195 protein-coding genes, 1 tRNA gene, 8 pseudogenes and 1 riboswitch (2 of these 205 cut by a window edge) are annotated in these 230,686 nt (G+C 72.4%); of the genes and pseudogenes, 88 read left to right on the top strand and 116 right to left on the bottom strand.

Annotated features, from left to right (window positions below; genetic code table 11):
* Positions 1–74, top strand: partial view of an Ig-like domain-containing protein gene (locus C6376_RS12660; RefSeq protein ID WP_107448933.1) — the end only. 1,156 nt of this gene lie to the left of the window's left edge; 74 of the gene's 1,230 nt are visible here — the last part of the coding sequence; the start codon falls outside the window, past its left edge; its stop codon occupies positions 72–74.
* A 166-nt stretch (positions 75–240) separates the two neighbouring features.
* On the top strand, positions 241–987 hold the full coding sequence (locus C6376_RS12655) for a DUF6227 family protein (protein ID WP_107443506.1): 747 nt from the start codon (positions 241–243) through the stop codon (positions 985–987).
* A 30-nt stretch (positions 988–1,017) separates the two neighbouring features.
* Here the strand turns inward: C6376_RS12655 and C6376_RS12650 are convergent, their stop codons facing one another.
* The 5 genes from C6376_RS12650 to C6376_RS12630 form a co-directional block, all read right to left on the bottom strand.
* Positions 1,018–1,299 (bottom strand): hypothetical protein, encoded by a 282-nt coding sequence (locus tag C6376_RS12650; protein WP_107443505.1) that lies wholly within the window; start codon positions 1,297–1,299, stop codon positions 1,018–1,020.
* 169 nt (positions 1,300–1,468) lie between these two features.
* Complete coding sequence (locus tag C6376_RS12645) at positions 1,469–3,652, bottom strand: fructose-specific PTS transporter subunit EIIC (protein WP_107443504.1); 2,184 nt, start codon at positions 3,650–3,652, stop codon at positions 1,469–1,471.
* A gap of 292 nt (positions 3,653–3,944) precedes the next feature.
* Positions 3,945–4,892, bottom strand: a complete 948-nt coding sequence (gene pfkB / locus C6376_RS12640) for a 1-phosphofructokinase (RefSeq protein WP_107448932.1) — start codon at positions 4,890–4,892, stop codon at positions 3,945–3,947.
* 89 nt (positions 4,893–4,981) lie between these two features.
* Positions 4,982–5,743 (bottom strand): DeoR/GlpR family DNA-binding transcription regulator, encoded by a 762-nt coding sequence (locus C6376_RS12635; RefSeq protein ID WP_107443503.1) that lies wholly within the window; start codon positions 5,741–5,743, stop codon positions 4,982–4,984.
* Positions 5,744–6,056: 313 nt separating this feature from the next.
* Positions 6,057–7,649, bottom strand: a complete 1,593-nt coding sequence (locus C6376_RS12630) for an MFS transporter (RefSeq protein WP_254075924.1) — start codon at positions 7,647–7,649, stop codon at positions 6,057–6,059.
* A gap of 61 nt (positions 7,650–7,710) precedes the next feature.
* Between C6376_RS12630 and C6376_RS12625 the strand changes: the two genes are divergently transcribed.
* On the top strand, positions 7,711–8,793 hold the full coding sequence (locus tag C6376_RS12625; protein WP_107443501.1) for a YafY family protein: 1,083 nt from the start codon (positions 7,711–7,713) through the stop codon (positions 8,791–8,793).
* Between the two features lie 581 nt (positions 8,794–9,374).
* Here the strand turns inward: C6376_RS12625 and C6376_RS46385 are convergent.
* A pseudogene (locus C6376_RS46385) lies at positions 9,375–9,767 on the bottom strand (TetR family transcriptional regulator); the annotation flags it as partial.
* A gap of 772 nt (positions 9,768–10,539) precedes the next feature.
* A complete protein-coding gene (locus tag C6376_RS12610) occupies positions 10,540–11,538 on the bottom strand; it encodes an RNA polymerase sigma factor RpoD/SigA (protein ID WP_107443500.1) in 999 nt (332 codons plus the stop codon).
* 188 nt (positions 11,539–11,726) lie between these two features.
* Here C6376_RS12610 and C6376_RS12605 point away from each other — a divergent pair, with 188 nt between their 5' ends.
* The gene (locus tag C6376_RS12605; protein ID WP_107443499.1) at positions 11,727–12,266 is read left to right on the top strand and encodes a GNAT family N-acetyltransferase; all 540 of its coding nucleotides are present in this window, start codon (positions 11,727–11,729) and stop codon (positions 12,264–12,266) included.
* A 100-nt stretch (positions 12,267–12,366) separates the two neighbouring features.
* Here the strand turns inward: C6376_RS12605 and C6376_RS12600 are convergent, their stop codons facing one another.
* Positions 12,367–13,176: a dioxygenase gene (locus C6376_RS12600; protein ID WP_107443498.1), complete on the bottom strand. Its 810-nt coding sequence runs from the start codon at positions 13,174–13,176 to the stop codon at positions 12,367–12,369.
* A 149-nt stretch (positions 13,177–13,325) separates the two neighbouring features.
* On the opposite strand from C6376_RS12600, the gene C6376_RS12595 reads away from it, so the two are divergent.
* A complete protein-coding gene (locus C6376_RS12595) occupies positions 13,326–13,841 on the top strand; it encodes a MarR family winged helix-turn-helix transcriptional regulator (protein WP_107448931.1) in 516 nt (171 codons plus the stop codon).
* Between the two features lie 98 nt (positions 13,842–13,939).
* Here C6376_RS12595 and C6376_RS12590 read toward each other — a convergent pair whose 3' ends face one another.
* Entirely contained in the window at positions 13,940–15,487 is a 1,548-nt protein-coding gene (locus C6376_RS12590; RefSeq protein WP_107443497.1) for an MFS transporter, read from the bottom strand.
* Positions 15,488–15,739: 252 nt separating this feature from the next.
* Positions 15,740–16,390, bottom strand: a complete 651-nt coding sequence (locus tag C6376_RS12585) for a TetR/AcrR family transcriptional regulator (RefSeq protein WP_107443496.1) — start codon at positions 16,388–16,390, stop codon at positions 15,740–15,742.
* A 506-nt stretch (positions 16,391–16,896) separates the two neighbouring features.
* Here C6376_RS12585 and C6376_RS12580 point away from each other — a divergent pair.
* The 9 genes from C6376_RS12580 (at position 16,897) to C6376_RS12540 (ending at position 31,028) form a co-directional block, all read left to right on the top strand.
* Positions 16,897–18,210, top strand: coding sequence for a M6 family metalloprotease domain-containing protein (locus tag C6376_RS12580; RefSeq protein WP_107443495.1), 1,314 nt, complete (start codon positions 16,897–16,899; stop codon positions 18,208–18,210).
* 289 nt (positions 18,211–18,499) lie between these two features.
* Positions 18,500–20,128: a helix-turn-helix domain-containing protein gene (locus C6376_RS12575; protein ID WP_107443494.1), complete on the top strand. Its 1,629-nt coding sequence runs from the start codon at positions 18,500–18,502 to the stop codon at positions 20,126–20,128.
* 705 nt (positions 20,129–20,833) lie between these two features.
* The gene (locus C6376_RS12570; protein ID WP_107443493.1) at positions 20,834–21,907 is read left to right on the top strand and encodes a LacI family DNA-binding transcriptional regulator; all 1,074 of its coding nucleotides are present in this window, start codon (positions 20,834–20,836) and stop codon (positions 21,905–21,907) included.
* A gap of 296 nt (positions 21,908–22,203) precedes the next feature.
* Positions 22,204–23,448, top strand: coding sequence for an extracellular solute-binding protein (locus tag C6376_RS12565; RefSeq protein ID WP_107443492.1), 1,245 nt, complete (start codon positions 22,204–22,206; stop codon positions 23,446–23,448).
* Between the two features lie 19 nt (positions 23,449–23,467).
* Entirely contained in the window at positions 23,468–24,463 is a 996-nt protein-coding gene (locus tag C6376_RS12560; RefSeq protein ID WP_107443491.1) for a carbohydrate ABC transporter permease, read from the top strand.
* Positions 24,460–25,302 (top strand): carbohydrate ABC transporter permease, encoded by an 843-nt coding sequence (locus C6376_RS12555; RefSeq protein ID WP_107443490.1) that lies wholly within the window; start codon positions 24,460–24,462, stop codon positions 25,300–25,302. The genes C6376_RS12560 and C6376_RS12555 overlap by 4 nt, the downstream gene beginning before the upstream one ends.
* A gap of 215 nt (positions 25,303–25,517) precedes the next feature.
* A complete protein-coding gene (locus C6376_RS12550; RefSeq protein WP_107443489.1) occupies positions 25,518–27,287 on the top strand; it encodes an amylo-alpha-1,6-glucosidase in 1,770 nt (589 codons plus the stop codon).
* 84 nt (positions 27,288–27,371) lie between these two features.
* Positions 27,372–30,566 carry an RICIN domain-containing protein gene (locus C6376_RS12545; protein ID WP_107443488.1) on the top strand — a complete coding sequence of 1,065 codons (3,195 nt, stop codon included), beginning with the start codon at positions 27,372–27,374 and terminating at the stop codon, positions 30,564–30,566.
* 389 nt (positions 30,567–30,955) lie between these two features.
* Positions 30,956–31,028: transfer RNA gene (locus tag C6376_RS12540), tRNA-Arg, on the top strand.
* A gap of 217 nt (positions 31,029–31,245) precedes the next feature.
* On the opposite strand, the gene C6376_RS12530 is transcribed toward C6376_RS12540, so the two are convergent.
* The gene (locus C6376_RS12530; RefSeq protein WP_107443486.1) at positions 31,246–31,569 is read right to left on the bottom strand and encodes a helix-turn-helix domain-containing protein; all 324 of its coding nucleotides are present in this window, start codon (positions 31,567–31,569) and stop codon (positions 31,246–31,248) included.
* The gene (locus C6376_RS12525) at positions 31,569–31,937 is read right to left on the bottom strand and encodes a type II toxin-antitoxin system RelE/ParE family toxin (protein WP_107443485.1); all 369 of its coding nucleotides are present in this window, start codon (positions 31,935–31,937) and stop codon (positions 31,569–31,571) included. The genes C6376_RS12530 and C6376_RS12525 overlap by 1 nt, the downstream gene beginning before the upstream one ends.
* A gap of 509 nt (positions 31,938–32,446) precedes the next feature.
* Here C6376_RS12525 and C6376_RS12520 point away from each other — a divergent pair.
* The 3 genes and pseudogenes from C6376_RS12520 to C6376_RS12510 all read left to right on the top strand — a co-directional run bounded on the left by C6376_RS12520 (position 32,447) and on the right by C6376_RS12510 (position 34,098).
* Positions 32,447–32,713, top strand: coding sequence for a hypothetical protein (locus tag C6376_RS12520; protein ID WP_107443484.1), 267 nt, complete (start codon positions 32,447–32,449; stop codon positions 32,711–32,713).
* Positions 32,710–33,157: pseudogene (locus C6376_RS12515) on the top strand (hypothetical protein). Before C6376_RS12520 ends, C6376_RS12515 begins: the two are co-directional and overlap by 4 nt.
* Positions 33,158–33,531: 374 nt before the next feature.
* Positions 33,532–34,098 (top strand): Uma2 family endonuclease, encoded by a 567-nt coding sequence (locus C6376_RS12510; RefSeq protein ID WP_107443483.1) that lies wholly within the window; start codon positions 33,532–33,534, stop codon positions 34,096–34,098.
* Positions 34,099–34,381: 283 nt separating this feature from the next.
* Here the strand turns inward: C6376_RS12510 and C6376_RS12505 are convergent.
* A pseudogene (locus C6376_RS12505) lies at positions 34,382–34,480 on the bottom strand (oxidoreductase); the annotation flags it as partial.
* A 553-nt stretch (positions 34,481–35,033) separates the two neighbouring features.
* Here C6376_RS12505 and C6376_RS45160 point away from each other — a divergent pair.
* The 3 genes and pseudogenes from C6376_RS45160 to C6376_RS43795 all read left to right on the top strand — a co-directional run bounded on the left by C6376_RS45160 (position 35,034) and on the right by C6376_RS43795 (position 35,826).
* On the top strand, positions 35,034–35,270 hold the full coding sequence (locus tag C6376_RS45160; protein WP_107443482.1) for a hypothetical protein: 237 nt from the start codon (positions 35,034–35,036) through the stop codon (positions 35,268–35,270).
* 112 nt (positions 35,271–35,382) lie between these two features.
* Positions 35,383–35,636, top strand: a pseudogene (locus tag C6376_RS45155) (peptidoglycan-binding protein); the annotation flags it as partial.
* Between the two features lie 28 nt (positions 35,637–35,664).
* On the top strand, positions 35,665–35,826 hold the full coding sequence (locus C6376_RS43795; protein WP_159083198.1) for a hypothetical protein: 162 nt from the start codon (positions 35,665–35,667) through the stop codon (positions 35,824–35,826).
* 258 nt (positions 35,827–36,084) lie between these two features.
* Here C6376_RS43795 and C6376_RS46380 read toward each other — a convergent pair whose 3' ends face one another.
* Positions 36,085–36,186, bottom strand: a complete 102-nt coding sequence (locus C6376_RS46380; RefSeq protein ID WP_367881043.1) for a type II toxin-antitoxin system RelE/ParE family toxin — start codon at positions 36,184–36,186, stop codon at positions 36,085–36,087.
* A 56-nt stretch (positions 36,187–36,242) separates the two neighbouring features.
* On the opposite strand from C6376_RS46380, the gene C6376_RS12490 reads away from it, so the two are divergent.
* A complete protein-coding gene (locus tag C6376_RS12490; protein ID WP_254075921.1) occupies positions 36,243–36,737 on the top strand; it encodes a pentapeptide repeat-containing protein in 495 nt (164 codons plus the stop codon).
* 183 nt (positions 36,738–36,920) lie between these two features.
* On the opposite strand, the gene C6376_RS12485 is transcribed toward C6376_RS12490, so the two are convergent.
* Positions 36,921–37,229 carry a hypothetical protein gene (locus C6376_RS12485; RefSeq protein ID WP_107443481.1) on the bottom strand — a complete coding sequence of 103 codons (309 nt, stop codon included), beginning with the start codon at positions 37,227–37,229 and terminating at the stop codon, positions 36,921–36,923.
* A 399-nt stretch (positions 37,230–37,628) separates the two neighbouring features.
* Between C6376_RS12485 and C6376_RS12480 the strand changes: the two genes are divergently transcribed.
* On the top strand, positions 37,629–38,897 hold the full coding sequence (locus tag C6376_RS12480; RefSeq protein ID WP_107443480.1) for a M23 family metallopeptidase: 1,269 nt from the start codon (positions 37,629–37,631) through the stop codon (positions 38,895–38,897).
* A 427-nt stretch (positions 38,898–39,324) separates the two neighbouring features.
* Here C6376_RS12480 and C6376_RS12475 read toward each other — a convergent pair.
* Positions 39,325–39,621 (bottom strand): annotated as a pseudogene (locus tag C6376_RS12475) (HAD family hydrolase); the annotation flags it as partial.
* A 43-nt stretch (positions 39,622–39,664) separates the two neighbouring features.
* Between C6376_RS12475 and C6376_RS12470 the strand changes: the two are divergent.
* Positions 39,665–40,786 carry an IS630 family transposase gene (locus C6376_RS12470; RefSeq protein ID WP_107441906.1) on the top strand — a complete coding sequence of 374 codons (1,122 nt, stop codon included), beginning with the start codon at positions 39,665–39,667 and terminating at the stop codon, positions 40,784–40,786.
* A 340-nt stretch (positions 40,787–41,126) separates the two neighbouring features.
* The gene (locus C6376_RS12465) at positions 41,127–43,082 is read left to right on the top strand and encodes an APC family permease (protein ID WP_107443479.1); all 1,956 of its coding nucleotides are present in this window, start codon (positions 41,127–41,129) and stop codon (positions 43,080–43,082) included.
* Between the two features lie 93 nt (positions 43,083–43,175).
* Here the strand turns inward: C6376_RS12465 and C6376_RS43790 are convergent.
* The 3 genes and pseudogenes from C6376_RS43790 to C6376_RS12455 all read right to left on the bottom strand — a co-directional run bounded on the left by C6376_RS43790 (position 43,176) and on the right by C6376_RS12455 (position 44,846).
* A pseudogene (locus C6376_RS43790) lies at positions 43,176–43,260 on the bottom strand.
* 180 nt (positions 43,261–43,440) lie between these two features.
* Positions 43,441–43,977, bottom strand: a complete 537-nt coding sequence (locus tag C6376_RS12460) for a hypothetical protein (protein WP_107443478.1) — start codon at positions 43,975–43,977, stop codon at positions 43,441–43,443.
* A gap of 146 nt (positions 43,978–44,123) precedes the next feature.
* A complete protein-coding gene (locus C6376_RS12455; RefSeq protein WP_107443477.1) occupies positions 44,124–44,846 on the bottom strand; it encodes a hypothetical protein in 723 nt (240 codons plus the stop codon).
* Between the two features lie 1,057 nt (positions 44,847–45,903).
* On the opposite strand from C6376_RS12455, the gene C6376_RS12450 reads away from it, so the two are divergent.
* Positions 45,904–46,389: an SHOCT domain-containing protein gene (locus C6376_RS12450; RefSeq protein WP_107443476.1), complete on the top strand. Its 486-nt coding sequence runs from the start codon at positions 45,904–45,906 to the stop codon at positions 46,387–46,389.
* 96 nt (positions 46,390–46,485) lie between these two features.
* Here the strand turns inward: C6376_RS12450 and C6376_RS12445 are convergent, their stop codons facing one another.
* Both C6376_RS12445 and chvE read right to left on the bottom strand, forming a co-directional pair.
* On the bottom strand, positions 46,486–46,674 hold the full coding sequence (locus C6376_RS12445; protein ID WP_107443475.1) for a hypothetical protein: 189 nt from the start codon (positions 46,672–46,674) through the stop codon (positions 46,486–46,488).
* Positions 46,675–46,800: 126 nt separating this feature from the next.
* Entirely contained in the window at positions 46,801–47,892 is a 1,092-nt protein-coding gene (gene chvE, locus C6376_RS12440; RefSeq protein ID WP_107443474.1) for a multiple monosaccharide ABC transporter substrate-binding protein, read from the bottom strand.
* 1,342 nt (positions 47,893–49,234) lie between these two features.
* On the opposite strand from chvE, the gene C6376_RS12435 reads away from it, so the two are divergent.
* Complete coding sequence (locus tag C6376_RS12435) at positions 49,235–49,801, top strand: DUF4396 domain-containing protein (RefSeq protein WP_107443473.1); 567 nt, start codon at positions 49,235–49,237, stop codon at positions 49,799–49,801.
* Positions 49,802–49,808: 7 nt separating this feature from the next.
* Here the strand turns inward: C6376_RS12435 and C6376_RS12430 are convergent, their stop codons facing one another.
* A complete protein-coding gene (locus C6376_RS12430; RefSeq protein WP_107443472.1) occupies positions 49,809–50,999 on the bottom strand; it encodes an MFS transporter in 1,191 nt (396 codons plus the stop codon).
* Positions 51,000–51,136: 137 nt separating this feature from the next.
* Here C6376_RS12430 and C6376_RS12425 point away from each other — a divergent pair, with 137 nt between their 5' ends.
* Positions 51,137–52,120, top strand: coding sequence for a helix-turn-helix transcriptional regulator (locus tag C6376_RS12425; RefSeq protein ID WP_107443471.1), 984 nt, complete (start codon positions 51,137–51,139; stop codon positions 52,118–52,120).
* A 27-nt stretch (positions 52,121–52,147) separates the two neighbouring features.
* Positions 52,148–52,651 carry a glutathione peroxidase gene (locus tag C6376_RS12420; protein WP_107443470.1) on the top strand — a complete coding sequence of 168 codons (504 nt, stop codon included), beginning with the start codon at positions 52,148–52,150 and terminating at the stop codon, positions 52,649–52,651.
* A 135-nt stretch (positions 52,652–52,786) separates the two neighbouring features.
* On the opposite strand, the gene C6376_RS12415 is transcribed toward C6376_RS12420, so the two are convergent.
* The 3 genes from C6376_RS12415 to C6376_RS12405 all read right to left on the bottom strand — a co-directional run bounded on the left by C6376_RS12415 (position 52,787) and on the right by C6376_RS12405 (position 55,018).
* Entirely contained in the window at positions 52,787–52,978 is a 192-nt protein-coding gene (locus C6376_RS12415) for a DUF397 domain-containing protein (RefSeq protein ID WP_107443469.1), read from the bottom strand.
* Between the two features lie 187 nt (positions 52,979–53,165).
* A complete protein-coding gene (locus tag C6376_RS12410; protein ID WP_107443468.1) occupies positions 53,166–54,023 on the bottom strand; it encodes a helix-turn-helix transcriptional regulator in 858 nt (285 codons plus the stop codon).
* 239 nt (positions 54,024–54,262) lie between these two features.
* The gene (locus C6376_RS12405; protein WP_057578912.1) at positions 54,263–55,018 is read right to left on the bottom strand and encodes a GPP34 family phosphoprotein; all 756 of its coding nucleotides are present in this window, start codon (positions 55,016–55,018) and stop codon (positions 54,263–54,265) included.
* Positions 55,019–55,256: 238 nt separating this feature from the next.
* On the opposite strand from C6376_RS12405, the gene C6376_RS12400 reads away from it, so the two are divergent.
* The gene (locus C6376_RS12400; RefSeq protein WP_254075920.1) at positions 55,257–57,950 is read left to right on the top strand and encodes a D-alanyl-D-alanine carboxypeptidase; all 2,694 of its coding nucleotides are present in this window, start codon (positions 55,257–55,259) and stop codon (positions 57,948–57,950) included.
* Positions 57,951–58,121: 171 nt separating this feature from the next.
* Positions 58,122–60,068 (top strand): MFS transporter, encoded by a 1,947-nt coding sequence (locus C6376_RS12395; RefSeq protein WP_107443466.1) that lies wholly within the window; start codon positions 58,122–58,124, stop codon positions 60,066–60,068.
* Here C6376_RS12395 and C6376_RS12390 read toward each other — a convergent pair whose 3' ends face one another.
* Positions 60,069–60,920 carry a hypothetical protein gene (locus C6376_RS12390; RefSeq protein WP_107443465.1) on the bottom strand — a complete coding sequence of 284 codons (852 nt, stop codon included), beginning with the start codon at positions 60,918–60,920 and terminating at the stop codon, positions 60,069–60,071.
* A gap of 75 nt (positions 60,921–60,995) precedes the next feature.
* Between C6376_RS12390 and C6376_RS12385 the strand changes: the two genes are divergently transcribed.
* Both C6376_RS12385 and C6376_RS12380 read left to right on the top strand, forming a co-directional pair.
* Complete coding sequence (locus C6376_RS12385; RefSeq protein ID WP_107443464.1) at positions 60,996–61,781, top strand: SDR family oxidoreductase; 786 nt, start codon at positions 60,996–60,998, stop codon at positions 61,779–61,781.
* 126 nt (positions 61,782–61,907) lie between these two features.
* Positions 61,908–63,506, top strand: a complete 1,599-nt coding sequence (locus C6376_RS12380) for a sodium:solute symporter family protein (RefSeq protein WP_107443463.1) — start codon at positions 61,908–61,910, stop codon at positions 63,504–63,506.
* A 46-nt stretch (positions 63,507–63,552) separates the two neighbouring features.
* Here C6376_RS12380 and C6376_RS12375 read toward each other — a convergent pair whose 3' ends face one another.
* The 11 genes from C6376_RS12375 to C6376_RS12325 all read right to left on the bottom strand — a co-directional run bounded on the left by C6376_RS12375 (position 63,553) and on the right by C6376_RS12325 (position 77,829).
* The gene (locus tag C6376_RS12375; RefSeq protein ID WP_107443462.1) at positions 63,553–64,677 is read right to left on the bottom strand and encodes an ADP-ribosylglycohydrolase family protein; all 1,125 of its coding nucleotides are present in this window, start codon (positions 64,675–64,677) and stop codon (positions 63,553–63,555) included.
* A gap of 200 nt (positions 64,678–64,877) precedes the next feature.
* On the bottom strand, positions 64,878–65,465 hold the full coding sequence (locus C6376_RS12370; protein ID WP_107443461.1) for a hypothetical protein: 588 nt from the start codon (positions 65,463–65,465) through the stop codon (positions 64,878–64,880).
* Between the two features lie 78 nt (positions 65,466–65,543).
* Complete coding sequence (locus tag C6376_RS12365) at positions 65,544–68,159, bottom strand: bifunctional FO biosynthesis protein CofGH (RefSeq protein WP_107443460.1); 2,616 nt, start codon at positions 68,157–68,159, stop codon at positions 65,544–65,546.
* A gap of 64 nt (positions 68,160–68,223) precedes the next feature.
* Positions 68,224–69,093 (bottom strand): LLM class F420-dependent oxidoreductase, encoded by an 870-nt coding sequence (locus tag C6376_RS12360; RefSeq protein ID WP_107443459.1) that lies wholly within the window; start codon positions 69,091–69,093, stop codon positions 68,224–68,226.
* 196 nt (positions 69,094–69,289) lie between these two features.
* Positions 69,290–70,072 carry an ALF repeat-containing protein gene (locus tag C6376_RS12355; protein ID WP_107443458.1) on the bottom strand — a complete coding sequence of 261 codons (783 nt, stop codon included), beginning with the start codon at positions 70,070–70,072 and terminating at the stop codon, positions 69,290–69,292.
* A 186-nt stretch (positions 70,073–70,258) separates the two neighbouring features.
* Positions 70,259–71,734 (bottom strand): aldehyde dehydrogenase family protein, encoded by a 1,476-nt coding sequence (locus C6376_RS12350; protein ID WP_254075919.1) that lies wholly within the window; start codon positions 71,732–71,734, stop codon positions 70,259–70,261.
* Positions 71,731–73,461: an amidohydrolase family protein gene (locus tag C6376_RS12345; RefSeq protein ID WP_107443457.1), complete on the bottom strand. Its 1,731-nt coding sequence runs from the start codon at positions 73,459–73,461 to the stop codon at positions 71,731–71,733. The genes C6376_RS12350 and C6376_RS12345 overlap by 4 nt, the downstream gene beginning before the upstream one ends.
* Before the next feature lie 141 nt (positions 73,462–73,602).
* Positions 73,603–74,721 (bottom strand): LLM class flavin-dependent oxidoreductase, encoded by a 1,119-nt coding sequence (locus C6376_RS12340; RefSeq protein WP_107443456.1) that lies wholly within the window; start codon positions 74,719–74,721, stop codon positions 73,603–73,605.
* 113 nt (positions 74,722–74,834) lie between these two features.
* Positions 74,835–75,611 (bottom strand): SDR family NAD(P)-dependent oxidoreductase, encoded by a 777-nt coding sequence (locus tag C6376_RS12335; RefSeq protein WP_107443455.1) that lies wholly within the window; start codon positions 75,609–75,611, stop codon positions 74,835–74,837.
* A 23-nt stretch (positions 75,612–75,634) separates the two neighbouring features.
* On the bottom strand, positions 75,635–76,555 hold the full coding sequence (locus tag C6376_RS12330) for an LLM class F420-dependent oxidoreductase (protein WP_367881042.1): 921 nt from the start codon (positions 76,553–76,555) through the stop codon (positions 75,635–75,637).
* The gene (locus C6376_RS12325) at positions 76,552–77,829 is read right to left on the bottom strand and encodes an amidohydrolase family protein (RefSeq protein WP_254075918.1); all 1,278 of its coding nucleotides are present in this window, start codon (positions 77,827–77,829) and stop codon (positions 76,552–76,554) included. Before C6376_RS12325 ends, C6376_RS12330 begins: the two co-directional genes overlap by 4 nt.
* A gap of 212 nt (positions 77,830–78,041) precedes the next feature.
* Here C6376_RS12325 and C6376_RS12320 point away from each other — a divergent pair, with 212 nt between their 5' ends.
* Complete coding sequence (locus C6376_RS12320; protein ID WP_107443454.1) at positions 78,042–81,059, top strand: BTAD domain-containing putative transcriptional regulator; 3,018 nt, start codon at positions 78,042–78,044, stop codon at positions 81,057–81,059.
* Positions 81,060–81,483: 424 nt separating this feature from the next.
* Positions 81,484–81,678 carry a hypothetical protein gene (locus C6376_RS12315; RefSeq protein WP_107443453.1) on the top strand — a complete coding sequence of 65 codons (195 nt, stop codon included), beginning with the start codon at positions 81,484–81,486 and terminating at the stop codon, positions 81,676–81,678.
* Between the two features lie 94 nt (positions 81,679–81,772).
* Here C6376_RS12315 and C6376_RS12310 read toward each other — a convergent pair whose 3' ends face one another.
* Both C6376_RS12310 and C6376_RS12305 read right to left on the bottom strand, forming a co-directional pair.
* The gene (locus C6376_RS12310; protein ID WP_107443452.1) at positions 81,773–81,985 is read right to left on the bottom strand and encodes an XRE family transcriptional regulator; all 213 of its coding nucleotides are present in this window, start codon (positions 81,983–81,985) and stop codon (positions 81,773–81,775) included.
* Between the two features lie 37 nt (positions 81,986–82,022).
* Positions 82,023–83,630: a FadD3 family acyl-CoA ligase gene (locus tag C6376_RS12305; protein ID WP_107448926.1), complete on the bottom strand. Its 1,608-nt coding sequence runs from the start codon at positions 83,628–83,630 to the stop codon at positions 82,023–82,025.
* 115 nt (positions 83,631–83,745) lie between these two features.
* Here C6376_RS12305 and C6376_RS12300 point away from each other — a divergent pair, with 115 nt between their 5' ends.
* The 3 genes from C6376_RS12300 to C6376_RS12290 are packed head-to-tail and all read left to right on the top strand — an operon-like array spanning position 83,746 to position 86,101.
* The gene (locus C6376_RS12300) at positions 83,746–84,891 is read left to right on the top strand and encodes a lipid-transfer protein (protein ID WP_107443451.1); all 1,146 of its coding nucleotides are present in this window, start codon (positions 83,746–83,748) and stop codon (positions 84,889–84,891) included.
* Positions 84,892–84,914: 23 nt separating this feature from the next.
* On the top strand, positions 84,915–85,331 hold the full coding sequence (locus C6376_RS12295; RefSeq protein WP_107443450.1) for a Zn-ribbon domain-containing OB-fold protein: 417 nt from the start codon (positions 84,915–84,917) through the stop codon (positions 85,329–85,331).
* Positions 85,328–86,101, top strand: coding sequence for an enoyl-CoA hydratase/isomerase family protein (locus C6376_RS12290; RefSeq protein WP_107443449.1), 774 nt, complete (start codon positions 85,328–85,330; stop codon positions 86,099–86,101). Before C6376_RS12295 ends, C6376_RS12290 begins: the two co-directional genes overlap by 4 nt.
* 409 nt (positions 86,102–86,510) lie before the next feature.
* Here C6376_RS12290 and C6376_RS12280 read toward each other — a convergent pair whose 3' ends face one another.
* The 3 genes from C6376_RS12280 to C6376_RS12265 all read right to left on the bottom strand — a co-directional run bounded on the left by C6376_RS12280 (position 86,511) and on the right by C6376_RS12265 (position 90,612).
* Entirely contained in the window at positions 86,511–87,053 is a 543-nt protein-coding gene (locus C6376_RS12280) for a hypothetical protein (protein ID WP_107443448.1), read from the bottom strand.
* A gap of 289 nt (positions 87,054–87,342) precedes the next feature.
* A complete protein-coding gene (locus C6376_RS12275; RefSeq protein ID WP_107443447.1) occupies positions 87,343–89,712 on the bottom strand; it encodes a PQQ-binding-like beta-propeller repeat protein in 2,370 nt (789 codons plus the stop codon).
* 177 nt (positions 89,713–89,889) lie between these two features.
* Positions 89,890–90,612, bottom strand: a complete 723-nt coding sequence (locus tag C6376_RS12265) for a VOC family protein (protein WP_107443446.1) — start codon at positions 90,610–90,612, stop codon at positions 89,890–89,892.
* A gap of 134 nt (positions 90,613–90,746) precedes the next feature.
* Between C6376_RS12265 and C6376_RS12260 the strand changes: the two genes are divergently transcribed.
* Positions 90,747–91,382: a TetR family transcriptional regulator gene (locus C6376_RS12260; protein ID WP_107443445.1), complete on the top strand. Its 636-nt coding sequence runs from the start codon at positions 90,747–90,749 to the stop codon at positions 91,380–91,382.
* 231 nt (positions 91,383–91,613) lie between these two features.
* On the opposite strand, the gene C6376_RS12255 is transcribed toward C6376_RS12260, so the two are convergent.
* A complete protein-coding gene (locus C6376_RS12255; protein ID WP_057578957.1) occupies positions 91,614–92,066 on the bottom strand; it encodes an Lrp/AsnC family transcriptional regulator in 453 nt (150 codons plus the stop codon).
* Between the two features lie 82 nt (positions 92,067–92,148).
* On the opposite strand from C6376_RS12255, the gene C6376_RS12250 reads away from it, so the two are divergent.
* Positions 92,149–92,769 (top strand): LysE family translocator, encoded by a 621-nt coding sequence (locus C6376_RS12250; protein ID WP_107443444.1) that lies wholly within the window; start codon positions 92,149–92,151, stop codon positions 92,767–92,769.
* Between the two features lie 119 nt (positions 92,770–92,888).
* Here the strand turns inward: C6376_RS12250 and C6376_RS12245 are convergent, their stop codons facing one another.
* Together C6376_RS12245 and C6376_RS12240 are read right to left on the bottom strand one after the other, a co-directional pair.
* Positions 92,889–93,368, bottom strand: a complete 480-nt coding sequence (locus C6376_RS12245) for a nitroreductase/quinone reductase family protein (RefSeq protein WP_107443443.1) — start codon at positions 93,366–93,368, stop codon at positions 92,889–92,891.
* Positions 93,365–94,582 carry an acyl-CoA dehydrogenase family protein gene (locus C6376_RS12240; protein ID WP_107443442.1) on the bottom strand — a complete coding sequence of 406 codons (1,218 nt, stop codon included), beginning with the start codon at positions 94,580–94,582 and terminating at the stop codon, positions 93,365–93,367. The genes C6376_RS12245 and C6376_RS12240 overlap by 4 nt, the downstream gene beginning before the upstream one ends.
* A gap of 79 nt (positions 94,583–94,661) precedes the next feature.
* Here C6376_RS12240 and C6376_RS12235 point away from each other — a divergent pair, with 79 nt between their 5' ends.
* The 3 genes from C6376_RS12235 (at position 94,662) to C6376_RS12225 (ending at position 97,704) form a co-directional block, all read left to right on the top strand.
* On the top strand, positions 94,662–95,834 hold the full coding sequence (locus tag C6376_RS12235; protein ID WP_107443441.1) for an acetyl-CoA acetyltransferase: 1,173 nt from the start codon (positions 94,662–94,664) through the stop codon (positions 95,832–95,834).
* A 193-nt stretch (positions 95,835–96,027) separates the two neighbouring features.
* Positions 96,028–97,023, top strand: a complete 996-nt coding sequence (locus C6376_RS12230; protein WP_107443440.1) for an expansin EXLX1 family cellulose-binding protein — start codon at positions 96,028–96,030, stop codon at positions 97,021–97,023.
* 15 nt (positions 97,024–97,038) lie between these two features.
* The gene (locus C6376_RS12225; RefSeq protein ID WP_107443439.1) at positions 97,039–97,704 is read left to right on the top strand and encodes a pyridoxal 5'-phosphate synthase; all 666 of its coding nucleotides are present in this window, start codon (positions 97,039–97,041) and stop codon (positions 97,702–97,704) included.
* Between the two features lie 9 nt (positions 97,705–97,713).
* Here the strand turns inward: C6376_RS12225 and C6376_RS12220 are convergent, their stop codons facing one another.
* The 6 genes from C6376_RS12220 to C6376_RS12195 form a co-directional block, all read right to left on the bottom strand.
* On the bottom strand, positions 97,714–98,073 hold the full coding sequence (locus C6376_RS12220; protein ID WP_107443438.1) for a hypothetical protein: 360 nt from the start codon (positions 98,071–98,073) through the stop codon (positions 97,714–97,716).
* The gene (locus C6376_RS12215; RefSeq protein WP_107443437.1) at positions 98,070–98,549 is read right to left on the bottom strand and encodes a hypothetical protein; all 480 of its coding nucleotides are present in this window, start codon (positions 98,547–98,549) and stop codon (positions 98,070–98,072) included. Before C6376_RS12215 ends, C6376_RS12220 begins: the two co-directional genes overlap by 4 nt.
* 137 nt (positions 98,550–98,686) lie before the next feature.
* Positions 98,687–99,544, bottom strand: coding sequence for a GNAT family N-acetyltransferase (locus C6376_RS12210; protein ID WP_107443436.1), 858 nt, complete (start codon positions 99,542–99,544; stop codon positions 98,687–98,689).
* Between the two features lie 51 nt (positions 99,545–99,595).
* Entirely contained in the window at positions 99,596–100,255 is a 660-nt protein-coding gene (locus tag C6376_RS12205) for a GNAT family N-acetyltransferase (protein WP_107443435.1), read from the bottom strand.
* A 4-nt stretch (positions 100,256–100,259) separates the two neighbouring features.
* Positions 100,260–100,688: a Zn-ribbon domain-containing OB-fold protein gene (locus C6376_RS12200; RefSeq protein ID WP_107443434.1), complete on the bottom strand. Its 429-nt coding sequence runs from the start codon at positions 100,686–100,688 to the stop codon at positions 100,260–100,262.
* Entirely contained in the window at positions 100,688–101,137 is a 450-nt protein-coding gene (locus C6376_RS12195) for a DoxX family membrane protein (protein WP_107443433.1), read from the bottom strand. Before C6376_RS12195 ends, C6376_RS12200 begins: the two co-directional genes overlap by 1 nt.
* A 1,037-nt stretch (positions 101,138–102,174) precedes the next feature.
* Between C6376_RS12195 and C6376_RS12185 the strand changes: the two genes are divergently transcribed.
* The 5 genes from C6376_RS12185 (at position 102,175) to C6376_RS12165 (ending at position 109,270) form a co-directional block, all read left to right on the top strand.
* Positions 102,175–103,362: an NAD(P)/FAD-dependent oxidoreductase gene (locus tag C6376_RS12185; RefSeq protein ID WP_107443431.1), complete on the top strand. Its 1,188-nt coding sequence runs from the start codon at positions 102,175–102,177 to the stop codon at positions 103,360–103,362.
* Positions 103,363–103,586: 224 nt separating this feature from the next.
* Positions 103,587–105,059 carry an FAD-dependent oxidoreductase gene (locus C6376_RS12180; protein WP_107443430.1) on the top strand — a complete coding sequence of 491 codons (1,473 nt, stop codon included), beginning with the start codon at positions 103,587–103,589 and terminating at the stop codon, positions 105,057–105,059.
* A gap of 203 nt (positions 105,060–105,262) precedes the next feature.
* Positions 105,263–107,488: an acetate--CoA ligase family protein gene (locus C6376_RS12175; protein ID WP_107443429.1), complete on the top strand. Its 2,226-nt coding sequence runs from the start codon at positions 105,263–105,265 to the stop codon at positions 107,486–107,488.
* 318 nt (positions 107,489–107,806) lie between these two features.
* Positions 107,807–108,598, top strand: coding sequence for an enoyl-CoA hydratase/isomerase family protein (locus tag C6376_RS12170; RefSeq protein WP_107443428.1), 792 nt, complete (start codon positions 107,807–107,809; stop codon positions 108,596–108,598).
* Between the two features lie 75 nt (positions 108,599–108,673).
* Positions 108,674–109,270, top strand: coding sequence for a flavin reductase family protein (locus C6376_RS12165; protein ID WP_107443427.1), 597 nt, complete (start codon positions 108,674–108,676; stop codon positions 109,268–109,270).
* Between the two features lie 18 nt (positions 109,271–109,288).
* Here the strand turns inward: C6376_RS12165 and C6376_RS12160 are convergent, their stop codons facing one another.
* A complete protein-coding gene (locus tag C6376_RS12160) occupies positions 109,289–110,827 on the bottom strand; it encodes a multicopper oxidase family protein (RefSeq protein WP_107443426.1) in 1,539 nt (512 codons plus the stop codon).
* Positions 110,828–111,108: 281 nt separating this feature from the next.
* A complete protein-coding gene (locus C6376_RS12155; RefSeq protein WP_107448925.1) occupies positions 111,109–112,407 on the bottom strand; it encodes an MFS transporter in 1,299 nt (432 codons plus the stop codon).
* Between the two features lie 119 nt (positions 112,408–112,526).
* Between C6376_RS12155 and C6376_RS12150 the strand changes: the two genes are divergently transcribed.
* Positions 112,527–113,543 (top strand): GlxA family transcriptional regulator, encoded by a 1,017-nt coding sequence (locus tag C6376_RS12150; protein ID WP_107443425.1) that lies wholly within the window; start codon positions 112,527–112,529, stop codon positions 113,541–113,543.
* 36 nt (positions 113,544–113,579) lie between these two features.
* Here C6376_RS12150 and C6376_RS12145 read toward each other — a convergent pair whose 3' ends face one another.
* The 4 genes from C6376_RS12145 to C6376_RS12130 form a co-directional block, all read right to left on the bottom strand.
* A complete protein-coding gene (locus C6376_RS12145) occupies positions 113,580–114,872 on the bottom strand; it encodes an MFS transporter (protein ID WP_254075916.1) in 1,293 nt (430 codons plus the stop codon).
* A 107-nt stretch (positions 114,873–114,979) separates the two neighbouring features.
* Complete coding sequence (locus C6376_RS12140; RefSeq protein WP_107443424.1) at positions 114,980–116,029, bottom strand: Zn-dependent alcohol dehydrogenase; 1,050 nt, start codon at positions 116,027–116,029, stop codon at positions 114,980–114,982.
* Between the two features lie 19 nt (positions 116,030–116,048).
* Positions 116,049–117,197 carry an acyl-CoA dehydrogenase family protein gene (locus C6376_RS12135; protein WP_107443423.1) on the bottom strand — a complete coding sequence of 383 codons (1,149 nt, stop codon included), beginning with the start codon at positions 117,195–117,197 and terminating at the stop codon, positions 116,049–116,051.
* Between the two features lie 122 nt (positions 117,198–117,319).
* Positions 117,320–118,237 carry an SDR family oxidoreductase gene (locus C6376_RS12130; RefSeq protein WP_107443422.1) on the bottom strand — a complete coding sequence of 306 codons (918 nt, stop codon included), beginning with the start codon at positions 118,235–118,237 and terminating at the stop codon, positions 117,320–117,322.
* A 102-nt stretch (positions 118,238–118,339) separates the two neighbouring features.
* Here C6376_RS12130 and C6376_RS12125 point away from each other — a divergent pair, with 102 nt between their 5' ends.
* Positions 118,340–119,266, top strand: coding sequence for a cyclase family protein (locus C6376_RS12125; RefSeq protein ID WP_107443421.1), 927 nt, complete (start codon positions 118,340–118,342; stop codon positions 119,264–119,266).
* Positions 119,267–119,769: 503 nt separating this feature from the next.
* Here the strand turns inward: C6376_RS12125 and C6376_RS12120 are convergent.
* From C6376_RS12120 to C6376_RS12095, 4 genes are all read right to left on the bottom strand, one after another.
* A complete protein-coding gene (locus C6376_RS12120; protein ID WP_107443420.1) occupies positions 119,770–120,282 on the bottom strand; it encodes an ATP-binding protein in 513 nt (170 codons plus the stop codon).
* Between the two features lie 551 nt (positions 120,283–120,833).
* Positions 120,834–121,715 carry an acyl-CoA dehydrogenase family protein gene (locus C6376_RS12105; RefSeq protein WP_107443417.1) on the bottom strand — a complete coding sequence of 294 codons (882 nt, stop codon included), beginning with the start codon at positions 121,713–121,715 and terminating at the stop codon, positions 120,834–120,836.
* Between the two features lie 10 nt (positions 121,716–121,725).
* Entirely contained in the window at positions 121,726–122,862 is a 1,137-nt protein-coding gene (locus C6376_RS12100; protein ID WP_107443416.1) for an acyl-CoA dehydrogenase family protein, read from the bottom strand.
* 79 nt (positions 122,863–122,941) lie between these two features.
* Complete coding sequence (locus C6376_RS12095) at positions 122,942–124,138, bottom strand: amidohydrolase family protein (protein ID WP_107443415.1); 1,197 nt, start codon at positions 124,136–124,138, stop codon at positions 122,942–122,944.
* Between the two features lie 176 nt (positions 124,139–124,314).
* Between C6376_RS12095 and C6376_RS12090 the strand changes: the two genes are divergently transcribed.
* Entirely contained in the window at positions 124,315–125,832 is a 1,518-nt protein-coding gene (locus C6376_RS12090) for a class I adenylate-forming enzyme family protein (RefSeq protein ID WP_254075915.1), read from the top strand.
* On the opposite strand, the gene C6376_RS12085 is transcribed toward C6376_RS12090, so the two are convergent.
* A complete protein-coding gene (locus tag C6376_RS12085) occupies positions 125,811–126,323 on the bottom strand; it encodes an EF-hand domain-containing protein (RefSeq protein WP_107443414.1) in 513 nt (170 codons plus the stop codon). The two genes, C6376_RS12090 and C6376_RS12085, sit on opposite strands and share 22 nt — an antisense overlap.
* A gap of 177 nt (positions 126,324–126,500) precedes the next feature.
* On the bottom strand, positions 126,501–126,881 hold the full coding sequence (locus C6376_RS12080) for an STAS domain-containing protein (protein ID WP_107443413.1): 381 nt from the start codon (positions 126,879–126,881) through the stop codon (positions 126,501–126,503).
* Between the two features lie 343 nt (positions 126,882–127,224).
* On the opposite strand from C6376_RS12080, the gene C6376_RS12075 reads away from it, so the two are divergent.
* Positions 127,225–127,815: an RNA polymerase sigma factor gene (locus C6376_RS12075; RefSeq protein WP_107443412.1), complete on the top strand. Its 591-nt coding sequence runs from the start codon at positions 127,225–127,227 to the stop codon at positions 127,813–127,815.
* Positions 127,812–129,314: a maleylpyruvate isomerase N-terminal domain-containing protein gene (locus C6376_RS12070; protein ID WP_254075914.1), complete on the top strand. Its 1,503-nt coding sequence runs from the start codon at positions 127,812–127,814 to the stop codon at positions 129,312–129,314. Before C6376_RS12075 ends, C6376_RS12070 begins: the two co-directional genes overlap by 4 nt.
* A 114-nt stretch (positions 129,315–129,428) precedes the next feature.
* Here C6376_RS12070 and purU read toward each other — a convergent pair whose 3' ends face one another.
* Together purU and C6376_RS12060 are read right to left on the bottom strand one after the other, a co-directional pair.
* Positions 129,429–130,313: a formyltetrahydrofolate deformylase gene (gene purU / locus C6376_RS12065; protein ID WP_107443411.1), complete on the bottom strand. Its 885-nt coding sequence runs from the start codon at positions 130,311–130,313 to the stop codon at positions 129,429–129,431.
* Positions 130,314–130,396: 83 nt separating this feature from the next.
* Positions 130,397–130,897 (bottom strand): hypothetical protein, encoded by a 501-nt coding sequence (locus C6376_RS12060; RefSeq protein WP_107443410.1) that lies wholly within the window; start codon positions 130,895–130,897, stop codon positions 130,397–130,399.
* A 118-nt stretch (positions 130,898–131,015) separates the two neighbouring features.
* On the opposite strand from C6376_RS12060, the gene C6376_RS12055 reads away from it, so the two are divergent.
* Positions 131,016–132,350: an ABC transporter substrate-binding protein gene (locus C6376_RS12055; protein WP_107443409.1), complete on the top strand. Its 1,335-nt coding sequence runs from the start codon at positions 131,016–131,018 to the stop codon at positions 132,348–132,350.
* A 118-nt stretch (positions 132,351–132,468) separates the two neighbouring features.
* On the opposite strand, the gene C6376_RS12050 is transcribed toward C6376_RS12055, so the two are convergent.
* On the bottom strand, positions 132,469–134,328 hold the full coding sequence (locus tag C6376_RS12050) for a hypothetical protein (protein WP_107443408.1): 1,860 nt from the start codon (positions 134,326–134,328) through the stop codon (positions 132,469–132,471).
* Between the two features lie 225 nt (positions 134,329–134,553).
* Positions 134,554–135,939: a transcriptional regulator gene (locus tag C6376_RS12045; RefSeq protein WP_107443407.1), complete on the bottom strand. Its 1,386-nt coding sequence runs from the start codon at positions 135,937–135,939 to the stop codon at positions 134,554–134,556.
* Between the two features lie 335 nt (positions 135,940–136,274).
* On the opposite strand from C6376_RS12045, the gene C6376_RS12040 reads away from it, so the two are divergent.
* The 3 genes from C6376_RS12040 (at position 136,275) to C6376_RS12030 (ending at position 139,422) form a co-directional block, all read left to right on the top strand.
* Positions 136,275–136,937: a bifunctional DNA primase/polymerase gene (locus tag C6376_RS12040; RefSeq protein ID WP_107443406.1), complete on the top strand. Its 663-nt coding sequence runs from the start codon at positions 136,275–136,277 to the stop codon at positions 136,935–136,937.
* 53 nt (positions 136,938–136,990) lie between these two features.
* Positions 136,991–137,761, top strand: coding sequence for an ABC transporter ATP-binding protein (locus C6376_RS12035; protein ID WP_107443405.1), 771 nt, complete (start codon positions 136,991–136,993; stop codon positions 137,759–137,761).
* 101 nt (positions 137,762–137,862) lie between these two features.
* Complete coding sequence (locus tag C6376_RS12030) at positions 137,863–139,422, top strand: transporter (RefSeq protein WP_107448922.1); 1,560 nt, start codon at positions 137,863–137,865, stop codon at positions 139,420–139,422.
* A 324-nt stretch (positions 139,423–139,746) separates the two neighbouring features.
* On the opposite strand, the gene C6376_RS12025 is transcribed toward C6376_RS12030, so the two are convergent.
* The gene (locus tag C6376_RS12025; protein WP_107443404.1) at positions 139,747–140,649 is read right to left on the bottom strand and encodes an alpha/beta fold hydrolase; all 903 of its coding nucleotides are present in this window, start codon (positions 140,647–140,649) and stop codon (positions 139,747–139,749) included.
* Between the two features lie 505 nt (positions 140,650–141,154).
* Entirely contained in the window at positions 141,155–141,847 is a 693-nt protein-coding gene (locus tag C6376_RS12020) for a metal-dependent transcriptional regulator (protein ID WP_057579021.1), read from the bottom strand.
* A gap of 296 nt (positions 141,848–142,143) precedes the next feature.
* Between C6376_RS12020 and C6376_RS12015 the strand changes: the two genes are divergently transcribed.
* Entirely contained in the window at positions 142,144–142,890 is a 747-nt protein-coding gene (locus C6376_RS12015; protein ID WP_107443403.1) for an SIS domain-containing protein, read from the top strand.
* Between the two features lie 41 nt (positions 142,891–142,931).
* Here C6376_RS12015 and C6376_RS12010 read toward each other — a convergent pair whose 3' ends face one another.
* Positions 142,932–144,425 (bottom strand): PAS domain-containing protein, encoded by a 1,494-nt coding sequence (locus C6376_RS12010; RefSeq protein ID WP_107443402.1) that lies wholly within the window; start codon positions 144,423–144,425, stop codon positions 142,932–142,934.
* 809 nt (positions 144,426–145,234) lie between these two features.
* Between C6376_RS12010 and C6376_RS12005 the strand changes: the two genes are divergently transcribed.
* On the top strand, positions 145,235–146,278 hold the full coding sequence (locus C6376_RS12005) for an isopenicillin N synthase family oxygenase (RefSeq protein WP_254075913.1): 1,044 nt from the start codon (positions 145,235–145,237) through the stop codon (positions 146,276–146,278).
* 49 nt (positions 146,279–146,327) lie between these two features.
* On the opposite strand, the gene C6376_RS12000 is transcribed toward C6376_RS12005, so the two are convergent.
* Positions 146,328–147,428, bottom strand: a complete 1,101-nt coding sequence (locus C6376_RS12000; protein WP_107443400.1) for a citrate synthase 2 — start codon at positions 147,426–147,428, stop codon at positions 146,328–146,330.
* Between the two features lie 337 nt (positions 147,429–147,765).
* Here C6376_RS12000 and pdxH point away from each other — a divergent pair, with 337 nt between their 5' ends.
* Positions 147,766–148,395 carry a pyridoxamine 5'-phosphate oxidase gene (gene pdxH, locus C6376_RS11995; RefSeq protein ID WP_173985883.1) on the top strand — a complete coding sequence of 210 codons (630 nt, stop codon included), beginning with the start codon at positions 147,766–147,768 and terminating at the stop codon, positions 148,393–148,395.
* 141 nt (positions 148,396–148,536) lie between these two features.
* On the opposite strand, the gene C6376_RS11990 is transcribed toward pdxH, so the two are convergent.
* The 15 genes from C6376_RS11990 to C6376_RS11925 all read right to left on the bottom strand — a co-directional run bounded on the left by C6376_RS11990 (position 148,537) and on the right by C6376_RS11925 (position 168,522).
* Entirely contained in the window at positions 148,537–149,085 is a 549-nt protein-coding gene (locus tag C6376_RS11990; RefSeq protein ID WP_107443399.1) for a hypothetical protein, read from the bottom strand.
* 34 nt (positions 149,086–149,119) lie between these two features.
* Positions 149,120–149,728, bottom strand: coding sequence for a TetR/AcrR family transcriptional regulator (locus tag C6376_RS11985; protein ID WP_107443398.1), 609 nt, complete (start codon positions 149,726–149,728; stop codon positions 149,120–149,122).
* Entirely contained in the window at positions 149,716–150,465 is a 750-nt protein-coding gene (locus tag C6376_RS11980; protein WP_107443397.1) for an enoyl-CoA hydratase family protein, read from the bottom strand. Before C6376_RS11980 ends, C6376_RS11985 begins: the two co-directional genes overlap by 13 nt.
* Positions 150,462–152,030, bottom strand: coding sequence for a 4-coumarate--CoA ligase family protein (locus C6376_RS11975; RefSeq protein ID WP_107443396.1), 1,569 nt, complete (start codon positions 152,028–152,030; stop codon positions 150,462–150,464). Before C6376_RS11975 ends, C6376_RS11980 begins: the two co-directional genes overlap by 4 nt.
* Before the next feature lie 74 nt (positions 152,031–152,104).
* Positions 152,105–153,235, bottom strand: a complete 1,131-nt coding sequence (locus C6376_RS11970; RefSeq protein WP_107443395.1) for an acyl-CoA dehydrogenase family protein — start codon at positions 153,233–153,235, stop codon at positions 152,105–152,107.
* 71 nt (positions 153,236–153,306) lie between these two features.
* On the bottom strand, positions 153,307–155,154 hold the full coding sequence (locus C6376_RS11965; RefSeq protein WP_107443394.1) for a biotin carboxylase N-terminal domain-containing protein: 1,848 nt from the start codon (positions 155,152–155,154) through the stop codon (positions 153,307–153,309).
* Positions 155,155–155,159: 5 nt separating this feature from the next.
* Complete coding sequence (locus C6376_RS11960) at positions 155,160–156,758, bottom strand: acyl-CoA carboxylase subunit beta (protein WP_107443393.1); 1,599 nt, start codon at positions 156,756–156,758, stop codon at positions 155,160–155,162.
* Positions 156,755–158,443: an acyclic terpene utilization AtuA family protein gene (locus C6376_RS11955; RefSeq protein WP_107443392.1), complete on the bottom strand. Its 1,689-nt coding sequence runs from the start codon at positions 158,441–158,443 to the stop codon at positions 156,755–156,757. The genes C6376_RS11960 and C6376_RS11955 overlap by 4 nt, the downstream gene beginning before the upstream one ends.
* Positions 158,440–159,234 carry a TIGR03084 family metal-binding protein gene (locus tag C6376_RS11950; protein ID WP_107443391.1) on the bottom strand — a complete coding sequence of 265 codons (795 nt, stop codon included), beginning with the start codon at positions 159,232–159,234 and terminating at the stop codon, positions 158,440–158,442. The genes C6376_RS11955 and C6376_RS11950 overlap by 4 nt, the downstream gene beginning before the upstream one ends.
* Positions 159,235–159,348: 114 nt before the next feature.
* Complete coding sequence (locus C6376_RS11945) at positions 159,349–159,789, bottom strand: hypothetical protein (protein ID WP_107443390.1); 441 nt, start codon at positions 159,787–159,789, stop codon at positions 159,349–159,351.
* A 122-nt stretch (positions 159,790–159,911) separates the two neighbouring features.
* Entirely contained in the window at positions 159,912–160,874 is a 963-nt protein-coding gene (locus C6376_RS11940) for a DMT family transporter (protein ID WP_107443389.1), read from the bottom strand.
* 243 nt (positions 160,875–161,117) lie between these two features.
* Positions 161,118–162,242: a peptidoglycan bridge formation glycyltransferase FemA/FemB family protein gene (locus C6376_RS11935; RefSeq protein WP_107443388.1), complete on the bottom strand. Its 1,125-nt coding sequence runs from the start codon at positions 162,240–162,242 to the stop codon at positions 161,118–161,120.
* Positions 162,243–162,416: 174 nt separating this feature from the next.
* On the bottom strand, positions 162,417–163,607 hold the full coding sequence (locus C6376_RS11930) for a serine/threonine-protein kinase (RefSeq protein ID WP_159083197.1): 1,191 nt from the start codon (positions 163,605–163,607) through the stop codon (positions 162,417–162,419).
* On the bottom strand, positions 163,604–165,451 hold the full coding sequence (locus C6376_RS43785) for a hypothetical protein (protein WP_159083196.1): 1,848 nt from the start codon (positions 165,449–165,451) through the stop codon (positions 163,604–163,606). The genes C6376_RS11930 and C6376_RS43785 overlap by 4 nt, the downstream gene beginning before the upstream one ends.
* An 86-nt stretch (positions 165,452–165,537) precedes the next feature.
* Positions 165,538–168,522: an FAD-binding and (Fe-S)-binding domain-containing protein gene (locus C6376_RS11925; RefSeq protein WP_107443386.1), complete on the bottom strand. Its 2,985-nt coding sequence runs from the start codon at positions 168,520–168,522 to the stop codon at positions 165,538–165,540.
* A gap of 93 nt (positions 168,523–168,615) precedes the next feature.
* Between C6376_RS11925 and serC the strand changes: the two genes are divergently transcribed.
* A complete protein-coding gene (gene serC / locus C6376_RS11920) occupies positions 168,616–169,734 on the top strand; it encodes a phosphoserine transaminase (protein WP_107443385.1) in 1,119 nt (372 codons plus the stop codon).
* A gap of 78 nt (positions 169,735–169,812) precedes the next feature.
* Here the strand turns inward: serC and C6376_RS11915 are convergent, their stop codons facing one another.
* From C6376_RS11915 to C6376_RS11905, 3 genes are all read right to left on the bottom strand, one after another.
* Positions 169,813–171,429, bottom strand: a complete 1,617-nt coding sequence (locus tag C6376_RS11915) for an alpha/beta hydrolase (RefSeq protein ID WP_107443384.1) — start codon at positions 171,427–171,429, stop codon at positions 169,813–169,815.
* 261 nt (positions 171,430–171,690) lie between these two features.
* Positions 171,691–173,253, bottom strand: a complete 1,563-nt coding sequence (locus tag C6376_RS11910) for a cellulase family glycosylhydrolase (protein ID WP_107443383.1) — start codon at positions 173,251–173,253, stop codon at positions 171,691–171,693.
* 255 nt (positions 173,254–173,508) lie between these two features.
* The gene (locus tag C6376_RS11905; RefSeq protein WP_107448920.1) at positions 173,509–174,525 is read right to left on the bottom strand and encodes a hypothetical protein; all 1,017 of its coding nucleotides are present in this window, start codon (positions 174,523–174,525) and stop codon (positions 173,509–173,511) included.
* 111 nt (positions 174,526–174,636) lie between these two features.
* Between C6376_RS11905 and C6376_RS11900 the strand changes: the two genes are divergently transcribed.
* The 3 genes from C6376_RS11900 to C6376_RS11890 all read left to right on the top strand — a co-directional run bounded on the left by C6376_RS11900 (position 174,637) and on the right by C6376_RS11890 (position 177,073).
* Positions 174,637–175,311 (top strand): GDSL-type esterase/lipase family protein, encoded by a 675-nt coding sequence (locus C6376_RS11900; RefSeq protein WP_107443382.1) that lies wholly within the window; start codon positions 174,637–174,639, stop codon positions 175,309–175,311.
* Positions 175,312–175,427: 116 nt separating this feature from the next.
* The gene (locus tag C6376_RS11895) at positions 175,428–176,015 is read left to right on the top strand and encodes a Uma2 family endonuclease (RefSeq protein WP_107443381.1); all 588 of its coding nucleotides are present in this window, start codon (positions 175,428–175,430) and stop codon (positions 176,013–176,015) included.
* A 65-nt stretch (positions 176,016–176,080) separates the two neighbouring features.
* Complete coding sequence (locus tag C6376_RS11890; protein ID WP_107443380.1) at positions 176,081–177,073, top strand: aldo/keto reductase; 993 nt, start codon at positions 176,081–176,083, stop codon at positions 177,071–177,073.
* Between the two features lie 180 nt (positions 177,074–177,253).
* On the opposite strand, the gene thpR is transcribed toward C6376_RS11890, so the two are convergent.
* Entirely contained in the window at positions 177,254–177,826 is a 573-nt protein-coding gene (gene thpR, locus C6376_RS11885; protein WP_107443379.1) for an RNA 2',3'-cyclic phosphodiesterase, read from the bottom strand.
* A 51-nt stretch (positions 177,827–177,877) separates the two neighbouring features.
* On the opposite strand from thpR, the gene C6376_RS11880 reads away from it, so the two are divergent.
* Positions 177,878–178,423, top strand: coding sequence for a GNAT family N-acetyltransferase (locus C6376_RS11880; protein ID WP_107448919.1), 546 nt, complete (start codon positions 177,878–177,880; stop codon positions 178,421–178,423).
* Positions 178,424–178,488: 65 nt separating this feature from the next.
* On the opposite strand, the gene C6376_RS11875 is transcribed toward C6376_RS11880, so the two are convergent.
* A complete protein-coding gene (locus tag C6376_RS11875) occupies positions 178,489–179,760 on the bottom strand; it encodes an MFS transporter (RefSeq protein ID WP_107448918.1) in 1,272 nt (423 codons plus the stop codon).
* Between the two features lie 186 nt (positions 179,761–179,946).
* Positions 179,947–180,384: a MarR family winged helix-turn-helix transcriptional regulator gene (locus C6376_RS11870; protein WP_057579065.1), complete on the bottom strand. Its 438-nt coding sequence runs from the start codon at positions 180,382–180,384 to the stop codon at positions 179,947–179,949.
* 152 nt (positions 180,385–180,536) lie between these two features.
* Here C6376_RS11870 and C6376_RS11865 point away from each other — a divergent pair, with 152 nt between their 5' ends.
* On the top strand, positions 180,537–180,719 hold the full coding sequence (locus C6376_RS11865) for a ribbon-helix-helix protein, CopG family (RefSeq protein WP_107443378.1): 183 nt from the start codon (positions 180,537–180,539) through the stop codon (positions 180,717–180,719).
* Between the two features lie 106 nt (positions 180,720–180,825).
* Here C6376_RS11865 and C6376_RS11860 read toward each other — a convergent pair whose 3' ends face one another.
* Positions 180,826–182,277 (bottom strand): NCS2 family permease, encoded by a 1,452-nt coding sequence (locus tag C6376_RS11860; protein WP_107443377.1) that lies wholly within the window; start codon positions 182,275–182,277, stop codon positions 180,826–180,828.
* A gap of 117 nt (positions 182,278–182,394) precedes the next feature.
* Between C6376_RS11860 and C6376_RS11855 the strand changes: the two genes are divergently transcribed.
* A complete protein-coding gene (locus C6376_RS11855) occupies positions 182,395–182,667 on the top strand; it encodes a DUF2530 domain-containing protein (RefSeq protein ID WP_107443376.1) in 273 nt (90 codons plus the stop codon).
* Between the two features lie 229 nt (positions 182,668–182,896).
* Positions 182,897–185,263: an HAD-IC family P-type ATPase gene (locus tag C6376_RS11850; protein WP_107443375.1), complete on the top strand. Its 2,367-nt coding sequence runs from the start codon at positions 182,897–182,899 to the stop codon at positions 185,261–185,263.
* Between the two features lie 53 nt (positions 185,264–185,316).
* Here the strand turns inward: C6376_RS11850 and C6376_RS11845 are convergent, their stop codons facing one another.
* The 3 genes from C6376_RS11845 to C6376_RS11835 form a co-directional block, all read right to left on the bottom strand.
* Positions 185,317–186,120 carry a hypothetical protein gene (locus C6376_RS11845; RefSeq protein WP_107443374.1) on the bottom strand — a complete coding sequence of 268 codons (804 nt, stop codon included), beginning with the start codon at positions 186,118–186,120 and terminating at the stop codon, positions 185,317–185,319.
* Between the two features lie 126 nt (positions 186,121–186,246).
* Positions 186,247–187,170 (bottom strand): hypothetical protein, encoded by a 924-nt coding sequence (locus C6376_RS11840; RefSeq protein ID WP_107443373.1) that lies wholly within the window; start codon positions 187,168–187,170, stop codon positions 186,247–186,249.
* 193 nt (positions 187,171–187,363) lie between these two features.
* On the bottom strand, positions 187,364–187,576 hold the full coding sequence (locus tag C6376_RS11835; protein ID WP_107443372.1) for a hypothetical protein: 213 nt from the start codon (positions 187,574–187,576) through the stop codon (positions 187,364–187,366).
* 249 nt (positions 187,577–187,825) lie between these two features.
* On the opposite strand from C6376_RS11835, the gene C6376_RS11830 reads away from it, so the two are divergent.
* Positions 187,826–188,215 (top strand): hypothetical protein, encoded by a 390-nt coding sequence (locus tag C6376_RS11830; protein ID WP_107443371.1) that lies wholly within the window; start codon positions 187,826–187,828, stop codon positions 188,213–188,215.
* A gap of 89 nt (positions 188,216–188,304) precedes the next feature.
* On the opposite strand, the gene C6376_RS11825 is transcribed toward C6376_RS11830, so the two are convergent.
* Positions 188,305–191,505, bottom strand: a complete 3,201-nt coding sequence (locus tag C6376_RS11825) for a sacsin N-terminal ATP-binding-like domain-containing protein (RefSeq protein WP_107448917.1) — start codon at positions 191,503–191,505, stop codon at positions 188,305–188,307.
* A gap of 99 nt (positions 191,506–191,604) precedes the next feature.
* Positions 191,605–192,531, bottom strand: coding sequence for a DUF3027 domain-containing protein (locus C6376_RS11820; RefSeq protein WP_107443370.1), 927 nt, complete (start codon positions 192,529–192,531; stop codon positions 191,605–191,607).
* 693 nt (positions 192,532–193,224) lie between these two features.
* Between C6376_RS11820 and C6376_RS11815 the strand changes: the two genes are divergently transcribed.
* The 4 genes from C6376_RS11815 to C6376_RS11800 all read left to right on the top strand — a co-directional run bounded on the left by C6376_RS11815 (position 193,225) and on the right by C6376_RS11800 (position 196,862).
* Positions 193,225–194,658 (top strand): MFS transporter, encoded by a 1,434-nt coding sequence (locus tag C6376_RS11815; RefSeq protein WP_173985631.1) that lies wholly within the window; start codon positions 193,225–193,227, stop codon positions 194,656–194,658.
* Between the two features lie 74 nt (positions 194,659–194,732).
* Positions 194,733–195,245, top strand: a complete 513-nt coding sequence (locus C6376_RS11810) for a DUF2771 domain-containing protein (RefSeq protein ID WP_173985630.1) — start codon at positions 194,733–194,735, stop codon at positions 195,243–195,245.
* A 23-nt stretch (positions 195,246–195,268) separates the two neighbouring features.
* Entirely contained in the window at positions 195,269–195,976 is a 708-nt protein-coding gene (locus C6376_RS11805) for a futalosine hydrolase (protein ID WP_254075912.1), read from the top strand.
* Positions 195,963–196,862 (top strand): 1,4-dihydroxy-6-naphthoate synthase, encoded by a 900-nt coding sequence (locus C6376_RS11800; RefSeq protein WP_107443367.1) that lies wholly within the window; start codon positions 195,963–195,965, stop codon positions 196,860–196,862. The genes C6376_RS11805 and C6376_RS11800 overlap by 14 nt, the downstream gene beginning before the upstream one ends.
* A 19-nt stretch (positions 196,863–196,881) precedes the next feature.
* Here C6376_RS11800 and C6376_RS46110 read toward each other — a convergent pair whose 3' ends face one another.
* The gene (locus C6376_RS46110; protein ID WP_057579095.1) at positions 196,882–197,265 is read right to left on the bottom strand and encodes a cold-shock protein; all 384 of its coding nucleotides are present in this window, start codon (positions 197,263–197,265) and stop codon (positions 196,882–196,884) included.
* A 355-nt stretch (positions 197,266–197,620) separates the two neighbouring features.
* Between C6376_RS46110 and C6376_RS11790 the strand changes: the two genes are divergently transcribed.
* Together C6376_RS11790 and C6376_RS11785 are read left to right on the top strand one after the other, a co-directional pair.
* The gene (locus tag C6376_RS11790; protein WP_159083195.1) at positions 197,621–197,956 is read left to right on the top strand and encodes a hypothetical protein; all 336 of its coding nucleotides are present in this window, start codon (positions 197,621–197,623) and stop codon (positions 197,954–197,956) included.
* A 71-nt stretch (positions 197,957–198,027) separates the two neighbouring features.
* The gene (locus C6376_RS11785) at positions 198,028–198,276 is read left to right on the top strand and encodes a hypothetical protein (RefSeq protein WP_107443365.1); all 249 of its coding nucleotides are present in this window, start codon (positions 198,028–198,030) and stop codon (positions 198,274–198,276) included.
* On the opposite strand, the gene C6376_RS11780 is transcribed toward C6376_RS11785, so the two are convergent.
* Entirely contained in the window at positions 198,273–198,911 is a 639-nt protein-coding gene (locus C6376_RS11780; protein WP_107443364.1) for an HAD family hydrolase, read from the bottom strand. The genes C6376_RS11785 and C6376_RS11780 overlap by 4 nt on opposite strands.
* 89 nt (positions 198,912–199,000) lie before the next feature.
* Entirely contained in the window at positions 199,001–200,137 is a 1,137-nt protein-coding gene (locus tag C6376_RS11775; protein WP_107443363.1) for a hypothetical protein, read from the bottom strand.
* A gap of 79 nt (positions 200,138–200,216) precedes the next feature.
* Here C6376_RS11775 and C6376_RS11770 point away from each other — a divergent pair, with 79 nt between their 5' ends.
* Positions 200,217–202,850 carry a helicase-associated domain-containing protein gene (locus C6376_RS11770; protein WP_107443362.1) on the top strand — a complete coding sequence of 878 codons (2,634 nt, stop codon included), beginning with the start codon at positions 200,217–200,219 and terminating at the stop codon, positions 202,848–202,850.
* 150 nt (positions 202,851–203,000) lie between these two features.
* On the opposite strand, the gene C6376_RS11765 is transcribed toward C6376_RS11770, so the two are convergent.
* Positions 203,001–203,555, bottom strand: a complete 555-nt coding sequence (locus C6376_RS11765) for a hypothetical protein (RefSeq protein ID WP_173985629.1) — start codon at positions 203,553–203,555, stop codon at positions 203,001–203,003.
* 183 nt (positions 203,556–203,738) lie between these two features.
* On the opposite strand from C6376_RS11765, the gene C6376_RS11760 reads away from it, so the two are divergent.
* On the top strand, positions 203,739–205,385 hold the full coding sequence (locus C6376_RS11760) for a DNA repair helicase XPB (protein ID WP_107448914.1): 1,647 nt from the start codon (positions 203,739–203,741) through the stop codon (positions 205,383–205,385).
* Between the two features lie 24 nt (positions 205,386–205,409).
* Here C6376_RS11760 and C6376_RS11755 read toward each other — a convergent pair whose 3' ends face one another.
* Both C6376_RS11755 and C6376_RS11750 read right to left on the bottom strand, forming a co-directional pair.
* Entirely contained in the window at positions 205,410–205,769 is a 360-nt protein-coding gene (locus tag C6376_RS11755) for a hypothetical protein (RefSeq protein WP_107448913.1), read from the bottom strand.
* A 96-nt stretch (positions 205,770–205,865) separates the two neighbouring features.
* Positions 205,866–206,051: a hypothetical protein gene (locus tag C6376_RS11750; RefSeq protein WP_173985628.1), complete on the bottom strand. Its 186-nt coding sequence runs from the start codon at positions 206,049–206,051 to the stop codon at positions 205,866–205,868.
* A gap of 362 nt (positions 206,052–206,413) precedes the next feature.
* Between C6376_RS11750 and C6376_RS11745 the strand changes: the two genes are divergently transcribed.
* Positions 206,414–208,378, top strand: a complete 1,965-nt coding sequence (locus C6376_RS11745) for a UvrD-helicase domain-containing protein (protein WP_254076366.1) — start codon at positions 206,414–206,416, stop codon at positions 208,376–208,378.
* A gap of 141 nt (positions 208,379–208,519) precedes the next feature.
* Here C6376_RS11745 and C6376_RS11740 read toward each other — a convergent pair whose 3' ends face one another.
* Positions 208,520–209,296 carry a copper homeostasis protein CutC gene (locus C6376_RS11740; RefSeq protein WP_107448912.1) on the bottom strand — a complete coding sequence of 259 codons (777 nt, stop codon included), beginning with the start codon at positions 209,294–209,296 and terminating at the stop codon, positions 208,520–208,522.
* Between the two features lie 163 nt (positions 209,297–209,459).
* Between C6376_RS11740 and C6376_RS11735 the strand changes: the two genes are divergently transcribed.
* The 3 genes and pseudogenes from C6376_RS11735 to C6376_RS11725 all read left to right on the top strand — a co-directional run bounded on the left by C6376_RS11735 (position 209,460) and on the right by C6376_RS11725 (position 211,610).
* On the top strand, positions 209,460–210,104 hold the full coding sequence (locus C6376_RS11735) for a hypothetical protein (protein ID WP_107443359.1): 645 nt from the start codon (positions 209,460–209,462) through the stop codon (positions 210,102–210,104).
* 32 nt (positions 210,105–210,136) lie between these two features.
* Positions 210,137–210,631, top strand: a pseudogene (locus tag C6376_RS11730) (GNAT family N-acetyltransferase); the annotation flags it as partial.
* A 112-nt stretch (positions 210,632–210,743) separates the two neighbouring features.
* Positions 210,744–211,610 (top strand): hypothetical protein, encoded by an 867-nt coding sequence (locus tag C6376_RS11725; RefSeq protein ID WP_107443357.1) that lies wholly within the window; start codon positions 210,744–210,746, stop codon positions 211,608–211,610.
* Here C6376_RS11725 and C6376_RS11720 read toward each other — a convergent pair.
* Positions 211,600–211,947, bottom strand: a complete 348-nt coding sequence (locus C6376_RS11720; protein WP_107443356.1) for a DUF4031 domain-containing protein — start codon at positions 211,945–211,947, stop codon at positions 211,600–211,602. The genes C6376_RS11725 and C6376_RS11720 overlap by 11 nt on opposite strands.
* Positions 211,948–211,954: 7 nt before the next feature.
* Complete coding sequence (locus tag C6376_RS11715; RefSeq protein ID WP_107443355.1) at positions 211,955–212,335, bottom strand: hypothetical protein; 381 nt, start codon at positions 212,333–212,335, stop codon at positions 211,955–211,957.
* 288 nt (positions 212,336–212,623) lie between these two features.
* Here C6376_RS11715 and murQ point away from each other — a divergent pair, with 288 nt between their 5' ends.
* From murQ to C6376_RS11700, 3 genes are all read left to right on the top strand, one after another.
* On the top strand, positions 212,624–213,559 hold the full coding sequence (gene murQ / locus C6376_RS11710) for an N-acetylmuramic acid 6-phosphate etherase (protein WP_107443354.1): 936 nt from the start codon (positions 212,624–212,626) through the stop codon (positions 213,557–213,559).
* 16 nt (positions 213,560–213,575) lie between these two features.
* Positions 213,576–215,090: a PTS transporter subunit EIIC gene (locus C6376_RS11705; protein ID WP_254075911.1), complete on the top strand. Its 1,515-nt coding sequence runs from the start codon at positions 213,576–213,578 to the stop codon at positions 215,088–215,090.
* 258 nt (positions 215,091–215,348) lie between these two features.
* Positions 215,349–215,918: a hypothetical protein gene (locus tag C6376_RS11700; protein ID WP_107443353.1), complete on the top strand. Its 570-nt coding sequence runs from the start codon at positions 215,349–215,351 to the stop codon at positions 215,916–215,918.
* 50 nt (positions 215,919–215,968) lie between these two features.
* On the opposite strand, the gene C6376_RS11695 is transcribed toward C6376_RS11700, so the two are convergent.
* The gene (locus tag C6376_RS11695; RefSeq protein ID WP_107443352.1) at positions 215,969–217,552 is read right to left on the bottom strand and encodes a carboxylesterase/lipase family protein; all 1,584 of its coding nucleotides are present in this window, start codon (positions 217,550–217,552) and stop codon (positions 215,969–215,971) included.
* 151 nt (positions 217,553–217,703) lie between these two features.
* Positions 217,704–218,831, bottom strand: a complete 1,128-nt coding sequence (locus C6376_RS11690; protein WP_107443351.1) for an NADH:flavin oxidoreductase — start codon at positions 218,829–218,831, stop codon at positions 217,704–217,706.
* A gap of 183 nt (positions 218,832–219,014) precedes the next feature.
* On the opposite strand from C6376_RS11690, the pseudogene C6376_RS45140 reads away from it, so the two are divergent.
* From C6376_RS45140 to C6376_RS11675, 3 genes and pseudogenes are all read left to right on the top strand, one after another.
* A pseudogene (locus tag C6376_RS45140) lies at positions 219,015–219,080 on the top strand (DUF397 domain-containing protein); the annotation flags it as partial.
* Between the two features lie 387 nt (positions 219,081–219,467).
* A complete protein-coding gene (locus C6376_RS11680; protein ID WP_107443350.1) occupies positions 219,468–220,295 on the top strand; it encodes a hypothetical protein in 828 nt (275 codons plus the stop codon).
* A gap of 59 nt (positions 220,296–220,354) precedes the next feature.
* Positions 220,355–221,026: a Uma2 family endonuclease gene (locus C6376_RS11675; protein WP_254075910.1), complete on the top strand. Its 672-nt coding sequence runs from the start codon at positions 220,355–220,357 to the stop codon at positions 221,024–221,026.
* A gap of 78 nt (positions 221,027–221,104) precedes the next feature.
* Here C6376_RS11675 and groL read toward each other — a convergent pair whose 3' ends face one another.
* The 4 genes from groL to thrC all read right to left on the bottom strand — a co-directional run bounded on the left by groL (position 221,105) and on the right by thrC (position 225,445).
* The gene (groL, locus tag C6376_RS11670) at positions 221,105–222,727 is read right to left on the bottom strand and encodes a chaperonin GroEL (protein ID WP_107443349.1); all 1,623 of its coding nucleotides are present in this window, start codon (positions 222,725–222,727) and stop codon (positions 221,105–221,107) included.
* A 378-nt stretch (positions 222,728–223,105) separates the two neighbouring features.
* On the bottom strand, positions 223,106–223,312 hold the full coding sequence (locus tag C6376_RS11665) for a cold-shock protein (RefSeq protein ID WP_007493268.1): 207 nt from the start codon (positions 223,310–223,312) through the stop codon (positions 223,106–223,108).
* A 451-nt stretch (positions 223,313–223,763) separates the two neighbouring features.
* The gene (locus C6376_RS11660) at positions 223,764–224,039 is read right to left on the bottom strand and encodes a MoaD/ThiS family protein (protein WP_107443348.1); all 276 of its coding nucleotides are present in this window, start codon (positions 224,037–224,039) and stop codon (positions 223,764–223,766) included.
* 107 nt (positions 224,040–224,146) lie between these two features.
* On the bottom strand, positions 224,147–225,445 hold the full coding sequence (thrC, locus tag C6376_RS11655) for a threonine synthase (protein WP_107443347.1): 1,299 nt from the start codon (positions 225,443–225,445) through the stop codon (positions 224,147–224,149).
* Positions 225,446–225,463: 18 nt separating this feature from the next.
* A riboswitch (SAM riboswitch) is annotated at positions 225,464–225,619 on the bottom strand.
* Positions 225,620–225,784: 165 nt separating this feature from the next.
* Here thrC and C6376_RS11650 point away from each other — a divergent pair.
* A complete protein-coding gene (locus C6376_RS11650) occupies positions 225,785–226,729 on the top strand; it encodes a glucosyl-3-phosphoglycerate synthase (RefSeq protein ID WP_107443346.1) in 945 nt (314 codons plus the stop codon).
* Between the two features lie 116 nt (positions 226,730–226,845).
* Positions 226,846–228,261 (top strand): trehalose-6-phosphate synthase, encoded by a 1,416-nt coding sequence (locus tag C6376_RS11645; RefSeq protein ID WP_107443345.1) that lies wholly within the window; start codon positions 226,846–226,848, stop codon positions 228,259–228,261.
* An 81-nt stretch (positions 228,262–228,342) separates the two neighbouring features.
* On the opposite strand, the gene otsB is transcribed toward C6376_RS11645, so the two are convergent.
* The 3 genes from otsB to C6376_RS11630 all read right to left on the bottom strand — a co-directional run.
* The gene (gene otsB / locus C6376_RS11640) at positions 228,343–229,209 is read right to left on the bottom strand and encodes a trehalose-phosphatase (RefSeq protein ID WP_107443344.1); all 867 of its coding nucleotides are present in this window, start codon (positions 229,207–229,209) and stop codon (positions 228,343–228,345) included.
* Positions 229,210–229,238: 29 nt separating this feature from the next.
* A complete protein-coding gene (locus C6376_RS11635) occupies positions 229,239–229,496 on the bottom strand; it encodes a DUF3263 domain-containing protein (protein ID WP_107448909.1) in 258 nt (85 codons plus the stop codon).
* Positions 229,497–229,567: 71 nt separating this feature from the next.
* Positions 229,568–230,686 carry the 3' portion of an extracellular solute-binding protein gene (locus tag C6376_RS11630; RefSeq protein ID WP_254076365.1) on the bottom strand. The gene runs 78 nt beyond the window's last position, so only the last 1,119 of its 1,197 coding nucleotides appear in the window; its start codon lies off the right edge, out of view; its stop codon occupies positions 229,568–229,570.

Raw genomic sequence — 230,686 nt, 5'->3', positions numbered from 1 at the left:
CGGTGGCCCCGGACAACGGGCTCAACGGGTGGAACCTGTCGTGGGCCGAGTGGACGGCCGGCAGCGCAATCTGACCGTATGACCGGCGGTTTTTGAGGGTCCGTCGGGCCGTGCGGGAACCGATCGCGCGGCCCGAGCGTTTTCCTCGACGTACGTTTTCTCGGTTCCCGGACATGATGTCCGACCGAGGGGCTACGGTATGCACCCACAAGGTGACATGCAGCAACGCCGGGAGAAACCTTGAGCGTTCCGTACGAGACCACAGCGTACGAACCAGCCGAGTCGCCCGAGTCTCCGGAGGAGCACCTCGCGCGACTGCTGGGTCGCGCCCTGAACTCCTTCGAACTGCCCGACGAGGCCCTGCGCCGGCTCGACTGCGCGCTGGCCCACGACAGTTCCCTGCACTCGGCGCACCACAGCGCGGGCCTGCACCGGGAGACCTACCGGCACACCTGGCTGCTGGCCGACGGCTGCGCGCTCACGCTGTGGGAGCTGGTGCACAACACCGCGCCGGGCAGCGAGCCGCAGCACGAGGTGTACGTCGACGAGGAGGAGCTGCGCGCCGCCACCGCCCGGCTGCCCCTGCCGTCGGACACGCCGGACTTCGAACTGCCGGTACTGGTACAGCTGTCGCCGGTGCCCGCGCCCCGGCACACGTACGTACCGGACGACTCGGCGGACCACGCGCGCAGGCTGCTGCGCCGTGCGGAGAACCCCGATCAGCCCGACACGGACACGACCGCGCTGCTGAAGTCGGCGTTCGCGCACCAGATCACCCAGGCTTTCGGACGTCCTTGCCGCGCGGGCCGGATCGGCCTCGGCTACTCGCTCTACGAGCACGCCTTCCTGCTGCGCGACGGCCGGGAGATCTCCCTGTGGGAGGTCGAGCACACGGCCACGCCCGACGGTCGTCACATGTGCGAGGTGTACGCGTCGGAGGACGCGGCACGCGACGCGATGGAGCGCCGGGCGGCCCAGGTCTCCTGAGGAGAGGGAGCGGGAGCGTCCGGCGGGGGATCAGCGTCCGTCGCCGAGCCGGCGCACGAGGCCCGCGAACGCGTCCTCCTCCGCCACGGTCAGTTCGACGGTCTCCCGGTGGGGTCCGGTCCGTTCCCGCCCTCCAAGGACGGGAAGAGCGGGAAGGGCGGGGATGCCCGGAACGGCGCGCAGGGCCGCGTGAGCCGCGGCGCGTGCCCGCATACGGCGCAGGACCCGGGTCAGGACGAGCAGCCAGACGACGGACGCCGCGGCGAGAACGGTCAGGGCCGTCAACTGTGCGGGCGTGAGATGCACGGGCATACCGCCAGTACACACCACGGCCCGGGACTTCGGCCCCGGACCGTGACGAATCTCGCAGGTCACGCACAACGGCGGATATCCGCGGTCGCCCCTCGCGGAAACGGCAGTGCAGGAGGCCGCAGGCCCGGGGCCGGGACCGCAGGCCCGGGGCCCGGGGGCTCGGCAGCGGTCAGGCGGCCACCGGGTGCTTCGGTCCTGGCGTGGCCGCGGCCTCTTCCGTCGTACCGGGTTCCGTCGCCCCCGCACCGGCGAGCGGCTTGCGCAGGCCCTTGAGGACGACGACCACGGCCGTCGTCACGCACACGCCCGCCGCGACGGCGAGCAGGTACAGGAACGGGCTGCCGATCAGCGGAACCACGAAGATGCCGCCGTGCGGGGCGCGCAGGGTGGCGCCGAAGGCCATCGACAGGGCGCCGGTGACCGCGCCGCCCGCCATCGAGGCGGGGATGACGCGCAGCGGGTCGGCGGCGGCGAACGGGATCGCGCCCTCGGAGATGAAGGACGCGCCCAGCACCCAGGCGGCCTTGCCGTTCTCGCGTTCGGTCGGGGTGAAGAGCTTCTTGCGGACGACGGTCGCGAGCGCCATGCCCAGCGGCGGGACCATGCCCGCCGCCATCACGGCGGCCATGACCTTCATCGCCGAGTCGCTGGGGTCCTGGACGGCGATGCCGGCCGTGGCGAAGGCGTACGCGACCTTGTTGACCGGGCCGCCGAGGTCGAAGCACATCATCAGGCCGAGCAGCACGCCCAGCAGGACGGCGTTGGCGCCGGACAGACCGGCCAGCCAGTCCGTCATGCCCTTCTGCGCCTCGGCGATGGGCTTGCCCACGACCACGAACATCAGGAAGCCGACGACCAGCGAGGAGATCAGCGGGAGCACCACCACCGGCATGATGCCGCGCAGCACCGGCGGAATCCTGACGCGCTGGATCGCGAGGACGACACCGCCCGCCAGCAGACCGGCGACCAGGCCGCCGAGGAAGCCGGCCGCGATGTTGGAGGCGATCATTCCGCCGACGAAGCCGGGGACGAGTCCGGGGCGGTCGGCCATGCCGTAGGCGATGTAGCCGGCGAGAACCGGGATGAGGAAGCCGAAGGCGACCCCGCCGGTCTGGAACAGCAGGGCGCCCCAGCTGTCGACCTGGGTCCAGGAGAAATGCTCCATGACCGAGGGCGCCTTGTTGATCTCCCAGCCGCCGATCGCGAAGCCCAGAGCGATCAGCAGACCGCCCGCGGCGACGAACGGGACCATGTAACTGACGCCCGTCATCAGCCACTTGCGGAGCTTGGTGCCGTAGCCGTCGCCGGACTCACCGGCCCGCTCGACGGGCGTGCCGCCGCCCCGGGCGCTCGCCGTGACCTCGCCGCGCTCGGCTTTGCCGCGCACGTCGGCGATCAGCTGGGCGGGCTTGTTGATGCCGGCCTTCACGCCGACATCGACGGTCGGCTTGCCGGCGAACCGTTCCTTCTCCCGTACGGGCACGTCGTGGGCGAAGATCACGCCGTCCGCGTCGGCGATGACCGCCGGGTCGAGCCGGGTGAACCCGGCCGAGCCCTGCGTCTCCACGACCAGGTCGACGCCCGCCTCCCGTCCCGCGTTCTCCAGGGACTCCGCCGCCATGTAGGTGTGGGCGATGCCGGTGGGGCAGGAGGTGACGGCGACGATCCGGAAGGGGCGGCCGCTCGCCGGAGCGGGGGCGGCCGGGTCGGCGGCGGGAGCCGTGCCGGCGTCGGCGGAGGCCGCCGCCGACGCCGGCACGGAGTCTGCGGAGGCGCCTTCGGGTGCGGCCTCGGCGGTGGGGGCGTCCGCGGCCTCGCCTGCGGGGGTGTCCGCGGCCTCGGCTGCGGGGGCCTCAGGAGCCGTGGAGGTGTGCGCCGTCTCGGAGGTCTCTGGCGGCGTGGCCGCCGGGGCATGCTCGCCGCGGATCAGCGCCGCCGCGCCCGCCGGGTCGCCCGCCGCGCGCAACGCGTCGGTGAACTCGGCGTTCATCAGCTGGCGGGCCAGGGACGACAGGATCGTCAGGTGGGCGTCGTCGGCGCCGGCGGGGGCGGCGATGAGGAAGATCAGGTCGGCGGGGCCGTCCGCGGCGCCGAAGTCGACGCCCTCCGCGCTGCGGCCGAAGGCGAGGGTCGGCTCGGTGACGTGGGCGCTGCGGCAGTGCGGGATGCCGATGCCGCCGTCGAGACCGGTCGGCATCTGGGCCTCGCGGGCGGCCACGTCGGCGAGGAAGCCCTCGAGGTCGGTCACCCGGCCGAGGGCCACCATGCGCTCGGCGAGGGACCGCGCCGCCGCTTCCTTCGTTTCGGCGGACAGGTCGAGATCGACCAGATCCGCGGTGATCATGTCGCTCATCGCGGGCTCCTTCGCACGCGTATCGCGCGGGGCGTGGTGTGGTGGGCGGGAGAGGGGACGGGGAGGCGGGCCGGGACGGGGGTTCGGTGAACTGCGTCGGGCGGTCCGGGAAGGTCGGAGGCGGGGCCGGGGAAGCCCCGCCTCCGGGGGGTCGCAGGAGGGCTCGGGTCCTGCTTCCCCTGGTCGGCACGGCGGCTCAGGACGCCCTGCCGTCCGTAGGGGGCGGCGGGTGACGGGACGTCTCGCCGTTCACGGGCCGGTCCGCCGAGCGCCGAGGGAAGCGCGTGGGTCGTCATGAGACCGGCTCCTCGAGACGACGGTCCACCGGCACCTGTGCCGTGACCCTCACCGCCGCCGGGTCCAGGTCGGACGGGGTCGGCATCACGCTGCCGGGCAGCTGGACGGCGGCCGCGCCGTGTGCGACGGCGGAGGCGAGCGCCGCCGGGCCGCTGCCGCCGGCGACGAGGAAGCCGGCGAGGGAGGAGTCGCCCGCTCCGACGTTGCTGCGTACGACGTCCACGCGGGCGCTCGCGAACCAGGTGCCGGTGTCCTCCACGAGCAGCTGCCCGTCGGCGCCCAGGCTGGCGAGTACGGCGCGGGCGCCCATTGCGCGCAGTTCCTCGGCGGCCTTCACCGCGTCGCCGACTGTCGCGAGGGGGCGTCCGACGGCCTCCGCGAGCTCCTCGGCGTTCGGCTTGACGACATCGGGCCGCTCGCGCAGCGCCTCGAGCAGCGCACGCCCCGAGGTGTCCAGCGCGATGCGCGCGCCTCCGGCGTGCGCACGGGCGACCACCTCGGCGTACCAGGAGGGCGTGAGCCCGCGGGGCAGGCTTCCGCAGCAGGCGATCCAGTCCGCGCCGCGCGACTGCTCGCGCACCGTCTCCAGGAGCCGTTCCTGTTCCTCGGCGGACAGCTCCGGACCGGGCGCGTTGATCTTCGTCAGGACGCCGTCCGACTCGGCGAGGGCGATGTTCGAGCGGGTGGCTCCGGCGACCGGGACCGGCGCGACCTCGATGCCCTGCGCGTCGAGCAGTTCGGCGACGAGCGCGCCCGGTGCGCCGCCCAGGGGCAGCACGGCGACCGTGCGCCGCCCGGTGGCGGCGACCGCGCGCGACACGTTCACGCCCTTGCCGCCCGGGTCCATCCGCTCACCGGTGGCGCGGATGACCTCGCCACGGTCCAGAGCGGGAACCTCGTAGGTACGGTCGAGGGAGGGGTTGGGGGTGACAGTGAGGATCACGCCCGCACCGTCCACGGCGGCACCGTTCCCGCCGTTGGCTCCCCTGACGCCGCCTGCGTCATTCCTGCCGTTGGCGCCACTGGTGCCGCTCATGCTCGTATCACTTCCGTGCCGCCGCGCTCGACGGCGGCCGTGTCGTCGTCGCTGAGCCCGCTGTCGGTGATCAGCAGGTCCACGTCGCTCAGGTCGCCGAAGCGGGCGAAGTGTTCCTGGCCGTGCTTGGAGGAGTCGGCGAGCAGCACCACGCGTCGTGCGGCCGCGACGGCTGCCCTCTTCACCGCGGCCTCGGCGAGGTCGGGTGTGGTCAGGCCGTGCTCGGCGGAGAAGCCGTTGGCTGCGACGAACAGGACGTCGGCGCGGATCTCGCCGTACGCGCGCAGCGCCCAGGCGTCCACGGCGGCGCGCGTGCGGTGCCGTACGCGCCCGCCGACGAGGTGGAGCTGCATCCCGGGGTGGTCCGCAAGACGGGCCGCGATGGGCAGGCTGTGGGTGACGACGGTGAGCTCGGCCTCCAGCGGCAGGGCCGCGGCCAGACGGGCCACCGTCGTGCCGGCGTCGAGGATCATCGTGCCCTCGGCGGGCAGTTCGGCGAGGGCCGCCCTGGCGATACGGTCCTTCTCGTCGATCGAGGTTCCCTCGCGTTCGGCGAGGTCCGGCTCGAAGTCGAGGCGTCCGACCGGTATGGCGCCGCCGTGGACGCGGCGCACCAGGCCGGCGCGGTCGAGGGCCTTCAGGTCGCGGCGGATCGTCTCCGCGGTGACCTGGAACTCCTCGGCGAGCGACAGGACGTCCACCCGGCCGGCGTCGCGGGCGAGCCGCAGGATCTCCTGCTGCCGCTCCGGTGCGTACATGTCCGCTCCCCTCCCACCACTACCGCACTTTGTGCCCGAACTTGTGGTTTCGCCCCGGAGACTACGCCCGGATTTCCAAGAAGTAAACAAGTTCGGGCATGAACGGGCATGAACGGGCATGGCCGTCCTTCGATGTCGTTCCGATCCCGCGAGGGTCACCGACGCGGCGAGGGGCCCGTCACCGTTGCGGTGACGGGCCCCTCGCCGGGTACGCGATCAGCGGCTCGGCCTGCGAACCCGGGTTCACCCGCGATTCGGGCTCGGCCGACGAGCCGTGGATCGGCCCCGGGATCAGACCACGGACTGCTCATGCTCAGCCGGCGAACTCGCGCTCCTTCTCCCGCTCCGGCTCCTCGGAGGAGCCCGCCTCCGGGATGTCCTCGAAGCCCTCCAGGTGCTGCGCCGACCGCTTCGGCAGAGCGAACATCAGCAGGAAGATCCCGAACATCACCAGCGCCACCCAGCCCAGCGCGTGCTGGAAGGCGTTGACGAAGGTGGGGCCGACCTCGGCCGGGGTCAGCCGGTCGCCGATCTCGCCGAAGAAGACCACCGCGACGAGTCCCAGACCGAGCGCATTGCCCATCTGCTGCACGGTGTTGATGAGTCCGGACGCCGAGCCGGCGTGCTCGCGCGGCACCTCCGACAGCACCGCGTCGGTCAGCGGGGCGAAGATCAGGCCCATGCCCGCGCCCATCACGACCAGCGGCAGCGCCATCTGCCAGGGTGCGATGCCGAGGCCGTAACGCTCGGATTCCCAGATGTAGAGGAGCACGCCGACGGTCATCGTCAGGGCGCCCGCCTGAAGCACCTTGCGTCCGAAGCGCGGAGTCAGCTGCTGTACGGACATCCCGGCGGCCGCCGACACCGCGATCGAGAACGGGACACCGGTCAGCCCCGCCTTCAGCGGGCTCCAGCCGAGGCCGGTCTGCATGTACAGCGTCCACACCAGGAAGAAGACGCCGAGGCCGATCCCGAAGACGGTCTGCACGGCGACGCCCGCCGCGAAGCTCCGCACGCGGAAGAGGGAGAGCTCGATCAGCGGCGAGCCGTCCCGTGCGCCCTTGCGCCGCTCGTAGGCGACCAGCGCGGCGAAGACTCCCAGCGCGCCCGCCATCGAGACGAACCCCCACACCGGCCAGCCCAGCTCACGGCCGCGGGTGAGCGGGTACAGGAGCATGAGCAGACCGAGGGTCACCAGGACGACGCCCACCAGGTCCAGCTTCAGCGCCTTCGGGGCCTTGGACTCCGTGATGAACCGGCTGCCGAGGATCAGTCCCGCGATGCCGACCGGCAGGTTGATCAGGAAGATCGGCCGCCACTCCAACCCGAACAGGTTCCACTCCGTCAGCAGCGCGCCGAGCAGCGGACCGGAGACGGCTCCCAGCCCCACGATCGCGCCGAAGAGCCCGAACACCTTCCCCCGCTCGTGCGCCGGGAAGGTGGCGTGCACGATCGACAGCACCTGCGGGACCATCATCGCCGCCATGCCGCCCTGCAGGATGCGGGAGGCGACCAGCATGTCCGGGTTCACCGCGAAGCCGCACAGCGCGCTGGCGAGGGTGAAGCCGCCGATGCCGATGAGGAACAGCCGCTTGCGGCCGTGGATGTCGCCGAGCCGGCCGCCCGTGATGAGCCCGGCAGCGAAGGCGAGCGCGTAACCGGCGGTGATCCACTGGATCTGGCTCCAGGACGCGCCCGCGTCCTCCCGGATGGAGGGGATCGCGATGTTGACGATGGTGACGTCGACGAGGTCCATGAAAGCCGCGGTCATCACGATCGCGAGCGCGAACCAGCGGCGGCGGTCGCCCGGCGAGCCCGATGCCGTGGCGGCGGTTCCTGTGTCGGTGGCCCGAGCGACGGGCGCGGCCTCGTTCTCGTTCCCGGTGGAGGTGTCCGTGTCGTTCATGGTGTGACTGTAGGACCGCAATAGGTCAGATCATGTCCTAGTGGTGCGGCATTCTCGAAGCATGACGACGGACACTCCGGCTCGGCTGCTGCAACTCCTCTCCATCCTCCAGACACCCCGTGAATGGCCCGGCGGCGAGCTCGCGGACCGCCTCGGGGTCTCCCGACGCACGGTCCGGCGGGACATCGACCGGCTGCGCGAAATCGGGTATCCCGTCGAGGCCAGCAAGGGCTCGGACGGCGGATACCGGCTGGTCGCGGGTAAAGCGATGCCGCCGCTCGTGCTCGACGACGAGGAGGCCGTGGCGATCGCCGTCGGCCTGCGGGCCGGCGCGGGGCACGCGCTGGAGGGCGTCGACGAGGCCTCCGTACGGGCCCTCGCCAAACTGGAACAGGTGCTGCCGGCCAGACTGCGCCACCGCGTCTCCACCCTCCAGGCCGCGACCACACCGTTGACCAGCGGGGACGGCGCGAGCATCGCACCCGAGACGCTGACCGTCATGGCCTCGACGGTCGCCGGGCACGAGCGGCTGCGGTTCGCCTACCGCGCGAAGGACGGCACGGAGTCGCGGCGGCTGACCGAGCCCTACCGGCTGGTGTCGACGGGCCGGCGCTGGTACCTCGTGGCGTACGACCTCGACCGCGAGGACTGGCGGACCTTCCGTGTCGACCGGGTCCGGGACCCCTTCGCGACCGGCTCCCGCTTCGCGCCGCGCGAAATGCCGACGGGCAGTGCGGCGGAATACCTGCGGCGGTCCATCCAACAACGCCCCGACCTGGACGAGTACGCGTACGACGTCACCTTCGACGCACCCGCCGAGCTGGTGGCGTCCCGGCTGCCGTCCTGGCTGAGCGCGTCGGTCACGGCGGACCCGCCCGAGCCGGAAGACGGGGAGGACGGCGGGCCGGACGGCGGTGCGCGCCGATGCCGGCTGCGGGGGACCACGAGCGATCCGGTGGAGTGGGTGGTGGTCCGGTTCGCCATGCTGGGGTACGAGTTCTCGGTCCGGGAGCCGCAGGAACTGGTGGACTGCGCAAGGGAGTTGAGCGGACGCCTGGGCCGGGCGGCAGAAACCGGGTCGCCGAACGACGCGGAAGCGGCAGCCCCGGACACGGCCCACGGCCGCCCGAGCCGGGGACGGTGATCCGGGCCACAGACGGTGATCCGGGCCGGGGGTGCCCCGCGTCACATTCGCTTCGCCGGTGTCGTTTCCCACCCGAACCCGTGCAGAGCCCGCAGGTTGTGCAGCGCCAGCTCGGCCGGGCCCTGCGAACCGGTCGGCGCTGCGTCGGTCGCCGCCCAGCTCTCCACCGCGACCCGGACGGCGGCTGTGGCCACCGCGGCCGTGAAGCGTTGGCGGGGGGAGGCAGGAGACGCGCCGCGGACGGGGGCGCCGGGAGACGTGCCGGGGACGGGGGCGCCGGGAGATGTGCCGGGGACGGGGGCGCCGGGCACGTCAGGGCCCTCGATCAAGTCGGCGGCGACGTCTGCGACAGCGGTCCCCTCTACGGCGTCGACCCCATCCGCGGCACCGAGTCCGTCCGAAGCGTCCGCCCCGCCCGAATTGCCGAGCCACTCCGAAGCGCCGGTCCCACCCGAAGTACCCGGCCCGCCAGAGGCACCGGCCCCGTCCGAAGTGCCGGGCGCGGCGGGAGCGTCGGCGGTTCTGGCGGCGGCAGAGGGTGCGGCCGTCGGGGAGGACGTCCTGCGCCCGGTGGCCGCCGCCCGTTCCGCCAGCACCTCGGCGATCGTGGTCTCGGAGGTGTGGCAGACCTCCGCCCACACCTTCCCGAGGGCGGGGCTCGCGCCGGCTAGCCGGATCAGCGTGCGCACCCATTCCCAGGAGGCCGCCGAGACTCCGCGGCCGGTGACGAGGGTGTGCTGCACGGCGTGTTCGAGAGCCTGCGGAACCGGCAGTTCGGCCGGGGCCTCGCGCAGCGCCTCCGCCCAGCGCTCGGCGCCCGCCGAGTAGAGAGGGGCGACCGCCTCCTCCTTCGTCGCGAAGTACCGGTAGAACGTCCGCGGGGCGATGCCCGCGGCCTGGGCGATGTCCTCGGCGCGGGTCGCCTTCAGGCCCCGACTGGCGAAGAGGGCGGCCGCCGCCCGGGCGATCTCCATTCGGGTCGCCGCTTTGCGCCGCTCGGTCAGCGAAGCCGAACCGGCGGAGGGGGTCGAGCTGATCACGTCGGCAGGCTATGCCCATGTGGCACAATCTGCCATTCGGGCGGGCCACCCCGTGGTTCAGGTACGGGGTGCCCCGCCTCTCGGCGTGCTCGCGTGCGGCGCGGTCGAAGGCCGGGCGTGTGCACCGGCTAACCCGCGCGTCGAAAAGGGGCCGGGCTCCGGCGCCTGGGGGGAGAGGCGCCGAAGCCCGGCTCTGGACAGTCCCGGCACCGGGGGGATGTGCGTCGGGACGTGGCTCACTCGCGTGGTGCGAAGATCTCGGAAAGAGCTGCAGGGTCCGGTCGGCCTGAACTCCCGTGCTCAGAAGTCTTTTTCCCCGCTTCCGTCGATTGAAGCGGCGTTCCCGCGCCATGTTTGCGCGGTCCCCGCCCGCCCGGCGCACGCGGGCGGAAAACCCCACACCACAGCACGCCCGCAGCCGGCCCGCAACGGTCGGCCGGCCGTGCGCGACCGATGCGAACCGGCCTCCGCGCGTCCTCCGCCCACGTCGCGGGCCAGGCGAGCCAACCCGAATCGGCCGGCGCCCGCGCCGCCGTCCGTCCGGAAGACGTCACAGCCGCCGGACCGGCACCACGCCGCACCGCCCCGGCGGAGTGCCCGCGCCGGCCACCCCCGCCGTACAGATCCACGGTGCCGCGGAGTGCCGCACACCCGGTGCGCCCGCCCTGCACGGCAACTCCCGTCAGGGTCGGGGGCCGACGCCCCGCTACGCCGCCGCCTCGAAGCCCGTGTCGCGGGCCAGCTTCTTCAGTTCCAGCAGGGCGTGCTTCTCGATCTGACGAATGCGCTCCCTCGTCAGGCCGTGCTCCTTGCCGACCTCGGTCAGAGTGCGCTCGCGGCCGTCGTCGATGCCGTAGCGCATCTTGATGATGGAGGCGGTGCGCGGGTCGAGACGGTCGATCAGACCGTCCAGTTCCTCGCTGCGCAGCAGGGTGAGGACGGACTGCTCGGGCGAGACCGCGGAAGTGTCCTCCAGCAGGTCGCCGAACTGTGTCTCGCCCTGGTCGTCGACCGACATGTTCAGCGAGACCGGGTCACGGGCCCAGTCCAGGACGTCGGTGACGCGCTCCGGTGTGGAGCCGAGCTCCGCGGCGATCTCTGCGGGCTCCGGGTCACGGCCGTTCTCCCGGTTGAACTCGCGCTGTACGCGGCGGATGCGGCCGAGTTCCTCCACCAGGTGGACGGGCAGCCTGATCGTGCGCGACTGGTCCGCTATCGACCGGGTGATGGCCTGACGGATCCACCAGGTCGCGTACGTGGAGAACTTGAAGCCCTTGCGGTAGTCGAACTTCTCGACCGCGCGCACCAGGCCCGCGTTGCCCTCCTGGATGAGGTCGAGGAGGGGAAGCCCGCTACGGGGGTAGCGGCGGGCGACCGCGACCACCAGGCGGAGGTTGGAACGGATGAATACGTCCTTGGCCCGCTCGCTTTCCGCGACCAGAGCCTCGAACTCCTCGCGGGAGGCGTCCGCCCTGGACTCCTCCTCGCCGTCGAGGACCTGTTGCGCGAACACGCCGGCCTCGATGATCTGGGACAGCTCGACTTCCTTCGCGGCGTCGAGCAGGGGTGTGCGCGCGATCTCGTCGAGATACATGCCGACCAGGTCGCGGTCGGCGATCTCGCCGCCATGGGCGCGAACACTGCGGGCCGCGCCGCTCGTCTCGCCGGTGGCGGACTTGCGGCGGGCGACGGCACGGGTTGCCATGCGTGCTCCCTTGCGATGGAGGTTCGGCGGGTGGCCCTTCAGACGCCCGGTCACTCTCGGAACTTGCGACTCTCCTCGTGTGCCCGGCATCTGATGGAAACAACGACTGGAATCAGGACAGAATTCCCAACCCGCACCTCGATTTTGATGATCTTGCAGTACCCTGTCCGACCACGCGAGGAGGACCGATGTCGTCGGAACGTACAGAGGTGCAGGTCAGGCCGGGAATCGAGGATGACCTCGAAGCCCTCACCAGCCTCTACAACCACTACGTACGTGAGACGCCCATCACATTCGACACCGCGGTCTTCAGTCCGGAAGAGCGACGTCCTTGGCTGCTCTCCCACCCTGAAGACGGGCCGTACCGCCTGATGGTTGCCACGGAAACGGACTCACAGGACATCCACGGCGTCTCACAGGCGATCCTGGGTTACGCCACATCCAGCCCCTACCGCCCCAAGGCGGCCTACTCCACCTCGGTGGAGGTGTCGGTCTACGTCGCTCCGGACGCCGGCCGGCGCGGCATCGGCACGCTGCTCTACAAGGCGCTCTTCGAGGCGCTGGCGGGCGAGGACCTGCACCGCGCGTACGCGGGCATCGCGCAGCCCAACGAAGCGTCCGCGCGGCTGCACGAACGCTTCGGGTTCCGGCACGTGGGCACCTACCGGGAGGTGGGCCGGAAGTTCGATCGCTACTGGGACGTGGCCTGGTACGAGAAGGACCTCTGAGCGCCGACGCGCCGGCGCCGGGCCCGTCAGCCGACCGGCGGGCGCGCGTCGGCGCCCCAGCCGACGTACGCGGGTGAGTCGGCCGGCGCGCGCGGGACCCTCAGCCGAACTGCAGCGACCGCTTCGCCAGCCCCATCCAGAACCCGTCGATCACGGACCTCTGCGCGTCCAGTTCGCCGGTCACCTCCGCGGCGCCCATGGTCACGAAGAGCGGGGCGAAATGCTCGGTGCGCGGGTGGGCGTACCGGCCGGCCGGGGCCTTGTGGAGGAAGTCGAGCAGACCGTCCCAGTCGCGCGTCTCCAGTGCGCGCCGGCCCCAGTCGTCGAACTCCGAGGACCAGGTGGGCACTCCCCCGCCCGGGTGACGCAGCGCGGCCAGGTTGTGGGTGAAGAAACCGGAGCCGACGATCAGGACCCCCTCGTCGCGGAGCGGGGCGAGCTTGCGGCCGATGTCCATGAGCTTGACGGGGTCGAGCGTCGGCATGGAGATCTGCAGGACCGGGATGTCGGCGGCCGGGAACATCTCGACGAGCGGGACGTAGGCGCCGTGGTCGAGGCCGCGGTCGGGGATGTCCTGCACGGGGATGCCCGGAGCGCGCAGCAGCTTGCGCACGCTCTCGGCGAGCTCCGGCGCGCCGGGGGCGTCGTACTTCACCTGGTAGTAGTGCTCGGGGAAGCCCCAGAAGTCGTAGACCAGGGGGACGGGATCGACGGCGCCGAGGGCGAGCGGGGCCTCCTCCCAGTGGGCGGAGACCATCAGGATGGCCTTGGGACGGGGCAGACCGGCCGACCATGCGGCGAGTTCGCCGGGCCAGACGGGGTCGTCCGCGAGCGGCGGGGCGCCATGACTGAGGTAGAGCGCGGGCATGCGTTCCTGGAGGAGGGTGTCCTCCCGAGTTGCGGCGGACATGGCAGCTACTCCTTCCAGGCTTTCGGACCGAGCCGCGGTTCCTGGACGACGCCGATCACTGCGGTTGCTTGAAATATAAAACGTCAACGCCCATGAGCATATTCCAAAATAATTTAATCTTCAAGGAGTGGGCGTCTACAGTGGAGTACATGAAGAAGGCATCCACATCCGTCGACGAGCCGCAACCCCGCTGGCTCACCGTAGAGGAGCAGCTCGTCTGGCGCTCCTACGTGCACGCCACCACCCTCCTCGAGGACCACATGGACCGGCAGCTGCAACGTGATGCGGGCATGCCGCACGTCTACTACGGGCTTCTGGTCAAGCTCGCCGAGTCCTCCCACCGACGGCTGCGGATGACCGAACTGGCCATGCATGCCAAGATCACCCGCTCCCGCCTCTCCCACGCCGTCGCGCGCCTGGAGAGGAACGGCTGGGTGCGCCGCGAGGACTGCCCCTCCGACAAGCGCGGCCAGTTCGCCGTACTGACCGAGGCTGGTCTGGACATGCTCAAACGCGCCGCGCCGGGCCATGTCGCCGTCGTGCGCAACGCCCTGTTCGACCGGCTCTCCCCGGAACAGCAGAAGTCCCTCGGCGAGATCATGCAGATCATCGCCGAGGGACTTCAGCCCAACGAAGCGGGTGCGGACCTGCCCTGGCTCCGCTAGACCCGAGGACGGGTCAGTCGCCCGGGCGGGTCACTCGCCCGGGCGGATCAGGTGCCCGGGCGGATCAGGTGCCCGGGCGGATCAGGTGCCCGGGCGGATCAGTGGACCATCACCGGCACCGCGTCCTCTGCGTCCTTCGACCCCGAGCCGGCGACCGCGCCCATGTCCGGCTTGCCGGCGTTGATGAAGGTCAGCGCGATCGTGGCGGCCGCCACCAGGATGCCGACGGCGAACCAGATGGCGCTCGTGTAGCCGTGCACCATGCCCTCCAGCTGCACCAGCTGCTGCTGGGGCCGGGTGGCGGCGCCGGCGACGTGGTCCTTGATGTACGAGGTCGTCGCGGACGCGGCGATGGTGTTCAGCAGGGCGGTGCCGATCGCGCCGCCCACCTGCTGCGAGGTGTTGACCATCGCGGAGGCGACACCGGCGTCCCGCGGCTCGATGCCGTACGTGGCCAGGGACATGGCCGGCATGAACGCCGTACCCATACCGAGGCCGAGCAGCAGCATCGCCGGCATCAGCACGGCCGTGTACGAGGAGTCGATCTCCAGCCGGGTCAGCAGCAGCATGCCGAGGGCGGCGACCAGGAAGCCGGGGCCCATCAGCAGACGCGGGGCGACCCGGGTCATCAGACGGGTGCCGATCTGGGTGGAGCCGGTGATCATGCCCGCGATCATCGGGAGGAAGGCGAAACCGGTCTTGACCGGCGTGTAGCCCTTCACGATCTGCAGGTAGTAGGTCAGGAAGAGGAACAGGCCGAACATCGCGATGATCGCGAGGCCGAGGGAGAGGTAGATCCCGCCGCGGTTGCGCTCGGTGATCACGCGCAGCGGCAGCAGCGGAGCCTTGACCTTCGACTCGACGATCACGAAGGCGGCCAGCAGGACGGCTGCCGCGACGAACATGCCGATGGTCACGGAGTCGCTCCAGCCCTCCGACTCGGCGCGCGTGAAGCCGTAGACCAGGGAGACCAGACCGAGGGTGGAGAGGATGACGCCCGGGATGTCGAGCGGCGACCGGTTGCGACCGCCCTCCGGCTCACGGATGACGAAGTACGCGCCGGCCGCGGCGACGATCGCGAACGGGATGTTCACGAAGAACGTCCAGCGCCAGTCCAGGTACTCGGTGAGGAAGCCGCCGAGGATCAGACCGACGGCGCCGCCGCCACCGGCGATCGCACCGTAGATGCCGAACGCCTTGGCGCGCTCCTTCGCGTCGGTGAACATCACGGCGAGCAGGGAGAGCGCGGCGGGCGCGAGCAGCGCGCCGAACGCGCCCTGGAGCGCGCGGGCGCCGAACATCATCGCCTCGTTGACGGCCGCGCCGCCGAGCGCGGAGGCCGCGGCGAACCCGCCGAGGCCGACGACGAAGGCGCGCTTGCGGCCCCACAGGTCGGCTATGCGGCCGCCGAACAGCAGCAGACCACCGAAGGCGAGGGCGTAGGCGGTGACGATCCACTGCCGGTTGCCGTCGGAGATGCCCAGGTCCTGCTGGGCGGAGGGCATCGCGATGTTCACGATGGTCGCGTCGAGGACGACCATCAGCTGGGCGAGGGCGATGAAGGCCAGCGCTTTCCAGCGGTTGGCGTCCGGCCCGCCCCCCTTGCCGGAGGACGGGGCCGAGGCCTTCTGGGCTGTTTCAGACATGGGAATACCCGCTTCGGGACTTCGTGACGGAAAAAACGGAAGAATCTGACGTAAAGGCATGAACGGCGATGAAGAGGAGGCTGAGCGTCGAGGCCGCGTCCCTTCACTGACGTCCGGTCGCCCGCTTGTGTGACGGCCGGTGACGAGTTCTCGGTGGTGAGTGTTCGGCGGCGACTTCGGGCGTGGTGACTGCTGACGTGGTGACTGCTGCTGCGCTACGGGAAACCAATCGGTCAGGGAGGGACCAGCCGCTCAGCACTGGCGCAGGTCCTCCATGGTCACGGCCGCTCCCGGCAACACGGAGGGGGCGGGAGCCCGCAGTCCGTCCAGGAACAGCTGCAGGTGTCGATGGACGAAGCGGTCGGCGCTCGGGCAGGCCGTGCCGGCCGGGGGCCGACTGAGCTGGGCCACCGCGATCATCACGTCCCCCACGCCGACGTCGGGCCTGAGCTGCCCGGCCGCCCTCGCACGGTCCATGACCTCCTCGATGATCCGCTCACACCGTTCGCGGGCGGCCTCGAGGTCGGGGTGGTGCTCGTCGAAGGTGCTGGAGATCATCGGGCACAGCGCGCTGATCCGCTCGTCCGCGGAGACGTGCACGAAGCGCTCCAGCGCCTCGAACGCGTCACCGGTCTCGGCGAGGGCGGTCTGTCCGGCCCGGACCGTGCGGTCCAGCACCGAGCAGACGACCTCGCGGACCAGCGCGTCCCGGTCGGGGAAGTTGCGGTACACCGTGGCGTTGCCCACGCCGGCCCGGCGGGCGATCTCGTCGAGCGGCACGTCGGGGCCGAACTCGGTGAACATCTCGCGGGCGGCGGAGACGATCCGCTCCCGGTTGCGCAGGGCGTCGGCGCGAGGCCGGGTCGCCTTGCGCTCTACGGGGATCGCGGTCGCGGTCTGCACGGCGCACTCCTGTCTGAGGCTCGTGTGACGCGAGAGGCGTCACGGACGTCTGTGGCTGCGATCCGGGGAACGAATCCCCGTTTCACTCGGACACCTAGCTAAACGGGGACGGCGTCCCCGGTTATTTCCCGGATCCAGAAGTTTTCGGTGTGACCTGGACCACAGGCCCGTCGCACTCGACTCCGCACCCCCTCGACCTCCCGGCGCCCGCCGTGATCCCGGGCCACGAGCCCCCGGGCAGTCGGCCTCCCCGGCAGCGGCTCGCCGCACGGCTCCCCTGATCACCCCGGCAGACTCCCCGCGCGATCACCTCGGCAGACTCCCCCGCGGAAGTCCGCACCGCTCCTCGCCTTGCCCCGCCTCGCTCCCGCCGCAATGCCGTACCAGCCGGTAACCCACGATCGGTCTCTTCCAGCGCGCGCCCGCGTGCGCCCTCAAAGAGGGTGATCAGGAGGTGATCAGGACGCAGCCGGCGACCGGTGGCTGCCCGGAGCGAAAGGCCCCCCATGCAGCCGCAGGCCGCGCGCACTGCCCGGGACCTTCGCCGCCGCCGGATACGCACGCGCCGCGCCGCCGCAGTCGTCTCCGTCACCGTCCTGACGCTCGCCCTCAGCTCGTCCGCCGGCAGCGGACACCTCGCCCCGGACCCCGGCTCGACGACGGCCGGCGCCGCCCCCCTCGCCGTGGCCCGCACCGCCGCCCTCGCCCCCTGCATGATCAGCGGGGGCACGTCCGTGCAGATGTCCGAAGGTCTGCCCACCGCAGGCGGTTACTCCCGCTCCACCGGCGTCGTCCGCGCCCTCACCCTCATGATCGACTTCTCCGACGCGCCCGGCCGGGGCAGCGCCCTGAGCCGCTACCGCGAGTTCTTCCCGCAGACCGAGCAGTGGTTCCGCACGGCTTCCTACGGCCGTCTCGACTACCGCGCCGAGACGCCCGTGCGGCACTGGCTGCGCATGCCCAAGTCGTTCCACGCGTACGGCATAGAGCGCGGCGCGCCGTTCGAACCCGGCTACCGCGAACTCGTCCAGGACATCGTGGGCGCCGCGGACCCGACGGTGGACTTCCGCGACTACGACCTCCTGAACGTGCTCATCACCCCGAACGCGGGCCCCTCCGCGCTGGACACGGTCCTGTCGGTGACGTTCGCGGGGAACGCGGAGGCACCGGTCGCCGACGGGGTGTCGGTGGCCAACGCCTCCTTCGTGTACTCCCGCCAGGACGACGGATCCGGCTCCTACGACCGGACCGGCTACCGGGTCCTGCCCCATGAGAACGGGCATGTCTTCGGCCTGCCCGACCTCTACACCCAGGAGGGCGGCGGAGCCGTCGGACACTGGGACATCATGAGCGAGGACTGGGGGGCCAACAACGACCTGCTCGGCTGGCACAAGTGGAAGCTGGGCTGGCTGGACGCCTCCCAGATCTCCTGCGCGGCGACGCCGGGCACGACGGAGCACCGGCTGACGCCCCTCGCGCGCGCGGGCGGCCCGAAACTCGTCTTCGTCCCGCTCACCGACCGCACCGGGTACGCCGTCGAAGCACGCGCACGCGGCGGGAACGACGAGGCGGTGTGCCGCCCGGGCGTCCTCATCTACAAGGTGAACGCCGGCGTCGACACCGGCATGGGTCCGGTGACGGTCTACGACTCCCGCCCCGACAGCGGCGGCTGCACCCGCAGCCCCAACGTCCACGCCGAGCTCTCCGACGCCCCCTTCACCCCGGGCGAGACCTTCAAGGACCCGAAGAGGGGCATCCGGATCTCGGTCACGGAGGCGGGCCCCGAGGACGGGTACCGGGTGCGGGTGACCCGACGGTAGGCAGGGCGGACCGGACCAGAGCCCCCGGGTGACTCGGGCGGTCCGGGGACGGCCCCGGGGCTAACGTAGGGCGGCAACCGCAAGGGCAGCAGACAGGCCGCCTCGCCGCCCCGAAGCGCCCCCGGTCCCCAATTCCCCCGTCCCCCGACCCTCGACCCCCTTCCCCCGACCCCCTTCCTCCGTCCCCCTTCCTCCGTCCCCCGACCCGTTCCCGGGGCCGACGCCGCACCCCCCAGAGCACCCCCGTACCGCCGTACCGCCGTACCGCCCGTATCGGAGAATCCACCGCATGCCCGCGACCAGGACGCCAGCGCCCGCCACGCCGCCCGGGGCCGCCGCGCCCGCCCCGCCTCCGCAGGCCGCCGCGCCCGCTCCGGCGGAGGCGGTCACGCCGCTGATCCGCGGGGTCGCCGTGCTGCGGCAACTGACCGACGCCGGCGGCACGGTGAGTCCGAGTGAACTGGAGCGCAGCACCGGTCTGGCGCGTTCGACGGTCGACCGGATCGTCGCGACCCTCGCCCGCATGGGATACGTCCGCCTCGACGGCCGGGACGCCGTGCTGGCCCCCCGCGTCATGGAACTCGGCAACGCCTATCTGGCCGCGCTGCGCCTGCCGGCGCTGCTGTCAGCGTCCGCGGACGCTCTGGCCGACGAACTCGACGAGTCGGTGTCCCTGGCGGTCGCCGACGGCGACGGCATCCGCTTCGTCCACCAGGCGACCCGCCGCCGCGCGATGTCCCTGAGCTTCCGCATCGGCGACCTGCTGCCGGCCGAACGCACCGCGCCGGGACCGCTGTTCGCCACCGAGTGGACCGACGAGGAGTGGCGGTCCTGGCGCGCCCGCCGCACGGCGGACCCGGACGACCGGGCCTTCCCGGCCGTCCCGCCACCACCCCCCGCGCTCTCGGACGACGACGGCTTCGCCCGCCGGACGGCCCTTGCCGCGGACGAGGACTGCGCCCTGGACGACCAGTTGATCGAAGCGGGCCTGGTGGCCGTGTCCGTCCCGGTCCGCGACCCGGGCACCGGCCGGATCGCGTGCGTGGCGAGCGTCGTCAGCCACACGAGCCGGCACACGGCGGCGGATCTGCGCGCCACCCTGCTCCCGCGGCTGAGGGCGGCTGTCGCGGCGATGGAGGACGACCTGCGTCGGGCGCCGGCCGCGGAGTCCGGGCCGCCGCCCGCGGGGCTGGCCATCTGGACGGGGGCGTCCAAGCAGGAACTGGGCCGCGAGTTCATCGAGTCCCTCGCCCGGGGCCTGACCGTCCTCACGGCGTTCGGCGAGGGCAGGGCCGAACTCACCCTCGCAGACGTCGCGAAGGCGACCGGGCTCGCACGGGCGACCGCCCGCCGGGCGCTGATCACCTACCAACACCTGGGCCTGGTGACGCCGTCCACTCCCCGCACGTTCGCCCTCACCCCACGGGTCCTCGCCCTCGGCTTCCCGCCGCTCTCCCGCACCTCGCTCCCCCGGATCGCGGCTCCGCACATGGCGGCGCTGGCGGGCGACATCCGGGAGACGACGTCGCTGGCGGTGCTGACCGAGTCGCGCGAGGAGATCCGGTACACCGCGCGCACCGCCGCGAACCACGTCATGAGCGTGGACGTCGGCGTCGGCACACAACTCCCCGCCCACGCGACATCGATGGGCCGCGTGCTGCTGGCCGCGCCCACGGACCCCGCCTCGGCGTACGCCCTGGCGGACGAGGAACTCGAACAGGGGGTGCGCGCGATCGCCGTCCCGATCCGCGACCGTGCGGGCCGCACGGTCGCCGCCCTGAACGCGGCCACCCATGTCGCCCGCCGTACGGCCGAGGAATGCGTGCGGGACATCCTCCCCGCCCTGCGGTCGACGGCCTCACGCATCGAGGCCGACCTCCACACTGCAGCCCGCTTCACCCACGTCCCTCTGACCTGACCGCCCTCGTCGCCTCCGCTCCGATCCGACAACTCCGCACCGATGGCCTGAGTTGAACCGATTCCTCGGAACCGATTCCTCCGAACCATGGCCATCCGATCCGATCTGCTCTGATCCGATCTGCTCTGATCCGATCGAATCTGCTCCCGATCGGCTTCTCGGCAGGAACGACGACCCTCGACATTCGTCGAACCGGTTCGATGAACCTAACACCGGAGAAACCAGCCGACAACGCTCCGCGCGTCACCCCTTCCACAGACCCCTCCGCCCTCCCGGTCACGCCGACGCCGGCCCTCCGTCACCCTCCTCCGGCCCCGCGGCCACTCCCGGGGCGGCCCCAGAGGCCCGTACCGAGGTCGACCCCGAGGACCGTCCCGCCCGTCGAGGCCGAGATCGTCCCGAGGCGACCCGGAGTCGATCCCTCACGCCGACAGGGCCGGTCACCCCGCGTGACGAGGGCTTTTCTTCCGGCACATCACCCCCGCGGACCGGTGACAGGCGGGTCCGTGCACCCTCGGGTCACGCCGCGCACCCACACCCGCCGGCGTTTCCAGGGCGTTACGAGAAATCCGGCGCGAAACGTTGACACCCGTCCGGGTTGCTCCTACCTTCACTTCACGCGAACCGGTTCGACGATCGGCCACCCGGCCGATGTCGCTCCCCGGAACAGTCGAACCGGTTCGATCAACCCCGGCAAGGAGTCCCGTGAACATCGGTGAGATCGCCAAGCAGGCCGGTGTCTCGCGGAGCACCGTGTCGTACGCCCTCAGCGGGAAGCGCCCCGTGTCCGAGGAGACCCGCGACAAGATCCAGCAGGTCATCGACGAGCTGGGCTACCAGCCCAACGCGAGTGCGCGGGCCCTGGCCAACGGCCGGACCAACACCATCGGTCTGGTCTTCCCGCCCGCCGGCAACCACTACACCGGCATGCAGCTGGACTTCATCGGCAGCGTGACGGAGGCCGCCGCGGCCCACGACTACGACGTGCTGCTCTCACCGAGCGGCATGGACAGCGACCGCTCGTTCCAGCGTCTGCTGGGCGAACGGCGGGTCGACGGCGCGATCCTGATGGAGATCCGGCTGCAGGACGACCGGCTCGACCATCTCACCGCGCTGGACTTCCCCTCCGTCGCCATCGGCCGCACCGCGCACCCGCAGGGCAGCTGGTGGGTGGGCCTGGACCACACGGCGCTGGCGGCGGCCTGCGTGCACCACCTCGCGGACCTGGGTCATCGCAGGGTCGCCTTCGTCAACCGGCCCGAGCAACTGCTGCGGGCCGGCTACGAATCGGCCCACCGAGGCCTCGACGGGTTCACCAAGGCCGCGGCGGAACGCGGCCTCACCGTCAAAACGTACTGCTGCGGGGACGACGCCGCCTCTGGCCTCGCCTGCCTGGAGCGGATCCTGCACGACGACCCCGCCACCACGGCGCTGGTCACGCTCAACGAGGCCGCGCTCGGCGGCCTCTACCGAGGGCTGGCGCAGGCCGGCCGCCATGTGCCGCGCGACTTCTCCGTCACCGGGGTCGTGGCCGGAAGGTGGGCGGAGACGGTGACCCCGCAGCTCACCGCGGCCGACGTGCCGGCGGAACAGATGGGCCGCCTCGCCGTCGACCTGCTGGTCGAACGGCTCGACCATCCCGACACACCGGCCCGGCACCACCTGCTCGCCCCGCCGATCTCGCTGCGGGCCAGCACCGCGCCCGCCGGCGACACCCCCGCCGGAGCCGCTCCCGCCGAGCCGGGCGAGGACCCCGCCGCCTCCTCCACGCACCCCTAGCCGTCACCGGGGGCGGCTCCCCGGCGCCCCAGGCGCCCAGGCGTCCCCGCCGCACCCCGGCCCCTCTCCCCCGGTCGCTCCCTGACTCCCTCGCTCCCTTCCCGCCCGTCCCCACCTTCCGCACCGCCCGACTGCACACCTCACCGACCCGGTTCGACGAACCCGGCGGCCCCCGATCACCCCTCTCCTGGCACACCCGTGCCGCCTTCACGGCACACCCACGTCGTGCCGATCCCCCGGGCACATCCGTGCCGATCCCAGGGCACATCCGTGCCGAAAACCCTTGAGGACACGCCATGAACAGATCCGCCGGACGGCGTCTCACCGCCGCAGTCCTGACCGTCGTCGCCGTCACCGCCGGCGCCACCGCGTGCTCCTCCGGAGCGAGCGACACGTCCACGAAGGCCTCGGACGGCGGCACGTTCACCATCTGGGACCCCTACCCCCAGTTCGACAAGAGCTCGGCGTGGGCGAAGCTGCTGGACGGCTGCGGCACCGAGGCCGGCGTGAAGATCAAGCGGACCGCGTTCGACACAAGTGACCTCACGAACAAGGCGCTGCTGGCGGCGCAGCAGGGCAACTCCGCGGACTTCCTCATCGTCGACAACCCGGTGGTGTCGACGCTGGCGGAGGCGGGCGTGCTGACCTCGACCGAGGAGAACAAGCTGGCCGTCTCGGGCGTGGACCGCAACCTGATCGCGGCCGGCCAGCTGAAGGGCAAGATCTACGGCACGCCCATCGGCGCCAACACCCTCGCCCTGTACTACAACAAGGCGGTCCTGAAGGCGGCCGGGGTGGACATCTCCTCGGTCAAGGACTGGAAGTCCCTGACGGCGGCGCTCGCGAAGGTCAAGGGAGCGGGCAAGAAGGGCATCACGTTCTCCGCGATCGGCACGGAGGAGGGCAGCTTCCAGTTCCTGCCCTGGTACTGGGGCTCCGGAGCCCAGCTGACCGCGCTCGACTCCGGCCAGGCGGTCTCCGCGCTGTCGCTGTGGAAGGGCTGGCTGGACAAGGGCTACGCCCCCAACTCGGTGATCAACAACACCCAGACGACCAGCTGGCAGGAGTTCGCGACCGGCGACTACGCGTTCGCGGAGAACGGCACCTGGCAGCTCGGCAACGCCGCGAAGGCCGGCTTCGACTACGGCGTCATCCCCGTGCCCGCCGCCACCGGGGGCGACGCCGCGGCCCCGACGGGCGGTGAGTTCGTCACCGTCCCGGTGCAGGACGACACCGGCCGCTACGCCACCACCCAGAAGCTGGTGTCCTGCCTGAGCAGCAGCCAGAACCTGCTCGCCACCGACACGACGCTGTCCTACGTGGCTCCCACCGCCGAGGTCCAGGACAAGCAGGTCGCGGCCGACCCCGGGCTCAAGCCGTGGGTCGACGCGGTGCACGCCGCCAAGGGACGCACCAGCGACGACCTGGGCACCAAGTACCCCAAGATCTCGGAGCAGTTGTGGAAGGCGGTGCAGTCCGCCCTCAGCGGGTCCGCGTCCCCGAAGGACGCGCTGACCGCAGCCCAGTCCGCCGCCAAGTGACCAGGACCCCGGCCAGCCGATGAAGCACACGACAACGTCGCCGGACCGCCGGCCGGTGCGCGACCGGAACGGGGCGGCGACCGCCGCCCCGCCCCCGGCCCGCATCCCGGACCGCCCCCCGGCCCGGCGCCGTCCCGCCTCCCCTCAGTGGACCGCCTGGGCGTTCCTCACCCCGGTGACCCTCTACCTCGTCCTCTTCTACGCCTATCCGCTCTACCGCAACATCGACCTGAGCCTGCGCCACTACACCGTCCGTTCCTTCGTCCGGGGCGACGCGCCGTTCACGGGCCTGGCCAACTACCGGACCGTCTTCGACGACCCGACGTTCGCTCCCGCGCTGCTGCACACAGCGGTGTTCACCGCCGTGTGTCTGGTCTTCCAGTACGCGATCGGCCTGGCGCTCGCCGTCTTCTTCAACCAGCACTTCCGGCTCTCCGCCACCCTGCGCGCGCTGTTCCTGGTGCCGTGGCTGCTGCCGCTCATCGTGTCGGCGTCGACCTGGTCGTGGATGCTCAACAGCGACTCCGGCATCGTCAACGCCGCCCTGCACGCCGTCGGGATCGGCCCGGTGAACTGGCTGACCTCGCCGTCCTGGTCGCTGGCCTCGGTGATCATCGCGAACATCTGGATCGGCGTCCCGTTCAACCTGGTCGTGCTCTACAGCGGCCTGCAGTCCATCCCCGCCGGTCTGTACGAGGCGGCCGCGCTCGACGGAGCGAACGCCTGGCAGCGCTTCTGGCGCATCACCTTCCCCCTGCTGCGGCCGGTGTCCGCGATCACCCTGCTGCTGGGCCTCGTCTACACGCTCAAGGTCTTCGACATCATCTGGATCATGACCAAGGGCGGCCCGGCCGACTCGTCCACCACCTTCGCCACCTGGTCCTACCAACTCGGCTTCGGCAACCTGCTGCCCTCCTTCGGCCCCGGAGCGGCCGTCGGCAACCTGCTGGTCGTCGCCGCCCTGGCCTTCGGCCTGATCCACGTCAGGGTCCAGCGAAAGCAGGCACTGTCATGACGCACGCACGGACGGTCCCGAACCGTCGCCGCCGCACCTGGGTGAAGACGGCCGTCGGCCTGCTGCTGACCGCGGTCATGCTCTTCCCGGTCTACTGGATGCTCAACGTGTCCTTCACCCGCGACCAGGACATGCGCAAGAGCCCGCCGGACCTGTTCCCCACCCACGTGACCCTGGAGGGCTACCGGGCCGTCGTCGACCAGCAACTGCCCTACCTCGGCACCAGCCTCGTCATCGGCCTCGGCACGGTGGCCCTGACCGTCGCACTGGCCGCGCCCGCCGGCTACGCGCTGGCCAAACTGCGCCCGCGCGGCCGCGGGATCCTGGGCTTCGTCCTGCTGGCCGCGCAGATGATCCCCGGCATCATCATGGCGATGGGCTTCTACGCCATCTACCTGCAGCTCGGCATGCTCCAGTCGGTACCCGGCCTGATCGTCGCCGACTCGACGCTGGCCGTCCCGTTCGCCGTCCTCATCTTCACCGCGTTCATGTCCGGCATCCCCGGCGAGCTGCTGCAGGCCGCGAAGACGGACGGAGCCGGCCCGCTGCGCACCTTCCGGTCGATCGTCCTGCCGATGAGCCGCAACTCCGTCGTCACGGTGTCCCTGTTCGCCTTCCTGTGGTCCTGGTCCGACTTCGTCTTCGCCAGCACCCTCGTCAACGGCGGCGCCCACGAGCCGATCACCCTCGGCATCTACCACTACATCGGCAACAACAACCAGCAGTGGAACGCCATCATGGCCACCGCCGTCGTGGCCTCGCTGCCGGCCGCGGTCATCCTCGTCCTGGCCCAGCGGTACGTCGCCGCAGGCGTGACCGCGGGCGCCGTCAAGGACTGACACCGGCGCCGACCGCACCGGCACCACCCGTGCCGTCCCGCACCCCACCCCGGCGGGTCGCCCTGTCGCCCCGCGGCACCCGTGCCACCGCGCACCCCCGAGCCGTCGCGCGAGCACCGTCGCCCCGTCCTGCGGAGCGAACCGCGGACCACGGACCACGGACCACGGACCGCGAACCGCCGACCACCCCCGCACAAGAAATGAGTGCCGCCTCCATGACCGCCGCACCGGCCGGCCCGGCCTTCTCCGTCCACGACATACCCTTCAGCACGCACGGTTCCTGGTTCGGCGTCTCCCCCGTGCTGTCGGAGCGGACGCGCGCCGAGGACCTCCATCTCGTCTCGCACCAGAACGGCATGCACGCCGTCCTGCGCCTCGTCCCCCTCGACGCGGCGACGGGCGGGCGGGCGGAGACCGCCGTCGAGGCGACGCCGGGCCTGCTCGGCTGGACCGGCGCGGCCGGGCGCGTGGACCTCGCCTACGAGTCGCCGGACACCGTGCGCGTGCACGGCCGGGGACTGGACCTGCGGGTCACCGCGGCGGCGCAGGCCCTGACACCGTTCGGCGGGACCTACTTCTACCGCGACCCGGTGGACGACGCGCACGTGTTCACCTCCTACGAGACCGGCCGCCGTTACCGGATCACCGTGCTGTCGGGCACGGTCACCGCGGTCTCCGGCTCCCAGGCGCTGGGCGCCGGCGACCGCGGTCTCACGGTCACCGCCGGAGCCGACGGCTCGTGGGAGGTCGCGGTCGAGGAACTCGGCACCGCGCGAGTGCCCTTCCACTCCTCCGCGACGTTCGACGAGGTCCGGGAGGCCGCGCGGGAACTGTTCGCCCGCTTCGCCGACACGGTCGCCCCCTGGAGCTCGGCCGCCACCCCGGCCGCCGAACTCGCCGCCTACGTGGTGTGGTCGGCGACCGTGCTCCCGGCCGGTCTGGTGACCCGGCCCGCCGTGCTGATGTCCAAGCACTGGATGGACAAGGTGTGGAGCTGGGACCACTGCTTCAACGCCCTTGCTCTGGCCCCCGGTTGCCCCGAGCTGGCCTGGGACCAGTTCTCCCTGCCCTTCGACCACCAGGACGACAGCGGCGCGCTCCCCGACTCCGTCACCCACTCCGAGGTGCTCTACAACTTCGTCAAACCGCCCATCCACGGCTGGGCCTTCGGTCACCTGCGCCGACGGCTCCCCGAGCCGCTCACCCGGGCGCAGCTGACCGAGGCGTACGAACGGCTCACCCGCTGGACGGACTTCTGGCTCACCGCGCGGCGCGCACCCGGCGCCGCAATGCCCCACTACCAGCACGGCAACGACAGCGGCTGGGACAACGCCACCACCTTCGACCCCGGACGTCTCGCCGTCACCGCCGAACTCACCGCCCTGCTGGTCCTCCAACTCGACGAACTGGCCCGGCTGGCCGACGAACTGGGCTTCCACGAGGACGCCGGTCTCCGCACCGCCACCGCCGACGCCCTGCAGGCGGCCCTGCTCGACGAACTGTGGGACGGCGAAAGGTTCCTGAGCCGCCCCGCCCACGGTGGGGCCCGCACCCCCAGCGCCAGTCTGCTGGACCTGATGCCGATCGTGCTCGGCGACCGTCTGCCCCACGCGGTCCGCGACCGGCTGGCCGAACGGATCGAGGCCCATCTCACCGCGTTCGGCCTGGCCACCGAACACCCCGCCTCCCCTCACTACGAGCCCGACGGCTACTGGCGCGGCCCCATCTGGGCCCCCGCCACCGTCCTGATCGAGGACGGCCTGCGCCGCGCCGGGCACACCCGCCTCGCGGACGAGATCAGCGCCCGCTTCCGCGCACTGTGCGAGGCCTCGGGATTCGCCGAGAACTTCGACGCCCTGACCGGCGAGGGACTGCGCGACCGCGCCTACACCTGGACCGCGAGCAGCTACCTCCTCCTCGCCCGCGACCACGAACGCCGCAGCGGCGACGCCAGGACCTCCGAGAGCGCCGCCACCGTCGTCTGAACCACGAGCGACGACCCACCCACACGTCCGGCACGGGGGCCGGCACAGCAACATCCAGCCCAATCCCTGAAGGGACGTAAGCACATGCCACGACTCGGGCAAAGGCGCTCGGCCAAGAGACGCCTTCTCCACGGCATCACCAGGACGCTGCTCCCGCTGACCGTCATCGCCGGCGTCACCAGCGTGACGGCGACGCCGGCCTCCGCCGCCACCCCCACCCTCACTGTCGACCTCGGCACCACCACCGGAGCCTTCCGCGGCGGCGCCTCCGGGGCGCTGTACGGCCTGTACGGGCCGGACGTGCCGACGAACAACCTCATCGAGGGGATGGGGCTGACGACCACCAACACCAAGTACCAGGACGGACAGCAGCACCCCGGCTCGGACGCGCTGGAGATCGCCAAGCCCTTCGTCGACAGCGGCGGCGGCGACGTGTTCATCTACATGACGGACGTGTACCGCAACACGTACGAGCGCGCGAGCTACGCGGAATACCAGGCGAACATGAAGACCCAGGTCGAGCAGGCGAAGGCCAGCCCCTACGCGAGCCACATCGTCTTCATCCCCTACAACGAGCCCGACCTGAACTGGTTCAGTGGCATGCGCACCAATTCGACCGCGCTGGCCAACTTCAACGCCGAGTGGCGCCAGACCTACAACTTCATCAAGGGCCTCTGGCCCGCAGCACGGCTGGCCGGACCCAACACCTCCAGCTACACCAGCTCCTCCCTCAGCGGCTTCCTCACCTACTGCAAGGCCAACAACTGCCTGCCCGACGTGGTGACCTGGCACACCCTGGGCAGCCCGGCCGACGTGCGCAACACCGTCAACTCCTACCGCGCGGTGGAGTCCGCCGCGGGGATCACCTCCCCGATCACCGTCAACCTCAACGAGTACGCCCACCGCTACCACCTGACCGACCCCGGCCAGATGGTCCAGTGGATCGCGGCCATCGAGGACGAGAAGGTCGACGGCAACCTGCCGTACTGGAACATCAACGGCAACCTCGGCGACTCGGCCGCCGCCCAGAACACCCCCAACGCCCAGTGGTGGCTGTACAACTGGTACAGCTCCATGAAGGGCGGCAGCACCGTCAAGGTCACCAGCACCGAGGCCAATGCCGCGTACACCCTCCAGGGCGTGGCGAGCCTCGACACGGCCAAGAAGCAGGCCCGCGTCATCCTCGCCGGCGGCGGCACCAGCGGTGCCTCCAGCACGGTGATCAAGAACATCGACCCCGCGGTCTTCGGCAGCACCGTGCACGTCAGCGTGTTCCAGGACCGCTACAGCGGCTACGTCGGCGCGGCCGCCACCCCGACCCGGCTCTCCGACGCCGACGTCGCCGTGGGCTCCGACGGCTCGATCACCCTCCCGCTCACCCTCGACGCGATGTCCGCGTACCAGGTGATCGTCTCCCCGGGCGGCACCGGCAGCGCCACGGCCTCCGACAGCACCTGGACGGGCACGTACGAGGCCGAGAACGCCACCCTCAGTGGCAGCGGCTACAACATCAACACCGAGGGCACGACCGGCAACGTCGGTAAGTTCGCCACCTCGGGCACCAAGGACGTCGGCGGTCTGCGCACCGGCTCGACCACGGTGATCTCCTTCCCCGTCTCCGTCCCCACCACCGGCGACTACGACCTGTCGGTGTTCGGCAACAGCTACGCCAAGGACGCCGACGTCAAGGGCCCGACGAACGTGTACGCGCGGGTCGACGGCGGAGCCTCGGCCAGGATCGACATACCCGTCGGCTTCCAGTGGGTGGTCTGGGGGCACAGCGACACCATCGTGCACCTCACCGCCGGCAGCCACACCATCACCCTCGCCACCACCGGCGACAACGGAGCGAAGACCGCCGGCGACGCCATCATCGACAAGATCGACCTGAGGTACAAGGACGCCGCCGTCCAGGGCACCACGCTCTACGAGGCCGAGCAGGCGACGCTCTCCGACAGCGGCACCGCCACCTACGCCTCCCAGGGCCAGTCCGGCGCGGGCGCGGTCAACCTCACCTCCGGCAGGTCCGCGACCTTCTGGGTCTACTCCGCGCAGGACGGCTACGCCGACCTGACAGCCCGCTACCGCAACACCGGCCGGGCCGGCCTCACCGTCAACGGCAAGGCCGCCGACGACCAGATCCTCTCCGGCACGACGACCAGCGCCTGGTCCACCTCCACCAACCGGGTCCACCTGACCGCCGGCATCAACAAGGTCGCGGTCACCGGCACCAGCGGCACCCTGACCCTGGACGACCTGGCCGTCACCCCGTTCGGCGCCGGCGACGCCGTCACCACCGGCAACGTCGTCACCTACCAGGCCGAGAACGGCACCCTCACCGGCACCGCGGCCACCGACACCACCTACACCCAGGCCGACGGCGGCGTCGTCACCGGCATCGGCAACGGAACCGCCAACTCCCTCACCCTCGCAGTCAACGCGCCCACGGCCGGCACCTACGCCATGACCATGCGGTACGCCAACGCCGAGGAACTGCCCTCCAACCACTACAACCCCGACCTGTACGCCGAGCACGCCGACGTCAGCGTCAACGGCGGCACCGCCACCCGCGTCAACTTCGCCAGCACCCTGCACTGGAACCAGTTCGGCACCCACACCGTCCCGGTGACCCTGGCCCAGGGCGCCAACACGGTGAAGTTCACCGCCTCACAGCTCTACAACTACGACGGCACGACCATCGGCGTCGTCTACTCCGGCGGCGGCAGCGACATCGGACAGCCCATGCGCTCCAGCTCGGCGCCCCACCTGGACGAGGTCTCCTTCGCCCCGCAGAACCTGCACATCGGCGCCGCGACCGGCTTCTCCTCCACGGCCGTCGCCCAGCACAGCTCGCTCTGCCTCGAGGACCCCGCCCAGTCCACCTCCGACGGCACCCAGTACCAGCAGAACACCTGCACCGGCGGACAGGAGCAGATCTTCGACTTCCACCCCGTCAGCGGCGCCACCGACACCTACACCGTCGTCAACCACGCCGGCGGCAAGTGCCTCGACATCTCCCAGGTCTCCACCGTCAACGGCGCCGCCGTCCAGCAGTGGACGTGCACCGGCGCCGCCAACCAGCGGTTCACCCTCCGCCCGGTGACCGCCCTCGGCAACAGCCACGACTACCAGCTCGTCGCCGTACACAGCGGCAAGTGCGTCGACGTCAGCACCATCTCCACCGCCCCCGGCGCCCTCGTCCACCAGTGGACCTGCGACACCGGCAGCACCCTGACCACCAAGAAGAACCAGATCTGGCGCCTGCTCGGCAAGTCATGACCGCCCGCGCCTCCCGCCGGCCCCGGCCGGCGGGAGGCGCCGGTACGCCGGTACGCCGAGAGGCGCGGGGACGCCGGTACGCCGGGAGGCGCGGGGACGCCGGGAGGCGCGGGAACGCCGGGAGGCGCGGGAACGCCGGGAGGCGCGGGAACGCCGGGAGGCGCGGGAACGCCGGGAGGCGCGGGGACGCCGGCGAAAACCCTCCGCCCCCATACCGACGACGCTCCGCGGAGCACATCCGCTAGGCTGTCCCTGGTCGGTCATCGGTACGCCGCGCCGTCCGCTCAGGCAACAGAGCGGAAAGCGTCGCACCGGGTCTGACCAGCGGGCTTGTACTACAGGTCGAAGATCCACCCCAAGGATCCTCAACAGGTAACCCACAAGCCCCTGCCTTCGTAGCTCAGGGGATAGAGCACCGCTCTCCTAAAGCGGGTGTCGCAGGTTCGAATCCTGCCGGGGGCACAACACATCAAGCAGCTGACCTGGGGTTTCCCCCCCCAGGTCAGCCCTCCGCTCGGCCTCGCGATCCTCATCCGGGGCCGTTTGCGTGAGCGAAAGGACTTCTTCGTCGAGAGCTTCGGCGGCGGCATGCTCGCCCGGTCAACCTCATCGGCGAGGCATCCGCGACACTCACTGACTCAGGTCGACGATGCCCTCGACGGCCCCGGCCAGGACGGTTTCAGGCGGCGTGTGGGGTGAAGGTGACGTGGGAGTCACCCTCGTCGATGGCCACGTTCAGGGTGCCGTCCAGGGCCTTGGCCAGGCGTCGCAGCAGCGGGAGAGTGGGCACAGTGTCACCGCCCTCCATCCGGGACACCTGAGGCTGCGTCATCCCAGCCCGCTCGGCCAGTTCAGCCTGGGACAGGCCAAGCTCGATCCGACGGTCGTAGACCGCCTGCCCGAGATCGCCGGCCAGCCGCGCGTCGACGTACTCCTGGTCGTACTCCACCGTCTCACCCGCAAGCTGCCGGGCCCGGCGCGTCCTCCACGTGCTGTGATTCATCAACTCTCCTTGCGGCGATCGTAGGTGTGCTCGGCTCGACCGTGCTCGGCTTCGCAGACCTTCTGGGCCTGCTGCGCACGCTCGACTTCCGCCGCCTCGCGCATCCTCGTCTTGCGGAACACTGTCAGCAGAACAATCCGCTGCCCGGGAGCGAGCCAGTACGGGATGCGCACGGCCTCGCCGTCCAGTTCGAAGCGCAGTTCACGCAGCTTGCCGCCCAGGTGCCGCGAGTACGGCTCACCGAGAGTCGTCGGCTCGTCCAAGAGACGGTCCGTCTTGTCCTCCACACGCCGGTAGAGGCGGAACGGAAGCAGCTCAAGCCAATCCCTCACTTCGGCTTCGATCTCGATCTCCCACCGCTCCGTCATGCAATCAACGGTATATACCTTCAATTGCATAGCGCAAGTCTCCACAGGCTCGCAGCCTGCGCCCTCCCTGGTCGCGCCGCGCCCGCGAGGTCGTCCACCTCGTGGCCGGCCCGGAACGGATTCAGCACACACGAGGCCGGGAAACCTCGTGAGAACCACGGAGGGGTGTTTTCGCAGGCCAGGCACCACATCGCCAATGTTTCCGCAGGTCACAGCCTTGATCAGGGAAAACTCCTAAAGCGGGTGTCGCAGATTCGAATCCTGCCGGGGGCACAACGCGTTACCGCTCTGACCTGGGGTTTATCCACCAGGGAGGGGTTTTGCTCGGCCTCGGACTCCTCGTCCGGGGCCGTTTGCGTGAGCGGGCGAATCACCAGGTACCCACGCGCACCGCAAGGTCTCTACGCCCCTCACGCCCTGACTCCGGCCTTCCCGGGCAAAGCGTGAAGCGGCAGCCGAGGCGCCACCCACACCACACCACACCACACCAGACATGCCATATTTGAAGTATGGCAACTCGGAAGATCACTATCACCGTGCCGGAAGAGCTGGTGGAATCGATCAAGGAACGCGTCGATGCGCGCGGGGTGTCCAGTTACATTGCGGCCGCCGCCGCTCATCAGGACGCCATGGACCGACTGCGCGAGTTGGCTGAACGCCTCGAAGAAGAGCACGGCGCCGTGACGGACGACGAGCAGCAAGCAGCGCTGGACCGTATCGCCGCGATTGACAGCTGGCACGACGAGCAGCACTCGCATTCAGACGAGGCCCCGTGAGCCGCACCGTCCGAGCGAAACTGCACCGGCCGCGACAGCGCGTTTTCGTGTTCGACTCCGAGGCCCTCTCCAAGTCGGTTCACGGCGATCGGGAGATGGCCGCGCTGATCAAAACGGCTCCGCGGCTCGACATCCCGATCGTCACGTCGGCGCTCACGACCTTGGAAGCATGGGACCCTCGCGAAACGTCGAAGCAGGCGCTGTGGAACTGGACACTGTCCCGGATCCGCGTCGTACACACGGACGACCAGATGATCGCCATGGCGCGCGACATGCTGAAGGCAGCCGGTCTGCATGGTCACAAGTACGCCATCGACGCCATCCTGGCGGCTGTGGCAGGGCGGGAAGCCGGGCAGGGAGCTGAGGCAACCGTCTTCACGTCCGACACCGGACGACATGGCTCAACTCCTCGCGGGACACTCCGTGCGAGTCGAGAAGGTCTGACGAAACGCCGCCGCACCTCACTCCGACGACTCACCGGCTCCCCCGACTGACCGCTGACCGTGCGCCGATGGGATCCTCCGTTACCTGCGGTCGATGCGACGGGTTCCGCCGCGGTGCGCTGGAGGGTGTGACGTACCGGGGCGACGACTGCGCAAGCACCTGTACCTTCAGGACTTCGAGGACGTCGGCGAGGTGGCGGCGTCCTCTCCCGTTTTGCCGGGACTCGCCGGGCCGGCCGCTGCCGCCCTCTCCGGAGTAGGCCACTAGTCACCGACGGGGAGGGCGTGAGCGAGGTCAGCATGCCGGACGGGTGGCAGACCGTACGCAGAACCCAGCGGGAGCGAGCCCGCAGCACAGTGTCCGGGAGGTGCTTCATGACGGCCGAGATGGTGGCCCCGGCGTGGATGCATGAGCAGATCACGGCGCAGGAGTACGACTCCTGGTCCGAGGAACAGTGCGCCGGCATCGAGATCGTGGACGGGATGGTCGTCGTGAGCCCGAGCGCGTCCAAGCGACACAACCGGCCGGCCCGCATTCTGGCGAACGCCCTGGATGCCGCCGCCGGCCCGGAGTGGAACGCCGACACCGACTTCGACGTCCGGCTTCAGGACGTTCCGCTCACCAATCGCCGCCCGGACGTCGTCGTGTACCGCGCAGACACGATCGATGTCACCCCCACCCGCCCTGAGCACGTGCTGCTGGTCGCGGAGGTGGTGTCGCCGGGCTCGGAGACCACCGACCGGATCGTGAAGGTCGACCAGTACGCCAAGGCGGGCATCGGCTTCCACTGGCGGATCGAGCAGGCCGCGACAGGCGTTCCTCTCGTGTACACCTACGTTCTCGACCCCGCAACGAAGACCTACCGGGACGGAGACGTTTTCACCGGCGTCCTCAAGGTAGTGGCCCCCTTCCCGGTGGAGATCGACCTCGGGCAGGTCTGACTGGCTATGCGCTGCTCGGCAGCCGGCAGCGCGTGAGCGATGCGTGAGCGATGCGTGAGCGATGCGTGAGCGATGCGTGAGCGATGCGTGAGCGATGCGTGAGCGATGCGTGAGCGGACAGCCCGATACGGGGCGGCATGAGCCGGATCAAGTGGCTCGCCGTGCGGTTCTGACCAGGGGAAACAGCACCGCGCGGCAGCGCGAGGCACCCCCCGGCAAGGATCCGGTCCCACTCCTGAAGCGGGGGTCGCAGGTTCGAATCCTGCCGGGGGCACCAGGTCAAAGGCGCGACGCCGGCCGCCGTCAGCAGCGTGGCGCAGCCGCGCCACGCGACGTGCAGCCGGACCACCCGCAACCCTGCGTCAGCCGCCACCCGCGTGAAGGTCGCGGCGGAGGTCTCAACACGGATGGTGCTCACAGGTACGTTCCCATCCACTCGTCTATACGAGATGCGCCAGGAGGGGTAGCGGTGGACAGTCAGTCCGCCGAACGGGGCGTGAGGCACCTGGGCGGGGCCGAGCCCCGGCACCGCGTGGCACGGGGGCCGGGGGCGGAGCGGACATCGGGCAGGGACGCACCGCGCCGCACCGGAACCTGACGCACTGGTCGCCCGCGCCGACCGACTTGTGCAAAACGTCAAAGTGCGACCCGCGGGTTTGTACACATACGGCTCATGACGAGGCTCCGGGAGAATCCCCTACTCTGACCTCATACGTCAGGTACTCCTGAACTCACAGGCGACTGACGGCAGTTGAGAATCCCCCGGACCGTGAAAACGGGATGTCAGGATGCTTGCACGGCGGCTGTCCGGCCCCTTACGTCCCACGATCCGAGGCCACGACGCAGCACATCGGTCGCGCCTTCCCGCCCGGAATCCTCACCGGACGCCGGCGGGCAGGCCCCGATCCTCGGAAGGCCCGGCAATGACACTGCGAATGGACGGCACAGCAGTCCTGATCCTGCTGGTCGCGACGGCGGCGGCGGTGGCCGTATACCGCCTCAGGGACCAGGCCGCGACGGGCGGCGGCCCGCATGCGCGCGATCTCGTGGGCGCGATCTGCGTCTGGGGGACGGTGGTCGCCGCGTTGGTGGCCCTGTTCGCGTTCTCACCCCCGGCGGCGACGGGCGGCGACTCACGGACGCCGACACAGACCACGTCCTCCGCCCCGTGAGTTCCGCGGGCCCGCTCGCCGGGGAACCACTGGCTCGTACGCGGCGGTGGCACCCGGGGCGGCCGCTCGTCACCTCAGCGGAAAGCCGGCGAGCAGCCCTTCGCCGGAGGACGAGCCCAAGTACGCGCCGTTCCCCGGCGCCGGCTACTTCCGTACCGGCCACCGCTCGGCTCTGATCACGCGATGGGCAAGCGGCTCGTCGCCGAGGGCTGCGGCAACTACAGCAAGGGGCCCGGCGCCTCCTGGACCGAGGCCGATCGCCGCTCCTACGCGGCCTGGCAGCGCAAGCTCGGCTACCCCGGCGACGACGCCGACGGCATCCCTGGCCCGACCAGCCGGGCCAAGCTCCGCGTCCCCAAGCCCTGATCCACGCGTCGAGAGGATTCCTCCCCCCATGACCGCACCCACCGGAATTCCCAAGCTCCTCGCCGACATCGCCGACATCGCCGAGCGCGTCGTGCTGACGTACGTCGAGGTGTTCCTCGCCTCCTCGTCGCGTCCGGCACGACCAACGTCGTCACCCTGTCCGCGCTTCAGTCCGCGGCAATCGCCGTGATTCCCGCACCTCGCCGTGGTCAAGGGCGCCGTCGGCTCCGTGCTCGGTCGCGCCGGTACGGCTTCGTGGCTTCCGGCCAGGAGCGACCCCGCCTCCACCGCCATCAACTGATCAGGAGCAGCAGACGCCATGCTCGACAGAGAGATCGCCCTGGAGTTCGCCGAACACCGCCGCGCCCTCGAAGGCGGGCTGGCGCGGTCGCCGCCCTCCATCCGGGAGAGGTGGGGCTGAGTCATTCCGGCCCGCTCTGCCAGGCTCCTACGGAACCTGACGGTAGGTCTCGCGGCGGTTGCCGACGGCCAGGACCCGCACGATGAGTTGACCGTTCTCGACGGCATGGACGATGCGGTCGTCACGCACCGGTGGCCGGTGGCCGCACCCGTTGCCGGACCAGCCCGGCCCGGTGCGATCGGCCGGTGGACGACGAACTGTCGGATATCCGGGCGACGGCCACCGACCCGGCTGACACGCTGGCACACATGACCACGCCACTGACCGCGAGACAACGGCTTGCCACGCTGCACCGCTATACGGCTGTGAAGGGTGAGGACTTCACCAGCCAGAACCTCGCTTCCGCTCGCACGTCGCAACTGCGCTTCACCCGCTGCTCGTTCGTCGGGACCGATCTACGCCACGCCACCCTGGACGGGTGCTGGTTCACGTTCTGCGACCTCAGCGGCGCAGACCTGCGCGGGGCTTCACTGCGCGAGGTCAGCCTGGCCGGATGCGATCTACGGGGTGCTGACCTTCGCGACACCGATCTGAGCGATGCCAGGTTCGCAAGCGTGAACACCGGCGTGCACCCGCTCGGGCTGACCGACGTCACCGGTGCCCGGTTCGAGGGAGCGTCCCTGCGCGATGTTCGAGCGGAAGGCGTCATCGGGTGGCCGCCCCGGGGCGGGAACGAGTAGGGCCTGCCTGACGGCGTGCCGATGCCGGGCATGCCGGCCGGCGCTTCGAAACAGCCCAGGCGTCTCCTGGAGATACGGGCATCGCCCGGTTTACGCCGGCGCCCCCGCTCCGGCGAGTTGCTCCGGGACGAAGGGGTCCGCGCCCGGCGGGGCGACGGTCAGGCTCGTCTGTGCCCTGACTGCTCAGGAGCAATTGCACGACCATGCGTAGGTGATGAATACGACCGCCACGCCGAACGTGGCGGCCGCCGCGCCGGCCAGTCGCCCGCGCCGCCCTGGCTTCGAGGGACGAAGCAGCTCCCAGCCGCCATGGACGAGGAAGGCCAGCAGGGCACCACCTGCACCGCCGGTGACGAGCGGGCTGCGCTCCCACCCCCAGACGAACGCCAGAGCCAGACCGGCCACGGCGAGGCAGACAATGACCGACAGAATCGCCTCACCGACGAGCTCCGTCAGGAATTCCTTCAGGAACGAACCCACGCCGCGGATCACGCGCAGAACACGACTCCGCGCCACAGGAACAGCCACCCGCCCCCCAGAGCCGTTCTCGAATGATCGGACCCTACGAAATCGCGGCGCAGCGGGAAAGAGCGATCAAGGCCATATGTTCGGCAGCGCGGCAGCGCCACGACCCGGACGCCTCCCCTGGAAGGCGCGGTCGTCGAGGTCGAGGCCGAGTGGATCCTCGTCCACCTTTGACGGGCCCAGCCGGGACACCTCGCAGGCCGGCGAGGACCTTGTGGTCGCTGCGGCTGGACGGGTGTAGTTCGGCACCTGCCTCCCGCGCCCTGCGCCCCGGGCGGCGTGCCGCCGGATTACATGGGCGTGCGCCTCGGCGCGGGGCGTGCCGGTGTCCTTCACGGCCCCGGATCCGACGAATGAAAGAGCGCAATGGCAGAGCGCGACCCACGCAACCGCACTGGCCGCAGCCCGCTACTTCGCGGGCTCGTCGCTGCCGTGCTCACGGCCGGCATGCTGGTGGCCTCAGCGGGACACGGAGCCGGCGCGGCCACTCCGCCGCCCGGCGCGCAGTTCACGCCGTTGACAGCGGCAGTGCTGACCGAGCCGACGCCGTTCGTCGCCACGGACGGCAGGACGCACATCTCGTACGAGCTGCTCACCACGAGCGCCCTGTCCACCGGCACGTCGGTGCGGCTCGACCGTGTCGACGTCCGCGACGCCCGCACGCACCGGGTCGTCGGCACGCTGACCGGGCAGGCGCTGGCCGAGGCCGCCAATCCGGTGGGCGACCCCCTGCCGGGAGCGGACGGGTACACCCCGCCGCCCCCGGCGCCGACGCCGACCGTCATCCAGGGCTCCCAGCAGTGGATCATCTGGCTGGACCTGGCCCTCGACCGCGGTCGGCCGGCCCCCAGGGTCCTCGAACACCGTCTCTCGGGTGCGGTCCTGGCCCCTTCCGGCCCCTCCCCCTTCGAGGAGACGGTGCAGGCCACCCGGACCTCCGGTATCCCGCCGTTGAACCTGAACCCGCCGGTCCGCCCCGGCACTTGGTACTCCAGCGAGTCGTGCTGCGGCAACACCCACCACCGGCGCGGCCTCGCCCCGATCAACGGCCGCTTCTATGTGCCGCAGCGCTTCGCGATCGACTGGTACCGGGTCGGCGACCAAGGGCAGACCTGGGAAGGCGACCCCGCACAGCTCACCAGCTACCTGAGCTACCGTCAGCCGGTCGTGGCCTCGGCCGGCGGCAGAGTGGTGGAGGTCCAGGACGGAATCGCGGACAACACACCGCCCCTCACGCCGCCCGTCCCGCCGATCGAGGACACCGTCGGCAACCACGTCACCGTGCAGGTCGCGCCGGGCCGCTATCTGCTCTACGCCCACATGAAGCCCGGCTCGCTCAGGGTCCGCAAGGGCGACCGGGTCGAAACCGGCCAGGTCCTCGGGCTGATCGGCAACAGCGGCAACTCCACCACGCCGCACCTGCACTTCCAGGTGATGACCACCGCGCACTTCTTCCCGACCGACAGTCCGCCGTTCACCTTCCGGCGCTTCCGCGTCGTCGGGCACGTCGAACCCCGGATCTGGGACGACAACCTGGGCCTTCAGCCGACCGGCGTTCTGCCGATCACGCCCTCGCCGTACGACGGCCGCCACCGTGCGCGGTATCCGCTCGACCGCGAGGTGCTGAAGTTCTGACCGGACGCCGGCCGGGCCGACGGCCGAGGCGCTGCCGCTTTCCCGGTCCGCGTCCCCCGCACAGAGAAACACCAGGTCAGGAGTCCTTTCGTCCAGCGGACGAGAGGGCTCCTGCGCTTGCGGCACACACGCCGTGCGCGGGGATGGCGGGGAGTCGTGCAGGATGCCGCCAAGGATGAGCCGGCCCGGCGCCGGTAGAAGGTTCGCCCGTCGGTGAAGGGCTCCAGGGACTCGGCTCCGTCAAGGGCGTCTTCGGCGTCATCACCGGCACCCGGGTCATGGGCGGGCGCCTTCCTGTCGTACGTCGGGCCATGGGGCACGGGGAGCTGTTCGGGGCGATCTGCTTGATGGCTGGGGGAGTTGACGGCACCAGGATTCATCCCGGGCCGCCGACGCCCAGGCGGGCCGCGAAGAGCGATCGGCTTTCCATCGCGACGAGCTTGCCTCCGGCCTGTTCCCGCTTGATGAGCGCCATCCTGTCCTCGGGGGTCGCCTCGGCGAGGAAGTCGTCGACTCCGGCCTCCTCCGCGATCGCCTTGGCCGTCAGCGGGTTGTCGCCCGTGATCATGACGGTCCTGATGCCCATGCGGCGCAGCTCGTCGAACCGCTCCCGCATGCCGTCCTTGACGACGTCCTTGAGGTGGATGACGCCGAGCACCCGTGCCCCGCGCGAGTCTTCGAGGGCGACGAGCAGCGGGGTGCCGCCGGCCTCGGAGATGCGGTCGGCGGCTAGTGTCCTGCGCCAGTAGTTGATCGTTAGTAGTTGTGTGACTTCTGCTGCTGGTGCGTCAGTTCCTCGTCGGGGCCCGAAGCTGGAACCGTTGCTGCTGTCTGATGACGAGCGGGCGGAGTTGGAGCGGTGGACGCGTAGGGCGACATCGGCCCAGGCCGTGGCCTTGCGGGCGCGGATTGTGCTGGCGTGCGCTGGTCCGGAGGTACCGCCAATCGTCGTGGTCGCCCGCGAGTTGCGGGTGGCCGCCGACACCGTCCGTAAGTGGCGGCGGCGGTTTTTGGCGGAGCGGCTGGACGGCCTGGTCGACGAGCCCCGGCCGGGCCGGCCGCCCACCATCAGCGTCGACCAGGTGGAGGCGGTCGTGGTCACGACGCTGGAGGAGATCCCGAAGAACGCCACCCACTGGTCGCGGAAGTCGATGGCGGAGCACAGCGGCCTGTCGAAGTCCACGGTCGGCCGGATCTGGCGGAAGTTCCAGCTCAAGCCGCATCTGGCGGACACGTTCAAGCTGTCGACGGATCCGTTGTTCGTGGAGAAGGTCTACGACGTCGTGGGTCTGTACTTCAACCCGCCCGAGGGTGCGGTGGTCCTCTCGGTGGACGAGAAGTCGCAGATCCAGGCCCTGGACCGGTCGCAGCCGGTGCTGCCGATAATGCCGGGCATGCCCGAGCGGCGTACTCACGACTACGTCCGCAACGGCCTGACCACCTTGTTCGCCGCGTTCGATGTCGCCACCGGCGAGGTGATCAGTGCCCTGCACCGTCGGCATCGGGCCGTGGAGTTCAAGAAGTTCCTGATCCGGATCGACAAGGAGGTGCCCGCGCACCTGCAGGTCCACTTGATCGTGGACAATTACGGCACTCACAAGACTCCCGCGATCAAGGCCTGGCTGGCCAAACACCCCAGGTTCGAGCTGCACTTCACCCCGACCGGCTCCTCCTGGATCAACCAGGTCGAGCGGTGGTTCGGCTACCTGGCCCACCAGATGATCCGCCGCGGCGCACACAAGAACATCCAGGCCCTCGAAGCCGACATTCGGGCATGGGTCAAGGACTGGAACAAAGAACCCAAGCCGTTCATCTGGACCAAGACAGCCCAAGAGATCCTCGACTCCCTTGCCCGCTTCTGCCGACGGATCTCTGGCGCAGGACACTAGCGTACGGCGGCCCCCGCACCTTTGACGGGGTCTCTTACGGCCCCCGACCGGGACCGGTGGGCAGGCCGCCCGAAACGGAGACGCCGCAGGACGTCACCCGGGGTGTCCGCTCCTGATCGGCCGCCCGTCCCACCCCCTGAACGGCTCAGCCGGTGCCCACCCGCCGACGACCTCACCGTCCTGATGCGCTGCCCGCACCGCGGGGCCGTTCTTAACGGAAGATTGACGCCCTCGGACGGCTCATCCACAGGCCCTCACGTCACTCGCTGCATACGCTGGTTCCGCCGTCCGCGTGATGGCCGAAACCACACGCCGAGCCGCACGTCAGGGGAGCACGCCGATGGCCACCACGGAACACCCGCCTCCGACCCGGATACGGACGTGGATGTTGCAGGGCCTGTCCGACATGGGCAAGCCCGGGGGTCACACCGGACCGCACGCCGAGCCGGAACCCCCGCACAAGGGCCAGCGCTGGTGGCGGGTCATGTGTCTCACCGGCGTCGACTACTTCTCGACCCTGGGCTACCAGCCCGGCATCGCGGCCCTGGCGGCCGGGCTTCTCTCCCCCGTCGCCACCATCGTGCTCGTGGTCGTCACCCTGGCCGGCGCCCTACCGGTCTACCGGCGGGTGGCCGAGGAGAGCCCGCACGGCGAGGGCTCGATCGCCATGCTGGAACGGCTGCTGTCCTTCTGGAAGGGCAAGCTGTTCGTCCTGACCCTGCTCGGGTTCGCCGCGACCGACTTCCTCATCACGATCACCCTGTCCGCGGCGGACGCCTCCACCCACCTGGTCGAGAACCCGCACCTGCAAAGCACTCTGCACGGCAGGCAGATGCTCATCACGCTGGTCCTCGTGGCACTGCTCGGCGCGGTGTTCCTCAAGGGCTTCCTGGAGGCGATCGGCGTCGCGGTGGCCCTGGTGGCGGCCTACCTCGCGCTCAACGTCGTGGTCGTGATCGTCGGCATGTGGCACGTACTCACCGAAGGGCACGTCGTCACCGACTGGACCAGCGCCCTGACCGCCGAACACGGCAACGTCCTCGCGATGATCGGTGTGTCCCTGCTCGTCTTCCCGAAGCTGGCGCTCGGCCTCTCCGGCTTCGAGACCGGCGTCGCCGTCATGCCGCACGTCCAGGGCGACCCGGACGACACCGAGGACCAGCCGGCGGGCCGCATCCGGGACACCAAGAAGCTGCTGACGGCGGCTGCCCTGATCATGAGCGTCTTCCTGGTCGCCACCAGCTTCATCACCACCTGGCTGATCCCGGAGAAGGAGTTCGAGAACGGCGGCCGGGCCAACGGTCGTGCCCTGGCCTACCTCGCCCACGAGTACCTGGGCAACGCCTTCGGCACGGTCTACGACGTCTCGACGATCGCCATCCTGTGGTTCGCCGGCGCCTCCGCGATGGCGGGACTGCTCAACCTGATGCCCCGCTACCTGCCCCGCTACGGCATGGCCCCGCACTGGGCCCGCGCCGTGCGCCCCATGGTCATCGTCTTCACCCTGGTCGCCTTCCTCGTCACCTGGATCTTCGACGCCGACGTCGACGCCCAGGGCGGCGCCTACGCCACCGGCGTCCTGGTCCTGATGTCCTCGGCGGCGATCGCCGTGACCATCGCCGCCCGCAAAGCCGGGCAGCGGGGCTGGACCATCGGCTTCGCGACCGTCTCGGCGGTCCTCCTGTACGTGACGGTCGCGAACGTGGTGGAACGCCCCGACGGCGTCAAGATCGGCGCCTGCTTCATCGCCGGCATCGTCCTCGTCTCCCTCCTCTCCCGACTGGCCCGTGCCTTCGAACTGCGCGTGACCAGCGTGACGCTCGACGACATGGCGGAACGATTCGTCCGGGACATGTCCAGCCGGAAGATACGGTTCATCGCCAACGAGCCGGGCAGCCGGGACAAGTCCGAGTACCGCGACAAGATCGAGCAGATCCGGGCGGACAACGACATGCCGGAGCAGGAGGACTTCGTCTTCGTCGAGGTCACCGTGCTCGACCCGTCGGAATTCGAGGCCGGCCTGACCGTGCGCGGCGAGATCCTGCACAACCGCTACCGCGTGCTGACCCTGGAGTCCTCCTCCATCCCCAACGCCCTCGCCGCACTGCTCCTCCACGTCCGCGACACGACCGGGTGCACCCCGCACATGTACTTCGAGTGGACCGAGGGCAGCCCCTTCCACAACTTCCTGCGCTTCTTCCTCTTCGGCCAGGGCGAGGTCGCCCCGGTCACGCGAGAGGTGCTGCGTGAGGCGGAACCCGACCGCGCGCGCCGCCCCCGGGTCCACACGGGCTGAGCGTCAGAGCCCCGTCAGGATTCGCCCGTCCGGCGTCAGGGGCCCGTCGGCGGGCACGGTGTCAGGTGGAGTGCGCGCCGGGCGGGCGGAGGGTGGCCATGGCCCGGATTCGAACCGGGGTTTCCGCGTAGGGGCGAACCCCCGTGCGACGTCCTGGGCCGCTGAACGACTCATGGCCGGGGGAATCGTACGGACCCAAGGACCGGCGAGCCCACCGGTTTCCGGGGATGACGTCGTGGGGCCGCCGGCCGGGCCGGGCCGATCACCGCGCCCCGATGGCCACGACTCGGCCGTCAGGAGTCTGCGAGCTCAGGCAGACGACTCCGCCGGCCCGGGAAGCCTCCGAAACGCCGCAGCGTCAGGTGTCGGTGCCCAGTGCACGTCTGGCGGTTTCCTGAAACACACCTATCTGCACCCGCTTCGCGTCTGCCGCCTCTCGGAACCGGGCCTGCTGATCTCCACGTACGGAACCAGCCCGTATGGAGTCGCGTGCCCATTCGGCGCAGAGTACGTGCCATGCCCGCATAGCGTCATGCAACAGCTCTGCCTCGGTCGACACCCTGGTCGGGCCGATCATGCATACCCGTGACGCCGTGGCACTGAGGTCCACCCAGCTCTGGTGCATCTCGAACAGGCAGTCCCGCCAGGTATCGGGCGATGTCCTTGGCGCCGTCAGCTCGTCGAAGAGCTTCCACAGCACTCCGTTGAGGACGCGGACTGCTGACATGTAGGCAGCGTAGGCTTCGATGCGCGCATCGTGGACCCGCTTTGATCGCTCCTCCAGGAGTTGTTCACGCTGGTGACGCCTCTGGCCGTTGACTGATATCCAACCGCCGCCCAGACCGCCGAGGGCTCCGACCACAGCCCCGAACACCCCCACCACAGATGCGTCCATAAGAGAGTTATGGGCACATACGGTTTCAGGTAATCGGGCGAACCTCGTCTGTTGGACGTGTCGTTGGACGGCATCCCGGAAGTCGCGACCTCCCGGGACGGAGGCCACCCGCCGGCTTCGTCACGGACCGGCCCTCGCGACCTGCTCTAGCGCTCGGCGTCCCAGCGTGCTCGCAGAGACGCGCCGCCGGCGAGGCTCTCGTCGAGAAACCCGGACAGTTCCTGGACGGCGTCCAGGACACGCCGGAGGTCGGGACGGCGCTCGCCGTTGGCGACGGCGAGATGGAACCAGATGAGGGGATCGACCCACACCCTGCGATCCGGTTGCCGGAGGAGATCGCAGAACTCCCGGTAGCTCCTGAGTCGCCCTTCGGGTTCGAGGATGACGTCGGTGCCGATGCTGGACTGTGTCGCGTAGTAGACGTCGCAGGCGGCGAAAGCCACGTGGACCTTCAGGATCAGGGCGGCCAGTCTCGTGTCGTCCTTCCCCGGCAAACGCAGGAACGGTATGTCGTGCCGGGTGCGAGTCATCTGGGCGAACAGGCACGCGGTCATCCAGACGCTGGAGACCAGCGGGACGCCCTCTCCGGCGAACCAGGCTTCGCTCCGGTCGTCGATCTCCCGCGGTTCGCCGAGAACCTGCGCAGGCCGATACGAGCCGTGCCGGTCGGCAGCCGTGGCGTAGAGGGAGAGCCGGTGGTGCACTTCGGCGGTGTGCCACCTGAGGGGATTGAGGTACGACGTGTTGTGGAGCTCGCGCTGCGTCCGACGGTTGTCCCCCCGTTGCTGCCGACCGGTCAGCAACACGAGGCCTGCGGAGATGGTGCCTGAGGTCAACGCCGAGACCAGCGTTACCGAGAGGGTGTCCACGTGACTGTCTCCCTTCGCGACGGGTCCGGACAGAGCCGACGCGCGTTTGCTGTGAACGGGTCCGCTGGGAAGCCGGCAGGCCGGGCACGAACGGCACGAGGACGCGCCGTCCTGATCACCGGCGGGCATCAGCGGTGGGCATGGTGCGATGCCGGGCTTGCCGGGTCGGCCACCGAGCGTCGCCTCATCGTCGGACGGCCTCGGTCCGCGAGGCCGTCGCGCGGAGGGCGCCGGGCCACCACGGTGCGGGCCGGGGCGGGTCCCGCCGCGATCCGCTCGGTCCGACGGACCTGCGGCATCACCGCGGCCGACCCGCGTTTCCCGCCGAGCAGGCCGGCGCGCCGCAGGTGGGTGGGCCGGTGGTGTCGACCTGGTGTCCGCGTCGGGCTGCCGCATTGCGGACCCGGCCGTGTCGTCTCTCCCGCGACGGCGCACATCAAGGTTCCCCCTCCCCCGCGGCCCTCCCCGGGCCACTGCCTACGGCTACGGCTACGGCTACGGCTACGGCTACGGCTACGGCTACGGCTACGGCTACGGGCCGATCCGATCACACGGCGGGCCGGGGTGCGGGGGTGATGGCCGGTATGGGGCCGAATCGTGGGTCCGTACTGGCCGCCCAAGGGCGGTGGGGCGGCCGGCCGGCAGTCCTCCCGGGCCGTGCGGCGACCGGAAACAGCTGTCCGGGCCCCGGGACGGCCGGGCCGTGGATCAGCACGCGTGCTCGGCACGGCCGACCAGGAGTTCGCGTCGGCCGGCAGCCGGGGCGGCGGCGCCTCTTCGACGACGCCACGGCCGGTGTCCCTTTCGACAACGCCACGGTCGCCGGCGTCTCACCCGCGGCGGGTGAAGCGGGGAACCGGGGCGCGCCGCCCGCCGGAGCCTGCGGTGCTCGCCTGCGGCGCGGCAACCCCCGTCCGGCATCGGGGCGCTCACGGGCCGGACCGCATGCTCACCCGCCCCGGGTGAGGCCGCCCCGCCCTCGCCGTGCGCACGCTGAAGCCGGGCACCGGACCGGATGCCCGGGCCTCCCGGGCGGGCGCCCGGAACGGAGGGCGACATGAGTGACATCGGTCAGCACAGCGCGCAGACCTATCTGGCGTACGACTTTCCCCTGCTGAGCGTCTTCTGGAGCGTGCTCTGGCTCTTCCTGTGGGTCATGTGGTTCGTGCTGCTCTTCCGGATCATCGGCGACATCTTCCGCGACGACGACCTGAGCGGCTGGGCGAAAGCCGGCTGGCTGGCGTTCTGCATCGTCCTGCCGTTCCTGGGCGTGTTCGTCTACGTGATGGCCCGCGGGAAGAACATGGGCCGCCGGGAGATCACGCAGGCGCGTGCGCAGCAGGAGGAGTTCAGGGCCTACGTCAGGCAGACCGCGGCAGGGGGCGGGCCCGGCAGCGTCGACGAGCTCGCCCGGCTGTCCGAGATCCGCGCCCGCGGCGACCTCACGGACGAGGAGTTCCGCCGGGCCAAGGAACTGGTCCTGAGCGGCCAGGGTCCGGCGCGGCCCCCGGGCTCCGCCGGCCTCCCCGCCTCCGGTCACTGAGCATCCGGGCGACGCCGGAGGGGACGGACGCGGGCGCGTTCCCTGAAGGGGATGCCGGATGCCGCTCAGGGTCGGGCCAGCCCCGCCGGCGCGCCGTCAGCGGTGCAGCCTGCTGCGGGCCCACAGGAGGCCGATCACGCCGCCCACCACGACCAGGTACGCCGTCAGGGGCCCGTCGTCCAGGAGGAGTCCCGGCAGGGCGACGACGGTCACCGTCAGGAGCCACCCGCAGCCGGCCACGACGAGATCCGCCGCGTCCGCCGCGTGGCGCCGCTCCTTCCCCACTCGTTCCCCCTCCCCCATCCCCCGTGGCCATGGCCCGCGCGCCTGTTCTCGTGGCCCGTGGCCGACCGACCGCCGAGGCCGGGCGCCGGCTCGCGTCCGGGCCCGTCGGACGGCCGCCCCGTACGGTTACTTGAGTTCGGCGGCGGTGTAGTAACCCCCCGCGACCAGCACGTAGTTGTAGTTGCTCTTGTCGACGCTGGTCGGCTGCAGCAGGTAGGCGGACACGGCCTTGACGCCGTTCTTGTAGCCCAGCCTGTTGTTCACCTTCGGCGTCTTGCCGGTGAGGATGTCGTTGGCCATGTCGGCTGCCGCGGAGGCGAGTTGGCGGACGTCCTTGTACACGGTCTGCGACTGCCCGCCCGCGATGATCGACTTGATCGACGCCAGTTCCGCGTCCTGACCGGTGATGACCGGCAGCGGCTTGCTGTTGGAGCCGTAGCCGTCCGCCTTCAGCGCGTTCAGGACGCCGATGGAGATGCCGTCGTACGGCGACAGGACCGCGTCGACCTTCTTGCTCCCGTACGAGTCGGCGAGGATGTCGTTCATGCGCTTTCGCGCGGTGGGGCCGTCCCAGCGCAGGGTGGTGACCTCCTTGAGCGCGGTCTGGCCGGACTGGACGATCAACTGCTTGTTGTCCAGGTACGGCTGCAGAAGGTGCATCGCGCCCTCGAAGAAGTACTGGGTGTTGTTGTCGTCGGGAGAACCGGCGAAGATCTCGATGTTGAACGGTCCCTTTCCGTCCTCCAGGCCGAGCTTGTCGATGATGTAAAGGGCCTGCAGCCGGCCGACCTGCTCGTTGTCGAAGGAGACGTAGTAGTCGACGTTGGCGGTGCCGAGGATGAGCCGGTCGTAGGAGATCACCGGTATTTTCGCGGCGGCGGCCTGCTCGAGCACGCCGTTCAGCGACTTGTTGTCGATGGCCGCGATGATCAGGGCGTCCACGCCCTGCTTGATCAGCGCCTCGATCTGGGAGACCTGCGTCTTGGGGTTGTCCTGCCCGTAGACCAGCTGGGTCTGGTAGCCGTAGCCCTTCAGGTCCTTGACGACGCTCTTTCCGTCGGTCAGCCAGCGCTCGGAGGCCTGGGTCGGCATCGCGATGCCGATGGTGCCGCCCTTGGACTTGTCCCCGCTGCTGCTGGTCTCGCCGCAGGCGGACAGGGAGAGGGACAGGGAGGCGACTCCCGTCATGGCGGCGAGGAAGGCTCTTCGGTTGCGCATGGCGATCGTTCCTAGTTTCTCGTCGTTGAGGGGGGTGAGTGACGGAGTGTCAGCCGTCGGTGGGGAAGGAAGCTGTGGGGCGGCGGGCCGAGGAGGAGTCGGCGAGCGGATCGCGCGCGGGCCGGGCGCGCCGCACCCGTTCCCGGAAGGGGTGCGGGAACGGGTTGCGGAGCGGGGGCGCCGCACGGGCGGGTGTCCGGCGCGCACCCGGCCCGGCCTCGACGCCGGGCGTAAGGACTTCGGGTGGCGCGGTGCGGCGCCGGCGGGGTGCTCGCCGTCCTCGCGGGCACACGCGGCCGCCGAGGTCGTCGGGGATCGTGGTGCGCCGGATCCGACAGCCGTGGGCGGCAGGCGGATCTCGCGGGAGTCGGCCGGAGGGCGTCAGAGACGCGAGGAACACGAACGGTGCGAGGGCGGCGAGGGGCGGACCGCCCGGGGGGTCGCCCGGGGCGGATTTCGGACGCCCCGGTGGTCCGCAGATCACCGAACGGCGCCTCCGCGTGGCCACGCACGCGGATTTCGCCCGCTCCACTCACCGGTTTGCCGGTACGCACCTGTAAATACCTCAGGCTGTGCCACCGGTTTCCGGTCACGAGTGTGCTGACTCCGGTGATGTGCAGGGCACTTGCCTCTCAAACGTTCGAAATTTCGTCACCTGGTCAGAATGCTGGCGCGACACTAAAAGGGGGTGCGCAAGGTGTCAACGGGGCGAACGAAAACGTTCTCCGAAGGTGTTTAAAATCGCTTTCGGACGCCCCGAGAACTGCCGGAGGACGAGATTCCGGGGTGCTGCTCCCGCCTGACCAGCAGCGGGTCCGTCACGCCGCGGCCTGACCGCGGCTCCCGGGCGACGCCGTCGCGCCGGAAGGCCCGGTGTGCGCTCGGCTCCGTCGCCCAGCGCAGAGGCCGTCGCACACGCCCGGCGCACAGCAGGGAGCCGATCGCGACGGCGACGTGGTGACCACGAGAAGGCCTGGCGGCCGGTGAACCGCGTCGTGTGCTCGTACCAACCGGCCGGACCGCGCTGTCGTCGGCCTGTTCGCTGCCTTCCTGGCGCGACCCGCACAGACCAGGACACCTCGCACGTGAGCGCGGGGGAAGAGGGCGGCGGTGGCTCCACCGGGAGCATTCCACGGGGCACTGCGCGGAGCCGCCTTTCGCAGGCCTGCCGACCGGCGCTCGGCCGGCGCAGCCTCCCCGTGTCGCGCCCCACCGTCGGCGGTCGCGGCGGGCGGGCCCCGTACGGGCGCCGAGTACCCCGGGGCCCCGGTACGGGCGCCGAGTACCGCGACGGGAGCCCGCACGGCTTGCCCTTGATACCCCCCAGGGGTATACAGGACGTATGTCTCACGACGAGCACCAAGCGCACGCGGAGCACGACCGGACCCACCGACACGACCACTCCGGCGGGCACGAGCCGGCCGGACGTCCCCGGCAGCCCGGCCGGCGGCCCGAGCAGCACCGCGGCCACGCCTCCTGGGCCATGGCCGTGACGGCGACGCTGCACTGCCTGACCGGGTGCGCCGTCGGCGAGATCCTCGGCATGGTCGTCGGCACCGCCCTCGGCTGGGGCAATGTGCCGACCATGGTCGTCGCGATCCTGCTCGCGTTCCTGTTCGGCTACTCCCTGACCCTGCTCTCGGTGCGCCGGGCGGGACTGGACCTGCGGGCCGCCGTCAAGGTGGCGCTGGCCGCCGACACCGTCTCGATCGCCGTGATGGAGCTGGTCGACAACGCGATCGTCGCCTTCACGCCGGGAGCGATGGACGCGCAGCTGTCGGACGGGCTGTTCTGGGCGGCCCTCCTCGGCGGCTTCGCGGTGGCCTTCCTGATCACGACGCCGGTGAACAAGTGGATGATCGCCCGTGGCAAGGGCCACGCCGTCGCCCACACCCACGCCCACGGCTGAGGCGCGCTCACCCGACCGGGCCCGTGCGGGCCGTGAGCCGTTCGCCGGCTCGCCCCGCTCCGTGCAGCGCCAGGGTCACCGCGACCGACGTCAGGGCCATCGCCGTCATCGCCGTGCCCGGCGAGGTGAGTTGGGCCGCCGTGCCCGCCAGGGCCGCGCTCACGCCCTGCATGGTGAGCATCCCGGACGAGTGCAGCCCCAGGGCGTGGCCGCTGAGTTCGGGCGGGGTGAGTGCCATCAGCCGTTCCTGCTGGACCAGGCTCGCGCCGAAACCGACCGAGGCGAGGGCGGCGCAGGCGGCGGCGAGCGGAAGAGCGGGATGCAGGGCGAACAGGGCGTAGGGCGCGGCCAGCAGGAGCAGCAGCGGGGTCGCCAGCCGGGTGCGCACCGTCGCCGGGACCAGCCTGCCGATCGTCACGTCGCCGACCAGCATTCCCAGCGCGGCGCAGGCGAACAGCGTGCCCGCCGCGCCCGGGGCGTACGGCACGAACAGGGCCTCGCAGCCGACGACCAGACCGTTGGGCAGCCACAGCCCCAGGTAGGTGAGGCGGCGGGGGCGGGAGGACCACAGGACGGCGTTGGTGCGCCGGGTCGCTGCGGCGGAGGGACGTCCGGCGGCGCGCGGCGGGCGGGCGGTCAGCCCCAGCCGGGCGACCGCGGCGGCGACGGCGTAGAGCAGGGCGGCGAGCAGCAGGGTCCGGCGCGCGGAGAGCGCCGACACCAGGATGCCGCCGACCGCGTATCCGGCGATCTGCGTCAGCCCGCTCAGGATGTTGAACAGCGAACGCCCGGGCAGATATCCGTCCTTGGTGAGGATCTCGTTCAGCAGCCCCCAGCGGACCCCGCCGCCGAGCGAGGCGATCAGCCCCTGCAGCAGGACGACGGCGAGGACGCCGGGGACCGGCAGGCCCGGGGCGGCCAGGACGACGGTGGTGACGGCGAACCCGAGCGAGATCCCCGCCAGCGTCGCCCTCGGGGGCAGCCGGTCGGAACCGGAGAGGAGCAGCGTCGCGCCGAGCACCTGGGCGAGCGAGGGACCGAACATGCTCATCGCCGACAGCAGCGGCGAGTCGGTAGCCCGGTAGACCAGCGTGCCGAGCGCCAGCCCGCCCACCGTCGAGGCGGCGGTGTGCGCGGCGGAGGAGAGGAAGAGGGGGGTGAACTCCGGGGTGCGGAACAGCGGTCGGTATCGGGGCATGCGCGGAGTCTCGGACGGCCGCGAGCGGTCCGGTTATTGTTTCGCGGTCGTGCGAAAGGTCGTCCGGGACGGGACGACTTGACGGCTGGACGTCTTGCCGGCGGGACGGCTTGACGGCGGAAGGACGGAGGGGCGGCGTGGGCTGGTGGCAGGTGAACGCGGACACCCTGGCGGGCAGTCGGTTCGTGATCTCGTCGCTCTCCGAGACCTTCGCGAGTCTGAAGCTGCTGCACGCGGGCGTCGGGCACCATCCCGGCGAGCGGGAGTGGCTGCACGCCCACCTCCCCGGCTACCGGGCCGCGCTGGCCGCCGACCCGGTGACGGCGCTGCTGGTGCGGGCGGGGTTCGGGCGGAAATGGATCGCCGATTTCCTCACGCCCACGCCGAGGGACGGCGAGAGCTTCGAGGAGGGCGTCGCGCGGGTGCGGTCGGCGGACCCGGCGGACGCCCGGGCCCATCTGCGGATGTCACTGGCCGGGCCGCTGCCCGCCGCCCTGGACCGGGACGACCTGCCCGAGCGGGCGGCCGCGCTGCTGGAACACGTGTGGGAGACGGCCGTACGGCCGGACTGGGAGCGCCGCCGGCGCGTCCTGGAGGCCGACGTGGGCGCGCGGACGGCGCAGGTCAGCCGAGGCGGCTGGGCGGCCGTGCTGGACTCGTTGCGGCCGGGGACGCGCTGGCTCGGCGAGAGCCGCTTCCAGGTGAACCTGCACGAGTATCCGCCCCGCGAGATCTCCGGGGCCGAGCTGCTGTTCGTGCCGGTCACGCCGAAGGCCGGCTGGGTGTCGTGGGAGGAGCGGGAGCGGTACGCCGTCGTCTACCCGTGCACCGGCGTGCTCGCCGAGGACCGCCGCGACCGCTCCCGTGCCGCGCCGGCCGCGCTCGGCGCGCTGCTGGGCCCGGCCCGCGCCGCGGTGCTGGTGCTGCTCGCAGGCCCGCTGAGCACCACCCAGCTGGTCGCCCTGACCGGCCAGGGCCTCGGCTCCGTGGGCCGCCATCTGCGGGTGCTGCTGGACGCGGGCCTGGTGCAGCGGCGGCGCGCGGGGCGGTCGGTGCTGTACTCGCGGACGGCGGCGGGAGACGCCCTGGCCAAGGCCGCCGGGGGGCGGGTCGGCCGGTGAACCTCTCCACGCCCTAGCATCCGGAGCATGACTACTGATGCCGGTACCTCTCCCCTCGACGTCCAGATCGACGCCCTCAAGGGCGGCTCCGCGGAGCTCTCGCAGTACACGGGCCAGGTCGTGCTGGTGGTGAACGTGGCCTCCAAGTGCGGCCTGACTCCGCAGTACAGCGGCCTGGAGCGGCTCCAGGAGCGGTACGCCGGGCAGGGCTTCACCGTCCTCGGCGTGCCCTGCAACCAGTTCCTGGGGCAGGAGCCCGGCAGCGCCGAGGAGATCGCGGAGTTCTGCTCGGCAACCTACGGCGTGAGCTTCCCGCTGACCGAGAAGGTCGAGGTCAACGGCGACAGCCGGCACCCGCTGTACGAGCGGCTCGTCGGGTTCGCGGACGGCGAGGGCCACACCGGTGACGTCCGCTGGAACTTCGAGAAGTTCCTGATCGGCCGGGACGGCTCCGTGGTAGCCCGGTTCTCCCCGCAGACCGAGCCGGAGGCCCCCGAGGTGGTCGCGGAGATCGAGAGCCGCCTGGGCTGAGCGGGCGGGCGGCCGGGCCGCCCGGGCATGCGACGGGCCCCCTCGGCTAGGACGGCGATCTGGACGAGAGGGCCCGTGGGTGGTTCTTCTGCAGTTGTGTTCGGTATCCGGCTGAGGGTCAGGAAGTCCTCCGCCCTACGCCTTGACCGACGCCACGAAGTCGCTCCACGCGTCGGCGGGGAAGACCAGGGTCGGGCCGTCCTGGACCTTGGAGTCGCGGACGAACAGGGCCTGTACGGCGGGCGACTTGACCTCGACGCACGCACCGTTGCCCGTGGAGTAGGAGGACTTGGTCCACGTGTGCGCGTTGCCCTGACGAATTGCCATTTTTGCTCCGGAGTGCAGTTGTTGAGTTGCTGTCTTCACGCCAACCTTGTTGCTTGATGGCGTGATCGACGCTACTCGCCAACATCGACTGACGAAGCGACTATTCACTCGACCGGATGACATATTCCAGTGGAAACTTCCATACCGGTGGGGTTAACGCGTATCATGCGCCACTTCCCGCTGGACCTCACCGCACATACCCCTTGGCGATGTCGGCGATGAACTGGCGGGACTGCTCCACGTTCAGAGCCTGGGCGCGCAGGTGCTCGTACATCACGCTGTACTTCTGCACGTCGTTCGGCTTCTCCAGATAGAGGTCGCTGGTGACGCCCTCGATGTAGACGACGCTGGAGTCGGCCGTGTCGGGGAACTCGAGGATGGCGTACTGGCCGTTGAGGCCCGGATGCGCACCCATCTCGAACGGGATCACCTGGACCGTGACATGCGGCAACTGGGACTGCTCGACGAGGTGTTCCAACTGGTCCCGCATCAACTCGCGGCCGCCGACGACCCGCCGGAGCGCCGACTCGTCCATGACGCTCCACAGCCGCAGCGGGTTCTCGCCCGACGAGACCCGTTCCTGCCGGCGCATGCGCACCTGCACCCGCTTGTCGATCTCCGTCTGCGCGGTCTCCGGCAGCGCGCCCGAGATCAGCGCCTCCGCGTACTGACGGGTCTGCAGCAGCCCGGGCACCACCTGGGGGTCGTAGACGCGCAGGCTCGCCGCGTCCGTCTCCAGACCGATGTAGACGCTGTACGGGACGTCGCCGAAGGCATGCCACCAGCCCTGCTGGCGGGAGTCCTTGGCCATCTCCATCAGCGAGTCGACCATCCGCTGGTCCTCGACCTCGTACACCCCGCACAGGTCGCGGACGTCGCGCTGGCTGATGCTGCGACGGCCGTTCTCCAGCCGGCTGATCTTGGACTGGGACACCAGCAGGCGCTCGGCGACCTCTTCGGCCGTCATGCCCTTGAGCTCACGGAGCCGGCGCAGCTCCTGGCCCAACCGGCGTCGTCTGACGGTGGGATTGACATTGGACGCCACGGGACGTGCACCTCCGGCTGCGTGTCTGTCTCAAACACTTTGCGTATCTGCTGTTCAGCAGACTGCCACCAAGGCGCTTTCCACCGCTGGAAAACGGTGGATATGCGGCCGCTGCGCGCCGGTTCGGACCGGGCCCCGAAGGATTGCCGCCGTCTCCCGACACACGTCCGCGCGGGGCGGCAGATGCACCGCCCCGCGCGGGCCGCGTCGGCTCCCGAACAGGTCTCAGGTCTGACGGCTCAGAGGGCCACCACACGCGCCATGGGGTTGCGGTGCGGCTGCGCCGGAACGCCACGGGCGGGTTCCGGAGCGGGCCTGGCTCCCGGTCCGGCCTGCCGGCCGGGGGGCGCCTGGTTGCGGCGCGGCTGTGCCGCCGCGCCGTTCTGGACGTCCATCACGGCGTGCGCCACGAGGCCGCCCATGGGGTCGTGCCTGATCAGGTCCCGCAACCGGGAACGGGACGAGCGTCCCTCGTTGCCCGGATACAGGTGCTTGCCGAGGCCGACCGCGTGCGCCAGTGCGGCGAGCGCCGCGGTCCGCGGGTCCGGCGGCACGCCGGTGCGGATCGCGGAGTCCAGCCGGGCCTTGATCTCCCGGCTGATGTCGGTGTCCGTCGCCTGGTAGCGAGTCGTCGGCAGTACTCCGCACATCTGACCCGCCACGGCATGCACCATGCCGCACCGCTCCAGATGCGAGAGGTAGATCTGGCGTAGCCCGAGACGCGGCCCGCCGATCCAGTGGACAGCCCGTACGGGAGCGCCACGCCTTCGCAGCAACTCCAACGCGCAGTCCAGCGTTGGGTCTCCAGTCGGCCGTGGGGACACCACGGCGATACGATCCCCGTCAGGGGCTATCCGCCCGGCCAGCGCCAGCTCCACTAGCTGCGCTCCGGCCAGACCAAGGTCGAGCGACTGCGGCTGTGCGGTGGTACCCGTGGTCGGGTCCAACGCCAGCAGAAGAAGCTCTTCCGGAATCGTTCTGCGGCTCCTGCCCATCCATGCCTCCCCGCGTGGATGAATGACAGGGTGACCCCTCTCACATTCATCTGTCGAGGGTGCGTGACCTGTTTGTAGTGGAACCAGTAGGTATGTCGTTCTCGTCTACCGCAGGAGCCAAGCGCTCTACACAGGACACTGGTACATGGTTCGGGCAACGCCGCGAGGCGGGTCCGGGGCGGGCTGTTCACGGTTCGGCAGGCGCGCTGACGGCGTGCGGGCACACGAGGAGGCATCGGTGGCGGGCGAGTCCCCCGACAGGTCGAAGCAGCGCGAGTCGTCGGCAGAACCGACGTCGGGGAGCGCGGACACGGTTCCCGAGGCACGGGAATCTCGCGAGATCCGCGATCCGCGGGTCGCGGTGGCGCGGGACAGCGAGCCCTCGCCGGCCCGCGGCGGCGGCGTGGACACGGCGACGCGGGTGTTCTCGGTACGGGATCTGAAGACCGAGGAGGCCGAGGAGCCCGAGGAGCCCGGGTCCGCGAAGGCCGAAGCCGCGGAGACCGACGCCGAAGCCTCCGATGCCTCCGACGCCTCCGGGACCGACGCTTCCGAGGGCGGCGGGAACGGGTCCGCGGAGCCGGAAGCGGAGACGGAGCCGGAAGCGGAGCCTGAGGCCGCCGAGAACGCCTCGGGCGACTCCGGTGACACGAAGGGTGCCGGGACGGCCGCAGCGGCCGGGGAGAGCGCCGACGGCACCAGGGACGCCCCTGAGGGCGACGACGGGACCGAGGACGCCGCCGGGGCTCCCGGCGAGGCTCCCGAGGGCGGCGAGGACCGTCTGCGGGCGGCTGTCGCCCAGTGGGTCGCCACGGCGGACGGCAAGAGCCCCGAGGGCGCCCCCACGGCCCTCACGGCCGACTCGGCCGACGGGGAAGCGGACGAACCCGTGGACGAACCCGCGGGCGCGACCTCGGATGCCGTCTCGGATGCCGTCTCGGACGACGACGCGGATGCCGTCTCGGACGATGCCCCGGACGACGACGCGGATGCCGCCTCCGACGACGACGTGCGTGTGGAGAGCGCCGCCGCGAAGTCCGACGAGCGACCGGGCACCGACGTCACCGACGAGCCCGAGGACAGGCGGCCCGAGGACACCGACGAGCGACCGGACACCGACGTCACCGACGAGCCCGAGGACGCGCGGCCCGAGAACGCGGACGAGTCGGCCGCGTCCGCCTCGTCCGCCGTGGTGGAGGACGAGGCCGGGGCGGGACCGGCCGCCAAGCGCGCGCCGAAGTGGGCGTCGGACGCCGGCGAGCCCGAGAAGGCGGGGAAGCCCGACGCCGGGCCCGAGGACGCCAGGGCCGACCGCTCCCCCGTCGACCAGCCCACCGCCGTCTTCAAGACCCCCCGGCCCAAGCCCGCCGTCGACCAGCCGACCACCATGCTGAAGCTCGGCGACGTCAAGCCCCGCCCGGGCGGGGAGAAGGCCGACGCGACCGACACCGCCGCCCCGGCCGACACCGCCGGGAAGACCGGCACCGCCGACGAGAAGCCCACGGCGCCGGCCGAGCGGACGAGCAAGTTCGTCGCGCTCAAGCCGCTCGACGAGCCCCGCCCGCCGAAGCCCGCCGCCCAGACGCCCGCCGACGTCACCGCGTTCGTCCCGCAGGTCGGCCCCGAGCGGACCACGCAGCAGCCGCTGCCGCCGAAGCCGCCGCTGGACCTGCTGGCCGAGCTGACGAACACCCCGCCGCCCCCGCCGACCCCGCTGCGCACCCTCGGACGGCGGCTCAAGATCTGGACGCCGCTGGTCCTCCTGCTGGTCCTCGTGTTTGCGATCGTGCAGGCCATGCGGCCGCTGCCGGCGACCGCGCTCACGCTGACCGCGAAGAGCTCGTACACCTTCGAGGGCGGCCGGACGCAGTTGCCCTGGCCGAACGAGGGACAGGGCTGGATGGACGCCGACGGAGTCGGCACGATGGGCAGTTTCGGCAAGCAGACTCCCGTGGCCATCGGTTCCGTCGCCAAGACCATGACCGCGTACATCATCGCCAAGGACCACCCGATGAAGGCCGGGGAGGAAGGCCCGCAGATCGAGGTCGACGCGACGGCGGAGAAGGAGGGCGGCTACGACGTCACCGGCGACGAGTCGACGCTCAACACCGTCAAAGCCGGCGACAGGCTCACCGAGAAGCAGGCCCTGTCGGCCGTCATCATCCCCTCCGCCAACAACATCGCGCGGCTGCTCGCGCGCTGGGACGCGGGCTCGGAGGCGGCGTTCGTGAAGAAGATGAACGCCACCGCCAGGGAACTGGGGATGACGAACACGACGTACACCGACCCCTCGGGCCTGAAGGAGACCACCGTCTCCACGGCCGAGGACCAGGTGAAGCTCGGCCGGGCGTTCGTGAAGATGCCCGCCCTGGTCGCCATCTCCAGCGCGGCGAGCTGGACCGACCCGACCGGCAAGTACTGGAACAACTACAACGAGCTGCCGTTCAAGATCGGCGCGATCGGCATCAAGACCGGCAGTACCACCGCGGCCGGCGGCAACCTGCTCTTCGCCTCCCGCAAGAAGGTCGACGGGAAGTCGGTGATCCTGGTCGGCGCGATCCTCGGCCAGCACAAGCAGAAGATCCTCGCCACGGTCAACGCGGTCAGCAAGACGGCGCTGCTCGCCGCCGAGGACGCGCTCACCTCGGCGAAGATCCTGAAGAAGGGCGACGTCGTCGGGTACGTGGACGACAGGCTCGGCGGCCACACGCCCGTCGTCATCACCGAGGACGTCTCGACGGCCGGCTGGGCGGGCATGACGGTGAAGCTGTCGTTCACCGCCGGCGAGGTGCCGCACACGGCCAAGGCCGGCACCCCGGTGGGCACGCTCACCGTCGGCGACGGCTCCAGCAGCGCGGTGAAGGTGCCGGTCGCCCTGCAGACGGACCTGGCCGAGCCGGGCTTCTCGGACAAGCTGACCCGCGTCGGCTGACCCGCGACGCCCGTCCGCACGCCTTCCGCACCCCGTCGGGCAGCCGCCCGGCGGGGTGCGTGCTAGCGTCGCGAAACGGGACAGGCCGCCGGTCGCAAGGGCGTAGCCGTGAAGCGGACGCGAACGGTACGCGGCCGAGAAAAGAAGACGGGACACGGGGAGTGCCTTCAGGTGGCCACTGCGGAGCCGACACGCGCCGACGACGCCGGTCCGGACCGGGACGCCGGCTCGCGCACCAGGGTGCCCGCACCCCAGTCGGGCGAGCACGACCGTGACCCGGCGGACGGCGCGATGGTAGACCTCGGGCAGGACCGGGTCCCGGACAGCGCTCCGCAGAGCCGTACGGAGTCCGCGCGCGGGACGTCCCGGGTGCGCGGCGCCCTCGACCGGGTCGGCACGCGTCTCGGCGGGCCTCTCGGCCGCCATCTCGTGCTCTCCATGACGGCACTGTCCGGCGTCCTGCACCTCGTCTGGTTCTTCACGTTCGCGAACAGTGGCGGCGACCTCGCCGCGCAGGACGCCTGGGCCGAGTTCGTGGGCCGGCATCCCGACTCCGCGTACAACCTCGCCTGGTACGGCGGCATGCACCCGGTGTCGTACAGCATGGTGTCGCCGTACCTGATGTCCCTGCTCGGTGTCCGGACGACGATGATGATCGCCGGGACGATCTCGGCCGGGCTGCTCACCCTGATCCTGCTGCGCTGCCGGCCGGTGAAGAACCCGGTGTGGCCCGCGCTCGCGGGGATCTTCGCCCTGCTGTGCAACGCCGCCTCCGGCCGGGTGACGTTCGGCCTCGGCAACATGTTCGCGCTGGGCGCGGTCGCCGTCGTGTTCTGCTGGCCGCACCGCTGGCGCTACAAACGGTGGGCGAAGGCGCTGTGCGCCGCGCCGCTCGCCGCGCTCGCCACCATGGGTTCGCCGGTGGCCGGGCTCTTCGTCGGCATAGTCGCCGTCGCGATGTTCCTGCAGAAGCGGCGGCCGGGCGCGTGGGCGCTCGGACTGGCCCCGACGGTGGTCGTCGCCCTCTCGGCCTGGCTGTTCCCGTTCTCCGGCACCCAGCCGATGTCCATCGGCTCGGCGTCGCTGCCGCTGCTGTCGGCGCTGGTCGTCTTCGCCGTCGTCCCGCGCGACTGGAGGACGGTGCGGATCACGGCGGCGGTGTACGGGCTCGGGGTGCTGATGGTGTGGCTGATCAGCTCGCAGATCGGGTCCAACATCACGCGGCTCGCGATGATGTTCACGGGCGTGGTGCTGATGGCGGCGCTGCCGTTCGCCGTACCGCGCAGCCGCAAGTGGTACGTGATCGTCCTGTCGTCGCTGACGTTCGTGGGCTGGATCGGCTTCAAGTCGGTCGACGACGTCGTGCGGACGACCCCGGCGGCCTCCTGGGCACGCGAGCTGGCGCCGCTCGTCAACGAACTGCAGGGGGTCGGCGCGGAGAAGGGCCGGGTGGAGGTCGTCCCGGCCCGCTCGCACCGCGAGGCGTCCGCGCTCGCGCCGTACGTCAACCTCGCCCGCGGCTGGAACCGCCAGGCCGACATGGAGCGCAACCCGCTCTTCTACGACGACACCCTCAACTCCGCGAACTACCACGACTGGCTGCAGCGGTGGGCGGTGCACTTCGTCGTGGTCCCCAAGGAGGCGCTGGACGGGGACGGCGGTGAGCGGGAGCGGCAGCTGGTGCAGCGGGGGCTGCCGTATCTGGAGCAGATCTGGGGCGACGCCAACTGGCAGCTGTTCCGGGTCGTCGATCCCGCCCCGCTCGCCGAGCCGAACGCGGTGGTGCAGCGGGCCGAGCAGGGCGAGATGACGATCGACGTGAAGAGGGCGGGGCGGATCCTGATCCGGATCCCGTACTCGCCGTGGCTGAGCGTGGTGGACGCGCAGGGCAAGAGCCTGAAGCCGCCGCAGGAGACGCAGGAGTCCAAGGACCGGTCCGACGGCGAGCCGAAGACGTTCGACAACGTCAACGGGTGCCTGTTCGAGACGGCGGAGGACGCGGACGGCGACAAGTGGACGGTGCTGCTCGCGCCGAGGGCGGGCACCTACCGGCTGGCCGCGCCCTACCAGCTGCCCCGGGGGACGCCGTGCCCGGACGAGCTGAAGGACCAGCAGTGATCACCGCAGCCGGTCCACGTACCGGTCGGTGCCCGGCACCGTCGGGATGAACGGCGCGACCAGCTCCACGCGCCCGAGGCCGGACTCCGCCACCGCCTCCTCCAGGCCGGTGAAGAAGGGGTCCCAGCAGTCGCCGGGGGCCGCCTCCAGGAACCACAGGAGGGTCAGCCGGGTGTCGACGCCCTCGACCTGCTTGACGTAGGTCATGCGGTCGCCGGGGAGCGGGGTGGGGCGGAAGACGGTGACCATGGCGGCCGGGGAGCCGGCCAGCCGCCGGGGGAGGTGGCGGGCGCCCAGCCAGCGCAGGAGTTCGGCGCGCTGCTGCGCGGAGTCGGCGTCGATCACCTCCACGACGAGGCCCGCGTAGGGGTGGTCGAGGGCGTGGTAGTCCCTCGGGCCCGCCGCGCCGTCCCGGTAGACCGTCGTCGCGTGGTCCTGGAACGCGGTGAACACGTGGGTGCGGTCGTGGTAGACGCGGGCGTCCCGGTTGAGGCGTTTGTTGATGGCGACGGTCCACTTCATGTGGTCGCCGTGGCGTCCGTCGGTGATCCAGTAGGTGGAGAGGTAGCAGCCGGCGGTGACGGGCTGGGCGACCGCCGACTTCTCGGGGTAGCGGAGCAGTTGCAGGTCGCGGGTCGCCACCCATCTGCGGCCCGCGTACATCCAGGGCATGGCCATCGCGCCGGCGTAGTAGTGGTCGTCCTCGTACCAGCGGTTGTAGGCGTACTCGTGGCCCGGGTGCGGTTCGACCATGGTGATCAGGGCGTGGCCCGGGCGTACCCCGTAGGGGCCGACGGCGGCCAGTTCGGCGTACGTGTCGCTGTGCGTGTCGTCGTGCGTCTCCTCGCTCATGCTCTTCCCCATCCTCGGTGACTGGCCCATACTCTGACGCTCCGTCAGATAGAGCGCCAGAGGCAGGGAGGCCCCATGTCATCGCTCCAGGGCAGGACCGTCGTCGTGTCGGGGGTCGGCGCCGGGCTCGGTCACCAGGTGGCCGCCGCGGTCGTGCGGGACGGCGGGAACGCCGTGCTCGGTGCGCGGACCGAGGCGAACCTCGCGAAGAGCGCGGCCGAGATCGATCCGGCCGGGGCGCGCACCGCGTACCGGGTCGCCGACATCACCGACGAGCGAAGCTGCGAGGCGCTGGCCGGTCTGGCGCGGGAACGGTTCGGGGGGATCGACGCGGTGGTGAACGTGGCGGCCTGGGACTCGTACTTCGGCGGGGTCGAGGACGCCGACTTCGCGACGTGGCAGTCGGTGCTGGACGTCAACCTGCTGGGCACGCTGCGGATGACGCGGGCCTGTCTGCCCGCGCTGAAGGAGCGGGGCGGGTCGGTCGTGTTCATCGGGACGCAGTCGGCCGTGGCGGCGCCCTCGCAGGTGCGGCAGGCGGCGTACGCGGCCTCGAAGGGGGCGCTGACGAGCGCGATGTACTCGCTGGCGCGGGAGCTCGGGCCGCACCGGATCCGGGTCAACACGGTACTGCCGGGGTGGATGTGGGGGCCGCCGGTGCAGGCGTACGTGCAGTTCACCGCGCAGACCGAGGGGGTTCCCGAGGAGGAGGTGCTGGGGAGGCTCACGGGACGGATGGCGTTGCCGGAGCTCGCCACCGACGGGGACGTGGCGGATGCGGCGGTGTTCCTGGCGTCGGACCGGGCGCGGGCCATCACCGGACAGTCGTTGCTGGTCAACGCCGGGGAGCTGATGCGCTGAGTTCACATGGATGAACGCAAGACAACATACCGAATTCTTTTACCTCCCTTTGACCACACGGTTACTTGTCGTGTCCACGCGCCAGCGCCCACGATGAGCGCCGGGCTGATCCCTGGGAGGGCGCACATGAACGGTCTCGACTGGGCCGTGCTCATCGGCTATTTCGGCGTGATGGTCGCGATCGGCGTCTGGTCGCACAAACGCGTCGACGACGTGAGCGACTTCTTCACCGCCGGCGGCAGGATGCCCTGGTGGCTGTCCGGCATCTCGCACCACATGTCGGGCTACAGCGCGGTGATGTTCACCGGGTACGCGGGCATCGCCTACACCTACGGCGTCACCTCCTTCGTCACCTGGTCCTTCCCCATCGCACTGGGCATCGCGATCGGCTCGAAGCTGTTCGCGCCGCGCATCAACCGGCTGCGGTCGCGGCTCCATGTGGCTTCCCCGCTGGAGTACCTGAAGAACCGCTACGACCTGAAGACCCAGCAGGCGCTCGCCTGGTCCGGGATGCTGCTGAAGATCGTGGACGTGGGCGCCAAGTGGGCTGCCATCGCCACCCTGTTGTCGGTCTTCACCGGGATCTCCCTCAACCAGGGCATCCTCATCACGGGCGCGATCACCGCCGTCTACTGCACCATCGGCGGCCTGTGGGCGGACGCGTTGACCGAACTCGGCCAGTTCGTCATCCAGTTGCTGGCCGGCATCGCGATGTTCGTCGCCGTCGTGCTGAAGCTGAACGACAAGGGCATCGGGTTCCTCGACGCCTGGGACCAGCCGGCGCTCCAGGGCCACGACAAGCCGCTGGTCGCCCAGTACGGCACGGTGTTCCTGCTCGCGTTCCTCTTCATCAAGCTCTTCGAGTACAACGGCGGCATGCTGAACCAGGCCCAGCGGTACATGGCCACCTCCGGCCCGAAGGAGGCCGAGCGCTCCGCACGGCTGTCGGCCGCGCTGTGGCTGGTCTGGCCGCTGGTGCTGTTCTTCCCGATGTGGATGTCCCCGCTGCTGGTGACGTCGAACAAGCCGGACGGCTCCGACTCCTACGCCCTGATGACCGAGCAACTGCTGCCGCACGGCCTGCTGGGACTCGTCATCGTCGGCTTCTTCTCCCACACGATGGCGATGTGCTCCTCCGACGCCAACGCCATCGCCGCGGTCTTCACCCGGGACTGCGCCCCCGTCATCTGGGCCAGGGCACGGGAGTGGAACCAGCGTTCGGGGCTGATCGCGGCGCGTGTGACGACCGTCGTGTTCCTCGGTCTGTCCATGGCGGCGGCCACCCAGGTCAACTCCCCCGCCTTCAAGGACATCATCACCGTCGTCATCAAGTGGGTCGCCGGCCTGATGGGCCCGATGGCGATCCCGATGATGCTGGGTCTGCTGCGCCCCTTCCGCCGCTCCGGTCCCACCGCGGCGCTGGGCAGCTGGTCGATGGGTCTGCTGGCCTTCTGGCTGGTCAACTACCCGATCGACTCGAACGTCGACGGCGGCGTGCCGCTCCAGTACCAGGTGTCGATCCCGCTGGCCGTGTCGCTGGTCCTCTACATCGTCATCGGGTTCGTCAAGCCCGAGGACACCCCGGAGCGCCTCGCGATCATCGAGACCATCAACACGGACGGGGACGGGGACTCGGGGGGTGCGGCGGCGCTGCCGGAGCCGCGGGACACGGTGGAAGGGAAACTCATCAGCCCGTCCGGGGGCGCACCCTCCGGGGGCGTCTGAGGAACCCGTACCACGAGCCGGCCCGCACCACGAGCCGGCCCCGCCCTCAACCCTGCCCGTCCCTCGGATACCTGGTCAGCCATCCCGGTGAAGCCCCCGAGGGGCCGTGCAGGGCGGGACCCTGGGTCATCTCCATGGCGAAGTCGTCGGCGAGTTCCAGGATCGTGGGACGGCCCTCCAGCTCGGCCAGCCAGGCCGGCGGGAGGGCCGTCTCGCCGTGCAGGGCGCCGAGCAGACCGCCGGCGAGCGCCGCGGTCGGGCCCGAGGGGGCGCCGTGGTTCACGGCGAGCCGCAGCCCGTGCCGGACGTCCTCGGCGGCCAGCGCGCAGTAGACCGCGCCGGACAGCACCGCCGCCGCGGTCCCCGCCCCCGCCAGCTCCTCCACCCGCGCCGGACCCGGCGGCCCCTGCCGCACGGCCTCCAGCGCGCGTCGCAGCGCCTCCGACACCGGCTCGTGCCCCGGCCTCGCCGCCAGCAGCGCGAGCGCCCGCTGCGCCGCGCCGTCCAGGCTCTCGCCGCGCGCCAGCGCGTGCACGGTGACGGCGTACGCGCCCGCCGCGAGATACGCCGCGGGGTGGCCGTGCGTCTGGGCCGCGCACTCGACGGCGAGCTGCGCGACGAGCTGCGGCTCCCAGCCGACGAGCAGTCCGAACGGCACCGAGCGCGGCACGACCTCCGGACCGGCCGCGCCGGGGCTCTTGGGCGATTCGAGGGTGCCCATCACGTCGTCGCCCAGCCCGAGCAGCAGGGTGCGGGTCGGATCACGGCGGGCGTACAGCCACTCCTCGCGGGCGAGCCAGCCGTCGTCCTTGCGCCGCAGGTCGGGCCCCCAGTCGCGCTGGGTGGCCGCCCAGCGCAGATACGCCCGGTGCAGATCCGTCGGCGGGTGCCAGGCGCCGGTGTCCCGCCGTACATGGGCGCGGATCAGACCGTCCACCGTGAACAGGGTCAGCTGGGTGAGGTGGGTGACCGCGCCGCGCCGCCCGTAGGCGGACATCAGGTCGACCACGCCCTCGGGCCCGTGTCCCTGCCGGATCTCCTCGAGACCCAGCCCGTCGACGGGCGCGCCGAGCGCGTCGCCGACGGCCGCGCCCAGCAGCGTGCCGCGCACCCTGCTGCGGAAGTCCTGCTGTTCGGCGCGGCCCCAGACGGGCCCGGCAGTCGCACCCACCTAGTCCTCCCGGCCACCGTCCGTACGTACGACGTCCGTCACTGTAATCGAACACCGCCGGGTTCCCGGCCGGTGCGACGGCCGACGGGTGGAGGGGTGACGGAGACCCGGTGAGGTTGTGGAGCGCCGGCGACCGACTGTGCACGACCGCGTCCGGGCGGGACGGCTCCCGAGGGTGAGCGCGGGCTGCTGGACCCGTCCTACTCGACGACCCTGACCTTCGTCCCCGTCTCGCCGAACGCCCACAGCGCCGTCCCGTCCGCCTTGGCCATCCGGATGCCGCCGGTCTGCGCACCGGCGGCGGCCGGGGGCGGTGAGGAGCCGTCGACGGCGTTGGAGAAGGCGATGTTGACGCCCGAGGCGACGGTGAAGTACATGACGTGCTCGATCTGCACGCCGTCGGATCCCTTGAGGGCGTCCTTGCGGAGCGACACCGTGTAGCTGCCGACGACCGGATTCACCGTGCCGGGCCAGACCGTGAAACTGCGCCGGGCCGTGTCGTCGGCGTCGACCAGCCAGACGCGGTGCTGCCCCAGGGAGTAGACGACCCTGCGGCCCGTGCCCGACTTCGCGGGTGCCCCGGCCGCCTGCGACGAGGCGGACGGCTTCGGCGAGGCCGGCGGACTCACGTTCGCGGACGCCGAGGCGTGCGGCTTCTTCGCCGCCGACGCCTTCGGGTGCGGACCGTTCTCGGCCTGTGCCGTCAGCACGACGACCGCGGCGATCGCACCGGCGGTCAGGCCGGTGACCCAGGCCCAGGAGGGAAGCCGTCGGGCAGGCACGGGCACGCATCTCCTCAGCTACGGGACCCCCCGACCACGAGGGGTTCCGATCATCGTACTGTGGGGATCCTGTAGGACCGTCCCTCAGTCGAGCACGGGCAGCAGTTCCGGCAGGTGCCCGTCCGACGCCGCGGCGGCCCGCTGCCGCTCCTCGGGCACCTCGCCGTACAGCGTCGTGCGCGGCTTCGCCGGACGGCCCGCCTCCTCGGCCACGGCGATCAGGTCCTTGACGGACTTGTACGAGCCGTAGGACGAGCCCGCCATCCGCGAGATCGTCTCCTCCATCAGCGTGCCGCCCAGGTCGTTCGCCCCCGAGCGCAGCATCTCCGCCGCGCCGTCCGTACCCAGCTTCACCCAGCTGGTCTGGATGTTGGGGATGTGCGGGTGCAGCAGCAGCCGGGCCATCGCCGTGACCGCCCGGTTGTCCCGCACGGTCGGGCCCGGACGGGAGATGCCCGCCAGGTACACCGGCGCGTTGGTGTGGATGAACGGCAGGGTGACGAACTCCGTGAACCCGCCGGTGCGTTGCTGGATCCCGGCCAGGGTGCGCAGGTGCCCGAGCCAGTGCCGGGGCTGGTCGACATGGCCGTACATCATCGTCGAGGACGACCGGATGCCGAGTTCGTGGGCGGTCGTGACGACCTCGATCCAGGTCGCCGCCGGCAGCTTGCCCTTGGTCAGGATCCAGCGGACCTCGTCGTCGAGGATCTCCGCCGCCGTTCCGGGGATCGAGTCGAGGCCCGCCTCCTTCGCCGCCGTCAGCCACTCGCGTACCGACAGACCGGTGCGGGTCGCGCCGTTGACCACCTCCATCGGCGAGAAGGCGTGCACATGCATGCCGGGGACACGGGCCTTGACCGCCTTCGCGATGTCGAAGTACGCCGTGCCGGGCAGATCCGGGTGGATGCCGCCCTGCATGCAGACCTCCACCGCGCCCAGCTCCCAGGCCTGCTCGGCGCGGTCGGCGACCTGGTCGAGGGAGAGCGTGTACGCGTCGGCGTCGGTGCGGCGCTGTGCGAAGGCGCAGAAACGGCAGCCGGTGTAGCAGACGTTGGTGAAGTTGATGTTCCGCGTGACGATGTAGGTGACGTCGTCGCCGACCGCCGAGCGGCGGACGTCGTCCGCTATGCGGCAGACGGCGTCCAGGGCCGGGCCGTCCGCGTGCAGCAGGGCGAGCGCCTCGCCGTCGGTGAGCTTCGTGGGGTCGTCGGCGGCCGTGCGCAGCGCCTGGCGCACATCGGTGTCGATGCGTTCGGGCGTCATGCCGGGGGCGGCGGCCTCGCGCAGCGCGCCCCAGTCGCCGTACACCTCGTCGAAGTCGTCGCGCCGGTCGGAGGTGCGGCCCTCGGTGTCGATCGAGGCGTGCAGATCCGTACGCCCGGACGCCACGAACGCCTCCTCCGGCTCCTGCCACGGACGCCCCTCGACGACGGCGTCCGGCAGGGCGAGCCCGGTCTCCGGGTCGGCCAGCGCGCGCACGTGCGGGAGCAGCCGCGGGTCCAGCCAGGGCTCGCCGCGCCGCACGAACTCCGGGTAGGCGCAGAGGCGTTCGCGCAGGGTGAAGCCGGCCGCCGCGGACTTCGCGGCCAGCTCCTCGATCTGCGGCCAGGGCCGCTCGGGGTTGACGTGGTCGATGGTGAGCGGGGAGACCCCGCCCCAGTCGTCGATGCCCGCGCCGATCAGCCGCTCGTACTCGCTGTCGACGAGGTTGGGCGGGGCCTGGAGGCAGGCGGACGGGCCCATGATGTGCCGGGCCACGGCCACGGTCGCGACCAGCTCGTCGAGTTCGGCGTCCGGCATGCCGCGCATCGCGGTGTCCGGCTTGGCGCGGAAGTTCTGGATGATCAGTTCCTGGATGCCGTGGTAGGCGCGGGAGACCTTGCGCAGCGCGAACAGCGACTCGGCCCGCTCCTCGTACGTCTCGCCGATGCCGATCAGGATCCCGGACGTGAAGGGGACGGAGGAACGGCCCGCGTCCTCCAGCACGCGCAGGCGGACCGCCGGTTCCTTGTCGGGTGAGCCGTGGTGCGGACCGCCGGGCTCGGACCACAGCCGGGTGGCGGTGGTCTCCAGCATCATGCCCATGGAGGGTGCGACGGGCTTGAGCCGCTGGAAGTCGGTCCAGGACATCACGCCCGGGTTGAGGTGCGGGAGCAGCCCCGTCTCCTCGAGGATGCGGACGGAGACGGCGCGCACATAGGCGATGGTGTCGTCGTAGCCGTGCGCGTCGAGCCATTCCCGGGCCTCGGGCCACCGCTCCTCCGGCTTGTCGCCGAGGGTGATGAGGGCTTCCTTGCAGCCGAGGGCCGCACCCTTGCGGGCGATGTCGAGCACCTCGTCGGGGGACATGAACATGCCGTGCCCGGCGCGGCGGAGCTTGCCCGGGACGGTGACGAACGTGCAGTAGTGGCACTTGTCCCGGCACAGCCGGGTCAGCGGGATGAAGACGCTCTTCGAGTACGTGATGACCCCGGGCCGGCCGGCCGCCGCCAGGCCGGCGTCCCGCACCCGGGCGGCCGACGCGGCGAGGTCCTGGAGGGCCTCGCCGCGCGCCTGGAGCAGGACGGCCGCCTCGCCGACGTCGAGGGCGACGCCGTCCCGGGCGCGTTTGAGGGCGCGACGCAGGGAGTTCTCGGTGGGGCCGGGGCTCGTGCCCGGGACGGGGCCGGGGCCGGTACCGGAGCTCTCGGGAGTCGTCATCCTTTGAGGATACGTTCGGGCTGATCACAGCCGACGGGACGCCCGGCCCGTCCCTCGCGCGAGGTCATCGCACGGCGCCGCTGGCGTCGGTGAGGTACGCGCCGTACCCGTCGAGGAGGCCGAGCACCTCCGCCTCACCGGCGGGCGGGAGCTGGACCACGACCTCGTCGATGCCGAGCTCGGCGTAGTGGGCGAGCTTGCCCGGGGACGGATGGACGGCGTACGGCACGACCTGGAGGGCGGACGGGTCGCGGCCGGCGTCCGCCCAGGCGGTCCGCAGGACGGGCAGCGACTCGGAGAGGCCGCGGCCGCCGATCGGCAGCCAGCCGTCGGCGTACTCGCAGATGTGCGAGAACAGCTTCGGCCCGGCGGCCCCGCCGACGAGCGTGCGGGGGCCGACGACCGGTCCGCGCGGCTTCTGCACGGGCTTGGGGTACGCGGAGCTGGCCCGCACGCTTGCGTACTCGCCCTCGTACGCCGTCGGCTCGTCCGCCCACAGTGCCTGCATCAGCCGCATCCGGTCCCGGACCAGTTCGCGCCGTGTCCGCCACTGCACCCCGTGGTCGGCGGCCTCCTCCACGTTCCAGCCGTAGCCGAGGCCCAGGGTGAACCGGCCGCCGGAGAGATGGTCGACGGTCGCGATCTGCTTGGCCAGGTCGATCGGGTCGTGCTGGGCGACGAGCGTGATGCCGGTGCCCAGGCCCAGCGTCTGTGTGACCGCCGCCGCCTGCCCGAGCGCGACGAACGGATCGAGGGTGCGGCCGTACTCGCGGGGCAGGTCGCCGCCGGCGGGGTAGGGGGTGGTGCGCTCGACGGGGATGTGCGTGTGCTCGGGCAGGTAGAGCCCGGCGAACCCGCGCTGCTCCAGCTCACGGGCGAGGCGGACGGGGGTGATCGTCTCGTCGGTGAGGAAGATCGTGACGGCGATGCGCATGGGCGGGCCTTTCGCTGCGTGCGGCTCTGTCGACGGCGTCGTCGCGGGGTGGCGACCCCCGGGCGTGCGGGTGCGATCCCCATCTGTACCGGGCGGCACGGCAACTGTCCATACCGACTGGTCGGCATTACCGCTGCGGACGTACGGAGCCGGTGCGCCCGAGGCCCGGGGAGCCTCGGGCGCACCGGCTCGGGCGTCAGCGCTTGGCCTTGGCCTTGGCCTTGACCTTGGCCTCGTACTGGCCGACCTCCAGGAAGTGGCGCAGTTCCTCCGGCGTGCCGTCGATGGCCTTCTCGGCCGCGGCGCGCAGGGCCTTGCTGATGGTCGGGTCGGCCAGGATGCGGGCGACGGCGACCCGGTCGTCCTCGGCCCGGGCGAGACGGAACCCGGTCTCCAGGAACGCGCGCAGCGCCTCCGGCGTACCGGCGTCCAGCGCCCTGTTGGCCTCCCGCACCACCGCCTTGCCGGAAGCCTTGTCGCCCAGGATGCGGGCGACGGCCACCCGGTCGTCCTCGGCCCGGGCGAGACGGAACCCGGTCTCCAGGAACGCGCGCAGCGCCTCCGGCGTACCGGCGTCCAGCGCCCTGTTGGCCTCCCGCACCACCGCCTTGCCGGAAGCCTTGTCGCCCAGGATGCGGGCGACGGCCACCCGGTCGTCCTCGGCCCGGGCGAGACGGAACCCGGTCTTCAGGAACGCGCGCAGCGCGTCCGCGGTGCCGGCGTCCAGGGCCCGGTTGGCCTCCCGGACCACCGCCTTGCCGGAGGCCTTGTCGCCGAGGATGCGCACGACCGCGACGCGGAGGTCGTCCAGCGACATCTCGTCCACGGGCGTGTCGGTCGTCGCCGCGGGGCTCGTCGCGGCCGCCGCCGACGCCGCCGTGGTCGTCGCCGTGCCGGTGGCGAACGCCGGGGTGGTGAAGAGCAGGGCCGGGGCCAGAGCGGTGGCCGTGACGAGCAGAGCGGCGCGATGCTGTCGCATGAGTGTGTTCCTCCGTTGTGTGGCGTTCGCTGCGAGGATCCTCGCCCCCGTGCGCCACGTGACGCACTGCCGGAAACCGGCAGTCCCCGTCGGCTTTCGATGCCGTGTTCACACATCATCGAACCGCCCGGAGGGAATCTCAACTCCCTTTGAACCCAACACGGTTGCCCGCGCCCCGCATCGGGCTCAGCCCGGCCAGACGATGGCCTGCACCTCGCTGTAGGCGTGCAGCGCGTACGAGCCGACGTCGCGGCCCACGCCGCTCTTCTTGAACCCGCCGAACGGTGCCTCCATGTTGCGGCCCACGGTGTTGACGCCGACGCCGCCCGACCGCAGCCGGCGGGCCACCCGGAAGGCACGGGCCACGTCCGCCGACCAGACGTAGTCGATGAGGCCGTAGTCGCTGTCGTTGGCGAGGGCGACGCCCTCCTCCTCGTCGTCGAACGGGACGACCGTCACCACGGGGCCGAAGATCTCCTCGCGCACCGCCCGCATGTCGTTCGTGCAGTCGGCGAGGACGGTCGGGGCGACGTAGAACCCGCGTTCCGGCGGCGGGCGTTCGCCGCCCGCGACGACCACCGCGCCCTCCTTGCGCCCCAGTTCGACGTACGACTCCACCCGGTCCCGGTGCGCGGCCGAGATCACCGGTCCGACCACCGTGTCCGCCGCCCTCGGATCACCGACCTTCAACCGGCCTGCGTACAGCGCCAGTTGTTCCACCAGCCGGTCGTACACCCCGCGCTGCGCCAGCACCCGCGTCGGGGCGGTGCAGATCTGGCCGCTGTAGAAGGAGAAGGTGGTACCGATGCCGGCCACCGCCGACGCGAGGTCCGCGTCGTCGAGGACGACCGCGGCGCCCTTCCCGCCCAGCTCCATCAGCTGACGCCGCATGTCCCGGCCGCACGCCTCGGCGATGCGCTGTCCGACGGCCGTCGAGCCGGTGAAGCTCACCATGTCGACGTCCGGCGAGGACACCGCCGTCTCGCCGACCGCGACCGCGCGCCCGGAGACGACGTTGACCACACCGCGCGGGACGCCCGCCTCCTCCAGCGCCTCCGCCATCCGGTAGACGGACAGGGGGTCCTGCGGGGCCGGCTTCACGACCACCGTGTTGCCCATCGCGAGGGCGGGCGCGACCTTCCCCGCCGGGTTCGCCCACGGGTTGTTGTACGAGGTGACGCAGGCGACGACGCCGACCGGCTGGCGCACGGCGAGCGCCCCCATCACGCCCGCCCTCCCCATCGGTCCGGCCTCGTTGATCTGCGGTGCGATCGGCCACTCGGCGGGCTCCACACGCGCGTACCGGCGGAACCGCGCCACGGCCACCCCGACCTGCATCGCGCGCGCCGTAGCAGTGGTGGCGCCGGTCTCCGCCTGCGCGAGTCCGGCGTACGGCAGCAGCCGGGCCCGGATGAGGTCGGCCGCCCGGGCCAGCACCGCCGCCCGCTCCTCCGGCGGGGTGCGCGACCACGGTCCGAGGGCCTCGCGGGCCGCCGCGCAGGCCTCGCGCACCTGATCCGGCGAAGCCTCAGGCGCCCGGCCGACGGTCCGCTCGGTCGCCGGGTCGAGGACCTCGTAGTGTCCGCCGTGGGGCTCGACCCAGTCCCCGCCGACGAACAGCCGCTGCGCTTCACCGACGACCGGTCCCTGCGCGTCGTTCACCTGGTGCTCACCGTCCTCGTGTCCCGCCCCGAGCGCAGCACACGTCCCGGCACGGCGCCCGTCACCACGTCGTCGCGGATGGCCGCCACGCCGTTCACCCACACCGCGCGCACCCCGAGGGCCTTGGAGTCCAGCCGCGGACTGTCACCCGGCAGGTCGTGCACCAAAGTGGCCTTGCCCGCGTCGATCCGCTCCGGGTCGAACAGGACGAGGTCGGCATGGAAGCCCTCCTGGATCCGGCCCCGCTCCCGCAGCCCGAACAGCCTCGCCGGGTCGTCCGTCAGCATCTTCACGGCCTGTTCCAGACCGGCCAGCTTCCGGCCGCGCAGACAGTCGCCGAGGAAGCGGGTGGTGTAGGGCGCCCCGCACATGCGGTCCAGGTGCGCGCCCGCGTCGGAACCGCCGAGCAGGACGTCCTCGTGGTTCCAGACCTCCGCCCGCAGGGCCCACGAGTCGCTGTCGTTGTCCGTCGGCATCGGCCACAGGACGGTGCGCAGCCCGTCGGCGGCGCAGATCTCGACCAGGCAGGCGAAGGGGTCCAGGCCGCGTTCTGCGGCGATGTCCCGTACCACCCGGCCGGTGAGTCCCGCGTTGGCCTCGCTGTAGGTGTCGCCGATGACGTACCGCCCGAAGTCGCTCAGCCGCCGGAAGACGCCCGCCTCCTTCGAGTCCGCCCGCCGCAGCATCTCCGCCCGCACGGCCGGGTCGCGCAGTTGCTCGATGCGCTGCGGGACCGGCAGGGCGAGGACCGGCCCCCACCCCGGGATCAGGTTCAGCGCGCAGAACGTGCCCAGCGACATGTTCATCGGCGTGAGGATCGGCATGGTGAGCGCCACCACCCTGCCGCCCGCCTTGCGCGCGCGTTCGCTCGCCATGAGCTGTCGGGGCACCCGTTCCGGCACGGCCGCGTCGACGGTGAGGACGTTCCAGTTCAGGGGGCGTCCGGCGGCTGCGCTCATCTCCGCGAACAGCTCGATCTCGGCGTCGCTGAACTGGTCGAGGCAGCCCGCGACGATCGCCTCGATCTGTGTTCCCTCGTGCTCGCCCACCGCCCGGGACAGCGCGAGCAGTTCCTCGGGCCGGGCGTGCCGGGAGGCCACGGGCCGCCCGTCCCCGTCGGAGTGGGTCGAGGACTGCGTGGTGGAGAATCCCCAGGCGCCGGCGTCCATGGCGTCGTGCAGCAGCCGGACGATCTCCGCCAGCTGCGCCTCGTCGGGCTGTCCGCCCACCGCGTCCGGGCCCATCACGTACCGCCGCAGCGCGCAGTGCCCCACCATGAAGCCGGCGTTGACGGCGATCCGTCCCTCCAGGGCGTCCAGGTACTCCCCGAAGCCGTTCCAGTTCCAGGGCGCGCCCTCCTCGAGGGCGACCAGCGACATGCCCTCCACCTTGGACATCATGCGGCGGGTGTAGTCGGCGTCCCCGGGGCGGGCCGGGTTGAGCGGCGCAAGGGTGAAGCCGCAGTTCCCGGCCGCGACCGTGGTCACCCCGTGGTTCAGGGACGGGGTGGCGTACGGGTCCCAGAACAGCTGGGCGTCGTAGTGGGTGTGCGGATCGACGAACCCGGGGGCGAGGACGAGGCCGGCCGCGTCCTCGGACGTCCGGGCCTCCTCGGCGACCTCACCGACGAAGGCGATCCGCCCGTCCCGGATGCCGACGTCGGCCGTGAAGGCGGGCGCACCGGTCCCGTCGACGACGGTCGCTCCCTTGATGACGTGATCGAGCATGAGAGCTCCTCCTCAACTCCGTTGCGGGCAGCACCGCTCAGGGGCGCGGGGAACTGCACGACCGGCCACGACGGGCTCGCGACCGCCGAACGGCCCGCACACCTACGGCGCGTACGCGCCCCGCCGGTCCGCCGACAGCGGCTACGCGCCCTGCCGGAACCGCGTGGTGCGGTGCACGGGATCCGTGTCGATCTTCGGGATGACGTGCTCCCCGATCAGCCGGATCGTCTGCAGCGTCTCCTCCCTGGGCACCCCCACCGGCAGCCCGAAGGACAGCTGGTCCGCGCCCGCCTGTTCCCACCGCTTGCACTGCCGCGTCACCTCGTCGGGATCGCCGCAGATCAGCAGCTCCTCCTCGATGAGCAGCTCGACGAACTCGGCGTTGTACTCCGGCAGGGTCTCCGGCCAGACCGGGAAGCCCTCGGGGCGCGGGAAGGTGTCGTGGTAGCGGAACACCAGCGAGGGCAGGTAGTGCAGTTCGCCCTCGACGGCGATCCGGATAGCCTCGTCGTGGGTGGGCGCGCAGATCGCCGTCGTCGTCACCATCACGTTGTCGTTGACGAAGTCCCCGATCGGCTCGGCGTTCACGACGGCCGTCTTGTACTGCTCCAGCACCCATTCCATGTCGGAGACCTTCTGGATGCTGAAGCCCAGCACGCCGAGGCCCTTGCGGGCGGCCATCGCGTACGAGGGCGGCGACCCCGCCGCGTACCACATCGCCGGGTGCGACTTCCCGTACGGCTTCGGCAGGATCTTGCGCGGCGGGAGCTGCCAGTGCTTGCCCTGGAAGCCCTCGTACTCGTCCTGGAGCCACATCTTGGGGAACTCGGCGATGGTCTCCTCCCAGATCTCCTTCGTGTGGTTCATGTCGGTGATGCCGGGGAGGAAGCCGAGGATCTCGTGCGAGCCGGCGCCGCGTCCGCTGCCGAACTCGAAGCGGTTCTCGCTGAGGTGGTCGAGCATGGCGACCTTCTCGGCGACCTTCACCGGGTGGTTGACCTGGGCCAGCGGGTTGAAGATGCCCGAGCCGAGGTGGATGCGGTCGGTCGCGTGGGCGAGGTAGCCGAGGAAGACGTCGTTGGCGGAGAGGTGCGAGTACTCCTCCAGGAAGTGGTGCTCGGACGCCCAGGCGTACTTGAACCCGGCCCTGTCCGCCTGGATGACGTACTCGGTCTCCTCCATCAGCGCCTTGTGCTCGGCGAGCGGATCGGTCTCGGCGCGCTTGCCCACGTATCCCTGTACAAAGAGCCCGAATTCCAAGGAGGTTCACCATCCCCGGTTCTGAAGTCCACGGATCTGATTCTGACGGTCCGTCAGATCAGCTGGCCCGACTGTCGCACCACCCGCGAGGAGGGTCAATAGCTGACGTACAGTCAGATGATGGTGACGCCGGCGAGCCATCCCCCGTCGATCACGAACGGCTGCCCGGTGATGTAGGAGGAGTCCTCCGAGGTGAGGAACAGCGCGAGGCGGGCCACCTCCTCCGGGCGGCCGATCCGGCCCAGCGGCACGAGCTTGCGGTACAGCCCGTCGATGGCCTTCGCGCTCTCCTCCTGATCCGCGTCCGGGTCCAGCAGCGAGGGGTTGGACATCGCGGTGTCGACCGCGCCCGGGCACACGGCGTTGACCCGGATGCCCCGCGGCGCGAGTTCCAGCGCGGCGACCCGGGTGAGCCCGAGGATCGCGTGCTTGGTGGCCGCGTACGCGCCCACCGCCGCCATCCCGGTCACCGCGGTGTACGAGGCCGTGTTGACGATCGTGCCCCCGTCGGACATCACCGGCGCGACCGTCTTGACGCCGAGGAAGCAGCCGACCTGGTTGACCTTCACGACCTGCATGAACTCGTCGAGGGGGGTGTCGGTGAGCGCGTTGAAGCGCAGGATTCCGGCGTTGTTGACCAGGCCGTCGATGTGCCCGTACGCCTGCTGCGCGGCACGCACGGCCGACCGCCAGGCCTCCTCGCTGCCGACGTCGAGCGGGACGTACAGGGCGTCGATCTCCTCGGCGAGCGCCCGGCCCTGTTCCTGAAGGACGTCGGCGACGACCACCCGCGCCCCCTCCTCGGCGAAGAGCCGCGCCTCCTGTTCGCCCTGGCCGCGTGCGGCTCCGGTGACGATGACGACGCGCCCGTCCAGCTTGCCCTTGCCCATGGCTGTCCTCCGTGACGTCGGGTTCACAGGTGCGGGGCGACCTCGGCCCCGAACGCGCTGATCTGGTCGATGAGTTCGGAGCGGCCGCGGCAGCGGAACCGGACCTGGATCTGGTCGACGCCCATCCGCGGGTAGGCGCTCAGCGACGCGGCGAGGGCCTGCGGGGGCCCGGTGAGGGTGCGGCGGCCGACGTTCCAGGACGGCGTGCCGACGTACAGGGGCTCGGTGATGGCGCCGACGGTGAACGGCTCCTCGACGCCGGCCTCGGCGCGCAGCCGCCGGATCCGCTCGATCTGTGCGGACAGCCGGTCCCGCGGGTCGCCCTGGGGCAGCCAGCCGTCGCCCCGGAGCGCGGCGCGGCGCACGGCGGCCGGGGAGGAGCCGCCCACCCACACGGGGACGCGGGCCTGCGCGGGGCGGGGCCGCTGCCCGAGCCCCTCGAAGTCGTACGCCTTCCCGTGGTGGGAGGGGAACTCGTCCGGCCCGAGGGCGACGCGCAGGGCGTCGATCGTCTCGTCCAGGACCGTGCCGCGCCGCTCGAAGTCGGCGCCCAGCGCCTCGAACTCCTCCCGCACGTGCCCCGCGCCGACCCCGAGGACCAGCCGGCCCCCGCTGAGGTGGTCGAGGGTCGCGTACTGCTTGGCCGTGACGAGGGGGTGGCGCAGGCCGACGACGGCGACGTGGCTGAGCAGGCGGACGCGCGTCGTCACGGCCGCGAGGTGGGCGAGGGTGGCCACGGGGTCGTACCAGACCGTGCTCATGGCCTCGGCCAGCCGGCGCGGGATCGCCACGTGGTCGCAGGCGGCGACGTAGGCGAAGCCGGCCCGGTCGGCGGCCCGGGCGATCTCGACGAGGTCGGCGGGCCCGGCGTCGGCCTCCCACGGTTCGGCGTACATCGTGGACTGGGACTGGACCGGGAGCTGGATGCCGTACGCGAGGCTCACCGGGGGCTCCACAGGCCGTCCTCGGTCAGCCCCAGCAGCTCGATCGCGTTGCCCCGCACGATCCGCTCCACCACGTCCGGGGGCAGGTGCCCCATCTGCGCCTCGCCGACCTCCCGCGACTTGGGCCAGGTGGAGTCGGAGTGCGGGTAGTCGGTCTCGTAGAGGACGTTGCCGACGCCGACGGAGTCGAGGTTGCGCAGCCCGAAGGCATCGTCGAAGAAGCAGCCGTAGACGTGGTCGGCGAAGAGCTCGGACGGCGGCCGGTGGACCTTGTCGGCGACCCCGCCCCAGCCGCGGTTCTCCTCCCACACCACGTCGGCGCGCTCCAGGATGTAGGGGATCCAGCCGATCTGGCCCTCCGCGTACATCACCTTCAGGTTCGGGAAGCGCTCGAACTTGCCGCTCATCAGCCAGTCGACCATCGAGAAGCAGCAGTTGGCGAAGGTGATGGTGGAGCCGACGGCGGGCGGGGCGTCCTCCGAGGTGGACGGCATACGGCTGCTGGAGCCGATGTGCATGGCGACGACCGTGCCGGTCTCGTCGCAGGCGGCGAGGAAGGGGTCCCAGTGGTCGGTGTGCACGGAGGGCAGGCCGAGGTGCGGGGGTATCTCGGAGAAGGCGACCGCGCGCACCCCGCGGGCGGCGTTGCGCCGGACCTCCGCGGCCGCCAGCTCGGCGTCCCACAGCGGGACCAGGGTGAGCGGGATCAGCCGCCCCGCCGCCTGCGGGCCGCACCACTCCTCCACCGTCCAGTCGTTGTAGGCGCGCACGCACAGCAGGCCCAGCTCACGGTCGGCGGCCTCGGTGAAGGTCTGGCCGCAAAAGCGCGGGAAGGTGGGGAAGCACAGGGCGGACTGGACGTGGTTGACGTCCATGTCGGCGAGCCGGGAGGGGACGTCGTACGAGCCCGGGCGCATCTGCTCGTAGGTGATGACCTCCAGCTTGATCTCGTCCCGGCTGAATCCGACGGCGGTGTCGAGGCGGGTGAGCGGGCGGTGCAGGTCCTCGTAGACCCACCAGTCGCCGATCGGCCCGTCGTCGCCGGGATCGCCCATGACGGGCTTGAAGCGGCCGCCGAGGAAGGTCATCTCCTTCAGCGGGGCACGGACGACACGGGGTCCGGTGTCCAGGTACTTCTTCGGCAGGCGGTCCTGCCAGACGGTGCTCGGCTCCACGGTGTGGTCGTCGACGGAGATGATCCGAGGGAGCGGCGCGGCGACGGGTGAGGCGGCGACGGGCGTGGTGGCAGGCGACGCGGCGGGTGAGGAGTCCATGGAAGGCACGGTAGCGCCGATCTGACGGTGCGTCAGCTAGCGTGCGGGCACCGCCGTCGGCCGGCCGTGGCCGGATGTGTGCCCCCACGACTGTGCGAGGTCCGTGAACTCCCGTGCAGCACTCTGTGATCGGCGTCACGCGCGACTGACGCTTCCGGCATGGACAGGGCAAACTGGACCTCGGTACTTCGGATGCCTAAGGGGAGCCCTTGATGGACGACCGCGCAGAGCACGGCGGCCCGCGTGTGCCGCAGCAGAGGCGCTCCGGCGCGGCCGAGGAGCCGGCCGCGCTGCGCTTCGATGTGCTCGGCCCGGTGCGCGCCCGGCGCGGCGAGGAACAGCTGGCCACCGGCGGTCCCCAGCAACGCGCGCTGCTGGCCGCCCTGTTGCTGCGCGAGGGCCGTACCGCGACGGCCGGCGAGCTGATCGACGCGCTGTGGGGCGAGGATCCGCCCTCGCAGGCGCTGGCCGCGGTGCGGACGTACGCCTCACGGCTGCGCAAGACGCTGGACCCGGGCACCCTGGTGAGCGAGTCGGGCGGCTACGCCGTGCGCGGGCTGGGCGAGGGTGCCCTGGACCTGGCGGTGGCACAGGAGTTCGCGGCGGAGGCCGACAAGGCGAGGGCGGCCGGGGACCTGTGCCGGGCCCGCGAGACCCTGAACCGGGCGCTCGGCCTCTGGGACGGCGAGACGCTGGCCGGCGTCCCCGGGCCCTACGCGGAGGCGCAGCGCGTGCGTCTGGAGGAGTGGCGGCTGGGGCTGCTGGAATCCCGCCTGGACATGGACCTGGAGCAGGGCTGCCACACCGAGGCCGTGTCGGAGCTGACCGCGCTGACGGCCGCCTACCCGCTGCGCGAGCGGCTGCGCGAACTGCTGATGCTGGCGCTGTACCGCAGCGGCCGGCAGGCGGAGGCGCTGGCGGTCTACGCGGACACCCGGCGGCTGCTGGCGGAGGAGCTGGGCGTGGACCCGCGGGCGGGACTGCGGGAGTTGCAGCGCCGCATCCTCCAGGCCGATCCGGAGCTGGCGGAGCCGACGGCGGCCGCGGCGGAACCGGCGGTGGTGCGGGTGCGCCCCGCGCAACTCCCGGCGAACGTGCCGGACTTCACCGGCCGGGCGGCCTTCGTGGCGGAACTGAGCGAGGTGCTGGCGGAGGCCGGCGGCGGCGGCGCCGGCGGGGTGATGGCCGTGTCGGCGCTGGCGGGCATCGGCGGCGTGGGCAAGACGACCCTCGCGGTGCACGTGGCGCACCGGGCCCGCCCGGTCTTCCCCGACGGTCAGCTGTACGTCGACCTGCAGGGCGCCGGGGCGCGGGCGGCGGAGCCGGAGACCGTCCTCGGCGCCTTCCTGCGCGCCCTCGGCACCGCGGAGTCGGCGATCCCGGACTCGCTGGAGGAACGGGCGGCGCTGTACCGCTCGCTCCTGGACGGGCGCCGGATCCTGGTGCTGCTGGACAACGCGCGGGACGCCGCCCAGGTGCGTCCCCTGCTGCCGGGCACGGAGGGCTGCGCGGCGCTGGTCACCTCACGAGTGCGGATGGTGGACCTGGCCGGGGCCCACCTGGTCGACCTGGACGTGATGTCCCCGGACGAGGCGCTGACCCTGTTCACCCGGATCGTGGGCGAGGAGCGGGTGGCGTCGGAGCGGGAGGCCGCCCTGGACGTGGTCGCGGCCTGCGGCTTCCTCCCGCTGGCCATCCGCATCGCGGCGTCCCGGCTGGCGTCCCGCCGCACCTGGACCGTCTCGGTGCTCGCCGCCAAACTGGCCGACGAGCGGCGGCGGCTGGACGAGCTCCAGGCGGGCGACCTCGCGGTGAAGGCGACGTTCGAGCTGGGCTACGGGGCGCTGGAGCCGGCCCAGGCCCGCGCGTTCCGCCTGCTGGGCCTCGCGGACGGTCCGGACATCTCCCTGCGGGCCGCCGCGGCGGTCCTGGACCTGCCGCCGGAGGAGGCCGAGGACCTGCTGGAGTCCCTGGTGGACACCTCCCTGCTGGAGTCCGCGGCGCCCGGCCGCTACCGGTACCACGATCTGGTCCGGCTGTACGCCCGGGCGTGCGCGGAACGCGACGAGCAGGAGGCCGGCGTGGGGGCACCTCCCACGCCCTTCGGGCAGGGGGGAAGGGAGGTGGCGATGACGCGGCTGCTCGACTTCTATCTGGCGACCGCGACGGGCGTCTACGCGATCGAGCGGCCCGGGGAGCGGGTGCTGGACCACCTGAGCCGCGGCGACTACCCGGGGCTGGCCTTCCGCGACCGGGGCCAGGCGCTGGACTGGCTGTTCACCGAGGCGAGCGGACTGCTCGCGGCGGTGCAGCAGGCCGGGACGGCCGGCATGCTGCGGCGAGCCGCCGATCTGCTGCTCGCGGCCGTCGACCTCGGGGAGTCGGGGATCAGCTCACGCCAGTACGTGCTGGCCGCCACCGCGGTGGTCGCGGCCGCCCAGCAGAACCGGGACCCCTACGCGGAGGGCCGTGCGCGCCTGATGCACAGTCACATTCTGGGTGTGTCAGGTCAGTTCGCGGAGTCGGACCGCGAGGCGGGCGCGGCACTGACGCTGGGCCTCGCCGCCCAGGACCCCGTGGTCTGCGCCCAGGCGCCCAACCAGCAGGGCATCATCGCCCTCTACAACGGGCGGCACGACGAGGCCGAGCAGCACCTCACGAAGGCGCTGGCCGCCTTCCGCGCAGACCGGAACACCCCGGGCGAGGCCAGCGCCCTGTGCAACCTGTCCCGGGTCCACCTGGCGACCGGCCGCACCGAGAGCGCCGTGTCCCTGGCCCGGCAGGGCGTCACCATCTACGAGCGCGACGACACCGGCATGGCGTTGCGCCTGGCCAACGGAAAGTACGCGCTGGGGCTGGCCCTGACCAGCTCCGGCGAGATCGGGCCGGCGCTTCGGGCGCTCACCGACGCGCTCGGCATGTTCCAGGACGCCCGGCAGCAGCTGTGGCACGGCATGACCCTGTTCCGGCTCGCCGAGCTGCATCTCGCCGACCACGGCCCGGCCCGCGCCGCGGCCTGCGCCGAACAGGCCCTCGCCGTCCTGCACGGCATCGGCGGGGACTGGCGGCGCGCCAACGTGCTGACGGCTCTCGGCCGCGGCCTGCACGGCGTCGGCCAGCTCGACCGGGCGAGGGTGTGCTGGCAGGAGGCCCTGTCGGTGTTCGAGACGTTGGGCTCCCCGGAGGCGGCGGACGTCCGCGCGCTGCTGGCCTCGGCGCCGGTGGGATGAGCGGCGGGGCGCTGGACGCCCGCACGGCCGGGCGGGGTCCGACCGGGTGGGGACCGTCCCACTCGGACGTGCGGCCGGCGGCCCGGCGCGGTACACGGCCGGCGGTCCCGAGGGGTGTCCGTCCGGCGGTCCCGAGGGGTGTCCGTCCGGCGGTCCCGAGGGGTGTCCGTCCGGCGGTCCCGAAACGCGTTCATCGTTTGTTTATCGCCATCCGGCAGTGTCAGTTGAGCCGGACCGTCGTGTCGGGGGGCAGACGGCTCGGTACGACGGCCGCGCCGGTGGGCGGGGGTCCTGTGCATCAGGCCACGGGACACCCCCTAGGGTGAACGGCCTTGCGAGACCCGCCCGGCAATTCACGGGGGAACTGCCGGGCGGGTCCCGCCCACTCCGTTCCATCCCGCTTCACGTTCCTAGGAGTCACCTCATGGCCGACAACACCGGCACCGTCAAGCCCGCCGACTTCCACGCGACGAGCGAGAAGGCCGAGGCCCCGGCGGTCGTCGCCGACTCGAAGCCGGCGCAGGCCGCGGGCGAGGAGATCACCACCAAGGACTTCCACGCCACGACCGAGCCGCTGAACAAGCCGGCCGACTTCCACGCGACCGACGAGACGGCCTGACACAGAGCCACATCGCACGGGGATCGGCCGCGGCGGCGCGGAGGGGGAGCCGTCGCGGCCGAGGCGTGTCCGGAGCCGGTCGGGCCGCGGCCGGTCACGCCACCGTGTAATGCGTGTCCCCGAAGTCCGCGACGATCCTGAGTTCGCCGCCCAGGGCCCGCACGTAGGAGCGCAGGGTGGCGACCTCCGTGCGATCGATCTCCCCGTGCTCGATCGCCGAGATCCGGGGGGCGGACACCCCCATGGAGTCGGCGATGTCACGCTGGGTGAGATCCTGCTCCCGGCGGAGCTCGGCGAGCCACGTAATGCAAGCATTAAGTTCGCCGTGCGGGTTGCAGACCCGTTCACTCCACCGGGGGACGTCGGCGCCGCCCCCGCAGCTCGCCCTTCAGCACCTTGCCGCTGGCGTTGCGCGGGAGCGCGCTCACGAACTCCACCGTCCGCGGCACCTTGTAGTTCGCCATCTCGCGCCGGGACCAGGCGATCAGGTCGTCGGACGTGGACACCGCGCCCGGCCGCCGCACCACGTACGCCCTGCCCACCTCTCCCAGCCGGGGGTCGGGCACGCCGATCACGGCGACGTCGGCCACGTCCGGGTGCAGGCCGAGGAGTCGCTCGATCTCCGCCGGGTAGGCGTTGAAGCCGCCGACGATGAACATGTCCTTGATCCGGTCGGTGATACGCAGGTTGCCCGCCGCGTCCAGGACGCCCACGTCGCCCGTGCGCAGCCAGCCGTCGGGGGTCAGCGCCCGAGCCGTCGCCGCCGGGTCCTCGTAGTAGCCGCGCATGACGTGGAAGCCCCGGACCAGCACCTCGCCGGGCTCCCCAGGCGCCGCGTCCACCCGTACCTCGGTGCCCGGGATCGCGCGGCCCGAGGTGGCGGCGACGACGGTGGGGTCGTCGCTGCGGCGGCACATCGTGACGACGCCGCTCGCCTCCGAGAGGCCGTACGCGGTGAGGACCGTCTCCACGCCCAGTTCGCCCCGCAGCCGTTCGACCAGCCGCAGCGGCACCACCGCCGCACCCGTCACCACCAGCCGCAGCGCCGAGAGGTCGTGCCTGTCCCGGGACGCGTGGTCCAGGAGCGACTGGTGCAGTGTCGGTGGACCGGGCAGCACCGACACCCGTTCCGCGGCGACGTTCGCCAGCACCGTCTCCACGTCGAACACCGGCTGCGGGATCATCGTGGCCCCCCGCATCAGGCAGGCGATCACGCCGGCCTTGTAGCCGAAGGTGTGGAAGAAGGGGTTCACGATCAGGTAGCGGTCGCCGTGCCGCAGCCCGGCCAGGTCGGTCCAGATCCCGTACGCCCGCAGGGTCTGCGCGTGCGTGATCATCGCGCCCTTGGGGCGGCCCGTCGTGCCCGAGGTGAAGACGATGTCCGACGGATCCTCCCCGCGCACCGCGTCCGCCCGCGCCCGCACCCGCGCCCGCCCGACCCCGTCCCCGCTCGCCAGGAAGTCCTTCCAGGCCCGGAAGTCGGCCGGGGCATCGTCGGAGAGGACGACGACCTGTTCCAGGGCGGGCAGCCCGGGCAGCGGCCCCGGGCCGGCACGCTCCCCCTCGCCCGCCGCCCGCCGCAGCGACGCCACGTACGACGTGCCGAGGAAGGCGCCCGTCACGAACAGCAGCCGGGCCCCGCTCCGGCGCAGCACGTCCACCGCCTCGACGCCCTTGAAGCGGGTGTTGACCGGGACCAGCACGGCCCCCGCCGACACCGCGCCCAGCGCCGCGACGATCCAGTCCAGCGAGTTGGGGGCCCAGACGCCGACCCGGTCGCCCGCCCCGACCCCGTTGGCCAGGCAGGCCGCCGCCGCACGCTCGACCCGGGCGCCGAGTTCCGCGTAACCGATCCTGGTGCGGCCGTCCACCACCGCCTCGGCGTCGGCGTACCGCTCGGCCGCCGCGCGCACCAGGCCCGGAATGCTGCCCCACTCCACGTCCGCGCGCATCACGTCCGCGTCTTCGCGCATCACGGCCTCCCGCCCATTAGCTGACTACCCGTCAGATTAGCTGTAGCCTGACGGACTGTCAGCCGCCATTTCGCATCGCGGAGGTGCGTGCAGCGTGACCCTCAAGGACGCCACCGCCATCGTCGGCATCGGCCAGACCGCGTTCGCCAAGCACCTCCCGGAGTCGGAGCGGGCCCTCGCCTGCCGGGCCGTCCTCGCCGCCCTCGACGACGCCGGGATCGACCCCGGCGAGGTCGACGCCCTCGCCTCCTACACCATGGAGGAGACCGACGAGGTCGAGCTGGCGAAGGCCGTCGGCTTCGGGGACCTGACCTACTTCGGCAAGGTCGGCTTCGGCGGCGGCGGGTCCTGCGCCACCGTCGCGCACCTCGCCGGCGCCATCGCCGCCGGGCAGGCCACCGTGGGCGTCGCCTGGCGCTCGCGCAAGCGGGGCAGCGGGCCGCGCCCGTGGACCAACACGTCCGTCCAACTGCCCACCCCGGCCCAGTGGACACGCCCCTACGGCCTGTTGCGGCCCGCCGACGAGATAGCCATGCTGGCCCGCCGCTACCTGCACGAGTACGGCGCCACCCGCGACCACCTCTTCAACGTCGCGCTCGCCTGCCGCAACCGGGCCAACCGGAACCCGGCCGCGATCATGTACGACCGGCCGCTCACCCGCGAGATGTACATGACCGCCCGGTGGATCAGCGAACCGCTCTGCCTCTACGACAACTGCCTGGAGACCGACGGCGCGCTGGCCTGCGTGATCGTCGGCCGGGAGCGGGCGCGGGACTGCCGCCGCGCCCCGGTCTACGTCCACTCCGCGGCCCAGGGCCTGCCCGCCCAGCATCACGGCATGGTCAACTACTGGAACGACGACCCGCTCACCGGGCCCGCCTGGGCGGCCGCCCGACACCTGTGGAAACACGCCGACTTCACCCCTGACGACGTCGACGTCGCCCAGATCTACGACGCGTTCACCCCCCTGGTCCCGCTCTCCCTGGAGGGCTACGGGTTCTGCGGCCGGGGCGAGGGCGGCGCGTTCACCGAGGGCGGCGCCCTGGAGACCGGCGGACGGCTGCCCCTGAACACCGGCGGCGGCGGGCTGAGCGAGGCCTACGTGCACGGCTTCAACCTCATCAACGAGGGCGTCAAACAGCTGCGCGGCACCAGCACCTCCCAGGTCCCCGGCGCCGCCACCTGCCTCGTCACCGCCGGCGAAGGCGTCCCGACGTCCGCCCTGCTGCTCCGCAACTGACCGCGCCGAGGAGTCGATCCACGATGCTCACCCCCGTCCCCGACGCCGACGGCGCCCCCTTCTGGGAGTACGCCGCCCGAGGCGAACTGCGTGTCCAGGCCTGCGCCGACTGCGGCGAGCCCCGCTTCCCGCCCCGCCCCTGCTGTCCGCACTGCCGGTCGTTCGCGAGCGAGTGGCGGGCGACCTCGGGACGCGGGCGGATCTGGTCCTACGTCGTCCCGCATCCGCCCCTGCTGCCCGACTACGCCGCGCACGCCCCCTACGTCGTGCTCCTCGTCGAGCTGGCCGAGGCGCCCCGGATCCGGCTGGTCGGCAACCTGGTGAGCGAGCCCGGGGCGGCCCTCGGCTCCGTCCCGCCGGACCGGGTGCGCATCGGCGCCCGGGTGCAGGCCGTCTTCGGCGCGGACGGGCTTGCGCAGTGGGTCCTGGAGCGCCCGTGAGCGTGCGTCTGGACGTCGACGAGAAGACCGCCGTCGCCGTCGTCACCCTGGACCGGCCGGAACGGCTCAACGCCGTCGACCTCGAGACGGCCGACGAGCTGCGGGGGATCTGGCGCGCGCTGCGCTTCGACGACTCCGTGCGCGCCGTCGTCCTCACCGGGGCCGGCGGGCGGGCGTTCTCCACCGGGATCGACCGGGACGCCGTGGTGCCGCAGCCCGGCTCGCCCTTCATGCAGGACGACCCGCTGCTCACCGTCGGCCCCAAGGCGAACGACCTGTGGAAACCGGTCGTCGCCGCGGTGGAGGGGATGGCCTGCGGGGGCGCCTACTACCTGCTCGGGGAGTGCGAGTTCGTCGTCGCGGGGGCCGACGCCGCGTTCTTCGACCCGCACACCACCTACGGAATGGTCAGCGCGTACGAGTCGGTGCTGCTCGCGCAGCGGATGCCGTACGGGGAGGTCGCCCGGATGATGCTGATGGGCGGCGCGGAACGGATGTCCGCCCGGCGCGCGTACGAGGTCGGCCTCGTCTCCGAACTCACCGAGGCCGGGGGTGCGCTGCCGGCCGCCGTGGCCTGCGCCGCGGTCGTCGCCGGGTACCCGCCGGGCGGCGTCCAGGGCACCGTGCGGGCGCTGTGGTCGGCGCGGGAGGCGGCCCGCGCGACGGCGTTCGCGCAGGCCCCGCACCTCATCGCGCTGGGCAACCTGCCCTCCGATCAGCAGGCCGAGCTGTTCACCGGCCGCCGGGGCGGAGGGTTCCGGACACGGTGAGCTCCGGCGGAGCAGCCGATCCCGGGCCCGACGCGCAGACGCCCCGGTTCAGGGGCCCCGCCTGTGGACGGCTGCCGGACCCACGGCCGGCAGGTGGCCGCCCATCCGTCATGGCCAGGTGCGCTCGATGCGGTGGGAAGTTCCTTCCCCCGGTTCTCTCAGGAGGTCAGTGGCCCGCCGGACCCTCGCGGACAAGGGTCCGGTGAGCCCGGAACGCGGACCGCGGCCGGGCCCGGCCGCCTCAGGAACGGTAGTGCCCGGCCTTCAACTCGCCTATGAAGGCGGCCCAGGAGGCGGCTTCGAAGCACAGCAACGGACCGTGCGGGAGGTGGAGTCCTCGCGTGCCCGTGGGCAAGACGGTGTGGGCGGAGGCGCCCGTGGTGGCGTCGGGCCGTTGAGGGACGTCCGGTCAGCGCGCTGGTGCCGCCGGCTGCGCCTCGCAGTGGTCGATCCTCGCCGCGACGGACGGGGTGGACAGGTCGACACGGACCGTCGCCGTGGCGTTGCCCGCGGCGTACGCGTCCTCGTTCCGTTGCTCCACACGCCCCGAACCGGCGTCGAGGAAGTCGACCGTGACGGTGAAGTAGCCGCCGGTCGCGTTCGGGTTGGTGAGCTCGACCATGGCGTAGGGCCGGCTCGGCGTCGCGCAGTCGATCAGCTTCACGGTGGCGTCCCGCAGGGTCACGGACAGGGTCGAGGAGCCGGAGCCGCCGGATGTGCCGCCCGTGTAGTCGTCGTCATCGTCGTAGTCGCGGTAGCGCGAGCCGGACGTGCCGCCGCTCGACGACGACGAGCTGTCGTGGTCCTGACTGGAGCTGCTGCATCCGCCGCCGCTGCCGTGACCGCTGCTGTGCCCGTGACCGTGGCCCCGGCTCGTGGAGAAGCCGGTCAGCGCCAGTACCACCAGCGCCGCGACCGCTGTGAACCTGAGTCTGCGTCCCCGTCGATCCATGCCCGCCACCCTAGGGGGACCCTGTCACGGCCATGTCACCGCATGGCGACCGGCCGGTCTCCGGCGTAGCGTCCGGGGTGAGAGCGACCGGCGGGCCGCTCCCCCGCAGCGACGGCCGCCGTCCGGACCCCTTCCGTACCCCCGGCACGACGGCCGTCCCGGACGGTGCCGCACGGGCCGCTCAGGTCGGCCGCACGGGCCGCTCGGGCCGGTCAGGTCGTCAAGTCGGTCGGCCGGGTCACAGCGCTCAGGGCGGATCAGGGCGGATCAGGAAAGTCACCGCGGTAGGTCAGGCGGTGCGGGCCGTGCCCGTGCCCTTCTCGGCGTCCAGCGCGTACACGCAGCGGTCCTTGCTGCACGCGTACACGACGCCGTCGCGGACCAGCGGGGAGCCGGTGATCTCGCCGCCGGTCGCCAGCTTCCAGCGCAGCCGCCCGTCGTCGGCCTTCAGGGTGTACAGCAGATGGTCGGTGGAGCCGAAGTGGATACGGCCCTCCGCGACCGCCGGGGCGCCCACGATGTCGCCGCCCGCCTGGAAGCGCCACTTGGGGGTGCCCGTCACGGCGTCCAGGGTGTAGAGGCCCTTGCCGCTGCCGACGTGGACATGTCCGGCGGCCACCAGCACGGGGTCGACGGAGGACCGGGCCTCGGTGGCGATGCGCCAGCGGTCGCGGCCGTCGGTGGCGTCGAGCGCGTACACCGTGCCCAGGTAGTCGGCGAGGTAGACGCCGCCGCCGGTGACCGCCGGGCCGGGCACGAACGTCGGCGCGGACAGGAACACCGCCGGGGCCTCGAAGTGCCAGCGCACCATGCCGCTCGCCACGTCGACGGCGAGCACCCGGGTGCCGGCGGAGAGGTAGACATAGCCGTCGGGGGCGGGGGTGACGCGGACCGGGACGCCGCCGCACGAGGCCGTGTCGCCGATCGGGTACGACCAGCGCTCCTCACCGGTGCGGGCGTCCAGGGCTCTGAGCCGGGCGTCCCGCCAGACGTAGACCGTGCCGTCGTGCAGCGCCGGGCCGGCCTCCGGGGACTCGAAGTCGGTCTGGCAGCCGGTGATCTCCCAGAGCTTGTGGCCGCTGGACGCCTCCCAGGCCTGGACGCCGCCGCCCCGCGTGCCGGTGACGAGGGTGCCCCGGTCGGCCTTGAGCGAGTACACCCAGGCGTCCGTCGACAGCCGCCACAGGTCGCCGCCCTCGCGGGCGTCCAGCGCGAACAGGGTGGGGCCGTCGGAGGCGTGCACCCGGCCGTCGGCGACCGCCATCGACCAGGCCACGTCGCGCGTCTTGAAGCGGCGGCGGCCGGTCGCCACGTCCAGGGCGTGCACCTCGAAGGAGGTGACGTAGACGAGGTCCCCGGAGACGGACGGCGTGCCCCACACGTCGTTCGACATGCGGAACCGCCAGGGCCGCCAGCCCGCCGGGGTCTCCGCGGGCGCGGTCGGCGGGGTGGGCACGGTGGTGTCGGCGCCGTTGACCCCGGGGCGCGGGCGGGACCAGCCGGCGACCAGGCCGGGCTCGGCGACCGGCGCCTTCACGGCGGCCGTGGCGCGGACGTCGGCGACCCGGGGACCGGGCCCGATGGGCACCGCCGCGCCCGCCAGCCGGACCGGGCCGGTGTCGGGGGCCCCGACGGGCGCGGGCGCCGGGCGGGAGAGGACCACGGGGTCGTGCGGGGGCGGGGGCGGCACGGGCGGGACCGGCCGGGCCATTCCCACGCCCTGGCCGCTGCGGGGGCTCGGGGGCGCGGGCTTCACCGGGGGACGGCCGCCGCGGCGCGTCTCGATGAGGGTGACGGCCTTCTCCGGCAGCCACGCCGACGCGGTTCCGCTGTCGTCCGAGCCGGAACCGAAGAGGTGGGGGGCGAGCTGGGCCTGGAGGTCGGCCGGGTTGGGGCGGGCCGTCGCCTCCATCTGCATACAGGACTCGATGAGCGGGCGCAGCTCGTCGGGCAGGCCGTCCAGGTCGGGGCCCTCGCGCAGCAGCATGAAGACGGTCTCGACCGGATTGGCGCCGCGGTAGGGCGGGTGGCCGGTGGCGGCGAAGACGAGCATCGAGCCGAGCGAGAAGACGTCACTCGCGCCCGTCACGCTCCGCGAGTCCTTGGCCTGCTCGGGAGACATGTAGGCGGGGGTGCCGACGGCCACGTTCGTCATCGTCAAACGCGTGTTCGAGACGCCGGACGCGATGCCGAAGTCGATCACCCGGGGACCGTCCTCGACCACGAGCACGTTGGACGGTTTCAGGTCACGGTGGACCAGCCCCGCGCCGTGGATCGACTGGAGCGCCTCGGCGACGCCCGCCGCCAGCCAGCGCACCGCCTGGGCCGGCATCGGGCCGCAGTCGTTCACTATCTCCTCGAGGGAGGGCGCGGGCACGTACGCGGTGGCCAGCCAGGGCACGGCGGCACGCGGATCGGCGTCGACGACCGCGGCCGTGTAGAACCCGGAGACCGCCCGGGCCGCCTCCACCTCGCGCGTGAAGCGCACGCGGAAGAGCTGGTCCTCGGCGAGCTCCGTGCGGACCGTCTTGATCGCCACGCGCCGGCCCGAGGCCGAACGTGCCAGATAGACCAGCCCCATGCCGCCGGCACCCAGCCGTCCCAGCACCTCGAACGGCCCGATCCGCCGAGGATCGTGCTGCGTCAGCTGATCCACCACTTGCCTGCCACCTCCCCGTACGAGCCGCGCCACCCACGTGTGTGCGCGGCCCCGTGCAGCGTCTCACCACCGCACCGCCATGGCGGCACGCACCCTGATTCTTCCTGGCCGGGCGGCCGGTTGCGAACCCGGGGGCAATAAGGGTGTCTCATTTCATATACGAGCAAAAAACACGGCTCAACGCTGCAGAAGCGCGAACGACGCCCCTTGATTGTCCGTGACGACGGCCACGATTCCGTACGAAGCGGTGAACGGACCCGCCTGCACCCGCCCGCCGAGCCGGCTCACCGCTCCCAGGGCGGCCTCGCAGTCCCGCACGCCGAAGTGGACGAGGAAGTGCGCCGGCATGATCTCCGGGAAGACGTCGCCGACCGGCGCCCGCCCGAAGTCGGGCTCGGCCCGCGGGCCGAACAGCGCCTCGTGGAAAAGGTGCCCGTAGAAGGTGTTGGCGGCCTCGGTGTCATGGGCGTAGAGCTGCGCCCACGCGAACGCGCCGGGTCGGTGCCGCACGCCGAATCCGGCGTGGCCGGCCGCCTGCCAGAGGCCGAAGACCGCGCCCTCGGGATCGGCCGCCAGCGCGGCGGAGCCCGCCCCGTCGACCGGGAGCGGCGCCGTCACCATCTGTCCCCCGGCCCGCTGGATGCGCCGGGCGGTCGCCTGCGCGTCCGGGGTGGCGAAGTAGACCGTCCAGACGGTGGGCATCCGCCCGTCCGTCTTGTGGGCGAGCCCGGCGACCCGGGCGCCGTCCAGCCGGGCCCACACCGCGGAGCCGTAGGCCTCCTCGAAGTCCCATCCGAAAAGTTCACCGTAGAACCGCTTGCCCGCGTCCACATCGGGGAGCTGCGCGTCCACCCAGCAGGGGACACCCTCCGCGTACACCGATGCCCTGTTTTCGGCCATGAGGCCAAACTAACGGCGCTGCACGCAAGCCGCAGACCAGGCACAGCCGCCTCCGCACCCCCGCGCACCCCATTTGCAGTCGGCCGAATCGCGCTCCGATCACCCCTCGGTAAGCTGACGGCATGACAGGACAAGTGCGTACCGTCGACGGCCGCGTGGCCGGTCGACGCGGGCAGGCGACGCGGCAGAAGCTGCTCGACTGCCTCAGCGAGATGCTCAGCTCCTCTCCTTACCGGGACGTCAAGGTCATCGATGTCGCCCGGAAGGCAGGCACTTCGCCCGCGACGTTCTACCAGTACTTCCCCGACGTCGAGGGCGCCGTCCTGGAGATTGCCGAGCAAATGGCCGCCGAGGGAGCTGAGTTGACCACTCTGGTCGCGGGGCGCTCCTGGGTCGGCAAGGCAGGCTGGCAGACGGCCCAGGAACTCGTGGACGGCTTCCTGGAGTTCTGGCGGAAGAACGACGCGATCCTCAGGGTCGTCGACCTCGGCGCGGCCGAAGGCGACAAGCGTTTCTACAAACTCCGCATGAAGATCCTCAACTCGGTGAACAACTCCCTCTCGGACGCGGTCGCCGAACTCCAGTCCAAGGGCCGGGTCGACAAGGACGTGAACCCGGCCGCGGTCGCCGGCGCGCTCGTCGCGATGCTCGCGGCGGTCGCCTCGCACCAGAAGGGCTTCCAGACGTGGGGCGTCAAGCAGGCTGAACTCAAGCCGAACCTGGCGCTGTTGGTGCACCTGGGCATCACCGGCAAGAAGCCGACGAAGTAGCCGGCCGGGCCCCATTCCACAACGTCACGTCCTGTCTGCCGGGCGGCGGTTCACCCAGGTGAGCTGCCGCCTGCCGCACTCCGCGGCGTCTACCGCACTCCGCGGCGCCTTCCGCACTCCGCGGCGCTGCCGCGATCCGCACCGCAGGCCGGCGTCCGGCCGGACCGGTGCGGCCGTGCCCCTGGTGCCGTGACCGGAAAGGTTCACCGGCCCACGACGCCCGGCACGGCTCTAGGCGGGCAGCGCCCGGCCCTTCACCACGTGCTTCATCACCAGCGTCGACGTCAGCCGCTGCACACCCGGCAGGGTCGCGAGCCGTTCGTCGTAGAGCCGCTGGAAGGCCGCGAGGTCGGCGGTGGCCACCCGCAGCAGGTAGTCCGGCTCCCCGAACAGCCGCTGCGCGTCCAGGACGTGCTCCACCTCGCCCACCGCCCGCTCGAACTCGGCGACGGTGTCCCGGTCCTCCTGCCGCATGGACACGAAGACCAGTGCCTCGAAGGTCAGCCCCACGGCGGACGGCTCCACCACCGCCCGGTATCCGCTGATCGCCCCGGAGCGCTCCAGCTCCCGCAACCGCCGGTGGCACGGCGAGACGCTCAGCCGCACCCGTGCGGCCAGCTCGGTCACGGTCAGCCGCCCGTCCTGCTGCAGCTCGGCAAGAATCTTCCGGTCCACGTCGTCCATGAGGCAGATCTTCCCCCATTGTGCGAGAGAGCGAGAAAACATCGGGAACACTTTCGGCCGCATCGCGCCTAATGTCCCCACCATGGACTCGGGATCCCTCCTCTCCTTCCTCGCCGTGGACCTGCTGCTGGTGTGCGTGCCGGGCGCCGACTGGGCGTACGTGGTCTCCGCCGGGCTGCGCGGCCGCTCGGTGGGCGCGGCGGTCGGCGGTCTGGTGAGCGGCTACGCGCTGCACACGGCGCTGGCGGCGGCGGGCCTCGCGGTGCTGGTCGCGGGCTCGCCCGCGGTGCTGACCGGACTGACGGCAGCGGGCGCCGCCTATCTGGTCGTGCTGGGCTGGAGCGTGCTGCGGCGGCCGGGGACACCGGGCGCCGGAGAGGAGCTCGCGGCGGACGGACCGCGGGTGTTCCTGCGCGGGGCGACGATCAGCGGCCTGAACCCCAAGGGACTGCTGCTCTACCTCTCGGTCCTGCCGCAGTTCCTCGGCCCCGGGGCCGGACGCCTGCCGGTGGCCGCGCAGACGGCTCTCCTCGGGCTGCTGCACATGGCGTGCTGCGCGGCCGTCTACCTCACGGTGGGCGTCCTGGCCCGCAGGCTGCTGGGCGCCCGCCCGGCGGCGGCCCGCGCGGTGACCCGCACCTCGGGCGCGGCGATGCTCGGGATCGGCGCGTTCCTGCTGGCACAGCGCCTGGCCACGCTGTGAGCCGGCCCCGCGGGCGACCCCCGGACCGGTCCGGCCCGCTGATCAGGACGGCCGCCCGAGCTCCGACCAGGCGGCGGCCGCCGGGACGCGGGGCAGGAGGGCGGACGCCGGCCCACTGATCAGGAGGGCGGCCGGGGCGTGATCCGGAACAGCCGGATCTCGCGCTCCACCCGCTCCTGGTAGGCGGCGTACGGCGGCCAGAACGTCAGCAGCCTCTTCCAGACCGCGGCCCGCTCCTCTCCCGCCAGCAGCACGGCCGTGACCGGGATGTCCGTGCCCTTCCAGCTGATCTCGGCGTCGGGGTGGGCGAGGAGGTTGGCGGTCCAGGCCGGATGCCCGGTGCGGCCGAAGTTGGAGCCGACCAGGATCCAGCTGCCGCCGCCCTCCTCGGGCATGCAGGCGAGCGGCGTCCGCCGCGGCCGTCCGCTCCGCGCGCCGGTGGCCGTCAGGATCACGCCCGGCAGGAGCTGGGCGCTGAGCAGCACCTTTCCCCGGGTGAGACGGTGCACGGCCCGGTCGAGGGCCGGTATGACGTGCGGGGCCACCTTCGCGAAGGCCCGTGTCGAGGACACCTTCTGCACCGCTCTGACGCCGATCACACCGTCACCTCCGTACGTGCGAACAGTCCGGCCCGCTCGGCCGCGTGGGCGCGCAGCCGGTGCACGGGCCCGAACAGCAGCTCGTCCCCGGCGGCCCGCTTGAAGTACAGGTGCGCCTGGTGCTCCCAGGTGAAACCGATGCCGCCGTGCAGCTGGACGCCCTCGGCGGCGGCCCGGCGCAGCGCCTCCAGCGCCTGGGCGAGCGCGAGCCCGCCGACCCGCTCCCGCCGGCCGGCTCCGCCTCCGCCGCCTTGGCCGTCCCCGCCTGCCGCCCAGGCGGCGTAGTACGCGGCGGAGCGGGCCGCCTGGATCTGCACGTACACATCGGCGAGCCGGTGCTGCACCGCCTGGAAGGAACCGATCGGCCGCCCGAACTGCTCCCGCTGCCCGAGGTACTCGACGGTCCGCTCCAGCGCCCGTCCGGCCGTGCCCACGGCCTCGCAGGCGAGGAAGGCGGCGGCGAAGTCCCCCGCGTCGGCAAGGGCCTCGGGCACGTCGTCCTCTTCCGTGCCCAGCAACTCGGCGGCCACGTCCCGCAGTTGCACCCGCGCCTGCGGCCGGGTGGCGTCGAGGGCCGTCTGCCGCGTCCGTACGACGCCGGCGGCGTCCCCCGGCGCCAGGAACAGCAGGGTCCGCGACCGTACGAAGCCTCCGGTGTGCGCGGCGACGAGCAGCAGTCCTGCGCTGTGTCCGTCGAGTACCTGCGCGGCCTCGCCGTACAGCCGCCAGCCGTCTCCCGAGCGGCGGGCCTGCACTCCGCCCGCCCGTCCGCCGCCGGACCAGTCACCGCCGCCCGGTCCGGTCAGGGCGAGGGCCGCGGCGAGGGCGGACGCGGGCACGGCGAGCGCGGCGGTGAGCGTGCCGTCGGCGATCCGGGGCAGCAGGCCGGCCCGCTGGGCGTCGGTCCCGAGGGCGAGGACCAGGGGCGCGACGAGCACGGAGGTCGCGAGCAGCGGGCTCGGCGCCAGGGCCCGGCCGGTCTCCTCGGCGGCGAGGGCGAGGTCGGTGCGGAGGCAGCCGACCCCGCCGTGGGCTTCGGGGAGCGCGAGCCCGGGCAGCCCGAGCTGCTCGGCGAGCGCGGCCCACAGGGCGGGGTCGTGCCCGGCCGGGGCGTCGAGGGCGGCCCGCAGTTCCGCGGGGCCGCAGCGTTTGTGGAGCAGTTCGCGCAGCGTGCGGCGGATCTCGTCCTGCTCGGCGGTGAAGCCGGGGTCCATGGCCGCCCCTTCCTACAGATCTGACGGTCCGTCATATTAGGAGTTCGGCAGCGAGTTGCCCAGAGGAAGGTGGCCTTTCATGACCGTGCGGACCCGGAACGTGGCCGTGGTCGGCGTCGCGCTCTCCGACTGCGGCCGGGTCGACGAGGCGACCCCGTACACCCTGCACGCACAGGCGGCCCGCCGGGCGCTGGCGGACGCGGGGCTCGGGCGGGAGACGGTGGACGGCTTCGCCTCCGCCGGCCTCGGCACGCTCGCCCCGGTCGAGCTGGCCGACTACCTGGGCCTGCGGCCCACCTGGGTCGACTCCACCTCGGTCGGCGGCGCGACCTGGGAGGTGATGGCGGCGCACGCCGCCGACGCGATCGCCGCCGGCCACGCGAACGCCGTCCTGCTGGCGTACGGCGCGACGCCCCGGGCAGACATCAGGGCGGGCCGCCGCGGCGGCACGTTCGCCTTCGGCGCACGCGGCCCCCTCCAGTTCGAGGCGCCCTACGGGCACACCCTGGTCGCCAAGTACGCGATGGCGGCCCGCCGCCACATGCTCCAGTACGGGACCACGATCGAGCAGCTGGCGGAGGTCGCCGTACAGGCGAGGGCGAACGCGGCGCTGAACCCGGAGGCGATGTTCCGCACCCCGGTCTCGGTCGACGAGGTGCTCTCCGGGCCGATGATCGCGGACCCGTTCACCAAGCTGCACTGCTGCGTCCGCTCCGACGGAGGCGCGGCGGTGCTGCTGGCCGCCGAGGAGTACGTGCGGGACTGCCGCACGGCGCCGGTGTGGATCCTGGGGACCGGGGAGCACGTCTCGCACGCCTCGATGTCCGAGTGGGAGGACTTCACGGTGTCCCCGGCGGCGACCGCGGGCCGGCTGGCCTTCGCCCGCGCCGGACTGCGCCCGGACGAGATGGACTTCGCCCAGATCTACGACGCGTTCACCTACATGACGCTGGTGACCCTCGAGGACCTGGGCTTCTGTGCGAAGGGCGAGGGCGGCCCGTTCGTGGAGAAGGGCCGGCTGCGGGTCGAGGGCGGCGCGCTGCCGGTCAACACCGACGGAGGCGGCCTGTCGGCCCAACACCCGGGGATGCGGGGCCTGTTCCTGCTGGTGGAGGCGGTGCGTCAGCTGCGGGGCGAGGCCGGCCCACGCCAGGTGCGCACCCGGGACGGCGACCCGCCCCGCCTGGGCGTGGCCTGCGGCACCGGCGGCTGGTTCTGCTCGTCGGGCACGGTGGTGCTGGGCCGGGACTGAGGCGGGGTTCAGGCGGGACCGAGGCGGGGCTGAGGCGCGCGGTGAGATCCGGATCGGTGATCTCTCCGGGGGCGGCAACCTTTCGTGGGGCGGCGGCCACTGAGGGGATGGAGGCCTCCGTGTTCGGAGGCTTTCGCGTCCGGGAGGGTCGTCTGCCGGACGGGCTCCGCCGAAACGCGTAAGGACTTCTCCCGTGGCAGCTTCCTCGCACCGCCGTTCCCGCCGCCCCGACCGGCCCAAGGTCCGCGTCCCCGTGGTCGCCGTGGTCGCCGTGGTGGCCGTGGCCGCCGTCGCGCTCGTCGTGTCCCTGGTCGCGGCCCTCCGCCCCGGCGGTGGGAGCGACGACGTGCGGGAGGCCGGCGCGCCCGTCGCCGGCGTACGGGTGAGCGGGTCGGCGACGCCGACGACGGCGAAGACGTCCGCGTCGCCGACGCCGTCCGCTTCGTCCTCGGCGTCCGCGAGCCCGAGTCCGACCGCGAGCGGGACGACGACCGCCCCGGCCTCCCCGGCCGCGCGGCCCCCGGCGAAGGCCGCCGCGCCCGCCGCCCGGGCGGCCTCGGGGGCGGGGCCGCTCGCCGGACGGATCCGGCCCGGCGCCTCCTACACCGGCGTCGCCACCTCCTACGACGCGGGCGACGGCAGCGGCGCCTGCTCCTTCGGCCCGACCTCCGACGTGATGACCGCGGCGATGAACACCGCCGACTACGAGACGTCGAAGGCGTGCGGCGCGTACGTGGCCGTCCGCGCGGCGGGCGGGGCGTCCATCACGGTCCGCATCACCAACGAGTGCCCGGCACCCTGCGCACCCGGTCAGCTCGACCTCAGCCGGCAGGCCTTCGCCAAGCTCGCCCCTCTCTCGGCGGGCCGCATCCCGATCACGTGGAGCCTGCTGAGCCCGGCCACGTCCGACACCGTCTCGATCCGCTACAAGATCGGCTCCAGCCAGTACTGGTGCGGGATCCAGGCGATCGGCCACCGCAACCCGGTGGCCCGCCTCGAGGTCCGCAGCGGCGGCTCCTGGATCCGGCTGGCGCGCACCGACTACAACTACTTCCTCTCCGAGAACGGCGCCGGCTGCGGCGGCGCGATCCGGCTCACCGACATCTACGGGGAGCGGCTGACCGTCGAGGGGATCGCCGTCCGGCCGGACGCGGTGCAGCCGACCCGGGTCCAGTTCGCCCGGCACTGACCGGATACTCGGTGCATGACCAAGGACCTTCATGAACTGCTGAGGACGCTGCGGGTGTGGGACCCGGAGGTGACGGAGCTGGCGCCCTTCGACGCCTCGTCGGCCCCCCACGACCCGATCCCCCTCTTCACGCGGTGGTTCGCGCAGGCGGTCGCGGCGGGCGAGCGGGAACCGCACACGATGACCCTGTCGACGTCGGACGAGGAGGGCCTGCCCGACGCCCGGATCGTCATGCTGCACGGCGCGGACGCGGACGGCTGGTCCTTCGCCACCCACGCCACCAGCGCCAAGGGCCGTCAGCTCGCCGCCCGCCCGTACGCGGCCCTCACCTTCTACTGGCCGGTGCTGGGCCGCCAGGTCCGGGTCCGCGGCCCGGTCACGTCCGCTCCCTCCGAGGAGGCCCAGGCCGATCTGCACGCCCGCTCGACCGGCGCGCTGGCCGCCGCCCTGACCGGACGGCAGAGCGACGTCCTGACCTCGGCGGAGGAACTCGCGGCGGCGTCGGAGGCCGCCTGGGAGCACGCCCGCACCCACCCGACGGCCAAGTCCCCGACCTGGACGCTGTACCGACTACGGCCGGAGGAGGCGGAGTTCTTCCAGGGCGACGCCGCCCGCCGCCACACCCGGCTGCGCTACCGCCGCACCGGCGACGCCTGGTCCACCGACCGGCTGTGGCCCTGAGCCCGCGGGTCAGGAACGGTCGGTGGCACGTGGGTGCCCGGTCCCGGCGAACGTGATCCAGCAGGTGTCGCGGGACGTGTCGAGGAGGTACCAGACGCGTCCGGCCCCGGTCACCTCGATCTGCCATTGCTGACAGGTCCGCCCTCGATGGGTGCCGTGCGCCAGGCTGCCCTTGAGACGGTGGTGCCGGGTTGTCTCGGCGGCCGGTGCGGGGTCGGTTCTCATGACGGTCCAGGCGCGAAAAGTGTTCTCGCGCGCCTGCTGCGTCAGGTTCTCCCAGCCCTTCGCCGAGGCCGCGTCGGCGAAACGAACCTCCCAGTGGCCGTCGGGTGCCGGTGGTGCGACGCGGTCTCCGCGGCCTGCGCTCACAGGCCCTCCCGCGGGTCCGCGGCGGGGCCGTAGTCCTCGTCGTGGTTCCTGGTCAGCGCGGCCAGCAGTTCCGGGTCGGAGTGGACCTCGGCCGTGTGCTCCCAGGCGATGAGCAGCTGGGCGACGGACGCGCTGTTGCCGACGGAGTCTGCGGCCCTCATGGTGTCGACCAGTTCGACGGCGAACGCGTGCACGTCGGCCTCGGCCAGGAAGCGGATCCAGGGGAAGGCGTCCGGCAGTATGCCCAGGAGGAGTTCCATGCTGCCCGGATCCCGGCGCGCCAATGCGGCGAGCATCCGCGTGGCGGCGGACACCACGGTCTGGTCCTGTTCGGCCCGAGTCGCGGTGGTGAGAACGAGATCCTCCCCGTCTCTGCGGTGCAGCAGCAGCCGAGGCGACTCCTTGAGCCGGGCGAGCGTCTGCTTGTTCTTGTTCACCAGTTCGGAGAAGTTCACAGCGGCGTTTTCGATGGCCATGACTTCGAAAGTACTTCGAAATTCCCGCCTGCACCATGCACCGCCTCCCCCCTCACCCGAACGGAGGAGGGAGGAGGGAGGAGACCGCTCTACGCGCCGGCAGACGGCGACCGCGTTCTCCACCCGGCCCCCACCCCCTACGCGAACGCGTACACCGCGAAGTCCGCGACCGGGCGGTAGCCGATGCGCTGGTAGAGGCCGTTGCTCGTCGGGTTGGCGAGGTCGGTGAACAGGAGGATCTCCGCCGCGCCGGAGGCCTGCGCCGCGCGGCTCACCTCGACGGTCGCCGCGCCCGCGTAGCCACGGCCGCGCAGGGCGGGCGGGGTGTAGACGGGGGCGACCCGCACCTGGCCGGCCACTTCCGGGGTGACCCCGGACATGGCGACGGGGGCACCGTCGGGCGTCTCCCAGAGGGTGATCCCGCCGTAGGCGATCCGGGAGTCGGCCCAGGCGCCGGCGTCCTGGCCGGTGTGCGCGCCGGTGTCGTCCATGAACGCGTCGTGCCAGCGGATCAGCAGGTCGCGGTCGGCGGCGTCGGCAACCCGCGCCCGGCCCGCCGGAACCGCTCCGGGGGACGTCAACTCACCCAGCCGGTAGAGGCGTTGCCGCTCGACGAGCTGTGAATCGACGCCGGTCCTGCGGCTCCAGGCCGCCGCGAAGAAGGCGGCGGTGTCGCGGTCGGCGGACACCCCGGGGAGACGGTACCCGTCGGCGGCCAGCCGCTCGGCAAGGGCTTCGGCCCCCTCCTCCGTCAGGGAGGTGAGGTTGAGCCGGTGCGGAGGCGTGCGGAAGAACACCCCGCGCACGTCACCGGCCACGTCCAGCGTGCCGAAGAGCGGGTCCTCCGGACCGTATATGTGCGGGCCCCTGCGGCGCAGACTGTCGACGACGGTCAGCGGGACCGTGTGCAGCGCGGGGCGGGAGCGCAGGAATTCGCCGGCGCGCTCGAGGAACGCGTCGAGGTCGTGGGTGAGGTGCCAGTCGTCAGGGCGCATGGCCCATCGTGGCGCGCGAAGGCCGCTCGCCGCCTGTCAATTACCGCGCGGTCAGGGGGACTCGGGCTGGGGGTCGGTGGCCAGCCGGCCGTGCGCGTGGACGTCCCGGAAGGCGTCCCGGCGGCCGGCCTCCCACATCGCCCCGCGCAGAGTGCCCTCGTGACGGAATCCGCAGCGCTCGGCGATCCGGCAGGAGGCGTCGTGGCCGAGGGCGTGGCCCAGCTCCAGCCGGTGCAGACCGACCTCGGCGAACGCCCACCGGGCCGCGAGCAGCAACGAGCGGGTGGCAACGTGCCGGCCCCGCGCCTCCGGCAGGACCCAGTAGCCGACGATGCCGCGGCTCGGCACGCGTTCGATCGCGCTGACGCCGACCTGTCCGAGGATCGTCCCGTCGGCCGCGTCCGTGACGCAGAAGATCATCGCCTGTCCGGCGGCGGCGTCCGCCGTCTTGTTCTCCAGGGACTCCCGCGCGGTGGCGGCGTCCGAGACCGTCCGCAGCGGCGTGTTCCAGCGCAGGAACTCCGGGTCGGTGAGCCCGCGCAGCCAGGCGTCCACGTCGGCGGCGGACTCCGGGTCCCAGACTCGCAGCCGGAGCCCGTGGCCGTCGAGGACGGGCGCGGCGGGCAGCGCGGGCGACACGGACGACAGGAAGGTGTCGCTCGACGTGACAGGCGTGGCGGGCGCTGAGGAGGGCTCACGGATCTCGGTCATCCGGTCATTGAACACCTGTCCGGCCGTGCGTGGGCGGCCCCTCGGCCACCGCCCGGAACACCGGCGCCCCGTCCCGGAAGACGATCGTCAGAGCCATGCCCGCGCGCGGCTCGGCTCCCCCCACCAGCTCCGTCGACATGCGCGGCCCCTCGGCGAGATCGACCATCGCCGCGACGTACGGCGTGCGCTCCCCGAAGGGCGGCAGGTCGTTGCGATGGACGACGGACCAGGTGTACAGGGTGGCCAGGCCGCTCGCCTCCTCCCAGGTGACGTCCTCGCTCCAGCAGTGCGGGCAGAACTCCCGTGGGTAGTGATGGGCCCGCGCGCAGGCGCCGCAGCGCCGGATCAGCAGCCGACCCTCGGCGGCAGCGTCCCAGTACGTACGAGTGAAGGCGTCGGCCTCCGGCAGGTCGAACCGCGCCGACGTGCCCATCAGAACCACCCCAGTGCACTGTCCATGGACCACGTCTGCCAGGCCATCGCGCCCAGCCCCACCGCCGAGATCAGCGCCATCATCGAGTTCTGCCCCTGCTCGGCCCAGTCGTGGATCATGAGGACGAGGTAGAGGAGGTTGAGCAGCAGGCCCCCGACCAGGGCGACCGGGGTGAGGAAGCCGAGGATCAGGCCGAGGCCGAGCGCCAGCTCCGCGTAGACCACGACGTACGCCATGAGGCGCGGGCGCGGCTGCACCACCGCGGCGAACCCGGAACGAACGGCGCTCCAGCGGTGCTTGGCCGCCACGTCCGCCGCCCAAGCGATGCCGGCACCGCTCTCGAACCAGCTCTTCTTGTCCTTGTGCCGCCAGCTCTCCAGCCACCACAGTCCGAGCCCGATCCGCAGCACCGCCAGCCACTCAGCCCCGTCGAGCCAGATCGCATCCATGAATCTGACGGTACGTCAGACAACACCGCCCGGGAACCCCACGGGATCCCCCGCCGAATCCCGGACGAGGCACCCCGTGCGCCGACAGTGAAGCTGCGGGGTCCCCCGTGAACGGCCGCCGATCGCCACACAGGCGGACGCCTCCGCGCAGTCGGCGTGGGCTACTGGGCTACTGCCGGCCAGCGGCACAGGGGGCCGGCTCAGAGCAGGTGATCGGCCTTCCCCGCCTTGATGTCGACGTCGAGGATCATCGTCCGGAGCGCTTCGCTGTCGGCCGTATGCGGGAATGGAAAGCCGTTGTCTACGCGGCGCCGTTCCTGCTCAGGGCGGTGAGCACGTGGTCCAACTCGTTCGGCATCACCGCGACCAGGACGGCTCCTTCGGAGGAGGCGCACTCTACGATCCTGGACCTGCCGTTCATCTTCCAAGCTGCTTCACGCAGCGAAGGGAAACGGACGCCGACCTGGCGCAGCCCTCCCGGGAGAGACACTGCCGCGCCGCCCCTGCCGCGGTGCTCCCAGGCCATCGAGGTGGGGCCGATCACCATGCACCCACGGAGCCACCGGCCTTCGAACGCGGGATGTCGGAGCAGACAGGGAACCTTGATCACATCTCCCCGAGCAGCAGCATCCTCACGTTGCTTGGCCTTCCTCCAGAACAACCGGGCTGTCAGTCCGGCCACGACCAGCATCGCCGCTAATTCGATCACCGTTGCATTCAAGCATTCCGAAACTCGAGCGCACCAGACCCGGACGGGCGCTCGCACAGGGCACCGTGTCCGCGCCGCATCTCCTGCGCGAGGGAGAGGACGACCGGCGTCTCGAGCTGGCTCTCAGTGCGCCGCACCGCTTCGGTCGGCTCGAGGCGGCACGGCGGCCCCGGACTCCTGATGTCGCGCCCCTCTTTTTCCGTTCGCGCACAAGCAAGTGGCCTACGTCACCAGCTCCACCCACATCTCACCCATGCGTGATCGATCCGCAACCAATTCCGGTCTTGACCGAGACCCATCAACGGCATACGTGATTACTCTCGCGCTCATGGAAGACTCCGCACCGCGCCCGGCCCCCCAGGCGATCACTGCCGCGAACCCGGCCGACCGCCCCGTCTACGTCATCGGCGGCGGCCCCGGCGGACTCGCCACCGCGTACACGCTGCGTGCCCAGGGCATACGGGCCGTCGTCGTGGAGAAGGCCGACGGGGTGGGCGCGTCCTGGCGGCGCCACTACGACCGGCTGCACCTGCACACCACCCGGCGCCTCTCGGCCCTGCCGGGGCTGGCGATACCGCGCCGTTTCGGGCGGTGGGTGGCCCGGGACGACCTGGTGCGCTACCTCGAGAAGTACGCCGAGGTCCATGAACTGGAGATCGTCACCGGCGTCGAGGTCTCCCGCGTCGAGCGCACGCCCGACGGCACCGGCTGGCTGCTGCGCGCCACCGGCGGGCGTGAGCTCGTCGGCTCGGCGGTGGTCGTCGCCACCGGTTACAACCACACCCCGCATCTGCCCCGTTGGCCCGGCATCGAGGCCTTCACGGGCGACCTGGTGCACGCCGCCGACTACCGCAGCGGCAAGGAGTACGCGGGCCGGGACGTCCTCGTCGTCGGCGTGGGCAACACCGGCGCGGAGATCGCCGTCGACCTGGTGGAGAACGGCGCGGAGCGGGTGCGGCTGGCGGTGCGCACGGTCCCGCACATCGTGCGCCGCTCGACCGCCGGGTGGGCAGCCCAGTACAGCGGCATCATGATCCGCCGGCTCCCCGTCGCCCTCGTCGACCGGATCTCCCGGGTGACGGCGAAGGCGAGCGTCCCCGACCTGTCCGCGCACGGACTGCCGCGCCCCGACACCGGTCTCTACACCCGGGCCCGCCAGGGTGCGATCCCGGTGCAGGACGTCGGTCTGATCGACGCCGTGCGCAAGGGCCGGGTGGAGATCGTGGCCGCCGTGGAGGGCTTCGAGGGCGGCGAGGTCGTGCTCGCCGACGGCTCCCGGATCGCCCCGGACGCCGTGGTCGCGGCCACCGGGTACGTCCGCGCCCTGGAAGGCCTGGTCGGCCACCTCGGCGTGCTCGACGACGCGGGCAGACCCGTCGTCCACGGCTCCCGGACCCCGAAGGACGCCCCCGGCCTGTTCTTCACCGGCTACACCACCCCCATCAGCGGGACGCTGCGCGAACTGGCGCTCGACGCCGAGCGGATCGCCAAGGCGGTGCGCCGCCGGAGCCGGTGACTGCGCGCAACCATGACGACCGTCGGCAACTCCCTTTGTAACCGCCGGTAACTCCCTTGCATCACCTGCTCGTTACACCTGTGCAAGATGTGGCGAGAGCGTTGTCGCGCGCCCTCTCACGGAGCCAGAATGTGAGACCTGTTCACCTTTCAGGTTCATCCCCTCTCGCTCCCGAAGCCCGTCGGAGGACGCACGTGGCAAGTGAAAGCCGGCCGACCCCCAGAATGTCCCGCCGCTCCCTGCTCGGCCGCACCGCGGCCGTGGCCGCCGGCGCGACCGCCCTCACCGCGACCGCCGGCGGCCCGGCCGCCGCGGCCACCCGGGACGTCGACGTCGCGATCGTCGGCGCCGGACTGGCCGGCCTCACCGCGGCCCGCGACCTGGTGGCCGCGGGCCGCACGGTCGTCGTCCTGGAGGCCCGCGACCGCGTCGGCGGCCGGGTGGTCAACCTGCCCCTGGCGAACGGCGGGGTGACCGAGGGCGGCGGCGAGTTCATCGGCCCGACCCAGGACCGCATCAAGGCGCTCGCCGACTCCCTGGGCGTGGCCACCTTCCCCACGTACAACACCGGCAAGAACCTGCTCTACAAGGACGGCAAGAAGACCCCGTACGCCACGGACGGCCCGCTCGGCTCGGTCCCACCCGTCGACGTCGCGGGCCTCGCCAACGCGGCGATCGTGCAGTCCTCGCTGGACGACATGGCCAAGACGGTCCCGGTCGACGCGCCCTGGACCGCGGCGAAGGCCGAGGAGTGGGACCGGCAGACCTTCGAGAGCTGGCTGCGCGCCAACGCCGTCGTGCCGTCCGCCAAGTTCCTGCTGGATGTGGCCTGCACCTCGATCTTCTCGGCCGAGCCCCGCGAACTCTCGCTGCTCTTCGTGCTCTTCTACATCGCCGCCGCCGGCAACGAGTCGACCCCCGGCACCCTCGAGCGTCTCACCGAGACCGCGAACGGCGCCCAGGAGCGGCGCTTCGTCGGCGGCTCCCAGCTGGTGCCGGTCAAGCTCGCGGCGACGCTCGGCGACCGGGTGGCGCTGAACGCGCCGGTACGCACGATCAGCCGGTCCGGCGGCAAGTACGTCGTCACGGCCGACGGCCTCACCGTCACCGCCAAGCGCGTCATCGTCGCCGTGCCGCCGCCGCTCGCCGCGCGCATCACGTACGACCCGCTGCTGCCCGCCGACCGCGACCAGCTCACCCAGCGCCTCCCGATGGCGTCGGTGGGCAAGGCGATCGCGATCTACGACACCCCCTTCTGGCGGGCGGACGGCCTCAACGGCCAGGTGGTCAGCGACACCGGCGTGATCAGCTCGACCTTCGACAACTCCCCGCCGGACGCCTCGTACGGCGCGCTGATGGGCTTCATCGAGGCCGACGAGGCCCGCAAGCTGGACGCGGCGAGCGAGGCCGAGGTCAAGGCGGCGGTCCTGAAGGACTACGTGACGTACTTCGGCGCGAAAGCGGCCTCCCCCACCTCCTTCGTCCTGCAACGCTGGAACAACGAGGCGTACACCCGCGGCGGGCCCGTCTCCATCGGGGCGCCGGGCGTGCTGACCCAGTACGGTCCGGCCCTGCGCCGGCCCGTCGGCGGCATCCACTGGGCCGGCACGGAGACCTCCGTCCACTGGATGGGGTTCATGGACGGAGCGGTGCGGTCGGGCGAGCGGGTGGCCAAGGAGGTGCTGGCGGCCCTGTAGACGGGGGCCCGCGCGGGGCGCGGACGCCACGGCGGAGACGGCCCGGTCCGGCCGTCTCCGTTCGTTCCGGTGGGCACGACTGCGCGGACGTGTGTGACGACTGTGTGCACGACCATTCCTGACGGTCCGTCAGGTATGTAACCTGACAGAGCGTCAGTTACTCGACAGTCACCCATGGCAGTCACACAGGAGCGGGCGGACCGATGCTTGGATCAACCCACGGCACCCTCACCACCGACTCCCGCCGGGCCCGGGTCATCGCGTGCGGCGAGCACCCCGGGCCCGCCGTCCACGGCCGGCCGGCCCAGGCGGACGACCTCGACGTCAGCGGCCGTCCGCTCTACGCGGACGTCCCCGACCTGGACCGGTTCTTCCGGCCGGAGTCGGTCGCGGTCGTCGGCGCCTCGGACGCCGAAGGCCGCCCGAACACCGGTGTCACCCGGCAACTCGTCGACTGGGCCGAGCGGGTGGGGGCGCGGCTGCATCCCGTGCACCCCACCCGTGCGACCGTCTTCGGCATCCCCTGCTTCCCCTCCGTCGCCGAGCTGCCCGAACAGGTCGACCTGGCGGTCCTGCTGGTCGCCGACCCGGTACCGGTGATCGAAGGGCTCGCCGAGACGAAGGTGAAGTTCGCCGTCGTCTTCGCCTCCGGCTTCGCGGAGACGGGCGAGGCGGGCGTGGCCGAGCAGGAGCGTCTGGCGGCGGCCGTGGAGCGGTCCGGCATCCGCCTCCTCGGCCCGAACACCAACCTCAACGCCTTCGAGCGGTTCCGCGACGATCTCACCGGAGGGTCGATCGCGCTCATCACCCAGTCCGGGCACCAGGGCCGCCCGGTCTTCGCGCTGCAGGAGCTCGGCGTGCGCCTCTCCCACTGGGCGCCGACCGGCAACGAGGCCGACCTGGAGACCGCGGACTTCCTCTCCTACTTCGCCGAACGCCCGGAGGTCGGCGCGATCGCCTGCTACGTGGAGGGCCTGAAGGACGGCCGTTCCTTCCTCCTCGCCGCCGACCGCGCCGCCCGGCGCGGGGTGCCGGTGGTCGCGGTCAAGGTGGGCCGCACCGAGACCGGCGCCCGCACCGCGGCCACCCACACCGGGAAGCTGACCGGCGCGGACGAGGTCGTCGACGCGGCGATGCGGCAGTACGGCGTGATCCGCGTCGACGGTCTGGACGAACTCCAGGACACGGCCGCCCTGTTGGCCCGCGCCCGGCCGCCGCGGGCGTCCGGCGTGGCGATCTACTCCATCTCGGGCGGCACCGGCGCCCACGCGGCCGACCTGGCCACGGCGGCCGGTCTGGAACTGCCCACCCTGTCGGCCGCGAAGCAGGCCGAGCTGCACCAGTGGATCCCCGCGTACCTGAACGTGGCCAACCCCATCGACAACGGCGGCCATCCGGTCGGCGACGAACGCGGCCGGAAGATCATCGACGCGATTCTCGACGACCCCGGGGTGGGCGTCCTGATCTGCCCGATCACCGGCCCGTTCCCGCCGCTGAGCGACCGTCTCGTGCGGGATCTGGTGGACGCGGCCGAGCAGACCGACAAGCTGGTGTGCGTGGTCTGGGGATCCCCGGTGGGCACCGAACCGGCCTACCGTGACGTGCTGCTGGGCTCCTCCCGGGTGGCGACCTTCCGCACCCTCGCCAACTGCGTCACGGCGGTCCGCGCCCATCTGCGGCACCACCGTTTCGTGAGCGACTACCGCTCGCCCTTCGACGAGGCCCCCCGCACCCTGTCGCCGTCCTACCGCAAGGCGCAGCTGCTGATGCGGCCCGGGCAGCAGCTGAGCGAGCACGCGGCGAAGCAGCTGCTGCGGGCGTACGGCATCCGCGTCCCGCGCGAGCAGCTGGTCACCAGCGCGGCGGCGGCCGTGCGGGCCGCGGGGCTGGTCGGCTACCCGGTGGTGATGAAGGCGTCCGGCGCGCAGATCGCCCACAAGACCGAGCTGGGTCTGGTGAAGATCGGTCTGACCTCGGCGAGCCAGGTCCGCGACGCCTACCGCGAGCTGACCGACATCGCCCGCTACGAGGGCGTCTCGCTGGACGGCGTCCTGGTGTGCCAGATGGTCGAGCGGGGCGTGGAGACGGTGGTCGGCGTGACCCACGACGAGCTGTTCGGGCCGACGGTGACGGTCGGGCTGGGCGGGGTGCTGGTGGAGGTCCTGCGGGACGCCGCCGTGCGGGTGCCGCCGTTCGGCGAGGACCAGGCTCGCGCGATGCTCGACGACCTGCGCGGACGGGCACTGCTGGACGGCGTCCGCGGCCGTCCGCCGGCGGACGTGGACGCGCTGGTCGAGGTCGTGCTGCGGGTGCAGCGCATGGCCCTGGAGCTGGGTGGCGACCTCGCCGAGCTCGACATCAACCCGCTGGTGGTGCTGCCGAGCGGGCAGGGCGCGGTGGCGCTGGACGCGCTGGCGGTGTGCCGGTGAGGTGCACCGCCCGGCCGGGGACCGGGACCGGTCCGGGCGATCACGCCGCGGACGCGGGGTGCGGCACGCGCATCCGGGGCGTCGTCGCCGGTTGCCGGCCCCACCGCGCTCGGCCGCGCTCCGGCGGAGGGACCCCCATCGCGTCGCCGCCCTCCTCCGCCTCGCAGCCGACCGCACCGCACCCCGCTCACCGGCACTGAACAGGCACCGCCGATCCCTGCGACCCCGATCGGCCGGACCGCCGCAGCCGACGCCGACGCCGAGACGAGGGGCGGGGCCGTCTCCCGGCGGTCCGCCCTGCCGACACGGAGGACACGTATGACCGCCCCTTCGATCCTGAGCACGACGGACGACCACGTCACCCGCCTCACCCTCAACCGCCCCGAGGCGCTCAACGCCCTGGTTCCGGACCAGCGCGACCACCTGATCACGCTGCTCGCGCAGGCGTCCGCCGACCCGGAGGTGCGGGCGGTGGTCCTCACCGGCACGGGCCGGGGGTTCTGCGCCGGGGCGGACCTGCGGGGCGGGTCGGCGGCGGGCGAGCGGATCGCCGGGGACGTGGCCCGCACCATCCGGGTGGGCGCCCAGCGCCTGATCGCCGCGGTCCTCGACTGCGAGAAGCCGGTCGTCGCGGCCGTGAACGGCACGGCGGCCGGCCTCGGCGCGCACCTCGCGTTCGCCTGCGATCTGGTGCTGGCCGCCGAGTCGGCCCGCTTCATCGAGGTGTTCGTCCGCCGCGGCCTGGTCCCCGACGGCGGCGGCGCCTATCTGCTCCCCCGTCTGGTGGGCCCTCAGCGCGCCAAGGAGCTGATGTTCTTCGGCGACGCGCTCGGCGCGGCCGACGCCGAACGCCTCGGCCTGGTCAACCGGGTCGTCCCGGACGGCGACCTGGACAAGACGGCCCGCGAGTGGGCGGCCCGGCTGGCGGCCGGCCCGACCCGCGCCCTCGCCCTGACCAAGCAGCTCGTCAACGCCTCCCTCGACGCCGACCGCACCACCGCCTTCGCCGCCGAGGCCGCCGCCCAGGAGATCAACATGACGACGGCGGACGCCCGGGAAGGCGTGCGGAGCTTCACGGAACGCCGCGCGGCGGACTTCGGGGGCCGCTGACGCCGTAGACCGCAGGGGACCGGGACCCGCACACCCCTTCCTATCTGACGAACCGTCAGCTTCAATGGGGATGTGATGGGACATGCGGGAATGGCGGCCGCGGCCGTGCGGTATCTGAGGGCGGAGGGCAGGCCGCCGGTCGAACCGCTGCCGCGGCCCGAGCTGCGCTGTGTCCGGGAGGACGAGCGGGCACCGGTGGACGCGGGCGAGTTCCGCCGCGTGCTCGGAAGCTTCGCCTCGGGCGTGACGGTCGTGACGGCGCCCGCCGCCGACGCCGACGGCGCCCCCGCCGGCTTCGCCTGCCAGTCCTTCTCCTCGCTCTCCCTCGACCCGCCCCTGGTCGCCTTCATGGTCGGCCGGACGTCCACGACCTGGCCCCGGATCGCCCGCGCGGGCGTCTTCTGCGTCAACGTCCTCGGCGCGGGCCAGCAGGCCCTGTGCCGCGCCTTCGCCGCCAGCGGCACCGACAAGTTCGCCGGCGTCGACCACGACCCGGCTCCGGTCTCCGGCGCCCCCCGCCTCGCCGGCGCCCTCGCGTGGATCGACTGCACGATCCACGCGGTCCACACGGGCGGCGACCACCTCATCGTCGTCGGGCGGGTGAACGCCCTGGGGACGGACGGCGGCGCGGACGAACCGCCGCTGCTGTTCCACCGGGGCCGGTTCGGCTGACCGCCGGCGCGGCACCGCTCAGCGCACGTAGTCGACGATCTGCATCATGCCCTCGTCGCCGTGCTGGAGCTGGTGACAGTGCAGCATCGAGCGTCCGGTGAAGTCCTCGGCGCGCACCCGCAGGGTGACCGACCCCTTCGGCGGGACGTTGACCGTGTCGTGCCAGACCGGCGTGGCCAGCGGCCGGTTGTCGACGGCGGTGAGCAGGAAGTGGTTGGTGTGCAGGTGGAAGGGGTGATGGTTGTGGGTGTGCGCGTCGTTGACGATCGTCCACTCCTCGACCTCGCCCAGCCGGACGCGCTGGTTGACGTAGTCGGGCGAGAAGCGCCCCCAGGCGTGGTCGCCGCGGCCCGCCCGGCGGTCGGCCGCGGGGGTCTCGCCGTCGCCCAGGATGCGGTAGGCGTTCGGGAAGGCACCTGACAGGACGTGGTCGTAGCTGCGGAACGTCAGCACCCGGGTGCGGGTGGGGGCGGGCAGGCTCGCCACCTTGCCGGGCAGGCTCGTCGGCAGCGCCATCGCACGGGGCTCGCCGGTGACGACGAGCGTCAGCAGCGGCGGGGAGGCGGGGCCGGCGGAGAGACTGTAGGTGCCGGGTTCGCCGCCGCGGACCAGCAGGTCGACCCGTCCGCCCGTCGGGAGGGTCACCCCGGTGGTGGGGACGGGACTCATGAAGGTGATCCCGTCACAGGCGATCTGGTGCATCTCCTGCCCGCTCAGGTGCAGGAAGTGCGCGGTGAGCGCCCCCGCGTTGACGACCCGCCAGCGCTGCACCTCCCCCGGCGCGATGGTCAGCACGGGTTGCTTGACGCCGTTGACCAGGAAGATCGAGGCGAGATCGTCGAAGGCGCCGTGGGACGTCAGGTCCGGCACCCGCCCGCCGGACAGCTTGAGCTCGCTGACGCACAGGACGACCTCCCTGGCCGCCGCGATCTCCGGCACCTCGTCGACGTCGCCCTCGACGACGATCACGCCCGCCATGCCGTTCAGCACCTGGGTGGCAGCGGATCCGTGGTGGTGGGGGTGGTACCAGAAGGTGCCGGCCGGATGGTCGGCCGGGACGTCGACGGTGGTGCAGTACGTGGTCGTCTCCCCCGGAGTGGCGGCGGGCTCGAAGGCGCGGAAGACGTTGTCCGACCCGCCCTCGGGATCGACGTGCATACCGTGCGTGTGCAGGTTGAAGGTGTTGAAGTGATGCGGGACGTTGATGTCCTGGTGCGTCGCCGCGTTCGGCGGCAGTGCGTTGACCTGCGTGATCTCCAGGGTCCCCCCGGGCCGCACCCGCAGTGTCGGTCCCGGGACCGACCCCTCGTAGGTGCGGGTGAGCACACTGCCCACCCCGGGCACCGCCAGCTCGGTGAACGCGACGGTCAGCCTGGTGGCCAGCCGCCCCGTGTCCGGGTCCGCCCGGCGCGTCTGCGGCTGCGGGAACCAGGCGTCGGCCGCAGACCGCGCGGCCGCATGCGACGTTGCCGCGCGCGCGGCCGCCGTCCCGGTCACGGTCGCGCCGGCCACGGCCGGCAGGCACTTCAGCACGTCACGACGGGCCAACGACGTCATCGATCGCCTCCACGGGGAGCGGACGGCGGGACACCCTCGGCTACCCCGGCCATCCGTCACTGAATGTAGCCACACAGTACGCGGAGTAGCCGCCCGGGCGCGGTTGCGCAGCGCGGGCGACCCGACGGACCCACCCCTCCCTCCCTCTCCCGGCTCCGGGTCCCGGCCACCGGCCACCGGCCACCGGCCACCGGCCACCGGCGGGAGCCGACGCCGCCCGCCTCGGGCACGCGCCCGCACGCCCGGGGCGACGCCCGTCCGCGCAGGCAATGCCCGTCCGCTCACGACGTCGCCGGCGCGAGGGCCGCCGTGACCGGCCGGCGACGGATCACGAGGGCCATCAGCGCCGCCGCCGCGCACAGCGCGCCCGACCCGTACCAGACGACGTCGTACGAGCCGAACGCGTCCCGCGCCACGCCGCCCAGGAAGGCGACCAGGGCCGCGCCCAGTTGGTGGGAGGCCAGCACCCAGCCGAAGACGATCGCGCTGTCCTCCCCGTAGTGCTCGCGGCACAGGGCAAGGGTGGGCGGCACGGTGGCGACCCAGTCGAGCCCGTAGAAGACGATGAAGAAGACCATCGGCGGGTGCACGGACGGGGTCAGCAGCACCGGAAGGAACAGCAGCGACATGCCGCGCAGCGCGTAGTACACCGCCAGCAGCCGGCGCGGTTCGAAGCGGTCCGTGAACCAGCCGGAGGCGATCGTGCCGACCACGTCGAAGACGCCGATCACGGCCAGCAGGGAGGCGGCCGCCGTCACCGGCATGCCGTGGTCGTGCGCGGCGGGCACGAAGTGGGTCTGCACCAGGCCGTTCGTCGAGGCGCCGCAGATCGCGAAGGTGCCGGCCAGCAGCCAGAACGGGCCGGTACGCACCGCCGAGAACAGGACCCGCAGCGTGCGCCGGGCCGCGCCCCGCACCGGCGGCGGCTTCGGCGTGAACTCCTTCGCGCCGTACGGCTTCTGGCCCACGTCCGCCGGATGGTCGCGCAGCAGCAGCCACACGAAGGGGACGACGGTGAGCGCGGCCAGCGCGACCGTGACGGCCGCCGGGCGCCACTCGTAGCGGGTGACCGTCCAGGACAGCACCGGCAGGAAGATCAGCTGGCCGGAGGCGGAGGCGGCGGTCAGGATGCCGGTGACCAGCCCCCGGCGCTCGGTGAACCAGCGGTTGGTCACGGTCGCGGCGAAGGCCAGCGCCATCGAGCCCGAGCCGAGGCCGACCAGCAGGCCCCAGTACAGCAGCAGTTGCCAGGCCGCCGTCATCCACACCGTCAGCAGCGAGCCCGCCGAGATCACGGTCAGCGCCACGGCGACCACCCGGCGGATGCCGAACCGGTCCATCAGGGCGGCGGCGAACGGGGCGGTCAGACCGTACAGCGCCAGGTTGACCGAGACCGCCGCGCCGATCGTGCCGCGAGACCAGCCGAACTCCGCGTGCAGGGGGTCGATGAGCAGGCCCGGCAGCGAGCGGAAGGCCGCCGCGCCGATGATCGTGACGAAGGTGACGGCGGCGACGAACCAGGCGCGGTGGATCCGGCCGTGGCGACGGCCGGACACGCGGTCGGGGAGGCGGTCGGACACGGGCTTCTGTTCCCCGGCGGATTCCCGGGTCTCGGTCGTCTGATGCACGCCACCGAGCTTCGGACATCCGCACGGGACGGACGAGTGGCCCGGAGGACAGCGTTCGCTAGGATCGGGCCATGGGCCCTCTCGAGCACGCCTCCCGTCCCCACCGCGTCGTCGTCCTCGCCCTGGATGGCCTGCTCCCCTTCGAGCTGGGCATCCCGCACCGCATCTTCGGCCGCCCCAAGGACGCCCGCGGACGGCTGCTGTACGAGGTCGTCACCTGCTCCGTGCGCCCGCCCGGCCCCGTCGAGACGGACGCCGACTTCGCGATCATGGTCGAGCACGGTCCCGAGGCGCTGGCCACCGCCGACACCGTGATCGTCCCGGCCAGCTACGAGCTCGGCCCGGTCTTCGAGGAGGGCGTCCTGACCGCTGAACTCGCCGCCGCCCTCGACCACGTCAGGCCCGGCACCCGGCTCGCCTCCATCTGCACCGGCGTGTACGTGCTGGCCGCGGCCGGCTTCCTCGACGGCCGTCCCGCGACCACGCACTGGGCCGACGCCGAACACCTCCAGCGGCTCTTCCCGCAGATCAAGGTCGATCCGGACGTGCTGTTCGTCGACGACGGCGACGTGCTCACCTCGGCCGGCGTCGCCGCAGGCGTCGACCTGTGCCTGCACATGGTCCGCCGCGACCACGGCACCGCCGTCGCCAACGACGTGGCCCGCCGCACCGTCGTGCCGCCGCACCGCGACGGCGGTCAGGCCCAGTACATCGCACGACCGGTGCCCGACCCGCAGCAGGCGACCACGACCGCCGCCCGCGCCTGGGCGCTCGGCCGCCTGCACGAGCCGATCCAGTTGCGCGACATGGCCGAACGGGAGGCCATGTCGGTGCGCACGTTCACCCGCCGCTTCCGCGAGGAGGTCGGCATCAGCCCCGGCCAGTGGCTCACCCGGCAGCGGGTCGAACGGGCCCGGCACCTGCTGGAGTCCAGCGGCCTGTCCGTCGACCGGATCGCCCGGGACGCCGGTTTCGGCACCGCCCAGTCGATGCGCCAGCACCTGCAGGCGGCACTCGGCGTCACCCCGACCGCCTACCGCCGCACCTTCCGCACCGGCGCCGGCGCCCCCTCCGACGCCGTGCGCTGACCCCGGGCCCCGCCTGCGCCGCTCCCACCCCGCAAGCTACCCACCGCCCTCGACGCCCCGCGCTCCCATGCCCTCCACACCGGCGGCGGGGCCCGGCGCGGGAGCCGTGCCCCCCGCCTCGGCGGAGGCCGCGGCCCGGTCGGCGCCGCGCGGCAGACATGCGGCCGCACGTGCCTCGCCCCACCAGCCGATCGCGGTGAGCGCCAGGGTCAGCCCCACCCCCGCCAGCATCGCCGTGGACGGCGCGACCGCCCGAAGGAGCCCGCCGGCCAGCGAGCCCGTCGCCGCGTAACCCGCGCCCGCGGCCGCGTACATGACCGAGTAGCCGGCGGCCAGGGCGTCGGGCGGAAGGGCGTCGCGCAGCGACAGGTTGCGGGTGAGCATCGCACCCGACTGGAGTGTGCCCCCCACCATCAGCGCCGCGGCGATCACCGCTGCGGACGGCGACAGCGCGGCCGTCGTCACGCAGACCGACACCCCGGCCATCAGCACCACGCTGCGGGTGCGCAGCAGCCCGGGCCAGACCCGCAGGCCGTGGACGAAGCCGCCGATCCCCCCGCCCACCGCCATGCCGGTCAGCAGCGGGCCGGACCACCCCACGCCGATGCCACGCTGCTCGAGCAGCGCCGGCAGCACGAGTTCGGCCAGCCCGAGCAGGGCGAGACTCGCCGCGCCCGTGACGTACACCGGCCAGACGCCGGTCAGCACCCGCAGCAGCGGCATCCCGCCCACCCGGCCGCTCCCCGTGCCGGCCTTCCCGCCCCAGGCGGCCGGAAGCAGCCACAGGCCCGCGATCGACGACGCCATCAACGCGGCGGCCAGCAGCAACGGGACGCGCGGAGCGACGCCGAGGGCCAGACCGGCGACGGCGGCCGGGGACACGGCCCAGACCCCGGCCATCAGCATCGACTCCACCGACAGCGCCTGGGCCGCCGCCCGCTCCGGCACCAGTTCGGTGAGCAGGGTGCGCAGAGCGCCCGTGGCGGCAGCCGGAGCGGCTCCGGCCAGAACCGCGAAACCGCACAGCACCAACGGATGCGCGTCCGGCGCCAGCCCAGGTCCCGCGAACCCGACGGCGCCGCAGGCCAGCCCCCGGGCCAGGTGCAGGCGGGCCCGGTCGGGGCGCAGCCGCAGCCCGAGCACCGGAGCGCCCGCGATCTCACCGACGACGTAGGCCGCCGCGAGGGCCGCGCCCAGCGAGTAGCCGCCGGGGCGTTCGCGCACCAGGAACACCAGGGCCAGCGGAGCCATGGCCACCGGCATGCGGGCGCCGACTGCGGTGCAGGCCCAGACCAGGACCGGTCGGGAGGCGACATCGCGGTAACTCATGGAACGACCGTAGAGGCAGGCGCCGACACCGCCACGGGCTTTTTCCGCAGCCTGTGGACAACCGACAAGCGACAACCCCCAACCCGCGCCCCCAGCGCCGGCGGTCGCTAGAACGTCAGCACGCCCCGCGCCACCCGCCCCTCCTCGGCGTCCGCCGCCGCCTTCTCGAAGTCCTCGACCGGGTAGGTCCGGGTGACGAGTTCGTCGAGCAGCAGCCTGCCCTCGCGGTACAGCTCCGCGTACAGGGCGACGTCCCGCTGGGGGCGCGACGAGCCGTAGCGACAGCCCAGGATCGACTTGTCCAGGTACATCGAGGAGACCAGGAAGGACGCCTCGGCGGTGGCCGGCGGGACCCCCAGGAGCACTGCCTGACCGTGCCGGTCCAGCAGGTCGATCGCCTGCCGGATCAGTTCGACCCGGCCCACGCACTCGAAGACGTGGTCGGCGCCCGTCGGCAGCACCTCGCGCACCGCGTCCGCCGAGGTGAGGAAGTCGGTCGCGCCGAACTGCCGGGCCACCGCCTCCTTCGCCGGGTTGGCGTCCACCGCGACGATCCGCGACGCGCCCGCGATCCGCGCCCCCTGCACCACGTTCAGCCCGATCCCGCCCGTCCCGATGACGACGACGTTCTCGCCGTACCCGACCCGCGCGCGGTTCAGCACGGCCCCGACGCCGGTCAGCACCCCGCACCCGATCAGCGCGGCCGACGTCAGCGGGACGTCCTTGGGGATCGGCACCGCCTGCACGGCCTTGACCACCGTCCGCTCGGCGAAGGCGGAGTTGGACGCGAACTGGAAGAGGGGCCGCCCCGCGCGCGTGAACGGCTTCCCGGGACGCCCGATGGCCCGCCGGCACATCGTGGGCCGGCCGCGGTCGCACTCCGCGCAGGCGCCGCAGTTGGCGAGCGTGGACAGCGCGACATGGTCGCCGGGCACGACATGCGTGACCCCGGCGCCGACCGCCGCCACGACCCCCGCGCCCTCGTGCCCGAGGACGACCGGCGTCGGGAAGGGGATCGTCCCGTCGACGACCGACAGGTCGCTGTGGCACAGCCCGGCCGCCGAGACGGCGACGAGCACCTCGCCCGCTCCCGGATCACGCACCTGAAGGTCGTCGACGACCTCGACCCGCTTCCCGTCGAACACCACACCTCGCATCACGCTGCTCCCCTCTGCCTCATCCCTTGGGCTGCCTGGGCAGGCCGAGCACGCGCTCGGCGATGATCGTGCGCTGGATCTGATCGGAACCGCCGTAGATCGTGTCGGCCCGGGAGAACAGGAACAGGTGTTGCGCGTCGTCGAGTTCGTACGGCGCGGCGGGCGTCCAGTCGGCCGGGCCGACACTCGCCGCCGCCCCCCGCACCTGCACGGCGACCTCGCCCAGCCGCTGGTGCCAGCCCGCCCACAGCAGCTTGGCCACGCTCGGCGCTCCCGGCCCGCCCGTGCCGCCCAGCGTCCGCAGCGCGTTCCACCGCATGGTCCGCAACTCCGCCCACAGCCGCACCAGTCGCTCGCGCACGACGGGATCGCCGGCCGCGCCCGTCTCCACGGCGGCGTGCACGACGCGCTCCAACTCCCGGGCGAAGCCGATCTGCTGGGCGAGGGTCGACACGCCGCGCTCGAAGCCGAGCAGGCTCATCGCGACCCGCCAGCCCTCTCCCGGCACACCGACGACGTGCTCCACGCGCGCGTGCGCCCCGTCGAAGAAGACCTCGTTGAAGTCGCTGGTGCCGGTCAGCTGCCGGATCGGGCGCACCTCGATCCGGCCCGGCTGGTCCATGGGCACGAGGAGGAACGTCAGGCCGTGGTGCCGGCGGGAGTGCGGGTCGGTGCGCGCGAGGACGAAGCACCAGTCGGCCTCATGGGCGAGGGAGGTCCAGATCTTCTGGCCGGTGACGCGGTACGACCGTCCGTCGGGGGCGGCTTCGGCACGCGTGCGGACGCCGGCGAGGTCGGACCCCGCGCCGGGCTCGCTGTAGCCCTGGCACCACAGTTCGTCGCCGGCGGCGACCGGAGGCAGGAAGCGCGCCTTCTGCTCGTCCGTGCCGTGCGCGAGGATGGTGGGCGCGAGCAGGTTCTCCCCGATGTGCCCGGAGCGCGGCGGGGCGCCCGACCGGGCGTACTCCTCGGCCCAGGCGACCTGCTGGGTGAGGCTCCCGGTCCGGTTGCCGTATCCGCTCTCCGGCCAGCCGAGCCCGATCCACCCGGCCGCCCCGAGAGCCCGCTCCCAGGACCGCCGGCCGGAGGCCTGCGGCGCGTGTGCGGCCAGCCAGTCCCGTGCTTCGACGCGGAAAGAGTCGTCCGCAGGGGTGAAACCGAAATCCACGCTGACCTCCTCGAGAATGGGGCGACGGCACGTACGTCCAAAGGCGCGGGGGACCGCCCCGACGCACCCGCACCCGCACCCGCACGCGCGCCCGCGCCCGCCGATCCACTCGCACACCCGGGCTACCGGGCGTTGGGCCGGCTCCCTTCCCGCGCGGCCCGCGCCATCTCCTCGAGCCGCGCCAGCATCGGCATCGGATCGACCCCCACCGACGCCGGGAGGGCCTCCGCGATCCGTTCCGGCGTCCAGGAACCCCCCTCCGCGTAGACCGAACGCAGTTCCCTCGGCTGCGCCCAGACCGCGATCTTCGGCCCGGCGACGGTGTACACCTGCCCGGTGATCCTGGCCTCGCGCGCCTTGTCCGACAGCAGGTAGACCACGAACGCGGCCACGTCCTCCGGTTCGCCGATCTCCGACAGCTCCGTGGGCACCCCGGCCGACATGCGCGTGCGCGCCACGGGGGCGACCGCGTTGGCGGTCACCCCGTACTTGTGCAGGCCGAGCGCGGCGCTGCGCACCAGCGAGATGATCCCGCCCTTGGCCGCGCTGTAGTTGGCCTGCGACACGGATCCCTGGTGGTTGCCGCTGGTGAATCCGATCAGCGTGCCGCCGCGCTGTTCGCGCATCACCGCCGACGCGGCCCGGAACACGGTGAAGGTGCCCTTCAGATGGGTGGCCACGACCGGGTCCCACTCCTCCTCGGACATGTTGAACAACATCCGCTCGCGGAGGATGCCGGCCACGCACACGACCCCGTCGAGCCGCCCGTACGACTGCATGGCCACGTCGACGAGCCGCCGGCCGCCGGCCATCGTGGAGATGTCGTCGGCGACGGCGACGGCCTCCCCGCCCGCCGCCTCGATCTCCTTGACGACGGCGTCGGCGACCTCGCTCGTGGGCGCGGCCCCGTCCACCGCCACGCCGTAGTCGTTGACGACGACGCGCGCGCCCTCCGCGGCGGCGGCGAGCGCCACCGCCCGCCCGATGCCCCGTCCCGCGCCCGTGACGGCGATGCTCCTGCCGGCCAGGAAGTTCCCCATGCCCAGCCCCCTCCCGCAGTTTCTGACGGTCCGTTAGATTTTGGATGCGAGGACCAGATTGACCTGTCGGACAGTCGGGGACAAGCCCCGGGGAGGCACGGAATGACACTGCCGGCCGAGTTCCACGACATCGCCAAGCGCGTCAACAACTGGGGGCGCTGGGGGGCGGGCGACGAGATCGGCACGCTGAACCTCGTCACCGACGACGTCGTCCGCGCGGCGGCCGCCGAGATCCGCTCGGGGCGTCGCGTACCGCTCGCCCTCCCGCTGCGGGAGGACGGGGTGCAGACCGGCCTCATCCCGGGCCGGATCAACCCCCTGCACACCATGGTGCAGATCAACCAGGAGATCTTCGGCCCGGGGACGGTGGCGTGCAGCGACGACGCCGTGACGATGGGCCTGCAGGCGGGCACGCACTGGGACGCGCTGACCCACGTCTCGCACTCGGGGAAGCTCTACAACGGCCGCCCGGCGGCCAGCGTCACCGCGCACGGCGGAGCCGAGTTCAGCGGCATCGACAAGGCGCGTCACGTCGTCTCGCGCGGGGTGCTGCTCGACGTGGCACGCGCGCGCGGCGTCGACCGGCTGGCGGGCGGCCACGCGGTGACACCGGAGGATCTGGAGGCGGCCGAGGAGTTCGCCGGCGTGCGCGTGCGCGCCGGCGACATCGTGCTCGTACGGACCGGGCAGGTCCAGGTCTATCTGGCGGGCGACCGACAGGGGTACGGGTTCCCCTCGCCGGGGTTGTCGGTGCGCACGCCTCAGTGGTTCCACGCGCGCGACGTGGCGGCCGTCGCCAACGACACCCTCACGTTCGAGGTCTTCCCGCCGGAGATCGACGATCTGTGGCTGCCCGTGCACGCACTCGATCTCGTGGAGATGGGGATGCTTCAGGGCCAGAACTGGAATCTCGAAGAGTTGTCCACAGCCTGTGGAGAAGTGGGCCGCTACGCGTTCCTGTTGTCCGCGATGCCCGAGCCGTTCGTCGGCGGAACGGGAACGCCGGTGGCCCCGGTGGCGATTCTCTGAGGGTGCGAGGGTGCGAGGGTGCGAGGGCCGAACGGTGAGGACGCGTGCGGGCGGGCCGCGCCCGTCGGCCGGCGGCGCGCGGCTGCCCGCCCCGAGCACGGCACCGCGCACCGCCATCCGACTTCGGCGTGTCTCCCCGCGCCCGGGCGGGGAACCCCTGTCGACTCCCCTCGCCCCTGAGGGAACCGACGCCGAATCACGATCCGCGCCCGGCAAGGACCTCCGTCACCGAGGCCCTCGCCGTCCCCTCACGGCGAATCGCTGACCACAAGCGTGATCAAACGGACAACGAACGTCAACACCCGGAAGGGGATTTATTACTTACGCCCCATTCATCATGGGCGCGCACAGAAGCACGGACGGGCGCACCGATCCCGGACCGGCCCGGACCGACAGCGCTTTCTGCGCCCGCGCCCCACGACTGCCGGGCTCCGCGGTGCCGGGCCGCCGGCCCGCCGGGACACTCCGCACCCGCGTGTACGCCGCGCGCCGCCGTCGGCCCGTCAGACAGCCCCGTAGGCCAGGCCGCCGTACGCCGGCCGGGGCTCCTTGCGGACGCCGCCCACGCACTCGACGACTCCCGCGCACTCGGCCGCACCGCCACGGTCCACCGCCACCTCGGCCGGGGTCGCACAGCGGTCCAGTTCGCACCAGATGCGTTTGCCTGTGCCCTCGACGCTCCACCCCCAGCGGTCCGCGAGGCCGTCGACGAGGGCCAGGCCACGTCCGCCGGTCGCCTCGTCGCCCGCGCAGCGGGGCACCGGGGCCCGGTCGCTGGAGTCCGCCACCTCCAGCCGGACGATGGACGGCTCGGACGCCCCGCCCGGCAGGGAGAGCCGCAACACGGCCGGACAGCCGGTGTGCACCACGGCGTTGGTGACCAGCTCGGAGACGAGCAGGATCAACGTCTCGGCGAGCGGCTCCTCGTCCCCTATCCCGGACCCGACGAGGCGCGAACGGGCCCACCTGCGGGCGCGCCCCACCTCAGCGGGGTCGGGCCGGATCTCCAGCTGCACTTGAAGCACCTGCACCGCTCACACCATCCGAACCGGCGGACACATGGCCGTACGCCACGCCAGCCACGCTAGCCGCGCGTGCGCCATGACGACGGGGGCCACGATCGTAGCCATTTTCTGCATGACCAGAACAACGGCCAGAGGCAGGGTGACGGAACGTGAATCCCTTACGAGACAGCTTGGTTGACGTACAGTCACCTCAACAAGCGCTTCGGGCATATTCCAGCGCGAAGGAGTACCCGTGCGGCATACTGTGCGACGCTCGTTGCGGGGAGTCGAACAGGCGGGGGCGATACGCCCGTCCGCCCAGCGAGCGGCGGCGCGCACCACCGGATCCGGCATCGCCCCGGGGGCACCGCCGGCATGGCTCATGCTCGGAACCGCTCGCATCCCACAGAAGGTACCGGAGCGACCCGCCGACTCCGGGCCGTGACGGGTCACGCATCGGACACAACCCGATATCAACGCTCCGTGATTCCGGTATGCCACAATCCGCGACACCCGCGCGGCCGTCCGTCCGCCGTGTCCCCCGTCCGCGCAGGCCGGGACCGCTAACGGTCCGCCCCGGCCAGCAGATCGGCCGCGAGCAGCTCCTCACTCTCCGTGCCCCCACCCGCACGTCGTGTGCGCACCCAGGCCCGTTTCAGCAGCAGGTGGACGTCCGCCTCCCAGGTGAACCCCATGCCGCCGTGCACCTGGAGACAGTCGCGCGCGCCGCGTACGGCGGCGTCGTCGGCCAGCAGCCGGGCCGCCGCGATGTCGGCCGGGTCGGCGGTGACGGCGGCCGCGTAGACCGCCGCACGGGCCGTCTCGACCCGCACGAGCAGCTCCGCGCAGAGATGCTTGACCGCCTGGAAGGCCCCGATCGGCCGACCGAACTGCTCACGCGCCCGGGCGTGTTGCACGGCCAGTTCGCACGCGCGTGTGGCGGTGCCGAGCTGCTCCGCCGCGGTGAGGAGGACGGCGGCGGGATCGGCCGTGCCGCGCGCGGGGACGGCGTGCAGCGGCGTCAACGGGTCCACCGACCTCAGCGGCACGGCCCCGTCGACGTCCCCGCGCACGACGTCCGCCTGCGCCAGCCACTCCACCAGCCCGCCGCCGTCGGCGGCCGCCACGACCGTCTCGCCCTCGGCCGCGCCCGGCACGTGCCCGGCCGCGAGGTGGGTGGCCACCAACGGGCCCGGCAGCAGCCTCCGGCCCGCCTCCTCGAAGACCAGCACCGCCTCGGGCAGCCCGAGTCCGACCCCGCCGTCCGCCTCCGGCAGCCGCAGCGCGAAGAATCCGGCCGCGCCCAACTCTCGCCACAGGGCCCGGTCCAGTACCCCCGGCCGGTCCACGGCGGCCCGCAGCGCCGCCCGGTCGAAACGGCGCGCGAGCAGCTCCCGCGCCCCGTCGCGGAGTGCCCGCTGGTCCTCCGTCAGGAGAAAACGCATGACGGACCCTTCACCTCCCCTTCGGCAGACCCAGAATCCGCTCGGCCACGATGTCGCGCTGGATCTGCGACGTGCCGGCGGCGATGGTGTACGAGAGCGACGAGAGCCGGTCGGCCGTCCACGTCCGGTCGGCGTCGAGGGCCGCGTCGCCCAGGACCTCGGCGGCGGCGTCGTACAGCTCCTGGCGCGCCTGCGAGTAGCGGAGCTTGAAGACCGAGCCGCCGACGCCGGGCACCCCGCCGTGCGCGGCCTCCGCCGCGCTCACGTTCCACTGCGTCAGCCGCCACAGCGCGCGGAACTCGGCGTTGAGGGACCCCAGCCGGCGCCGCAGGACGGGGTCGTCCCAGCGTCCGGTGCGCCGCGCCCGGTGCGCGAGTTCGCCCAGCACGCGCCGACAGGCGACGACCTCGCCGACGAAGGCGGTGCCGCGCTCGAAGGACAGCGTCACCATCGTCACGCGCCAGCCGTCGTTCTCCGCCCCCACCCGGTTGCCGACCGGCACCCGCACCTCGTCGAGGAACACCTCGGCGAACTCGGCTGACCCGGCGAGGGTGCGCAGCGGGCGGACCGTGACGCCGGGCGCGTCCATGGGCATGGCCAGCCAGCTGATGCCCCGGTGCTTCGGCGCGTCCGGATCGGTGCGCACCAGCAGCTCGCACCAGTCGGCGACTTCCGCGTGCGAGGTCCAGATCTTGGATCCGCTCACCACGTAGGCGTCGCCGTCGCGCCACGCGCGCGTGCGCAGCGCCGCGAGGTCGGACCCGGCGTCGGGCTCGCTGAAGCCCTGGCACCACACCTCCTCGCCGCGCAGGATGGGCGGCAGCCAGCGGGCCCGCTGCTCGGGCGTCCCCTCGGCGGCGATCGTCGGGCCGGCGTGCAGCAGCCCGACGAAGCCCGCGCCCACGTAGGGCGCGCCCGCCTTCTCGGTCTCCTCCAGGAAGATCAGGCGGACGCCCGGCGGGGCCTGCCAGTGGACGTCGGCGTATCCGGCGTCGTGCAGGGCCCGCTGCCAGCCCAGGTCGTAGGCGCGGCGGCCCGGCCAGTCGTCCGGCGAGGGCTTCGGCGGGAGCGTGGGCAGCACCTTGCCCAGCCACTCCCGCAGCCGGGCCCGGAACTCCGCGTCCTCGGGGCTGTCCGAGAGGTCCATGTCCTGATCCCCCTGCCTGATCTGCTGCCCTGCCTTGGCTTGCCTTGCCGGTGCTGATGCCCTCCGGCCCCGCGGCCGGCTACTTGTCCAGGTCCAGGTCCAGCATGCGGATCGCGTTGCCGCGCATCAGCTTGTAGACCGTCTCGTCGTCGAGGCCCTTGACGTGGTCGAGGGCGACCTCCTTGGTGTGCGGGAAGGTGGAGTCCACGTGCGGGTAGTCGGTCTCGAAGGTCGCGTTGTCGCGCCCCACCACGTCCAGGGAGGCGACGCCGTGCTTGTCGCGGAAGAAGCAGCAGAAGATCTGCCGGTAGTAGTAGGTCGACGGCGGTTCGGGGATCAGGTCGCGGACGCCGCCCCACGCGCGGTGCTCCTCCCAGACGTCGTCGGCGCGCTCCAGGGCGTACGGGATCCAGCCCATCTGCCCCTCGGAGTAGGCCAGCTTGAGGCGCGGGAACCGCACCAGTACGCCGCTGAAGAGGTAGTCCATCATCGAGGCCATCGCGTTGTTGAAGGACAGGGACGCCTGGACGGCCGGGGGCGCGTCGGGTGAGGCGGCCGGCATCTGCGAGGACGAGCCGATGTGCATGTTGACGACCGTCCCCGTCTCCTCGCACACCGCGAAGAACGGGTCCCAGTAGCCCGAGTGGATCGACGGCAGCCCGAGGTGGCTCGGGATCTCGGAGAAGGTCACCGCGCGCACCCCGCGGGCCGCGTTGCGCCGGATCTCGGCGACCGCCAGGCCGACGTCCCACAGGGGGATCAGGCACAGCGGGATCAGCCGGCCGCCGCTGCCGCCGCACCACTCCTCGACCATCCAGTCGTTGTAGGCGCGCACGCAGGCCAGCGCGACCTCCTTGTCGTGCGCCTCGGCGAAGGTCTGCCCGCAGAAGCGCGGGAAGGACGGGAAGCACAGCGAGGCCTCGACGTGGTTGAGGTCCATGTCCGCCAGCCGGGCCTTCGGGTCCCAGCAGCCGCGCCGCATCTCCTCGCGGGTGATGCCCTCGAGGGTCATCTCGTCGCGGTCGAAGCCGACGGCGGCGATGTTGCGCTTGTACGGGAACTTCAGGTCCTCGTAGATCCACCAGTCGGTGGGCGGGCCGTCCGGGTCCATCGTGATCCGGTACTTCCCGGCGACGTAGGCGAGCTCGCCGATCCCGGCGGTGAGGGGCTGCGGTCCCCGGTCCCGGTACTTCTTCGGCAGCCAGGTGGAGAAGAGGTGCGCGGGCTCGATCACATGGTCGTCCACGCTGACGATGCGCGGCAGTTCGGTGCTCATGGCTTCCCTCCGCCTGGCGGAACGCCGGTGGTCCGGTGGACGGCCCGACGCGTCATCTGATGGGTCGTCAGATCTGCTCTCCCCTGCAGGCTAGCCCGCACCCCCTGGACCGACAAGGCGACCGGGCCTACGCTCTGCCCAAATCTGACTGTCCGTCAGCTAGCCAGGGGGCCGACGTGAACGACACCGACACCGCCCACGAGCTGAGCGACTCCCGCACCCTCTGGGAGCTGCTCGCCCGCCGCGCCGACCTCACCCCCGGACGCCGGGTCCTCCTGCAGGGCGACCGCGCCCTGACCTTCGGCGAGCTGCGCGAGCGCGCCGAGCGGACCGCGGCCGGGCTGCACGACATGGGCGTACGCCCCGGCACCGTCGTCGCCTGGCAGCTGCCGACCCGCCTCGAGACGGCCGTGCTCTCCTTCGCCCTGGCGCGCCTGGGGGCCGTGCAGACCCCGGTCATCCCCTTCTACCGCGACCGCGAGGTCGGCTTCGCGCTGCGCGAGTCGAAGGCGGAGTTCTTCGCGACGCCGGGCGTCCGGCGCGGCTTCGACCACACCGAGATGGCCCGGCGGCTCGGCGCGAAGGGCGTCTTCGAGGCCTACGACGACCTGCCCGAGGGCGATCCCTCAGTGCTCTCCGCCCCGCCCGCCGAGGGCGGCTCGGTCCGCTGGATCTACTGGACCTCGGGCACCACGTCCGACCCCAAGGGCGTCCTGCACACCGACCGTTCGCTGATCGCGGGCGGCTCCTGCCTCGCCCACGCGCTGCGCCTCACGGCGGACGACGTCGGCTCCATGGCGTTCCCGTACGCCCACATCGCCGGCCCCGACTACACCGTCATGCTCCTGCTCTACGGCTTCCCGGCGGTGATGTTCGAGCACTTCGCGCTGCCGGACGCGCTGGAGGAGTACCGGCGGCACGGCGTGACCGTGGCGGGCGGGTCGACGGCGTTCTACTCGATGTTCCTCGCCGAGCAGCGCAGACAGCCGGGCGTCCCGGTGATCCCCACGCTGCGGCTGCTCGCGGGCGGCGGCGCGCCCAAGCCTCCGGAGGTGTACCACGCCGTCGTGCGCGAGATGGGCGTGCAGCTCACCCACGGCTACGGGATGACCGAGGTGCCGATGATCACCATGGGCGCGCCGGACGACACGGCGGAGAACCTCGCGACGACGGAGGGACGGCCGCCGGCGGGCATGGACATACGCATCGCCGAGGACGGGGAGGTGCGGCTGCGCGGCGAGGCCGTGTGCCGGGGTTACCTGGATCCCGGCCAGAGCGCCGAGGCGTTCGACGCGGACGGCTTCCTGCGCACCGGCGACCTGGGGCGGCTGACCGGCAGCGGGCACCTGGTGCTCACCGGACGGCTGAAGGACGTCATCATCCGCAAGGGGGAGAACATCTCCGCCAAGGAGATCGAGGACCTGCTGGCCGCCCATCCCGGCGTCGGGGACGTCGCCGTGATCGGCCTGCCCGACGCCGAGCGCGGGGAACGGGTGTGCGCGGTCGTCGAACAGCCGGCCGGGGCGCTGGCGCTGACCCTGGAGGCGGTCACCTCGTATCTGCGCGCGGCGGGACTCTCCGTGCACAAGCTGCCCGAGCAGCTGGAGCTGGTGGACGCCCTGCCGCGCAACGACACGCTCCGCAAGGTCCTCAAGTACAAGCTGCGCGAACGCTACTCGGGAACCGTGAAGTAGCGGGCGAACGCCGGGACGATCTCGGCCTCGCCGACCTTGTCGTCGGCGTCGGCGTCCAGCACCGCGGCGGCTCCCCGGGCGACCTCCTCGGGCGCGCCGAGGGCGCGGAGCACCCGCACGGTGTCCTCCACCGTCGCCCGGCCGTCGCCGTCGGCGTCGGCCACGTCGAGTGCCGCGTGCAGGAAGGGGCGGGCGATCTCGGCGAACCGCCCCGGGTTGTCGCGCAGGCGCTTGACCGCGCCGGTCACGAACTCCTCGCGGGTGATGCGCTGGTCGCCGTCGCGGTCGGCGATGCCGGCCATGCCCTGCCAGAACGCCTCGGCTCCCGCGTAGACGGCCTGCCCCTTGTCGGAGCGGGCGGCGACGCCGAACTCGGCGAGCACCGCCTTGGCCGCGGCGGCGAAGTCCGCGCGGTCGATGTAGCCGTTGCCGTCCTGGTCGAAGGTGGCGAACCGGGCGGCGATCCTGCGTTCGTACTCGCTGTTGACCATGTCTTCTCGGGCCGCCTTACGTCGTCGCGGAGGTGCTGTGGGAAATGCGGGGAAGGCACTGCGAAGAGTGCTTCCGGCAGGGAGCGTACGACGCGGACGGCGTCCGGACAGCGGGAAGGGGACGTCTGTCCCCGGACCGGGGGCGATTCGGGACGAACGTGTGGCGAAACGACGGCTTCACGCCGACAGTGGTTCCGTCCCGTCGTCCAGGGCGTCCGCGAGATCGGCGTACACCTCGAAGAGGCGGCGCACGCCGAGCGCGCCCAGCACCCGGTTGACGTGGGAGCCCTCGGCCGCCCCGCGCGCGGGGAGGATCAGGCGCAGCCGCCCCCGGCAGGAGCGGATGAGGCGGCGGGCGGCGATGAGCACGCCCACTCCGCTGGAATCGCAGAAGTACACCTCGGAGAGGTCCAGGACGAGACTGTGGCGGCCCTCGGCCACCTCGTCGTGCACCCGCTGTCGCAGCACCGGCGACGTCACCAGGTCCAGTTCGCCCGACACCTGCAGCACGGCCCATCCACCCTGCTCGCCGCCGGTCACTTTGAAGGCCACCACCACGCCTTTCGCTCGCCGTTGCCAGCCGTAGCTCGCAGTGAACGGAAGCTGTCCCTTCGCTTCCTTGCAGCGCGGCTGCCCAGCGGCCGTGCCCCGAAACTCCGAAGCAAAAACAGAAACGGAGAGAATGAGGCTTGTTTCTGTCATATGAAGTCCGGTTCGATCCATGTGTGTCGGGTAGGCGCCGACCCATACCACCCTGCCGCGGACAGGGGGCGCACATTGAAACAATGGGGCGTGCGTCGTCATGCGTGCCGACTACATTCGAGCCGACGGTGGACGCACGCTGAGCACGGACACGGACACGAGCACGCAGGTACGGGACGCACACGGGTGAGGGGGACGCATGGCGAAGAGGGACGCACCGCCCCGCTGGGACCGCAGGATGCAGCAGCGGCTCGCGCGCGGTGAGGCGGCCGCCCTCGGCGAGCTCTACGACCGGTTCGCTTCACTGGTGCACTCTCTTGCCCACCGAGTGCTCGGAGACGAACGGGCGGCGGACTGTGTCACCCGCGAGGTCTTCGCCCATGTCTGGGAACACCCGGACACCTACGACCCCGGGCAGGGCCCGCTGCGCACCTGGGTCGCCGCGGTGACCCACCGTCTCGCCGTCCAGCGGCTGCGCGCCACCGAGACCGCCGCGCTGGCCGAGGCCGGCCACGGCTCCGCCGAGGCGACCGAGGAACTCGAGCGCAGGGTGCGGCACGCCTCCGTCGCCGCCCGCGCCGACTACATCGTCCAGGCCATGCCGGCCCCGCTGCGCGCCGCCCTGGAGCTGGCCTACTTCCAGCGCCGCGACTACCGCCAGACCGCGGCCGACCTCGGCGTCACCGAGGACGAGGCCCGCCGCCGGCTCCGCCTCGGCCTGCAACTGCTCTCCACCGCCCACGACACCGCGGCCCCCGGAGCACCCCCGGGCTACGGAGGTGCTGCGTGAGCGACACGGACGGCCTCGAGCCGCACGACGACGAGGACCGGAAGGACACGGACGAGGGCAGGGACGAGGGCAGGAGCAGAAGCAGGGACCCGGAAGGCACGGGCACGGGGAGCATGCAGAACGTGGGCAGCGCACCGGACGCGGAGAACGTGGGCGGCGCCGAGGGTGCGGGCGGGGCGGCCGGGGACGCGCCCGAGCAGGACGCGCCCGTGCCCGCCCCCCGCATCCCCCTCCCCCGTGTCTCCGTGGAGGACGGCGGCCTGCCGCTGCCCGACCCACGGGTGCCGGCCGGACCGGAACCGGTCAGGCTCGAGCATCCGATCCTCAAGTCGCTGCTCGGCGCGTGGGCGTTGGCGGCCTGCTCGGCCGAGGAGACGGACGCCGTCGAGATGCATCTCGGCGACTGCGGCGCGTGCGCGGACGAGGCACGGCGACTGCGCGAGGCCGTCGGCCTGCTGCACCGCTCGGAGTCCCTCGACCTCGACCCCGCCCTGCGCACCCGTGTCCTCGACGGCTGCCTGGAGCGGCGTCCGCCGCGCGTCCCGGTGCCCGCCTGGGCGGCGTCGTACGACGCCGAGACCGCGCGGCTGGACGCCCTGCTCCAGGACTTCGGGGACGCCGAATGGCACGCGCCCGTGCGGCTGCGCTGGTTCCGCGGCGAGAGCGCGACGAGCCGCCGGACCACCGTCGCCGGGGTCATCGCCCATCTGCTGGCGGTGGACGGCCTGATCGCCGTCGCCCTGGGTTTGGACGACCCCCTGGACGCGGATGCGGATGCGGGCGACGCGACGGAGCAGCCGGACGCGGAGGGGCGGCCGAAGAGCCGGACGCGGACGCCGTCCCAGCGCACCGAGGCGTTCTGGGCGGGCGCGCACTTCCCGCCCTCCCGCTCGGTGCGCGGCCCGTGGCGCGAGCAGACCCACGCCCTGGTGCGCACCGTGTCCTTCGCCGGAGGGGGCCCGGCCGGCCTGCCGGTGTCGTACGGCGGCTTCGAACTCCCCCTGCGGGACGCGATGCTGGACCGGGCCTTCGAGTGCTGGGTGCACGCCGAGGACATCGCGGAAGCGGTCGACTACCCCTACGCGCCGCCCGCGCCGCGCCACCTTCACGGCATGATCGACCTGGCCGCGCGGATGCTGCCGGAGACGCTCGCCGCCCGACGTCGCGCCGGACTCGCCTCGCCCGCACGCACCCGGCGCCTGGTGACCGCCGGCCGGCCCGGCCGCAGCCTGCGCCTGGAGATCGAGGGCTCGGGCGGCGGCCAGTGGCTGATTCCGCTGGACTCTCCCGCGCGGCCGGTTCGGTCCGGACCCGCGGACCCCGGCGGCGCGATGGGCCCCGCCGACGACGAGGTGGCCCATGTCGCCATGGACGACGTGGAGTTCTGCCGGCTGGCCGCCGGTCACGTGTCTCCGGAGGAGGCGGCCGCGGGCCAGGTCGGCGACCGGGACGCGATCAGGGACGTGCTGTTCGCGGCGGCCGGTCTCAGCCGGATGTAGGCGCGGCGAGCCTGCGACGGACACGCTCCGCCGAGGACGGGGCCGAGCCCGGGGGCCGCTCCCCGCCGCGGCCGGGATCCGCCCCCACGGCACCTTCCCCGGCCCGACAGGACCTCAGGGGAAGACGACCGTCCGCCGCCCGTTGAGCAGGATCCGGCGCTCCGCGTGCCACTTGACGGCTCGCGCCAGCGCCTGGCACTCCACGTCCCGGCCGATCGCGACCAGCTGGTCGGGCGTGACGCCGTGCCCGACCCGCTCGACCTCCTGCTCGATGATCGGCCCCTCGTCGAGATCGGCGGTCACGTAGTGCGCCGTCGCCCCGATCAGCTTCACACCCCGCGCGTGCGCCTGGTGGTACGGCTTCGCGCCCTTGAAGCTCGGCAGGAACGAGTGGTGGATGTTGATGATCCGGCCGCTGAGCTGCTTGCACAGGTCGTCGGAGAGGACCTGCATGTAGCGCGCCAGGACGACCAGTTCGACGTCCCGCTCCCGGACCAGCTCCAGCAGCTGCGCCTCGGCCTGCGCCTTGTTCTCCTTCGTCACCGGGATGTGGCGGAAGGGAATGTCGTACGAGGCCACCAGCTCGGCGAAGTCGGTGTGGTTGGACACCACGGCCGCGATCTCCACCGGCAGCGCGCCGATGCTCGCGCGGAACAGCAGGTCGTTCAGACAGTGCCCGAACTTGCTGACCATGAGGACGACGCGCATCTTCTCGTCGGCCCGGTTGATCTGCCAGTCCATGTGGAACGAGTCGCCGATCGCCGCGAAGCTGGCCCGCAGCTTGTCCACCGTCACCGGGGGTTCGGCCGAGAAGTGGACGCGCATGAAGAACAGACCCGTGTCGTGGTCGCCGAACTGCTGGCTGTCCTCGATGTTGCAGCCGGTCATGAAGAGGTAGCTCGACACGGCGTGCACGATGCCCTTTTTGTCGGGGCACGACAGGGTGAGGACGTACTGGTCGGCGGGGGTCGCCGCGGCTCGGGCGGACTGCGCGTTCATGCCCGACAGGGTCGCACACCGCCTGCCGCCCGTGGCAATCGTCCCGGAGGCCGGAACACGCCGGCCGCGCCCACCGCCGCGGTCTACGCCGCCCGCGTCATGATCCGGAGCACCTCGAGGGTGCGGGGCGGCGCGTCCGGGTCGTCCCCGTCGCTCGCCGCCATCCGCACGTGGGCGTCCCGCGCCGCCCGCACGGCGTCCGGCCAGCCCTGGTTGTCGACGTACGCGGAGACCGGGGCGTCCGGACCGACCTGGTGCATGATCCTCAGCACCCGCAGCACGGCGGTGTCGACGAGAGCCGCCTCCTGCGAGTCGCGGAAGATCGTGCCGACGTACTTCTCGGCGGACCAGTTGTCGAGCCAGGTGTCCTCGACGAGGCGGTACACGGCGTCGGTGACGTCCCCGTATCCCTCGACGCCGGCCAGCCAGACGTTCCGCTGGAACGCGGGATCGGAGAGCATGTGCAGCGCGGAGCGCACATTGCTGCGCCAGCGCCACCACGGCATGTCGTTGAGTGGCATGCCGCCCATGGTGGGGGAGCGACGGCCGCGACGGGAAGAGTTCTCCGAACCTTGCACGGTCACCGATCGTACGTTTCCGCGCCTCGCGGGCGGCACGGACCCCCGCAATTCACCTTCCGGTCACCCAGCGTTGAACAAGGGTCACTCCGAGGTTGGCCATGTGACGGAATCGTGCGTGTCCATGACCGGCAGGCGACGCACGTCCACGCGAAGCACCTTCCTCCCTCGATCGTTCCGTTTCTCCAGGTCCGTCAGGGCGAGTGCCCTCTCCGCGGGGGCCCTCGCCGCCTGCGCGTCGCTCGCCGTCGCCTGCGGGGTGGTGCCCGGCGCCGCGGGGGGCTCCGGGGACGGCCCGATCGTCGTGATGACCTGGGCCCCCGAAGGGACGTCCGCGACCAACAAACCCGGAATGCCCGCCTTCGCCCGCGCCTACGCCCGCTGGCTCAACGCGACCGGCGGCCTCGGCGGCCGTGACCTGAAGGTGCTGACCTGCAACGACCGCGACGACACCGTCGCCGCCGCGCAGTGCGCCCGGCGGGCGGTCAAGGAGGGCGCGGTCGCCGTCGTCGGCTCCTACAGCCAGCACTCCGACGCGTTCTTCCCTCATCTGGAGGGCGCCGGCATCCCGTACATCGGGGGCTTCGGCGTGACGAACGCCGAGTTCACCAGCCCGCTGTCCTACCCCGTCAACGGAGGCCGGCCCAGCCTCCTGGCCGGCCTCGGCAGGGAACTGGCCCCGCAGTGCGGCCGGGTCTCCCTCGTCCGCCCCGACACCATCGCGGGCGACTCCCTGCCCGTGATGCTCGACGCCGGTCTGACGGCGGGCGGCCACGGCGCGTCCGCGGACCAGCCGGCCCCGGAGGACGCCACCGAGTACACGACCCAGGCCGAGGACGCCCTGAGGACGGCGACCAAGGGCGAGGGCCGGTCGAGGAAGGGCCAGGGGTGCGTGGTGACCGCGCTCGGGGACCGCACCGGCACCTTCATGGACTCCTTCCGGCGCAGCCGCGACGACTACCCCGGCGTGCGCACCGCCACCATCCTCGGCAGCGTCGACCAGACGGTGATCAACGCCGCCGGCGCCGCTTCGGGCCCCTTCGAGGGGGCGTACGTCACCGGCTGGTACCCGGTGACGAGCGACCCCGCCTGGGCTCCGATGAAGAAGGTGATCAGCGAGAAGGCGTTCTCCGACACCCGCATCGACCCGGCCGACACCGGCGTGCAGACCACCTGGATCGCCTACAACGTGCTCCGGCAGGCCGTGGAGTCGCTGGACGGCGGCGCGGTGACCGCCGACACCGTGCGGCACGCGCTGGACGGCGGACTGCAGATCGACACGGGCGGACTCACACCGCCCCTGCGCTGGCGGTTCACCGACCGCCTCGCCTCCATCGGCTTCCCCCGCCTGGTCAACGCCGACGTCACCCTCCAGACCGTGCGCAAAGGCCGCCTGGTGGCCGCCGAGGGGGGCTTCGTCGACGTGACGGGGACCCTGGAGAAGGCGGACGTCGACTGACACGCAGACCGGTCGGCCGACGCACGCCGGTCGGCCGGCGCCGGCCACCGCCGGTCGGGGCCGACGACCGCCGCCGGGTCCGTGTCGGGTGACGTGCGTAGCGGGGCGGCCCGCGCCGCTACAGCTGGGTGGGCTGGCGCTCGGTCAGCCCGTACTTCCGGGCGATCGCGTTCCACAGCTTCGCGGCCCGCGCCTTCTGGCCGCTCGCCGTGCCGCTCGCGCGGTTGCCGGCCTGGGTCTCGCCGGTGGTGCGGGCCGATCCCCTCTTGCAGTTCTTCTTCTTGTCGCCGGCTACCTGGTCGGCCCAGGCCGCGTAGTGGTCGTCGGCGGACGCGGACGCCTGCCACGCCTTGGTGAGCGCGGTGGTCAGCGCGGTGTGGTCCGGGAGCCGGTCGACCTTCAGCCCCGACAGGCGGGTGACCAGGCCGGTGCGCTGCCTCGCCGCGTCCCGCAGATCCGTGGCCGCCCGGGCGAGGTCGCCGCACGCCTTGACGTCGGCGACGGCGCTGATCACGCTGGCCCGGCTGCTGCCGCTGTCCGCCAGCAGCTTGTCCAGTTCCGCGGCCTGTTCCCGGCCCCCGTCCGAGGACGCCGACCCGGACTGCCCGGTCACCGGCGCCGACGCCGCCACCGTCTTGTTGTCGTCGCCCTTGTCCGATCCCCCGCCGCCGAGCATCGCGCCCGCGCCGACGCCGACGACCACGAGCGCCACGCCGATCGCCGCGAACAACGGCACCCGCGAACCGGTGCGGTCGCCCCGGCCGCGGCCGCCGTCGTCGTCCCGCGCGCCGCGCCGACCGCTCGCAGACGGGTCGCCGGGCGGGGTGTAGGCGGGCGGGGCGTAGCCGCCCTGGGCGTAGCCGGCTCGGGCGGAGCGGGCGGCGGGACCGCCGTGGCCCGGCCGGCCGCCGGGTGCGGGGACGTCCGGCTCGTCGAAGCGCGGCAGCAGCTGGGTCGAGCCGGCCGGGCCGTCCCCGGCGGGCTCGTCGCGGAAGAGGCTCTCGAACCCGGCGGGCGGCTGCTGCCGGTCGCCGCCGGTCTGTGCGGCGACCGGCGGGATGTACTGCGTGGCCTCGGCGTCGGGATGCCCGCCCGGCATCGGGCCGGGGGTGCCCTGCGTCTGCCGGGGGCCCGGGGTCTGCGGCGTGCGGCCCAGGTAGTGGGTCGACTCGGCCGGAGCCTCGGGCGGCAGCCCGCCCGGCACGACGGGCGGCAGGTACTGCGTCGCGCCCTCGTCGGCGGGGGCCGCCGGTATCGGCGGCAGGTACTGCGTCGCGCCCTCGTCGGCGGGCGCTGCCGGGACCGGCGGTATGTACTGCGTGGCGCCCTCGTCGGCGGGGGCGAACGGGGTCGCGACCGGCGGCAGGGGCGTGCCCGGTCTGCCCTGGCCGTACGCCGGGGCGGCCGGGGCCGGTGCGCCCTCGGGCGGGAGCGGCCCGGCTCCCGCCTGCCGGCCCCCGTCCCACGGATCGTGCTGCGGGCCGCCCCACTGGTTCTGCTGCCGGGGCTGGTGCTGCGGAGGTGCCTGGTCCGGGGGCAGCGGCCAGCTCTGGTCCGGCTGCTGCGGGGCCGGCGACTGCCGGTCCGCACCCATGGGCTGCCCCCAGGTCTGTCCACCGGCCGGCGCCGGCTGCCCGTACCCGGGCTGCTGTCCGTACTCCGGCTGCTGTCCGTGGTCCCGCGGACCGTAGGACTGCTGCCCGTCGGGCTGCGCGTACGGCTGCTGCCCCTCAGGCTGCTGCCCCGCCGGCTGCCCGTACTGCTGCTGCCCGTACTGCTGCTGTCCGTACGGGCCGCCGTCGTACCCGCCGGGGTAGGGCTCCGACGCGGTGCCCGGCTGTGGTTGCGGCCGGGCCGGCTGGCGCCGCACGTCCGGCGTCGTTCCCGGCAGCAGGGGTTCCCCGCCGTCGGAGGGCAGCACGATGCCTTCGCGCGCGGGCTGCGCCGAGGGCTCCTCGCCCTGTCCACTCTGCGTCACCGGGACTCCTACGAATGGGGGACCTTCGGAATCGTCGGTTCACGCTACCGGGTCCCCGGAACCCCGTGCCACGCAGCTCAAGAACGTGATCTCCCTCCCACCGGGATCGCCGGTGCCGTCCGTGACAGATCCGCAGCGCCGCGCACCGTGTTCGTCGCCTCCCGCGCGGGACCTCGTCCTTTCCCGCACGTGCACGCGGCGGCGCCCCCGCGTGCACGCCACGGCTCACGCCGCGGTCTGCAGATCCAGCCGCGCTCCGAACTCCCTCACCACCGACTCGTCGCGGAACGGTGCCAGCCGCTGCTGGAGGTCGTCGAGGTACTCCGCGCCCCGGTTGGAGCGGAGCGTCTCCAGCAACTCGACCGCTTTCATACCGGTGTTGCAGGCCTGCTCGATCTCGCGTCGCTGCACCTGCGCGGTGGCGAGGAGCACATAGCCGATCGCACGCCGGCGCGCACGGCCCGGCGGATGCCCGGCCAGGGACTCCTGGGCGCAGCGCGCCGCCGCCTCGGCCTGCCCCAGGTCGCGGTGGCAGTGCGCCAACTCGTCGGCGAGATAGGCCTCGTCGAAGTGCGCGATCCACGCCGGGTCGTCCCCGGCGGACGGGTCGGCGGCGTCCAGCGCGGACACCGCCCGCCCGGCCGCCGTCTGTGTGCTCCGGGCGTCGCCCAGCAGGGCGTGTCCGCGCGCCTCCGCGGCGAGGAACATCGCCTCCGCGCGCGGAGTCACCCGACCCCGGGCGCCCTCCTGCGCGGCGCGCGCCAACTGCGCGATCTCGCGCGGGTTCCCGAGCTGTGCCGCGAGATGGCTCATGGAGGCGGCCAGCACGTATCCGCCGTACCCCCGGTCGTCCGCCGCCTGGGCCAGCCGCAGGGCCTGGATGTAGTAGCGCTGGGCGAGGCCGGGCTGGCCGGTGTCGACGGCCATGTACCCGGCGAGCTCCGTCAGCCTCGCGACGGCGGCGAAGAGTTCACGGCCCACGGCCTCCCGGTAGGAGCCGGCCAGGAGGCCCGAGACGACGCTGTTGAGGTAGTGCACGACGACCGGGCGCACATGACCGCTGCCGTACTGGTGGTCGAGGTCGACCAGCGCCTGCGTCATGGCCTTGACGGCCGCCACGTCGGACAGCCCCACCCGGGGCCCCGCGGACCGCGCGACCTGTGCGTCGGGCGACGAGATGAGCCAGTCACGGCTCGGCTCGACCAGCGCCGAGGCGGCCACCGACGAGCCGGACAGGAAGTCCCGCCGGCCCACGTCGCTGCGCCACAGCTCGCAGACCTGCTCGATGGCCCCCAACACCGTCGGCGAGAACTGGAGACCCACGCCCGAGGCGAGGTTCTTGCCGTTGGCCATGCCGATCTCGTCGATCGTGACCGTACGGCCGAGCTTGCGGCCCAGCGCCTCCGCGATGATCGCCGGGGCGCGCCCCCGCGGCTGCTGTCCGCGCAGCCAGCGCGCCACGGACGTCTTGTCGTAGCGCAGGTCGAGGCCGTGTTCGGCGCCGCACATGTTGACGCGGCGGGCGAGCCCGGCGTTCGAGCACCCCGCCTCCTGGATGAGCGCCTGCAGCCGTTCGTTCGGCTGCCGCGCGACTAGCGGCCTTGCGGCCATGGGCACTACCCCCTGTGGCTGCGGTGACCGGGGCGGCGGGTGCCTGCCCACACACCGAGTTGACGTGTCTTCCACCGAAAAGTTCCGGCCGAGAAGATCGATGCCCCACGGTCGCACCGAAAATGCGAGGCATGAGCGGATTGCTGATGTTTACCGAGCAATACGGGAAATGCCGGGTTATCGACGGAAGCCCGCCCCCCTCACCCTGGTTACCCGTTCCCGCGCCCGTTCCTCCCGCGCGCCCCCGCCCATGCACCCATGCGCCCCGGACGCGGAATCGATGCTCCTCCCCCGCGCATTCGTGGCAGGCGTAACCCCTGGTGACCGCTAGAGTTGTGTTCATCGTGGAAGAGACCATGGCGGACGCCGACGCCACTCAAATCCCGAAGCAGCGCGGGGAATCGCTGCTCGAGGCCGCTGTTCGCTATGCCGAGGAACGTCACTGGGACGTGTTCCCGGGCACCTGGCTGGAAGCCGTCGGCGGGATGCAGCGCTGCTCCTGCGGCGAAGCGGCCTGCGAGGTTCCGGGCGCGCACCCCGCTCGGCCCGACTGGGCGACGCAGGCCACCGGCAGCGCGACCGTCGCGCGGCGGATGTGGCAGCAACAGCCGACCGCCTCGATCCTGCTGCCGACCGGGCGGACGTTCGACGCGATCTCCGTGCCGGAGACGGCCGGGTTTCTCGCGCTGGCGCGGATGGAGCGGATGGAGCTGACGCTCGGTCCGGTCACGTTGACGCCGGATCGCCGGATGCGGTTCTTCGTGCTGCCGGGCGCCTCGGCGAAGGTGCCGGACCTGGTGCGCAAGCTGGGCTGGTCGCCGGCCGCCCTCGATCTGGTGACGCTCGGCGAGGGCATGTACGTGGCCGCGCCGCCCACCCGGTTCGGGTCCCGCGGGGCCGTGCAGTGGGCCTGCCGTCCGACCGCCGCGAACCGCTGGCTGCCGGACGCGGAGGAGCTGATCTCGCCGCTCGCCTACGCCTGCGGACGGGACCGGTAGCCCGCGGTCTCCTGCCCACCCCGTCCGCCGCCGCCCGCCGTAGGGTTCGGGGCATGACGTCCGTACGCGTGCGTAACCTCTGGAAGCGGTTCGGCCAGCAAGTCGCCGTCGCCGGGATCGATCTCGACCTGCCCTCGGGGAAGTTCATCGGCCTCGTCGGCCCCAACGGGGCGGGGAAGACGACGACGCTGTCCATGGTGACCGGGCTGCTGCGGCCCGACCAGGGGTCCGTCGAGATCGTCGGGCACGACGTGTGGCGGGACCCGGTCGAGGTGAAGGCCCGGATCGGGGTGCTGCCCGAGGGTCTGCGGCTGTTCGAGCGGCTGTCGGGACGTGAACTGCTCGGCTACAGCGGGCGCTTGCGGGGGCTGCCCGGTGCAGAGGTCGACAAGCGGGCCGCCCAACTGCTCGACGTCCTCGATCTGGCCGGCGCCCAGCACAAGCTCGTGGTCGACTACTCGACCGGCATGCGCAAGAAGATCGGCCTCGCCGCGGCGCTGCTCCACAACCCCGAAGTGCTCTTCCTCGACGAGCCGTTCGAAGGCGTCGATCCGGTCTCCGCGCAGATCATCCGGGGCGTGCTGGAGCGGTACACGGCGTCCGGGGCGACGGTCGTCTTCTCCTCGCACGTCATGGAACTCGTGGAGTCGCTGTGCGACTGGGTGGCGGTGATGGCGGCCGGGCGGATCCGGGCGCACGGGACGCTGGAGGAGGTGCGCGGGTCGGCGCCCTCGCTGCAGCGGGCGTTCCTCGAACTCGTCGGGGCGCAGGGCCGGGACACCGGCTCCGACCTCGACTGGCTGGGCGGCGGGGCGGGCCGGTGAGCGACCTGACCCCCGCACCGCCCTCCCCCGCGCCGGCCTCCCGCGCGGCCGCCTCGCCCCCGGCCGCGTCCGCTGCGGACCTCGTCGTCACCGTCGTCCGGCTGAAGCTGTCGTTGCTGCGCAACGGCCTGCGGCAGTCGGGCGGTCGGCGGGCCGCGTACGTCGCCTCCGCCGTCGTCACCCTGCTGTTCGCCGCGTTGCAGCTGCTCGGGCTGATCGCGCTGCGGGGGCACGACCACGCCGTCTCCCTGGTCGTGCTGCTGGTGGCGGTGCTGGGGCTGGGGTGGGCGGTGATGCCGCTGTTCTTCCCCAGCGGCGACGAGACCCTGGACCCGACCCGGCTGGTGATGCTGCCGCTGCGGCCCCGGCCGCTCGTGCGGGCGCTGCTGGCCGCCTCACTGGTGGGCATCGGACCGCTGTTCACCCTGCTGCTGCTGGTGGGGTCGGCGATCTCCGTGGCGCACGGGGCGGCCGCCTGGGCGGTCGGGGTGCTCGCCGTCGCGCTGGCGCTGCTGGTGTGCGTGGCGTTCGCGCGGGCCGTGGCCGCCGCCAACATCCGGTTGCTGAGCAGCCGCAAGGGCCGCGATCTGGCGGTGCTGAGCGGTCTCGTCATCGCGATCGGGGCGCAGGCCGTCAACTTCGGGGCGCAGCGGCTCGGCACGTCCGGGCTGGGGCAGCTGGAACCCGTCGGGGACGTGCTGCGGTGGCTGCCGCCCGCCTCGGCGCTCGGCGCGGTCGACTCGGTGAGCGAGGGCGCGTACGGGGTCGCCGCCGCACAGCTGGCCGTCAGCGTCGCGGCGCTGGTGCTGCTGGTGGCGGGGTGGTCGCGCAGCCTGACACGGCTGATGACCGCGCCCGACGGCTCCACCCTGCAGGCCGCCGAGCCGGCCGCACGCGAGCGGCGGAACTCGGCGGGGCTGGTGCGGCTGCTGCCCGGCGGGCGCACGGGCACGGTGATGGAGCGCACCCTGCGCTACATCTGGCGCGACCCGAAGACGAAGGCCGCGTGGGTGACCTCGCTGGCGATCGGGCTGATCGTGCCCGTCTTCAACGCGTTGCAGGGCACCGGCTCGATCTACTTCGCCTGCTTCGCCGCCGGGATGCTCGGCATCCAGATGTACAACCAGTTCGGGCAGGACACCTCGGCGTTCTGGATGGTCGCGATGACCATTTCCTCGCGCCGGGACGCCTACGACGAGCTGCGCGCGCGGGCGTTGGCCCTGCTGACGATCACTCTGCCCTACGCGACGCTGGTGACCGTGCTGACCACGGCGATGCTCGGTGACTGGCCGAAGCTCCCCGAGGCGCTCGGCCTGTCCTTCGCGCTGCTCGGCGCGATGCTGGCGACGGGTGCCTGGACCTCGGCGCGCTTCCCCTACTCGATCCCTCAGGAGGGCCACAAGAACGTCGCCCCCGGCCAGGCCGGTCTCGCCTGGATCGCGATTTTCGGCGGGATGGTCTCGGCCGCCCTGCTGTGCGCGCCCGTCATCGCGGTGACGATCTGGCTGCACGTCACCGAGGGCGGCGACGCGTGGACCTGGCTGCTGCTGCCGGGCGGCACGGTCTACGGCACGGCCGTCACCCTGCTGGGCCTGCGGCTGGCGGCGCCGCGCACCGCGTCCCGCCTGCCGGAGATCCTGACGGCGGTGAGCAAGGGCTGACGACGCCGAGCCCCGCTCCGCCGGCCTTCCCCGTACGCGCCGGCGGCGGCGCGCGGGAGCGGCCGTGGCGCACGCCGACCGGCACGGGAGCGGCCGTGGCACACCCCGACCGGCACGGGAGCAGCCCTGGCACACCCCGACCGGCACGGGAGCGGCCGTGGCCGCACGCCGACCGGCACGGGAGCAGCCCTGGCGCGCGCCGACCGGCACGGGAGCGGCCGTGGCCGCGCGCCAACCGGCGCGAGAGCAGCCCTGGCACACCCCGACCGGCATGGGAGCGGCCCTGGCGCGCGCCGACCGGCGCGGATGCGGCCGTGGCGCGCGTCAGGCCGACTCGGCGAGCACGGCGTCCAGGAACGGTTCGATGGCCGCCCGCCACCCCTCCGGCTGGTCGTAGTGGACCAGGTGCCCCGCGTCGGGCACCTCGGCGTACTCGCCGCGGGGCAGCACCCGGACCATCTCCTGTGCCTCGGCCCGGCCGAGCTCGCCGTCGAGGCCGCGGACGACGAGCACCGGGCAGCGGACCTGCGTCAGCTCCTCCCAGTGCGCGTCGTACACCCAGGTCTCGCGGGACTTGAGCATCTGCTCGGGCTCGAAGACAGGTCGCCAGCCGTCGGACGACTCCTGCATCACCTCGGCGTAGAACTCGCCCCTGGAGGGGTTCGGGCGCTCCACCCAGGGGTCGTCCTCGCCGAACCACTTGCGGACGTCGGCGAGCGTGGCGAAGGGGACGGGCCAGGAGTTGAACCAGTCGCCCCACTCGCGCTGTGAGGCCGCGCCGAGCGCGGAGGCCCGCATGTCGCAGACGACCAGGCCGCGCACCAGATCCGGGCGCTTGGCGGCGAGCTGCCATCCGGTGAGCGCTCCCATGGCGTGCCCGACGAGGACGGCCGGGGCGAGTCCGAGCTGCTCGAGGGCCGCCTCCGCGTCCTCGACGTAGGCCTCGCGGGTGAAGGCGGCCTGCGGCGGCTTCTCGCTCTGCCCGTGGCCGCGCTGGTCCAGGGCGACCGCGCGGTGCCGCTCGGAGAGCCAGCGGGCGGTGGACGCCCAGTGCGAGGCGCGGCCCATCAGGCCGTGCAGTAACAGCACGCCGGAGGCCTGCTCGGACTCGGCCCGCTCCTCCCGCCCGCCGGTGGACTGCGACGGGATCCCCTTGGGCGGGTCGCCGAACTCCCAAGCCGCCAGACGTACGCCGCCCGCCCCGGTCACGTCGATGCGTCGCGCCATAGGTCCTGGCACCCCCCTACCCGTCGTACCGATGCGCTGCCGATGCCTTCGTACTGCCTTCAATCACCTCAGGCTATCGAATGCCCTTTCGAGAATTGCACTCTCCGCGCACAACACCGCTCGTTCGAGTGACCATTCTCCGGGAATGATCCCCGCCACCGCGGGGAGATTCTCACCGGGAGGCGGACCGCTCGGGGAAAACGGTCCGAGGGGAATGACCCTGGGAGCTCGGGGCTCCGGGTCAGCACAGGGGAGGACAGGCCCCGGCGCCGTACGGCGCCGGGGCTCTCCGCTGCTCCGTGGCACATCGTCCCGCCCCCTCAGGTCATATGCCTCACGCGACAGCCTGGCACGGGATGCGGCGGAGCGCTGCGATTCGACACAGGCGATCCCCGATTCGGTGAGATCGATGCCACGCCACAACTGCCCCACGCATCTCGGGAGTTGGCCAAAGCTCACCGTTTCCGCGACGATCACCGGCCGCCCCGGTGACCGCGGCGTCGGCTCAGCGCTTGGCGACGAACACGTGGGACGCGACCTCCGCCTGCAGCTCGGCCGCCTCGCCGCCGCTGCCGACCAGCACCCCGCCCGCCGACTCCGTCACACTCACGACCGAGCCGGGCTGCACGCCCGCGCGGCGCAGCGTGTACATCAGCTGCGCGTCCGTCTGGATCGGCTCGCCGATGCGGCGGACGACGACCGTCTTGCCCTCCGCGCCCGGGTCGAGGTCGGCCAGCGAGACCATGCCCGCGTCCAGGAACGGGTCGGCGCCGTCCTTCTCGCCCAGCTCCTCCAGGCCCGGGATCGGGTTGCCGTACGGCGACTCGGTCGGATGCCGCAGCAACTCCAGCACGCGCCGCTCGACGGCCTCGCTCATCACGTGCTCCCAGCGGCAGGCCTCCGCGTGCACCTGTTCCCACTCCAGGCCGATCACGTCGACGAGCAGGCACTCGGCGAGGCGGTGCTTGCGCATCACGCGCGTGGCGAGCCGCCGGCCCTCGTCCGTGAGCTCCAGATGCCGGTCGCTGGCGACCGAGACCAGGCCGTCGCGCTCCATGCGCGCCACCGTCTGGCTGACCGTCGGCCCGCTCTGGTCGAGGCGCTCGGCGATCCGGGCACGCATGGGGACCACACCTTCCTCTTCCAGCTCGAGGATGGTGCGGAGATACATCTCCGTGGTGTCGATCAGTCCGGACATTGATGCCCCTCGATTAGCTCTGCCGAAGGCTCGACGGCACATCGGCGCGTGCGCTGGCCCTGGACCCAATTCTGCCGGATACCACTGACAAGCGTGCCGTGCCGTCCAAACCGGACGGCCGCCCCTGGACGCGCACACCGGAGAGAGCCGGGCGCCGCCCCCGCCGGCCGCCGTCACCCGTCGGCGCCGTCCACCCGCCGTCACCCGCCGTATTGACACCGCACTGGTCCAGACCGCACCGTGATCCGCGGCACGGACACCCACCCGGACACCGACACGGCAAAGGGGCCCCTCGGATGAGCGACCACAAGCTCGCCGCCCAGTTCTTCGACGCCGCGATCACCCTGCTGCAGCGGGTCCGCGACGAGGAGGCCGACGCAGTCGAGGCGGCCGGCACGCTGCTCGCCGACACCGTGGCCGCCGGCGGCCGGCTCTTCGCCTTCGGCGCCGGCCACTCGTCGCTGGCCGCCCAGGACATCGTCTACCGCGCCGGCGGCCTCGCCCTGATGAACCTCCTCGCGGTGCCCGGTGTCGAGGTCGCGGCCGGCCCGCTCGGCTCCGCCCTGGAGCGGGTCGACGGCCTCGCGAGCGCCGCGCTGGACACCTCGTCCCTCCGCGCGGGCGACGCCCTCGTCGTCGTCTCGCTGTCCGGCCGCAACGCGCTGCCGGTGGAGATGGCCCGCAGGGCCCGCGTCCTGGGGGTGAAGGTCATCGGCGTGACGTCGGTCGCCTACGCCTCGCAGACGGGGTCGCGGAACGCCTCCGGGACGTTCCTGAAGGACCACTGCGACGTCGTCCTGGACTCGAAGATCGCGGTCGGCGACTCCGAGCTCACCCTGGACACCGTTCCCGCGCCCTTCGCCCCCGCCTCCACCGTCGTCACCTCGGCGCTCCTGCAGGCCGTCATGGCCACCGCGGCCGGCGCCCTCGCGGAGCGGGGCATCGAGCCGCCGTTGCTGCGTTCCGGCAACGTCGACGGCGGCCTCGACTGGAACGCCCGGATCATGGAGCGGTACCGGGACCGGATCTTCTACGGCCGCTGACGAGCCCCGCGGACGCCCCCACGGCTGCTCACGCGCGGGGCTCAGTCGCCGGCGGTGTCGCCCCGGCCCGCCGCCTCGGCCGCGCCGGCGGCCAGGTCCGCCAGGTCCAGGGCCGCCGCCATCCGGCCGGCGACGTCCTCGGCGTACGTCGCGTCGGAGCGCTCGAACGCGGACCGGCCGGCGCCGCGCAGGAACGTCACGACGCCCAGGGTGCGGCCACGGCTGCGCAGCACCGCGCACAGGGCGTGCACCGTGCCCTCCGGCCACTGTCGGGCCCGGGCCCACTCCCGCACCTCGTCGGCCGCCGCCGAACCCGCGCCGGCCCGCACCGAAGCGGCCCGGGCGACGCACTGCAGCGCCGGGTGGCCCTCGGCGTAGCGCAGCGGCAGGCCGGCGTGCCCGGTGAGCACGCTGGGGCCGGGGCCGCCCGTCGGGGTGGCCGCGACCCGCATCAGCCGCAGCCGCCCGGCGGCCTCCGGGTCGGCGGACGCACCGCCCATCAGCCGGTCCACCAGCGCATGGTCGGCGAACCCGGCCAGCGCGAAGTCGAGATGGACGGTGGCCGCCTCGGCGGGGTCCTCGCACTCGGCGGCCGCGCGGGCCGCCCGGTGCAGCTGGTTGGCGCGGAAACGCAGCAGCGAGGCCTCCTGCTCGCCCTGCTTGGCCTCCGTGACGTCCTGGAAGATCCAGCCCACCCCGAGCGGCACCGGCTCCTCGGCGAGCGGCGAGGCCAGCCGGAGGAAGCCGCTGCGCCAGCAGCGCCGTTTCTCGCCGTCCGGGGTGCGCACCGCGACCCACAGCTCGGCGGGCGCGGGCGGGGCGCCTTCGGCGAGGACGTGCGTCAGCGCGTTCTCCAGTTCCTCCGCGCCCCGGGTGAGGAGTTCGCCTAGCGGGCGGCCCAGGACCGCGGTGCGGCCGGCGCCGAGCGCGCGGGCGGCGTGCGCGTTGACGACGGCGGGGCGCAGGTCGGCGTCGATCAGGACGACGCCCCAGGAGGCGTCCTCGAAGAGGGCCTCGCTGAGGGCGATGGAGCGTTCCAGGTCGATCTGGGCGTGCACCTCGCTGAAGGCGCAGTACAGTCCGGCGGCCTTGCCGTCGGGGCCGTGCACGGCGGCGGACTGGGTGCGCACGAGGACCCGGCCGCCGTCCTTCGTCACCAGCGCGAACTCGTGCACCTGGCGGCCCGGCGCGTGCATGGCGGACATCAGACGGCCCTCGATGTCGGCGGCGTCGGCCTCGCGCACGGCCCAGCCGGCGAACCCGTGCCGGCCGACGGCCTCGGCGGCGCTCCAGCCGAGGATGCGTTCGGCCTCGCGGTTCCAGTGGGTGACGACCCCTTCGCCGTCGAAGGCGCAAAGCGCCGCGTCCATGCCGTCCAGCAGCGCGGCGAGCAGGTCGGCGCCGTCCGGGCCGACCGGAGCGGCCGCCGCCGTGCCGTCCGGGGCCGTCGGGCCGTCGTCTTTCGCCCGCCCGGGCTGCTCGGGCTCGTCCGGCCCCAGCTCGTCGGTGGTCCCACTACGCCGGGAAGCACTCACCTGGACCCCCTGCAGGTTCGCTCACTTACCCCCATTCAACTGGAACGTGACGCAGCCCACATATGATTCCCGCAAGATTGCCGGGGAATCGTCCCGCCGCCGACCGGCCACCTCGGGGCAGGGGCCCCGGGCCCGCCCATTCCGCCCTCCGGACCGGTCCCGTCGTCGCCGTCCCGGAAAAAAGGTTGAGCCGGCCGGGCGGGCTTCTTAGAGTGGCTGCACTTCGGAAAGGAGGTGGTTCGGCAGATGTATGGATACCGGACGGAAGAGGTGACTGCGGGCTAGCAGCCCGTCGTCGTACTCGGTTCGGCGCCGGACCCGCGTGTGGGCGATGCACGCAGCCGGCCAGACCCACGCAGTCACCCGACCCGCGAGTCGCCGGTACGTCCGGCCGGCCCCTCCTCGGAGAGGACCAGACTCGCGGGTCGCCTGCGTTCGCGCTCCGTGACCCCGTTCGGAGCGGGCCGGGGCCTGCGCCCCCGTTCCCGTGATTCCTTCGGCGTGTGATCCACACCACGCACGGATTTCCCGTCGCGCAGTACTCTGGCGCCATGCTTTCGCTCGTACGACGCCGCCACGTGGACTACGTCCGCGTCACGAGCATGGGCTGTCGACGCTCCTTCTGAGCCTTCCGGCCCCCTCGCGGTTCTCACCGCCACCCGCGTTTCTCCGTGTTCCCGCGTTTCTCCGCGTTTCTCCGCGTTCTCGCGGTTCTGCCTCTCCCCGTCTCTGCCCACCTGGCACCCATGGGCCGGCCCACCCCACGCCGGCCGCGGGCCCCGTACACCCACGGACGCACCATGACGAGCGTGACCCCTCTCCCGCACCGCGCCGACCAGCCCGAACCGTCCTACCGACAACTGCCGATCATCGATCTCTCGGCCGCCGACCGCGGACCCCGGGCGCGGGCTCTGCTGCACGCGCAGCTGCACGGCGCCGCGCACGACGTGGGCTTCTTCCAGCTGGTCGGCCACGGGGTCGGCCGGCGCGAGACCGAGGATCTGCTGACCGCCATGCGGGCCTTCTTCGCCCTGCCCGAGGGCGAGCGGCTCGCGATCGACAACGTGAACTCGCCGCACTTCCGCGGATACACGCGGACCGGCGACGAGCGGACCGGCGGCCGGCAGGACTGGCGGGACCAGCTCGACATCGGGGCGGAGCGACCCGCGCGGACACCGGGACCGGACGAACCCGCGTACTGGTGGCTGCAAGGGCCCAACCAGTGGCCCGGCGGTCTGCCCTCGCTGCGCACGGCAGCACTCGCCTGGATCGAGCGGCTCGGCGCCGTCGCCGAAAAGCTGCTGCACGAGCTGCTCGCCGCCATCGGGGCGCCCGCGGACTTCTACGACCCGGTCTTCGGGGAGCGGGCCCATCCGCACCTGAAGCTCGTGCGGTACCCCGGGAGCGCGGGGGACGGGGCCGGACAGGGAGTGGGGGCCCACAAGGACTACGGATTCCTGACGCTGCTCCTCCAGGACCGGGTCGGCGGGCTCCAGGTGCAACGGGAGGACGGCCGCTTCCATGACGTTCCGCCGCTGGACGGGGCCTTCGTGGTGAACCTCGGAGAGCTTCTGGAGGTGGCGACGAACGGGTACCTCCTGGCCACCAACCACCGGGTGGTGTCGCCGCCGAGCGCGGTGGAGCGGTACTCCGTGCCGTTCTTCTACAACCCGCGCCTGGACGCCCGCGTCGAGCCGCTGCCCTTCCCGCACGCCTCCGCCGCGCCCGGGGTGACCGACGACCCCGCCAACCCGCTCTTCGCCGAGTACGGCTTCAACGAGCTGAAGGGCAAGCTGCGCGCCCACCCGCTGGTGGCCGAGCGGCATCACGCGGAGCTGCTCAGCCCCGCGTGATCACCGGCCCGGCCCGCACGGCGCGGCAGGGCGCGCGGCCCGGCCCGGCTCAGTTCGCGATGTCGCCGTAACCCTCGATCTCCCGGGGGTCGCGGGAGCCGGGGCCGATGTAGCGGGCCGACGGACGGACCAGGCGGCCGGTGCGCTTCTGCTCCAGGATGTGCGCCGACCAGCCGGCCGTGCGGGCGCAGGTGAACATGGACGTGAACATGTGCGCCGGGACCTCGGCGAAGTCCAGCACGATGGCCGCCCAGAACTCGACGTTCGTCGCGAGGACCCGGTCCGGGCGGCGGGCGTGCAGCTCGGCGAGGGCGGCCTTCTCCAGGGCTTCGGCGATCTCGAACCGGGGCGCGCCGAGCTCGCGGGCGGTGCGGCGCAGCACCCGCGCGCGGGGGTCCTCGGCGCGGTAGACACGGTGGCCGAAGCCCATCAGGCGTTCGCCCCTGTCGAGGGCCTGCCTGACGTAGGCGTCGGCGTCCCCGGTGCGCTCGATCTCCTCGATCATGCCGAGGACGCGGGAGGGGGCGCCGCCGTGCAGCGGGCCGGACATGGCGCCCACGGCGCCGGAGAGCGCGGCGGCGACGTCGGCGCCGGTCGAGGCGATCACCCGGGCGGTGAAGGTGGACGCGTTCATGCCGTGCTCGGCCGCGGACGTCCAGTAGGCGTCGACCGCCTTCACGTGCTTGGGGTCGGGCTCGCCGCGCCAGCGGATCATGAACCGCTCGACGACGGAGCGGGCCTTGTCGATCTCCCGCTGGGGAACCATGGGCGTGCCCTGGCCGCGCGCCGACTGGGCGACGTAGGAGAGGGCCATGACGGCGGCGCGGGCGAGGTCCTCGCGGGCCTGCTCGGCGTCGATGTCGAGCAGGGGCTTGAGGCCCCAGACGGGCGCGAGCATGGCGAGCGCGGACTGGACGTCGACGCGGATGTCACCGGAGTGGACGGGGATCGGGAACGGCTCGGCGGGCGGCAGGCCGGGGTTGAAGGCGCCGTCCACGAGCAGGCCCCAGACGTTGCCGAAGGAGACATGGCCGACCAGGTCCTCGATGTCGACGCCCCGGTACCGCAGGGCGCCGCCCTCCTTGTCGGGTTCGGCGATCTCCGTCTCGAACGCGACGACTCCCTCGAGTCCGGGTACGAAGTCGGACATCAGGCGGCTCCTCGTGAGTGTGCGACGGATGGCGCCGGCGGATCCGCGGTCCGGTGCGCGTCGAACCGGTCGACATGCGGGGACTCGCGGTCCTGGCGCTCTCCCCAGTGATGCCCCGTAGGGCCGGCGGTCACCCGACCGGGGTGGCATCTCACCCTATCCGCGAGTGCCACCTTTGGGGAGTGCTAGCGGCACTCAGTGCCATTCTGCGCCTGCCTGGGCGGGTCGTCCGCCTCGGCGTGCCATACGGCAGGATGGCCGTGTGACCGACGCAGACGCCGCCTCCCCCGGACCGGGCCTCAGTGCCGGTCCCGGTCCCGCGCTCGACCCCGCCGCCATGCGCAAGCAGTACCGGGTCGAGGGACTCGCCGAGGCCCAGCTGGCCGCGACGCCCGTGGAGCAGTTCGCCCGCTGGTTCAAGGACGCGGCCGTGGAGGCCCACCTCTTCGAGCCGAACGCCATGGTCGTCTCCACCGCGGACGCCGAGGGCCGGCCCAGCTCCCGCACGGTGCTGCTGAAGCAGTTCGACGAGCAGGGCTTCGTCTTCTACACCAACTACGACTCCCTCAAGGCCCGCGACCTGGCCGGGAACCCGCACGTCTCGCTGCTCTTCCCATGGCATCCGATGGCCCGGCAGGTCATCGTGCGGGGCGTGGCGCGGCGCACCGGGCGCGACGAGACGGCGGCGTACTTCCGCACCCGGCCGCACGGCTCCCAGCTCGGCGCGTGGGCCAGCGCCCAGTCCTCGGTGATCGCCTCGCGCGACGGTCTCGACGCCTCCTACGCCGAGCTGGCGGCCCGCTACCCGGAGGGCGAGCAGGTGCCGGTGCCGCCGCACTGGGGCGGTTTCCGGGTGGCGCCGCAGTCCGTGGAGTTCTGGCAGGGCCGTCTGAACCGCCTGCACGACCGCCTGCGGTACGTGGCGGAGCCGGACGGCAGCTGGCGGGTGGAGCGGCTCAGCCCCTGAGCGGGCGCGGCCCGCCCGTCGGCCCCTCGGACGGACTGCCGGACGGCCTCTGGGGCTGGCCGCTCGGACGGACTGCCGGACGGCCGCAGGGACGCGCCGCCGGACCACCGGTCACTGGCGCGGGCTGCCTGGACGGGCTGCTCAGATCCTGCCCGCGAGGAACGCGGTGCGGTGCCCGGGCAGCGACTCCGCGGTCCGGGCGCGGAACTCCTCGCTGAGCGAGGGCCAGTTCCAGAACTCGAAGCCGAGGTGGCCGAAGGCCAGGTGGTCGTCCGACCAGTGCCAGGAGGGCAGCGGGGAGGTCTCGCCGCAGGCGTGGCAGGGGATGTCGGCCTCGCCGGTCCGGTGCCGTCGCGCGACCGCCTCCGACAGCAGCAGCGAGTCCTCGGCGACCGCCGCACAGCGCGGGCAGCTCGTCGACGGGTCGCGGCCGTGGAAGGTGCTGTGGAAGACGTGCCGCTCGGTGTGCACGACGACGCCTTCCGGGGCGCCCCGGCGGGCGTCGTCGACGGCCTTGTGCCAGTGCGGTCCGGGCGGATGGCCCTGCAGGTCGCTGAGGCCCACGCCCGGTTGCACGTCGGCGAGCACGATGCCCTCGGCCACCCACCGGTCCACCACGGACCGCGCGAGTCGCGGCGCGCCCCGCGGTGCGGCGTCGCGGTCGACGACCGTCTGGAACGTGTCACCCATGCCGACACCGTAGGGCCCGGCACCGACACCGCCCTCAGCCGAGCGCGTCGTCCAGCAGTGCCGCCCACTGCGCCACCACGCGCTCGCGGCGCGGCCCGTCGTCGGTGAGCAGGTTGGCGAGGCCGAGGCCGCGGGCCATGTCGAGGAGGCCCTGGACCCTCTCGCGGACGCCGGGCACGGACTCGTCGGCGTCGAGGAGTTCCACGGCTATGCGGTGGGTCTCGCGGCCCACCCGGGCTTCCAGCTCGGTGACCCGCGGGCGCAGCTGCTCCTCGTCGGAGGCGGCCACCCACAGGTGCAGGGCGGCCCGGAAGAGCGGGCCGGTGTAGAGGTCGACGAGGGCGCGGACGACCGCGCGCCGGTCGCCGGCCGCGCCCTGCGGGAACAACGCGCGCAACGCGGTCGAGCGTTCCTCGGCGACGTACTCGACGGCCGCGGTGAACAGGTCCTCGCGGGTGGGGAAGTGGTGCTGGGCGGCACCGCGGGAGACGCCCGCGCGTTCGGCGACGACGGAGACCGTGGAGCCCGCCCAGCCGTGCTCGCCGAGGCAGGCCACGGCGGCCTCCAGCAGCCGCTGCCGGGTGGCCCGGCTGCGGTCCTGTTTGGGGGCACGGTCGCGGTCCACCGCGCTCACAGCGCCCATGCGGGATCCCGTCGTTCGAGGAAGGCCGTCATCCCCTCGCGGGCCTCGGCGGTGGAGAACAACCGGGCCGAGAGTGCGGTGAGGTCGGCGGCATCCCGGTCGAATGCCTCCAGCACCTTAGCCGTGAGCAGCCGTTTCGTCTCGGCCAGGCTCTGCGGGGCGGATCTGCGGAGCCCCGCGAGGACGGGATCGAGGACGGCGTCGACGTCGTCGCCGGCCGCGGTCAGCAGGCCGATCCGGGCGGCCTCGGGGGCGTCGAAGCGCTCGCCGGTGAGGTAGTAGCGGGCGAGGGCGCGCGGGTCGGTGCGCGGGAGCAGCGGCAGGGAGATCACCGCCGGCGCCACGCCGATCCGTACCTCCGTGAACGCGAAGGTCGACGCGGTGGAGGCGGCCGTGACGTCGCAGGCGGCGAGCAGGCCGAGCCCGCCGGCCCGGACGTGCCCTGCGACGCGGGCGACGACCGGCTTGGGCAGGGCGACGATCCGGCGCAGCAGGCCGACGAACGCGTCCGGGTGCGGTGGGTCGCGCAGGTCGGCGCCGGCGCAGAAGGCGCCGCCGGTGTGGGTGAGGACGACCGCGCGGACGCCGGGGTCCTCGGCGCAGTCCGCGAGGGCGACGGCGAGGGCTCCGACGAGCGCCGAGGAGAGGGCGTTGCGGGTGGCGGGAGCGTCGAGGCTGAGCGTCTCGACGCCCCGCGTGCGGGTGCGTCCGATGAGGGGCGCCGTGGCCGTCGTCATGCGCGCTCCCGCAGCCGGCGGCGGAGGATCTTGCCCGAGGCGGCTCTGGGTACGGCGTCGACGAAGGTGACGTGGCGGACGCGTTTGTAGGGGGCGACCCGTTCGGCGACGTACATCGCGACCTCCCCCGCGGCGAGTTCGGGGGCGGTGGGCCTGCGGACCACGAAGGCGTGCGGGACCTCGTTGCCGTCGTCGTCGTAGACGCCGATGACGGCCGCGTCCGCGATCTGCGGGTGGGTGAGCAGCAGCGCCTCGAGTTCGGCCGGGGCCACCTGGAAGCCCTTGTACTTGATGAGTTCCTTGACGCGGTCGACGACGAACAGCCAGCCGCCCTCGTCGACCCGCCCGACGTCGCCGGTGTGCAGCCAGCCGGCGTCGTCGATCATGTCGGCGGTGGCGTCGGGACGGCCCAGATAGCCCTTCATGACCTGCGGCCCCCGGATGAGGATCTCGCCGGCCTCGCCGACGCCGAGATCCTTGCCGGGATCGTCGAGGGAGACGATCCGCATCTCGGTGCCGGCGATGAGCCGTCCGACGGTGCCCCCGGGCGCCTCGCGCATGGCGGACAGGGGGACGACGTGGGTGCCGGGCGACAGTTCCGTCATGCCGTAGGCCTGGCCCACGGGCGGGAGGTCCAGGCGCTCGGCGCAGGCCGCGGCGAGAGCGGCGTCCAGCGGTGCGGCCGCGCTGATCACGTACTTCAGCGACGTCAGGTCGTAGGCGGCGACCGCCGGGTGCTTGGCGAGGGCGAGGACGATGGGCGGCGCCACGTACAGGCCGGTGATGCGGTGCTTCTGGATGGCGGCGAGGAACGTCTCGAGGTCGAAGCGGGGCAGGACGACGACCGTGGCGCCCCTCCTCAACGGGGCGTTCATCAGGGCGGTGAGGCCGTAGATGTGGAAGAAGGGCAGCACGGCGAGGATGCGGTCGCCGGGGCCCGCGGAGATCGCCGGTTCGAGCTGGGCGAGGTTGGTGGCGATCTGCCGGTGGGTGAGCATGACGCCCTTGGGGACGCCGGTGGTGCCGGAGGAGTACGGCAGGGCCGCGACGTCGGCCACCGGGTCGATGGCGACCTGCGGTTCGGGGGCCGCCGAGCCGAGCATGTCGACCAGCGAGCGGTGGCCGGGGGCGGTGTCGCAGACGAAGATCTCCTGGACGCCGCCCGCGAGTTCGGCGGCCCGCCGGGCCGTCTGCAGCAGCGGGGAGACGGTGACGATCCAGCGGGCGGCCGAGTCGTCGAGCTGCTTGGCGAACTCCTCGGCGGTGGCGAGCGGATGCACCGTGGTGACGGTGGCGCCCGCGCGCGTGGCCGCGTAGAAGGCGATCGGGAACGCGACGGTGTTGGGGCTGTGCAGGGCCAGCACGTCGCCCTTGGCGACCCCGGCCTCGGCGAGGGCCGCGGCGACCCGCCGGTGGAAGCGGTCCAGCTGGTCGTACGTGAGGGTGGTGCCGTCCGTGCCGTCGACGAGGGCGGGCAGCTCCCCGAACTCGGCGGCACGGCCCAGCACGACGTCATGGATGGGGAGTTCTATGGGCGGGACGTCTGCGTACTCGCTGCGGAACATGGTTCCTCCTCGGGCCCCGGGCACGTCGGTGTGCCGGTTCGGGCGCTTCGGGCCGGTGCGGCCGTCGAGCCGGTTCAGTACGACCTGGGCAGGCCCAGGGTCTGGTGGGAGACGTAGTTGAGAATCATCTCCCGGCTCACCGGGGCGATACGAGCCACGCGGGAGGCCGTTATCAACCGGGCGAGGCCGAACTCGCGCGTGAGGCCGTTGCCGCCGAGGGTGTGCACGGCCTGGTCGACCGCCTTCACGCAGGCCTCGCCCGCCGCGTACTTGGCCATGTTGGCGGCCTCGCCCGCGCCCGCGTCGTCGCCCGCGTCGTACAGGAGGGCCGCCTTCTGCATCATCAGGCGGGCCAGTTCGAGGTCGATGTGGGCCTGCGCGAGGGGGTGCGCGATGGCCTGGTGGGCACCGATGGGGGTGTCCCAGACGGTGCGTTCGCGCGCGTAGCCGACGGCTTGGGAGAGCGCGTGGCGGCCCATGCCGATCGCGAAGGCGGCCGTCATGATGCGTTCGGGGTTGAGTCCGGCGAAGAGCTGGAGCAGGCCGGCGTCCTCCTCGCCGACGAGGGCCTGCGCCGGGAGCCGCACATCGTCCAGGACGAGCTCGAACTGCTTTTCCGCGCTGTTCAGTTCCATGTCGATCCGGCGGCGGGTGAAACCGGGCGCGTCGCGCGGGACGATGAACAGGCAGGGCTTGAGGCGGCCGGTGCGGGCGTCCTCGGTGCGGCCGACGATCAGGGTCGCGTCGGCGATGTCCACGCCGGAGACGAAGACCTTGCGGCCGGTCAGCAGCCAGTCGCCGCTCGCCGGGTCGCGGCGGGCGGTGGTGGTGATGCGGTGGCTGTTGGAGCCGGCGTCGGGTTCCGTGATGCCGAACGCCATGAGCCGGCTGCCGTCGGCCAGGGCGGGGAGCCACGCCTGTTTCTGGGCCTCGGTGCCGAAGCGGGCGATGACCGTGCCGCAGATCGCCGGAGAGACGATCATCATGAGGAGCGGGTTGCCCGCGGCGCCCATCTCCTCGAGGACGAGGGAGAGTTCGGTGATGCCGCCGCCTCCGCCTCCGTAGGCCTCCGGGAGGTTGACGCCGATGTAGCCGAGCTTGGCGGCGGCCTGCCAGAGGTCCGCGGTGTCGGTGTGGGCCTTGGCGAAGGAGGCCACCGCCGCGCGGAGTGCCTGGTGCTCGTCGGATTCGATCAGGGTCGTCACTGTGGCTCCTCTGGCTGCGGGTTCGTCGTGGCCGGTCGCGCGGTTCCCCGCGCCCCCGGCCATGACCGGGGCTAGGCGTCCTGCACTACGGCCAGCAGGGCGCCCACCTGGACCTGCTGTCCTTCCGTCACCCGGACCGCCGTCACCGTCCCCGTCGCCGGGGCGGAGATGACGTGTTGCATCTTCATCGCTTCGAGCCACACCAGTGGTTCACCCGCTTCGACACTCGATCCGGTGACGAGACCGGGCGCGAGCTTGACGACCGTGCCGGGCATCGGTGCCAGGAGGGAGCCGGGGGCGTGCTGGGCCTGCGGGGCCGGGAAGCGCGGGAGGGCCGTGAGGGTCTCACCGTTGACGTGGACCCGGTCGCCGTAGCGGGCGATCTCGTAGCGACGGCGCAAGCCGTCGGACTCCAGGACGACCAGGGACTCGGTCGCGTGGACGACGTGGACGCCCTCGGCCATGAGCCCGGACCGGCCGTGTGTGTACGCCACCTCGACCTCCTCGCCGCCCACCGCGTACCGCTTCGTCTGGGGCTGCGACGGCACGTTGCGCCAGCCGCCGAACGGTGAGCGGGTGCGGGCGTCGGCGAGGGCGGCGGCCAGCGGGGCGTACGGGTCGGCCGCCGGGGCCGTCAGGTCGCCGAGGTGCCGGCCGTAGAAGCCGGTGTCCATGCGGGCGGACGTGAACTCCGGGTGCCGCAGGGAGCGGACCAGCAGGTCGCGGTTGGTGACCGGCCCGTGCAGGACCGTGCGTTCCAGGGCGCCCGCGAGCCTGCGGATCGCCTCCGCGCGCGTGGGGGCGTGGGCGACGGCCTTGGCGAGCATCGGGTCGTAGTGGACGCCGATGTCGTCGCCGTCGCCGTAGCCGGTGTCCAGCCTGACGCCCTCGGGAACGGACAGCCGGTGCAGGACGCCGGTCTGCGGGGTCCAGTCGGCCGCCGGGTCCTCGGCGTAGAGGCGGGCCTCGACGGCGTGACCGCGCGCGGGCGGCGGCTCGGGGGCGAGGGCGGCGCCCTCCGCGACCCGGATCTGCTCGGCCACCAGGTCGAGCCCGAAGACGGCCTCCGTGACGGGGTGTTCGACCTGGAGGCGGGTGTTCATCTCCAGGAAGTGCGGGCGGCCGTCCGCGACGAGGAACTCGACGGTGCCGGCTCCCACGTAGGAGACGGCCCGCGCGGCGCGCACGGCGAGCGCGCGCAGTTCCTCCGCCAGGGGCTCGGGCAGGCCCGGCGCCGGCGCCTCCTCGATCACCTTCTGGTGGCGCCGCTGCAGCGAGCAGTCGCGGGTGCCGAGCGCCCACACCGTGCCGTGCGTGTCGGCGAGGATCTGCACCTCGACATGGCGGCCGTTCTCGACGTACGGCTCGACGAACACCTCGCCGTCGCCGAAGGCGCTCGCGGCTTCGGCGCGCGCGCCCTCCAGCGCGGGGCCCAGCTCCGCCAGACGGCGCACCACGCGCATGCCGCGCCCGCCGCCGCCCGCGGCCGCCTTCACCAGCACGGGCAGGTCGGCCTCCGTCACCTCGTCCGCGGCCGGGGTGGTGAGGCCCATCAGCTGTTTGGCGCGGGTCTTGGAGGCCATCGCCTCGATCGCCTCGGGCGGCGGCCCGATCCAGACGAGGCCCGCGTCCAGGACGGCGCGCGCGAAGTCGGCGTTCTCGGACAGGAAGCCGTAGCCGGGGTGCACGGCGTCCGCGCCCGCGGCGACGGCGGCCTTCACCATCAGGTCGGCGCGCAGATAGGTGTCCACGGGCGAGCTGCCGGGCAACCGTACGGCCGTGTCGGCCACGCGCGTGTGGAGCGCTCCTGCGTCGGCGTCCGAGTGGACGGCGACGGTGCGCACGCCCGCCTCGCGGCAGGTGCGGAAGACGCGGCAGGCGATCTCGCCGCGGTTGGCCACCAGAACGGAAGTAATCATGAGCCTCACATCCGGAAGACGCCGAAGCCGCCGCGGGCGCCCTCGTACGGGGCCGTGTGCACGGCCGACAGGCACAGACCGAGGACGGTGCGGGTGTCGCGCGGATCGATGACGCCGTCGTCGTACAACCGCCCCGACAGGAACATGGGCAGCGACTCGGACTCGATCTGCTGCTCCACCATGGCGCGCAGGGCGGCGTCGGCGTCCTCGTCGTAGGGGTGGCCCTTCGCGGCCGCCGACTGCCGGGCGACGATCGACAGGACCCCGGCGAGCTGCTGCGGGCCCATCACCGCCGACTTCGCGCTCGGCCAGGCGAACAGGAAACGGGGGTCGTAGGCGCGTCCGCACATGCCGTAGTGGCCGGCGCCGTACGACGCGCCCATGAGCACCGACAGGTGCGGGACCCTCGAGTTGGAGACCGCGTTGATCATCATCGAGCCGTGCTTGATGATGCCGCCCTGCTCGTACTCCCTGCCGACCATGTAGCCGGTGGTGTTGTGCAGGAAGAGCAGCGGGATGTCGCGCTGGTTGGCGAGCTGGACGAACTGGGCGGCCTTCTGCGACTCGGCGCTGAACAGGACGCCCTGGGCGTTCGCCAGGATGCCGACGGGGTAGCCGTGCAGGGTCGCCCAGCCGGTGACCAGGCTCGTCCCGTACAGCGGCTTGAACTCGTCGAAGTCGGAGCCGTCGACGATCCGGGCGATGACCTCGCGCGGGTCGAAGGGGGTGCGCAGGTCCCCGGGGACGATGCCCAGGAGTTCGTCCTCGTCGTACCGGGGAGGGACGGCCGGGCCGGGGTCCCGGTGCGCCTTGCGGTGGTTGAGACGGGCCACCACGCGGCGCGCCTGGCGCAGCGCGTCCCGCTCGTCGACGGCGAAGTGGTCGGCGAGGCCGGACACGCGCGCGTGCATCTCCGCGCCGCCCAGGGACTCGTCGTCGCTTTCCTCCCCGGTGGCCATCTTCACCAGGGGCGGCCCGCCGAGGAACACCTTCGCCCGCTCCTTGACCATGATCACGTGGTCGGACATGCCGGGGACGTACGCGCCGCCCGCGGTCGAGTTGCCGAAGACCACGGCGACGGTCGGGATGCCGGCGGCGGAGAGCCGGGTCAGGTCGCGGAAGACGGCCCCGCCCGGGATGAAGATCTCCTTCTGGGACGGCAGGTCGGCGCCGCCCGACTCGACCAGGCTGATGCAGGGCAGCCGGTTGGCGAGTGCGATGTCGTTGGCCCGCAGGGCCTTCTTCAGCGACCAGGGGTTGCTGGCGCCGCCCCGCACGGTCGGGTCGTTGGCGGTGATCAGGCACTCCACGCCCTCGACGACGCCGATGCCGGTCACCAGGGACGCGCCGACGGCGTGGTCGCTGCCCCAGGCGGCCAGCGGCGACAGTTCCAGGAACGGCGTGTCGGGGTCGAGGAGCAGCTCGATGCGCTCCCGGGCGAGGAGCTTGCCGCGCGCGCGGTGCCGGGCGACGTACTTCTCGCCGCCTCCGGCCAGCGCCTTCGCGTGCTCGGCGTCGAGACCGGCCAGCTTGCCGAGCATCGCCTCGCGGTGGGCGCGGTAGTCGGGGCCGTGGGTGTCCAGGGCGGACGTGATGACCGTCAAAGGAGGGCCTCCGGGATGTCCAGACAGCGGGAGCGCAGCCATTCGCCGAGCGCCTTGGCCTGCGGGTCGAAGCGGTGCTGGGAGGCCACGCCGGCGCCGAGGACGCCCTCGACGACGAAGTTCAGGGCGCGCAGCCGGGGCAGGACGTGCCGGGTGACGGTCAGGGTGCGGCACTCGGGGAGGAGTTCGCGCAGCCGGTCCGTCGTCAGCTCGTGGGCGAGCCAGCGCCAGGCGTCGTCCGTCCGTGCCCAGACGCCGACGTTGGCGTCGCCGCCCTTGTCGCCGCTGCGGGCGCCGGCGACCAGCCCGAGGGGCGCGCGCCGCACGGGGCCGGGCGGCAGCGGCTCGGGCAGGGCGGGTTCCGGCGCCGCCTCGAGCGGGCGGGTGGCGTCGGCCGGTGGCGCGGGGACGGTCAGTCGGCGGCCGTCGTGCAGGACGGCGACGTGCTCGACGTCCCCCTGCGGGACGGACGAGGCCTCGAACACGCCGTACGGGGAGCCCTTGCCGGGTGGTGCGAGCAGATGGAAGCCGGGGTAGCCGGCCAGCGCCAGCTCGACGGCCGCCCCGCTCAACGCCCGCCCGACGAGGGCCTGTTCGGGGTCGCGCACGACGAGGCGCAGCAGCGCGCTCGCGGTCTCCTCGGTGTCGGCGTCGGGCCGGTCGGTGCGCACGAGTTCCCAGCGGACCTCCGCCGGGCACGACTTGGCGAGCGCGTCGGTCATCTGCCGGCGCGCCAAGGCCGCCTTGGCCTCGATGTCGAGGCCGGTGAGCACGAAGACGACCTCGTTGCGGAAGCCGCCGAGGCGGGTGCGGCCGACTTTGAGGGCCGGTGGCGGGGCCTCGCCGCGCACGCCGTCGATCCGCACCCGGTCCGGGCCGTCCTGGGTGAGCCGCACGGTGTCCAGCCGGGCGGTGACGTCGGGGCCGGCGTACCGGGCGCCGCCCGTCTCGTACAGCAGTTGGGCGGTCACCGTGCCGACGTCGACGAAGCCGCCCGTGCCGGGGTGCTTGGTGATGACGCAGCTGCCGTCCTCGTGGATCTCGGCGAGCGGGAAGCCGGGCCGGCGCAGGTCACGGCCGGCGTCGGCGAAGAACGCGTAGTTGCCGCCCGTCGCCTGCGTCCCGCACTCCAGGACGTGTCCGGCGACGACCGCGCCCGCGAGGCGGTCGTACTCCCGCGGCCCCCAGCCGAAACGGGCGGCCGCGGGACCGGTGACCAGGGCCGCGTCGGTGACCCGCCCGGTGACCACGACGTCCGCGCCCTCGCGCAGACAGGCGGCGATGCCGAAGCCGCCGAGGTAGGCGTGGGCGGTGAGGCTGCCGGGCCACCTGGAGCCGACGTCGTCGCCCTCGACGTGCGCGACGCGCACCGGGATGCCGAGCCGGTCCGCCGTCTCCCGCACGGCGTCGGCGAGCCCGGCCGGGTTGAGGCCGCCGGCGTTGGCGACGATCCGCACCCCGCGCTCGTGGGCGAGGCCGAGGCACTCCTCGAGCTGTCGCAGGAAGGTGCGGGCGTATCCGGCGGCGGGATCCTTCAGCCGGTCGCGGCCCAGGATCAGCATGGTCAGCTCGGCGAGGTAGTCGCCGGTGACGACGTCCAGCTCGCCGCCGGTGAGCATCTCGCGCAGGGCGTCGAAGCGGTCGCCGTAGAAGCCGGAGGCGTTGCCCACGCGCAGCACGCTCACGGGGCCGTGCCCTTCGGCGGACGGCCGCCGCCGGGCGGCCCCGCGAAGGCCTGGGCGACGTCCAGCCAGCGGTCGGCGTCGGCGCCCTCGGCGCGCAGAGCGAGGTCGGCGCGGTGGGCGCGCTGGGTCACCAGGAGGCAGAAGTCGAAGGCGGAGCCGGTGACCCGGTCGTCGGCGTCCTCGGGACCGTATGTCCACAACTGCCCCGAGGGGCTGCGCAGTTCCACGCGGAACTCCTCGAAGGGCGTGGGCAGCCCGTGCACACCGAACGCGAAGTCACGGGTGCGCACGCCGAGACGCACGATGTGGCGCAGCCGGTCGGTGGGCACGGGCTCCACGCCGAGCGCGTCCGCCACGTCCAGGCCGTGGGCCCAGGTCTCCATGAGCCGTGCGGTGGCCATCGAGGCGGCGGCCATCGGCGGCCCGTACCAGGGGAAGCGCGCTCCTGAGGGCGCGGCGCGCAACGCCGTCTGCAGGGCGGCGCGCCCGGCCCGCCAGTCCGCGAGGAGCTGCCCGGGCGGCTGCGCGGCCCCCTCCTCGGCACCGTTGTCCACGAAGTCGCCGGGTGCGGCCAGCGCCTTCTCGACCTCACGGGCGAAGGCGTCCCGGTCGGTCACGGCCAGCACGGAGGAACGGTCGGTCCAGGCGAGATGCGCGATCTGGTGCGCGACGGTCCAGCCGGGGGCGGGCGTCGGCAGCGCCCACTGCTCCGTTCCCGATCCGGCCACCAGGCCGTCGAGTTCGTCGCTTTCGGCACGGAGGTCGTCGAGCACGGGGGTGGGGTCGGCCATGGGGTGGAGCATGGCAGCGGCCCCGAAAACAATCAAGCATGCTTGCATGAATTTATGGGCCGGCCGCACCCCGGCCGTTCCGTGACGTCGCCGCGCGGAGAACGCGCAACGGGATCACATGGAGAACTCGCAGTAGAGGTGGTGCCCCGCGGCGCGCGCCGGGACGGCCACCTCCGCCAGATCCGTCAGGAACGCGACCAGGTCCTCCGGGTACCAGCCGGGCGAGAACTCCTCGATGCGCGACCAGGGCTCGGCGACCTCGCGGAAGCGGTCGGGCGTCGCCGTCGCGACGGCGTCCCGCAGCTCGTCGGTCACGGTCACCAGCGCCTGCTCCGACGCCTCGTCGGTGAGGAACCGGCAGAAGCGCGGCAGCCGGACGATCTCGTCGTACGGCACACCGGTGAGCAGGCTCTGCCCCTGGCCCAGTTCGACATAGGGGCCGAGGCCCTTCACGGACAGGGGCGACAGGGGGCGCTTCTCGACCTGCCGCCAGAACAGTTCGGTGAACGCCGCCTCGTCGTCGGGGGCGCTGAAGTACTCGTAGAACGTGCTCATGGGCGCATGCTGCCACCCACGCCGAAGACCTCCACCAGGCCCGCGTCAAGCCGCCGTCAAGCCTTGCCCAACGCCCGCCCGTGCCGTGCGCCCACGGTCACGCCTGTCGCTCAGGCCTTCGCTCAGGCCTCCGGAGCGACTGCCCTGCGCCGCCCGACCTGGGTCCGCACCGCACCCATGCTCGCCGCCACGACCAGGGCGATCGCGGCCGCCTGGACCGTGGTCAGGGCCTGGTCGAGGATGAGGAATCCCGCGGTCGCGGCGATGGCCGGCTCCAGACTCATCAGGATCGCGAACGTGGACGCGGGCATGCGGCGCAGGGCGAGCAGTTCGAGGGTGTAGGGCAGGACCGAGGACAGCATGGCCACCCCCGCGCCCAGGCCCAGCGTGACCGGGTCGGCGAGCTTCGCGCCCGACTCGACGAGCCCCAGCGGGAGGAAGAGCAGCGCGCCCACCGCCATCGCCAGGGCGAGCCCGTCCGCCTGCGGGAACCGCCGGCCGGTGCGGGCGCTGAAGACGATGTACGCCGCCCACATCGCGCCGGCCCCCAGCGCGAACGCGACGCCCGCCGGGTCGAGCGCGCCGAAGCCACCGCCGTGACCGCCACCGCCGCCACTGAGCAGGAACACGCCCATGAGGGCCAGCGCGGCCCACACCAGGTTCAGCGCGCGGCGCGAGGCGACGACGGAGAGGGCCAGCGGACCGAGGACCTCGAGCGTGACCGCCGGGCCCAGCGGGATGCGGTCCAGCGCCTGGTAGAACAGGCCGTTCATCGCGGCCATCGTGACGCCGAAGACGACGACCGTGCCCCAGTCGGCGCGCGAGTGGCCGCGCAGCCGCGGCCGACAGACGACCAGCAGCACCACGGCGGCCACCAGCAGCCGCAGGGCCACCACGCCCAGGGCGCCCGCCCTCGGCATCAGCGTCACCGCGAGCGCGCCGCCGAACTGCACCGAGATCCCGCCGGCGAGCACCAGTCCGACGGGACCGAGGGAGCCGAACCGGCCCGGGCCTGCCGCCGGGGCGCCGGAGGGCGGCGGCGAGGCGGCTGGGACGGTGGCGGCGGCTGCGTCGGGGGCGGTCACGGGCGGTCCAGGTGTTCGGCTCGGTGTCTTCGACTCGGCGTGTTCATCGTGCTGCACTGCCGAGTCCAGATTAATGGACCCCGACAGGTGTGTGAACCCTTTTTGCCTCTGTCTCAGGCTACGAGACGCCGCGGGCCGGGAGGGAAAACAGGGGTGGGAGCCGAGGGCGAGGCCGGGCGGCCGGGGGCGCGCCAGGGCGGAAGGCCGGGCGCCGGGGGCGGGGGGCGCGCGACGGGGCGGGTTCTAGCGGCGGGCCAGGTACAGGTTCAGCGCCGCGTGCAGCACCTTGTTGAGGGGGAAGTCCCACTCCCCCAGGTACTCGACGGCCTGGCCGCCCGTGCCCACCTTGAAGCGGAGCAGACCGAGCAGATGGTCGGACTCGTCCAGCGTGTCGGTGATCCCCCGCAGGTCGTAGACGGCCGCACCCTGCTCGTGGGCGTCCGTCATCATGCGCCACTGCATGGCGTTGCCGGGCTGGACCTCGCGTCTGCGGACGGTGGAGGCGCCGTAGGAGTACCAGACGTGCTCGCCGACGGTCACCATGGTGGCCGCGGCGAGTACCTCGCCGTCGTGGTACGCGAGGTAGAGCCGCATACGGTCGGGATGCTCGGCGTTCAGCGCGTCCCACATCCGCTGGAAGTAGGACAGCGGGCGCGGGACGAAACGGTCGCGCTCGGCGGTCTCGGTGTACAGCCCGTAGAACGCCGGCAGGTCCTCCGCCCCGCCCCGGACCACCTTCACGCCCGCGTTCTCGGCCTTCTTGATGTTGCGCCGCCACTGCTGGTTCAGGCCGCTGTGGACGTCGTCCAGCGAACGCCCCGCGAACGGCACCTGGAAGACGTGGCGCGGCTGGCCGGCCGCGAAACCCTCCTCGCCGCCCCGCCCGGCCGGCCGCCAGCCGGCCCGGCGCAGCCGGTCGGCGACGTCCTGGGCGCCCTGGTCGTACGAGGTCGGCTCGGCGTCCCCCAGCCGGTGGGCGTCCGGATCGGCGATGGCCGCCTTCACGGCGTCGGCGCTCCAGCGCCGCACGACGACGGGCGGACCCATCTTCACCGAGAACGCCCCCCGCTTCCTCAGATGCGCGAGCATCGGCGCCAGCCAGCGCTCGGCGAGATCCGGCGCGTGCCAGTCGACGACCGGACCCTCGGGCAGATACGCCAGGTACCTGCGCAGCCTCGGCAACGGCCGCAGCAGCACCAGCCCGGCCCCCACGAGCACGCCCGTCTTGTCGGTCCACCCCAGGCTCTCGGCCCGCCAGTCCGGCTTCACGTCGCCCCACGACGGGACCTGCATATGGCTGACCGACGGACGACCCGCGACGAACGCCAGGTGCTCGTCGCGGCTGATGGACCGGACACACAGACTCATACGCGGGGCTCCTTCGCATGACCGCTCGGACAGCCGTTCGGACGGCCGTTCGCCCGACCGCCGAGGCAGCCTTCCCACCCGCCGTCCGACGGTGTGCGGCCACCCTAGGAGGTCACCCGCGGTGCTTCCCGGGACCTCGGGCCCGCGGAACCTCCGTGTCCCGCCGGGACGGTGTCACAGCTCCGGTTCGTCGTCGATCAGGTCGGTCCAGCGCGCCGCCGCCACGTAGGCCAGCTTCACCCGGGCGTGCTCCCAGCCGAGCCCGCGGGCACAGTCGTCGCCCAGGCTCTGGTACAGGGCGGCGGCTCCGCGGGCGTCGCCGGACTCACCCGTCAGCTCGGCCTGCTGCGCCCGGGCTTCGAGGACGACGTCCGACATCCAGTCCTCCCACTCGTGGAGCTCCCGGATCCGGCGTTCGTTGCGACGGATCTGCTCCACGTACGCCGTGTTCACGTGCGGCCGCCCGCCGCCCGAGTCGCGGACCACGTCGGCCCGGACGACCGCACGAGGATCGTGCAGGATCACCCGCTCGATGGTCCGGGCCACCTCCTCGGCGCTCTCGGGCCGCCGCGTCGGCACCTTGTCGAGCAGTCTCAGCACGAGCCGGTCGAGATCCGGGGAGATCCCGGCGCGGGACTCGCTCGGCGGGGGCGGCGGCCTGTGCAGGTGCTGATGGACGAGATAGGCGTCCGAGGAGTCGGCCCGGCCGAAGGGGGGCTTCAGGGTGAGCATCTCGTGCAGGACGCAGCCCAGCGAGTACAGATCGACCCGGTACGTCTCCTCCCCCTCCCGGTCGAAACGCTCGGGCGCGGTGTAGAGGAGGGTGCCGAAGCCGCTGCGGGAGCGGGTCGCGTCCTGGAAGCGAGCGATCCCGAAGTCGACGACCTTGGCGTCGCCGTCCTTCGTGATCATGATGTTGGCGGGCTTGACGTCCCGGTGGATCACTCCGCACCCATGGGCCGCCGCCAGCCCCTCACAGATCTGCACCGTCCAGCGCACGACCTGCTCCAGCGTCAGCTGCACCCCCTCACCGATGACCCCCGCGAGCGAGATGCCGTCGATGAACTCCATGACGAGGAACAGGACGTCACCCTCACGGCCCAGATCGTGCACGACCGCCACGCGCGGGCTGTCGATCCGGGCCATCGCACGTGCCTCACGTTCGAAGAAGTCGATGCGCAGACGCCGGGTCTTCGCAGCCGTTTCGGTGCCGCCCCGGAGCTCGATGCGATCCAGCGGCAGCGCCTTCACCGCCACCGTCCGATCCAGGTCGGGGTCGTGGCCACGCCACACCTCGCCCATACCGCCCCGCTCGACGAGCCTCTCCAGCACGTACCGGCCGCCGAGCACCTGCCCCTCCCTCACGGCGACCGCTCCTCGCGGGACGGCAGCCAGTCGGTGAGCACGGTGAGCCGCTCCCCGTACCACTCCCACCGGTCGAACAGCTGCCGGCGCTGGTCCAGGGCCTGCCGCAGCAGCTGCGCCACCTCCCGGCTGCGCTCCACTCCCGCGGCCTGCCGCCTGCGCTGCTCCGCGGGCACCCATCCCAGTTCGTAGGCGCCCCACCCCACCGCCACCAGAACCGCCACGACCAGCCAGGCCTGCGCGGCGGCGAAACCGAGCACCAGGGCGCCCGCGCCCGCCACCGCGGCGGCGGGCCGGGGCCAGCGCTGCCGTACGCGCTCGACCCGGCGGCGGGTCGCCTCCTCGACGCTCGCGGCGAGCGCCGACTGGAGCTGCCCCTCGTCGACGCGCGCGCGGGGGTCGGTGGGAAGGGTGTGCTGCCAGTCGTCTATCACCATCGTCAGCTGCTGCGGGCGCGCCCGCAGGGACTCCCGGACGAACGCCGTCGCCACGCTCTCGATCTGCGGCCACACACACCGCAGGGCCAACCTGCGTGCCGCCGTGCCCAGTTCGACGTGGCTCGGCTTGAACACGGCGTTGTCCAGCAGTTGTTCGAAGGTCATGACCGGCGCGTCCACCGACCGGCGCAGCTCTCGCTCACGTTCGGCCTCCTCGACGTCGCCCGTGTCGATGAGCAGTTGCTGCCAGTCGATCCTCGCCTGGAGCTCCGCCTCGTCGGGTTCGAGCCGGCTGATCAGGTGCTCCAACGCCCTGTCGGTGTGGCGCAGGTCGGCGCGGGGTTCGGCCTTTTCGGAGAACTCGGCGCCGAGGTAGGCGAGGGTGCCCTCCGCCACCGCAGCCTGCTCGTACGCCCGCACGAGTGCGGGCCACTCCCCCTGGTACACGGTGCGCAGCGCCGCGAAGTCCTTCTCGCGCAGCGGCACGCGCTTGCTCCACATCTGTTTCCGCCAGCGCTCCTGCCGCTCCTGCGCGCGGACCTCTCCGTCGGCCGCCGCCCGCGACTCGGCGTACCAGCGGTTCATTCTGCGCACCGCGTACTTCTCGGCCTGCGGGCCGAGTTCCTCGTTCGCGATCGCCTCCAGCACCACCAGGAAGTCCTGGGTCAGCCGGGACGGGTCGATGGAGTCCAGGTAGGGGTCCATCGTGCTGCCCGCCTGCCGGTGGTCCCCCGTGCGAGCCGCCATGAGGATGACGAACAGGTACGTCCTGTGCTTGTTGAGCCGCATCGCCGTGCCTCGCGCCAGGTGGCTCATGTCGGACCGGCTCTCCCACGTCGCCGCGATGTGCGCAAGGGCGGGAGCCAGCCAGAACCTGCGCTCGTACAGGAGCTTCTCGCTCACGCATCTCTTGATCAGCTCGCGGTCGATCAGCCCGTCGTCCAAGGTCTCCCTGGTGAACGCGTCCACCAGGCTGCGGGCCAGATCGCGGACCCCGTCGCGCTGCGCGAAGCGCCGTTCCCGCAGATCCAACAGCCTGGCGAGTTCCGCCCGTGCGTCGACCTTCACGGCCATGCGACGCAGATCCTCCCGGACGCCACGGACTTCGTCCTCGACGCGTGTGACGTGCGTGCGCAGGGAGGACATCTCGTCGGTGACGTTTCCCAGCCTGGTCTCCATGCCGCCGAGTTGACCTACCAGGCTCTCCACGGCACCGCCGAGGGAACGCAGTTCGGTACGGCTCTCCGCCATCCTCCTCTCCAACGCCCCCAGTTTCTCCGTCACTTCGGGATCCCGACCGTTCCCTCCCGGGACGTTGTTCGCGCCGTTCTGCCGGTTCGGGTCCTTGTCGTGTCCGTTGCCGCCGACGCCGTCCTGGTTCCCGGCGCGCTTGTGGTCGTCGTCCACCCCACCCCCAGAGCTGTCACCTGCCTGCTGGGTACGATGCGACACCGGCGGAAGGGGCCACAAGGCCGCATCGGGGGGTTGACGGCTCAGCAGCTGCGTGGGTCCTCGGCGGTCTCCTCGGCCGGCCCGTCCTCCAGTGCCTCCGCCAGAGCTTCTGCCAGGTGTCTGCCCCGCACCCCCGCCAGCTGCTCCAGTTGGGTGCGGCAGGAGTAGCCGTCGGCCAGGACCAGCGCGTCCCCGGGGGCGGCCCGCACGGACGGCAGGAGCCGTTCCTGCGCACAGGCCGTCGACACCTCGAAGTGGCCGGCCGTGAAGCCGAAGTCGCCCGCCAGACCGCAGCAGCCGCCGCTCAGGTCGCCGGTGAGACCGGCGGCCGCGCGCAGCCGCCGGTCGGCCGCGTCGCCCAGCACCGCGTGCTGGTGGCAGTGGGTCTGGCCGACCGCCGGACGGTCCAGACGGGGCGGGGCCCAGCCGGGGGCGTGCCGTTCCAGGGTCTCCGCGAACGTGAGGACACGGGCCGCCAGGCGGGCCGCGCGCGGGTCGTCGTGCAGCAGCTCGGGCAGGTCGGTGCGCAGGGCGGCCGCACAGCTCGGCTCCAGGACGACGACCGGGGCGGCCGTCTCCAGCACCGGTCCCATCAGGTCGAGCGTACGGCGCAGCACCACGCGCGCGTGGTCGAGCTGACCGGTCGAGACGTATGTCAGCCCGCAGCAGACCCGGCCCCGGCGGGCGGTCAGCAGCGCGGCCGCGCTCCGGGACCGGCCGTCGCCCACCGGCCGCCCCCGCATCCGCAGCGTCGGCGGCAGCGCCACCCGCAGCCCCGCCGCCTCCAGCACCCGGACGGCCGCCCGGCCCACGGACGGGGAGAGGTGCTCGGTGAACGTGTCGGGCCACAGGACGACCAGGTCACCGCGCTCCCGGCTCCCGGGGGCGGTCCCGCTCCCTGTCCCGCTCACCGTCCTCCCCGTCTCCCTCCTGCGCCACCACACGCCGAACGTCTCGCGCGCCAGCCGCGGGAGCGCCCGTTCCGGCGCGATACCGCCCGCCCGCTTCGCGAGCCGGGCCAGCGGTCCCACGGACGCCAGCGCGTTCACGGCCGCCGCGGCCCGCAGCCGCGCCGCCCACCGCAGCCACACCGGCAGCCGCCCCATGCTGTAGTGCGCGGCCGGGCGCCGGCGGCCCGCGTAGTGGTGGTGCAGGAACTCCGCCTTGTAGGTGGCCATGTCGACTGCCACCGGGCAGTCCGAGCGGCAGCCCTTGCAGGACAGGCACAGGTCCAGCGCGTCCCGGACCTCCGTGGAACGCCAGCCGTCCGTCACCAGCTCGCCCGCCAGCATCTCGTGCAGCAGCCGGGCCCGGCCGCGCGTGGAGTGCTCCTCGCGTCCGGTGGCCCGGAACGACGGGCACATCACCCCCGCCGCGTCCGCCGCGCCCGCGGCCCCCGCGGGTCCCGTCGCCCCCGCCGTCGTACGGCACTTCGCGACCCCCACGCACCGGCGCACCGCCGCCGCGAAGTCGCCGCCGTCGGACGGGTACCCGAAGGCCACGTCCACCGGCTCGCGCGGCAGGACGGAGAAGCGCAGGTTGCCGTCGAGGGGCGCGGGGCGCACCAGCATCCCCGGGTTGAGCAGGTCGTCCGGGTCCCACACGCCCTTCGCCCGCTCGAACAGCGCGACGAGCTCCGCCCCGTACATCCGGGGCAGCAGTTCGGCCCGCGCCTGCCCGTCCCCGTGCTCGCCGGAGAGCGAACCGCCGTGCGACACGACCAGCTCCGCCAGCTCCTCCGAGAACCGCCGGAACCGGGCGACACCGGCCTTCGACAACAGATCGAAGTCGATGCGGACGTGGACGCAGCCGTCCCCGAAGTGCCCGTAGGGCGTGCCGCGCAGATCGTGGCGCGCGAGCAGCCCGCGGAAGTCGCGCAGATAGCCGCCGAGCCGGGCGGGCGGCACCGCGCAGTCCTCCCAGCCGGGCCATGCCTCGCCGCCGCCGGGCATCCGGGTCGCCGTGCCGGCGGCGTCCTCCCGTACCCGCCACAGCGCCCGCTGCCCGGCGGGGTCCGTCACCACGCGCGCGTCCAGGGCGTCCGCCGCGCGCACGATCGTCCGCGCACGCGCGTGTGCCTCGTCCGCCGACCCTCCGCCGGTCTCCACGAACAGCCAGGCACCGCCCCGCGGCAGGGCGACCGCCGTCGCCGGCGGCACCAGGTCGGCCGCCATGCCCTCCACCGTCAGCGGCCCGAACGGCAGCAGCCCGGCCGCGGCCTCGGCGGCGGCGCCCTCGTCGGCGTACCCGAGCACCGCGAGCCCGCGCGCGCGTGGCGCCTCGACGAGAGCGACGACCGCCTCCGTCAGGACGCCCAGGGTGCCTTCGGAGCCGCAGAACGAACGGGCGACGTCCGCGCCGTTCTCCGGCAGCAGCGCGTCCAGGGCGTACCCGGAGATCCGGCGGGGCAGGTCCGGGAATCCGGTCCGCAGCCGCGCGAGGTCCCCCTCGACAAGGGCCCGCAGCCCGTCCGGCGCCCCGGCCCACCCCCGCCCGAGCCGCAGCCGGTCCCCGCGCGCGGTGAGCACCGACAGCTCGCGCACGCTGTCCGCCGTGGTCCCCCAGGCCACCGAATGGGACCCGCACGCGTTGTTGCCGATCATCCCGCCGAGCGTGCACCGGCTGTGCGTGGACGGGTCGGGGCCGAAGCGCAGCCCGTGCGGCGCCGCGGCCTCCTGCAGCCGGTCGAGCACCAGCCCCGGCTGCACGACGGCCGTGCGAGCCCCCGCGTCCAGCGACACCAGCCGGTTCATGTGCCGGGTGAAGTCCAGCACCACGCCCGCCCCCGTCGCCTGCCCCGCGATGGACGTGCCCGCGCCGCGCGCGACGACCGGCACCGCGTGCGACCGGCACACCTGGAGGACGGCCGCCACGTCGTCGGCGTCCCGCGGCGCGACGACGCCGAGCGGGACACGCCGGTAGTTGGACGCGTCCATGGTGACCAGCGCCCGGGCCGTCACCCCGAAATCCACGTCCCCCCGGACGACCCGCCGCAGCTCACCCTCGAGGTCCTGGAGATCCGTCATGCGTCCAGCAAACCAAAACGGCGCGCCGAAAACGCGTCTCACCCGACGGACGAGGTTTCGCCCAGGTTTCCCGCACCGGCTAACCTCCCTTCCGTGGCTGAGATCCAGATTCCTGCTGACATCAAGCCCGCCGACGGTCGATTCGGCGCGGGCCCCTCCAAGGTGCGGGTGGAGGCGCTGGACGCCCTGGCCGCCACCGGCACGTCCCTCCTCGGCACCTCCCACCGCCAGGCCCCGGTGAAGAACCTGGTCGGCCGGGTGCGCGCGGGCATCTCCGAGCTGTTCCAGCTCCCGGACGGGTACGAGGTGATCCTGGGCAACGGCGGCTCGACCGCGTTCTGGGACGTCGCGACCCACGGCCTGATCGAGAACAGGTCGCAGCACCTCACGTTCGGCGAGTTCAGCTCGAAGTTCGCGAAGGCCGCGAAGCTCGCCCCCTGGCTGGCCGAGCCCACCGTGATCTCCTCCGACCCGGGCACGCACCCCGAGCCGGCCGCCGAGGCGGGCGTCGACGTGTACGCGTTCACGCACAACGAGACGTCCACCGGTGTCGCCGCCCCGATCCGGCGTGTCCAGGGCGCCGACGAGGGCTCCCTCGTCCTGGTGGACGCCACCTCCGGCGCCGGCGGCCTGCCGGTCGACATCGCCGAGACGGACGTCTACTACTTCGCCCCGCAGAAGTCCTTCGCCTCCGACGGCGGCCTGTGGATCGGCGTGTTCTCCCCGGCCGCGATCGAGCGCGCCGAGCGCATCCACGCGTCCGGCCGCCACATCCCGGAGTTCTTCAGCCTGCCGACGGCGATCGACAACTCCCGCAAGAACCAGACGTACAACACCCCGGCCCTGGCCACTCTCTTCCTGCTCGACCAGCAGCTGGAGTGGATCAACGGCCAGGGCGGCCTCGCCTGGTCCACGGCCCGCACCAAGGACTCCGCCGGCCGCCTCTACGGCTGGGCCGAGGAGTCGAAGCACGCCGCCCCGTTCGTCACCGACCCGGCCAAGCGCTCCCAGGTCATCGGCACGATCGACTTCGCGGACGAGATCGACGCCGCCGCGATCGCCAAGGTGCTGCGCGCCAACGGCATCGTCGACACCGAGCCCTACCGCAAGCTCGGTCGCAACCAGCTGCGCGTCGCGATGTTCCCGGCGATCGACCCGTCGGACGTCGAGGCCCTGACGGCGTGCGTCGACTACGTGATCGAGAAGCTGTAACCGCACTCCGGCACACGAAGGAAGGGCGCCCGGTGACCGCACCGGGCGCCCTTCGCGTTCAGTTCGGCGGCAGGCCGCTCAGCCGCGCACGCCGATCATCCGGTGCAGGGCGTCGCCGGGGGCCGCGGTGGCCGGCTGACCCGCTGCCAGGGCGGACCGCGCCGCGGCCGCCGGCTGCGGGTCGGCGGTCTTCTTGCAGACCGCGTCCGCCACCCCGGTGCCGCGCGGCACGGTGCCGTCGGTGAGGTACTTGGCCAGGTACTTGTCCAGGCAGGCGTTGCCGCTCAGCGTGATGCCGTGGTTGCCGCCGCCCTGCTCCACCACCAGGCTGGAGTGCTTGAGCAGACGGTGGACCGCGACGCCGCCCTGGTAGGGGGTGGCCGCGTCGTTCGTCGCCTGGAACAGCAGCACCGGCGGGAGCTTGCTGTTGGCGACGCCCACCGGCTTCATCGTCTTCGTGGGCCAGTAGGCGCAGGGCGCGTTGTACCAGGCGTTGTTCCAGGCCATGAACGGAGCCTTCTTGTACACCGCCCAGTTGTCCTTGCGCCACTGGTTCCAGTCGCGCGGCCAGGAGACGTCACGGCACTGCACGGCGGTGTAGACGCTGTAGCCGTTGTCGCCCGAGGCGTCGATCGCCGCGATGCTCTCGTACGCCGAGACGAGCGGGGCGGTGTTGTTGCCGTTCACGTAGGCGGCGAACGCCGAGGCGAGGGTGGGCCAGTAGCCGTTGTAGTACCCGCCGGGGATGAAGGTGTCCTCCAGCTCGGAGGCGCCCACCTTGCCGCCGGCCGGGTGCTTGGCGAACGCGGCGCGCATCGCGTACCACTTGGCCTCGATTTTGGCCGGGTCCGTGCCGAGCTTGTACGTGCCGTTGTACTTGGCGATCCACGCCATCAGCGCCTTCTGGCGGGCGTCGAAGGCGTAGTCCTGCGAGATGTTGGCGTCGTACCAGACCCCGCCGGGGTCGACGATCGAGTCCAGCACCAGGCGACGCACCCGGGTCGGGTAAAGCTTCGCGTAGACCTGGCCCAGGTAAGTGCCGTACGAGTAGCCGAAGTAGTTGATCTTCGGGGCGCCGAGCGCCTTGCGGATCGCGTCCATGTCCTTCACGGCGTTGACCGTGTTGATGTACGGCAGGACGGACGCGTACTTCGTCCCACAGGCCTTGGCGAAGGCCCTCGCACGCGAGAGGTTCGCCTTCTCGATCGCGGCGGTGCGCGGCACGGAGTCCGGGCGGACCGGGTTGAAGTAGCCCGGCTTGCAGTCCAGGGCGGGCTGGCTCTTGCCGACTCCCCGCGGGTCGAAGCCGATGACGTCGTACTGGGACGCGACCGCCTTCGGCAGCGAGGACGCGACGAACGGGGCGAGGGACAGACCGCTGCCTCCGGGGCCGCCGGGGTTGACCAGCAGCGGGCCCTGGTACTTCCGCGCGGTGTGCGGGACACGGGACAGGGCCAGGGTTATCTTCCGGCCCTGCGGCTTGGCGTAGTCGAGCGGCACCTTCACCGACGCGCACTGGAGGGTCGGGGCGTCGTCCGTGGCGCACTTCTTCCAGGCCACCCTCGTCGTCGCCTGCGCGGCGGTCTGGGCGGCGGCCTGCGCGGACCGCGACGTCGTGGCCTCGGCCGGGACGGCCGTGAGGCTTCCGGCGAGCACGACGGTCGCACCGCACAGTACGGCTGTGCTTCTTCTCATGAAGTTCCTTCACGCCATGGGGGGTTCAGCTGGACCGGAAGGTTCACGGTCCCTGCTGGATCCTTCCGAAGAAGCCCGGCCACAAGAAGCATTTCGACCGACAATTTTGAACTCGTTTGCTTCACAGGCCTCTCACCGGCAGCCGAAAGCCGGGACAACGCCGGCACACATCTCGTGGTGCGCCGGCGCCGCACCGACGGCCGGGGGCACCCGAACGACGGTCGGGGGCGCCCGGCGAACACCTCACCGGGCACCCCGCTCTCACGCCGCCGTGCAGGTCACGCTCGGCGCACCTCCGCCCCCCGGCGCTCCGCCGAAGCCGAAGCTCGTCGAACCGCCCGCCGCCACCGTGCCGTTGTGCGCGGCGTTGGACGCGGTCACGGTCGCACCGCTCTGCGTGTACGAGGCGTTCCACATGTTCGTCACCCGCTGCGATCCGCTCCAGGTCCAGGTGACCTTCCAGGACGACAGAGCCGTGGTCCCGGTGTTGGTGACCTTCACCTCGGCGTTGAAGCCGCCGCCCCAGTCGCTGCTGACGGTGTAGGCGGCGCTGCACGCGGTGGTGCCTCCGCCTCCGCCGCCTCCCCCGCCGCCTCCGCCGCCGCCCGTGCCGGGGAAGCCGGGCGCCTTGACGCTCGTCAGGTACCCGTCCTTCACGGTGTCCACGGACTGCCAGTCGTCCTTCAGGATGCCGCCCGTGTCACCGGAGTCGGGGTTCCACGACCAGAACGTCCAGTGGAAGGAGTCGGCGCCGTACGTCGACGTCGGACGCAGGTAACTCACCAGCGCGGCCAGCCACTTCTGGTCCACCGTGGACTGGAGTGTGGTGCCGAACTCGCCCACCCACACGGGTGCGATGTTCTGCTTGAAGATGTAGCCCCAGTACTTGTCCCAGATCCCGGGCATGTTCGCCGGGAACGCCGGATCACTGAACCAGCTCTGCTGGGAGACGCTCGTCGCGTAGTCGTGGGCCGAGTACACGACCCGGTTCGCCACGTCGAGCTGCACCGGGTACTGGCCGACGCCCATCAGGTTGCCGCCCCACCAGCCGGAGACCCCGTTGAAGGTCTGCACGCCCTCGACGAAGATCAACAGGTCGGGGTTGACCGACAGGACCGCGTTCCCGGCCCGCTGCGCGGCCAGCCGCCAGTCCGTCGCCGTGTCTCCGCAGCCCCAACAGGCCGGATCGTGCGGCTCGTTGTGCAGGTCGATGCCGACGACCGTGTCCCGGCCCTTGTAGCGGGTCGCGAGGGACTTGAGGTTGGCGATCCACGTGGACTCGGGGACGGCCGCCGTGTACCAGAGCGCCGACTGCCCGCCGGAGTCCGGCCGGTGCCGGTCGAGGATGACCTTCAGGCCGTCCTGCCCGGCGTACGAGACGAGCTTGTCCATGATCTGGAGTGAGTTGAGGCCCTGGAGGTCGGCGTTCTTGCCGCTGCTGAAGTCGATGCTGTCGGGAAGGGTCGAGCTCTTGAAGATGTCGTCGCTGAACGGGAGGCGGATCGTGTTGTAGCCCAGCGACTTCATCTGGTCGATCATGCTCTTGTAGTCACGGGACCAGAGGCCGTGCACGACGTGGTTGCCGGTCTCGAAGCCGAACCAGTTGATCCCGGCGATCCGGACCGGCTGCCCGGCGGCGTCGAGGATCTGGCGGCCGCCGGTGTGCCAGTAACCGGCCCCGGCGTCGGCCGCGCGGACTCCGGTCGCACCGGAGACGCCGGTCGCACCGGAATCGATCGCCGCCCCGGCGGAACCGGCGCCCAGCGGTATCAACAGCGCGGCGGCAACGCCGCACAGCACTCTGCGCAAGCTGCTGCGGAACATCTCGCTGCTTCCTCTCGGGAGGCGCGGGCCCGGAACGGATGGGAGCGCTCCCACCCACCGCGCACCTCCCAGGAAACTGACACACCATGACCACGTCAAGAAGTACGGCGGTCCCGTTCACGCAGAACGGCGTCGAGAGCCCCGGCAAGCCGGCGGCGGCCGGGGAAAGCGGGCCCGCCCGGCCGGCGGTCGTGGATGCCGTCGCCGCCCCCGGCGCGACCTCGGAGCCACCGGGCCCTCGGAGCCGGCGCGACCTCAGCGCCGGCGCCGCAGTCGGCGGAAGCCGAGGAAGACGGCGCAGATCGCGGCGACGGCGAGCGCGCCGACCTTGACGCCGCCCGTGGCCGAGGAGCCGTCGCCGCCACCGGAGGCGCTCGAAGCCCCGCCCCCGGAAGGCGACTTGGAGCTCGACGAGGCCCCCGCGGGCGCATCCTCCGCCACCACCGAACTCCCGGCGCCCTCGCTCCCGTACATCAGCTTGGAGCCGTCCTCCGAGTAGCTCACGGACTCGCCCTGCCGTTGCAGCGGCACGTCGAGCCGCCCCTCGCGCTTGATCTTCCCGCCGTTCCAGGCGTAGGAGATGCCGCCGAAGTAGCCCCGGACGGCGATCTGGGCGCCGTCCGGGGAGAAGGCGGCGTCGGTGGCCCACAGGTCGACGGGGGCGACGGGCCTGAAGATGTTGGCCCCGGAGGCGGAGAGCTTCACCGGTCCCTCGTAGAGGTGCCCGCCGTCCTCCTTCTTGTCGATGATGTAGACCCGGCCGGTCCTCGGGTGCACGAGCAGCGACTCGGCGTCGCGGGGACCGTCGGAGTACTTCACGACGTACTGCGTGGCCTTCGCCCTCTGGTCGACGAGCTTCTTCGGCTCGGGCAGCCGGTAGATCCACACGAACTTCCAGGTGCCGCCGAGGTTGTCGCCGATGTCGCCGACCCAGATCTCGTTGCCCGGGCCGATGGAGATCGCCTCGACGTCACGCGGGGTGCCGACGCCGGTCAGGGTGATCCGGGCGACGGTCTTCCCGGTCGCGCTGTCGACGGCGTACAGGTAGGGGCCGTCGTCGCTGTCGTTGTGGGTCCAGTAGATCCCGGGGTGCTGACGTGAGGCGGCGAGCCCGCTGGACTCGGTGATGCGCGGGTCCTCGACGGTGAAGCCCTTGTCGCCGTCGGCCGCGAACGCGGCGGGCGCGGTGGACGCGGCGAGCACGGTGAGGGCGCCCGAGGCGAGGACTCCGGTGAACAGGGCTCCGGCCCGGACGGCGAAAGATCGGCGCATGCCCACAAGCCTGCCATCCCGCACCGGCGTTCGAGGCTCCGTGGTAGGCCTCACACCCCCGGGCCGGGCTCCCCACCCCCGCTCACCGCCGTGATCCATCATCATGAGCGGATGCTCAGGTTCATGCCCGTAGGCGACTCGATGACGATCGGCAGCACGGGCGACCACACGTGGCGCTACCGCATGTGGCGGCACCTGTGCGCTGCGTACGACGGCCCGTGCACCCTGGTCGGCCCCCGCGAGACGCTCTACGACAAGGCGACGGACGCGCCCACGTCGTACGCGTACGCCGACCCCGAATTCCCCCGGGGCCATCTGGCGGGCTGGGGCGAGGGCTGGCAGCAGATGGCCCCGCTGATCCGCGAGGCGGTGCGCACGACGCGGGCGGACGTGCTCCTGGTCTCGCTCGGCCTGATCGACCTGGGCTTCTACACGAACGCCGAGCAGACGGCGGCGAACGCACGCGCCTTCGCCGCCGAGGCCCGTGCCGCGAACCCCAGGATCGCCATGGTGTGGCTGCCGGTCATCCCCAACGTCCGCGCCGCCGACGACGAGCCGTTCGCCGCCCAGGTCGCCCTCTTCAACGAACTCCTCGCCAAGACGGCAGCCGACCTGGACGAACGGAACTCCCCCGTCCTCCTGGCCTCGATCCCCCCGGCGTGGGACATCGACACCGACACCTACGACGGCACCCACCCGAACGCGAGCGGCGAACACCGGCTGGCTCAGGCCTTCGCGGAGGCGATGCACCAGGGGTGGGGACTGGGCGGGGAGTACACGGGCTGAGGGTCGCGCCCGCCCTTGCTTCTGACATATGCGCATGCCCCGTGTCCCCGGAGCCGTACGTATCGTTGTACCGCGCGGCGGCACTCGAGCGAGTGCGGCCGGGGAGGAGCGCCAAGATGACCGTCCTCGAAGACAGGATCACGATGGCCGAGAGCGACAACACGATCACGCTCGACGAGATGTTCGAGCGGCTCGAGACGATGCCCGTCCCCGAGGGATACAAGGTCGAGATCGTCGAGGGGACCGTCTACATGTCGCCGCAGCGGGACACCCACTGGGAGATCATCCTGGACATCGTCGAGCAGTTGCGGATCAAGTACCCCCGCAAGCGCGTGAAGTCCGACGTGCGCATCGACTACCCGGGGCATCTGAACGGGTTCGCGACCGACGTGACGGTGATGGCCGAGAGCGCCGCCAAGTCGGAGGACGGCCGCTGGAGCCACGACGACGTCGAGTTCGTCGCCGAGGTGATCTCCAAGGGCACCGCCGCCAACGACTACGGCCCCAAGCTGACCGCCTACGCGACCGCCGAGGTACCGGTCTACCTGATCGCCGATCCCTGTCAGCGCAGATGCCACGTGTACACCCAGCCCAAGAACGGCGAGTACGTCACCGAGACGAAGGTCGACTTCGGCTACGACGTCGATCTCACCGGCACCGTCGTCGGCCTCACCCTCAAGACCGACGAGTTCCCCCGCGACTGACCCGCCCCCTCCCCCGGCCGGTTCCCCTTGCATCGAGCGCACTCCAAGACGTTGGCTTGAGTTCCATGAAGTACACGCAGCTCGGACGTACCGGACTCAAGGTCAGCCGCCTCGTCCTCGGCACCATGAACTTCGGCCCGCAGACCGACGAAGCCGACAGCCACGCCATCATGGACGCGGCGCTCGACGCAGGCATCAACCTCTTCGACACCGCGAATGTGTACGGCTGGGGCGAGAACAAGGGCCGTACGGAATCGATCATCGGCAACTGGTTCGCGAAGGGCGGCGACCGGCGCGACAAGGTCGTCCTCGCCACCAAGGTGTACGCGAACATGGCCGCCGACGGCGACGCCTGGCCCAACCACGACAAGCTCTCCGCGCTGAACATCCGGCGGGCCGTGGAGGCCAGCCTCAAGCGGCTGCAGACCGACCACATCGACCTCTACCAGTTCCACCACATCGACCGTGACACGTCCTTCGAGGAGATCTGGCAGGCCGTCGACGTGCTGGTGCAGCAGGGCAAGATCCTGTACGCCGGATCGTCCAACTTCCCCGGCTACAAGATCGCCCAGGCCAACGAGACCGCCGGGCGGCGCGGCGGCACGATCGGGCTGGTCAGCGAGCAGTGCCTGTACAACCTGGCCGAGCGGCGCGCCGAGATGGAGGTGATCCCGGCCGCGCAGGAGTACGGCCTCGGAGTCATCCCCTGGTCGCCGCTGCACGGTGGACTGCTGGGCGGCGTCGTCAAGAAGCAGGCCGAGGGCGGTCGCCGCGCCTCCGGGCGGGCCGCCGACGCACTCGCCGACGCCGGGACACGCGCGCAGATCCAGGCCTACGAGGACCTGCTCGACAAGCACGGCGTCGAGCCCGGCGAGGCCGCGCTGGCCTGGCTGCTCACCCGGCCCGGCGTGACCGGCCCGATCGTCGGCCCGCGCACCGCGGAGCAATTGGACTCGGCGCTGCGCGCGGTCGAACTGGAGCTGGGCGAGGAACTGCTGTCCGGACTCGACGAGATCTTCCCCGGCCCGGGACCCTCTCCGGAGGCCTTCGCCTGGTAGCGGGCGGCCCCGCGCCCGCACAGGCACGGCGGGCACGGTGACGGCGGCCGCCGTCGGGCGGTCGGCCCGAGATCGCTCGGGTCACTTTCCGACGGCCGCCGCCACCGCCACCACGACGAACAACAGCACGAGCACACCGGCCATGATCCGGTTCCGGGTCTTCGGGTCCACGCGTCGAGCCTAACCGGCCCCGCCGAGCGGCCAGCGCCCGGCCGGTTCGTAGCGGGGCTGCTCCCCGGGGACGCCGGACTTCGGCAGGTTGCTGCGGACCAGCACCAGCTCCCCCACCGTCCAGGTCCGGCTCTCGAAGGCGTCCAGCGCCTCGACGTATGCCCGGACGTCCACCGCCTCCCGGCTGCGGGCCAGGGTCAGGTGCGCCGTGTAGCGGCGGTGCCCGCCCATGTCCACGCCCGCCTTCCGCCCCGCCGCCTCCGCCCGGTCGGCGAGCAGCCGCAGCGCGGGCACGTCCCCGGCCGCGCCCGCCCACAGGGCCCGTCCGTGTCCGAACAGGCCTCCGCCGCGCACGGCCAGCGGGAACGGCCCGCCGCGGTGCGCGGCCCGCTCCAGCCGGGCCGACAGCTCCGGGACGAGGCCGTCGTCGACCTCTCCGTAGAAGGCGAGGGTGAAGTGCCAGCCCGCCCGGTCCGTCCAGCGCAGCCCGTCCGCACCGGGCAGCGTGCGCAACCGGTCGGCCTCGGCGGCGAGTTCGTCGGCGATGTCGTCCGGGGGCAGCACGGCGGCGAAGAGTCTCATGCCCCCGATTTTCCCGGCGGGCCCGACAATGCGCCCGGCAATATGGACGGCATGCGCATCACCATCAGAGAAGGCGGACCCGAGGACGCCCCGGCGATGCTCGCCATGCTCGACAGCAGCGTGGCGTGGCTGGTCGCGCAGGGCCGGACCGGCCAGTGGGGGACGAAGCCCCTGTCGGAGAACCCGAAGACGGTCGAGTCCGTCGTCCGGTACCTGGAGGAGGGCTGGGCGTTCGTCGCCGAGGCGGACGGCGAGCCGGCCGCCGCCCTCACGCTCACCGACGCGCCCGGCGCGTACCTCGCGCACCTCCCGCCGCCCGGGGAGCCCGAGCGGTACATCCACTGGCTGGCCTCGGACCGGCGTTTCAAGGGCCACGGCGTGGGCGGCGCGCTGCTCGAGCACGCCGCCGAGGAGACCCGGCGGGCAGGCGTCGGCCTGCTGCGGGTGGACTGCTACGCGGGCGACGACCGCAGGCTCGTCGCCTATTACGAGGCCAACGGCTTCACTCCGACGCAGGCGTACACGGTCGGGGACCGTCAGTGGCCCGGGCAGGTGCTGGCCCGGCGGGTGGGGCCGCCGGCCACGCCCACCGGGTGACGTGCCGCCGGCCGGCCCGGAGGGCGGGGCCGCCCGCCGCACCCTCCGCGTGACGTGCCGCCGCGTCAGACGACCGTGGCTAGTTCCCGCTGCGCGCGCGGGACGAAGCGCACGCTCGGGTGGCCGTGGTGCCAGCCGACCGACAGACGCAGGTCGCCCATCCGGGCGAGGACCAGGCCGACGGTGACAGCGGCGGCGGCCGAGACGGCTCCGCCGGCCGCCATGCCCGCCCGGACGCCGTACGCGTCGGTGATCCAGCCGGCGATCGGCGCGCCGACCGGGGCGCCGCCCATGAACACCATCATGTAGAGGGCCATCACCCGACCTCGCATGGCCGGGTCGGTGCCCAGCTGGACGCTGCTGTTGGCGGTGACGTTGACCGTCATGCCGAACATCCCGATCGGGACCATGAGCAGGGCGAACAGCCACAGGGAGGGGGCCGCGGCGGCCACGATCTCCATGACGCCGAAGGCCACCGCTCCGGCGACCAGCACCCGCATCCGGGCCGTGCCGCGCCGGGCCGCGAGCAGGGCGCCCGCGAGGGAGCCGACCGCCATCAGCGTGTTGAACAGGCTGTAGGAGCCCGCGCCCGCGTGGAAGACGTCGTCGGCGAAGGCCGAGAGGTAGACGGGGAAGTTGAACCCGAAGGTGCTGACGAACCCGACCAGGACGATCGTCCAGATCAGGTCGGGGCGGCCGGCGACGTACTGGAGGCCTTCCCGCAGCTGGCCCTTGCCGCGCGGGGCGCGTTCGACGACGTGCAGGTCACGCGAGCGCATCAGCAGCAGGCCGGCGAGGGGGGCGACGAAGGACAGGCCGTTGAAGAGGAACGCCCACCCGGTGCCGACGCCGGTGATCATCACGCCGGCCACGGCGGGGCCGATCAGCCGGGCCGACTGGAAGTTCGCGGAGTTGAGGCTGACCGCGTTCTGGAGCTGGTCGGGGCCGACCATCTCGGAGACGAAGGTCTGCCGTGCGGGGTTGTCCAGGACCGTCGCGAGGCCGACGGCGAAGGCGGCGACGTAGACGTGCCAGACCTGGACGTGGCCGGAGAGGCTGAGGACGGCGAGCGCGATGCCGGTGAGGGCCATCGCGGACTGGGTGAACAGCAGGGTGCGGCGCTTGGGCAGCCGGTCGACGAGGACGCCCCCGTAGAGCCCGAAGAGCAGCATGGGCAGGAACTGCAGGGCCGTCGTGACGCCGACGGCGGTGGCGGAGCCGGTGAGGCTGAGCACCAGCCAGTCCTGGGCGATGCGCTGCATCCAGGTGCCGATGTTGGAGACGACCTGGCCCACGAAGAACAGGCGGTAGTTCCTGACCCTCAGGGAGCTGAACATGGACGACGCGGATGACGCGGATGACGCGGATGACGCGGACGACTCGGCGGGCTTGGCGGGCTTGGCGGGCTTGGCGGGCTTGGCGGGCTTGGCGGGCTTGGCGCCAAGGGTCTCGTGGGTGGTCGGTGCGGGGGCGGAGTCTGCTCCGGGTCCCGAACTCAAAAGGGTCGCCTCCTCGGCACGGGGTTACAGGTGGGCGAGCTTCTCCAGTACGGGGGCGGCGGCGCGCAGTTTCGCCCACTCGTCCTCGTCGAGGCCGTCGACCAGGGTGGCCAGGAAGGCGTTCCGCTTGGCGCGGCTCTCCGCGAGCATGGCTTCGGCCTGCTCGGTCTTGGTGACGACCTTCTGGCGGCGGTCCTCGGGGTGCGGCTCCAGCCGGACCAGGCCCTTGGCCTCCAGCAGCGCCACGATGCGGGTCATCGAGGGCGGCTGCACGTGCTCCTTGCGGGCGAGCTCGCCGGGGGTGGCGCTGCCGCAGAGGGAGAGGGTGCCGAGCACCGACATCTCGGTGGGGCTCAGGGACTCGTCGACCCGCTGGTGCTTGAGCCGACGGGACAGCCGCATCACGGCCGATCGCAGGGAGTTCACGGCGGCAGCGTCGTCGCCATGGGTGAGGTCAGGCATCTCTTTAGCGTAACTCATTACCCTGGCTAAACAAGCTGGCGCACGGGGGGATTCCCGTGACCCTGGCCACGGAGTACCCCGGCGTCACTCGAAGGAGTGAGTAGGCAGCGGAAAGAGGCCGAGGTGCGGTACATGCCCGCGACCCTCGTCTCATGGGGACCAGTGTGCTCAGCCTGCGGATAGACGGGGAGCTGCTCGAGCGGCTCCGGAAGCATGCCGCGAAAAGGGGAATGAGCGTCCAGGACTATGTCGTCCGGACGCTCATTCGCGATGACTTCGACCAGCGGTTCCAGACCGCGGTCGACGAGACGGAAGAGTTCTACGGGCACACCTGAGCCCGGCCGCCGACCCGCCGACCCGCCGTCCCGCGGCTTCCGCGGCTCAGGTGAGGCCTGGCACCGCTTCCGCGGCTCAGGTGAGGCCGGGCACCGCTTCCGCGGCTCAGGTGAGGCCGAGCGCCGGCATCAGGTAGTAGAAGACGAACACGGCGGACACCGCGTACATCGGCGCCGGCACCTCCCGGCCGCGCCCGGCCGCGAGCCGCAGCACGACGAAGGCGATGAAGCCCATGCCGATACCGTTGGTGATCGAGTAGGTGAACGGCATCATCACCATGGTGATGAAGGCCGGGACGGCGATGGTGTGATCGGCCCAGTCGATCTCCTTGACCGACCCGGCCAGGATCAGGTAACCCACCGCGAGCAGCGCCGGCGTTGCGGCCTGGGACGGCACCATCGTGGCGACGGGCGTGAGGAACAGCGCGACGGCGAAGAGTCCGCCGGTGACCAGGTTCGCGAAGCCGGTGCGGGCGCCCTCGCCGACGCCGGCCGTGGACTCCACGAACGCGGTGGTGGCGGAGGAGGAGCTGGCGCCGCCGGCGGCGACCGCGAGGCCGTCGACGAAGAGGACCTTGTTGATGCCGGGCATCTCGCCCTGGGCGTTGGTCAGCTTGGCCTCGTCGCTGACCCCCATGATCGTGCCCATGGCGTCGAAGAAGCACGACAGCAGGACCGTGAAGACGAAGAGGACGCCGGTCAGGACGCCGACCTTGCCGAACCCGCCGAACAGGCTGACCTCGCCGATCAGCCCGAAGTCGGGGGTGGCGACGGGGTTGCCGGGCCACTCGGGGGTGGTGAGACCCCAGGAGGGGACGGTCGCGACCGCGTTGACGATCAGCGCGAGGACGGTCATCGCGACGATCGAGATGAGGATCGCGCCGGGCACCTTGCGGGTGATCAGGGCCAGCGTGAGCAGCGCGCCCAGGATGAAGACGAGGACCGGCCAGCCGTTCAGGTGACCGTCGGCGCCGAGCTGGAGCGGGACGGTGGTGTGGGCGGCGTCCGGGATCCGGCTGACGAAGCCGGAGTCGACGAGCCCGATCAGCATGATGAACAGGCCGATGCCGATGCTGATGGCCTTGCGCAGGCCGAAGGGCACCGCGTTCATGACGCGCTCACGCAGCCCGGTGGCGACCAGGAGCATGACCACGAACCCGGCGAGCACGACCATGCCCATGGCGTCCGGCCAGGACATCCGGGGCGCGAGCTGGAGCGCGACCACCGAGTTCACGCCGAGGCCCGCGGCCAGCGCGATGGGCACGTTGCCGATCACGCCCATGAGGAGCGTGGTGAAGGCGGCCGTCACACAGGTGGCGGTTACCAGCTGACCGTTGTCGAGCTGGTGCCCGTACATGTCCTTGGCGCTGCTGAGGATGATCGGGTTCAGCACGATGATGTACGCCATCGCGAAGAAGGTGGCGAAGCCGCCCCGGATCTCCCGGGACAGGGTGCTGCCCCGCTCGGAGATGCGGAAGTGGCGGTCGAGAGCGCCGTGGACGGACGTGGCTCCCGGCTGTTCAGGGGCGGGGACCTTGGCGGGGGCCGGCGTGGGCATCGTTTCGGCGTTTCCTACGAAGAGAAGCGGTCAGGGGTAAACGGTTTCAGTATGAACATATGAGGTCCCTAACAGCCATCTCCGCGCGTAGATGTGATGGCCTCGTAAGCTGTCCCCATGGCGAAGTGGACCCCCAAGCACGAGGCGCCGGAGCCCCTGGAGGGCCCCGTGGTCGCCACCATCACCGGCGGCACCATCCTCTGGTTCGTCCTCTTCCTCGTCCAGCTCCCCTTCTACGGCTGGTTCGAGGACCACGACCGCCTGTGGTGGGTGTGGACCTGCCTGGCCGGCGCCGGCCTGGGGCTCATCGGCATCTGGTACGTCCGCAAGCGGGACGCGGCGATCAAACGGGACGCGGCGGCGAAGCAGGCGGACGCCTCCGCCGTATGACGCCGCCGGACGCCTGCGGCGCGTATGACGCCTCCCTTGTGTGACGCCCCGTGCGCCTGCGCCGTATGAGCCGGGGGGCGGCGCATAGGACCGGCCCGCGGGCCCGCCCTCCCGTCCGGGGCCCGTCGGGGTGACCACTGCAACCACGGCACTACTCGGGTCCTCCCCAGGTCGGATCTTCGGCGTCCTCGGGGGGTGAACCCCCAAGTCCGCACGTACCGTCGGTTCCATGGCCCACACCGACGCCCCCGCCGCAGCGCCGACGGCTACCGGCCTGACCGCCGCGGAGGTCGCGGACCGCGTCGCCCGCGGTCAGGTCAACGACGTGCCGGTCCGCAGCAGCCGTTCGGTCGGCGAGATCGTCCGGGCGAACGTCTTCACCCGGTTCAACGCGATCATCGGCGTCCTGTGGCTGGTCATGCTGGCCGTCGCGCCCATCCAGGACGGCCTGTTCGGGTTCGTGATCCTCGCCAACACCGGCATCGGCATCATCCAGGAGTGGCGGGCCAAGCAGACCCTGGACTCGCTCGCCCTGGTCGGCGAGGCGCGTCCCACCGTCCGCCGTGGCGCGACGGCCGTCGAGGTCTCCACCTCCGAGCTCGTCCTGGACGACGTCATCGAGATCGGCCCGGGCGACAAGGCCGCCGTGGACGGGGTGTGCGTCGAGGCGGACGGTCTGGAGATCGACGAGTCGCTGCTCACCGGCGAGGCCGACCCCGTCGTCAAGCGGCCCGGCGACGCGGTCATGTCGGGCAGCTTCGTGGTGGCCGGCGTCGGCGCCTTCCGGGCCACCAAGGTCGGCCGGGAGGCCTACGCCGCCCAGCTCGCCGAGGAGGCGTCCCGCTTCACGCTCGTCCACTCCGAACTGCGCACCGGCATCTCCACGATCCTCAAGTACGTGACGTGGATGATGGTGCCGGCCGCGATCGGCCTGGTCGTCACCCAGCTGGTCGTCAAGGACAACGACCTCAGGGAGTCCGTGGCCCGTACCGTCGGCGGCATCGTCCCGATGGTCCCGGAGGGGCTCGTGCTGCTCACCTCGGTCGCCTTCGCGATCGGCGTCATCCGGCTCGGCCGCAAACAGTGCCTGGTGCAGGAGCTCCCGGCCATCGAGGGCCTCGCCCGCGTCGACACCGTCTGCCTGGACAAGACCGGCACCCTCACCGAGGGCGGCATGGACGTCACCGAGCTGCGCACCCTCGACGGCGGTGACGAGGCGTACGTACGCCGGGTCCTCGGGGCCCTCGGGGAGTCCGACCCGCGGCCGAACGCCTCCCTGAAGGCGATCATCGACGCCTATCCGGACGCCGAGGAGTGGCGCTGCACCGAGTCCCTGCCCTTTTCCTCCGCGCGCAAGTACAGCGGCGCCAGCTTCAACGAGGGCGACGGGGAGAGCAGCACCTGGCTGCTCGGGGCGCCCGACGTGCTGCTGGCCGAGAGCGATCCGGCCCTCGCCGAGACGGAGCGGCTGAACGAGCGGGGGCTGCGCGTGCTGCTGCTGGCCCGGGCCGCCCGCGAGCTCGACGATCCCGAGCCGGCGCGCGGGGCCCGGGCCGCCGCCCTGGTCGTGCTCGAGCAGCGGCTGCGGCCGGACGCCGCCGACACGCTGCGCTACTTCGCCGAGCAGGACGTCCGCGCCAAGGTCCTCTCCGGTGACAACGCGGTGTCGGTGGGCGCGGTGGCGGCGAAGCTCGGGCTGGACGGCAGCGCGGTGGACGCCCGGCGGCTGCCGCCCGACCCGCCCGGCATGGCGCGGGCCCTCGACGAGGCAACGGTGTTCGGCCGGGTCACCCCGCAGCAGAAGCGGGACATGGTCGGCGCGCTGCAGTCAGGCGGGCACACCGTGGCGATGACCGGGGACGGCGTCAACGACGTGCTCGCGCTGAAGGACGCGGACATCGGCGTGGCGATGGGATCGGGTTCCGAGGCCACCCGCGCGGTCGCGCAGATCGTGCTGCTGGACAACAGCTTCGCTACCCTGCCGTCGGTGGTGGCGGAGGGCCGCCGGGTCATCGGCAACATCACCCGGGTGGCGACGCTGTTCCTGGTGAAGACGGTCTACTCGGTGCTGCTGGCCCTGCTGGTGGTGTGCTGGCAGGTCGAGTACCCGTTCCTGCCACGGCACCTGACCCTGCTGTCCACCCTCACCATCGGCATCCCGGCCTTCTTCCTCGCGCTCGCCCCCAACCGCGAACGGGCCCGTCCGCACTTCGTACGGCGGGTGATGCGGTACTCGGTCCCGGGCGGCGTGATCGCCGGGGCCGCGACCTTCGTCACGTATCTGATGGCTCGTCACCACTACACGGGAGCGGGCTCCTTGGAGGCCGAGACGAGCGCGGCGACGCTCACCCTGTTCCTGGTCTCGATGTGGGTGCTGGCGATCATCGCCCGGCCGTACACCTGGTGGCGGGTGCTGCTGGTGGCCTCGATGGGCGCGGCGTTCCTGCTGGTGCTGATCGTCCCCTGGCTGCAGGACTTCTTCGCGCTGCGGCTGGTCGGGCCGACGATGCCGTGGATCGCGGTGGGCGTGGCGGTTGCCGCCTCGGCGGCCCTCGAGGTGTGCTGGCGCCGGGTGGACCGCAGACCGTCCGCATGACGCGAACGGCCGGACCGGGCATGCCCGGTCCGGCCGTCGTCACGTGCGTGGGGTCACTTCACGTCGACGAAGTCACCCGCGGCGGCGACCGCCGGGGTCGTCGAGGTGCCCGCGAAGACGTAGCGGAAGTAGCCGTCGACCGTCGCCTTGACCGTGGCCTTGAGGGTGCCGGTGGAGCTGGTCTTGACGGTCTTCACCGTGGTGTAGGTGCTGCTGCCCTTCTTGCGGAACTGCAGCTTCACGGCCTGGGCGGAGTAGCCGGCGTACTTGCCGGTGTCCCAGTTCGCGCGGGCCAGCTTGCCGGTGACGGTGAGGGTCTTGCCCTTCTTCACCGGCTCCGGCGCGGCGTCGGTGGTGAGGGTGGACTTGCGCTGCAGCTTCGCGCTGCCGAGGTTGCTGCCCGTGGTGAGTCCGCTGTCGTTGACGGCGGCGGCGCCGATCTTCCACGCGCCCGCGAGGGCGTTGGTCAGGTCGCCGTAGTCGGTGTTCCCCAGGGGACGGAACTGGATCTTGGCCGTGCACTTCAGGACGGTCGCGGAGGACGCCGTGCAGGTGCCGGGCTCGTCGCCGCCCCAGACGTCCTTGTCGGGGGTGGACGCGGTGAGGGTGCCGCCCCGGTAGAGGACCGGGAAGGTGATGAAGGAGTTCGCGTTCAGGCCGGCCGGCTTGGTGACGGTGTAGCTGGCCGCGACCGTGACCTTGGTGGTCGGGCCGACGACGATGGTCTTGCCGCCGTTGACCTTCACCTGGGAGAAGGTGACGGCGGGACCGGCCGGAGCGGCCTGCGCCGCCGGGACGGCGAGGGCGGACAGGGCGAGGGCGCCGGAGGCGGCGACCACGAGGGCGCGTACGCGCATGGGTGTTCTCCAGAAAGCCAATGAGCTGTGAGAGGAAAGAGAGGCGGGAGAGCGTGAGGGCCGCGAGCGCGCGGAGGGGCGGCCGGCCCCGGGGATCCGGGACCGGCCGCCGTCACGCGCCCGGTGTCACTTCACGTCGACGAAGTCACCCGCGGCGGTGGCCGCCGGGGTCGTCGAGGTGCCCGCGAAGACGTAGCGGAAGTAGCCGTCCACCGTCGCCTTGACCGTGGTCTTCAGGCTGCCGGTGGTGCTGGTCTTGACGGTCTTCACCGTGGTGTAGGTGCTGCTGCCCTTCTTGCGGAACTGCAGCTTCACGGGCTGGGTGGAGTAGCCCGCGTACGTGCCGGAGTCCCAGTTGGCGCGGGACAGCTTGCCGGTGACGGTGAGGGTCTTGCCCTTCTTCACCGGCTCCGGCGCGGCATTGACGGTCAGCTTGGACAGACGCTGGAGCTTGGCGGTCGTCAGGGCCGAGTTCTCGATGAAGCCGACCTTGCTGAAGTCGATGTCGTCCGCGCGGGGGTCGACGTCGTTCCAGTCGACGATGTAGCCGGCCGCCCTCCAGCCGGTGGCGTCGGCGTTCTCCAGCTCCTCGCCCGGGAGAATGTCGATGGTTCCCGTGCAGGTGGCGACCGTGGCCGAGGTGTTGGAGCAGCTCGGGGCGTAGTCACCGAGAAGGAGGTTGGCCGGCTCGTCGAACGAGCCGCGGTAGATGAACACGTCCAGCTCGGTGTCGCCCGCCGTGACGTCGACGCCGGCGCCGTGCGTCACCTTGAACGTGACGGGGACGCTGACCCTGCCGGTCGTTCCCGCCACGATCGGCTTGCCGTTGTTGACGCTGACGCCGGTGAACCTGGCGTCCAGGGCGTACGGGGTGCCCGTTCCGCCCGTCGAGCCGGTGAAGGTGCTCCGGCCGGAGGCGGCGGCGTGCAGCGCCTTCTGGGTGTCGACGGAGCGGTGCGCGCCGCCGCCGGCGGCCTGTGCGGCCGGCACGACGAAGGCGGAGAGGGCCACGGCGCCGGTGACGGCGACCACGGTGGCGCGTATGCGCATGCATTCCCCCGGTGGAGAAAGGGCCCCGGCGGTGGGCGCTCCCAACGGCTCGCCATGCGCGGGGTCAATGATCGTGGAACCTGTTGGCTCATGCGGTGAGATGCGTGACGGAGGAGAATGGTTGTACGAGCCGAGGGAGGATTTCGGGAGTGAGAGACCGGCCCCGAAACACCCGAGGTCGACCCCGTTCGGCTTACGGCGCCCACCAGTTGCCTCCCGACGCGCCGTCAGGCGTCTGGACCGTCGGCCACATGCTCTTGCTGACCGCCGGCCCGCCGTTGCCGTCGCCCGCGTACCAACGCAGGTCGCCGTTGGCCATCGGCGCGGCGGGGTCTGCCTTCCCGTCGCCGTTGAAGTCAGGGCCGAGGACAGGCCGGACTGTGGTCCAGGTCCTGCCGGGCCGCATGGAGACAGCCCTGTCGAATGTTCCCTCCGGAAAGGAGCCGAAGGCGGCACGATCGTCACCGTTGAGCCGTCGGCGAGGCCATCCTTCCGAAGTACCGCGACAAGGACGGGGGGTGGTACTTCCACGTGGTGGTGGTCTACAACGGCCGTGTCTACGACGCCTGGACCGGCCGGGGCGGGGACACCATCGCCGAGTACAAAGCCCAGTGGGCGAAGCACAACCTAATCGACTTCGGGTTCTAGGGGACGAATGACTGACAGGACGACCATCGAGGTGTTGCGGGACAACCCGGAGGGGCATGGCCTGAACAACACCTACTACGCGACAGCCATGTTTCTCACAGGGATGGACGTCGGCGGCTCTGGTGGAATTCTGCGCGGCTTCACCGAGTGGCTGGTCGTCCGCAGGGGTGAGTGCAGCAGCTTCTACTGGCACAAGCTCGTCCTGCTGGACTTCTTCCCCGACTTGGACCTCGGAGGCTGGAAGGACCCGGATCACCTGACCCCGCAGCAGCACGAGCGGGTCGTGCGGCACCTGTTCTCGCTCGTCCTTGAGTTCCTGGACGTCCGGGACGACCCGTGGGAGCTGGGTCGAATGTATGCACGACACCGCACCATGTACGCGCACGTCCTGGAGTGACGAAACCGCCGTGACGGGGACGGACAGGGCTGCCCCACCGGATATTCACCGGTGGGGCAGCCCTCTCTGGCCGACGGTCCGTCCGTCTCTCAGTCGAACCAGCGGTCGCGGGCCAGTTCCTGAGTGCGGGTCGGGTCCTCCAGCAGGGCCGCGACCTCGAACCGGCGCGGCCACTGCCCGGCCGCCCAGGCGAGGCCGGCGGCGATGCCCTCCAGGGTGGCGGCGTGCAGGACTCCGCCGTCCGTCAGCCGCCAGTCGATCTCCACGCCGTCGACGACCAGTTCCTCGTGCTCGACGTAGGTGGCGGGTGTGCGCGATCCGAGGAGCACCCGCACCGGCTCCGGCACGTCGTGCTCGGCGCCCTCGGAGTCGACCTCGCCCGTGACGGACTCGCTCAGCCGCCGCACCTGGAACAGCTCGGCCAGTTCGGCGGCCCGCGACGGCCGCACGGGCAGCAGCGGGACACCCTGCGTGAAGGGGAGCAGATCGGGTGAGTCGACGACCACGGCGTCGGCCGCGTCCACCACCTCCACCCGGCCGTCCACGACGGCCCTCAGCTCGTCGGGCAGGGTGACCTGCTCCGGATCCAACTCCGCCAACGCCCCGTACAGGCCGTGCAGTTGCGCGGAGGTGACGGGACGCTCCGGATCGGCGAGACGGTCCAGCAGCTCGGCGGCGCCGCCGGGCTCGTCCAGGAGGGCGGCCACCGAGGTGCGCACCCCCAGGGCCCGCAGCACCTGCTCGTCGTCGAAGCCCGTGGCGTCGGCCTCGTCGTACAGGCCGCGCAGCAGCGGGTCGCCGCCGAAGGCCAGGAGTCCGGCCGGGCGGCGGCCGTCGAGAACCGGGTTCCCACGCAGCCACCAGGCCGTGTACGGCCGTACCGTCTCATGGGTGCCGTCGGGCAGCAGGACGCGCAGCGGCTGCACGAGGGCGTCCCGCAGCGGCGGCCGCGCGAGCAGGGCGAGCGCCTGCGGCCAGCGGTCCTCGTCGACCAGGTCGAGGTCACGCACGGCGACCAGCTCGGTGGCGACCGGAGGCACCGGGCTGTCGGGGAAGCGGTCGAGGACGTCCTCGCACCACACGTCGACGGCGTCCAGCAGCCCAGCGTCGTCCGGCTCGGCGAAGTCCCCGTCCCGGGGCTCCAGTTCGTCCGGGTCGAGGACGACGTCGGTGGCGCGGACCAGCGCGAAGTCGGCGAGGACGCCGCAGGCCGCGAGCGGCTGCTCGCCCCACTTCTCCGCCAACTCCGCGTCGACGAAAACGACTTCGCCTTCCCGGATGACGGAGGCGAACGCGCTGCCGGGCAGCACGAGCTCACCGGCGGGCGCCAGTTCACCCTCCTCGTCCGGCAGCGCGAGCGCACCGAGCCACGGCTCGTCGCCGGGCTCCAGACCCGCGTCCCGCACGAGCGCGAGGACCGCGTCGGCGAGCTCCTCGGCGTCCGGGGCGCCCTGGTCGTCCCACGCGCCGCCGTCGTCGTCCAGGGACGCGGCGACAGCCGCCCGCACCTGCGGGGTGGTCAGGACGGCCCGCGGGGTGGCGGGCAGGGCGCCCAGCTTCTCCAGCAGCGGATGCGCGGCGTCCTCATGGGCGACCTTGAGGCCGAGCCGGCCGAGGACGTCCGCGTCGAGGCCGGCCGAGTCCGGGGTGGGCAGCAGCACCTGGCGCGGGCCGATGGCGGTCCGCCTTGCGCCACCGGCGCCGAAGGCCTGCGAGTCGCCCCCGGCGAGCGGCACGGGCAGCCCGGTGAGCCGGTCCGGGTCGACCCCGGCCAGACTGTCGTAGAGCCGGTGCCACCAGCCCGGCTCCTTGTCCAGACCGGCCAGCCGGTCGACGACGTCCGCGAGCGGGATCCGGGCGACGCCGAGCGTGCGCAGCTCCACGCGCCGCTCGAGACCGGCGGGCAGCAGCGTCGGCAGCACCTCCGCCAGCACCCGCACCGTGTCGGCGCCCGCGCCCTCGACGACCTCGGCGTCCCGGGGGCGCAGGGCCTCCGGCAGCCCCACCGCGACCTCGCCCTCGTCCCCACGCTCCTCCGCGCCCTCCTCCGGCGCGGGCGCGACGGCCGGCGGCAGGAACGCGGTGCGCGGCAGCAGCTCCAGGACGGCCTGGCGCAACGCCCCGTCCAGCGCGCCCCGGCCCAGCGGGCCGGGCACGAGATCGATGATCCCCGGGCCCACCGGCCGCCAGCCGGCGAGGAGTTCGGCGTACGCCTGGGCCGCGCGCCGCACCAGATGGTCGGTCAGCGGACCCGGCGCCGCATGACGACGGGTGGTGTCGAGCGGGAAGGACGCGATCAGCAGGGCGGGCAGACCCAGCGGCTCGTCGCTGGGGGTGGGCGCGTGGACGACCGGCGTGGTGCGGGGCGCCACGGGCGCGCCCTCGTCGTCGACGGGCACCGCCCAGGTGACCGACCAGTGGGGCCGCAGCCGCTCCTCCACCGGACGGTCGGCGAGCAGTTCGGGGCCGAGGGGGCCGTGCGCGGCGGCGGTCCGCCACCGGGTGACTCCGCGCTCACTGTCGGTGACGACGGTCAGGTCGCCGTCGGCGGAACGACGCAGGGTGCGCGCGGCGCCGTCCCCGACCTCGATGACGACCTCCTCCAGCCCCGGCAGGGCGAGCAGGAGGGCGTCGTCGACCGCGATGAGCAGCCTCTCGGCGAGATCGGCCGCGGCGGCGTCGCGCAGCGGGAGGATGACGGCCGTGTCGTACGGGTCGGGGGCGGTGCCCTGGGCCGCGAAGGGCAGTCGCAGCAGGGGCACGTGTCCGTCCCGCCGCCGCACCTCGTCACCGAGGCCCGGACTGTGCCGGGCGGTCTCGGAGGCGAGCGACCGGGCCTCGGCCAGGTCCCAGCGGACACCGCCGTACCGGCCGACCACGGCCGGCTCGTCGGTGACCGCGAGGACGGCGGCGAAACCGACGCCGAACCGCCCGACGGCCACGGCGGACTGCCGTTCCTCCCGCTTGGCGGACGCCCGCAGCGTGGCGAGGGACTCCACGCCCGCGGCGTCCAGATGCGCGCCGGTGTTGGCCGCGACGAGAACGCCGTCCCGCAGGGTGAGGCGCAGCCGCCCCGGCACCCCGCCCCGGGCCGCGGCGTCGGCGGCGTTCTGCGCCAGCTCGACGACGAGCCGGTCCCGGTACCCGCCGAGGACGAGATCCTCCTCGGCGTTGGCGTCCTCCCGGAAGCGGGCGGGACTGGTGGCCCAGGCGTCCAGCACTCCACGGCGCAGGCGTGCCGTGCCGAACGGATCCGCGCCCTCGGGCGCCGGCCGCACGAACTTGCTCACGTTCACTCTTCTCCTCGGCGTGAGGACGAAGGTACCGCTCACGGAAGCGACCGTGTCCCCCGCTCCGGCCGGGTCCGGCCTGCGGAGGAGGGCGAGGCGCTACGAGTGGCCGAGCTCCGCCGCCTCCTCGTCGGCCGCGGTCGGGACCGAGCCCGAGTCGGCGGCCGGGCGCAGCGGGAACGGGTCGACGCGGTTCTCGTCGATCACCGGCGGGGCGGGCCGGGGCGGCGTGGGCATCACCGCCGCCTCCGAGTGGCCGCCGCAGCCGTACGCCAGGGAGACCACCCGCCCGTCGGCCGGGGAGAACTCGTTGGCGCAGACACCGAAGGCCTGCCCCAGCGAGCCGCCGATGCGGGCGAGGAAACCGCAGCTCACACAGGACGCGGGGGCCGCCTGGGCCATGGGCGTCTTGGGACCGAAGCCGTCCTCCCAGCGGTCGGCGGCGGTGTGCAGACCGTAACGGGACAGCACCCGGGCCCGGCGCAGGCCCAGCTCCTCGGCCACCGCGGCGATCGTGCCCCGGACCGGGATCGTGGGCAGCTTCGCCGGCGCGGCCGGCGTCACGTCCGCGTCCTCCGCCTCGGCCAGCTGCGCCATCTCCTCGGAGACGGGCGAGTTCGGCAGCGGCTCGTCCTCCCCGCTGTAGCCGGGCTCCAGGCGCAGATCCTCCGCGTCCGTGGGCAGCAGGTCGCCGGGCCCCATGTCGCCGGGGCGCAGTCGCTCGCTCCACGGCACCCACTCGGGCGCCAGGACCGCGTCGGGGCCGGGGAGGAGCACCACCTCGTCGAGGGTGACGATCTTGGCGCGGGACGCCCGCGCCACCGTCGCCGCCCAGCGCCAGCCCCGGTAGCCCAGTTCCTTGCACTCGAAGTAGTGGGTGACCACACGGTCGCCCTCCGAGACGAGGCCCGCGTGCTCACCGACCACGCCGGGGGCGGCTGCCTCCTCGGCTGCGGCGCGGGCGAGGTCGACGGCCTCGGCGCACAGGCGGTCGGGGGTGCGGCTTCGCGTGGTCGCTGCGCTCACAGGTATCGCTTCTCTCCTACGCCGTCTCTCGGTGCGCCCCTCAAGGCGGCGGGTGCGGACGGAGCGGCTGGGAGTACCTCCCAGGCCTGAGGCACTGGGGGAGCGCCGCGTCGACGTCCGCGCCCGATCGCGCTCGGGCGCGCCTGCTGTCATCCATTCTGCGGGATGGCCGGGAGGCGCGCGGCCGAGAACAATCGCCACGGCGCGCTACGCACGCTACCTTCTCGCGGACGCTCGGCCTACACCGACGGGACGTTTCCCACCCACCGAAAGCCCCCGAAGACCTCCCGAAGGCGCTTCGAAGACCTCCTGAAGGTTTCTCGAACCCCTCCCGAACTCCTGGCGAAGCCTTCCCGAACCCCTTCCGAACCCCTGGCGAAACCTTCCCGAACCCGTCCGGAAGTGTCCCTGAGCACGCCCGGAACCGCCCGCAGGCCTCCCGGGGAGATCCCGGGCCCCTCCGGAAGTCCTCCCGGGGCTCTGCGAAGGCTCTCGACGAGACCCCCGTCCGCATCCCTTCCCCCCGGCCCTCCTCGGCCCTCCTCGGCCCCCCTCGGCCCCCGCCCGGCCCCGCCGGCCCGCCCCGCGGAACACCTCCGGCACACCTCCCGACCGGCCCGGCGCGCCGACCGTCACACGGCCATACGCGCGGTAACCGCACTATGCACGGCTTTCTCGGGGCACTATGACGGGGTGGCAGCCGCGAGAACACCCCAGGGCGCCACCGGGATCGGTGCGACGAAGGGGACCAAGGGGAGGGGCAGAGTGAGCGGTTCGGGCCGGAGGAGCGGGTCCGTCCGCGCGATCGGCCGTGCCCTGCACTTCCCGTTCACCGGCACCGCCCGCGGGATCAGGAAGGCGACCCACGCGCACGGCGCCGGCGAGTCCGGCCTCGGCAAGCTGATCGAACTGCACGGGGTGAACGGCGCCGGCGACGTCATGATCACCGTCGCGCTCGCCTCCACCGTGTTCTTCTCCGTGCCCACCGACGAGGCGCGCGGCCGCGTCGCCCTCTACCTCGCCATCACCATGGCCCCCTTCACCGTCCTCGCCCCGGTGATCGGCCCGCTGCTGGACCGGCTCCCGCACGGGCGGCGCGCCGCCATGGCCGGGGCGATGCTGGCCCGGGCGCTCCTGGCGCTCGTCCTGTCCGGCGCCGTCGCCACCGGCAGCATCGAGCTGTATCCGGCCGCGCTCGGCGTGCTGGTCTCCTCCAAGGCGTACGGAGTCGTCCGCAGCGCCGTCGTGCCCCGACTGCTGCCTCCTGGGTTCTCCCTGGTCAAAGCCAACTCACGGGTCACCCTGGGCGGGCTTCTCGCCACCGGTGTCGCCGCGCCCGTCGGAGCGGGACTGCAGGCGCTCGGCCCGCGCTACCCGCTCTACGGCGCCTTCGTCATCTTCGTGGCGGGGACGTTCCTGTCCTTCTCGCTCCCCCGCAAGGTCGACTCCGCCAAGGGCGAGGACGTGGCCCTGCTCGCCGCCGACGAGCAGCATCTGCACGGCCCGCACCGGCAGCAGCAGAAGCGGCCCGGCCTGCGGACGGTCGGCATCGCCGTCACGCACGCCCTCGGCGCCAACGCGGCCCTGCGCTGGCTGTCCGGGTTCCTGACCTTCTTCCTGGCGTTCCTGCTGCGCGAGCACCCGATCACCGGACAGAGCGCGGCCGTGTCGCTGGGCATGGTGGCCGTCTCGGCCGGCCTGGGCAACGCGCTCGGCACGGCCGTCGGGGCGTGGCTGCGCTCCAGAGCACCAGAGGTGATCATCGTCGCCGTCGTCGCCGTCGTGCTCGGCGCGACGATCACGGCGGCCGCGTTCTTCGGCGCGTTCCTGGTGGCCTGTCTGGCGGCGGTCGCCGGCTTCTCCCAGGCCCTCGCCAAGCTGTCCCTGGACGCGCTGATCCAGCGGGACGTCCCGGAACTGGTCCGCACCTCGGCCTTCGCCCGCTCCGAGACGATGCTCCAGGTGTGCTGGGTGTTCGGCGGCGCGGTCGGCATCGTCATGCCGCTGAACGGCGCGCTGGGCCTGTCGGTGGCCGCCGTGGTCCTCGCGCTGGGCTGGGCGACGACCGTCCGCGGCCTGCTGTCCTCGGCGCGGCACGGCGGCGGCGCGAAGCCCCGCGTGGCGTAACCGCGCGGCGTGACACACAGCCACGCCGCACCCCACGTAAAGGGACGGCCGGGCGCGCCCGATAGCCTTCCGCCATGACCACGATGACCCGCGGCGGAGCCGCTGATGTACCTGGCGCTGTGCGACGCCGCCGCGTCGTCGCCGCCGCCGGCGCCGTTTGTGCCGGCCTGCTCGTCCTGTCGGCCTGCGACAAGCCGACGCCGCTGTCCACGATCACCGTCGGCCGCGACTCGGTCAGCAGCGAGGCCACCTGCGGCGGAGAGGGCGACACCCTCAAGGCCGCCGATCTGGCGAAGTGCCTCGCGGACAAGGACATCAAGTCCATCAGCGTCGACCCGGACGAGACCGTCCGCTTCGGCGTCGACCCCGACGTGGCCGACAAGCGCTGGACGATCCTGATGAACGGCCAGCCGCTCACCGAGGACAGCGACAAGACCTACCGCACGATCCCGGGCAGCGTGTTCTTCAACGCCCAGTACGGCGCCCAGGGCGACTCCACCCTCGTCACCATCAAGGCGGGCGACGGCAAGAAGCAGAGCCAGGCGGCGACCGGCCTGTGGTCCTTCAAGCTCAAGAAGGACGACTAGTCACGTCCCCCGCACGCGTCCTCGTGGCCACCGCGGTCCCCGCCGAGCGGGACGCGGTGGCCCGGGCGTTCCCCGAGCCCGGCCGGGAGCTGCACCTGCCCGGCGTCACCGTGCACCGGCTGCAGGGCCCGGCCGGGACCTGTGACCTGCTCGCGGCCGGGGTGGGCCCCGCGCTCGCCGCCGCGTCCGTCTCCGCCGCGCTGACCGCCGCACGGTACGAGGGCGCCCCGTACGGCCTGGTCGTCTCGGCCGGCATCGCGGGCGGCTTCCTGCCCGAGGCGCCCGTCGCCTCCCTCGTCGTCGCCGACCGGATCACCGCCGCCGACCTGGGCGCGGAGTCCGCGGACGGCTTCCTGCCGGTCACCGAGCTGGGCTTCGGCAGGGTCACCCACGTCCCGCCCCGGTCCCTCGTCCGGGCGGCCGCGGACGCCACCGGGGCCGGCGTCGGCACGGTCCTGACCGTCTCCACGGTCACCGGCACCGCCACCCGGGCCGCGGCCCTGCGCGCACGCCACCCCCACGCCCTGGCCGAGGCGATGGAGGGCTTCGGGGTCGCCGAGGCGGCCGACGCGCACGGCGTCGCCGTCGTGGAGATCCGCGCGGTGTCCAACCCCGTCGGCCCCCGTGACCGGGCCGCCTGGCGCATCGGCGACGCGCTGACCGCGCTGACGACGGCGTTCGGGAAGCTGACACCCGTCCTCGAGAGTTGGAACCGGCATGACGACCAGTGAGCGGCCCCTGCGGATCGCGTACTCCCCCTGCCCGAACGACACCTTCGTCTTCGACGCCCTGGCCCACGGCCGGATCCCGGACGCGCCCGCGCTCGACGTGACGTTCGCGGACATCGACATCACCAACGGCATGGCCGAACGCGGCGAGTCGGACGTGCTGAAGGTGTCGTACGCGGTGCTGCCGTACGTCCTCGACACCTACGCGCTGCTGCCGTGCGGGGGCGCGCTGGGCCGGGGCTGCGGGCCGCTGGTGCTGACCCGCGAGGAGGCCGGGACGGGGACGGGCACGGGGAACGCCGTGCGGCCCTTCGGCGGTGCCGGGCTCAGCGGCCGCACGGTCGCCGTGCCGAGCGAACGGTCGACGGCGTACCTGCTGTTCCGGCTGTGGGCGGCGGAGCACGTCCCGGGGGGCGTCGGCGAGATCGTCGTCATGCCGTTCCACGAGATCATGCCCGCCGTGCGCGACGGGAAGGTCGACGCGGGCCTGGTGATCCACGAAGCCCGCTTCACGTACCGGGACTACGGGCTGCACAGGCTCGCGGACATGGGCGAGCACTGGGAGGCCACGACCGGCCTGCCGATCCCGCTGGGCGCGATCATCGCCAGGCGGTCCCTGGGTGCGCGCACCCTCGGCCGGCTCGCCGGCGCGATCCGCGCGTCCGTGCGCGCCGCCTGGGACGACCCGGAGGCCTCCCGGCCGTACGTCATGGAACACGCCCAGGAAATGGATCCGTCCGTCGCCGACCAGCACATCGGTCTGTACGTCAACGAGTTCACGGCCGAACTGGGCGAGGACGGCTACGCGGCGGTACGCGGACTGCTGACCCGCGCGGCGGCCGAGGGACTGCTTCCGCCCCTCGGCCCGGGTGCGCTCGATTTCCCCTGAGGGACCGGCGAGCGCCGGCTCAGACGTCCAACTGGTCGGCGACGGCGCGCAGCAGACCGGCGATCTTCTTTCCGGACGTCTTCTCCGGGTAGCGGCCCTTCTCGAGCATCGGGGTGATGTTCTCGAGAAGGGTGGTCAAATCCTGGACGATGGAGGCCAGTTCGTCGGGCTTCTTGCGCTGCGCCGCGGCGACCGAGGGGGTCGGGTCGAGGATGACGACGGAGAGTGCCTGGTCGCCGCGCTGACCTGCGACGACGCCGAACTCCACACGCTGGCCCGGCTTCAGTGCCTCGACACCGGCGGGGAGGACCGAGGAATGCACGAAGACGTCACCGCCGTCGTCGCGGGAGAGAAAGCCGAAGCCCTTCTCACTGTTAAACCATTTGACCTTGCCAGTCGGCAAAGCACACGCTCCCTCGATCTGTCCTGGACTGGCCCGGACGCGTTGAATTAGCAGTCGTGCAAGCTTACCGGGGGTCTCTCCAACCCAGCACGCCTTAAAACGATGCCGGGCCCCCGCTTACGGCACTGGCCGAAAGTCGTGCGCGGACGCCGGCGCGGCCTCCCGGCCGCCGGGCTCCCGGCCGCCGGGGCCCCTATTGGGCCGCACCCGCGGCGGGCCCGCCGGGCGCTCCCCCTCACTGTCCGATCAACTTGGTTATTCTGGCGGCGAGTTGCCGCGGAAATTCCTTCACGCGGTGCCGTCCCGCTCGTGGTCGCCGTACCGGTTACGGCCCACTCGATTTCCGGAGGCTTCATTGCACAGAACGAGGACGTACACAACAGCTCTGCGGGTCTTCGTGGTCGCCGCCGTGGCAGGAGGCGCGCTGACCGCCGTCGGCGGCACCGCCCAGGCGGCCGTGGACGGCTGCAGCACCTCCATCGCCGACGGCAACAGGGGGTACGGCAGTTGCAGCAGGGGGTTCGGGTCCTATCGCGTCAAGGCGCAGTGCGACTCGCCCAAGTACCCCTACTCCATAACCGTCTACGGCGCGTGGAAGACGCGGAAATCGGTCGGTGACACGCCGGTTTCGTGGGTGGACGGCGACAGGTACGCCTGCCACCTCGTGAAGACCTCGCTGGAAGTGCGTTAGCCGGGTCCTCGGTCCGCCGCGCCGGGGAAGTCCCCCGGTCGTCTCCGCGGGCGGGGAACTACCCTGGTCGGATGCGTGACGAAACCCCAACGAATTCCGCCGCCCCCGGTGACCGACTGATCCGTGCCGGGGCCGTCGTCTTCTTCGTCGGCGCCCTGGCCACCCTGGTCACGGTCGCCCCCCTGTTCCTCGGCTCGACGCCCTTTCCCACGTACATGTTCGGACTGAGCATGCTCATGGGCGTCGGATTCCTGATCGCGGGCGCGGGCGTTCTGCGGTCCGTCGCCGCGGGCCGGCGTCAGGCACGGGCCACGCCCTAGGAGTTCGCCTTCTCGAGGTGGCCGGCCAGCCAGGCGGGGAACTCGGTGAGGTCGGTGAGCACGACGTCCGCGCCGGCCGTCCGCAGGTCCTCCGCGCTGATCGGGCCCGTCGGCACGGTCACGGACAGGGCCCCCGCGGCCCGCGCGCCCAGGACGTCCCCGATGTGGTCGCCGACGTAGACGCTCGCCCCGTGCTCACGCAGCGCCCGGGCCTTCTGCTCGGCCCACAGGTCGCCGATCACCGCGTCGGGCCGCAGGTCCAGGTGCTCCATGTGCAGCCTGGCGTTCGGCTCCCACTTCGCGGTGACGACGATCGCCCGCCCGCCCGCCGCCCGGACCGCCGCGAGGGCCTCACGGGCACCGGGCATCTCGAGGCTGCCGCCGACCGCGAACGCCGGGTAGATCTCCCGGTAGAGACCGGCCACGGCGGGTATCTCCCGCGCGGGGAACCAGTTCCCGATCTCCTCCTCCAGCGGCGGCCCCAGTCGCGTCACCACCAGGTCGGCGTCGACGTGCGTGCCCGTTCTCGCCGACAGCTCCGCCCAGCAGGCCCGGATGCCCGGCCGGGAGTCGATCAGGGTCATGTCGAGGTCGAAGCCGACGGCGAGGGCGGGAGAGACGGTCATGGGGGCCATTCTGTCCGGTGGGCCCGAGCGGCCTCGACCCGCCCGCCCCTCGCGCGACTTCGGTCGCCCCCCCGCGTCTGGGGTTTTCCGCGCGCCGGTCACCGCTGCCGCTGTGAGCGCCAGGCCAGGAAGAGGGCCGAGGCGACGGCGGCGCCCCTGATGACCCAGGGCCAGGTGTCGGCGATCGCGTCGCTCATGTGGCCTTCGGCGACGGGGGCGCCCCAGCGGCCCTCGGAGCGGCCCCACAGCCAGACGAGGCCGGCGGTGAGCGCGAGGCCGGGCAGCCAGAAGACCGCTGCCTTCGTCTCCCGCTCGGACAGCCGGCGTGAGGCGTAGGCGATGAGCCACCCCAGGATCAGCACGAACCAGTTCCCGAGCGCCGCGCCCGCGACCAGACAGCCTGCGGCGATCAGGAGGAGGGGGTTGGCCCAGCGGCGGGCCGGTGCGCCGGCGGCCCGCGAGAGCCTCAGCCGACGGCGGCGGGCGGGGGTGACGGAAGCGCCGTCGTCCGGTGCGGCGCTCTCCTCGACGGCATCGGACTCGGCGTCGTCGGCGTCGTCGGCGTCGTCCTCGCCCTCGGGCTTCGGCCGCGGCGGCGGCTTGAGCAGGTCGGGGATCTCGACTCCGCCGACGAACCCGGGAATGTCCTCGCCGGGGCCGAACGGGGTCGGCTCGTGCAGCCACCAGTCGGGGGCGGCGCCGCCGTCGCCCAGTTCGTGCGCGGGCGCGCGGTGGGGCGGGGACGCCGCGTCGGAGGGGACGTCGGCGGGCGGCGCGGCGCCGGTGCGGGGGCGCGGCACGATCCGCCGGATCCCCTTCGGCCGCTCCGGCCGGTCGGGCCCGTCCGCCCGGCGGGTCCGCCCCGGCTGCTCCGGGTGCCCCGCCGGTTCCGGGTGTTTCTGTTGTTTCTGCTGCTTGGGCTGCTTCTGTTGCCCGGGGGGTTTCGGCTGCGCCCCGCGGTCCCGCTGGACGGGCACGGAGGCCGTCGGCGTCTGCGGCGCGCCACCGCCCTCGGCCGCGGCCGACACGAGGTCGTCGGGGCTGCCGAGGCGGTCGATGATGCGGCGGACGGCGGCGGGCGAGTCGACGGGCGCCTTCGCCCGGCGCCGTTCGATCTCGTTGCGCAGCTCGGAGACGAGCCGCATCCGGGTGGCCGACGACAACTGCCGCTGCTGCGCGACGTCGCCGACGCGGCTCAGATACTCGTAGACGACTTGGTCGCTCTCGATCCCCACGCCGAAGACGCTAGTGCATCGGGGCCCGCGGGTCCGGGGACGACGGCTCCCGAGAGCGTCAACCGCTACCGTGGGCAGAATGAGCACCGAGGACCAGTCGGCCCCCCGGTCCCTCGCGGAAGCGCTCCGCGCCCGGGACGACGCTTCCCTGGCCGCGCTGCTGCGCGCCCGCCCCGACCTGATCACTCCGGTCCCCACCGACCTCACACAGCTCGCCACCCGCGCCGGCACCCGTGCCTCGGTCGTGCGCGCGCTGGAGCGGCTCGACCGGTTCGTGCTGCAGACGGCGGAGGCGCTGGCCGTGGCCGGCGATCCGGCGACCCGCGAGGAGCTGTTCGGTCTGATGGCGGGGGACGCCGGCGATCCGGCCGTGGTCGCCGCCCTCCCCGCGGCGTTGGCGGCCCTGCGCGAGCAGGCGCTGGTGTGGGGCGCGGACGACCGGCTGCGGTTGGTGCGCACCGCCCGTGAGCTGCTGGCGCCGTCCCCGCAGCACCCGTCGCCGACGGGCCTCGGGCCGAGTGTGCGGGAGGCGACGGCGGGCATGTCGCCGGGCCGGATCCAGGAGATCGTGGCGACGCTGGGGCTGCCCTCGACGCACGACTCGGTCTCGGCCGTGGGCGCGCTCACCGCTGTGTTCACCCATCGCCGGAAGATGGCCGCACTGCTGGCGGGGGCGCCCGCCGAGTCCCTCGAGGTGCTGGAGCGGCTGGTGTGGGGGCCGCCGTACGGTCAGGTCACGGCCGACCCGGCGGCCCGGCTGCGCTGGCTGCTCGACCGCGCGCTGCTACTGCCGACGGCGCCCGGGACCGTCGTGCTGCCGCGCGAGGTGGCCCTGCATCTGCGCAGGGGCCGCGCGCACCGGGCGCCCGAACCGGTACCGCCGGCCGTGGAGCCGCTCGCGGTGCACGCGCCGCAGGTGGTGGACGCGACGGCGGCCGGTCAGGCGTACACGGCGCTGGCGACCGTCGAGGAGCTGCTGAAGGACTGGGACGAGGGCGGTCCCGCGGTGCTGCGGGCCAACGGGATCAGCGTCCGCGACCTCAAGCGGACGGCCGTCGCCCTGGACGTGGCCGAGCCGGTGGCCGCGTTCTGGGTCGAGCTGGCGTACGCGGCGGGACTGCTCGCCTCGGACGGCGAGGCCGACGAGCGGTACGCGGCGACCCCGGAGTACGACGAGTGGATGGAGCGGCCGCCGGCCGAGCGGTGGGCACAGCTCGCCGAGGCGTGGCTGGCGGCGACCAGGACCTCGGGGGTGGTCGGCGGCCGGGACATCAAGGAGCGGGCGCTGTCGGCGCTGGGGCCCGGTCTCGACCGGTCCGCCGCGCCCGAGGTGCGCCATCGGGTGCTGACGCTGCTGTCCGCTCTGCCCGAGGGCGGCGCGCCGGACGCGGAGGCGGTGCTGGCCCGGCTGCGCTGGGAGCGTCCGCTGCGCGGCGCACAGGGCGGCACGCCGGGGCCGCAGGGCACGCAGGCGGCGCCCGGGACGCCGGTCCCGCACGGCGCGGCGGGGTTCTCCGGGGCCGCGCAGGGTGACGAGGACCTCCGTTCCCGGCTGGCGCGCTGGACCCTGGCGGAGGCCGAACGGCTGGGCGTGACCGGCCGGGGCGCGCTGTCGGCGCACGGCAGGGCCCTGCTCGGCGCGCCGCCCGCCGTCCGCACCGCGCGGTCCGCCGTGGCCGCCGCTCCGGCCGGCCCGGGCGACAAACTGCCCGCCCATCACCGGGCCGCCACCGCCGTCGCGGCCCCTCTCTCACCGCCCGAGCAGGCCGCGGCCACGGCGGCAGCCGTACGGTTGCTCGCTCCGCTGCTGCCGGAGCCGCTGGACCACGTCCTGCTGCAGGCGGACCTGACCGCGGTCGCGCCGGGCCCGCTGCGGCGGCCGCTGGCCGACGTGCTGAGCGTCCTCGCGGACGTCGAGTCCAAGGGCGGCGCGACCGTCTACCGTTTCACCCCCGGCTCCGTACGGCGCGCCCTGGACGCCGGGCGCAGCGCTTCCGACCTGCACGCCTTCCTCGCCGAGCACTCCCGTACGCCGGTGCCGCAGCCGCTGACCTATCTGATCGACGACGTGGCGCGCCGGCACGGCCATCTGCGGGTGGGCGCGGCCTCGGCGTACGTCCGCTGCGACGACGAGACGATCCTGAACGAGATCCTCGCCGACAAGCGCGCCGCCGGCCTGCGGCTGCGCCGCCTGGCTCCCACGGTGCTCGCGGCGCAGGCCGACCCGGCGACGCTCCTGGACGGCCTGCGGGCGATGGGTTTCGCGCCCGCCGCCGAGTCCGCCGAGGGGGACGTCCTGATCACCCGCGCACTCGCCCACCGCACGCCGCCCCGTACGGCACCCGAGCCGGTGCCGGACGGGCCGCCGATTCCCGACGGCACACTGCTCACCGCGGCGATCCGCGCGGTCCGGGCGGGGGACGCCGCCGCCATCGCCCCGCGCAGGGCGACGGAGGACGCGGCCCCGCTCGCCCCGGGCGAGCTGCCCCGCACCAGTTCCGCCGAGACCCTGGCCACCATGCAGGCCGCCGTCCTCACCGGTGGGGCGCTGTGGATCGGTTACGTCAACGCGGAGGGCTCGGCCAGTCAGCGCGTCATCGCCCCGGTGCGGGTGGAGGGCGGCTTCGTGACGGGGTACGACCACACGGCGGACGAGGTCCGCACGTACCCGCTGCACCGGATCACCGGGGTGGCGGAACTGGCGGACGACTGAGCTTCCGGCGTACGACCGCGTCCCGGCGGACTACCGGGCTCTTGGCGGACTACCGGACCTCTTGGCGGACGACCGCGTCCTCGGCGGCCGTCACGGCTCGGCGGTTCCCGAGGGCCGTCACGGCTCTGCGCTTCCGAGGGCCGTCGCGGCTCAGCAGTCTCCGACGGAGGCGTCCGGGGGCAGGCCGAAGTGGGCGCGGGCCGCGGACTCCAGGGCGGCGGACGGCATCGGCTGGTGGAGGGAGGACCGGACGAGGACGCCGAAGTGGGCCTTCGTCCACCGGCCGTACCCCTCGCCGTCCGGCGGCTCCTCCCGGGAGACGACCCGGTAGCCGCCGTCGGCCGCGGCGTCCCGCTGCAGCCGTACGACCTGCGGGTACTGTCCGGCGCTGCACTCCACGAGGTTCTGGCCGTGTACCCCGTACTCGACGCACAGCGTGTTGACGCCGGCCCGTATCTCGCCCGCGTGCTCCTCCAGTTCGAGGGCCTCAGCACGGCAGAACCAGCGCGCCTTCCACGCGGGCACGGTCTCCCCGTAGCCGTCCCCCCGCGAGTCCGCCGCGACCCGCGCCTCGATCACCGGCCGCACCTCCGCCCACAGCCCCGCGTCGACGCCCGCCGGCCACATCACCCAGGTGCCGGTGGCGGCCAGCACCGCCGCGGCTCCGACGCCGACCGCTCCCCTGCGGAACGACAGGACCGACATACCGTGATTCTCCTCACCGCGTCGCGTCCATCGCGCTGCTCGACCGGTCAGACCCGCGGAGGGTGCGCAGGGTTGCCCGGTTCCCCGAGGCCGGCCATGCGTCCGCGCCGAGGGCGCGGACCACCGTCGCGGCACGCCGTACGGCACACTGGAGGTTTGGCCGGTGCGGAAGGGATGGCGTACGTGAACGGACCGCTGATCGTCCAGTCGGACAAAACCCTGCTTCTGGAGGTCGACCACGAGCAGGCGGACGACTGCCGTCGGGCCATCGCGCCGTTCGCCGAGCTGGAGCGGGCGCCGGAGCACATCCACACCTACCGGGTGACGCCGCTGGGCCTGTGGAACGCGCGGGCGGCCGGGCACGACGCCGAGCAGGTCGTGGACGCGCTCGTGCAGTACAGCCGCTATCCCGTGCCGCACGCGCTGCTCGTGGACGTCGCCGAGACGATGGACCGCTACGGGCGGCTGACGCTGAGCAAGCATCCGGCGCACGGGCTGGTGCTGACCACCACCGACCGGCCGGTGCTGGAGGAGATCCTGCGCTCGAAGCGGGTCGCGCCGCTGGTGGGGGCCCGGCTCGATCCGGACACCGTCGTCGTGCACCCCTCCGAGCGGGGGCAGATCAAGCAGACGCTGCTGAAGCTGGGCTGGCCGGCCGAGGACCTCGCCGGGTACGTCGACGGCGAGGCGCATCCCATCGAGCTCGCCGAGGACGGGTGGGCGCTGCGCCCGTACCAGAAGCAGGCCGTGGAGAACTTCTGGCACGGCGGCAGCGGGGTCGTGGTGCTGCCCTGCGGTGCGGGCAAGACGCTGGTCGGCGCGGGGGCGATGGCCCAGGCGAAGTCGACGACGCTGATCCTCGTCACCAACACCGTCTCCGCCCGGCAGTGGAAGCACGAGCTGGTGAAGCGGACGTCGCTGACCGAGGAGGAGATCGGCGAGTACAGCGGGACGCGAAAGGAGATCCGGCCCGTCACCATCGCGACCTACCAGGTGCTGACGACCCGGCGCAAGGGCGTCTACCCGCACCTGGAGCTGTTCGACTCCAGGGACTGGGGCCTGATCCTCTACGACGAGGTGCATCTGCTGCCGGCGCCGGTCTTCAAGTTCACCGCCGACCTGCAGGCGCGGCGGCGGCTCGGTCTGACGGCGACGCTGGTCCGCGAGGACGGCCGTGAGTCGGACGTGTTCTCGCTCATCGGGCCGAAGCGGTTCGACGCGCCGTGGAAGGAGATCGAGGCGCAGGGCTACATCGCGCCCGCCGACTGCGTGGAGGTCCGGGTCAACCTCACCGACTCGGAGCGCCTCGCGTACGCGACCGCCGAGGCGGAGGAGAAGTACCGCTTCTGCGCGACGACGGCGACGAAGCGGAAGGTGACGGAGGCGCTGGTGCGGCGGTTCGCCGGGCAGCAGATCCTCGTCATCGGGCAGTACATCGACCAGCTCGACGAACTCGGCGAGCATCTGAACGCGCCGGTCATCAAGGGCGAGACGTCGAACGCGCAGCGCGAGAAGCTCTTCGACGCCTTCCGGGAGGGCGAGATCAGCGTGCTGGTGGTGTCGAAGGTCGCGAACTTCTCGATCGACCTGCCGGAGGCGACGGTGGCCATCCAGGTGTCGGGCACCTTCGGGTCACGGCAGGAGGAGGCGCAGCGTCTGGGCCGGGTGTTGCGCCCCAAGGCGGACGGGCATCAGGCCCACTTCTACTCGGTGGTGGCGCGGGACACCATCGACCAGGACTTCGCGGCGCACCGCCAGCGGTTCCTGGCGGAGCAGGGGTACGCCTACCGGATCATGGACGCCGACGAGCTGCTCGCGGAGGAGGCCTGAGGGTCCGGACGCCGCCCGCGACGGCTACGGCCGGGGCAGTGTGAGCACCAGGAACAGCACGGCGGCCGGCGGCGTCACGGCCGCGGCCGCCAGCCAGGCCCGCCAGGCCGCCCAACGGCGGGTCCGGGGCAGGGCCCACAGGGCGACGTACGCGAGGGACGTGAAGAACCCGCCCCACGCGAGGAGCCCGTAGATCAGGGTCAGTGACGTCATCAGCGCCGACGAGCAGGAGTCGGGTCCGCAGGAGTCGGTGGCCATGAAGGACATGGCGCCCAGGACGAAGGCGAACGGGAGCAGCGGGACGAGCAGGACCGTGGCGACTAAGGGCGCCACCCGGGCGCGCGGGTCACGCTGGTCGCGGAGCGGGCGATGCGTTGTCGGCATGTCCCGAGTGAACCCCTCGGCGGGGGCGCCGGGCATCGGCTCGGATACTCACGCGGTGTGCCCGCGGGTACTCAGCCGGGCCGGGGAGGCGGCGTCTCACCTGCGGCGGACGCCCGCCTCCTCGCGGTACTCGCCGAGGACGATCACGTCGAAGGCGGCGCCGACGAAGACCTTCACCGCGCGCAGGGCGTCGCCGAGGCGGTGGTGGTGGTCGTGGTGGTCGGACAGCGGGGTCGCGCCGGACGGGCGACCGGGGGCCGGGGTGATGGTCGCTGTACTCATGTCTCCATGGTGCGCGCGGGGGCATAAAGGGGGCATCGGTCCCAGGTCCCCATTCGGCGTACTCCCTGGGTACACCTGTGGGCGGGGGTGTCCCCTACGGGTAGCAGGCGCGTCCCTCGGGGGTGCCGGGTAAATGCGTTGGCGCGCCTCGAATCGCTCACCTAGAATCTCCGCTCTTGCCCGCCTCCCCTCGGAGCGCCGCCGTCCGGACGGAAACCGGACGGCAATCGCCGTAGCCCACCCCCAGCCGGCCCGGAGGCACCTCCTTGTCCACGCCGTCCTCGTCCCGCACGTCCGTCGACGACGATCCCCTGGCCCGCGAACGCGGCCATCTCGCCTCCTCCCGGGCCGCCCTGCGCGCGATGCGGGAGGACGTCGAGTCCCTCGACATCAGCGACGTCACCGCGAACTGGGTCAACGCCCGGATCCTGGAGCGGCAGATCGGGGAACGGATCAAGGCGCTGGCCGATCTGAGCGACACCCCGCTGTTCTTCGGCCGGCTCGACTACCTGCACGCTCCCGGCGCGGACCGGGCGGAGGGCGCGGAGGGGGAGAAGTTCTACATCGGACGTCGTCATGTGCACGACGGCGATGGCGACCCCATGGTCATCGACTGGCGTGCGCCGGTCTCGCAGCCGTTCTACCGGGCGTCGAAGAAGGACCCGATGGACGTCGGGCTGCGCCGCCGCTTCGGCTACACGCGTGGGCAGATCACGGCGTACGAGGACGAGCACCTCTCCGACCCCACCGAGGCCGCCGCCACCAGCAAGCTGCTCCAGCAGGAGATCGAGCGGCCGCGTGTGGGCCCGATGCGGGACATCGTCGCCACCATCCAGCCCGAGCAGGACGAGATCGTGCGCAGCGGGCTGGGCGGCACGGTGTGCGTGCAGGGCGGTCCGGGGACCGGGAAGACGGCGGTCGGTCTGCACCGGGTGGCGTATCTGCTGTACGCCCACCGGGAGCGGCTCGCGCGCACCGGCACACTGGTCATCGGGCCGAACCGGTCCTTCCTCCACTACATCGAGCAGGTGCTGCCGGCGCTGGGCGAGCTGACGGTCCGCCAGGGCACGGTGGACGACCTGGTGGCCCATGTGGAGGTGCGGGGCGCGGACGACGCGGCGGCGGCGCTGGTCAAGGGCGACGCACGGATGGCGCGGGTGCTGCGGCGGGCCGTCTACGCGCAGGTGCGGATGCCGGCCGAACCGGTCGTCGTGGTGCGCGGGTCGCGGCGCTGGCGGGTTCCGGCGTACGAACTCGAGGAGATGGTGCGGGAGTTGCTCGGCCGGGACATCCGGTACGGGGCAGCCCGCGAGGCCCTGCCGCAGCGCATCGCGCACGCGGTGCTGGTGCAGATGGAGCGTTCGGGCGAGGCCCCGGACGACCGGGTGCAGGACGCCGTGGCCCGCAACAGCGCGGTGAAGGCGGCCGTGAAGGAGGTCTGGCCGGCCGTCGACCCGGCGAAGCTGGTGCTGCGGCTGCTGACGGACCCGGAGTTCCTCGCCGAGCACGCGGAGGGCGTGCTGAGCGAGCTGGAGCAGAAGACGATCCTGGCGGTGAAGCCCGCGCGGTCCGTGAAGGCGGCCAGGTGGTCGGCGGCGGACGCGGTGCTGATCGACGAGGCGAGGGACCTGGTGGAGCGCACGCACTCGCTCGGCCATGTGGTCCTCGACGAGGCTCAGGACCTTTCGCCCATGCAGTACCGGGCGGTCGGCCGCCGTTGCACGACGGGTTCGGCGACGGTGCTGGGCGATCTGGCGCAGGGCACCACCCCGTGGGCGACCCGCAGCTGGGAGGAGGCCCTCGGGCATCTCGGCAAGGCGGACGCGGTGGTCGAGGAGCTGACGGCCGGTTTCCGCGTCCCGACGGACGTGATCGTCTACGCCTCCCGGCTGCTGCCTCACATCGCGCCGGGCCTCGCCCCCGTCGCGTCGGTCCGTGAGAACCCGGGATTCTTCGACGTCCGGGAGGTCGCGGACACCGCGGACGTCGTCGCGGCCTGCGAGGAGCTGCTGCGCAACGAGGGCTCGACGGGCCTGATCGCGGCCGACGCCCGGATCCCGGCGCTGGCCGAGGCGCTGGCGGCGGCGGGCGTCCCGTGCCTGGCCCCGGGTGAGGAGACGACGGCCGAAGCCCGCCTCACCCTGGTCCCGGCGTCGCTTGCCAAGGGTCTGGAGTACGACTACGTCGTCCTGGACGAGCCGCAGGCCGTGGTCGACGGGGAGCCGGACGAACGGACGGGCCTGCGCCGCCTGTACGTGACCCTGACCCGCGCGGTCTCCGGCCTCCTCGTCACCCACACGGCCCCCCTCCCCCGACAACTCACCTGACGGAGGCCCCGGCCCGAACCGTCCCCACCCCGGGCCACACCGGCCCGGCCCCGCGCGCATCCCGCCCTCGGCACATCCCGCCGGGCCCGCCGGGCCACCCGTGCCGGCTGGGGGCCGCTTGCCGGCCCGGCGGGCCTCGGCTCAGTCGACGCGCCCGGCCGGTCCACCGGCCTGCGCCACCGGCTCGGCCTCCGCCGCCGGCTCGGGGTGCCATGCCGTCTCGTGGTGCCCGGCGTCCACCGCTCGGCGCCACTCGCGCACGGCGTGTGCCGACACCGGACCGGACCAGCCGTGCGGGCGGGCCGCGCCGCCGATGTGGAACGCGTCGATCCCGGCGGCCCGCAGCCGCGGGAGGTGGCCGAGGCGAAGTCCGCCGCCGACCAGGAGGCGCTGCTCGTAGCCCTGCTCACCGTGCCGGGCGGCTTCGGCCAGCAGGGTGGGCAGGCCCGCGTCGACGCCGGCCGGGGAGCCGGCGGTGAGGTAGGCGTCCAGTCCGGGCAGGCCGTCCAGCTGCTTGCGCAGGGCGTCGCGGTCGGCGGCGTGGTCGAGGGCGCGGTGGAAGGTCCAGCGGCAGCCGTCCAGCCCGGCGACGATCCGCTCCACCGCGGCCAGGTCCACCGCGCCCTCCGCGTCGAGGAAGCCGAGGACGAACTCCTGCGCGCCGGCCGCCCGCAGATCGGCGGCGGCCCGCACGAGGCGGTCGACGTCCCCGGCCGCGAAGCCGTCGGACAGCCGCAGCATGACGCGCAGGGAGAGGTCGACGGCGGCCCGGACGGCGGCGAACACCGCGACCGGCGGGGTGAGCCCGTCGGCGGCCATCTCGGTGACCAGCTCGAGGCGGTCCGCGCCTCCGGCCTGGGCGGCGACCGCGTCCTCGGCGTCGAGGGCGATCACCTCCAGAACTGCACGCTTGCTCATGGGTCCCCATTCGTCGGCGTTCATCGGCGTTTCATCGGTCGTCGTAGGCGTTTCAGCGGCGTTCGTCGGCGTCGCCGGCGGTCCGCGGCGCTCGTTCCGTTCCCGGACGCTTTACAGGTCTAGTCCAATTTAAGAATACGCGGGTCGGCGGGACAATGAGGCCATGGCCGATCTCGACGCGCTGCGCACCCGTTTCAGCCACGCCCTGGACGGGGTCAGGGGCCCGGGCGGCGGCCCCGACCCCGCGCCCTACGCCGACGCCCTCCTCGCCCGCTGGCAGGAGCCGCAGCGCCGCTACCACACGCTGGCCCACCTCCTCGACGTCCTCGACCGTGTCGACGTCCTCCAGGCGCACGCCGCCGATGCGGACGTCGTCCGGCTGGCCGCCTGGTTCCACGACGCCGTCTACCTCCCCGACCGCTCCGAGAACGAGGAGCGCTCCGCCCGTCTCGCCGAGCGCGCCCTCGCCGAGGCCGGCGCGCCCGCGGAGAAGACCGCCGAGGTCGCACGGCTCGTCCGGCTCACGGTCACCCACGACCCGGCCGACGACGACCCCGACGGCCGGGTGCTGTGCGACGCCGACCTCGCGGTCCTCGCCTCGCCGCCCTCCGCGTACGCCGCCTACACCGCCGCGGTCCGCGAGGAGTACTCCTTCGTGCCGAACGACGCCTTCCGGGCCGGCCGTTCGGACGTCCTGCGTCAACTCCTCGCCCTGCCCCGGCTGTTCAGGACGCCGTACGGGAGCGAGCACTGGGAGGACACGGCCCGCTACAACCTGCGGGGCGAGCTGGAGCTGCTGGCCTCATGAGCGCCGCCGCACACCTGCCCGCGGCCCCGCGCATCCCCGCCGGCCGGCTCACCCTCGTGGGCGTCTCCCCCACGATCGCCGCGGGACTGCGGGCCGGCGGCGGCGGGGGCTTCGACTGGCTCGGGGGCTCCCCGTTCGAGGGCACCCGGGACGCCGCCGGAATGCTGGCCACGGCGTACGCGGCCGGCGTGCACCGCCCGGAGTTCGGCCTGTACGTCCTCGTACGGCGCTCGGACGGTCTGGCCGTCGGCAGCATGGGCTTCCACGCCGCTCCCGACGACGACGGCCGCACGGAGATCGGCTACGACCTGGTGGAGGCCGCCCGCGGCCGGGGTTACGCGACCGAGGCACTGCGCGCGCTCGCCGGATGGGCGCTGGCGCGGGACGACGTACGACGCCTGTTCGCGGTCGTCGAACACCTCAACGCCCCCTCGCGGGCCGTGCTCGAACGGGCCGGCTTCGTCCGGGTCGGCGAAGGCGAGGGGGAGTACGCGTATGAGCTCCGCGACCGACCGCACCTGACGTAGCCGCGGCCGATCTTCGTCGCTTCGCCTCCCGGCGCACGCCCTCCGCTTCGGATAATTCCGACACGGCCGCGCCGCGCGCGGTCGCGCACGCCGGGGGAAACGGGGGAACGCCATGAGTACGACCGGCCCGTCCACGCCACCGGATCCTCCCGACCCCCACCGGCTGGCCCGGCAGAACGTGCGGTGGGCGATCATCGGGGTCGTCGTCAGCTCGGTGCTCGCCCTCGTGGGGCTCTATCAGACGTCCCACGGGGGCGGGGGCGGCGGAACCGGCGGCTCGAGCTCCAGTTCCACTTCCGGTTCCGGTTCGGCTTCCGGTTCCGGCGGCGACTCCGGCTCGGGCTCCACGACGGGCGACGGCGGCGCCGACGGGACGACGACGGACGGCGCCGTGGAGGGGACGACCGACGGGACCACGACCGGCGGCAGCCCCGGACCGTCCGGCTCCGGCGGCACGTCCGACGGCAGCTCCGACGGCAGCTCCGACGGCGGCGGCACAGCCGGAGGCGGCACCGACGCCGGCGGGAGCGACGGGCTGACCGCGGACGAGCGTGCCCTGCGCGACACACTCAACAGCGACCAGTGGTCGCGCGACAGCTGCGCGCACACCGAGTGGCGGGGCGCGGACGCCGCCCTGTACTGCACGGTGACCACGGTCGACCAGTACGGCGTCACGGGCACCGGCAAGGCGAGCGTCATCATGTACGGGACCAAATCCGACCGTGACGCCGTCTTCCAGTCCTACGCGGCCCGTCTGCGGCCCGGCGACTGCGAGGCGCAGACCAACGCCTACGGCACTTGGCGCGAGAACAACACCGGCGACTCCGCAGGGGACGTCGTCTGCTTCCTCTCCAGCACCGGGCAGTACGTCTTCCTCTGCTCGTACTACGACCGTCCCGCGCTGGTCCAGATCAGCGGCCCCGACCACTCCAGCCTCGCGGCCTGGTGGCACACCATGGAGCCGGTCTTCAGCAGCTGACGACGCCGTCCCCGCGTCCGCCGTCCGGGGGGCCGTCCCCCCGGCGGTCCCGGCCGCCGTCCCGCTTCCCGTCGCGGCCACCGCCCTTGCGCCGGCGCAGGCCGGACTCCGTCAGCAGCCGCACCACCTCACGGCTGCTCACCTCGACCGCGCCGGCCGCCACCACCTCGTCGTAGCGGGGGGACGGGATGTCGTAGTGGTCGCGTTCGAAGGCCCGCCGCGGGACGCCCAACCGGTCGGCGAACTCCTGCAGTTCGGCATACGAGACGTCGCTGACCAGGTGCGACCACATCCGGCCGTGCCCCGGCCAGTTCGGCGGGTCGATGTAGACGGTCATGAGCGCCTCACGAGGACGGCCCGTCCATGGCCGACCCCAGCGAGCCGACCGAGGCGACCTTCACCCCCGCCTTGTGGCACACCCAGTGCGGGTCGGGACCCAGTTCGGGCTCGACTTCGAGGGCGTGCGGGTCGCCGGAGCCGCAGACCGGACACAGCGGCCATCGCCCGTACCGCTCCAGCAGCGCGTCCTGCACGTCCTGGGCCACCAGACCGGCCACGAACTGCGCGCCGTCCGGCCACTGCTCGACCCACCAGCGGCGCTGCACGACCGAGTCCTCGACCATCGACACCACGTCCGCCGCGGCGACCTCGCCCGAGGCCAGGTCGGCGAGCACCAGGGCACGCGCCGTGTGCAACGTCTGTTCCAGGGGGCTCGTGGGGTCCATGCCCCTATTGTGCGCACTCCCGGCCCGCTCCCGGACAGAAAATACGTTTCATGTGCCACCCACACCGCCCACACCGCCGTGCCGACCGCGTGGGCGCGCCGCGCGCGGAAGGCTCCCCGGGCGACTGCGCGCGGACGAGCTCCACACGGACGAGCCGCGCGCCGGCACGCGGACGAGCTCCGCACTGACGAGCCGCGCGCCGGCACCGGCCGCGTCGTACGAGGCGTCGGCGCATCGCCACCGGTAGGTGTTGCGGAGCCCCTGCCGACGAGAGAACCGGAAATCGCCATGAACCCCAGTGCCGGCTCCCAGGATCTGCGCACCGCGCTCGACACCCTCACCACCGAGGCCTTCCGACCCGACCTCGCCGAGATCGACCGCCTCCCCACGCTCGACATCGCGCAGCTGATGAACGCGGAGGACGCCGGCGTCGCCGCCGCCGTGGCCACGCAGCTTCCGCGCATCGCCGCCGTCGTCGACGCGACGGCGACGCGGATGGCGCGCGGCGGACGGCTGGTCTACGCGGGCGCGGGCACCGCCGGACGGCTCGGCGTGCTCGACGCCTCCGAGTGCCCGCCCACCTTCGGCACCGCCCCCGGCCGGGTCGTCGGTGTGATCGCCGGCGGGCCGCAGGCCATGACCGTCCCGGTCGAGGGCGCCGAGGACTCCACCGAGCTCGCCGAGGCGGACCTCGCCGCCCTCTCCCTCACCCCCGACGACACCGTGATCGGCGTCTCCGCCTCGGGCCGCACCCCCTACGCGGTCGGCGCGGTACGGCACGCCCGCGCCCGGGGCGCGCTGACCGTCGCCCTGGCCTGCAACCCCGGCAGCGTGCTGGCCGCCGCCGCCGAGCACGCGATCGAGGTGGTGGTGGGCCCCGAGCTGCTCACCGGCTCGACCCGGCTGAAGGCGGGGACCGCGCAGAAGCTGGTGCTGAACATGGTCTCGACGATCACGATGATCCGGTTGGGCAAGACGTACGGGAACCTGATGGTGGACGTCCGCGCCACCAACGAGAAGCTGCGCGCCCGGTCGCGTCGGATCGTCGCCCTGGCGACGGGCGCCTCGGACGACGAGATCGAGGCGGCGCTCGCGGCGGCGGACGGCGAGGTGAAGGCCGCGATCCTGGTGGTGCTGGCGGGGGTGGACGGGCCGGCCGCTGCCCGCCTTCTGGAGGAGTCCGGGGGACATCTGCGCGCCGCTCTCACCGCGGCGGGCCGCTGACCCGCACGCTCGAGGGGTGCGCATCGACTCCTCCTCCACAGCCGCCGCGATCCTGCCCCTCGTGGGCGGCCCCGCGAACGTCGTCTCCGTCGCCCACTGCATGACCCGGCTGCGACTGGATCTCGCCGATCCCTCCCGGGCGGACGAGGAGGCGCTGCGGGCGGTGCCCGGGGTGCTCGGGGTCGTGGTGGCTGACGGCGCCTTGCAGGTGGTCCTCGGGCCGGGCGTGGTGACACGGGTGACGGCCGACTTCGAGAAGCTGACGGCCGCGCACCGGCTGGCGGCACGCGGCGCCGCGCTGAAGGCGCGACAGCGCGAGCGCAACGCGACCCCGCTGAAGAGCGCCCTGCGCCGCCTCGCCGCCGTCTTCGTCCCCCTCGTCCCGGCCCTCGTCGGCTGCGGGATCCTGGCCGGCGTCAACGGTTTGCTCCTCAACGCGGGCCTGCTGACGGGGCTCACTCCGGCGCTGACCGCGATCGCCTCCGGCTTCATGGCGCTGATCGCCGTGTTCGTGGGATACAACACGGCGAAGGAGTTCGGCGGCACACCGGTCCTGGGCGGCGCGGTCGCGGCGATCGTCGTGTATCCGGGGGTCGCGAAGGTGACGGCGTTCGGGGTGACACTGGCTCCCGGGCAGGGCGGCGTCCTCGGCGCGCTGGCGGCCGCGCTGCTGGCGACGTACGTGGAGCGGCGGTGCCGGGGCCGGGTCCCGGAGACGCTGGACGTGCTCCTCACCCCCGCCCTGACGGTCCTGGTCGCCGGCCTCGGCACCCTGTACGGGCTGATGTACGCGGCCGGCGCGGTCTCGGCGGCCATCGGCACGGCGGCGAACTGGCTGCTGACGACGACGGGCGCCTTCGCCGGTCTGCTGCTCGGCGGGCTCTTCCTGCCGCTGGTGATGCTGGGCCTCCACCAGGCCCTGATCCCCGTCCACACCACCCTCATCGAGCAGCAGGGGTACACGGTCCTGCTGCCGGTGCTGGCGATGGCGGGCGCGGGCCAGGTCGGCGCGGCGGCGGCGGTGTACGTCCGGCTGCGCGACGACGTGGCGCTGCGGGCGACGATCAGGTCGGCGCTCCCCGCCGGGCTGCTGGGCATCGGCGAACCGCTGATCTACGGGGTGTCGCTGCCGCTGGGCCGCCCCTTCCTCACCGCCTGCGCGGGCGGGGCGGCCGGCGGCGCCTTCATCGGGTTCTTCGCGATGCTCGGCGACCGGGTCGGGGCGACGGCGATCGGCCCGTCCGGCTGGGCCCTGTTCCCACTGCTGGCGGGCGACCGGGGACCGGGCGCCACGGCGGCGGTCTACGCGGGTGGCCTGCTGACGGGATACGCGGTCGGCTTCGCCGCCACCTACGCCTTCGGCGGCGTCCGAGCGGCCGCCGCGGCCCTGTCCCCCGCGGCCACGTCCACCGCCCCCACACCCCCGGCGGAGCCCGGCCCACCCACTCCACCCGGCACGACCGCGCTGACCGATTCGACCACCGCGACTCCCACGACCACCCCACCCGGCACGGCCACCCCGGCCCCATGACCGGCACGGCCACCGCACCCGACACCCGACCGCCCGCCCGCCCCGGCCACCCCGCCCGGCGCAGCCGCCGCCACAGTCACGACCACCCCGCCCGGCGCAGCCGCCGCCACAGTCACGGGAACGCCGCCCGGAGCGGCGTCCGCGCCGGGTGCGAGTCGCGGCGGCGGGGCGAGCCGCTGACCCCGCCCACGCCCCGAGGCCGCCGCGGGCGCCGGCCGGCGAGAGCCGTCGTTCGGCGCGAGCCCTACCCTTGGGGCCATGAACCACGCCCAGCTCACCGCGCTCGGCCGTGCCCTGCGTGTTCTCGGCGAACACGGGGAAGCCCTCACGACCGACACCCCGGACGCCCGGCTGCACGAGGTGAAGGCCGACCTGCGGCGTGCGCTGGAGCTGCTGGACGACAGCGTGGTCGGCGCGGCCCCTACCACCCGTTGTGCCGAACACCCGCACGGCCCGGTCGACAAGGCCGCCGCCGACCTGTGCCTGCTGTGCGAGACACGTCGCCGGGCGGCCCGGCGCGCCGAGTTCAACGGTCCGCCGCCGCAGGCGCCCCACACCATCCCCACTCCCTCGCGGTACGGCACCCGCGCCGACCGCCCGCAGCCCCAGCAGCGCTGGCTGGCGGAGCTGTGGAACGGCCAGGAGTGGCAGCTGTGCGGAACACCGCGGCGGGACCGGCGCGAGGCGGAACTGTACATCGCCGCCCTGCGCCGGGGGTCCCGTCCCGCGATGGCCTACCGGCTCGTGCACGAGTTCACCGACTACGAGGTCCTGCGGATCTGGGGCACCCCGGTGAAGGTCGACATCGAGCCGCTCGGCAACCTCTAGAGCTCCGAAGCGTTCCGGACGTCCACGGCGTCAGGTCCTCCGGGCAAGCCCTACGACCCGTCCCGGACGCCGCCGTCGAGCAGCGGCAGGGGCGGGAAGTCGTGGCCTTCCCACAGCCGACGGGACGTCTCCTCCGGGTAGGGGCGCACCTCGGTCTCCACGTCCAGCACCTGCACCAGCCTCCGTTCCCGGTCGTACGCGGGCCAGCCCGGGTCTCCCGTCCTCGCGAAGGACGTCCACGACCGGTGGAAGCCCGCCGTCAGTGCCCGGGCCTCGTCCGTCACCTCCACCCCCGCGAACAGCAGGTTCCCGAGGTCTGCCGTGTAGGTGCCGAACAGCAGCGGGATGTCCAGGCCGTGGCACGCACCCAGGGTGCCGCCCGCTCCCGGGGCCGGCCAGGTCAGCTCGTAGACGTGAGCCCGGCCGCCGCCCGCGACCTGGGCCTCGGCCAAGTGCAGGGAGGGTATGTGGAACAGCCAGTCCGACTGCACCCGCTCGTACAGCTCGCCCGGATCGGCGTCCGGGAAGGCCGACCGGTAGGCCTGTTCGCCCTCCGCTCCTCCGCCCGGGGCGAACAGGCGCAGGGCCGCTGTCGCCTGTTCCCCGGTCACCTTGCCCAGCAGCCCGCCCATGACGAGGAACAGGCGGTACTCCTGCGCGTTGTGTCCGACGATCAGCTCGACGTCGCGAGCGGCGCCCGATGCCAGCGCCTGCCACGGAGTCGTCGGCAGGATCTCACCGTCGACCACGGGGGAGAACGGAGTGACCGTGGGCGCGACCTGCCCCCACCGGTCCACCCGTTGCGCCATCTTCGCGGCCAGCGCCGCACCTGCTTCGGGCAGCGTGCGCGGGTCCACCGTGGCCAGGTCGGCGGCCGTCGGCCGCAGACCGGCCTCCGCGGCGATCGCGCCCGCGAGGTCACGGGCCAGCTCGTCGGAGAAGTACGTGCCGGGCACGCTCTGCGAGATGGCCCGCCCGAACAGGCCCCGGGCGCTCGGCATGGCAAGCAGCGCGGCCACCGAACCGGCGCCGGCCGACTCGCCGAACACGGTCACCCGGTCCGGGTCGCCGCCGAAGGCCGCGATGTTGTCCCGCACCCATTCCAGCGCGGCGACCTGGTCGAGCAGCCCCCGGTTGGCCGGTGCGCCCTCGATCCGTGCGAACCCCTCTATGCCGACACGGTAGTTGAAGGTGACGACGACCAGGTCGCCGGCGCGGGCGAGGTGCTGCGCGTCGTAGCCCGGGCTGCCGGAGTGGCCGAGCTTGTAGGCGCCGCCGTAGATCCACACCATGACCGGGCGGGCGGCCGACGGCTCCGGCTCCGCGTCAGGGGTCCAGACGTTGACCGTCAGCCAGTCGTCCCCGGTCGGGGCTTCCGGGATTCCGGCCCGGCCCTGGATGCCCGACTCCTGCGGGGGCGGCGGCCCGAAGGCGTACGCGTCCCGTATGCCGTCCCACGGGTGGGGCGGCCGGGGGGCCTGGAAGCGGGCGTCGCCGACCGGGGGCGCGGCGAAGGGAATGCCCCGGAAGACGGTCAGGTCCGCCTCCCGGCGACCGCGTACGGGGCCGGCGGTCGTGCGTGCGACGAGCCGGTCGGTGGTGCCGGGGACATCGGTGGCGTCGGGTGTCGTCATTCATCACTCCTGAAAAGGCGGTTGCTCGTGGAACGGGCGGTGACCGGCGAAAGTGCCGAAGACGGCTGCCACCCCTCGTGTGGGTGACAGCCGTCTCTGGCCGGTCGGTCGGCTTCCCGTCAGGATCAGGAAGGTGCCCGCGAGCAGACGCTCAGCTCAGGGTGCGCAGCGCGGCGGCGTCGTAGGGCTTCAGCTCGTCGAGACGGCCGCCGAGCACCTTGGCCGCCCACTCCGGGTCCTGAAGCAGCGCACGGCCGACGGCCACCATGTCGAACTCGTCGCGCTCCAGACGGTCCAGGAGGTCGTCGAGACCCTTGACCGGCGCGCCCTCGCCGGCGAAGCCCTTGAGGAAGTCGCCGTCGAGGCCGACCGAGCCGACCGTGATGGCGGGCTTGCCGGTGAGCTTCTTCGTCCAGCCCGCGAGGTTGAGGTCGGAGCCGTCGAACTCGGGGAGCCAGTAGCGGCGGGTGGAGGCGTGGAAGGCGTCGACGCCGGCGGCGGCGAGCGGCGCGAGAAGGGCCTCCAGCTCCTCCGGGGTCTCGGCGAGACGGGCGTCGTAGGCGTCCGACTTCCACTGCGAGTAGCGGAAGATGACCGGGAACTCGGCAGAGACGGTCGCGCGGACGGCGGCCACGATCTCGGCGGCGAACTTCGTGCGGGCCACCAGGTCACCGCCGTAGGCGTCGGTCCGGCGGTTGGTACCGGCCCACAGGAACTGGTCGAGGAGGTAGCCGTGCGCGCCGTGCAGCTCGACGCCGTCGAATCCGATGCGCTCGGCGGCGGCCGCGGCCTCGGCGAACGCGCCGATGACGTCGTCCAGATCGCGCTGGGTCATCGCCTTGCCGGCGCCCTCGGTGCCGTCCAGCCGGATGCCGGAAGGCCCGACGGCGGGCGCGTCCGGGTACGGCGGCTCACCCTGCTTGCGCACCATGCCGATGTGCCACAACTGCGGCACGATCTTCCCGCCGCCCGCGTGCACGGCCTCCGCGACCTTCGCCCAGCCAGCGAGCTGCTCCGTCCCGTGGAACCGCGGAACCCGGTCGCTCTGCCCGGCGGAGTCGTGCCCGACGTAGGTGCCCTCGGTGACGATGAGACCGACACCGGCGGCGGCGCGGCGACCGTAGTACGACACGACGTCGTCGCCGGGAACGCCGTCCGGGGAGAACATGCGCGTCATGGGGGCCATGACGATCCGGTTCGGGACGGTGAGTCCGTTGATGGACACCGGACGGGAAAGGATCTCGGCGGCGCGCGTGGCGGCGGGCGGCGTGATGCTCACGTGGGGGACTCCTCGGAACGCGGTTGAACCGGCTGGTATGTGCACACGCATCGAGTGTGCTTCCCACGCAACGCCCCGGGCCCCCGGCCCATTCCACCCCCTGCGAACCCGAGCCTGTGATCCCGGCCACGCGCCCCCTACGGGACAGAGCCGCGCTCCACCACCCATTCCGTGGGCTGACCGGTGATCTCCAGCTACAGCGGGGGCAGTGGCGCCGACTGCCTGGAGGTCGCCCCCGGCCACCCCACGCCCGCCCTCGCCCCTGTCCGCGTCCGGGACTCCAAGGCCCCCTGGGCCCGAGGCTCGCGTTCCGGGCGGAGGCCTGGTCCGCGTTCGTCGAAAACCTCAAGGCCGGCTGATCGACACCCGCCCCGAAGCTCGAGCGTCCAGCTCCGAGCCCTCTTTGCTTGGATTGGGTGGGGTTCTCAACCCACCCCCCCACCCGGCGAGTTGACGCGTAGCGACCGGTTTGCCACGGAGGGTCACAAGGCTTTACGGTGCGGACGACGAAACAGCCCCCGCCGGTGCGCCAACACCTACGGGGGCCTGACCTACGAGATCGATCGAGAGCATCGACCTGTGGCTGACACGAAGCCTAGTACTGCGCCCCTGCCCCCACACGCATCCCCGCACCCGATGGCCAATCCGGGCTACGGGAAGCGGGCCGCGGCGGGCCAACTTCCGCGCCGGAAGAACGACTTCACTCACCTCCCGCCCCGCGAAGCGGCCATCGCCGCGTACATCGACCGCCTGCCGGACGGCGCCGACATCTCGGTGAAGTCGCTGGCCGGACAACTCCCGTACGGTCAGTGCGCCCTGCGCACCGCGCTCAACCGCATCCAGCGGGCGGGCCACCTGAGGCGAGGGCGGGAACGGCTGAAAACCGCCTCGGGCGAATTCCGCTGGATCACCCGAACGTGGTTCACCCGCACCGCACGCGACGACGGCTGGTGGGTGACGTTCACGCGAGGGGACGTACCGGACGACGCCCCGGAACCCGAACGGGCGCCGCCCACCACCCGGTCCCGCGCCCACATCCTCCTGGCCGCCCTCGGCCGCACGGCCTCCGTCCTGTCCCTCTCCGCCGCCGACTGCGCGCAGCTCACCCCGCTGGCGGAGGAGTGGTTCGCGCGAGGAGCGACGGAGGAGACACTGCTCGCCGCGCTCACCGCGGGCCTGCCCACCCCCGTCCACAGCCCGGCAGCACTGCTCCGCCGCCGCCTGACGGACAAACTCCCGGCGGAGCCGCCCGCCCCGCGCCCGCCCCGCCGGATGCTGGAGTGCGCGGAGTGCCGAGTGCCGGGACGACCCGAGGCCCTGCCGGGAGGCGTGTGCCGCGGCTGTCACGGCGAGCGCACGCCCACGCGCCCCGCCGCACTCCCGCCCGCCCCCGTGATCCATGCCCGCGCGGGGGAGATCCGGGCTGCCATGTCCAGGAAACGGCAGGAGAGGACACCCGTATGACGGCTCCCACGGTCCGACGACGTCCCCCCGGGGCACGATGGAGGGAAGGAGGCGAAGCCATGACCCCCAGCACCGCCGAACGCCCGCAGATGTCGATCCAGGACTTCGAGGACCTCAGCGCGGCAGCACCCGAGCATGTGCGGCTCGAGTTCGTCGACGGCCGGGTCCGCACCAGGGACCCCCTCGGCGTCGAGGACTTCGAAGCGTTGGAGCGCCGGGCGCCGGAGACCGTCCGGCTGGAGTACGTCAACGGAAAACTAGAGGTCAAGGCAATGCCGGACGGCATGCACACGTCGATCTTCATGTGGTTGCTGCGCCAGTGCATGCACCAACGCCCTGATCTGGACCTCGCACCGGAACGCGGCGTCAAGGCCGAGGCCTACCGAAAGGGTCGCGCCCGCACGGACGGATTCCTCGCGCCGGTGAATCACTTCGTGGAAGACGGGGAGTGGTCCGCCCCCGATGGCGCCCTCATGGCTGTGGAAATCACCTCCCACGACCGCGACACCGACCAGCGCGACCGCGTCGACAAGCCCATCGGTTACGCCGGGGCCGCCATCCCCGTCTATCTCCTGATCGACCGCGACAACGACACGGCCGTCGTGTTCAGTGAGCCCAAGGACGGCCGCTACCAGCAGTCCGTGTCCTACCCCTGGGGTGCCACCGTCCCGCTTCCGGCACCCGTAGGCATCACCCTCGACACCGAGCAGCTCAAGCAGTTCGCCGACTGAAAAGCCCGAGGGCGGCACCCCCCGTTTCCGGGAAGTGCCGCCCTCGGTCGAAGGACAGGCGATCAACCGTCAGGTCGATCAGAAGTCCATGTCACCGCCCGGCATGCCGCCGCCGGCGGGCGCGGCGGCCTTCTCCGGCTTGTCGGCGATGACGGCCTCGGTGGTGAGGAACAGCGCGGCGATGGAGGCCGCGTTCTGCAGGGCGGAGCGCGTCACCTTCGCCGGGTCGATGATGCCCTCGGCGATCATGTCGACGTACTCACCGGTCGCGGCGTTCAGGCCGTGGCCGACCTGGAGGTTGCGGACCTTCTCCACGACGACGCCACCCTCGAGACCACCGTTGACGGCGATCTGCTTGAGCGGGGCCTCGAGCGCGATGCGCACGGCGTTGGCACCGGTCGCCTCGTCACCCTCGAGCTCCAGCTTCTCGAAGACGGCGGAGGCCTGGATGAGCGCCACGCCACCACCGGCGACGATGCCCTCCTCGACGGCGGCCTTCGCGTTGCGGACGGCGTCCTCGATGCGGTGCTTGCGCTCCTTGAGCTCCACCTCGGTGGCGGCGCCGGCCTTGATGACCGCGACACCGCCGGCGAGCTTCGCCAGGCGCTCCTGCAGCTTCTCGCGGTCGTAGTCCGAGTCGCTGTTCTCGATCTCGGCGCGGATCTGGTTGACCCGGCCCGCGACCTGGTCCGAGTCACCGGCACCGTCGACGATGGTCGTCTCGTCCTTGGTGATGACGACCTTGCGGGCCTTGCCGAGCAGGTCGAGGGTCGTGTTCTCGAGCTTGAGGCCGACCTCCTCGGAGATGACCTCGCCGCCGGTGAGGATGGCGATGTCGTTCAGCATCGCCTTGCGGCGGTCGCCGAAGCCCGGGGCCTTGACCGCGACGGACTTGAAGGTGCCGCGGATCTTGTTGACGACCAGGGTCGACAGGGCCTCGCCCTCGACGTCCTCGGCGATGATCAGCAGCGGCTTGCCGCCCTGCATGACCTTCTCGAGGAGCGGGAGCAGGTCCTTGACGTTGGCGATCTTGGAGTTCGCGATCAGGATGTACGGGTCGTCGAGGACGGCCTCCATACGCTCCATGTCGGTGGCGAAGTACGCCGAGATGTAGCCCTTGTCGAAGCGCATGCCCTCGGTGAGCTCGAGCTCCAGACCGAAGGTCTGCGACTCCTCGACCGTGATGACGCCTTCCTTGCCGACCTTGTCCATCGCCTCGGCGATGAGCTCGCCGATCTGGGTGTCGGCGGCGGAGATGGAGGCCGTGGAGGCGATCTGCTCCTTGGTCTCGACATCCTTCGCCTGCTCGAGCAGGGCGCCGGAGACGGCCTCGACGGCCTTCTCGATGCCGCGCTTGAGAGCCATCGGGTTGGCGCCGGCGGCTACGTTGCGCAGGCCTTCCTTGACGAGGGCCTGGGCGAGGACGGTCGCGGTGGTCGTGCCGTCACCGGCGACGTCGTCCGTCTTCTTCGCGACTTCCTTGACCAGCTCGGCGCCGATCTTCTCGTACGGGTCCTCGAGCTCGATCTCCTTGGCGATGGAGACACCATCGTTGGTGATCGTGGGGGCGCCCCACTTCTTCTCGAGGACGACGTTGCGGCCCTTGGGGCCGAGCGTCACCTTGACGGCGTCCGCGAGCTGGTTCATGCCGCGCTCGAGGCCGCGCCGCGCCTCCTCGTCGAACGCGATGATCTTGGCCATGTGAAGTGGTCCCTCCAGGACTGGGGGTGATTCCTTCGGACCGCGCCCGCGCCCGCGACGGACGGCTCGCCGGCCGTGTGGTTCCTTGCCCCACCTGGCCTGCGGGCCTCACCGACCCGGTCCTTCGTTGTCACTCTCACCTTCAGAGTGCTAACGCCAATGATTAGCACTCGCCCCTGCCGAGTGCAAGCGCCTCGGGACGATCCGCAGGTGAACAGGGGGCGTCCGGGCCCGCCGCGCGCCCGTCGGCCGGGGGTCGGGGAGGTCGCCACCCGGGGTCGCGCCCCGCACCGGGGCATGCCGAAGGGCTCGTGCCCCGGGAGGCGCGAGCCCTTCGAAGATGAAACAGAAGAACGACGCTGTCAGTCGGCGCGTGCTTCAGCCGGTCGCGAGCCGGACCATGTCCGCCTGCGGCCCTTTCTGGCCCTGCGAGATCTCGAAATCGACCCGCTGACCCTCTTCCAGGGTGCGGTAGCCGTCCATCTGAATCGCGCTGTAGTGGACGAATACATCCGCACCACCGTCGACCGCGATGAAGCCGTACCCCTTCTCCGCGTTGAACCACTTGACGGTGCCCTGAGCCATGCCTAACTCCCCTATTACTGGCCCTTGCACAGATCCACACTTCGTGGATCCGGGTCAGACCTCACCCCCCAGTTGGTTGGGGGCGTGCGCCGGAACGCGTCGACCGCGGCTGAATGTATCTGCCCAACTGCCGTCTGCAACAGGTCAGTCGGACGAGAATTCTGGACGTGCGAGATCCGGAATGTGGCGCAAATTCGCCAGAATGCAGGGCAAGTCGGGCCCTGCAAAAGCCACAAATGCCGCAAATGCAGCACACACTTTGGCTGCTTCTTGTCGGGCACGGGCGGAAATAAAAGGCTCCGGAACCGGTGATCAGGACCGGGTTCCCCAACTGTACCGCGCTCAACCACACTGAATTGCCCCCTCCGCTTCTATCGCGGAGAGAGCAATTGCATGAACTCTCGGTAATCGCTGTTACCGACGGTTACTACCGGCGGGTACTGAACATCGGTCAGCCACCTGCGACGGCCGGAATGATCGAGATGCCGGCACCGGCCGGAGTCGCCGTTTCGAGACCCTGCTCGAAACGGACGTCGTCGTCGTTGACGTACACGTTGACGAACCGGCGCAGCTTGCCCTGGTCGTCCAGGACGCGCGCGGCGATGCCGGTGTGGTTCTTCTCCAGGTCGGAGATGACCTCGCCGAGGGTCGCGCCCTCGGCCGGGACCTCGGCCCGGCCGCCGGTGTAGGTGCGCAGGATGGTCGGGATGCGAACGGTGACGCTCATGGTGTGTGATCTCCGGTCAGGTAGTCGGCCTCAGGGGCGCGGGAAACTGCGCGACCAGCCCCAACCGGCCCGCAGCGCGCGTACGGTCTCCTAGCGGAGCGCCCCGCTCATGATGCGAGGCCAGCCTCTCGGAAAGAGTCCAGGTTCGGGCGGATGGTCGCGGTGAGTCCGGTGCCGGCCACCGCGTCCAGGGTCTTCAGGCCGTCGCCGGTGTTCAGGACGACGGTGGTCTTCGTCGGGTCGAGCAGACCGTTGTCGATCAACTTCTTCGTCACGCCCACGGTCACGCCGCCGGCCGTCTCCGCGAAGATGCCCTCGGTGCGCCCCAGCAGCTTGATCGCGTCGACGACCTGCTCGTCGTTCACGTCCTCCACCGCGCCGCCGGTCCGCCGCGCGATGTCGAGGACGTACGGACCGTCCGCCGGGTTGCCGATGGCCAGCGACTTGGCGATGGTGTTCGGCTTCTGGGGCCGGACCACGTCGTGTCCCGCCTTGTAGGCGACGGACACCGGGGAGCAGCCCTCCGCCTGCGCGCCGAAGATCTTGTACGGCCTGTCCTCGACCAGCCCGAGCTTGATCAGCTCCTGCAGACCCTTGTCGATCTTCGTGAGCTGGGAGCCGGACGCGATGGGCACCACCAGCTGGTCGGGCAGCCGCCAGCCGAGCTGCTCGCAGATCTCGTACGCCAGCGTCTTCGAACCCTCGGCGTAGTAGGGCCGCAGGTTGACGTTGACGAAGCCCCAGCCCTCGCCCGCCGGGTCGCCGATGAGCTCGGAGCAGAAGCGGTTGACGTCGTCGTAGTTGCCCTCGATGCCGACGAGCTCGCCGCCGTAGATCGCGGCCATGACGACCTTGCCCTGCTCCAGGTCGTGCGGGATGAACACGCACGAGCGGAAGCCGGCGCGGGCCGCGGCGGCGCCCACGGCGCCGGCCAGGTTGCCGGTGGAGGAGCAGGAGAGCGTGGTGAAGCCGAACGCGCGGGCGGCCTCGATGGCCTGGGCGACGACCCGGTCCTTGAAGGAGTGGGTCGGGTTGCCGGAGTCGTCCTTGACGAAGAGCTTCCCGGCGTCGACGCCCAGCTCGCGGGCGAGGTTGTCGGCCTGTACGAGCTTGGTCCAGCCGGGGTTGATGTTCGGCTTGTCGGCCACGTCCGCCGGGACGGGCAGCAGCGGCGCGTAGCGCCAGATGTTCGCGGGTCCCGCCTCGATGCGCTTGCGCAGCTCCTCCGTGTCGTAGGAGGAGAAGTCGTACGCGATCTCGAGCGGGCCGAAACACTCCTCGCACGCGAAGACCGGACCGAGGGGGACGCGGTGGCCGCACTCGCGGCAGCTCAACGCGGTGGCCGGACCGAGGTCGACAGCGGAGGTCGTAGAGTCCGTGGTGCTTGCAACAGTCTGCGCAGCCATGTGAGGCGAGGCCCTTTCTCCTCATCTTCCTCACGACGCACTTCGCCGTGAGACGGATTTGGCACCTTCCCGAGCCGGGAGCCTCGCTGAACGATCAACACTGATCTACGAGAACCGACTGGAGGGTTGCCGGGGCTTCATCGGGCCGTGTCCCTCTGCCCCTCTGGATGAGCGGTATTCGGTTGTTGATCTGTGGGCGCCGATGACCCTGACATGCGATGGTCACCCGCGTTGTCCAAGACTGTAACCGAAGGCCAGGACAGTTGAGATAGTCGTCCGAACCGCGAGATGGATCACACAGGACCGTACTCGCCGAGAGAACGCAGAGGAGCCGCCGACGTGCTGGAAGAAGTGGAGCGCTGGCTGAGCACCCGTTCCTGGTCCCTGACGGACCGCCCACTGCACCGGATTCTCGCCGCGAAACAGCGCACGGGCCAGTCGGTGAGCGTCGTGCTGCCCGCGCTCGACGAGGAGGAGACGGTCGGCGAGATCGTCGCCGTGATCCGTCACGACCTCATGCAGCAGGTCCCGCTCGTCGACGAGATCGTCGTCGTCGACTCCGGATCGACCGACCGCACCTCCGAGGTCGCCGCGGCGGCGGGCGCGCGCGTCGTCCACCGCGACGAGATACTCCCCCGCATCCCGGCCGTGCCCGGCAAGGGCGAGGTGCTGTGGCGCTCGCTGCTGGTCACCCGCGGGGACGTGGTCTGCTTCGTCGACGCCGACCTGCGCGAGTTCTCCTCGGACTTCGTCTCGGGGATCGTCGGCCCGCTGCTCACCGATCCGGACGTGGACCTGGTCAAGGCCATGTACGACCGCCCGCTGGGCGGCGCGGCCGGTCAGGGCGGGCGGGTCACCGAGCTGATGGCCCGCCCCCTGCTCAACATGCACTGGCCGCAGCTCGCCGGGTTCGTGCAGCCGCTCGGCGGCGAGTACGCGGCCCGCCGGAGCCTGCTGGAGCAGCTGCCCTTCCCGGTGGGCTACGGCGTGGAGCTGGGCATGCTGGTCGACGCCCTGCACCTGGTGGGCCTCGGTGCCCTCGCCCAGGTCGACGTCGGCGTGCGCAAGCACCGCCACCAGGACGGCCAGGCCCTGGGCCGGATGGCGGCGGCGATCTACCGCACCGCCCAGCTGCGGCTGGCCCGCGGCCATCTCGTCCGCCCCGCCCTCACCCAGTTCGAGCGCGGCCCCGACGGCTTCGAGCCGCACACCCACTCCGTGGACACGGAGGAGCGACCGCCGATGACGGACATCGCGGAGTACGCGCGCCGCAGGGTGGCCTGACCGCGTACCCGGCCGCCGCGACAGGGCGCCGGCGGCGGCGACACGGCCGGACACGGCCCCGCCGCCCGGCGCGGCCGCACGTTTGAGTGTTTACAGAGCGGGCTAGGTTGAGGCTTATGGCTTCCACGCACGACACGTCTGCCGCCCGGGGTGCCGAGGTACTGGTCGCGTCCAACCGCGGTCCGGTCTCCTACGAGGTGCGCGAGGACGGCTCGCTGCACACGAAACGCGGCGGCGGCGGACTGGTCTCCGGTCTGTCGGCCATCGGCCCCGACGCGGGTGCGCTCTGGGTGTGCTCGGCCCTCTCCGACGGCGACCGCGAGGCGGTCCGGCGCGGGGTCGGCGAGGAGGGCGTGCGTATGCTGCCCGTCCCGGCCGACGTGCACGCCGACGCGTACAACGGCATCGCCAACTCGGTGCTGTGGTTCGTCCACCACCTGCTGTACCAGACCCCGCTGGAGCCGGTCTTCGACGCGGAGTTCCGCCGCCAGTGGGCCGCGTACGAAACATACAACCGGGCCTTCGCCGAGGCGCTCGCCGAGGAGGCGGCGGACGGCGCGGCCGTGCTGGTCCAGGACTACCACCTGTGTCTCGTCCCCGGCATGCTCCGCGAGCTGCGCCCCGACCTGCGGATCGGGCACTTCTCCCACACGCCGTGGGCTCCCCCGGACTACTTCGCGCTGCTCCCCCGGGACATCCGCGCACAGCTGCTGCGGGGCATGCTCGGCGCGGACCGGCTGGGCTTCCTCACCCGGCGCTGGGCGGACGCCTTCACCGCGTGCTGCGAGCAGTCCACCGGGGGCCTGGGCGGCACCGAGGTCGGTGTGCACGGGCTCGGCGCGGACGCCGACTTCCTGCGCGAGCGCTCGCACCGGCCGGACGTCGAGGAACGCATGGCGTCCCTCCGTGCGGAGATCGGCGAGGGACGCAAGGCGATCGTCCGCGTCGACCGCACCGAGCTGTCCAAGAACATCGTGCGCGGCCTCCTGGCCTACCGGCAGCTGCTCGACGACCACCCGGAGTGGCGCGAACGGGTCGTCCACGTGGCCTTCGCCTACCCCTCCCGCCAGGACCTCACCGTCTACCGGGACTACATGGCCGAGGTGCGGCGCCTGACGGACGAGATCAACACCGGCTACGGCACGCCCGGCTGGACCCCGGTGCTGCTGAACCTCGAGGACGACTTCGCCCGCTCCCTCGCCGCCTACCGCCTCGCGGACGTCGCGCTGGTCAACCCGATCCGCGACGGCATGAACCTGGTCGCCAAGGAGGTCCCGGTCGTCTCCGACGAGGGCTGCGCGCTGGTGCTGTCCCGGGAGGCGGGCGCGTACTGGGAGCTGCGCGAGGACGCGATCACGGTGAACCCGTACGACGTCCTGGAGACCGCCCGCGCCCTGCACGAGGCGCTGTCCATGCCGCCGGGCGAGCGGGCCGAGCGCACGAAGCGGCTGTCCGCCGCGGCGACCGCGCTGCCCCCGGCCCGCTGGTTCCTGGACCAGCTGAACGCCCTGCGCGCGACGCAGCCGGGCTGAGCGGCCGACTGCGGGCCGGGGCGGGCCGCCGACGGCATGCCCCGGCCCGTACGCGGGCTCGCCCGCCCGGCCGTACGCGGCTCAGCCGAGCCGTGCCGCCAGCTGCCGCAGCAGCCGTACGACCCCGGCGGGCCCGTCGACGACCAGGTCCGCGCGCTCGGCCAGTTCGCCGACCTCCGCGCTGCCACTGCACACCAGCAGTCCGGGGACGCCGTCGGCGCGCAGTTTCTCGACGGCCGCGAAGGCGGGGAGGTCGCCGAGGTCGTCGCCGGCGTAGAGCACCGAGCGGGCGCCCGTCTCGCGGACGTGGTCCAGCAGGGCCACGCCCTTGTCCATGCCCGGCGGCCGCAGCTCCAGGACCATGCGGCCGGGCTCGACGATCAGACCGTGCCGGGTCGCGAGAGCGGTGAGGGGTCCGCGCAGGGCGTCGAAGGCGGCCCGGGGGTCGTCGGCGCGGCGGGTGTGCACGGCGACGGCCCGGCCGCCCTTCTCCTCGATCCAGACGCCGGGCCGGTCCCCGGCGGCCGCGAGGACCTGCGGAAGCCCGGCACGGACGGCGGCCACGCCGGGGTGCGGTTCGGGGGCGCTGAGGGCGCCGGTTCGGGCGTCCCAGCGCTCGGCGCCGTAGTGGCCGAGCACGGTGAGCCGGCCCAGCCCCTCGACCCCGGCGAATCCGCCGTGCCGTACGGCGACCTCGGCGGGCCGCCCGGTGACGACGGCCACGCCGGCCACCTTCGGGGCGAGCTCGGCGAGCGCGGGGACGGCGTCGGGGTGCGCCCGGGCGTCCTGCGGGTTCTCGACGATCGGGGCGAGGGTGCCGTCGAAGTCGAGGGCGACGAGGGCGGCCGACGGGCGGCCGACGATCGCGTCGAGCGCCGCGCGGCCCGCCGGGGTGACCGGAACGGGAAGGGGGCCGGGTGCCGTGGAGTGCGTCTCTGGGGTGCCCATACAGGGACGATAACCAGCGAGCGCCGCCGCTAACGTTCCGTCCGTCTCGCTTCTCGTACTCTGCGCAGCCGGTTCACCGTGACCGGGTCGTGGGCCAGCGCGCGGGGGTCGTCGAGGAGGGCGTTGAGGAGCTGGTAGTAGCGCACGGGCGCCAGGTCCAGTTCCTCGCGTATCGCGCGTTCTTTCGCGCCGGGGCCGGGGAACCCGCGCCGTTCGAGGGCGAGGATGCCGCGCTCCCGCACGCCCAGCCCGTCCTCTTCCGCCCGCCGTTCCCGGCCCGCCTCCATGCCCACCCCGCTGCCCGCCTCCGTGCCCGACTCCATGACCCGCACGGTAACGCCCGCCGCTGACATCCGGCTCATTCGCCGGCGGCGCTCTCCAGCGTCGTCGCGGTCGTCTGCAGGCCGCCGAGCACGTCGGCGGGGCTGCCGTTCGCGGTCACGGCCTGGCCGATCCGCTTCTTGATCTGCGCGCTGACCCTGGCCCACGAGGTCCGCCCGACGGGGTAGCTCTCCGACAGCGGCAGCTCCGCGAGGAACGGCTTGAGGTCGGCGTCCTCCTTGGCCGCGCCCATGACCAGGGACGCGGAGGTGGTGACCGGCAGCAGGTCGTACTCGTGGGAGAAGTCCAGCACGTTCTCCTTGCTGTAGACGAAGTCGAGGAAGTCGCCGATCTCGTCGCCGTGCCCGCCCCGCTTGAAGGCGGTCATCCAGTCCGCGACGCCCAGGGAGGTCTTGCTGGGGCCGTCGAGGCCGGGCATCGGCACCATGCCGAACTCGACGCCCTTGGCCGCGGCCGTCTTCATCAGCGAGGGATGCCCGTTGAGCATGCCCACGTCGCCGGCGGCGAAGGCCGCGAACGCCGTGGCCCGGTTCAGCCTGCCCGGCGCGACCGGCCCGGTCAGGCCCTTGCCGACCAGGTCGGTCTTCAGCCAGTCGAGGGTCTCGACGTTCTCGGCGGAGTCGAAGCTGTAGCTGCTGACCGTCTGGGTGTAGCCGCCCCGCCCGCTGAGCAGCCACTGCAGGGTCTCGGCCTGCGCCTCCTCGGGGCCGAGGGGCAGCGCGTAGGGGTACTTCACGCCGTCCTTCTTGAGCGCCCGCGCGTCCTTCGCGAGCTCGGCCCAGGTGGTGGGCGCGCTGATGCCGGCCTCGGCGAAGAGGGTCTTGTTGTAGAACAGCAACCGGGTGGAGGAGGCGAACGGCATGCCGTACTGCACGCCGCGCACCTGGCCCGCCCGCGCGAGCTGGGGCGCGAAGTCCGCCTCGACGGGGATGGAGAGCACGTCGCCCGCCTTGTACAGCAGGTCGTCCGCCGCGTAGTCGGCGTAGGCGCCGATCTGGGCCATGTCGGGGGCGTCGCCCGCGTCGACCATGGCCTTGACCTTCGCGTCGACGTCGTTCCAGGAGTACACGCTGACGTCGACGGTGACGCCCGGGTGGTCCTTCTCGTACGCGGCGACGAGCCCGTCCCAGTACTT

The sequence above is a fragment of the Streptomyces sp. P3 genome (genome assembly GCF_003032475.1).
Classification (GTDB): domain Bacteria; phylum Actinomycetota; class Actinomycetes; order Streptomycetales; family Streptomycetaceae; genus Streptomyces.
The sequence above is the reverse complement of the archived record's forward strand: the minus strand, read 5'-3'. Positions and strand labels throughout refer to the sequence as shown.

Coding starts and splice junctions, on each gene's coding strand:
- C6376_RS12650 (WP_107443505.1), bottom strand. CDS start 1,299: ATGCCCGTGCATCTCACGCCCGCACAGTTGACGGCCCTGACCGTTCTC.
- C6376_RS12645 (WP_107443504.1), bottom strand. CDS start 3,652: ATGAGCGACATGATCACCGCGGATCTGGTCGATCTCGACCTGTCCGCC.
- C6376_RS12635 (WP_107443503.1), bottom strand. CDS start 5,743: ATGTACGCACCGGAGCGGCAGCAGGAGATCCTGCGGCTCGCCCGCGAC.
- C6376_RS12630 (WP_254075924.1), bottom strand. CDS start 7,649: ATGAACGACACGGACACCTCCACCGGGAACGAGAACGAGGCCGCGCCC.
- C6376_RS12625 (WP_107443501.1), top strand. CDS start 7,711: ATGACGACGGACACTCCGGCTCGGCTGCTGCAACTCCTCTCCATCCTC.
- C6376_RS12610 (WP_107443500.1), bottom strand. CDS start 11,538: ATGGCAACCCGTGCCGTCGCCCGCCGCAAGTCCGCCACCGGCGAGACG.
- C6376_RS12605 (WP_107443499.1), top strand. CDS start 11,727: ATGTCGTCGGAACGTACAGAGGTGCAGGTCAGGCCGGGAATCGAGGAT.
- C6376_RS12600 (WP_107443498.1), bottom strand. CDS start 13,176: ATGTCCGCCGCAACTCGGGAGGACACCCTCCTCCAGGAACGCATGCCC.
- C6376_RS12595 (WP_107448931.1), top strand. CDS start 13,326: ATGAAGAAGGCATCCACATCCGTCGACGAGCCGCAACCCCGCTGGCTC.
- C6376_RS12590 (WP_107443497.1), bottom strand. CDS start 15,487: ATGTCTGAAACAGCCCAGAAGGCCTCGGCCCCGTCCTCCGGCAAGGGG.
- C6376_RS12580 (WP_107443495.1), top strand. CDS start 16,897: ATGCAGCCGCAGGCCGCGCGCACTGCCCGGGACCTTCGCCGCCGCCGG.
- C6376_RS12575 (WP_107443494.1), top strand. CDS start 18,500: ATGCCCGCGACCAGGACGCCAGCGCCCGCCACGCCGCCCGGGGCCGCC.
- C6376_RS12565 (WP_107443492.1), top strand. CDS start 22,204: ATGAACAGATCCGCCGGACGGCGTCTCACCGCCGCAGTCCTGACCGTC.
- C6376_RS12560 (WP_107443491.1), top strand. CDS start 23,468: ATGAAGCACACGACAACGTCGCCGGACCGCCGGCCGGTGCGCGACCGG.
- C6376_RS12555 (WP_107443490.1), top strand. CDS start 24,460: ATGACGCACGCACGGACGGTCCCGAACCGTCGCCGCCGCACCTGGGTG.
- C6376_RS12550 (WP_107443489.1), top strand. CDS start 25,518: ATGACCGCCGCACCGGCCGGCCCGGCCTTCTCCGTCCACGACATACCC.
- C6376_RS12545 (WP_107443488.1), top strand. CDS start 27,372: ATGCCACGACTCGGGCAAAGGCGCTCGGCCAAGAGACGCCTTCTCCAC.
- C6376_RS12530 (WP_107443486.1), bottom strand. CDS start 31,569: ATGAATCACAGCACGTGGAGGACGCGCCGGGCCCGGCAGCTTGCGGGT.
- C6376_RS12525 (WP_107443485.1), bottom strand. CDS start 31,937: ATGACGGAGCGGTGGGAGATCGAGATCGAAGCCGAAGTGAGGGATTGG.
- C6376_RS12520 (WP_107443484.1), top strand. CDS start 32,447: ATGGCAACTCGGAAGATCACTATCACCGTGCCGGAAGAGCTGGTGGAA.
- C6376_RS12510 (WP_107443483.1), top strand. CDS start 33,532: ATGACGGCCGAGATGGTGGCCCCGGCGTGGATGCATGAGCAGATCACG.
- C6376_RS45160 (WP_107443482.1), top strand. CDS start 35,034: ATGGACGGCACAGCAGTCCTGATCCTGCTGGTCGCGACGGCGGCGGCG.
- C6376_RS43795 (WP_159083198.1), top strand. CDS start 35,665: ATGACCGCACCCACCGGAATTCCCAAGCTCCTCGCCGACATCGCCGAC.
- C6376_RS12480 (WP_107443480.1), top strand. CDS start 37,629: ATGGCAGAGCGCGACCCACGCAACCGCACTGGCCGCAGCCCGCTACTT.
- C6376_RS12465 (WP_107443479.1), top strand. CDS start 41,127: ATGGCCACCACGGAACACCCGCCTCCGACCCGGATACGGACGTGGATG.
- C6376_RS12460 (WP_107443478.1), bottom strand. CDS start 43,977: ATGGACGCATCTGTGGTGGGGGTGTTCGGGGCTGTGGTCGGAGCCCTC.
- C6376_RS12450 (WP_107443476.1), top strand. CDS start 45,904: ATGAGTGACATCGGTCAGCACAGCGCGCAGACCTATCTGGCGTACGAC.
- chvE (WP_107443474.1), bottom strand. CDS start 47,892: ATGCGCAACCGAAGAGCCTTCCTCGCCGCCATGACGGGAGTCGCCTCC.
- C6376_RS12435 (WP_107443473.1), top strand. CDS start 49,235: ATGTCTCACGACGAGCACCAAGCGCACGCGGAGCACGACCGGACCCAC.
- C6376_RS12430 (WP_107443472.1), bottom strand. CDS start 50,999: ATGCCCCGATACCGACCGCTGTTCCGCACCCCGGAGTTCACCCCCCTC.
- C6376_RS12420 (WP_107443470.1), top strand. CDS start 52,148: ATGACTACTGATGCCGGTACCTCTCCCCTCGACGTCCAGATCGACGCC.
- C6376_RS12415 (WP_107443469.1), bottom strand. CDS start 52,978: ATGGCAATTCGTCAGGGCAACGCGCACACGTGGACCAAGTCCTCCTAC.
- C6376_RS12405 (WP_057578912.1), bottom strand. CDS start 55,018: ATGGGCAGGAGCCGCAGAACGATTCCGGAAGAGCTTCTTCTGCTGGCG.
- C6376_RS12390 (WP_107443465.1), bottom strand. CDS start 60,920: ATGAGCGAGGAGACGCACGACGACACGCACAGCGACACGTACGCCGAA.
- C6376_RS12385 (WP_107443464.1), top strand. CDS start 60,996: ATGTCATCGCTCCAGGGCAGGACCGTCGTCGTGTCGGGGGTCGGCGCC.
- C6376_RS12380 (WP_107443463.1), top strand. CDS start 61,908: ATGAACGGTCTCGACTGGGCCGTGCTCATCGGCTATTTCGGCGTGATG.
- C6376_RS12365 (WP_107443460.1), bottom strand. CDS start 68,159: ATGACGACTCCCGAGAGCTCCGGTACCGGCCCCGGCCCCGTCCCGGGC.
- C6376_RS12360 (WP_107443459.1), bottom strand. CDS start 69,093: ATGCGCATCGCCGTCACGATCTTCCTCACCGACGAGACGATCACCCCC.
- C6376_RS12355 (WP_107443458.1), bottom strand. CDS start 70,072: ATGCGACAGCATCGCGCCGCTCTGCTCGTCACGGCCACCGCTCTGGCC.
- C6376_RS12345 (WP_107443457.1), bottom strand. CDS start 73,461: ATGCTCGATCACGTCATCAAGGGAGCGACCGTCGTCGACGGGACCGGT.
- C6376_RS12335 (WP_107443455.1), bottom strand. CDS start 75,611: ATGGGCAAGGGCAAGCTGGACGGGCGCGTCGTCATCGTCACCGGAGCC.
- C6376_RS12325 (WP_254075918.1), bottom strand. CDS start 77,829: ATGGACTCCTCACCCGCCGCGTCGCCTGCCACCACGCCCGTCGCCGCC.
- C6376_RS12320 (WP_107443454.1), top strand. CDS start 78,042: ATGGACGACCGCGCAGAGCACGGCGGCCCGCGTGTGCCGCAGCAGAGG.
- C6376_RS12315 (WP_107443453.1), top strand. CDS start 81,484: ATGGCCGACAACACCGGCACCGTCAAGCCCGCCGACTTCCACGCGACG.
- C6376_RS12305 (WP_107448926.1), bottom strand. CDS start 83,630: ATGCGCGCGGACGTGGAGTGGGGCAGCATTCCGGGCCTGGTGCGCGCG.
- C6376_RS12295 (WP_107443450.1), top strand. CDS start 84,915: ATGCTCACCCCCGTCCCCGACGCCGACGGCGCCCCCTTCTGGGAGTAC.
- C6376_RS12280 (WP_107443448.1), bottom strand. CDS start 87,053: ATGGATCGACGGGGACGCAGACTCAGGTTCACAGCGGTCGCGGCGCTG.
- C6376_RS12265 (WP_107443446.1), bottom strand. CDS start 90,612: ATGGCCGAAAACAGGGCATCGGTGTACGCGGAGGGTGTCCCCTGCTGG.
- C6376_RS12255 (WP_057578957.1), bottom strand. CDS start 92,066: ATGGACGACGTGGACCGGAAGATTCTTGCCGAGCTGCAGCAGGACGGG.
- C6376_RS12250 (WP_107443444.1), top strand. CDS start 92,149: ATGGACTCGGGATCCCTCCTCTCCTTCCTCGCCGTGGACCTGCTGCTG.
- C6376_RS12240 (WP_107443442.1), bottom strand. CDS start 94,582: ATGGACCCCGGCTTCACCGCCGAGCAGGACGAGATCCGCCGCACGCTG.
- C6376_RS12235 (WP_107443441.1), top strand. CDS start 94,662: ATGACCGTGCGGACCCGGAACGTGGCCGTGGTCGGCGTCGCGCTCTCC.
- C6376_RS12225 (WP_107443439.1), top strand. CDS start 97,039: ATGACCAAGGACCTTCATGAACTGCTGAGGACGCTGCGGGTGTGGGAC.
- C6376_RS12215 (WP_107443437.1), bottom strand. CDS start 98,549: ATGGCCATCGAAAACGCCGCTGTGAACTTCTCCGAACTGGTGAACAAG.
- C6376_RS12210 (WP_107443436.1), bottom strand. CDS start 99,544: ATGCGCCCTGACGACTGGCACCTCACCCACGACCTCGACGCGTTCCTC.
- C6376_RS12205 (WP_107443435.1), bottom strand. CDS start 100,255: ATGACCGAGATCCGTGAGCCCTCCTCAGCGCCCGCCACGCCTGTCACG.
- C6376_RS12200 (WP_107443434.1), bottom strand. CDS start 100,688: ATGGGCACGTCGGCGCGGTTCGACCTGCCGGAGGCCGACGCCTTCACT.
- C6376_RS12195 (WP_107443433.1), bottom strand. CDS start 101,137: ATGGATGCGATCTGGCTCGACGGGGCTGAGTGGCTGGCGGTGCTGCGG.
- C6376_RS12185 (WP_107443431.1), top strand. CDS start 102,175: ATGGAAGACTCCGCACCGCGCCCGGCCCCCCAGGCGATCACTGCCGCG.
- C6376_RS12180 (WP_107443430.1), top strand. CDS start 103,587: ATGTCCCGCCGCTCCCTGCTCGGCCGCACCGCGGCCGTGGCCGCCGGC.
- C6376_RS12175 (WP_107443429.1), top strand. CDS start 105,263: ATGCTTGGATCAACCCACGGCACCCTCACCACCGACTCCCGCCGGGCC.
- C6376_RS12170 (WP_107443428.1), top strand. CDS start 107,807: ATGACCGCCCCTTCGATCCTGAGCACGACGGACGACCACGTCACCCGC.
- C6376_RS12165 (WP_107443427.1), top strand. CDS start 108,674: ATGGGACATGCGGGAATGGCGGCCGCGGCCGTGCGGTATCTGAGGGCG.
- C6376_RS12160 (WP_107443426.1), bottom strand. CDS start 110,827: ATGACGTCGTTGGCCCGTCGTGACGTGCTGAAGTGCCTGCCGGCCGTG.
- C6376_RS12150 (WP_107443425.1), top strand. CDS start 112,527: ATGGGCCCTCTCGAGCACGCCTCCCGTCCCCACCGCGTCGTCGTCCTC.
- C6376_RS12145 (WP_254075916.1), bottom strand. CDS start 114,872: ATGAGTTACCGCGATGTCGCCTCCCGACCGGTCCTGGTCTGGGCCTGC.
- C6376_RS12140 (WP_107443424.1), bottom strand. CDS start 116,029: ATGCGAGGTGTGGTGTTCGACGGGAAGCGGGTCGAGGTCGTCGACGAC.
- C6376_RS12130 (WP_107443422.1), bottom strand. CDS start 118,237: ATGGGGAACTTCCTGGCCGGCAGGAGCATCGCCGTCACGGGCGCGGGA.
- C6376_RS12125 (WP_107443421.1), top strand. CDS start 118,340: ATGACACTGCCGGCCGAGTTCCACGACATCGCCAAGCGCGTCAACAAC.
- C6376_RS12105 (WP_107443417.1), bottom strand. CDS start 121,715: ATGCGTTTTCTCCTGACGGAGGACCAGCGGGCACTCCGCGACGGGGCG.
- C6376_RS12100 (WP_107443416.1), bottom strand. CDS start 122,862: ATGGACCTCTCGGACAGCCCCGAGGACGCGGAGTTCCGGGCCCGGCTG.
- C6376_RS12095 (WP_107443415.1), bottom strand. CDS start 124,138: ATGAGCACCGAACTGCCGCGCATCGTCAGCGTGGACGACCATGTGATC.
- C6376_RS12085 (WP_107443414.1), bottom strand. CDS start 126,323: ATGGTCAACAGCGAGTACGAACGCAGGATCGCCGCCCGGTTCGCCACC.
- C6376_RS12075 (WP_107443412.1), top strand. CDS start 127,225: ATGGCGAAGAGGGACGCACCGCCCCGCTGGGACCGCAGGATGCAGCAG.
- purU (WP_107443411.1), bottom strand. CDS start 130,313: ATGAACGCGCAGTCCGCCCGAGCCGCGGCGACCCCCGCCGACCAGTAC.
- C6376_RS12055 (WP_107443409.1), top strand. CDS start 131,016: ATGACCGGCAGGCGACGCACGTCCACGCGAAGCACCTTCCTCCCTCGA.
- C6376_RS12045 (WP_107443407.1), bottom strand. CDS start 135,939: ATGGCCGCAAGGCCGCTAGTCGCGCGGCAGCCGAACGAACGGCTGCAG.
- C6376_RS12035 (WP_107443405.1), top strand. CDS start 136,991: ATGACGTCCGTACGCGTGCGTAACCTCTGGAAGCGGTTCGGCCAGCAA.
- C6376_RS12025 (WP_107443404.1), bottom strand. CDS start 140,649: ATGGCGCGACGCATCGACGTGACCGGGGCGGGCGGCGTACGTCTGGCG.
- C6376_RS12020 (WP_057579021.1), bottom strand. CDS start 141,847: ATGTCCGGACTGATCGACACCACGGAGATGTATCTCCGCACCATCCTC.
- C6376_RS12015 (WP_107443403.1), top strand. CDS start 142,144: ATGAGCGACCACAAGCTCGCCGCCCAGTTCTTCGACGCCGCGATCACC.
- C6376_RS12000 (WP_107443400.1), bottom strand. CDS start 147,428: ATGTCCGACTTCGTACCCGGACTCGAGGGAGTCGTCGCGTTCGAGACG.
- pdxH (WP_173985883.1), top strand. CDS start 147,766: ATGCGCAAGCAGTACCGGGTCGAGGGACTCGCCGAGGCCCAGCTGGCC.
- C6376_RS11990 (WP_107443399.1), bottom strand. CDS start 149,085: ATGGGTGACACGTTCCAGACGGTCGTCGACCGCGACGCCGCACCGCGG.
- C6376_RS11985 (WP_107443398.1), bottom strand. CDS start 149,728: ATGGGCGCTGTGAGCGCGGTGGACCGCGACCGTGCCCCCAAACAGGAC.
- C6376_RS11980 (WP_107443397.1), bottom strand. CDS start 150,465: ATGACGACGGCCACGGCGCCCCTCATCGGACGCACCCGCACGCGGGGC.
- C6376_RS11975 (WP_107443396.1), bottom strand. CDS start 152,030: ATGTTCCGCAGCGAGTACGCAGACGTCCCGCCCATAGAACTCCCCATC.
- C6376_RS11965 (WP_107443394.1), bottom strand. CDS start 155,154: ATGATTACTTCCGTTCTGGTGGCCAACCGCGGCGAGATCGCCTGCCGC.
- C6376_RS11950 (WP_107443391.1), bottom strand. CDS start 159,234: ATGGCCGACCCCACCCCCGTGCTCGACGACCTCCGTGCCGAAAGCGAC.
- C6376_RS11945 (WP_107443390.1), bottom strand. CDS start 159,789: ATGAGCACGTTCTACGAGTACTTCAGCGCCCCCGACGACGAGGCGGCG.
- C6376_RS11935 (WP_107443388.1), bottom strand. CDS start 162,242: ATGAGTCTGTGTGTCCGGTCCATCAGCCGCGACGAGCACCTGGCGTTC.
- C6376_RS11925 (WP_107443386.1), bottom strand. CDS start 168,522: ATGACGGATCTCCAGGACCTCGAGGGTGAGCTGCGGCGGGTCGTCCGG.
- C6376_RS11915 (WP_107443384.1), bottom strand. CDS start 171,429: ATGAGAAGAAGCACAGCCGTACTGTGCGGTGCGACCGTCGTGCTCGCC.
- C6376_RS11910 (WP_107443383.1), bottom strand. CDS start 173,253: ATGTTCCGCAGCAGCTTGCGCAGAGTGCTGTGCGGCGTTGCCGCCGCG.
- C6376_RS11905 (WP_107448920.1), bottom strand. CDS start 174,525: ATGCGCCGATCTTTCGCCGTCCGGGCCGGAGCCCTGTTCACCGGAGTC.
- C6376_RS11900 (WP_107443382.1), top strand. CDS start 174,637: ATGCTCAGGTTCATGCCCGTAGGCGACTCGATGACGATCGGCAGCACG.
- C6376_RS11895 (WP_107443381.1), top strand. CDS start 175,428: ATGACCGTCCTCGAAGACAGGATCACGATGGCCGAGAGCGACAACACG.
- C6376_RS11890 (WP_107443380.1), top strand. CDS start 176,081: ATGAAGTACACGCAGCTCGGACGTACCGGACTCAAGGTCAGCCGCCTC.
- thpR (WP_107443379.1), bottom strand. CDS start 177,826: ATGAGACTCTTCGCCGCCGTGCTGCCCCCGGACGACATCGCCGACGAA.
- C6376_RS11880 (WP_107448919.1), top strand. CDS start 177,878: ATGCGCATCACCATCAGAGAAGGCGGACCCGAGGACGCCCCGGCGATG.
- C6376_RS11875 (WP_107448918.1), bottom strand. CDS start 179,760: ATGTTCAGCTCCCTGAGGGTCAGGAACTACCGCCTGTTCTTCGTGGGC.
- C6376_RS11870 (WP_057579065.1), bottom strand. CDS start 180,384: ATGCCTGACCTCACCCATGGCGACGACGCTGCCGCCGTGAACTCCCTG.
- C6376_RS11865 (WP_107443378.1), top strand. CDS start 180,537: ATGGGGACCAGTGTGCTCAGCCTGCGGATAGACGGGGAGCTGCTCGAG.
- C6376_RS11860 (WP_107443377.1), bottom strand. CDS start 182,277: ATGCCCACGCCGGCCCCCGCCAAGGTCCCCGCCCCTGAACAGCCGGGA.
- C6376_RS11855 (WP_107443376.1), top strand. CDS start 182,395: ATGGCGAAGTGGACCCCCAAGCACGAGGCGCCGGAGCCCCTGGAGGGC.
- C6376_RS11850 (WP_107443375.1), top strand. CDS start 182,897: ATGGCCCACACCGACGCCCCCGCCGCAGCGCCGACGGCTACCGGCCTG.
- C6376_RS11845 (WP_107443374.1), bottom strand. CDS start 186,120: ATGCGCGTACGCGCCCTCGTGGTCGCCGCCTCCGGCGCCCTCGCCCTG.
- C6376_RS11840 (WP_107443373.1), bottom strand. CDS start 187,170: ATGCGCATACGCGCCACCGTGGTCGCCGTCACCGGCGCCGTGGCCCTC.
- C6376_RS11835 (WP_107443372.1), bottom strand. CDS start 187,576: ATGCGGCCCGGCAGGACCTGGACCACAGTCCGGCCTGTCCTCGGCCCT.
- C6376_RS11830 (WP_107443371.1), top strand. CDS start 187,826: ATGACTGACAGGACGACCATCGAGGTGTTGCGGGACAACCCGGAGGGG.
- C6376_RS11810 (WP_173985630.1), top strand. CDS start 194,733: ATGACCACGATGACCCGCGGCGGAGCCGCTGATGTACCTGGCGCTGTG.
- C6376_RS11800 (WP_107443367.1), top strand. CDS start 195,963: ATGACGACCAGTGAGCGGCCCCTGCGGATCGCGTACTCCCCCTGCCCG.
- C6376_RS11785 (WP_107443365.1), top strand. CDS start 198,028: ATGCGTGACGAAACCCCAACGAATTCCGCCGCCCCCGGTGACCGACTG.
- C6376_RS11780 (WP_107443364.1), bottom strand. CDS start 198,911: ATGGCCCCCATGACCGTCTCTCCCGCCCTCGCCGTCGGCTTCGACCTC.
- C6376_RS11770 (WP_107443362.1), top strand. CDS start 200,217: ATGAGCACCGAGGACCAGTCGGCCCCCCGGTCCCTCGCGGAAGCGCTC.
- C6376_RS11765 (WP_173985629.1), bottom strand. CDS start 203,555: ATGTCGGTCCTGTCGTTCCGCAGGGGAGCGGTCGGCGTCGGAGCCGCG.
- C6376_RS11755 (WP_107448913.1), bottom strand. CDS start 205,769: ATGCCGACAACGCATCGCCCGCTCCGCGACCAGCGTGACCCGCGCGCC.
- C6376_RS11750 (WP_173985628.1), bottom strand. CDS start 206,051: ATGAGTACAGCGACCATCACCCCGGCCCCCGGTCGCCCGTCCGGCGCG.
- C6376_RS11745 (WP_254076366.1), top strand. CDS start 206,414: ATGCGGGAGGACGTCGAGTCCCTCGACATCAGCGACGTCACCGCGAAC.
- C6376_RS11740 (WP_107448912.1), bottom strand. CDS start 209,296: ATGAGCAAGCGTGCAGTTCTGGAGGTGATCGCCCTCGACGCCGAGGAC.
- C6376_RS11735 (WP_107443359.1), top strand. CDS start 209,460: ATGGCCGATCTCGACGCGCTGCGCACCCGTTTCAGCCACGCCCTGGAC.
- C6376_RS11725 (WP_107443357.1), top strand. CDS start 210,744: ATGAGTACGACCGGCCCGTCCACGCCACCGGATCCTCCCGACCCCCAC.
- C6376_RS11720 (WP_107443356.1), bottom strand. CDS start 211,947: ATGACCGTCTACATCGACCCGCCGAACTGGCCGGGGCACGGCCGGATG.
- C6376_RS11715 (WP_107443355.1), bottom strand. CDS start 212,335: ATGGACCCCACGAGCCCCCTGGAACAGACGTTGCACACGGCGCGTGCC.
- murQ (WP_107443354.1), top strand. CDS start 212,624: ATGAACCCCAGTGCCGGCTCCCAGGATCTGCGCACCGCGCTCGACACC.
- C6376_RS11700 (WP_107443353.1), top strand. CDS start 215,349: ATGAACCACGCCCAGCTCACCGCGCTCGGCCGTGCCCTGCGTGTTCTC.
- C6376_RS11695 (WP_107443352.1), bottom strand. CDS start 217,552: ATGACGACACCCGACGCCACCGATGTCCCCGGCACCACCGACCGGCTC.
- C6376_RS11680 (WP_107443350.1), top strand. CDS start 219,468: ATGGCCAATCCGGGCTACGGGAAGCGGGCCGCGGCGGGCCAACTTCCG.
- C6376_RS11675 (WP_254075910.1), top strand. CDS start 220,355: ATGACCCCCAGCACCGCCGAACGCCCGCAGATGTCGATCCAGGACTTC.
- groL (WP_107443349.1), bottom strand. CDS start 222,727: ATGGCCAAGATCATCGCGTTCGACGAGGAGGCGCGGCGCGGCCTCGAG.
- C6376_RS11665 (WP_007493268.1), bottom strand. CDS start 223,312: ATGGCTCAGGGCACCGTCAAGTGGTTCAACGCGGAGAAGGGGTACGGC.
- C6376_RS11660 (WP_107443348.1), bottom strand. CDS start 224,039: ATGAGCGTCACCGTTCGCATCCCGACCATCCTGCGCACCTACACCGGC.
- thrC (WP_107443347.1), bottom strand. CDS start 225,445: ATGGCTGCGCAGACTGTTGCAAGCACCACGGACTCTACGACCTCCGCT.
- C6376_RS11645 (WP_107443345.1), top strand. CDS start 226,846: ATGGCTTCCACGCACGACACGTCTGCCGCCCGGGGTGCCGAGGTACTG.
- otsB (WP_107443344.1), bottom strand. CDS start 229,209: ATGGGCACCCCAGAGACGCACTCCACGGCACCCGGCCCCCTTCCCGTT.
- C6376_RS11635 (WP_107448909.1), bottom strand. CDS start 229,496: ATGGAGGCGGGCCGGGAACGGCGGGCGGAAGAGGACGGGCTGGGCGTG.